Source organism: Bacillus sp. 5mfcol3.1 (assembly GCF_900114335.1).
Classification (GTDB): Bacteria; Bacillota; Bacilli; order Bacillales; family Bacillaceae_G; genus Bacillus_A; species Bacillus_A thuringiensis_S.
This window is the reverse complement of sequence record NZ_FOST01000002.1, coordinates 944046-1132205: the sequence shown is the minus strand read 5'-3', so window position 1 is coordinate 1132205 and position 188160 is coordinate 944046. Positions and strand designations below refer to the sequence as shown.

The window sequence follows — 188160 nt, the reverse complement described above, 5'->3', positions numbered from 1 at the left end:
TCAAGGACCAACGGGTGCTACCGGCGCTACTGGTATAGGAGTTACTGGACCTACTGGACCTTCTGGTGGACCTACCGGACCTACTGGGCCAACTGGACCTAGCTTCCCTATAGCAACAATTGTTGTAACAAACAATATTCAGCAAACAGTACTGCAATTTAATAACTTTATTTTTAGTACTGCAATTAACGTAAACAATATTATCTTCAACGGCACAGATACAGTTACTGTTATTAACGGTGGTATTTATGTAATTAGCGTATCCATTTCTACAACTGCGCCAGGATGCGCTCCACTCGGAGTAGGAATTTCAATTAATGGAGCAGTCGCAACTGATAATTTCTCTTCAAATTTAATAGGCGACTCACTTTCATTTACTACAATCGAAACATTAGCAGCTGGTGCAAGAATTTCTGTTCAATCTACTCTTAATGAGATTACGATCCCTGCGACAGGAAATACTAACATCCGCCTTACTGTATTTAGAATCGCTTAAATTTCATCATATATTGTTTATGACAAATAAAAAAAGAGCGAGGAAACTCGCTCTTTTTTTGTTATGTACAATAATTCATTACTATTCTAATTCAATTGAAACATTTTTTTGTGGTACAAATGTAGAAATTGCATGTTTATAAATAAGCTGTTGCTTACCTTCTGTTTCCAGCAGGACTGTAAAATTATCAAATCCTTTAATTAGTCCACGAAGCTGGAAACCATTTAATAAGTACAGCGTAACAAACGTATTTTCTTTACGGAGTTGATTTAAAAACTGATCTTGAATATTGATTGATTGCTTCATGTCGAATCCTCCTCTTTTTCTCTACTTACTATTATTCGACTTTACTTGTAACTTTCCTTCTATGTATCGTAAAATTTCTGACGTTTTTTCACCGTCTGTAACATCAAACCACGTGACATCCATTTTATTACGGAACCATGTTAATTGACGCTTTGCATAACGACGCGAATTCGTCTTTAATTGTGATACCGCATCTTCTAAAGGGGCTCGATTCTCAAAATAATCATAGATTTCTTTATATCCAATCGCTTGAATAGATTGACAATCTCGTATCCCTCTATTATACAGACCTTCTACTTCCTCTAATAGGCCTTGTTCCATCATCAAATCCACTCGTAAGTTAATGCGATCGTATAGCATTTCTCGATCCATTGTCAAGCCAATTAATGAAACATCATAGAGTAACTCTTTTTCTTGTTTCTCAATTTGGTCACTCATTTTTTCACCCGTCGTGTGGAAAATTTCTAACGCCCGAATGACACGTCGTACATTATTTGCATGAATACGCTCCGCACTTTCCGGATCTACTTCTTGCAATTTTTTATGTACATATTCCACACCGCGTTCTAAAGCTAACTTTTCCATTTGCTCTCGGTATATCACATCACCAGCATCATCTGTAAACTGATAATCGAATAAAACAGATTGTATATAAAGACCGGTCCCACCAACTATAATTGGTAATTTACCACGTTCTGTAATTTCTCGAATATGTTTGCGAACACGTTCTTGAAATTCCGCGACAGAAAATGAATCTTCCGGATTTTTTATATCGACCATATAATGTGGAATTCCGTCCATCTCTGCTTGTGTTACCTTTGCAGTTCCAATATCCATCGTTCGATAGATTTGCATGGAATCACCACTAATAATTTCACCGTTCAACGCTTTGGCAAGATCGATACTTAACTTCGTCTTTCCAACAGCTGTTGGTCCAATGATGACAGCAACTTTTTCACGTTGCACTTCTCCCATAGCATTCAACTCTCTTTATGTAATATACTCCATCTATTGATTATACCCAATCTTACCAATTTTAACGGCATGATTGCAAGTTCTTTCATTTCGGTACATGAAATTACATATAAAAAAGAACATAGTTTGTCCAATTCTGCATATACATGATAAAAATAGTTTCGAGAGGATGAGTTAACTATGAAACAATCCACCATCAATTTTTCATCTTTGACAAAAGACCTCATTTTAGCTACTTCTACAAAAGAACAAAATTGTTCACAAGAGGAATTATACTTCGCCCTAAATTGTTTACTACGGGCTTTTCATTCTACTCTCCATGAAACAACATCACATCCAGAAAATAAAAATACAGAATATATACAAACACAATTTTGCAGTGCATATAAAATTATTACAGGTAAAAATATTTATCCCTTTCAATAATCCATAAAAAGCGGCTGCTTACATAATTTCAAGCAACCGCTTTTTATATTAATATCGATAACCTATTGTATAACTTTCACTTTTACAGATTTGCGCCCCCAGCTATTAGCACTACCATCTGAACCGACTAATACATCAATACGATTTCCTTTAATCGCACCACCAGTGTCTCCAGCAATCGCTTCTCCATATCCTTCTACCCATACTTTTGATCCAAGCGGAATTACTTTCGGATCAACAGCAATTACTTTCATATTTGGATTTGCTGTTAAATCATGCCCCATTGCAGTTAATACACGACCACCATATGAACCATTCTCACTCGGATCTGCTGTATATGCCGTCGCTTCTACTGTAATTTCACGACCACCAGTAGGCGCACTTGTTTCAGTAGATTTCGCAACTGGTTTTGCAGCCGGCTTTTCTTTTACCACAGGTTTACTTGATTCTACATTCTTAATAGAATCGTTACTCTTAACAGACTCTTTATTCTTAACTGCTGTATTATTTTTAACCGGCGCTTCTTCTTGAGCTACAACCTCTTTCTTTTCAATTACAGGTGCCGTTCCTGTTAAAAATGGCACGTGAACATATCCGACTTTTCCATTGTAGTCGAATTGTAACCATTCATTTTGAACTTGATTCGTCGTTTCAATCACATCATTTTTATTAAGTTTACCTAAAATTTCAGAATCAGTATTCGCTCCAGCACGAACATTTAATACGCCCGCCGTTACATAATATGTGCTCTTTGTAAAATCAGCACTTACAAACGCTTCCTTACCGTTTAACTTAATTTTTGTCCATCCATTCTCTGTATTTATAACATCTAGTGTATTCCCACTTAACACTTTACCTACAAGCTTTGACTCTACATTTGGGTTTTCTCTAACATTTAATACGTCTGTTGTTACAATTGTTTCCGCTTTAGCAGAACCCGCAAAAATCCCAAGACCAAAAACTGCTGCTGTTGCTATACTTAATAATTTTTTCATGAATAGCCTCCATTTGCTTTGTTTTCGTATTTTCATTATAGCAACAGATTTTTAGAATTTTTAGAAATCACACAATTACAAAGCATTCGTAATATACAATTAACGAGTTGTAACATAAATTTCCATATTAATAAAATGTATTTCTCATACAATCTCCAGTGGTTTTCATATATTTTTCATATACGAGCACAAGAATTTTTTTCCAGAAAAAATTACAGTGTTACTTTTTTGTTACAAAAAAGTAACAATTCGTTACATCTTTTACCAAAAAACATCAATATTCCATTGTTAACTTATTTTTTTGTAATAAAAAGAGAGCAGCTACTAAAAGCTACTCTCTTTTTATTTGTTATTGAACTTTCTTTTTCCAAACACCTAGCATAATAGCCGAGACAATTGTTCCAATTAATATAGAGAAAATATATAGTAACGGTTTATTTACTAACGCTATTACAAATAATCCACCATGCGGTGCCGGTAATGTAATTTGGAATAACATAGATAACGCACCTGCAATACTTGAACCAACAACACAACTTACGATTACTCGAACCGGATCTGCAGCTGCAAACGGAATCGCACCTTCTGTAATGAACGATGCTCCCATAATATAATTTGTTAAACCAGATTTACGTTCCGCTTCTGTAAACTTTGATTTAAAGAATGTAGTTGCGAATGCAATCGCAAGTGGCGGTACCATACCACCAGCCATAACTGCTGAGTGCACTCCAAAATTTTGTGCTTCTATTGCAGCAATACCAAACGTAAATGCCGCTTTATTAATTGGACCACCCATATCAATCGCCATCATACCACCTAAAATAAGACCTAGTAATATAGCATTCGTACCATTTAAACCATTTAACCACCCTGTCAACATTTCATTTAATGCTACTACAGGCGGAATTACTACTTTTTGCATTACAACTCCTGTAATCAATAATCCAAAGACTGGATATAACAATACAGGTTTAATTCCTTCTAATTGTACTGGTAGTCCTGAAAATAATCTTTTCAACCCTAAAACAACATATCCAGCTAAGAAACCAGCAATTAATCCACCTAAAAATCCAGCATTCGCATTCGCCGCTAAAAACCCACCTACAACACCAGGCATAAAACCAGGACGATCAGCAATAGAGCTTGCAATAAATCCAGCTAAAATTGGTACAAGGAATAAAAATGCACCTGTTTTTCCTCCACCAATTGACATGAACAATTCAGCTAAAGGACCTTCCGCCTTTATACCACCAAACGAAAATGCTAGCGCTATTAAAATCCCGCCACCAACAACGAATGGAAGCATATTACTTACACCGCTCATTAAATGCTTATAAATTCCTAATCCTTTTTCTCTCTCAATACTTTCTGTTTTCCCATCCTCTTTTACACCTTTAAAGATTGGTGCATCTTGTTTGACAGCTCGTTTAAGCAGATTTTCCGTTTTTCTAATCCCATCAGCAACTGGCACTTGAATGACATGTTTACCAGCAAAACGATTCATTTCTACTTGTTTATCTGCCGCAACAATAATAGCTGTTGCACGTTCAATATCCTCTTTCGTTAAACCGTTTTTAATACCTGTTGATCCGTTCGTTTCAACTTTAATCGCTATTCCTAACTCTGCCGCTTTTGCTTTTAAGCTATCCGCCGCCATATATGTGTGAGCGATTCCAGTTGGGCAAGCTGTAACAGCAAGTACGTACGGTTCATTTCCTTCTGGTTTTGCGACTTCAATCTCTTCTTCTTTTTCATTCTCTTTTTCATCAAATAGTTGAAGAAGCTCACTTTCATCCTTCGCTTCTAATAGTTGCTTGCGAAACCCTTCATCCATTAATAATGTCGATAAACGAGACAACGTTTCTAAATGAGTATTATTCGCTCCTTCACTTGCAGCAATCATAAAGAATAAGTGTGCCGGTTGTCCATCAAGCGACTCATAATTGATACCGCTTACACTTCTACCAAAACAAATCGATGGTTGTTTAACAGCCTTTGTCTTCGCATGAGGTATTGCAATACCTTCCCCTATTCCAGTCGTACTTTGGGACTCCCGCTTTAAAATAGCTTCTTTAAATTCCGTTTTACTATTTAAACGATTTGCCCCGTTTAATTTCTCAACTAATTCATCTATGACAGCTTCTTTATTTGAAGCTGTCAAATCCATAATGACTGTATCCCTTTTTAATAGTTCTGTAATTTTCATATGTTGCTTCCCCCTATCGCTTAGCTACAATTACTTGCGACAATAATTCTTCTACTTTTTCCTTCTTACATAAATCAGCTGAAAATGCTGTTGCACTCCCTGTTGCAACGCCGTATTGAAATGCCTTTTCAATATCTTTTGTCTGTTCATATTTGCCTACAAACCCTGCAACAAGAGAATCTCCGGCCCCAACTGAATTAATTACAACACCTTTTGGAACAGTCGCTTCATATATACCTTCTGCCGTAAATAATAAAGCTCCCTCTCCAGCCATCGATACGATAACGTGTTTTACACCTTGTTCAATTAATTTTCTTCCATAAGGTAAAACGTCCTCTACTGTTGAAAGCTCCACTCCAAACAACTCACCAAGTTCATGATGGTTTGGCTTAATTAAAAATGGCTTATTTTTAATTACATGTTGCAGTGCACTTCCACTTGCATCTACTACTACACGAATACCTTTTTCAGCTCCAAACGCAGCAATTGATTCGTAAAAAGTACTTGGAATAGAGATCGGTACACTCCCAGCGAGTACAACACAATCTCCAGGTTGCATACTCTCAATTTTTTTCATTAACTGTTCGAACTGCTCTTTTGTTACAATAGGACCTTGGCCATTTAATTCTGTTTCTTCTTTCCCTTTTATTTTCACATTAATGCGAGTATCTTCATCTACTTGGACGAAGTTTGTTGTTACACCTTCGTCATGTAATACCTCTTTAATAAATTGACCAGTAAATCCACCAGTAAATCCAAGTGCTATATTTTTAACACCTAAACGCTGAAGAACACGAGAAACATTAATTCCTTTTCCTCCAGGAAACTTCATATCTTTCTCCGCTCGATTTATTGTTCCTAAATCAAAAGAAGGAACTTGCACTACATAATCAATAGATGGGTTTAAAGTAACTGTATAGATCATTGTTTATCAGCCTCAATTACATTGGTTTGTTTTTTATATTTTTCTAAATCAATTTCTAAATGGTTTGTAATAATATTTGCATCTTCAACATTTGCAATTTTCGCAAACGCAACTTCTGAAAACTTACTTTCATCAATTAAGAAATATCCTTCGTTTGCTAATGTTAGTGCCATTTGTTTTAGGAGCGCTTCTTCTGGATCTGGCGTTGTAAAGCCAAGCTGTTCATGTACACCATTTGCACCTAAAAAACATTTATCAAAGCGATACTTCTGCATACTTTCCTGTGCCATAGCACCGATTAAAGCTTTCGTCCTACTCTTCATCATTCCGCCTAGTAAATACGCACGAATATTATTTTCAACTAAAGCTTCAATATGCATAAGTCCATTCGTAACGACAGTAACATCTTTATTGATTAAAAATGGAATCATTTCAAATGTTGTACTCCCTGCATCTAAATAAATACAATCACCTTGTTCAACAACGCTAGCCGCATAATTAGCAATTTGTTGTTTTATTTGAATGTTTTTGGATGATTTTTCAACCATCGTTGGTTCTTGCCCTTTTCCTGTTAAAACAGCGGCACCACCATGAACTCTTTTTAATAACCTTTGCTTTTCCAATTGTGCTAAATCACGGCGAATTGTCGACTCAGAGCTTTCTGTTCTTTCAACTAATTGCTGTAATTTTACAACTTTCTGTTCTTTTACAAGTTGCAATATCATTTGATGACGTTCAGGAGTTAACATTTTATTCACCTCTTCTTTGATTACAGTATAATGAAAACGGTCACAAAAATCAACCATAAACAATCAAAAATAATCACAAACATTCATAAACGTTTATAAAAAGCAAAAAAAGAAACCTATTCGATCAAACAATCAAATAGGTTTCTTTTCTAAATTCACTTATAAAGAAGCTTTATATATACTTAGAACATCATCTTTATTTAATTTTTTAAAGTTACCAAATTCACCATACGCCATCGCTTTATTAGCCATTATATCAATTTCATTTTCTCCAATACCGTAATCAGCTAATGTTGCTGGCGCTTCAATTGAAGTCCAAAATTGACGCAGTGCCTCAATTCCTTCTAACGCCACTTCTTTATCTGTTTTTCCATCTGTTTCTATTTCAAATACACGAATAGCGAACTGTTTAAAACGACTTACATTTTCATCTACGACATGCTTCATCCAGTTAGGGAATAGAATTGCTAAGCCGCCTCCATGCGGTATATCATGAACAGCAGAAACTGCATGTTCAATATTATGAGTTGCCCAGTCACCTCTTACTCCCATCGCTAAAATACCATTTAACGCCATCGTTCCGCAATATAAAATTGTTTCCCTATGCTCATAATTTTCTAAATCACTTAAAAGCTTGGGAGCTGTCTCAATTACTGTTTTTAAAACAGATTCACAATAACGATCTTGTAGTTCTGTATTCGTTCCATGATGGAAATATTGTTCTAATACATGTGACATAATATCTACCATACCATAAATCGTTTGATCTCTCGGCACAGATGCAGTATGAACTGGATCTAAAATTGAAAACTGCGGGAATGTAACTGGGCTTCCCCATCCATACTTTTCATTCGTTTCCCAATTTGTAATTACCGAGCCTGCATTCATTTCAGAACCTGTCGCAGCAAGAGTAAGTACAGTACCAAATGGTAATGCCTCACTAGCAAATGCTTTTTTCGTTACAATATCCCATACATCTCCATCATATTTACTACCAGCAGCAATCGCTTTCGTACAGTCGATTACACTTCCTCCACCAACTGCTAAAATAAATTCGACTCCATTATCTTTACAAATTTGAATCCCTTTCTTTACAGTTGATACACGAGGATTCGGTTCAACACCCGTCAATTCAAATACTTCTGCATTAATATCCTTTAAAATAGAAATCACATTATCATAAATACCGTTTCTTTTAATACTGCCTCCTCCATATACGAGAAGAACCTTCTTACCAAACTGTGGAATTTCAGTTTTTAACTGTTCTAATTGATCTTTACCGAAAATAAGTTTCGTTGGATTACGAAATACAAAATTTTGCATATTTCTTTACCATCCCTTCTATTTGAAAAGCAACTATACTTTTGTATACCATATTTTTTTCATTTCACAAAAAGATTTGCTTAACAAAAAAGCCCCAGCCTAAAGGCTGAGACTTTTATTGATAATAAGGTGAGATCATTAAGTACACAATAACACCAGATAAACTTACATATAACCAAATTGGCATTGTCCAACGTACAATTTTACGGTGACGTGTTAATTGATTTGTAAAACCAAATACAAGTGCAAACAATGCAAGTGGTACGATAATTGCTGCTAGGATAATATGTGTAATTAAAATGATGAAATACACATATTTAATGAATCCTTCTCCTCCAAAATGTGTTGCCGGTGCTAAGTAATGATACGATAAATACGACACACAAAATAGTAAAGTTGTCGTAAATGCTGCAAGGATGAAACCACGATGCATTTTCACATTCTTTTTAATAATAGAGAATAACGCTGCTAATAAAAATACGAACGTAAAGCTATTAAAAATCGCGTTTAACATTGGTAAAATCGTTACATCAAAATGTACTTCTCCTTCATAGCCAACAGGTCCAAAGAACAAAAATAAAATAATCGCATTTACAATTACAGAAAGCGTTATCACAATAGGAGCATAGCTTTTCTGATTTGTTGATTGATCCACCAAAATGGTCACTCCCTCTTCCTTCAAGTATGTATACGTAACCTCACTATTTTAACATATTATTCACAGTGTAAATGTGACAATAGTTTGACACAGCAAGACAAAACAAAGAAAAAAATCCTTCTTAATAAAACTTCTTAAGAAGGATTTTATCGCTTTATTATTCAAATAGCAACGCGATTAATTTTTGTTAAAAAATGTATCGCTATATGCTTGAAAAATTTCAGACACTTGATATCCCATTAATGAAATTGCTGTTAATGAAAAGAAACCAATCATAAGAAATCGAAACCACATATAAATCTCCTCCTTGTATTTAGCTTAAAAAACGTTAGCTACCTTACAAGTTGCGTGGCACTCTTCATCATCACTTTCCTTCTTCTTTACAATTGCTGTAATAAATCGAATCATAAAGAAAACTACAAAAGGAAATTGTTCGTAATTCACATTGGCATAGTTTAGCAACGGCTCGCGCTGCACATCGAACGGAGATGAGAAGGAATAGAACATACCTTGCTCTTCCATATATACAATTACAATTTTCATGCAAAATACTATTCCTAGAAACGAAACAATATCTTGCCATTCTGTCGTATATAACAGGTTATACAGCTCTAATACGTACTCTTCCATCATCATCCCCCCTTCCTTTTTTACCATTTTGCTCGCCTTCGTATAAAAAGTCAAGAAAAAAGTTTATATCCACTATGACAATAGTAATTACTTGTTTCTATGATTATATATGATTCTTTTATAGCAATGACTGGGTGTAACTCTCTTCGAAAATAAGAAAATTAGAATCGAACAGATTCCTCATTCTTACTTTTAGGATTCAAAACTGTGCTATTTTTATTTCTATTAAAAATAAAATAAGAAAGTATGATAAGAACTGTAACAAACATTGTTAAAAGTGCTTGTGAACGTAAAGTATCAATTGCGAACATCGCAACTAAAACTGCTATAATAGCAGCAATTGTAACATACGTTACATACGGAAAAAGCCACATTTTCACTTTCAAATTTTTTTGTTCTACTTTCCCCATTTTTTTACGCATCTTTAAATGCGAAACTGCAATAACGAGATAAACTAGTAACGCAATCCCGCCAGATGCATTCACTAAAAACAAAAAGACTTTATCTGGAGAAATGTAACTAAAAACAACTCCAATATAAGCGAAGAACGTTCCAAATAAAACCGCTCGAACAGGAACACCACTACTGTTCAATTTTAAAAATGACTTTGGCGCATCTCCTCTTTCTGCCATTGAAAAAAGCATTCTTGAATTTGTATATAAGCCTGAATTTAAGCAAGAAAGTACAGCTGTTAAAACGATAAAATTCATAATTTGTGCTGCCGCTGGTATTCCTATATGTTCAAGTACAGCTACAAATGGACTTTTTAATATGTTAGCTGAATTCCATGGCAGTAGCGTAACAACTACCGCTATAGACCCAATAAAAAATACAAGAATACGCCAAATCACACTGTTTGTTGCTGTTTTTACTGCTTTTACAGGTTCTGCAGATTCACCAGCTGCTACTGCTACAATCTCTGATCCCATAAATGAAAATATAACAACAGTAATTCCAAGCAAGACCGAACTTATACCGTTTGGCATAAACCCACCTTGTCCAATTAAATTCGAAGTGCCGGGTGCTTCTGTTCCTGGAACAAATCCTAAAATAACAGCAAGACCTAGACAAAGGAACAAAACAATACTTATTACTTTAATAAAAGAAAACCAATATTCAAACTCTCCAAATGATTTCACCGAAAAAACGTTCGTCAGCGTTAATAAAATTGTTAATATTAAACTTAATAACCATAGCGGTATTTGTGGAATCCAATATTGGATAATACCAGCACCTGCTGTGGCTTCTATTGCAATAACAATTACCCAGAAAAACCAGTATAACCAGCCTATTGTATAACCCGCCCATGGACCAATTGCTTCTCTTGCATACGTTGCAAATGAACCACTTGTCGGATTTACAGCTGCCATTTCTCCTAGCATTCTCATGACGAAAATGACTAGAAGTCCTGCCAATGCATATGAAACGATAGAACCAGGTCCTGCCGAATGTACAACGGCACCACTTCCAACAAACAAACCAGCCCCTATTACGCCGCCAATTGAGATCATTGTAATGTGGCGTATTTTGAGATCTTTCTTTAGATTTTTATCCAACTCTTGTACATCCCCTTCCAAACTAAATTTTGAAATTTATGTAAGAGTACTGTGCGAAAGATTTTGTTCTATACGTTAAAATATATCAAAATATTCTGAATTTAACAATTACAATTCAATCTCCTTCAAAAATTATTTCATTAGGTTTAATACTTTCCCACACACAATTGTTGAGAAAATTATAGTCCTCTTACAAAAGAAAGAATTTTCAGATATCATTAAATAAACAAGATTATACATCTAGACAACTTTTTTGTATAGGAGTGTTGATATGTTAAACAAGTTCAAATTATTTTGTTGTATTTTAGTAATGTTCTTACTACTACCGCTATCCCCTTTCCAAACACAAGCAGCAAACAATTTAGGTTCAAAATTACTCGTTGGATACTGGCATAACTTTGATAACGGTACTGGCATTATTAAATTAAAAGACGTTTCACCAAAATGGGATGTAATCAATGTATCTTTTGGTGAAACTGGTGGTGATCGTTCCACTGTTGAATTTTCTCCTGTGTATGGTACAGATGCAGACTTCAAATCAGATATTTCTTATTTAAAAAGTAAAGGAAAGAAAGTAGTTCTTTCAATAGGAGGACAAAATGGAGTCGTTTTACTTCCTGACAATGCCGCTAAGCAACGTTTTATTAATTCCATACAATCTCTAATCGATAAATACGATTTTGATGGAATAGATATTGACCTTGAATCAGGTATTTACTTAAACGGAAATGACATTAATTTCAAAAATCCAACTACTCCCCAAATCGTAAATCTTATATCAGCTATTCGAACAATCTCAGATCATTATGGTCCAGATTTTCTATTAAGCATGGCTCCTGAAACAGCTTATGTTCAAGGCGGTTATAGCGCATACGGAAGTATCTGGGGTGCATATTTACCAATTATTTACGGAGTGAAAGATAAACTAACATACATTCACGTTCAACACTACAACGCTGGTAGCGGGGTTGGAATGGACGGTAATAACTACAATCAAGGTACTGCAGACTACGAGGTCGCTATGGCAGATATGCTCTTACATGGTTTTCCTGTAGGTGGTAATCCAAATAACATTTTCCCAGCTCTTCGCTCAGATCAAGTTATGATTGGGCTTCCAGCAGCACCAGCGGCAGCTCCAAGTGGTGGATACATTTCGCCAACTGAAATGAAAAAAGCTTTAAATTATATCATTAAAGGAGTTCCGTTCGGAGGAAAGTATAAACTTTCTAACCAAAGTGGCTATCCTGCATTCCGCGGCCTAATGTCTTGGTCTATTAATTGGGATGCAAAAAACAACTTTGAATTCTCTAATAATTACAGAACATATTTTGATACTCTTCCCTTGCAAAAATAATAAAAAACAACAATAGGTTATAGGACCTATTGTTGTTTTCATTTACCGTAAATCACCATATCTCGTTCATCAAAATCAAATTGAGAATGATGATGTGGAATTGAATACATTAGTTACTATTTTGCTTCAATACAAAAACTGAAAGTTCAGGTACACTCCAAAATCTAACAGGCATCCTAGTAGTCCCAATGCCACGATTTACATATAAATATAACAGCTTACTCTTCCCCTCTACTTCATACATACCTTCAACATAATTCTCAGCTAGTTTGGTAGTAATTAATGGACCTACAAAAGGAATTTGGACTTGTCCTCCGTGACTATGTCCTGACAGTTGAAGATCCATTGGGTAACGATTTATTTTGGTTACAACATCCGGCTCATGTACTAATAACATGTTGAAATCATTTTGTTTCAAGTTTTTTAAAGTTGAATCTATTTGTGGCTTCCCTAATAGAAAATCATCTAAACCTGATATTGTAATATATTTGCCGTTTTCCACTTTAATTTTCTGCACTTCATTTACTAATACAGAAAAACCAGCTTCCTCCATATATTTTTTGTAAAATAAACTACCGCCCCCGCCCCTATCATGATTCCCAAACACAGCATATTTCCCTAAGGGCGCGTAAATTTTCTGCAAAATAGCCTTTGCTTCTTCTCTTTCCGCACTATAAGACCCAAATTTATCTATTAAATCTCCAGTAAAAACTACGATATCTGGATGTATTTCATTCATCTTCTCCACCAAATGTTCAAGTTGCTTCAATGTAAACTCTGGCCCTAAATGTACATCTGAAAACTGCAATATTTTTTTATTATTAAACTCTTTAGGAATTGTAGAAGCTTCTATTTCATTCCACGTAACTGTTACTAGTTTTCGTTCTATTTCTGTCGCATAATAATACAAACTTACTGGTATCATTAATATACTTATAAAACTAATAATAAATATCTTTATGATTGATTTTTTTCGTTCTTTTTTTACATGATTCGTATTCATGTTTTCACCTCTACAAACACTTTAAATCCTTATTGTTACATTCATGTGACAACATGAACAATGTTATCAATTTTTAATTCCCTCTCTATTCACTTTGACAATTTTATACAGAAGTCATAACATATTTTTATAATACATAGATTTTTGAAATTTTTTCTATTCATTCCATCATTTTATTACGGAGGGATTATTCATGTCTGTATTTACACCAGAAGAAATTACGGAACTTGCTGCGAATTCAGGAAGGAAAAAAGCTCATTTATCATTGCTCCCTATGCTAATTCTTGGTTTTTTTGGTGGTGCTTTTATCGCATTAGGGTATTTACTCGATATTCATGTTATTGGGACAATGCCAAAATATTGGGGATCATTTTCTAGTTTTCTAGGCGCTGCTGTATTCCCTGTTGGTCTTATTCTCGTTATTCTTGCAGGCGGTGAACTAGTAACTGGTAACATGATGACAGTTTCTATGGCCTGGCTCCAAAAGAAAATTACTTTATTTTATTTCATACGAAATTTAGTTATTGTTACATTTAGCAATTTCATAGGAGCTGTATTCGTAGCCTATTTTTTCGGTCATATCGTCGGCTTAACTGAAGGAGCTTTTTTAGCGAAAACTATTTCTATCGCTCAAGCGAAACTACAAGATACACCATTGCAAGCATTTATTTCTGCAATCGGATGTAATTGGCTCGTTTGTTTAGCTGTTTGGCTCAGTATGGGAAGTAAAGAATTTATCGGAAAGATTATCGGTATTTGGTTCCCAGTTATGACTTTTGTTGCAATTGGATTTCAACACGTTGTAGCCAATATGTTTGTCATCCCAGCTGCAATTTTTGCCGGTCATTTAACTTGGATCGAATATTTTCCAAACTTCATTTTTGTTTTCTTCGGAAATTTAGTAGGAGGTATGTTATTTGTAGCACTACCTTACTTCATATCTTATAATAAGAAACTACCTTCTTATCAAGAGAAGACTGAAATGAAGAACAAATCTCTGTCCGCTTAAATGGAATGTCTATAAAATGTCCTAAAAAATATTACAAATTTCATTTTTTTTGCGAATATATGTACGTACACTTGTTCTCGAATGTTTTATACGTTATAATAACAACTTAAATAGCATTATTTACATATGAGGTGAAAAACATGAACAAAACAGAATTAATTAAAAACGTAGCACAAAATGCTGAGATTTCTCAAAAAGAAGCTACTGTAGTTGTACAAACTGTAGTAGAATCAATCACTAACACTTTAGCTGCTGGTGAAAAAGTACAACTTATCGGATTCGGTACATTCGAAGTTCGTGAAAGAGCTGCTCGTACAGGCCGTAACCCACAAACTGGTGAAGAAATGCAAATCGCAGCTTCTAAAGTACCTGCTTTCAAAGCTGGTAAAGAACTAAAAGAAGCTGTAAAATAATGAAAAATATCCTTCTCATTTATGAGAAGGATATTTTTTTCATAACATAATTAATAAAAATCTGACCATTATGCTGTTTCTTTTGTTCCTTTATGCAAATAAAACCTTTACTTTCAAAGAAAGGTTTTGCTGTAATACTCGCTTCTGTATAGATTTCCCTATGCCCTAGGTTCACTGCTTCTTTTTCTAACTTCTGTAATATGGATGAGGCGATCCTTTTCCCTTGATAATATTTATGTGTAAATAAACGATCTACGTAATGATCCTCATTATAATCTCCAAATCCGACTATCACACCATTATGATCCGCTACATAACTAATATTCTTTTCTAAAGACTTTAACCAGCTTTCTCTATCTAGTCGATCTGGTGCCCATGCTTGTAGCTGTAACTCATTATAATCTTTTGCATTAACCGTATGAACTGTTTCATAGAACAATTGTAATACTTGATTTAAATCTTCTTTCTGAAATGTTCTAATTATAATATCTTTTAACATATATAAGTCTCCTTACCAAACTACCTCTTAACTTTTCTACTACATACGATTCAATAATTCTTCTTTATTATATCGTTTTAATTTCTATACGAACAAAAAAACAATACTTATTCAAAGTATTGTTCTTTAATTCTATTCAATTACTTAATGTAACTTTTTAAGATTTTAATTTAACTCTTTGTAATCGTAATGCATTTAATACAACGGATACAGAACTAAATGCCATCGCTGCTCCAGCAACCCAAGGGGCTAAGAAGCCTAATGCCGCAATTGGAATTCCTAACGCGTTATAAGCTAATGCCCAGAATAAATTTTGTTTAATATTTCTTATCGTCATTTTACTCATAAAGATCGCATCAGCAATACTATTTAAATCACCGCGGATTAACGTTATATCCGCTGCTTCCATCGCTACATCCGTTCCCGTTCCAATTGCCATACCAATGTTCGCTGTAGCAAGAGCAGGAGCATCATTTATCCCATCTCCAACCATCGCTACTTTCTTACCATTTGCTTGCAGTTTTTTCACTTCTTCTGCTTTTCCTTCTGGCAATACTTCTGCAATTACGTGATCAATACCAACTTGCTTTGCAATCGCCTGAGCAGTTTGTGTATTATCTCCTGTAATCATCACAACGTCTAGACCCATTTTTTTCAGTCTTGCGATAGCTGCTTTTGAAGTATCTTTCACAGTATCTGCAACGGCAACTATACCAGCATATTCTTTATCGATTGCAATAAGCATTGCTGTTTTTCCTTCTCGTTCTAGCTCTTCCATTGATTTTGAAACTTCTTCAATATCAATATTGAATTTCTTCATTAATCGACGTGTGCCAATTAATAATTGTTTTCCTTCTACGACTGATTCGATACCGAATCCAGGAATCGCTTCAAACGTCTCTGAACTTGGAATATCAATTTTCTTTTCTTTAATTCCTTCCACAATCGCTTCTGCAAGTGGGTGTTCAGAATTTTTTTCTGCCGCACCTACTAAACGTAGTATTTCTTCTTCATGGAATCCATCTGCTACAATTATATCTGTTAACACAGGCTTTCCGTTTGTCACAGTACCTGTTTTATCTAGAATAACTGTATCTAATCGGTGCGTTGCTTCTAAATGCTCTCCACCTTTAAATAAAATACCATACTCAGCCGATCTTCCTGATCCTGCCATAATAGATGTAGGCGTTGCAAGACCTAATGCACATGGACAAGCGATAACAAGTACTGCTATCATTTTCTCAAGTGCTCCGCCAAAATCACCAGGTGTAACAAATATCATCCATACTGCAAATGTGATAATCGCAATCACAACTACAACCGGTACAAAAATACCTGAAATTTGATCCGCTACCCTTTGAATAGGAGCTTTTGAACCTTGTGCCTCTTCTACTACTTTAATGATTTGAGCTAATGCAGTATCTCTGCCTACTTTAGTTGCTTTCACTTTTAAAAAACCATTTTTATTTATTGTCGAACCTATTACTACATCCCCAATTGACTTATCAACAGGAATACTTTCACCCGTTAACATCGATTCATCAATCGCTGATTTTCCTTCTACAATCTCACCATCTACTGGTATTTTTTCACCAGGCTTTACATAGACGATATCACCAGCTACTACTTCTTCAATCAAAATTTTTATTTCTGTTCCATCTCGCACAACTGTAGCTGTCTTCGCTTGTAAACCCATCAATTTTTTAATTGCTTCTGATGAGCGCCCTTTTGCTTTCGCTTCAAATAATTTACCTAAAATAATTAATGTAATAAGTACCGCACTCGTTTCAAAATATAAATCTGTCATATGTTCCGAAGAACCAATAGATTGAATACTTAAATATACACTATAGAAGTACGCGGCCGACGTTCCAAGCGCCACGAGAACATCCATATTAGCACTTTTATTGCGTAACGCTTTATAAGCCCCAACATAAAACTGTCCACCAATGATAAATTGAACAGGAGTTGCAAGTGCTAGTTGCACCCAAGGGTTCATTAACATATCCGGTAAATAAATAAATGACGTAAATGAGAAATGACTAACCATTGCCCACAATAATGGGAAAGATAAAATAAACGAAATAATAAACTTCTTCTTTTGTCTTTCAATTTCTTGTAATCGATGATCAGTTGATGCATCTTGATCATCTGGTTTCACTTCTAATTTATATCCTAGCTTCGTAATCGCGCTCTTCATTTCATTTACATTAACTTCATCAGGATTAAAGTCTACTGTGGCTGATTCTAAAGCAAAATTTACTGTCGCCTTGTTCACACCATCTAACTTATTTAAACGCTTTTCAACTCTATTTGCACATGCTGCACATGTCATTCCTGAAACAGTAAATTCAGCTTTATCACTTACAATTCCATATCCTAATGATTCAACTTTTTCTTTAAATTGTTGCGGATTTGTTTTAGTTGGATCGTACATTATTTTTGTTTTTTCAAGCGCAAAATTTACATTTGCCTCATGAACACCTTCTACTTTTTTTAGACCTTTTTCAATTCTATTTGCACATGCCGCACATGTCATTCCTGATATTTGAAGATTGGCCTCTTTTTTTTCATTCATGTCTCTCACCTCTATATACCCTTATGAGGTATAATTATTAGCAAAATAAATCGTACTTCATTTAAAGTACGATTTATTTCCATATCTAAAAATAATTATTGAACATCGTATCCTTGATCTTCGATTACAGCAACGATATCTTTTAATGTTACAGCAGACGAGTCGATAGTAACTTCAACAGTTCCTTCTGCTAATTGAACCTTCACTTGTTCAACACCGTTTAGCTCTTTCACACTGCTTTCGATAGCATTTACACAATGTCCACAAGACATACCTTCAACTTGTAATGTTAACTGTTCCATTTAAAATCCTCCTCTTGTTTATTCATTGTTTGTTAATCACAATTACATCTTACCATACCCCCCTAAGGTAATCAATGGTTTTGTATCATGATTTTTCAATTATTTTCTAAAAGTTTATTTTACACACACTTTTTCACTACAATACACCAAAATCCAATATGAGGGTAAACAAAAAAACAAGCCAGTTAAATACTAGCTTGTTTTTACGCTTTTGAAAAACGTTCAAATACTGTCATTAATTCTTCAATTGCTTCGTCACCATTTCCATTTTTAATAGCTCCTGAAACACAATGACTCGTATGATTTTTGAGAACGCCCATTCCTACTTTTTTCATCGCTGCATTAATCGCTGAAATTTGCACTAAAATATCTACGCAATAACGATCATTTTCAATCATGTTTTGAATACCGCGGACCTGTCCTTCAATTCTCTTTAATCTATTTATAATCTGTTCTTTTTCTTTTTCTGATCTATGTGTTACTGCTTCATGCTCTTTATGATCCATATTATCACCTTCTTAAAGTTTCTCTTCATCCAATAAAACAATTGTTTTTTATGAGTATACCAATTATAGCATTAAATATCTACGCATGATACCCCATAAGAGTATATTTACACTTTATGATTATTCTTAACAACTCATTAGCTTCTTAATCTCAATTTTCAGTATACCCTTTCCTTTTTGTCAAAAAATCATTATATCTCTCATCAAAATTCAATAAAGTGAAACAAGAATAAGCGGGGATTACCCGCCCCCGCTTATTCTTCGTCTATAATGTTTAAATTTAAATTTTCAGATATTTAATCCGAGAATTTTTCTTTCCATATATAATTATTGCTGATCACATACTTTTGTATCATTCACTACTGAAGTTCCTTCAACGGTTACCGTATGAAAACAGTCATTTACTCGAACTGTCACAACATTATCTTGCCGATCAATGATATGATATTCATTAAAATTTTTATTTAGAGCACTGCGAATTTGTTCTCCTTCATAAATTGGAATGCCATGCGATAAAACCCAAATAAGTCCAGCGATAGCAAGAATAGTTTTCATACGATCTACCTCCTTGGGAATATAGTGAACTTTTAATCCATGCTTTTTCAACTCTACGAATCATGATTGAAATAAACCAAGCCTTTTGGAAATAAGTTCATTTCGTCTATTTTATGTTTATGCTAATTGTGACCGATTTGTGACAACTTTTTGTCTCTTTAGACGAAAAGTTGAAACAAAACTTTCGAAAAGGACAATTCTACATATTAAAAAAGGTTATGGAATGTTTTATCCATAACCTTTTTTCCTATACGTAACTAATAAACCTCAATCCTTTACTTAAAGACGTCGGCACAACAGATGCATGATTCTCCCCTTCAGCTTCATAAAACTTAAATTTAAGTTTATCGTGGTTTACTTGGAGAAGGCGCTCTGATAATTCATTTGCACCTACAACCATATGCTCTCGTTCAAGTGATCCAACTGTAAGGAACACTCCTGTTTCAAACTTAGCATTGTTTAATTCAATTATAAGGTTCTCTTCTTTTTCAAGAACGGATTTATTATTCCACCATATAGATGGACTACTAATAAAATAATTTTGAAAAGCATTCAAGTTTGTAAATAGTATATGCAAAGCGAATAGGCCACCTAAAGAATGCCCAAATAAAGTTTGCTTACCTTTATCAATCTCAAAATTCTTTTCAATTTGTGGTTTCAGTTCTTCTTCAATAAAAGTAAAGAAATTATGTGCTCCTCCTGTTTTAGGCCACGGTTTACCGTCTGGTTTTAAAGGGGCATCTTTTGAAATTACGCTAGGCGTAAAATCATAGCACCTTTCTTCCCCTGAAAATGCGCCTTCAATTGGATAACCCACTCCTACTATAATAGCTGGTGAAACACCGGTTTTTTCCGCTCTTACTGATTGTATTTTAACTGCTTCATGAAATGTTTGAAAAAAGGCATTGCCATCTAATACGTAAATGACAGGATATCCTGAATCCGTTGCTGGTTGCCTCGGCTTTGAAATATGAATTTGATATTCCTTACCTTCTAATTTTGAATACATTTTCCACTGCTCTGTATTAGATGTTATAATCTGCTGTTTTTCAACTGTAGTATTCACCCTATCCCCCCCTTTTTAACTTGTTACATATATTTCGATTTTTTCTTCTTGAGATACAACGCTATCATAACCGAAACAAACAGGAGCCCCGTTATACGGATCAATCATGACACGTGCATCAATATGAAATACTTCTTTTAACACTTCATTTGTAATGATTTCTTCTGGGCTACCAGTTGTAACAATTTCTCCTTCCTTCATTGCAATAATTTCATCTGAAAACCTTGCTGCATGGTTAATATCATGTAATACCATAACAACCGTACAATTATGTTCTTTATTTAACTTCTCCACAATTTGTAATACATCTAATTGATGAGACATATCAAGGTATGTAGTTGGCTCATCTAATAGCAACACTTCTGTTTCTTGTGCTAATGCCATCGCTAGCCATACCTTTTGTCTTTGGCCACCTGATAAATTTGCAATTTGTCTCGTTCGAAATTCAGAAGTTTTCGTTATATCTAATGCCCAATCAATCATTTCTTTATCTTTTGTCGTTAACTTATTTACGTTATTTCGATGTGGATAGCGTCCATAAGAAATTAATTCTTCCACTTTAAGTTCACCTGGTGCAATTGGAGTTTGCGGGAGTAAAGCTAACTGCTTCGCAATTTCTTTCGTTGGAATTGTATGTAAATCTTGCCCTTGTAAATATACTTTTCCGCTTTTTTGTTTTAAAATTCTTCCCATTGTTTTTAACAATGTCGATTTACCGCAACCGTTTGGACCTATAATTGTCGTTACTTTTCCTTCTTGTATTTCCACATTTAAATCGCGAAACACTGTAAGCTTTTCATAACTTGTTTCTAAATTTTTTGCACTTAAAATACTCACTTTTATTCCTCCTCTTACGCTTTCGCCTTATAAAGTAAATATAAGAAATATGGTACACCGACAATAGAAATAACGATTCCAACTGGTAGCTCTACAGGTGTGAAAACTGTTTTCGCAATAAAGTCTGAAGCAATTACAAGAAACATTCCGATTACGCCGCACGTAGGAATTATATACTTATGTTGAATACCGACAAGCCTTTTCGCAATATGCGGTGCCATTAAGCCAATAAAACCGATACTCCCTGAAACAGCAACACATGCGCTCACAAGCCCGATACTACTTAATAGTAAAATCGATTTCTCTCTTTCTACTGAAACACCTAAACTTGTAATACTAGTTTCTTCCAATTGAAATAAATCTAATAAATAAGCTTTCTTTTGTATAAACGGAATTAAGATAATAAGCCATGGTAACATAGCCACAATATACTTCCAGTTCGCACTATATATGCTTCCAGACACCCACACTGCGGCCATTTCAAAATCAGTTGACTTCATTTTGAGTGATAAATACATAGAAAAGGCTCCAAATCCTGATCCAATTGCAATTCCTGTTAATAAAAGTCGCTGCGAATCTAATTTACCGTTTTTCCAAGAAAACAGATAAATGATGATAGCTGCACCTAATCCGCCTACTAAACCAAACATTGGCATCATCATAATAGAAACCCAGTCTGTGCTTTTTAATTGCCCTTGAAAGAAAAACATAAAAATGACGATCGCTGTTCCTGCTCCGGCATTTACTCCTAAAATACCTGGGTCCGCCAACCCATTTCTCGTAATCCCTTGAATAACGGCACCCGCAACACCAAGGCCTAATCCTACTAATCCAGCAATTACGATGCGCGGAAGGCGAAACTCAAAAATAACTAAATCATGTTCTGGTACTGGATCAATTCTAAACAGTGTTTTAAATACATCTGTAATCGTAATATCGAACGTACCATTTGTTAAACTAATATAAATAGCACATAGTATTAAAAATATAATAATCCCCATCGTCATTCCGAAACGTTGACTTGAACTTTTAAGCATGTCTCTCTCCTCCTCTAGTACGGATTAAATAAAGGAAGAAAGGAATTCCAATTAAAGAGGTAACGACTCCAATAGGTGTTTCAAATGGATAGTTTACAAATCTACTCAAAACGTCACATAACGCTAAGAAAACGCCACCAATAACACCTGCACATGGCAAAATCCACTTATAATCTACCCCAATTATAAAGCGGGTAATGTGCGGAATAATTAAACCTACAAAACCAACTTTCCCCACTAAAGCAACTGCTGTTCCTGTTAAGAAAATTACCGATAAAATTGCCATCGCTTTAACTAGTTTTGTACGTTGCCCTAAATTAATAGAAACCTCTTCGCCTAATGAAAGAATGGTAATAGATTTTGATATTAACAGTGCTAAAATTATTCCAATTATCCCAAACGGTATCGTGATTTTAATGATATTAGGATCTACTTGATCTAACTTTGCATTAAACCAAAAACTAACATTTTGAGAAATTTGGAAATACGAAGCCATTGCAGCCGATACACTACTTAAAAATGTTCCAATAACTGTTCCTATAATCGCTAACCTAACTGGTGATAAGCCATTTTGAAGGAGCGAACCAAAACCAAACACGATACCGGCTCCTAGTGCAGAACCAATCATTGAACATAAAACCATACCAATTGATGACATTCCCGGAAGAAAAATCATGCTAAGTGTAATAACAAAGGCAGCGCCATCCGTCACACCCATAATAGAAGGGGATGCAAGATAGTTTCTTGTCATCCCCTGCATAAGTGCTCCTGATATGGCTAGAAATGCTCCGACTAAAAGAGCTGCAACTACCCTTGGTAAACGTGAAGTAATAATAATATTATGATTTACATCGCTTGAATCAAAATGAAATAATGCGTTCCACACTGTTTCAGCGTCAATACTTTTTGCCCCATACAAAATCGAAAGTATAACTGTAAATAAGATGAGTATGGGTGCTATACATAATATAGTTACTGGTACTGCATTTGTTTTCTGCATATCATTCAACGCACCTTACTTATTGTATTATTTAGATAATTTTTTCACTGCTTCTTTTAAGAATGCTGTTTTACTCCAAGCTGTACCACCTTGTGCCATTGGGTCTACAACATTTACAAATACTTTCTTTTCTTTCGCAGCGTTCATACTTTGCCAAATTGGATTATTTTCAATGTCTTCTAACACTTTCGGTTTATTATTTTCACTTGCCTCGTATTGTAAGAAGATATAATCAGGATTAACTTCAGCTAATTTTTCTAAAGAAATTTTTTCTTGTGCTTTTACCGTTTTAAGTTGTTCTGGAGCAGTTAGTCCAAGATCTTTATAAATTACAGGGTTAAAGTATACTCCTTCTGGGTATAGGAATAAGTCATTTGCTCTTAGTCTAATGACAAGTACTTTTTTATCTTTTAACTTATCTCCTAGTTTTGCTTTTGCTTTTTCAGCGTCCGAATTGTAGTCTTTAATAATTTTTTCTGCTTTATCTTTTTTACCAGTTAATTCTCCCATTAACTTTAAGTTATCTTCCCAATTTGTTGAAACGTGTGATACCGGGAATGTAGGAGCTACTTTCGTAAACTTTTCAGCTGTTTCTGCTGGGAATTTCGTACTTGATGTAATAACGTCTGGTTTTAATTGAAGTAATGTTTCGAAATTTGGTTCCATTTTCTCACCAACAGATTTCGCACCTTCTAAATCTTTCTCAAGATACTTCGGTAATTTACCACCAACAGTAATGGCACCAACTGGTTTAATTCCAAGTACTGCCGCATCTTCCATTGACTCTAAACTAGCTGTCGCAATTTTATCTACTTTTGCTGGCACTGTATATTCTTTACCTAAATATGTAATTTTTCGTTTTTCATCTTTTTTCGTTTCCGTAGCTTTTGTCTGTTGTTTTTGCTCGCCTGAAGTTTTATCCGCACTATTACATGCCGCTAAACCTACACTTAAAACTGTAACCATCCCTAATGTAAATAACTTTTTATTCATCTTTATATATCTCCTCTCGAATTTTCCAAACTATATTCTCAATAAAATTTAACTATATGAAACTTGTCTTACATATATATTTCATTAGATTAATAATTCTATCCAGAACTCATTCTCGTTCACTTCCCCTAAGCTATAATTCTTTTATACCTCATCCATTGATAATATTTTTCATTGATAATGATTATCGTTACTAAGTATATATTTAATATGCAATTATTTCAAGAAAGATTTGAAAAATTTTAACAAACTGAATTAAAAAAGAAGTATCCGCCTAATGTTAGATGGATACTTCTTTTTTTAGAAATTTATATGTAATTCAACTGGACAATGGTCAGATCCCATTACTTCACTATTAATTTTCGCTTCTGTTATTTGGTCTTTCATTCTTTCCGAAACAACAAAATAATCTAAACGCCATCCGATATTTTTCGCTCTCGCGCCCATACGATACGACCACCACGAATATGCACCTTCTTGATTAGGATAAAGATAACGATACGTATCAACAAACCCTTCTTCTAAAATACATGAAAATTTCTCTCGTTCCTCATCAGAGAATCCAGGGTTTTTACGATTACTTTTTGGATTTTTCAAATCGATTTCTTTATGAGCAACATTTAAATCTCCACAAAAAATAACTGGTTTTTTCTCATCTAATCGTTTGATATAGGACCTGAAATCATCTTCCCATTTCATTCTGTAATCTAATCGTTCTAATCCACGTTTTGAATTTGGTGTATATAACGTTATCATGTAAAAATCTTCGAATTCTAAAGTAATAAGTCGTCCTTCTTGATCATGCTCTTCAATGCCTAAACCATATGTAACTGAAATCGGTTCTTTTTTTGAAAAAATAGCCGTTCCTGAATATCCTTTTTTCACAGCATAATTCCAGTATGTATAATATCCCTCTAGATTTAAATCAATTTGTCCTTCTTGTAATTTAATCTCTTGTAGACAAAATATGTCAGCACTTGATTCCTCAAGATATTCCAAAAATCCACCTTTTGCGATAACAGCTCGCAAACCATTTACATTCCATGAAATTAACTTCATTTATAGTCCTCCTCTTGATGTTTATTTCCAAATTTCATGCTATCACAAAATAGAAAACAATCATATTTTCACCTTTGTAATCTTGCTCTTACATTTATGAATACATACATACGCACTTTATTCAGGTTATACTAATTTCAGAGGTGATGTTCTATGCACAAGGAAGGAGTTACATTAACAAATGAGTATTGGCAAGCAATTATTCATAATGATTCTTCCTATGATAGCAAATTCTTTTATGCTGTGAAATCAACTGGAATCTTTTGCAGACCATCATGCAAATCAAGAATACCGAATAGAAACAATGTACGAATTTTTCATCATGCAGAGCAAGCATTAAGTAAAAACTTTCGCCCGTGCAAACGTTGTAAGCCAAACGGGATCACTTTACCTAATGAAGAGTGGGTAGAACAAATTAAAGACTATATCGAAAAGCATTATGACGAATCCTTAACTCTCGACATGCTTGCGGAAATGTGTCACGGTAGCCCTTTTCATTTACAGCGTACTTTCAAAAGAATAATAGGGCTAACTCCTATAGAATATATACAACAATTCAGGGTTCTTAAAGCAACCGAATACCTTTTACACACAAATCAATCTATTAAAGAAATTAGTACTGCTGTCGGGATAGAAAACCCAGAGTATTTCGCAACTTTATTTAAAAAGAAAACCGGATTTACTCCTACTGAATATCGAAAAAAGAACGAAATGAAAGAGGGATACGATAATGAATTCCTACAAAAATAATTATATATATTGGACGCTACTTACACATAAAAATTGGCGATTTCATATTGCTGCAACTGAAAATGGACTATGTTTCATTGGATCACAAGACGAAAACTTTGAAGAATTAAATATATGGGCTAGAAAAAAACTGCCCCAACATATATTGACCCATAGTCCAGATTACTTGCAAATATATACGAAAGAAGTTATCGAGTATTTAGAAAACAAGCGAGGAACTTTCACATTTCCTATCGATGCTTATGGAACTAATTTTCAATTATCTGTTTGGAATACGGTACGTGAAATTCCTTACGGGAAGACATATTCTTATACAGAAATTGCTGAAAGAATTCAAAAACCTAAAGCTGTGCGCGCCGTTGCTTCTGCTATTGCTGCTAACCCTCTTCTTATTACAATTCCTTGTCATCGCGTTATTGGGAGGAACGGGAAACTAACCGGATTTAGGGGCGGATTAGAAATGAAGAAAAAATTGCTTACATTAGAAAAGTTGCAGGTGGAATTCATATGACAGCAGAATATAATAGCGTATTATCTGTAGCAGTTCCGAAAGAATTTTGTTTTCAAGAAAATTTACGCTATCTATCACGTTCGAACAATGAATGTATGTTCCATATTGAAGATAACAAAATTTATAAAGTTATCCCTGTTCAAGATGTAAATCCTTTAGTTGAAATTAGTGTGAATACAGATGGAAATATTCAAATACGTTGTTTAGAAGAACCATATACATCTGAAAAATCGATACGTGAAGCTGTAGTTAACTATGTAAAAGAATGGTTTGATTTAACTACTGATTTAGCCCCATTTTATACATTAGCTAAACATGATTTACTCCTTCAAGGACCAATTGAACAATATTATGGCCTTCGTACTTTAGGCATTCCAGACTTATTTGAGGCACTTTCCTGGGGAATTATCGGTCAACAAATTAACCTAACATATGCTTATACGCTAAAAAGGAGATTAGTTGAGCAATTTGGAAGTTATGTAGAATGGGACGGTAGAAAACATTGGATATTCCCATCACCTGAAACAATTGCAAATCTACATGTAGAAAATCTTCAACAATTAAAAATGACGACTAGAAAATGTGAATATTTAATCGGTATTGCGAAGCTTATTACAGAGAGAAAATTATCAAAAGAGGATTTACTGCAAACACAAGATGTAAAGGTTGCTGAGAAACAATTAACTGCTATCCATGGTATAGGACCATGGACTGCCAACTATGTTTTAATGCGTTGTTTAAGATTTCCTTCGGCTTTTCCAATTGATGATGTTGGTCTGCATAATGCAATTAAATTTATAACAGGTTCCGAAAATAAACCGACTAAAAATGAAATAAAAGATTTCGCGGCAAACTGGGCTAATTGGGAGTCTTATGCGACTTTTTATTTGTGGCGAGTACTATATTAAAAGAACCAAGTAGCACATTCGTACTACTTGGTTCTTTTTTAAGCTTGCTCCTCAAAACGTCTTGCAATTTCCACAATAACTTGAACAGCTTTTTCCATAGTATCTACCGAAACATACTCAAATTTACCGTGATAGTTTTCACCACCAGTGAAAATATTCGGCGTCGGTAATCCCATATATGATAATTGTGATCCATCTGTGCCTCCGCGAATCGGATGAATATTTGGTTCAATGTCTAAACTTTTCATTGCTTCATATGCAATATCAACAATTTCTCTTACCGGTTCAATTTTTTCAAGCATGTTATAGTATTGATCATTCATTTCTAAAACGACTGCATCTTCGCCATATTTTTCTTGCATAGTCTTCACAATATTTTTAACGTTATTTTTACGTGCCTCAAAATTTTCACGATCAAAGTCTCGAATAATATAATACGCTTTACTTTGCTCAACATCACCATTTAAAGAAAGTAAATGATAGAATCCTTCATAGCCTTCTGTATATTCTGGCGCCTCTTCTACTGGTAAATACCCATTAAACTCCATAGCAAGTTTAGTAGCATTGCGCATTTTATTTTTCGCTGTTCCAGGATGTGTATTCGTTCCGTTAAACGTTAACTTAGCACCTGCAGCATTAAAACTTTCATACTCTAAACCACCTAATGGACCTCCATCCATCGTATAAGCGAATGATGCACCAAACGCTTCTACATCAAAATGCGCTGGCCCACGACCAATTTCTTCATCCGGTGTAAATGCTACTCTTATTTTCCCGTGCTTAATTTGCGGATTATGTATTAAATGGTTCATTGCAACCATAATTTCTGTAAGACCAGCTTTATCATCTGCTCCTAGAAGTGTTGTACCATCAGTTGTAATAATGGTATGTCCTTTATATGATGGTAATTCCGGGAACTGCTCTGGTGTTAACACAACATTTAGCTCTTCATTTAACGTAATTGCATTACCATCAAAATTTTCATGAATTTGTGGTTTGACGTTTTTCCCTGTAAAGTCTGTTGCCGTATCTAAATGGGCTAAAAATCCGATTACAGGAACATCCTTGTCCGTATTAGCTGGAAGTGTTGCCATTACATAGCCATTATCATCCATCGTTACTTCTGTTAACCCAATCTCTTTTAGCTCTTCCACTAATAACTTACCAAACTCAATTTGTCCTGGTGTTGTTGGTACTGTATGACTTTCTTCATTCGATTGCGTATCAATTTTTACATATCTCGTAAATCTTTCAATAAGTTCTTGCTTCAAGTTCATTCACTCCCTTTTATGTTTCTCTCTCCATTATAATCCTTAAAACGAAATATTTTAACTTTTTTGACTGTGAAGATGTATATTTCATTTACATTGTTAACATTTTTAAACGAATGATAAAAAGACATAATATTTGTACATTAAAACCGTAACAGGTAACATACATAATTATAAAATATGGGAGGTTGTAAAGATGAGGCTAACTCTCTTTCGCTATTTTCTTTTTTTCTTAGGATTAATTTTCTTTGGCCTTGGAAACGCTCTTGCAGTCAAAGTTAAATTTCTCGGCTTGCACCCTTGGGAAGTTTTAAATATGGCTCTCTACCAAAAGTTTGGATGGACCATCGGTACGTGGAGTGTCATATGTGGGTTATGTCTCGTTCTAATATCTTTACTAGTAGATCGAAAATATATAAATGTGGGGACATTTTTGAATGCACTACTTATCGGTCCCATTATGGACTTTTTCTTACAATCAAACATGCTTCCAGACGCTAGTAATTATTTATGGATAAACTTACTCATTTTATTTTCTGGTATTGCCATTACAGGTATCGGGGGAGGTATGTACGTTGCGGCTGGGATTGGCGCTGGACCCCGTGATGGATTCATGCTTACTATTTCAGACAAAACAGGACTTTCTATTAGCCGTGCTAGAATCATAGTAGAATGTATTGTACTAGTTATTGGATTTATGCTAGGAGGTCCTGTTTTCATCGTAACTTTTCTGTACACCTTTATTCAAAGTCCAATCTTTCAGCAATCATTTAAGATGTTTCAAACACTTTTACATACTTTACATGGCAAAAAGAAAATTAGCGAACATATTTAAAGTACAGCTTAATACAAATAAATCCACCCTATTTACGACTCTCATCGCAAATAGGGTGTTTCTGTTTTTATCTCGCAATTTAAGAATATATACTACTCATTTACAATAAAAGTATATACATCATCATAAATACAGCCATTTACTTTAATCACATACTTCCCAGGTTTATTAAAACTAATTGTGTATTTATTTAACTGAATTGCTTCTTTATCTCCAGAAAGAATATCAATGCTTCTGCCACTTAATACATACAATTCATTTAGATTCATCGTTACATCAATTGTATTGAAATTTTCTACTTTCACTTGCTGTGCTTCCGCAACGCTTACACTTGGTTCTAAAAACAGTAGTCCACTTAATCCAATCGTCCCCGCTAAAGCAACTCCCGCAAACTTTTTAATCTGTTTCATTACAATGACCTCCTTATAGATTTTGCGTAAAGGTAATGTCCTCCCTTACACCACAAAGCCTATATGTAATGAAATGAAAAGTAAACGGGGACTGTAAGACAAAATTCTACATCTTTTTCTCCTATTGAATATAAATCCAACGTTTGGAGTTTTGACACATTTAAAATTGTTTCCCTAAACCAATTTCTCCATAATTTATTCAAAGACTGAATAATTACTTATTTATTTAACATTCTAACAATAGTTGATAAAGATGCTTTCTATTCAAAAAAAGACTTTGCTATAAAAGTAACTTTTACAACAAAATCCATGCAACTAATTTTATTCAGCTTTCCATAATCTCTCTACATTCATTAATTGTTCTTCTTTAAATTCCATCTTATATATATCCGGTTTTGACGTATTCATTAAAAATTCAAAACCATATTGTTTATCAAAATAGTTCATCATTAATGTCATGACAAGCCCATGTGTACCAATTACAATTTTGCATCCTCGAAAATCCATTAAGATTTCTTTTAATACTTTCACTACTCTTCTCTGGCAATCTGCATATGACTCTCCTTCCGTTCGTGCGAAGTCCGGATTAGAGAACATCTTCTGTACAAGTGGATACACCTCCTTGTCTGATATAACCTGATCCTCACTTGAAAACATACACTCTTTAAGATTTTCATATACTACTATTTCTTTTTCATGGAAATTAGCTGACTCCTCTATCGTTAACATAGCCCGATTATAAGGACTGGAAATAAAAGTATCAATCCTCTCCGCTTTTAATATGTCAGTTACTCCACGGGCATCCATATGTCCCCTCTCAGTTAACCCGCGCATTCTTTCATTTCCTTCTAGTTTTGGTGATTCACCATGTCTAACCATATAAATATATGTGCTCATAATTTCTCCTTAAAATTTTTTATAAAGTGAAACTTTAATCAGCCCTCACTAATCGGGCTGCCCGGCAAATAGCGAGATAAGTTAATAAATCAAGTTCATTTATCCCATTTCAACACTTAGGGGTAATACTAAAATACTTTATAAACTGTGCTGATTTGTTCGTCTAATCCATTCTCCTACTAAACTCTCAAATAATTCAGGCTGCTCAATTTGCAAATTATGCCCTGCCATATCTAACACTGCTAACGTTGCCCTTGGATATTCTTCAATAATTTCTATAATATTTTGATAACCTACTGATATATCTTGTCTTCCAGTCAGTAAAAGAACGGGATTTTCATATTTTTCATGCTGAAAATCCATAGTAAGAGAGTAATTCTTTTGCAACCTTTCAATAAATTCATAATTAGCAACATCTAACCCAGGCTTAATTTCTTCTTTAAATCGCTTATATGTATATTCATTTGCTATTACAGCTAACTCACAAAATTCCTCTCTTTCTGTGGAAGTGAGCGTATTTAAAAATTCCTCATCTTGTACAATTACCTGTTTATCTGGAAGAATCCTTTTTTCTGGCTCCGCTACAACAACAGGACATACTAATAATAATCCGCTAACTCTCTCAAACATCTTTGTAAGTATACCTTTGGCTAAATAGCCTCCATATGATTCTCCTACCAATAAAAATTTTTCAGTAGAAATGATTTCCTCAATAAATGTGATAAGCACATCTACTATACGATTTGAACTATTTATCCAATTTGGAGCATTCGATTTTCCCATTCCAGGTAAATCAATATATATTCGCTTATAACCTTCATATTTCTGAAATACTGATTCCATACATTTCATCATTAACCTATGGTCAGGAGCGCAGCCATGTATGATAATGACCGGTTTACCCTCCCCCACAATTTCATAGTATATTTCTGCATCTTTAATTCGATATATCATAAAAAAACCTCCCTATTTAGTGGCAATACTATTCCACTCTGTAAGAATACACGTTCTTATTTTATATCTTTTCCTAACATTTCTACAAATATTAATTTTCAGACTAAAAATAAAAATCCCCATCATTTTATATGCAATTTTGCATCTCCACTTACAAATTACTAAAAAAACTTTACAATTCAAAGGATGACTAAATATACAATTTCTATTTAAAGTCTTGATACAGTCTATACTATCAACCGTAATATTTTTTCAACTTTAAGAATACTTATACTCTTTAACACTTTCCTTATAAACATGATTTTTATAAGGAAATCTGATACAATTCTTAAATAATATTATTATGTATAGATATAACGAACATAGTGCATAATTAAAGAAGGTGATTTCATTGAAATTAAATAAAAATTTACAATTATGTATATTAATCGGAACATTAATATGCTATTCAATCTATTTTATGTTTTTCTATCTGTTCCCTACTCATTTTTCAAATTCAGATGTACGCTTCGCTTCACTTGTCGTTGAAGCCATTACATTTGTATCACTGATTTACTCTATATATTCTAAAAAAGTCAGTTCAAATCCGTTTTGGATATGTATTACAATAGCAATTGGTAGTTTTTTATTAGGGAAAATAGTATATACATATCAAGATAGCTTCTTCGAAATTCCAATAGATCGTTTTACTATTTCTGATGTATTTTACATGTTTTTTCTATTTTTCTGTCTTATCGCTTTCTGCTATAAAATTTTAAAGGAATGCAATAAATGGGAAAAAGCGTTCTTTATTTGTGATATATGCATAGTGCTTACTTCCATATTTACATTAGAATGGTATTTATTTAATCAGCCAAATTTAAATATATTCGCTCTTTCACTAGGGGATGTTTTCCTTTCATTTTTATATCCAATTGCAGATTTATTATTTCTACTGCTAGGTGTTAGTCTCTTTTTCCGTCCAACAATTTTTAATTCCAAACGGAAAATTTATATATTTATTTTTGTATTAATAAGTTCTGCAACTTTTAACTATATTTATTTTTACTTAAATAACCACTTATCAACAGAAACAATAACATTATTACGTCTTTTATATAGAATACCTATATTACTTATTGCAATAGCTGGCTCTATTTCAGAAGATCATAATAGCCATAAAAATTATTTCATTGTAAACCCTATAATAGGAAAAAAAGCTTTAGTTGTATTTCCCTATCTTGCTGTTGCAATACTAATCGGGTTTACATTAAAAGAACAAACATCATCTTCAACTCTCATTACAGGGAATTGTATTACTTTTATTTTCGTACTCATTCGTCATTCTATCGTACGTATGCAAAACAATTCCTTAACAAAACGTTTGCAGGCATTTAATGCCCAACTAGAAGAAAAAGTTACTGTACGGACGTCTGATTTAGTTCATAAATCAGAGGCTCTTTCTCAAAAACAACAAAAGTTTAAATCATTATATGAATATCATCCTGACCCTATTTTCACCATTGATTTAAATGGAATATTCTTAAATGTAAATAAGGCTGGGAGTGTACTACTTGGGGCACCAACGGATGAGCTACTAGGTGAAACTTGTTTTTCAATCATTTTAGATGAAGATAAGCATAAGCTAGCATTGGCATTAGAAAAAGTGAAACAACAAGAATCGGCATTCTTACAACTTAGTTCTCAATATAAAGATGGCTTTACTTATTTTTTATACGTTACAATCATTCCTATTATAATAGACGGACAAATTTCAGGAAGCTATATTATGGTGAAAGATATTACTGCACTAAAAAAACAGCAAGAAGAAATAAAATATTTAGCATTCCATGACACTGTAACGAAAATTGGGAACCGTGCCTTTTTCCATAAGAAATTAAAGAGAGTTATAAAAAATGCTAAAATAACAGAAAGCGAGTTTGCATTATTATATTTAGATTTAGATCGCTTTAAAGCAATTAACGATACACTTGGACATTCGTCAGGAGATTACATATTAGAAGAAGTAGCAAAGCGATTCCAATCATGTCTTCCATCACATACTCATCTTTCAAGAATCGGTGGCGATGAATTTACAATCATAATTGAAAACTATACTGACGAAGATTACTTATTCCAATTATGTAACCAATTATTTGAATGCATGAAAAAATCATTTATCATACATGAGCATAAATTAACTTTATCACTGAGTATCGGTATCGCTATTTATCCACATTCCGGAATCGATACCGCTACACTTCTGAAAAACGCTAATGTTGCAATGTATGATGCAAAAGCAAAAGAGCTTAATTCTGTCTCTATTTATGACGATGTAATCGCTAAAAAAATTGAAAGACGATTACGATTAGAAAAAGATTTACCAAACGCACTACAAAATGAAGAATTGTTCCTTTTGTATCAACCTCAAGTTGATAGTGAATCTAATAAAATTATCGGTGCAGAAGCTTTAATTAGGTGGAATCATCCTGAATTAGGTATTATTTCTCCATACGAGTTTATTCCGATTGCAGAAGAAACACTACAAATTATTTCAATAGGAAAATGGACATTAGAGCAGGCTTGTAAGCAAATGAAACGTTGGCACGCACTCGGATATTCACATTTAAAAATAGGTGTAAATTTATCTGCTAAAGAATTTGAACAAGAGGATTTTGTAAAATCTATTTCTTCTACTTTAACAAATACAGGTTTACCAGCAAGCTCTCTTGATCTTGAATTAACAGAGCGAATTGCAATGATGGATGAGCGAGAAACATTGATAAAACTGCGTACACTAAAAAGTTTAGGGATTCACATCTCAATCGACGACTTTGGTACAGGTTATTCTTCGCTAGCCTACTTACCTTTATATCCAATTGATACGTTAAAAATCCCGAGAGAATTTATTACAATGTCTGAAACATGTGATGATGGAATGGAAATTATTAAAACGATCATCACATTAGCAAATACATTAGGAATGTCTGTCATTGCTGAAGGTGTAGAAACAAAAGAGCACGTAAATTTCCTTCAAAAAAATAAATGTCAGTTTATTCAAGGTTATTATTACAGTAAACCTATTCATATTCATGCATTTACTGAGCTATTAGAAAACGGCATTCACCGATAGTACATAACTAATTAGAATAAATAATAATGAATTTGAACAAATATAGTAAAAAGGAAAGAAGATACCTTCTTTCCTTTTGTTTTTCTATTTACATTTCTATTACTTCACCACTTCATTTATTATATCTATTATTTGATGAATTCCCTCATCATTTGTTTTCTTATATCCATTCATGTTTTGAATATATTTCTCCTTATTTGTATACAACTTATTTACTGCATGTATAAATGTATTCGTACTTACTCTGTCTTGGAGTATAACTTCAGCATATCCTTGCCGTGAAAAATATTCAGCATTTAAAACTTGATCTCCCCTACTGGAACTGTTAGTTAACGGGATAAGCAACATCGGTTTCTTCAAAAATAACAATTCAGAAATAGCAGTAGAACCCGCTCTGGAAACTACAACACTTGCCATATTTAGTATATGCGGCAACTCGTCGCCTATATATTCAAATTGCATATACCCCTCCATGCCAATAGATGGGTCTACCTTTCCTTTACCACATATATGAATAATATTAAAGTTTAATAGTATTGTATCTAAACATTCCCTTACCATATCATTTATCCACTTAGCACCTTGACTCCCACCCATAATTAATAATACTGGTTTATCTTGCTGAAATTCACAATATCTTCTTCCTCGTAATACGTTACCCTTCTCAATTTCTTCCCTTACAATTGGTCCTACATAAACCTTCTTCTCATTACTTACATTTTCTCCTGTCTGAGGAAATGTTGTGCATAGCTTTGTAGCAAAAGGTAACGCTATTTTATTGGCAAGTCCTAATGTGCTATCTGGTTCACGTATAATTATAGGCACACGATTTAACCATGCTCCTATAGCTACAGGAACTGAAACAAATCCTCCTGCTGAAAAGATAACGTCAGGCTTTGTTTTCTTAATTAATTTATAACTTTGTAAACAACCTCGTATAATTTTAAAAGGATCTTTAAAATTTTCCCAATCCCAATATCTCCTAAGCTTGCCCGTTGAAACACTATTGTATTTAACATTTTGCACTAATGATTTTTCAATTCCATTTTTTGATCCAATATACTCGACTCTCCAGCCTTTCTCTATAAATTTAGGAATTAATACAATATTAATCATAACGTGTCCAGCTGTACCGCCCCCAGTAAAAAGAATCGTTTTGCTCATAACTTATACCCACCTTTATTATTAAAAATCTAGCTTTCTCTTTACCTTTTAAATGTAAATAAACTTATTATTTTTTATATAAATCTTTAACTCCACCTCTATATCTTGTAAAAGATCGTTAATGAGTTCATAAAAATCATTTCCATACTCACTACACTCGTATTGAGCAAAGATTTGAATCACATATCTAGTTTCCGTCTCTAATGCTGACTTTATTTGATTAACCCTTTTTTCTTCTACATACGCTTGATATTTATGTATTGCCTCATAAAGATGCAATACATGCGCTTCTTCATCTCTCCAATCCAACGTATCAACAATTGAAAGAAATAGCGTATTTTGATTATCTATTATTTCATAATCATTCATATATTTCTTACACCCTTTTTTGTTTTTCATTGCATGCAGATGTCACTACACTTCGCATACTCAAGTACATCTTTTAATGATTGATGAAATTCAATTTCTGGGATCCAACCTAACCTTTTTATTTCCTCTATTGCTAAACTCTCATTTGAGTCGCTCCCATTTTTCTCTGTTTCCTCTATAAAAAAATTTAGCTGTGTTAATTCTTTATATTGTTCTAGTACATTTAATAAAGATCGTTTTACTCCTGATCCGATATTATATTGTTTTCCATTTATTCCATCTCGTAATAACACATGATACGCTTTAATCGCATCACGTACATCTAGAAAATCTCTACTATCTTTCAAACTGTTTACTTCAATAATGGATTTACTTCTACCTGATTCTATATCTAACATTTTCTTTGCGAGAATCGAACAAATGCCATTCGATTCCCCTGGACCAATTAAGTTTGAGGGCTTTGCAATGATAATATTTGAATCCATTAATCCTCCCCAAGCCTCTGCAATAATGACTTGCATCGTTTTACTTAAACTATATGGATTTGAAATTTTTATTTCGTTCATACTATCTGCTTGCAAAGCAGATCCTATAACTAATGTTCTACAATGCGAGGCTTCTTGCTTAATTGCTTCTAATAAATATAACGTTCCTATTACATTAATCTCTATATACTCAAGAGCAGCTGTCCAAGATTCTATAACCGAATTCCTTCCTGCTAAATGCAATACGTAGTCTGGCTTTATTTGTTTCATTACCTTCATTACTTCGCTCTTATTAGTTAAATTACAAGTAATACCATTTCTAATTTTTTCTCTATGTGCACGATTTTGAAACATAGGAATTACATGAAAGCCCTGCTCTAAAAAATATTGGCAAGCATGGCGTCCTGTGAAACCATTTGCACCAGTTATTAAAAGGCTCGCATTTTTTTTCATCGCAAAAACCCTCCTTTTAATAGCATTTGTTTCACCTCATGTTTTGCAAGCAAGTCTTGTTGAGAACTAAAACTCTTCACATCCACTAGCGGATAGCTAGCATAATATTCTTGAAGTCCTTCAATAGGAATAGTCGGTAGTACCACAAAATAATTTTGATCAAAACTTATACTTGTTTTACTCTCTACCTCAGATAGAAGCATTTCACTTAATTTTTCACCCGGTCTTATCCCTACCTCTTTTACCTTAACATTTTCTTTTCCTGAATATTCAATTAACAATTCTGCTAAATCTGTTATTTTACATGCCGGCATTTTCATAACAAAGATTTCCCCGCCTCTACCTTGAGATACGGCTTTAAATAACAACCCAACAGCATCTTCAACTGTTAAGAAAAATCTAGTCATATTCGCATCGGTAATCCCTACTTGTGAAGATCTTTTAATTTGTTGTTTAAAAAGCGGTACTACACTTCCACTCGTTCCTAAAACATTTCCACCACGAACACAAATGAATTTTGTTTTCTTCGTTTGTATATTCGCATGAACCATTAATTTTTCACCAATTGCTTTTGTCATCCCATACGTATTTGATGGATCAGCTGCTTTATCCGTTGAAACATATATAACTTTTTCAACTTGCATCTGTATAGAGGCTTCAATTACATTTTGCGTACCATGTATATTGGTTTTTATAGCTTCATAAGGATAATACTCACATACTGGAACATGTTTTAAAGCTGCAAGATGGAACACATAATGTACACCTTGGCATGCATAGACTAGTTGATCTTTATCACGAATATCTCCAATAATAAATTTTAGCCTATCATCATTTATAAACTGTTGCTGCATTTCAAACTGAACCGTTTCATTTCTTGAAAAAACTCTAATTTCTTTCGGTGATTTTTCTAATAGTTGTTTTATAAGTTCATGCCCCCACGAACCTGTACCACCAGTAATTAAAATTATTTTATTTAACATTCCTTTTCCTCCTACGAAACATCTCAATTTAAATAATATTTATTGAATTATTTTCAATTGATTCAAATCATAATCGTCGTTTGTTACATTTAATTGACAAAATAAAAAAACAGAAACTATTAAACTTAGTTTCTGTTTTTCATTTCACCTCACAACAGTAAGATTTTTTATACTGTTTGCATGATAAATAAATTCCTTGTAAAAAAACACCGCTCATTTATTTCTTATACTCGTAATAAAATAAATAGAATGATTCATAGCCAATAATCATGTTTAAATTTATGAAAAAGGGAGGTAACGGAATGGACCGACACAATTCATATCATACATATAACGGACCTTCCAAAGCACTGCCTCTCTCCCTATTCGATGTAAAAAATGAATTGAAACAAAAAAGCAAACTTATTCCTTCTGATACCATGTATAAATTAACGAAAGAAGAGCAACTCATCATCAACAAAATAAAAATACAAACAGAACAGCTAAATAAAAATAATGTTACAAGAACACGCGCATACTACCAATTTTACATTCAATATCCAGAAATACATTGGGCACTGCTTGGGCATATGGTATCACGTAACGGCGGTTGGAATATGACTGATTTAAAGGGCGATTTATATACGAGAATTTTATCAGAGAAAGATCAATTCATATTTTTTTCTTTTTTAGAAAGAGGGAATTGGCTTATTTTCCAAGATGTATACCCTCAATTTTTACTTTACGAACAAAGTGTAAAGAGATCACAAAAGTTATTTCACCTTCTCCCTCACCTAAATGTTTCTACATTTATGGAAACGATGTGGAACGATTTTTGGAAAACAGGCAACAAAAAAACATTAGCGATTGCAACTATTGTTAATGAACAAAACTACTTAGAAAAAAGAGTGATTCAAAATGTACAATTTAAAAAGACTGTACTAAATAGTATTGGATTTAAACTCTTTGATTTCTTTCAGTTTAATCATATCCTTTTCCCATTCTACGAAAATGATAAAAAACAAAAAGTATTACTATTTGGTGATACAATGAAACATTTCACTTCCTTACATGAACGCATATTAATTGGAAAAAGATTGTATTCATTATTATTTCGAGATACACATGTTTTATCTCAAATAATAAGCTGGGCCCAACATCATCCGCATACAGGCTCAAGGAAAGATTACTGGCCCCATTTATTTTCAAGTGTAAATGAATCTTTTTCCCGTGAGTTTTATAAGCGCCGAATAAAAAAATGCCAGTTGCGAAGTGGCGCTTATCGTATATACAGTCCTTCACTCGTCTATGCATGGCGAGATATGAAGCATGAAGAAGTTGACAGTGAAGATTGGTTTACCGATTGGCAAGTTGTAAATTACTTAGTTGATAAGGAGGAAAATATAAATGGACAAATTACAGAAGACTACTGCAAAACACTCGAAAAAATTGAACTCGCAATTCTCGCAAAGAAAAATGTCCTCCTCCGAGAAGAAGAATGAGTTTCTAGCATTAGTAGTTACAATCTTTCTCTCTTCTATTATTGGAACTTGTTTAGATGCTTTTTTTGTTCATAAACAAATATATTCCTTTCCAGCTAGACCCTTCTCATCCACATTTTTAGTTAATATAGCTTTTACATTGTTCGTACTGCCGATTTTAACAGTTATCTTTATACACATTTCAAAAAAATTATCTAAAGTTTCTAGAATTCTATTTATTATTTCGATCGGTATTTGCGCTAGCCTTTTTGAACAGATTGCTGAAAGTTTAGGTTTATTTGTACATAGTGCGAATTGGAACCATACATATTCTTTATTTGGTTATATGATTTTTTATTCTTTTATTTGGAACGTATATAATTGGATAAAAAAATAAAGAGACCATTATAGGTCCCTTCTTAAGCATACTCTTCCATTATTGCTAATGGTGCCAGTGTTTGAAGGCTTTTAGAGCGTAAACGATAGGCAACGACTTTCTTCTTATATTGCTTAATGACATCAACATGTTCCTCATAGCTATATAGAGAAAACCTAATCTCTTTATTCCCTTTCTTCGTATCAATGACTATTGGTGTCCCTTCTCCGTGCGGCGGGAAATAATGTTTATCTAAAAACAAAGCCTCATTAAATTCATGAATAACTTGTAGTTTCATTTCTCCCTCTATATTTTTTCCATCTATCGATATAGAAGTATTTTCCGCCTCAAGCTTTTGATGCAATTCAAATTTACTAATAATTGATTCTACAACAGAAGTGGGCATGCTAGAAACTAATACTTTAATAGCTCCAAAAACAAATAATGTAACTATAAACCATGTTGTCATTGTTATCATCTCCATTACATTTAAAAAATAAATTTCGTTCCATACGGTATTAGTATACTAATGAGTATTCCAGTTACAATCATCGTTACCGAACCGATAGTCGCTTCTTTCTCGCCTTCCTTCACTAAACGGCTCACACCGATAATATGTGATGCACAGCCCATTCCAACTCCTTTTCCAATCGTACTTGTTATACTGAAAAGCTTAAGTACTGTTGGTCCGATAATAGCACCTGTTATTCCTGCAACAACTACAAAACTAGAAGTCATAGATGGAATACCACCAATTTGATCCGCTAATGATAAGGCAATAGGCATCGTTGCTAACTGTGGTAAAGTAGTTAATATAAGTTCCTTATCTATATTTAAAATTCCGCCAATCACTACATTCATACCCGTTACAGCCACTATACCTATTACTACTCCAATAAGTATCGATAAAAAATTTTTCATAAGTATCTTTCGCTCTTTAAATAGAGGTATGGCTAATGCTACAATTGCAGGGCTCAATAAGCTTGAAAGAATGTCTCCTCCATTTTCCCTATACTCATGATGAGAAATACCAAAAATCAAAAATAAACAAATCATAATTGCCGTAACTGTTAACACCGGTAACGTAAATGCAAACGTAAATTTTTTATATAGCTTTGTCGCCAAGAAATAAATTGCTACAGTAATAATAATTAAGACCATTTGAATCGTGCACCTTGTCGATTTTATTTTTTTGTTGTTATTAATAATTGACTTATATACCCTGAAACAATCAAAGTTACTACAGTACTTGCAACTACTAAAAGGAATATAATACTCCCCTTACTTAAAAGAAAAGACCCGTATTCCATCAGCCCTGTTGTCGAAGGGATTAAAAATAACGGTAAAAATACGATTAACTTTTCCGCACCTAACTCAAACCATTTTAACGGTAAAATGCGAGTGGAAAGGAGCAGGAACAGCATTAACATCCCTATTAAACTTCCCGGTATTGATAGATGGAATATTTCCTGAATCCACGTACCCACTAAGCTAAATATATATAGCACGCCTACTTGAAGTAAAAGCATCACGTACTTCATTTCTTTCCCTCATTTCACTATCACACATCCATATTATGAAATTTCATTTAGCGTGTCGGCAAACCGTTTAATTCCAAGTTGAATTTGTTCTATATTCGCTCTACCAAACGTAAATCGTATATATTCATTTTTCGAACCTAAAACACTGCCCGGAACAAATGCGACACCATTCCGTATAGATTCACCTAATAAGTGATATTCATCAAACTTTCCTTTCACTTTACACCATACATGTATTCCACCCTCTGGCACGAAACATTCAACTCGGTCTCCCAATGTTCCTTCAAGCTCTGCAATTAATTCATCTCTTCTTTGCTTCAATTGTCCACGAAGTATCGTAATATGTGTATGAAAATCCTTTGATTCTAAAAATTGATTTGCTACCCACTGCGTAAATACACTATGGCCAAAATCAACTTGTTGCTTTGCATCTGCTAAACGCTCAATTACACGTGTAGGACCAATTATCCATCCAATACGTAATCCTGATGCAACAATTTTTGATAATGAACTTATATAAAGAACATTTCCATTTTGGTCCATTGATTTTAATGTCGGGTTCACTTCTCCATTAAAAGAAATTAAACTATACGGATCATCTTCTACAATTGGTATACCGAACTCAGAAGACAGTTCTAAAATTTTTTTACGTCTCGCTAATGAAAGCACAGTACCTGTTGGATTTTGATAATCTGGATTCAAAAATACCATACGAATGCGATGCTTTTTGTGCAAATCGATTAAGTCATCTGGATTCATTCCATGCTCATCAACAGGTAAATGAAATATGTTTAAACCGGCCGATTTAAACATTGGAAGCGAAAAACAATATGACGGATCTTCAATCGCAATCGCATCGCCAGGTTTTAATAAACATTGAACGATAAGATTAAGCGCCTGTTGTGCTCCAGACGTAATAAGAATAGAGCTTGAATCTGCTTCAATTTGTTTATATTGCTGAACATGTGCTGCAATTGTTTTTCTCAACATCTCATTTCCAAGTGGATGGTCATAGCCGAGATTTTCCATAAATGTTTTCTCCGCCAAAATTGTTCGAAATCTATCACTCGGAATTAATTCTGGTGACAGTTCACCACTCGCTAAATTAATTAAATCATCTTTTTGTGTTTCCGTTCGAATTTGTTGAACGAGTGGTACGTTAGGTAAGAACGATCCATCCTCCACGTACCTACCCCAGTTCGGTATTCGTTTATGTGAGACACCCCATATGTCTGTATTAACCCGTGTTCCGCTTCCCTTTTGCCGTTCTACTACTCCAAGTGATTTTAATTCTTCATACGCAGCTACTATTGTACTCCGGTTCACCTGTAATTCCTTTGCCAATATACGCTCAGAAGGTAACTTACTATCAGAAGGAAATTCACCTGAAGAAATGCCTCTTTCAATATAATCAGCAATTTGTTTATATACAGGTGTCTTATCTGCACGATTTGGTTTCCATTCCATCTAGTTTCCTCCTTTCAAAACGAACTATCCTCATTTTTTACTAACAGTATTCACCGTAAAAATAGTATTAATTAGTCACATTTTCTTATCCGTAAATGGATATATCCAAAATGGTTCTCTTTCTGATTACTCAATAGCTTCTGAAATTCCAACTTCATACTCTCATTTCCAGTTCTTTTACAAACTATCAAATCATTACCGCATACCATGTTACCCCGGCCAGTAGAACAAAAAGAAGAAGAATATAGATTGCAGATAAGTTTTTCACATTTCTTTTTGTAGACTTACCGTAATTCTCCTCCACGTTTCTTGCAACTAGTACAGTCCCAAATAGCGATACAATTACAATAATAACGACTAGTGAAATTGCAAAACTCATTGTCTTTTCACCTCTCTAAGACCTATCTATTTTAATTAAAGAACTTACATAAAAACCTTCCTCTTTAAAACGTTGATAACATACTACCTTTCTTCTCTTATCATAATAGATGTTTGCAAAAAGCGGACCAACCACTTTCGTGTTTTTTTGCTCATCCACTTAAAAAATAAAAAGCAACTGATCACTTAGGACCAGTTGCTTTTTTCACACGATAATTTTTCATTTAAAATTAATTCGATTTAAAAGTTTCGCCTTTTCATAATGAAACATCGACTGAGATAACTCAAAAATTGTTCCATTTACAAGATACACTGTATTTTCAATAAGAAGCGCCGGATCACCTTCATTTAATTCTAAAAGCTGTGCATTTTCTTTATTTACTTTTTCACAACTAATAACTTTATCAGCAAAACCAATATTTAATCGTAAATCTTCAATGAAATAACTGTATACAGAGCTTAATGCTATTTCTTCGTTCAAATATGGAATAATATCCTTTTTGAAATAACTTACTTCAATAGAGAATGGTTTAGCATCTACAATTCTTAAGCGCTTCAAAAAATACAACCTAGTTCCAGCTTCGCATTGCATCCGCTTTGCTATCTCTTCGTCCGCATCTATTACTTCCAGCTCTAACACTTTCGTTTCAATATTTTGTGAAACAAGATTTTTCGTTAATCCACGTAAACTTCCTAAATTAATGTAATCTGTTACAGAAGTTTCGCGTAAAAACATGCCACTACCTTGCACTTGAAAAATATAACCTCTATTCACAAGCTGACTAATTACTTTACGTATCGTATTACGGCTTACTTCAAATCGATTCATCAACGCTTCTTCTGTAGGTAGTTTTTTCGTTTCATTAAAAAGCCCATCTCGAATGTTTTGCTCTAACACATCTGCAATTTGTTTATACTTTGCACTCATACACTTTCTCCTAAAATACTCTTTTATCTGTTATAACTCTTCCCCTCTCGTTTCGATCACACATTTATACCAATGAAACGAAAGTTTCTTCTTACGTTTTAAGTTATCATTATGATCGACAAAAATAAAGCCATATTGCTTTTTATATCCATTTAACCAACTTAAAAGATCAATCACTGACCATGCATAATAACCTTTTAAGTTAATTCCCTCTTCAATTGCACGCTTCATTACTTTTAAATGCGCTTCAATAAATTTAATTCTCGGAACATCTACAATTTCTCCGTCAATGATTGGATCTTCATCACCAAGTCCATTTTCCGTTACATACATCTTTATGTCACCGTAACGCGCTTTCAACATATGCAATCCCTCTAAGAAACCTTCGGGAGATATTTCCCATCCCCATTTTGTATATGTTTTATCATCCATTTTAACTGTTCGATAAAAACCATCAAAAGAAGGGTTACCTGGAGCAAGCGTTGAGTTTTCTCGAGAATGTTCCTCACTCTTTATATCCATATCGTATCTTTCTACTCGTATTGGTTGATAATAATTCAAGCCAATAAAATCATTTTCTTCTGCATTTTGTTTAATGATTTCTAATTCTTCAACCGTCCAATTAGGAGTCCATCCTTTTTCCTTTAATTGTTGTACAACATAAGACGGATACTCGCCCTTTAAAATTGGATCATAATACCAATACGTTTCATATTCATTCGCATGATTTGCTGCTTGTATATTTTCTTTTTGATCATCCACACTATAAGCAGGTAAGAAAACATGTGTAATCCCAATCTCACCATATTGTTTCAGCTGCTTGTACACCGCAACTGTTTTCGCATGTGCATAAAATACATAATGAGTCGCTTGAAAATACTTTGGAACATCATTTTGGATTCCTGGTGGATGTGCACCTTTTAAATAACCTAATCCACAAAACATTACTGTCTCATTAAAAGTAATCCAATGCTTAACTCTGTCACCAAATGCCTTAAAACAAGTTTCTGCATATTTTACAAAAGCCTCTGCTGTTCTTTTATTCGTCCATCCACCATCTTTTTCTAACGGTAATGGTAAATCCCAATGATATAAAGTGACAAACGGCACAATCCCGTATTTTAAACATTCATCAATTAAGTTGTTATAAAATTCAATCCCTTTTTCATTTACCTTTCCATCTCCAGTCGACAATATTCTCGCCCAAGAAATAGAAAAACGATACGATTCTAATCCCATCTCAGCCATTAAGCGAACATCTTCCTTATATCGATGATAATGATCAACAGCTACATCACCATTTGTTCCATTGTATGTTTTGCCAGGAATTTTTGAAAACTCGTCCCAATTCGTAACACCTTTTCCATCTTCATTCCATGCACCTTCTACTTGATAAGAAGCTGAAGCAGCTCCGAATAAAAAATCATGTGGAAACTTCATAGTATATACCTCCATTTCATTACAACAAATCAAATTCAATCATACATATAAAATTTATAGGTACAAATTTTATATGTATGATTATATCTTATGTTTTTATTTTTTTCTATTATAAAAGTACAATTTCTATTGTTGGTTATTGGAAAAGAAAAAGAAGCGATATATTTTATCGCTTCTTACTCTCATCATCTTTATTCTTTTATTAATGACTTATTCACTCTTATAACTTCTTGATACAATAATGGTGACCACTTTTCATTTATGTAGTCTTGAATTACCCAGCCCACTCTCAAAGGATTCTTTTGTTTTATATAGTTTGCAATTTCAGGATTTATATAAGAGGCATAGTAATACGGACTATTCCATGCTGTACCACCAGAAGACAAGCTTGTAAAATTAATATATAGATGATTTAAATCCTCGCTATTGTTCATCGTTTCATCCATCGTATCTTTAATAGATTTTACTTTCTCATCATAATTCACTTTATATTTATCTTGTACTGTTACATTTACATTTTGGTTTACAGTTGTGGTAAACGTCTCATTATCTGGCCAATAAAAATTATTATATCCTCCAGATTCATTACTACCACTATATCTTTTTAGTAGTACAATTTTCCCACGAGCATCTCCAAGTTTTATATTTCCTTCTGTTTTTAAAAAGATAGGATCAACAAAATAATTTTTTTCAAACGTACTACTAAATGAACCTTCTGCCCCTTTCATATCCTCATACTCTTTTTTTAAAGACATAATAATTGTTTCACTCGGGTTATCTTTTAAAAATTGTTTCGCTTCATTTATGAATTCATGCAGTGTTACGTAAAGATATAATGGCCCATGATGAAGAACTATCGTATTATCATCTGTTAAACGTCCTCTTATATCAAAAATGCGAGCTCCATGGTCCATTTGATAGCGAAAATCATATTCTTGCGTCATTCCCCACACTTGCTTAATCGGATTTTGCAACTTGAACGTCCCACTATCGTGTGTTCCTGGAATTGAAATTCGTGCTAACGGGATATTATCAGGTATAGGTTGCATCCATTTTGACCAATTTTCAAGCTCATTAACAGAGCTAGCTGCAACTACTCTCTTATCATGTAAAGCAAATACAAATGTGATAAATATTGTACTACATATGAATAATTTCAAAATTAACTTCTTATTGCTCATTATTATCCCTCACTTTTTCTGTTTTTACATCAAACTTATTGAATATAATATAAGCTAGTTCATAAAAAATAAATAACATTTCATCAATATGAAATATTGCATAGAAGTAAAGTTAAAAAATCATTCACATATACTAAATTAGAAAAATTTAAAGGAACTTCATCTGAAGTTCCTTTTGCTTATTTTATGTTCAATACATATGAACCATCTTTATTCTCATATTTATAGACGTATAAATAATATTTCCCTGGCTTTGCATTATAAGTTCCTTTAACTACATTTCCTTCATTTTCACCATATGCTACATAGTTATTTAAATCTGATTCATGATGAAGTACCCATGTCATTCCGATATTTTGTTCATTTAGTAGAGAAATATTAATATTTTCCGGTGAGTCAATTTGGAAAGTAAATACATCTACTCTATCACTATTATGTAGCGTTCCTTTCACCGGTGTATGAAAGTTAACTTTATTTGCCTGTCTAGGCTCATTGTTTGGTTCATTTTCTGTTACTTGTAACTCATTCCCACCGTTTGGTTTTCTTTGTTCATAACCTAAGTTTACTAGTATAGACTTCAAATCTGGTAAAACACCAATTTTATCTGCATATGGATCTTTAGATTTTGTTCCTGTGCTCTGGTTGCTTAATATTGCTCTTAGTTCACTTGGTCTATATGGTTGTCCTAAATTTTCTTTAGCAATGCTTTGTACTAAAGTGGCTGCCCCAGCAATAATTGGCGAGGCACTAGATGTTCCGCTAAAGCTTGAAGTATAAAGATTTACAGCACTTCTACTTTGCTCGGCTGTAGTTGTATCTACATTTTCTCCCCATCCGTACACATCAATACGGCTTCCATAATTCGAAAACCACATACGTTCATGAGGGAAAGATGAAGAGCCAGCTCCTACCATAATTGCACCCGAATCTTTAAAATCTTTACTATTACGATTTAAGACTTGCTTACCTTTTCTATCTTTGAACTGATCTAAATCATTCCACCCATTTGCTCCAGCCTCTATAATTACAATTCCCTTATCTGTACCAGCACGAATTGCATCAAAAATATCTGGTTGTACTTCAACAGGTAAATATTTATCACCATATCCATCAAAGGATGCTTGCGCCTCTAATAATAAAACATCCCCAGCTTCTAACTCATTTACAGCGCTTAATATTGCATCAGCCGTATTATACTGTCCGTTATCTCTTATTTGAGAGATAACCTTTGCTTTCGCTTTTGGCGCAATCCCAATATTCCCGACTTCATTGTCCTCAGAGGATACAATTCCTAGTACAGACGTCCCATGACCGACATGCTGATTTATATTTCTTCCAGACATTAATTCAATATTTTGATGTAATAAATCCTCATGATTTAATAGCCATCCGTATTCCATATCAACAAAAGTAATACCATTTCCATTACCGCCTTGAATTCCCCAGGCGAAAGGCGCATTAATACCGTATGGGGCTGCTTCAAGATAACCTTGTTTTTTAAATCTAGGATTGTTATTAGGATTAAGAGCTACACTTGATGATTGCACTTCAGGTGGCATTATTTTCTCTTGTTTCTTCATATACGCATCTTCTATTAAAGAAGATGCCTTTAACTTATCTACTATTTCTTCATACCCACTATTTTGATTTTGAAGAATATAGTAGTTTAATAAACTTGTAGATACATGATTAGGTGCTTTCACTTCAAGGTTTTGTATTTGTTCCGGGCTTACAGATGTGAATAAACGAGTAAATGTTACATCTGGATATTCTGTCAAAAGATCTTTTATTACTTTATCATTCGTTTGAGATTGTATTCGTTTTTCAATACCATCTTCATATGGCAAATCCAAATCCGCTTTAAATTTTACAATGATTTGCTTATCTGTTTCTTGTTCTATCCCTAATTTACTCTGCTGTTCTATAGAATCAGCATATACACTATTGATAGTGCCTCCTGTTCCTAAAAGTGTTGTAATGATTACAGTTGACGCACACATTTTTTGAAATATTTTCATTACATCAATCCTCCTATTAATAATTATTAATCATTATATTAATCTATAATGATTAATTCTATAACGTATTCCCTTTCTACTAAATAGATTATAGTAATCAGAAATATGAACTTCAATGTATTTTCATATGCAATATTTCATATTCTGACTCTACACTAAACGAATATGAAACTTATAGTGATTATTTATTTTATATGTGCTAATATACTTACATTAATATATTACGCATATACACATTCCAAACTACATTACTTAATCGTTTCACCTTAATTTTTTCTTAGGAGGATTTACAATGAAATTACTAAAAATAAAACATATAATTCCTTTATCTGCGGCCGCAATTACATTCGTATGTAGTCAAAGTACAGCTGAAGCTTCTACCATTCATACAGTAAAAAAGAACGATACACTTTGGGGCATTAGTAAACAATACGGAGTTTCAATACAATCCATTAAACAGGCTAATAATAAAGGAAACGATAAAACCTTTATTGGCGAACAGTTACATATTCCAGGGTCCGTGAAATCAAATGAAATCACTGTTCCTCAAAATGCCAAGCCTGCGAACATTTCTGAACAAATTATTTATCAAGTACAACCGGGAGATTCATTAGAAACGATAGCAAAGCGTTACAATGTCACTGTCCAATCTATAAAACAAATGAACAATACAGTCGGAAACAAGCTTTATACAGGACAACATTTAAAAATCAACTCAAGTATTTCACAAAAAGAAAAAGACTTAATGGCACGCTTAGTTACCGCTGAAGCAGGTGGCGAATCCTATAAAGGAAAAGTAGCAGTAGCCAAAGTTATACTAAATCGTGTAAATGCAAAAGGTTTTCCAAATACAATAACAGGCGTTATTTATGAACCTATTAAATACGGATATGCATTTACTCCTATTACAGATGGAAGAATTAATCAACCTGCAAGTGCAGAAGCAAAAATGGCTGTAGAAGAGGCTATCTCCACAAATGGAGTAGATTCAGACTGGATTTATTTCTACAATCCAAAAACATCAACGGACAAGTGGATTACGACACGTCAAACAGTAGCAGTAATTGGTAATCATGTGTTTGCTAAATAAGATTTAAAATCATTAACAGACCTCTTCACTTAAAAGGTCTGTTTTTTTCTATGTAAGATGTTATTAATCATATGACATAGTTATTTTTTTAACTGTTTCTTCTTTCAAATAAAAATTTTTGTATTTACTCCACCACTCGTAGAAATTAATAAAGCATCAAGTTCAAAAACTCCCACTTTATTAATAAAAGCTATTTCTTAACTTCATAAAATTGTTATACACTAGAAAAATAAAAAACAAACTATTCGTTAGCAGGTGGAAGAATATGTATGATATTACGATTATCGGCGCTGGAGTAAGTAGCATTTTTATGGCTTATTCACTAGCTAAAAGTAACAAAAAAGTTTTAATTCTTGATAAAGGTAAAGCGCTAGAAGATCGCCATTGTCCTTTAGACGAAGGAAAAGTGTGTAATTGTACTACATGTGATAAATATTTCGGGTTTGGTGGTTTAGGCAAATCTGAAGGGAAATTTAATTATACAAACGGATTTGGCGGAGAACTTGAGAAAAAAGTCGGTAAAGAGGGTTTTATACAACTCATGGCTGAAGTAGATGAAATTCTATGTCAGTTTGGTGGAAGTTCGGTTTCAAAATATTCTACTGAAAATTCAAGTCTCACTAAGAGAGCTGAAGCGTGTGGTTTACAAATGCTAACAACAGAAGTAAGACATCTTGGTACTACACTTTCCAGTAACATTTTTCAGCAGCTCTATGAATTTTTACTGACGAAAATAAAGATCCAATTTCATATAGATGTACAACATATTCTGAAACAGGAAGATCATTTTACAATAGATACAAATCAAGGAACAGTTCAAACTAAGCAACTAGTATTTGCAACTGGGCGCTCTGGGGCCGATTGGTTAAAAGAAATGTGCAGTTCCCTAAATATTTCTCAGGAGCAAACACGTGTAGATTTAGGAATTAGAGTAGAAATGAAAGAACATCAATTACGTTCTATATTAAAAGATACTTTTGAAACAAAACTTTCTTATCAAGGTGAGCATTTCACAGCAACTACTTACTGTATGAATCCAAAAGGACGCATCATTCGAAAGTACGAAGAAGGTTTAGTTATGCCTGACGGTCAAAATTTTCGAGAGCAAGGAACTGGCACTTCTAATTTAAATTTCACTTTATTTATTCCTCGCTATTTTCCAACTCTCAAAGAAGCAAATGTATACGCAAGTTCAATTATTAAAGGCATTAACCAAGGACGAGATCGGGTTGTTATACAGCGCTTAGAGGACTTACTAAAGAAACAACCTACAGCGGAAAACAGCATGGAACATAGCCGTATACAGCCTACACTACAGGGGGATTATGGAGATTTGAATCAAGAAATTCCTCAATTATATATTGAAGGGCTCAAAGAATTTTTATTACGTTTAGAACAATTTATACAAGAACCTATTGATCAACATACTTTACTATATGGAATTGATGGAAAGTTCTATGCTCCTACGATAAAAATTAATAATCATTTTGAAACTAGTATACATGGGCTATTTTTAATTGGAGATTGTTCAGGCGTTACGCACTCATTATCTCAAGCAGCTGCAAGTGGTCTGTATGTTGGAAAGTACTTATCTGACATTTAATTTCTATCATTAAGATTCTAGTCAAATATTCCTAATTTCAAAACACTTTACTTATATAGTAAAAATATATTAATAAGCCCTCCTATCCTTCCCGGCTAATGATTAACCGACAAAAAATCGGAATTTTACAAGATACATATGTAATATAACTACATATTTAAAACTGTTGGTATTCAATTCTAATAAATTGAATGTCAACAGTTTTAAAAGTCTCTATCCATTTTCACTTTCATTTGTTCGATATTTTGTAACATCATCATAGTGTTTAATATGGTAGGATGTCTATAAGTCAATTTCACTACAACTATGACTTGTTCTGTCCGTTTCTCAAAAAGAGTTATATTTATGCTACTACGCTTTAAAAATCCCCATTGTATGTATATGAATACTTCAAATTATTCCCTTTAGAAAACAGAGTCTAAATGGTTCATTACACTCTAATAGTTATAAAAACATAATATATAACTTCAGTTAAATAAATTGTATAAAGAAGGTGTAAAAATGAAGAATAAAATAAATTTACAAATGCAAAATATAAGCTTTGTTATAATAATGGCTTTAGCAGTATGGTTAAAAACATATCTTATTACGCGATTCAGTTTTGATTTAAAAATCGAGTCTTCAACGCAAGAGCTTATTTTGTTTATTAGTCCTCTAGCCGCATCATTAGCATTTGTTGGATTAGCATTATTTTCAACTGGTGAAAAGCGAAATTATATAGCGCTATGTATTAATTTCTTATTAACAATCGTACTCGTTGGAAATGTAATGTTCTATGATTTTTATAGTGATTTCGTTACATTACCAGTACTTGGACAAACCTCAAACTTTGGACAATTAGGCGGCAGTATTATAGAAATATTAAACTACAAAATTATACTCGCATTCGTAGACATTGTTTTCTTCTTTATTTTATTAAAAAAGAAATCATTGGTCTTTAAAACCGAACGTGTAACTCATTCTACACGCTTGTTATACTTTCTTTTAACAATTGGTGTATTCTTTGCGAATCTACATCTTGCAGAAAAAGAGCGCCCTGAATTATTAACGAGATCATTCGACCGAGTAATGCTTGTCAAAAATTTAGGCCTATATACTCACCAAGTATATGACTTAACACTGCAAGTAAAAGCCGGTTCACAAAAAGCGCTTGCTGATAGTAGTAAATTACAAGAAACTGAAAACTACGTAAAAGCAAACCAAAGCGAGCCAAACCCTAATATGTTTGGTGCAGCGAAAGGAAAAAATGTAATTGTCGTCACTCTTGAATCCTTGCAAACCTTCTTAATAGGCGCATCAGTCAATGGGCAAGAAGTTACACCATTCCTAAATGAATTCATAAATGAAAGTTATTACTTTGATAACTTTTTCCATCAAACTGGTCAAGGGAAAACATCCGATTCTGAATTTCTAATCGATACGTCGTTGTATCCATTAAATCGAGGGGCTGTATTCTTCACACACGGTAACAATGATTATACTGCAACTCCAGAAATTTTACGTCAGCAAGGTTATTTCACTTCTGTATTCCATGCGAATAACGCAACATTTTGGAATCGTAATATTATGTACTCTGCTCTTGGTTATGATCGTTACTATAATGAGCTTGATTACAAAATTACACCAGAAACAAATTTAAATTGGGGATTAAAAGATATCGAATACTTTGATCAATCAGTAGATATATTAAAAACTGTTAATCAACCATTCTATGCTCGTTTCCTTACTTTAACAAACCATTATCCATTTACGTATGATGAAGATACAAAATTCATTGAACCATACAACTCTGGTAATGGCGTATTTGATCGTTACATCGTAACAGCACGTTACTTAGACGAATCAATTAAAAAATTTATTGAACGTCTAAAGGCCGAGGGGCTTTACGATGATTCTATTATTGTGTTATACGGTGATCATTATGGTATTTCCGAAAAACATAATCGTGCAATGGCACAGTTTTTAGAAAAAGATCAAATAACAGAATTTGATACTTTAAATTTACAACGTACACCTTTATATATTCATATTCCTGGACAAACAGAAGGTCAAACTATTTCAAAGCCTACTGGACAAATCGATATGAAACCTACTATTCTAAATTTATTAGGTGTTGATTCTACGAATGATATTCGTTTTGGCCATGATATGTTTTCAGATGAATATACTGGCTTTGTTGTTTTACGTGATGGTAGCTTCATTACAGATAAGTATGCATACAAAAACAACACTTTCTACGACCGTATAACAGGTGAAATTGTAGATTTACCAAAAAAAGAAGCTCAAGCCCTCATTAAACGTGCACAAAATGAATTACGAATGTCTGACAAAATTATTGAAGGCGATTTATTACGCTTCTCAGAAAGCAATAAAATTAAAACTGGCGAAGTACAAACTAAAATTAAAGAAACAGAAAAATAATCTATATATGAAAAAGGAGCAACTTATTACAGTTGCTCCCTTTTACTTTTATTCTACGCTTGTTTCTAAAGCTACATCCGTATAGGTATTATCATTACCTATATTTAAAATTACTTCACATTGACGCAATCTCAATTCAAAGAGCATGATAGAATCATGATAGATTTCAGGATTTGATTTCATCTTATGTAATATCTCTTGTTTTTCTTGTATTTCTAAATGCGTGTTTTCTACAGCTTGCTTTAAGGAGTTAAATGGATTCCTAAAGAATATATTAATATCTCGCTCTTGTGTGTTTTCAAACAGCTCAAATTGCAAGAAAAATTTCTTCATAATAGAAGCCGTTACCTCAGTATAATCTTCATTTTCTACATACTGTTTGTATTTGTTATATAGCATAGATTTATTTTTAGGAAGAACTCCAAATAATTTACCGGCACTTTTCAGTAAAAATTGTGCTGGCGTAAATCGACGTAAAATATTTACTTCATCCATTTGTATTCTAGTCGTCATCCTGTCAGTATCTCTGCGCCAGTCATCAAGCACTTTAAAGTCACATTCTAACTGTATTCTATTTTCTCCAAATAGTGAATTAAGCCCTTCACTAAGTTCTTCTAAATACGTTTGGCTTTGAAGAAGCTCATTATTAGAAGTTGCAATCCAATTTTGCATAGAAAGAGCAAGATTAGGTAGTACAGTTTGTTCTAAATATTTATGCACTCTTTCATTCATTGCTTTATTTAGTTCCGTATCCATGTGCCCGAAATCACTTTCTTCACTAATTATATTAGAACAACTCTTTAATATCTTCGGGATATTTTCAGTAAGATCATTCGTAATTTCAGTCTTCATTGAACGATATGATTGTGTAATGAAATGAATTTTTTCCCTCTCAAATGCAGTAAGGTTATTAATGCTACCGTTTAGTTTCACTAGCATATCTTCATTCCAATTAATAGCATCCACTAGATTGTTTTCTTTCTCAACACGTTTATCCAAAAGATATGTAATTGTTTTTCGAATGAAATATAATAACTTTTCAGTACGTTCTGCATCGATATGTTTATGATTAAAGTTAAAATGAATAAACTCAATTAAATCATTTAATTGTTGACTACTTGTATATAACGAAGAATAAGGGAAAATTCTCGCATGTGGGAAATATGTGTTTATTCTCGCTGCCGTATCATGTAATACCCTTTTTACTTCTGCTTCACTGTAAATGTTATCGATTTTATTTAATAAGAAATGAATTTGTAAATTTGGCGTATGTTCTTGAATACTTAATAGAATGTCACGTTCTTTATCAGTAAAAGGTGAATCCGCATTCAATACGAATAGTAATTCGTCTATAGAATTTAAATATTCGAATATCTCATCTCTAGTGTCGTTATTCCTATTAAAGCCAGGTGTCACTACAAATGTAAGTTTATTTTCATTTAAAAATCTGCATGGTAATTTAAATTCAACACACGCTCTATCTCTATATGTTTGATGGTGCTGAGACATCATATTATGGTAATCAGAGACATCTTCCGTTGTTGTAATTGCTGAGTCTGTTATGGCGTTTATTTCTATATGAGCATCATTTTTTAAAACTACTACATTTGAAATTGATTTTTCTAATATATTTTCTCCTAATATAGAGTTAATAAATGTAGTTTTTCCGTTTCCTGAAGTTCCCGTTACTAAAATACGATTTGTTCTTAAATCTGCGAGCTCGTCAACTAGCCATTTAAATCGGTGACCTATTTCTATATTGTGCTTTTGTGCCCATTGTGTAATAGATTCAAAAAGATGTAAGCTGTACTCTAAGCCATTTACATGATTAATAGAATGTGACAGTAAATTTTCCGCATGTTCTATATTTGCTGAATCTATTTTGGAAGGGAAAATCTCATCCCATGCCAATACAGCTGCAGATGGAAATACAGCATAAGATGGATTGACTACCTTTAACCAATTTGCTAACAGATTTGGTATGATATCGTTTAATTGTCTAAGCGTATATTGACCTTGAATTAATGCAAAGTACGTTTCTTCGTAAAGAGCAGAAACTTTGTTCCATATATCGGACGAATGTATTTCAATATGTAAGAAAAATTCATTTATTGTATTAAGCCATAATAAATAATTTTGTTCATCTTTATAACTGTTCCAAAGTGATGAAACCATTTGTGTAAATTGTACTTGATCTACATTATTTAATGTAGCTAATGCATCATAAAAATAGTCTGGTGAAATATGTTTAGTAAACCCTTTATCGATATATCCTTTTAACACCTCAAACCACGGATACGATTCTATTCGAATTAACTCATTCACAGCAAGCTCTACTGCACTATCAAAATCTTGCTGTTCCTCATAAAAGGAACGGGCAATTTTTGTGACATTCGGATAATCAGGATTTAAAGAAACTGCTTCTTTAATAACACCGAAAGCTGAGTCAAAATTATTTTGCTCAATGTAAAGAGAAAGTAATTGTAATCTAATTTCGGTCATCAATATTTTATTATCAGTAGTAACGGAAGTATAAATATTTTCAGCAAATGATAATTGATTAAGTTCGAAATAAGCATCCGCAATATTTTTTTGTGCCCATGGTGCTAATTCATTACTAACCTTCTCCCATTTAAAAATAGCTGCTTCAAAATCTTGATGACGATAATAAAATTCACCTTGTGCAAAACGAATATAAGACCCATCAGAAATCTGATTTTTTTCTTCGTTTACATAAGCTTGTCCAAGTACGTCAAGAGTTGGTTTTGTTTCATTTTCCATTAGGAATGTTTCATAATACACCTTTTTTATTAATTGTTTTTCTAATCTCATCTTTTCCCCCACTATATCTTGAAAATACATTTTTAAGATATGTCAATACTTTTTGTATGTATGCTTTTTATCTTAACAAAGAATATCTTTTGGAAAATTTCATTTTCCTTTCATTTTTCAAGTTAGATTGAATTTTTATGAGAAAAGTTTCAGTTTTTTTTCAATTTCCTTTCAGTTATGAAACAGCATTAAATGTTCCTAATAACCTAATAACACTATAATATCCCACATTATATTATCAGGAAAACCCCATATAAACCATATTATAAAAACAATCTATATTGAATTTATATGCATAATTCACTGTGCTGTCAAACAAAAAAACAACAATAGGAGCTAACAGCTATCCTTACCATTTCTTCTCAAATTGTTTTCCTTTAAAATGTTTCAGTGGTTATGTAATTAAATTCCATTAACCTATATAAATAACTAGTCCAAAAAAAATCTATATGCATATCATGTTATAGTAAAGAATTTAGGAGATCCTAAAAGGAGGCATTTTCATGTTTGAAGATAAATCTAAAATAAATTACCCATATGAATTTACTGAAACTACAACAGTTCCTCTAAAGAACCCCATTGATAAAAAATTCAAGAACGGGACAGGTACACATAACTTTCCAATTAAGAAGCACTATAAAGAGCAAGTTCTATACACTGAAAAAATCAATAATAATAAAAATAAATAATTGTATAGATCCTTATAACAATTAGCCAAATAAGAAGCAACATTTGGCCATGCATAGTTATTTGGTTAGTAATGTAGAAACCTTTATTATACAATTCATGCACCTTTTAAAAAGTGCTGTATACAGCGCTTTTTTATACATAGATAAATTTAAGCTAACGCAACCAAGAAATAAACTGCAAAATTACTCCACCTTATTTTCGTTTAACAATTAAATCTACATATTAAAAGGGAGCAACAGTAAATGTTGCTCCCTTTTGAAAAGTAATTTTATTCACTCTACATAACCCTCTTAAACATCTTCTCCAACTCATAAGTAGAATGATGCACAAGAATCGGTCTTCCGTGTGGGCATGTGTATGGATTTGTTGTTGTACGTAATTCTTCCAGTAAGGCAAATATTTGATCGTTCGTTAAATATTGATTCGCTTTAATGGATGCTTTACAGCTCATCATGATGGCTGCTTCTTCACGTAACTTTTTAATATCAACTTTTTTTAGTTTAACAACTTGCTCCATCATTTCATCGATAATTTCTGTTTCTTGTCCTTTCGGGAACCATGTTGGATGCGAGCGGACGATAAAGGATTGATGGCCGAATTGTTCTAAAAATAGCCCGACTTTTTTTAGTTCTTCTAACTGTTCTTCGACACGTAAAAATTCAGTAAGAGATAGATCAATACGGTACGGTACAAGTAACTCTTGTACTTCTTGCGCTACCCTTCCTACTTTATCACGGAAGTATTCATAATTAATACGTTCCTGCGCGGCATGCTGGTCAATCATATATAAGCCTTTATCATTTTGAGCGAAAATATATGTTCCATGCATTTGTCCAATTGGATAAAGTGGTGGTAAGTCATTCCCGTTCATTTCAATCTCTTTTATTTCCCGAACTTCTTCTTCTAATTCCTCTAGTTCAAAGTCCTCTTCATTACTGTCCCACGATTTCTCTTCTTGAATTGGTTCTTCGATTATCGGTTTAGTAGATGGTTGCCAACTTTGTTCTTCTCTTATGAGCGACTGTGGTGGTTGCCATTCTTGTTTCGGCGGTTGCCACAGTTGTGGTGGCTGTTTCACAGCCTGCGGTTCTTCTTGTTTTGCATCCATTCCAGTTGGTAAAACAATGTCCGGCATAGATGGTTCTTTCGGCTTTGCATGCTCAAACTGGAACTGTTCTTGCACACTTTCGTCTTTTTCTTTTTTCTTCGTTGTTACGCCTGCATCTGGAATGAGCTGTATTTTTTTAAATGCAGCTTGCAATGTTTCTTCGATCAGCTTTAGCAATTCTTGTTCTTTACTAAAACGAACCTCTAACTTCGCTGGATGTACGTTAACGTCAACTAGCATTGGATCCATTTCAATCGATAAGAAGCCAATTGGATACCGGCCGACTGGCAGTAATGTATGGTATCCTTGCTGAATTGCTTTCATTAGTACAAAGTTTCGAACGTAACGACCATTTACGATCGTTGACATATAATTACGAGATGCTCTTGTTACTTCTGGTAATGTTACATAGCCTTTAATTGTAAAGTCTAAAGATTCAGCTTCAATTGGAACAAGCTTCTTCGCAACTTGAATACTGTAAATCGATGCAAGTACTTGCCTTACATCACCGTTACCTGATGTATGAAGCAATTTCTTTTCATTATGAAACAGTTTTAACGATACTTCTGGATGTGACATTGCAATACGATACACGATATCTGTAATATTCCCGAGCTCCGTATGAATGGTTTTCATATATTTAAGACGCGCTGGTGTATTAAAGAATAAGTTTTGTACTGTAATATCTGTTCCTTTTCGGCTCGCAGTTTTCTCTTGTTTTATAATGTCTCCACCTTTAATTATGAGGTGTGTACCAGGCGCATCACCTGTGCTAGTAATTAATTCTAATTCACTAACAGAGGCAATACTCGGCAGTGCCTCACCGCGGAAACCGAGTGTTCTTATGCGAAACAGATCGTTTTCATCTTTAATTTTACTCGTCGCATGGCGTTCAAAAGCGACGATACAGTCTTCTTCTGCAATACCATCACCGTTATCAATGATACGAATTTTCGATAACCCAGCTTCTTCTAAGTGGATTTCAATAGATGTACTATTCGCATCGATAGAATTTTCCACAAGTTCTTTTACGACTGAAGCAGGGCGCTCTACTACTTCCCCTGCCGCAATTAAGTTAGAGAGTTGGTCATCGAGTTTGCGAATTTTCCCCATCTACTTACTCATCCTTTCTTTAACTTCTTCTGTAAGCGATACAATTCGTTCATCGCTTCTAAAGGTGTCATATCAAGTAAATCAATTTTTTTAATTTGCGCAAGTACTGCGCTTTCTTTTTGATCAAGCACAGGCTTGTCTTGTTTTTTTGAAGATTGGTCTCCTCCAAAGAAAGATAGTTGTGACTCTTCTTCAGTCTCTTCTTTCTTTTCTTGTATTTCTGCCGGTTCTTCTTTTACAACTACAGGTTCTGGAACAACTTCTTGTACCTTTACTTCTACACGCTTTGGAATAATAATTTCTTCCTGTCCTTCTAGTTGTGCTAACACTTCTTTCGCGCGGGCGATTAAGCTATCTGGAAGCTCTGCAAGTTGCGCAACGTGAATTCCGTAACTTTTATCAGCTGCTCCATCTTGAATTTTATGAAGGAATACTACTTTTCCATTCTCTTCAATTGCTGAAACGTGTACATTTTTCAGTTGATCTAAACTCTCTTCTAACACAGTCAATTCGTGATAATGCGTAGAGAATAACGTTTTTGCACCAATTTGGTCATGAATATGTTCAATGATTGCTTGTGCAAGTGCCATGCCATCATACGTAGATGTACCTCGTCCAATTTCATCGAATAAAATTAAACTTCTTTCTGATGCGTTTGCAATTGCATTTTTCGCTTCTAACATTTCGACCATAAATGTACTTTGACCTGATATTAAATCATCCGCTGCACCAATTCTCGTAAAGATTTGATCAAATACAGGTAATACTGCTTCTGTTGCTGGTACGAAACAACCAATTTGTGACATAACCGTTACAAGTGCTAACTGTCTCATATACGTACTTTTACCAGACATGTTCGGTCCTGTAATTAAAAAGACATCCATCTTCTCTGGCATAATACAGTCATTCGGTACATACAATTTCCCGTTCAATACTTTTTCAACGACAGGATGACGACCATCTTTAATAAAGATTTCACGCTTCGTTGTTAGTACAGGTTTTACAAACTGTTCTTCTTCACTAACTGTCGCAAAACTTTGCAGTACGTCTAATTCACTAATTACTTTTGCTAAATGTTGTAATTTCGGAATAAATACTTTTACTTCTTCACGAAGCGCTGTAAATAAATCGTATTCTAGTTGTACAATTTTTTCTTCTGCTTCTAAAATTAACGTTTCTTTTTCTTTCAGTTCATCTGTAATGAAACGTTCAGCATTAGCAAGCGTTTGTTTTCGTTCGTAGCGGCCTTCTGGAAGTGCTGCAAGATTCGCCTTCGTCACTTCAATGTAGTAGCCGAAAATACGGTTGTACCCGATTTTTAACGATTTAACTCCTGTAATATCACGCTCTCGTTTTTCAAGCTCAGCGATCCACGTTTTTCCGTTTTTACTAACGTAACGATATTGATCAAGCTTGTCATTATAACCGTCTTTAATAATATCTCCATCTTTAATAGAAAGCGGTGGGTTTTCTTGAATACTTCTTCCTAGTAATTCAGTTAAGCTCTCACATGGATCCGCTCCTTGAATTAACCTTGCTGCATAAGCATTATCTAACAAACTAATCGCTTCTAAAATAGCTGGCACTTGAAGTAAAGATCGTCTTAACTGTAATAAGTCCCTTGCATTGACATTACCAAATGCAACTTTTCCTGCTAAACGTTCTAAATCATATACTTCTTTTAATTTTTCTTTTAAATCTTCACGTAAGAAGTAATCATTTACAAATGTTTCAACCATTTCTAAACGCTCTTCAACTTTTTCTTTCTGAATAAGTGGACGTTCCATCCACTGTTTTAACATACGACCACCCATAGCTGTTTTTGTTTTATCCAATAGCCATAATAATGATCCTGTTTTTTCTTTCGTTCGAAGTGTTTCCGTCAGCTCTAAATTTCGCTTTGAATGCACATCAATTTTCATAAATTGATTCGTATAATAAATTTCTACAGGTTGTAAATGATCTAATGAACGTTTTTGTGTTCTTATCACATAGTTAAATAAGCGTCCAATTGCTTTAATTAACTTTGCTTGCGAAACATTTTTCACAAGATGTTCTAATCCTTCAGGAATTGCCGTTGCATCTTCATATGAAATTGTCATTTTTAACGTTTCAGTTAATTTATTTAATTCATCTTTAGAAAATAAAGAATCTACAACAATTTCTTTCGAACCAGTTGCATACACTTCCAATAAAATATCTTCTACTGAACCAGTCAATAACGTTACTGTATTTTGTCCAGTCGTTAAATCATTACAAGCTAAAGCATATGATCCATCTTCAAAATATGTTAATGCGGCTAAGAAGTTGTTTTCTTTCTCATCAATTGTACGCCCTTCCATCATCGTTCCTGGCGTAATTAGTTGTACTACTTCACGGCGCACTACACCTTTAGCTGTTTTTGGATCTTCCACTTGCTCACAAACAGCAACTTTATATCCTTTTTCAACAAGTTGTTCAATATAGTTTTTAGCTGCATGATGGGGTACACCGCACATCGGTATACGATCACTACTGCCACCATCTCGGCTCGTTAATGTAATCTCAAGCTCATGAGCTGCTTTAACGGCATCTTCAAAGAACATTTCATAAAAATCGCCTAATCGGAAAAATAAAAAGGCATCTTGATAGTCTGCCTTAACCTTTAAATATTGCTGTATCATAGGGGTATATTGCGTCATACTTTTCCTCCATAATTCTTACATAGTAATCAATTTTCATATATGTCACATTTCACGGACATCCATATCTCCTATTTCAGGAGTCTATCTTCATTATAACATATTTCATAAAGAATCATGTTCATTCAGCGCCACTTATGTAAAGTAAAAAGCTAGGAAGAACTTCTCCCTAGCTTTCTATTACTCTTCTTCTGCATCAACGATAAAGTTCGGATCTAATTCTTCAAATTCATCATCAGCAATTTGGAAATCATCATCTGATTCTACGCAGCCTTCAGGATTTACACTTACACAAATTTTCGTTTCTCCAACTACTTCTGTTACAAATTCACGTTCTACAGTTACAACAATTTTATTACCGTTTGGTGATACAAGCGCTTCTAAACAATTTGGTGGCTGAATAACACGAGCAATAATTTCTAAATCGTCACCAGAAAAGTTTTTATCACGATAACCAATGCTTACTTCGTCCGTGTAGTTCACGCGTTCTGTTACAACTTCAGTCTTTGTATTTCCATCAAATGAATACCAAGTGTTCACATCATAGAAACCTTCAATTTCCACATGCTTCCCATTCTTTCTTGCTTCGTACGAGTGGTTAATTACCCAGCACCCTAAAATACTTGTTGGTTCATTATTCGATTCACATGTATGCGTTGACTTTGTATACTTACGTCCTTTTCCAACCACTGCTTTTGTAATAATCTCTCTAAATTCGGACATTCGTAACCCTCCTCAATCACTATTCACTTAATCATATGCGTGACAATAGCGGAATGTGTCATTCTTTTTTTGAGAAGAACTTACGTTTAATCAACTAAAAAAAAGAGATGTCAATATGACATCTCTTTAACAACCACAATTTCCTTTTTTACTTTCTACCGCTGCGCCAGTTTCACCCTTAAGTACATCGCCACCAGTTGAAATTAATATTTCATCTGTTACGTTGTTAGAAATTGTACTAGCAACTAACTGTAATAAGTCATTTACATATGTTTGTGAAGATTTAAATTCTTGTACAACTGGAATACTGTCTAACTTATCTTGCAATGCATCAATTTCAGCTTCTACCTTTTTTAAAGCTTCCCATTTCCCGTAATGTTGCAAGTTTACTGCTTGTTTTTGCAGTGCTTTAATTTCATCGATTGCGCGCTTTACATTTTCATTTTTATGAATTTGCGCCTCTGCTTTCTTAAAAAAATCAACCTCTTCTGTTTCAGAAATCATTTTTGCTAATTCTTTCGCTTGTTCAACAATGTCATCTTTCGAATATACTTTCATCTATTATTTCACCTCAATCGGCTCTTCAACTAATTCCCCGTTAAGAGACCAAGTTTTTGCTTCCGTTACTTTTACTTTCACAAGCTGACCAATTAAAGATTTTGAAGCAACGAAGTTTACAAGTTTATTCGTACGAGTATAACCTGCAAGTACTTCCGGATTATTTTTACTTTCCCCATCAACTAACACTTCTACAATTTGACCTTTATAACGACTATTCTTTTCAATTGCCAACGTATTTACTAGTGTATTTAAGCGTTGAAGACGTTCTTTCTTTACTTCCATCGGTACATTATCTTTCATTTTTGCAGCTGGTGTACCTTCGCGAGGAGAATAAATAAATGTAAAGGCAGTATCAAATCCTACTTCACGATATAACGACATCGTTTCTTCAAATTGCTCATCTGTTTCATTTGGGAAACCAACGATAATATCTGTTGTTAATACTGCATCTGGAATTGCTTCTTTAATTTTTCTTACAAGTTCTAAATAATGCTCACGCGAATATTTACGCGCCATAATTTTCAACATATCTGTACTTCCAGATTGAACTGGTAAATGGATATGTTCTACTAGGTTGCCACCTTTGCCAAGTACTTCAATTAAGTGATCATCGAAATCACGTGGATGGCTCGTTGTAAAACGAATACGGGCTATATCAACTTTACGAAGTTCGTCCATTAAATCACCAAGACCGTATTTTACATCTTCAAAATCTTTACCATATGCATTTACGTTCTGTCCAAGTAATGTAATTTCTTTATAACCATTCGCAGCTAAGTGACGAATCTCTTGGATAATATCTTCTGGACGTCTACTTCGCTCTTTTCCTCGTGTATACGGTACAATACAATACGTACAGAACTTATCACAGCCATACATAATATTTACCCAAGCTTTAATATCACCACGGCGTACTTTCGGAAGGTTTTCAATTACGTCGCCTTCCTTTGACCAAACTTCAACTACCGTTTCCTTCGAGAACATCGCATCTTTTAGAATGTACGGTAATCTATGAATATTATGCGTTCCAAACACCATATCTACATGCTGATTTTTTTGCATAATTTTATTTACAACAGATTCTTCTTGAGACATACAACCACATACACCAATTAAAAGGTCCGGATTTCTTCGTTTTAGTGACTTTAAATGGCCTAGTTCACCAAACACTTTATTTTCAGCATTTTCACGAATGGCACAAGTGTTTAATAAAACTACATCTGCATCCTCAGTTGAAAAAGTTGGTTCATATCCAAGTGTTGTGAAAATACCTGCCATTACTTCCGTATCATGCTCATTCATTTGACAACCATATGTACGAATATAGAACTTTCGGCCTGTACCAAAATTGCGAAACTCTTCAGGTAAGCCAAAATCCCGTTCAATTTTAACTTCTTCTTTCCCGCGCTTTTTCGCATCCTTTAAGGAAGGTGGTTGATATACACTTTCAAAGTATTTACTATAATCTTTCTCTTCTTTTTTCGTAGAGGAATTTGCTTGTTGACTTGCTAATCGTTGTTGCTCGTTCATCGGTAATCTCCTTTCACCCTTAACTATACACACTCTATAGTCCATTTTAATGCGCTTAGACTCACCTCAAAAATGGTTAGATAGCTTGGAGATAACTTGTCCTTTGAAACTTGAGTAATCAATCTAATCATTCATAAGAATGAAGTCTTCCCCACGCAAATAGACATTCCCTTTTTATCATTTCTTGTTGTCCTACCCAAAAGCATATTGCTTTATCCCTATAAACATTACCATAGTATGACGTGTTTCGCCAATTTTAACAATTCAGAGGCCCTTTATTATCTTACATTTCATAAGCAATGAACTTGCCATTTTCATACAACGATTTACATATTATTTTACCATTCTGAATTTTCTAAGTAAATAAAACTACCCTATATTTTTTGCACATAAAAAAGGTTGCCAAATCGGCAACCTCCTCTTCTTACATTACATAAATTCAGCAACAAGCTCATCAAACATTTTCTGATCCATATTTAAATCAGATTTCACTAAAGGCTCTTCACTATAGCCTTTAACAAGTTCTTGATATGATGGTTGCTTAGTATTTTGATAAATTAAACCTGTTACTAAACCGTTATTTTCCATTAATGTTTGCATAGCCATCATGCGATTAGATGGATCATATCCCTCTACTGTGCTTAGTTTCGTTAAATTCTCTTTAAACCAATCGTAAGTATTTACTTTATTGTAAGTAACACATGGGCTAAATACGTTAATTAATGAAAATCCTTTATGGTTAATACCAGCTTCAATAATTTGTGTTAATTCTTTTAAATCACTCGAAAAGCTTTGCGCCACAAATGTCGCACCAGCTGTTAAAGCCATTTCCATTACATTTAGTGATGGTTCAATTGAACCTTGTGGTGTGCTTTTCGTTTTAAATCCAGCTTCACTACGTGGTGAAGTTTGCCCTTTTGTTAATCCGTAAATTTGGTTATCCATTACGATGTACGTAATGTCGATATTACGACGAATAGAATGGATTGTATGTCCCATACCAATCGCAAATCCATCACCGTCACCACCTGAAGCGATCACTGTTAAATCACGATTTGCCATTTTCACACCTTGTGCAATCGGAAGGGCACGACCATGAATACTATGCACACCATATGAATTAATATAACCTGAAATACGGCCTGAACAGCCGATACCAGAAATAACAGCAAGTTCATCTGGATTTAAGCCAACGTTAGCTGCTGCACGTTGAATTGCAGCTTGCACTGAGAAGTCTCCGCAACCTGGGCACCAGTTTGGCTTTACACTGTTACGAAAGTCCTTAAATGTTGCCATTTAATACAACCCCTTTTTTGCATTCGTTGTAAATCTCTTTCGGCAAGAATGGGTTTCCATCATATTTTAAAAGACTAGAAATTTTCTCACCATTACCAAGATTCATTTTCATAATGTTAGCAAGTTGACCTGTTGCATTGTTTTCTACTACTACAACACGCTTCGCCTTTTTCACAAGTGGATCGATTTCAGCTGTTGGGAACGGGTGAATTAAACGCACATGAGCATGGTTTACTTTCATACCCTCTTGTTCTAAACGCGTCATTGCCTCTTCGATCGCACCACGAGTTGAGTTAAATCCAACAAGCAATACATCTGCTTCTTCATGCTTAACATTTTTATAAACAGGGGTATTAAACTTCAAGTTCTCCATTTTACGGAAACGTTTGTCCATTTGATCTTTACGGTTTATTGCTGATTCCGATGGCTTTCCAGTTTCATCATGTTCTACACCTGTAACATGGTGAACACCATTTTTCATACCAGGTAAAACACGCGGCGAAACGCCGTCTTCAGTTACTTCATAACGCTTGAAGTATGCTTTATTTTCACGTTCTGGTAATTCTGCTTCTAAATCAAGCTTACCACGACGGATTTCCACTTTATCTAATTTAAGTGGTTCTACTGTTTGTTTTCCTAACGAAAGCTGTAAATCTGTTAAGAAAATAACAGGAACTTGATATTCTTCAGATAAGTTAAATGCTTCTACAATGTCATAGAAAGCTTCTTCAACTGTACTTGGCGCCATTACGATTTTTGGAATTTCACCATGCGTACCGTAAATCATCGCCATTAAGTCAGACTGTTCTTGTTTCGTTGGTAATCCCGTACTTGGACCACCACGTTGTGTATCAACAATTACTAATGGGGTTTCTGTAATACCTGCTAAACCGATTGCTTCCATCATTAATGACAGACCAGGACCAGCAGATGCAGTTAATGTACGAACACCAGCATAGTTTGCGCCGATTGCCATTGTACAAGCTGCAATTTCATCCTCAGTTTGGATTACTGTTCCGCCGACTTTCGGTAATTTTTTAATTAAGTATTCCATAATTTCTGATGCAGGTGTGATTGGGTATGCTGACATAAAACGAGCACCACCAGCTACCGCACCAAATGCGATTGCATCGTTTCCAATCATAAACATGCGTTTTTTACCATCAGCTTTTTCAAGCTGCATCATGTTTACTTTCTCACCTAGTAATTCTTTCATATATTGAGAGCCACGTTTAATTGCGTCCATATTCTTTTGAACGACTTGCTCTCCTTTACGACCAAAGATTTCTTCAACAACATCTAAATAAGCTGTTTCGTCTAATCCTAATACTGCACTTGATGCTCCAACAGCAACCATGTTTTTCATTAACGATGTGCCTAATTCTGAAGCAATATCTGTAAACGGTATCACATATAGATTTACATCTGTATTGTCGGGTATTGTTGGATTAAATTTCGCATCCGCAACTACAATTCCACCTGGACGTAGTTCGTGGAAGTTAAAATCAATTGTTTCTTGGTCAAAAGCAATTAAAATATCTAAATCATCTGAGATCGCGCGTACTTCTGTTGTACTTACACGAATTTTATTATTTGTATGGCCGCCTTTTATACGTGATGAGAAGTGGCGGTAACCGTATAGGTAATATCCTAATCGGTTTAATGCAATACAGAAGATTTCTCCTGTACTTTCAATTCCTTCACCTTGTTGGCCTCCAACTTTCCATGAAAGTTGACTAATCATCTCCTACACCCCTTTTGGCTGCATTCATTGTAGTGTATTTTTTTACAGTAATAGTTTAGCATTTTTTATGCAAATAAACTACAACGGACGCAAATTATGCCTCTTCTGATTTCCCTGAATCTTTAGTATAAAGCTATTTTGTTTTTCATTCTAGTATTAGGTCTTAAAAAAAGCAATAAAATCAAATGAATTAATTTTAATTTTTCTGAATTTTAAACCACAAACTTAAAAACTCATATGTTCAACAAAATTATCATATAAAAATCTTTCTACAGTAGATGCAGCATAGTATTTATAAAGCTCATTCATGACATTTTCATAATCTCCATAGGCAGATACATTGACAACCGTATCTACAATCCCATCAAAATCTGAACCAAACCCTATATTGTTTTCTCCACCTAGCGAGCAAATATATTCGATATGTTTTATGATATCAGTTATATTTACTTGCCTTTCACTTGTTAGAAACTGCGGTACAAAAGTGACACCGATCATGCCATTTTTCTTTATAAGAGCTTTAAGTTGTTCATCGTTTAAATTACGTGGGTGCTCGCAAAGTTTCATACAATTTGAGTGGGAAGCAATAGGATTTTTTGCAATCTCTATAACATCCCAAAAACTTCTTTCATTTAGATGAGACACATCAGTCCATACATGTAGCGCATTCAGTTCTTGTACAACCTGTTTACCAAAATTCGTTAAACCCGCCCCACGTGTCTCTAGCGCACCATCAGCTAAGAGATTGGCATAATTCCATGTTAGTCCAAAAGAACGTACTCCTAGGCGATACAACAACCGTAATTTCATTGCTTCTTTTCCAATTGCTTCGCATCCTTCTAGTGTTAATATCGCTCCAACCTCGTCCTGTTTTAACATGTTAATATCATCTTTTGTCTGAATAAACTTTACACCTGGTAGGGATAAAATTTCATTATAAAAAATATCTACCATTTGTAATGCTGCTTCAAATCGGTTTTCATATGCCACTGTTTCTGGTACATATATAGCAAAACATTGTATACTTCCTTTTCTTCTCTTTAACTGTTCAAATGTAATATGTAATTGTGAATCATCGTTAAAATTCCTTTTCCCTTGTGCACTCCATAACTGAAGAAGCACGTCACAATGAGCATCAAAAATTTTCATTTTCATTCCTCCATTATAAAAACAACCTGTTTGCATACTGCAAACAGGTTGTTTAAAACTTAACGAGGTTCTACAATTAATTTTATTGCTGTACGCTCTTCGCCATCAATCATAATATCTGTAAACGCTGGGATACAAATCAGGTCCAAACCACTAGGCGCTACAAATCCTCTTGCGATTGCTACTGCCTTTACCGCTTGGTTCAATGCACCTGCACCAATAGCTTGAATTTCTGCTGTTCCGCGTTCGCGAATAACACCTGCAAGTGCACCAGCTACAGAATTAGGGACCGACGTTGCTTTAACTTTTAATATTTCCATTCCGCGTTTCCTCCTCGTTTCTTTAAAAAGTATTAGCAATTATTTCACTTTAACTTATATTCACGAGGAATGGCGCGTATTCCTGCTAAATTTTCGTAATTTTTCTAAAAAATTAAAATATAATAACTTATCTAAAATTTAACGGAAATTTACTCAAAAAATGGTTGATCGTCATTAATTAAAATACGCTCAATTTTCTTTGCTTTTCCTGTATTTGGATCCACATCAATTAACACTGCACTTAATTGCGTTCTACCACTTGTTACTTCAAATCGTACTGGTAAGTTCGTTAAAAACTTCTTCAATACCGCTTCTCGGTCCATACCTAATATTCCATCATATGGCCCTGTCATCCCAACATCTGTAATATATGCCGTTCCGCTTGGTAAAATACGGTTATCCGCTGTAGGGACATGCGTATGCGTACCTACTACTGCTGTAGCACGTCCATCTACATACCAACCTAGCGCTTGTTTTTCACTTGTAGTCTCCGCATGGAAATCAACAAAGATAATATTCGTACGTTTTTTCGCAATATTAATTAATTCATCCACTTTACGGAATGGACAATCAATCGGAGGAAGGAAAGTACGTCCTTGTAAGTTAATAACTGCAACTTCTGTTCCATTACAGTTCACAAAGATAAGTCCTCTTCCTGGAGTTCCTTCTGGGAAGTTAGCTGGTCTTGCAAGATATTTTGCATCATCGATGAATTCAAATACTTCACGATTATCCCAAGCATGGTTTCCAAGTGTAACTGCTTGCGCCCCACACTCTAAAAAGTTTCGATATATTTTTTCTGTAATCCCACGGCCACCTGCTGCGTTTTCTCCATTAATGATTGTTACTGTAGGTGTATATTTTTTCTTTAATGCCGGTACGTATTGTTGAATCATACCTCTACCAGGAGATCCTACTACATCCCCAACAAATAATATTCTCATATGTCTTACCCTTTCTATGTACTGCATTTTTTATTGCTATAGCATTAAGGAAATTCCTTATAATATGTTTATTATAAGTTTGTTTCACTTTTACGCTATATAACTAACTGTCTTTATTTTATCCAATTCCAACACAAAAAAATAAAGTGGTGTTTCACCACTTTATTTTGCGTATTCCACTGCACGTGTTTCACGAATAACAGTTACTTTAATATGTCCTGGGTAATCCAGTTCATTTTCAATACGTTTTCGGATATCACGAGCTAAACGATGAGCTTCTAAATCATCGATTGTATCTGGTTTTACCAAAATACGAACTTCACGTCCTGCTTGAATTGCAAATGATTTTTCAACGCCTTCATAAGACTCTGAAATCTCTTCTAACTTTTCAAGACGACGAATGTAGTTTTCAAGCGTTTCACTACGAGCTCCCGGTCTTGCAGCTGATAAAGCATCTGCTGCTGCAACTAAAACTGCAATGATAGAAGTTGGTTCTGTGTCACCATGGTGAGATGCGATACTGTTTATAACTACAGGATGCTCTTTATATTTCGTTGCGAGTTCAACACCAATTTCAACGTGGCTACCTTCTACTTCATGGTCAATCGCTTTTCCGATATCATGTAATAGACCAGCACGTCTTGCTAGTTTTTCATCCTCGCCAAGCTCTGCTGCCATAAGTCCAGTTAAATATGCAACTTCCATAGAGTGTTTTAAGACGTTTTGTCCATAACTTGTACGGTATTTTAAACGACCTAAAATTTTAATTAAATCTGGGTGTAATCCATGAACACCCACTTCAAACGTTGTTTGCTCTCCGACTTCGCGAATATACTCGTCCACTTCACGTCTTGATTTTTCGACCATCTCTTCAATACGCGCTGGGTGAATACGTCCGTCCTGTACTAGTTTATCAAGAGCGATACGAGCTGTTTCACGACGAATTGGATCGAATCCAGAAAGGATTACCGCCTCTGGTGTATCATCGATAATTAAGTCAATACCCGTTAACGTTTCTAACGTACGAATATTACGACCTTCACGCCCGATAATACGTCCCTTCATTTCGTCATTTGGAAGATTTACAACCGAAACGGTTGTTTCAGCAACATGATCAGCTGCACATCTTTGCATTGCAAGAGATAAAATCTCTTTTGCTTTCTTATCCGCTTCTTCTTTCGCGCGAACTTCACTTTCTTTTACCATAACAGCGATTTCATGAGAAACTTCATTTTCTACTTTACCAAGAATAATTGCTTTCGCTTGTTCGCGTGTCAGATTGGAAATGCGCTCTAATTCTGTTTGTTGCTTTTGAACTAACTCTCCCACTTTGCTTTCCAACTCTTCAATCTGTTGTTGTCTCGCTACAAGAGAATCCTCTTTCTTCTCTAACTGCTGCTCGCGTTTATCGAGCGTTTCGTCTTTACGATCAAGGTTCTCTTCTTTTTGCATTAAACGATTTTCTTGTTTTTGTAATTCGCTTCTACGGTCACGAATTTCTAATTCAGCTTCTGTACGAAGTGTATGAATTTCATCCTTTGCTTCTAAAAGCGCTTCTTTCTTAAGTGCTTCAGCCTCACGATTCGCTTCGTCTAGAATACGTTTCGCTTCATTAGCCGCACCATTAATCTTCGCTTCAGCAATAGACTTTCGAACAAAAAAGCCAACAACTGCACCGACTGTTGTTGCAAGCAAAATGGAGATGAGTATCCAAACTGTACTACTCATGATTTCACCTCCCCTTGCTATGAATGAAAAAAGACTGTCGGCATGTACATTAAATTACAACATACAGCAAAGACCGTCGTCCCGCTTTTTTAAGGGACTTTCTTCATTTCACAATTAAAATGTCATATTATTATTTCGGTAAGTTTTAAACCTTACTCCGAATATTACTTCTCTTCTTGAGAAGAGTATATCGTATATAAGAAAAAATATACATTCTCATTGTATCTATCGTAATTTTCATTGTCAAGCGTTGTCTACTTTTACTTTCTTTACCTTCAGTCCTGAATGTTATCTGAATTTGAAAAATTGATAGCTTATTATCCTGGAAAACCTTAGTAAATACCATTTTATTCCCTTAAAACATATGAATATTCCTCTTTACACATCCCATTTGAGTCAAAAAAATATTTTAACCACTACGATAGATACCCCTTTAATAGAAGGTAAAAAAATAAAAGACACGGGACCCGTGTCTTTTATTTTTTAATCTTGAAGAGTTGAATCTTCCGTGTCTTCCACACCAGAATCTTCACCAATTCCGTGATGATCACGAACAAAGAAGGCAATTTCCTCTCTTAAGTCCGTATTCTCTTTTAAGAATTGCTTCGAATTTTCACGACCTTGTCCTAAACGTTCTTCATTATAAGAATACCAAGCACCGCTCTTTTGAACGATATCAAGCTCAGAAGCCATATCCAAGATTTCACCTTCTCTTGAAATACCTTCTCCGTACATAATATCAACTTCAGCAACACGGAATGGTGGCGCTACTTTATTTTTCACTACTTTTACTTTTGTTTTATTACCAACGATGTCGTTACCTTGCTTTAATTGCTCCGCACGACGCACTTCAAGACGGACAGTTGAATAGAATTTCAACGCACGACCACCTGGAGTTGTTTCTGGGTTTCCGAACATAACCCCAACTTTTTCACGAATTTGGTTAATAAAGATTGCAATTGTTTTTGATTTGTTGATTGCTCCTGAAAGCTTACGAAGTGCTTGTGACATTAAACGTGCTTGTAAACCTACGTGTGAGTCACCCATGTCTCCTTCAATCTCTGCTTTCGGTACAAGAGCTGCTACAGAGTCAATTACGATAATGTCAACCGCACCACTTCGTACAAGTGCTTCTGCGATTTCTAATCCTTGCTCCCCTGTATCAGGCTGTGATAATAGTAATTCATCTATGTTAACGCCTAATTTTTGTGCATATACAGGATCCATTGCGTGCTCCGCATCGATGAATGCTGCTTGTCCACCTTGACGTTGTACTTCTGCAATTGCATGTAATGAAACTGTCGTTTTACCTGAACTTTCAGGTCCGTAAATTTCGATAATACGGCCACGTGGGTATCCGCCTACCCCTAGCGCCACATCAAGTGCTAAAGAACCACTTGAAATTGTAGAAATTCTACGTTCCGCTTGTTCTCCTAATTTCATAATTGAACCTTTACCGAATTGCTTCTCTATTTGTTTTAACGCCATATCTAATGCCGCTTGACGATCACTCATTCAAAATTCCTCCTTAACTGAATTGCTAATCTTATTATACCTATTTTCAATTCAATTTGCCAACAAAAATCGAACATTTATTCGATTTTTTTATTTTCCATCACACAAATACGGAATTTAACTATAAAAAAAGCTAGAAGAAACTTATATCTCTTCTAGCTTTTTATATAAATGATAAAATCCATATTTTGCTGATCGTTCTCTAATTTGTTGACGACTTCCACTTAAATTAAGAGGAAAGACTGCAGTTTGTTCACCTTTAATCGCTAATCCAACAAATACTGTTCCTGGCTCTTTCTGTTCTGAAGCATCTGGCCCTGCTACCCCAGTGAAACTAATTCCGATATCCGCTTTTAATAAATCCTTAACATTTTCAGCAAGATAACGAGCACATTCCTTACTAACTGCACCATCAGTATGCAACACTTCTTCAGGCACACGTAAAACATGTTGCTTCACATCATTATGATAACAAATGACACCGCCCTTAAATACAGAAGAAACACCAGCATTTTCAGTTACTTGATTTCCAAAAAGACCACCTGTTAAACTTTCTGCACATGCTAAAGTTAACCCTTTTCTCTTCAATAACTCGATTGCCTTATAATGCAAAAATTCTTGGTCATATCCGTAGAAAAATTCTCCTACTCTTTCTAAAATCAAATCTTCCACATGTTGAATTAGTTTCTCCGCTTCGCTAACATTTTGATGCTTAGCGGTTAAACGTAATGTCACTTCTCCATCATTTGCTAGCGGGGCAATTGTTGGGTTTGTTTGTCCATCAATTAAATCTTGAACTTTCACCTCTAATTGGGACTCCCCAATACCGAAGAAACGAAGCACACGTGAATAAATGTTTTCTCCTGTTGTAAAATTACGTAAAAAAGGCTCTACGTAACTTACATACATTGGTTTCATTTCTTTTGGCGGCCCTGGTAATAAAATATAAACTTTTCCGTTCTTATTTACCCCCATCCCCGGCGCCATACCGTGGTCATTTGCAAATACTGTTGCTCCATTTAAAACGAGCGCTTGCTTTTTATTATTCTCCGTAAATTCACGGCCTGTACGCTTAAAGTAATTACTTATTAAGTCTAATGCCTTTTCATCATACACAAGCTTTTCATCTAAACTAGTCGCTATCGTTTCTTTCGTTAAATCATCTTTTGTCGGTCCTAATCCACCTGTAAAAATAAGGATATCAGCACGTTCTTCCGCAGCTTCAATCGCCTTTTGCAGTCGCTTATTATTATCACCAACAACAGTATGATAGTACACGTTAATTCCAATTGAAGCCAACTTTTCAGATAAAAACTGGGCATTTGTATTTGCAATTTGTCCAAGTAATAATTCAGTTCCAACCGCAATAATCTCAGCATTCATCCCAATTCCCCCATAAACTTCTATTTTGAGTTTACAAAAGCAGCTCTATTTTTCCAGAAATAATCCCATCCTGAAATAACAGTAAAGATTAATGCAATCCATATGAAGATATCCGCAACTGGAATATGGATTAAATTTAAAGGTACATCGTGTAATAAATATGCTGCAATCGCAATAATTTGTGTCCATGTCTTAATTTTCCCTAGCTGATTTGCCGCAACTACTTCCCCTGTTCCAGCAAGTACAAGACGTAAACCTGTTACAGCAAACTCACGACTGATAATTACAATAACAATCCAAGCCGGTACATATCGCATCTCTACCAATGTAATAAGTGCTGCTGAAACCAGTAATTTATCAGCTAACGGATCAAGAAACTTTCCTAAGTTCGTTACAAGATTATACTTCCTTGCGTAATGTCCATCAATCCAATCTGTAGCTGAAGCAACGATAAAGATAAGTGCCCCCACTAAATGTTGAATTGGTAAATCAACATCACCAATTGTGTATGAACCCCAATTAAAGGGCGCTAACATAATTACCATGAAAATTGGAATTAAGAAGATTCTAGATATTGTAATTTTATTTGGTAAATTCACAGCTATTCCTCCATCATATCAAAAACATTTGTTCATTGAAAAAAGTCATCGAAGCGATGACTGTTATTGTGCAGGTTGCCCTATCCCTTGGTTTTTTATCACCAATCTTTGGTGAAGTTCTTTTTCTGGGTCCAATGGGAAAGCAACCACTTGGCCATTCAGTTTAACTTCAACATTCGTTGCATTTCCAATATTAAGTCGTACTTCTTTTAATGTTGATACATCACGTTTTTCTGTTTGACCACCTTGTACTGTAGTGTTTAAAATTTCGTTACCCGCATCATCTTTAACATCTACATAGCTTGTACCCTTCGCTATGATTTCCAATTCTAACGTTTTATTATTATGAATTTCCAAAGTAGATACCTTACCAGTTGTTCCAACTACTTTCACTTCTTGCTGTCCCGTTGGTGGTGCTGGTTGCTCTTCTTTCTTTGGTTCTTCTTTCTTTGGTTCCTCTTTTTTTGGTTCTTCCGCTTTCGCTTCATCTTTCTTCGTATCTAACGGAGAATCTTTTGCTTTTTGAACTTCAATTTTCTCACTTTGAGCACTCGGAACTTTTTCATCATCTTTTCCAGTTAACGCTTGAAACACAAACCAGATTACCACTCCAACTGCGATTACTAACAACGCAACTAAGATTTTCGGCATGTGATCTGCAATTGGCCATGATGAAGATTTTTGCATTGTTTCTTGTGTTTTTTGTCCCGTTGATACTTGTGGAACTTCACGCTTCTCAGATTGTGGTATCGTACTCTGATGTTCTACAAGCAGTTCCTCTCCATTTAATCCAACCGCATCTGCGTATTGTTTAATGAATGCACGCGCATAAAAAGCTCCTGGCAATACATCATAATTGCCTTCTTCAATTGCCACTAAGTGGCGTTTTTGAATTTTTGTAATCTCATGCAGCTGATCAATAGTCAAGCCTTTCGCTTCTCTTGCTTCTTTCAGCTTTTGTCCCAATTCCGTCACTACTAACACCTCAATATTTCTTTAAAAGTCAAACATAGAGAAATTATTTTGCGTACCTTGCTCAATTTCATCTACTAAATTATATTGAATTTCTTCATCATAATCGTTACGCAACTCGATAATATAATCAAAATCATCCAATGTGTATTCTGACTGACTCACAAATACATCAGGATGTTCCACAACTTTCGTTGCAGGCAATCTCATAATTTCACGAACGAGCTGCCAATGTCTTTCGTTAGCACGCTTCGTTGACACAATTCCATCTAGGATGAAAATATTGTCATCGCTATACTCATCTTCAATTAATTGACTGCGAACAGTTTGCTTAATAAGAGTAGATGATACAAATAACCACCTTTTATTTGCACAAACACTTGCAGCAACAATGGATTCTGTTTTTCCGACACGAGGCATTCCGCGTATCCCAATTAGTTTATGGCCTTCTTTTTTCATAATTTCTGCCATAAAGTCTACAAGTAAGCCTAATTCATCACGCACAAATCGAAATGTTTTCTTATCATCTGCATCTCGTTGTATGTACCTACCATGCCTAACCGCTAGCTTATCTCTTAGCTTGGGCGGACGATATTTCGTTACCGTTATGTTATCCATCGTATTTAAAATTGATTCAAGTCTAGAGATTTGCTCTTGATTATCACACATAAGAAGTAACCCACGTCGTGCATTATCTACACCATTAATTGTGACAATATTAATGCCGAGCATACCGATTAACGAAGAAACGTCACCAAGCAAGCCAGGTCGGTTTTTATGTATTTCATATTCAAAATACCATTCAATCATCCAAGATCACTCCCCTTGCTTACTTTACACCTACGTACTATATTATATGATTTCACCTTAATAGGGAAGCTAAATGTATAATCTATCCTGTGTAATTATTATACAAAAAAAGTAGAGAGGAGAATCTCCTCTCTACTTTTACTTATGTTGTACAAACTTAACCATTAAGTTTGCAATGGTATGTTGCTCCTGTTCATCAGCAACTTTCCAAAGCTCAGCTAATAATTTCTCTTGGTCATTGCGTCCTTCTACTTCATTAGCAAGGTAGTCGCCAACACGAAATGCCATATCTGATACCGCACCGCCGTCTAAACCTTTTCCTTGCGCTTGCTCTAAACGATCTCCTAAAAAGCTCTTCCACTGATCAAAATTATCTAATACTGACATAATTAAGCACCTCACTATTGAGTAATAAAATCATGCTTAATTTGTGCAACTATTCATTTTTTATGTAAGAAATTTTTAGCAGTGCCAACCACCATTCACTCCGATGATTTGTCCAGTTATGTAAGATGCTCCTGGTGATACGAGGAATGCAACTGTTTTTGCTACTTCTTCTGGTAACCCTATTCTACCTAATGGTATATCTTCAGCAATTCCCATTTTATCTTCTTCAGAAAAAACACTTAACATTTCCGTTTCAATTGCTCCTGGTGCTACCGCATTCACACGTAATCCACTTAAAGACACTTCTTTCGCCAAAGCTTTCACATATGAATTTTGCGCCCCTTTTACCATTGAATAAAGCACTTCACAAGAAGCCCCTATTTGTCCCCATATAGATGAAACAATTACAATATTACCACTTCTCCTCCCAATCATAGGCGGAAGTGCCATTGAAAGTAATTTATATACGTTCTTCACTTGAAGTTCTACCATATAATCCAATTCATCGTTTGTTACATCTGTTACTAGTCCAAAAATACTCTTCCCAGCTGCATATACAATAACATCAATAGGATGTTCAATTTGTCTCCACAATTGCTCTGCTCCATCACTAGAAGCCAAATTCGCTTGCACAGGGATAACTTCCCCCCATGCTTTCTGCAATTCCAATACCTTTCCTTCACTGTTATTGTAATGAACATAAACTGTATATCCATCTTGAATTAATTGTTTCGAAATAGCAGAGCCAATCCCTCCGCTCCCTCCAGTTACTAACGCATACTTTTTCATAAATTCCCTCTCTTATCTCTACAAGTTCACTTTTCACACAACTAAATAATACCCTCATCTTACAATTTTTCAATGATAAGATGAGGGTATCTTTAAAATGTTATTTTTTCGGTAACACCTGACAAACACTCATTTTTTCTTCTGATAACAATAATTTTGCTACTTCTTGTAAGTCTTGAACGGTTAGCCCTTCTAATACAGTCAATGCATCAAATAGACTAGATTCATTAAACGCATATCGTGTAAATTGATTTGCAATATATTCTGGTGAATTCAACGAGCGTAAAAAACCACCAATTTTCTTTTTCTTCACTCGTTCTAATGCCGCCGCATCTAATTGATCATAATCTGTTTTTAATAAAATATCTTTTAAACGATCTGCCAATTCATCAGGTTGTTTCGTATCACCGCCAACCATTGCAAAACCGAAGTTATTTTCTTCTGTATAGTCATACGAGAATGAATCATCAATAAGCCCTTCATTATATAAAGCTTCGTAATGAACAGAACTTTTTCCAAATAAATAATCTAAAAGTAACGTAAGCGCAATTTCTTGTTTTAAAAGCGCTTGCCCTTTTTCTTTTAAATTAGTCGCTTTAATACCAACTAAACATTTCGGTGTTTGCACAGGCATTGAAATAATTTTTTTCTTTTCATTTACCTCATTTGGTTCCTCTTCAAATGAACGCACAATTTCTGGCTGGTTTTTATAATCTTTTTTTGCTTGATTTTCACGTACTAAATCCATTGTTTTCTCTGGATCAATTGCACCCACAACAAATAATAACATATTGCTCGGATGATAAAATGTTTCATAACATTCATATAATAAATCTTTCGTAATTTTACTAATAGATTCGATTGTCCCTGCAATATCAATTTTAATTGGGTGTTTTACAAACAAGCTATCAATTAACCCAAAGTACAAACGCCAATCTGGGTTATCTTGATACATTTGAATTTCTTGCCCAATAATCCCCTTCTCTTTTTCAACTGTTTTTTCAGAGAAATAAGGCTCTTGCACAAAGTTTAGTAATGTATTTAAATTTTGTTCTACGTTTGAAGTACATGAAAAAAGGTAAGCTGTTCGTGTGAAGGATGTAAAAGCATTTGCCGATGCTCCTTGTTTACTAAACAATTGGAAAGCATCGTGATCTTCTTTTTCAAATAATTTATGCTCAAGAAAATGTGCAATCCCATCAGGTACACGAATCATTTCTTCTTTCCCTAATGGTACAAATGTATTATCTACTGAACCATATTTCGTTGTAAACGTCGCAAATGTTTTATTAAATCCTTGTTTCGGTAAAACATATACATCTAATCCATTAGGAAGTTTTTCATAATAGAGTGTTTCTTTTAATTGCTCATAAATAATTTTCTCCATTTACTCTCCCTCCGTTCCTTGTAAAAAGTAAATTGTATCTAGTTCAATATTTTTAGCAACTTTTACAATTTCTTCTTTTGTAACACTTTCTATACCTGTAAGCCATTCTTTAACTGGACGTGTACGATCTGAAATAATACCATGATATAGCATTTCTACAAATCCACGCGGTGTATCAATCGCCTCTAATATTTGATTTTGGATGACACTTTTTGTTTGATGTATTTCTTCTTCAGAAAACTCTCCGTTTTGCATCGCAAGCATTTGTTCTTTAATAATCTCAACTGCTTTTTCATAATTTTTCGCTTCAATTCCTGACATAACAAATAATAAACCTTTATGACTTTCAAAGCGCGATGCTGCATAGTACGCTAAACTATTTTTTTCACGCACATTTACGAATAACTTCGAATGAGAAAAACCACCAAACAATCCATTGAACAATTGCAATGCAAAATAATCTTCATCTTTATATGTGACAAATGTACGATAACCGATGTGTAATTTACTTTGTTTTAATTCTTGTTTTTCAACAACTTCTTTTTCTTCATTATTTCGTCTATGAAGGAGTACATTTCTTTCTCTCACTGGACGAGCTGAAATAGAAAAATACTTACTTACAAGATCAACGGCGTTTTCTGAAATATCACCAATAATATATAGATCCATCTCATCTTCCGCTAACACCTTTTGATAATATTGATACAGACTTTCATTTGTAATAGAAGCAACACTCTCTTTTTTTCCATTTGCACTTAAACGATACGGTTCTACTTTGCACATTTCTTCAATTAAACGCTCGTTTGCATAACGCATTTTATCGTCATAAGTAGCTTCAATTCTCTGTAACAGTGCTCTTTTTTCACTTTCTACGATAGAAGGTAGGAAACCGTTCCCCTCCGTCGCTGGATGTAACACAATATCCGACAACATAGAAAGCGCTTTTTCAAATAACGGTGGTGCATCATGTAAATATACTTCATTTGCAATGTCTACATAAATGGAGATAATATGGTCTTCCCCTTTTTTACTTACATCTACTGCTAAAGAAGACCCGTATAATTCTTCTAAATATTGACGAAGACGAATTACAGAAGGTAATTTTTCTGTCGCACTTTGCAATACGTATGGCAATAGGGCACGCTCTGTCACCGTCTCCTCATTTAAAGGCGCTTTAAAACGAAATACAAAGGTATTCGTTTTATATTTATCAGTCGGAATAATATGTACGCGCAAACCACCTAACTCATGTAGTTGTTGTTCCATTAGTTTCATTTATAGCCCTCCTTTACGTATATAGGAATATTCCTCTTCAATATACAGTTTTTAGAAATAAAAAATCAACTTTTCTCCCTTATTATGCTTACATATGATTCTTTCTAAAAACTTTAATATGTAAGGAACATAGTAAAATTCCGTATTAAATATATTCTATGTAAAAAAGCCCACACTAATGTGCGAGCTTTTTTATACTTATAAAATACTTATCGTTTTCCTTTTTCATAAGGAGTTCCTAATGCTTTCGGAGCTTCAGAACGACCCACAAAACCAACAAGCGCTAATATTGTGAATACATATGGTAATATCGTTAATAAAACACTTGGAATTTGATCTAATACAGGAATTGTTCCGCCCGTTACACTAAGAGATTGTGCAAAACCAAAGAATAGAGCTGCACCTAGTGCGCCTAGTGGATTCCACTTTCCAAAAATCATAGCAGCTAAAGCTAAGAAACCTTGTCCTGTAATAGTTGCCCCTGAGAAGTTATTAGAAATTGACATTGCAAAAATCGCTCCACCAATTCCAGCAAACACTCCTGAAATACAGACTCCAATATAGCGCATTTTATATACGTTAATCCCCATCGTATCCGCTGCCATTGGGTGTTCACCAACAGCACGTAGACGAAGACCGAACGGTGTTTTATAAATAACATACCAAACAACGAATGCTAAAATAATGGCAATATACGACGTTATTGGTACGTTCGAGAAAAATATTTTCCCTAAAACCGGAATATCCGAAAGGCCTGGAATATCAATCTTTTCAATACGATACTGAATAAAGTCAGTCTGCCCTTTATCAAAAATCTTCTTAATTGCAAATACCGTTAAACCAAGAGATAAGAAGTTAATTGCTACACCACTTACAACTTGATCTGCTCGGAATGTAATAGAAGCTACCGCATGAAGTAATGCAAATAATCCACTACCAATTGCCGCAAATAATAACGCAATCCACGGAGTCATCGTTCCCCAAGTATCACCCATTAATAAGTTTGTAACAACTCCAATAAATGCACCAAATAGCATTAGTCCTTCTAATCCGATATTTACAACACCCGATCGTTCACTAAATACACCACCTAGTGCTGTGAAAATGATAGGTGCCGATGTATATAACGTACCCGTCACAAGAATGGCTAATATATCTAAAAAGCTCATTTATTTCCCCTCCTTGCTCATGCGTGTAAGCGCCCATCTTAACACATAACTACATGCAACAAAGAAGATGATACATGCAATAATTACATTAATAAGCTCTGATGGTACATCTGCCTCAAAGTTCATTTGAGGGGAAGCACTTTTCAAACCACCAAATAATAAAGCTGAAAGGATTATCCCAAACGGATTATTCCCTCCAAGTAATGCTACAGCAATCCCATCAAATCCTACTCCTGTAAACGAAGACATCGCTGTCATACTCTGGAATGTTCCTAATCCTTCCATCGCTCCACCAATCCCCGCAAATGCACCAGCAATTGTCATGGAGAATACTACATTACGAGAAACTTTCATACCTGCATATTGAGAAGCATGCTGATTAAATCCTACCGACTTTAATTCGTAGCCTAAAGTTGTTCGATCTAATAAGAACCACATTAAAATAGCAATTAATATTGCTACAATAATTCCCCAGTGAAGACGCGAACCATCAGTAATAGAAGCAAGCCAGTCTGAAGATAGTGATGCACTCTCTTTAATGTCATACGTTTTATCATTACCTTCATGTAAAAAGCGCTTAATGATGTCATATGTTACATATAATGCGATATAGTTCATCATAATTGTTACAATAACCTCATTAACTTGAAACTTTCCTTTTAAATATCCAGGAATGAAGCCCCAAATTCCTCCTACCAATGCTGCGAATAAAATAGATAATGGAATATGAAGGAAAGCTGGTAGTGAAACTGCATAACCGAACCAAACCGCTGCAAGCCAACCAACTAGCAATTGACCCTCTACCCCGATATTAAATAAACCTGTACGAAATGCAAACGCCACTGATAAACCAGCAAGAATAAGCGGTATCATTGTACGAAGCGTTTCACCAATCGCACTTGCGCTGCCGAACATCCCTGTCCAAAGTGCACTATAACCCACAATTGGATCATAACCACTAACTAGCATTACAATCGCTCCGACAAGTAAGCCAAAAATAACGGATAGTACTGGGACTAAAATATTTATCGTTCGTTCTGTTAAAAGTTTTTTAGCCATTTGTACCCACCTGCTCCTTCTTTGTTCCTCCAGCCATTAACAATCCAAGCTGTTGTTCATTCGTTTCTTTCGCATCAACTATTGCTACAATTTTCCCTTCATAAATAACAGCAATTCGATCGCTAACATTTAAGATTTCATCTAACTCTAGTGATAAAAGTAATACACCTTTCCCTTTATCCCTTTGCTCTATTAATCTCTTATGAATAAATTCAATTGCTCCTACATCTAAACCACGTGTTGGCTGTGCTGCGATTAATAAATCCGGATCACGGTCTACTTCACGTGCAATAATTGCTTTTTGTTGATTTCCCCCAGATAGAGCGCGTGCTAACGTTTGCTCACTAGGTGTACGTACATCAAACTGTTCAATAAGAGCCTTTGCTTTTTCTGTAATTTTGCTGAAATTTAAAATCCCTTTCTTTGAAAACGGATTCTTATAGTACGTTTGCAGAACTATATTATCTCTAACAGAAAAATCAAGGACGAGTCCGTGTTTATGACGATCTTCTGGAATATGACCAATTCCTTCTTCTGTTATTCTTCTAACAGGCCAATTTGTTATTTCTTTCCCTTTAATTGCAATAGAACCTGACTCAACTTTTCGTAAACCAGTAATTGCTTCTATTAATTCACTTTGTCCGTTTCCATCAATCCCTGCAATCCCAACAATTTCCCCCGCACGAACAGTTAAGTCAAGGCCTTTTACAGCAGGTAGTTGACGTGCATCGTGAACAACAAGGTTTGCAATTGAAAGTACCTCTTCTTTTGGTTTCGCGTCTATTTTTTCTGTTTTAAAATTCACTTGACGTCCGACCATTAATTCTGCAAGTTTATTTTCATCCGTATTTGCAACGTCAACCGTTCCAATTCCTTTTCCTTTACGAATAATCGTACAACGATCGCAAACTTCCATAATTTCTTTCAACTTATGTGTAATAAGAACAATAGATTTTCCTTCTTGCACAAGCTTTTTCATAATTTGAATTAGCTCATGAATTTCTTGCGGTGTTAACACAGCTGTCGGTTCATCAAATATTAAAATTTCTGCACCGCGGTAAAGAGTTTTTAATATCTCAACACGCTGTTGCATACCAACTGAAATATCCTGTATTTTCGCATATGGATCTACAGCTAAACCGTATTGTTCAGACAGTTTTTGAATTTCTTTAGCAGCTTCCTCAACAGCAATTTTCCCTTTTTTCTTCGGTTCATTTCCGAGAATAATATTTTCTGTAACTGTAAAATTATGAACAAGCATAAAGTGCTGATGAACCATTCCAATACCAAGGTCATTTGCCACATTCGGATTGGTAATGTTTACAGACTTTCCTTTAATTTTAATTTCACCTTGTTCTGGTTGGTACAAACCAAATAGTACATTCATCAATGTGGATTTCCCTGCACCATTTTCTCCAAGTAAAGCATGTATCTCACCCTGCTTTACTTGCAGCGTAATATCATCATTCGCTACAATGCCTGGGAATACTTTCGTAATGTTATTCATCTCAATTACGTATTCCATTGTGTTCCTCCTTTTAACAGGGAACATTCCCTATTACACTATTAACTTATTAAGCAATTCGGAAGTTTTATACATACAAAGGTTAGTTCTATGAACTAACCTTTGCTATTTCTCTATTTATTTTTTTAGAGAAGCTTCATATTCTTTATACTCTTTATCTGTAGCTGGTACTTTAATTTCACCGTCTGTAATTTTCTTTTCAAGCTCTTCTACTTTTGTTAAAATTTCAGGGTTAACTTTTTTCACGTTGTCAGTTGTTTTTGCAATACCAACACCGTCATCTTTTAAACCAAACGCTTCTACTTTACCGCCTTTTAACTTACCGTCTTTCGCTTCTTGTGCTACTTTTTCAACAGCGATATCTACACGTTTTACCATTGAAGTTAATGTTACGTTTTCAGGCATACCTTCTTGGTTTTGGTCACGGTCAACACCGATTACCCAAACATTTTCACCTTTTTTCTTACGGTTTTTCGCTTCAGTGAATACACCGTTACCTGTACCACCAGCAGCATGGTAAATTACGTCTACGCCTTGACCGTACATTGCTGATGCAAGAACTGTACCTTTTTCAGGTTTATCGAATGCTTCTGCATATTCAGATACGATTTCAATGTTTGGATTTACTGCTTTTGCACCCGCTTTAAATCCATTTTCGAATTTACTAATTAAATCACTCTTCATCCCACCAACAAATCCTACTTTATTTGATTTTGTTGACATAGCTGCTACCGCACCTACAAGGAATGATCCTTCATGATCTTTAAATGTAATGCTCGTTACGTTTGGTGCATCTACTACAGTATCAACGATTGCAAATTGTTGTTTTGGAGATTCTTTTGCTACTTCTTTAATTGCACCTTCTAATTTATAACCAATTCCGAAAGATAAATCATACTTATCTTTTGAAAATTTCTTTAAGTTTGGAATATAATCCGCTTCTTTTTCAGACTGTAGGTAACGATAATTTGTCTTTTCCTTTAATCCATTATCTTTACCAAACTTTTTTAGTCCTTCCCAAGAAGATTGGTTGAACGATTTGTCATCAACGCCCCCAACATCCGTTACCATACCAACCTTGAAGTCTTTCGTGTCTTTCTTGTCACTGCTTGCCTTATCCGAGTTACCACATGCACCTAAAACTGTACTTGCTACTAATGTTAATGATAATAAAAGACCTGCTTTTTTCTTCATACTAGAAACCCCTCCAAAAATGATATATATTTATTTATTCTTTCGCTGCTGTCCCTTACTTCTTGCTGTCACCTCCCTAAAAAGGAACTTACCTACATACGCTTTCTTAATACGTGGAAGCTAAACTTATCAGCTCTAAAGTAATTGATAGAATATAAGATTGGCTCATCATTTTGATCATAGTGCATTTGTTTTAATACAAGCAGTGCTGTTTCAGGCTCACATTCTAAAATTGGTGAGATTTTAGGGTGATAGCCAATTGGCTCAATGTGAGCAACCGCATATGTTATGCGCTTATGCGTGTTATTATGTATCACCGTTAATAATGATTCCTCATTGTAACCCGATAAATCTGGCAATATTTCTTTTGCAAGTTTATCGATACAATATACAACAGGTTCCCCATCTGCTGTACGCACGCGTTCAATCATCACTGCATTAAAACCATCTTCACTATTAAACTTCTCTTTTTCCTCTTCTGTTAAAGTTGTAGTAGATGATGATAAAAAAATCGTTCCTGGTGTTTTCCCCACACTAGAAATCATATCTGTAATACTAGAAAGTTGTTCTATTCCAGAAGAAAATAATGGCTTTGCATTTACAAATGTCCCTACACCATGTCTACGAATGACAACATTTTCTTCTTCTAAAATACGTAACGCTTCCCTTAAAGTCGCTCTACTTACGCCAAGTTCTTTCGCTAAATCAAACTCTGATGGTAACTTTTGTCGTTCTTTATAAGCCCCATCTTTAATTTTTTCTTTGATGTGATCAATCACCCGTAAATATAGGTGACGACTATCGGATTTTACTGACATAAGACTCCCCCGCATTTCAATTATTCGACCTCTGATGTAAGACTTCTTTTCTCTTTTTTCAACTTACAACATAGTACAAATGACTAACCACTAAAAATAAGCACAATTGTCGAATAAATAATAATAATTTTTTAAAATGAAATTTTCACTCTTTACTGTATAAAAAAAACTTTGCACCATAAACATTCCTCATTTCGAGAAAAAGTTCGGCACAAAGATCCTTTACATCCTTTGTTACACACTTTTCCCCTCATAGTCTAGCAATTCATGGTTGCCAGGTAGAAACTTATGGACCTTATCTCCAAGATTATATGAGGCAGTGATTCTTTTCGAAGTAATCTTACCACTTGCTCTCATACGTGTCAACAAAATCCAACATTTTTCTGTATTAAATATCGAACATTCACATAAAACACACTCAAAGTATTCGTATTCTATAGGGACCTTATAAATGTAAGCCCTTTCTTTATTGCTGAGTATAGTATATAACAAAAACACTATATAAAAAAGCCTAATTGTAAAAACAATTAGGCTTTTTTTAAGAACTTTTTTCTTGTACATCATTAATGAGTACTTCTCTCGGTTTACTACCTTCATATGGACCTACTACACCATTCATTTCCATTGCATCAATTAGACGAGCAGCTCGCGTATAACCTACTCTAAACCTACGTTGTAGCATAGAAACAGATGCTGTTTGCATTTCCACTACAAGTTGAACCGCTTCATCATATAATTCATCTTCTACTTCCTGCTTCGTATCAGGAACATCTTGCGGAATCATATCTTCTTGATATTGTGCTTTTTGCTGTCCAATAACATATTCTACAACTCTCTCAACTTCATCATCTGATAAAAATGCACCTTGTACACGTACAGGTTTCGATGCACCAATTGGTATAAACAGCATGTCGCCACGACCTAGTAGCTTTTCTGCACCACCACCGTCAAGAATTGTACGAGAATCTGTTTGAGAAGATACAGCGAATGCAATACGTGATGGAATATTTGCTTTAATAACACCCGTAATAACGTCAACTGACGGACGTTGCGTTGCAATAATTAAATGAATACCAGCAGCACGAGCCATTTGCGCTAGACGCATAATCGCATCCTCTACATCAGACGAAGCAACCATCATTAAATCTGCTAACTCGTCCACAATTACTACAATATACGGTAATTCGGGTTGTTTCGCTTCTGATTGACTATTATGTTCTTTTATATAATCATTGTATCCTTCAATGTTACGTGTACCACTATGAGCAAATAATTCATAACGACGTTCCATCTCACTCACAACTTTTTTCAATGCTTGCGATGCTTTTTTCGGATCAGTTACAACTGGCGTTAACAAATGAGGCACACCGTTATATACATTTAACTCTACCATTTTCGGGTCAATCATCATTAATTTTACTTCATGCGGTTTTGCACGCATTAAAATACTAACAATAATACCATTAATACATACACTTTTCCCGCTACCTGTCGCACCAGCTACGAGTAAATGGGGCATTTTATTTAAACGGGCTAATACAGCTTCACCTGTAATATCTCGGCCAAGACCAATTAACAACTTCTCTTCCGGATGATTATTAGCCTTAGAATCAAGAACTTCCCTCAGCGTTACCATCGAAACTTCTGAGTTCGGAACTTCGATCCCTACAGCTGATTTCCCGGGAATTGGCGCCTCAATACGAATGTCCTTTGCAGCTAAAGCAAGGGCTAAATCATCACTTAAACTGACAATTTTGCTTACCTTTACCCCCATATCAGGATACACTTCATATTTTGTAACTGCAGGACCTCTATGCACTTTGGTTACTTTCGCTTTCACTCCGAAACTTTGGAATGTACGTTCTAATTTACGAGCATTCTCATAAATTTCCGCGTTTTCATTTGTAACTTGCTTATTCTTTGGAAATTTTAATATATCAAGTGAAGGAAGCTTGTAATCTTTATTTTCTACATTTGAAAATTGCATAGGAGGTGCTTGCGCTTCACTCTCTAACGATTCAACAATTTTTTCTCCACGCTTTTTCTTTGATTCTTCAATTGGTGGAGTCTCTTCAATAAACGGTGAAGTGATCAAATCTTCTTGCTCTACTTCAATTCGTTTACCCTCTTCTTCATTTACAGGATAATTCTCAGTGAAATTTGAAATAATTGGCGGATCAATTTGGATTTCTTCCATCGGCTCAATAACTTCTTCTTGTTCTGCAGCACGTTTGCTTCTTGTACTTCTTGTTGTTTTTTTCTTTTCTGTTTGTTCAGCCGTTCTTTTGGATCTCCAATCTTTATAATCCCCTTGTATCACTTGAAATTGACTTCTAAGAATTCTACCAACTGGAGCTAACACTTCTCCAATATGTTTATTTGTTATACAGAGTACCCCGAGAATAACTAAAATAATTCCAATGATATAGGCTCCTACTTCGTCGAATAGGAAGTAACATGTCGCGAACATAAGCGCACCAAACATACCACCACCTAAATGAACGCTATCTGGCCCTTTTTTCATTTCAAGAAAGAAGTTATCTTTCGTACTCACAATAACAGAAGTATTTTGCACTGCTCCATCTTTTGTAAGAAGGTTAAATAATGTAATATGACTAAACATTAATATTGCCAATACAATTAAATAAAATCCAATTAACCGTTTATTTAAAAGGTTCGGCCATCCGCGTTTTATAACAAAGGAAACCGATAAAGCTATTACACCTAACACACCAATTATGTACCACTCACCAAAGAAGAAGCGAAAAAATAACACAAACGATTTCCCTACAACGCCTAGCTGTAAAATCGTAATGATCGAAAGTGCAAAAAGAGTTAAACCGACGATTTCATAATACAAAGTTGGCTTTATCGTACGTCTTGCCTTTGCCTTCGTCCCTCTTTGCTTTTGTTTTGCCATTTCTTCACCTCGTGTTCTACATATAAGTAAAGCTCTCCTAAAAACGCTCTATTTATATGTCTGTTTTCTCTATTTTTCAGGTCTTTATATCTTCTATTTTTACACTTCTTGTAAAATGCTAAATAAACAGAAGAAAGCAGCCTACTCATGGCTGCTCAACCGTCTTGTTTTTTATATTATACCATAGCTTCTAAACAAAATCCTTCTTTTTGCTAAAAGGTTATTTTCTGACCTGGCTCAAACTCTAAATAGTGAAGTGGGTCCGTACTTAGCACACGTACAATAGAATAACACCCATGTTCCTCTTCAGAAACCATTAATTCCACACCATTTATATTTACAACTTTTTGACTTTCACATTGTGAATAATCGGCCGGATACACAAGTTGCTCTGGCATAATTGTATATAAAATCATTGTAACATTGTCCCTTCTGCACTACCTTCCGCGCGAACATCGATTAATTCGTTTAATTTTCGAATTGCATTTCCAATACCACCAACATCATCTATAAGACCGTACTTTACTGCATCCCCACCAATTACATTCGTCCCAATATCTCGCGTTAAATTTCCTTTCGCAAACATAAGCTCTTTAAAACGATCTTCTGTTACTTTCGAGTGCTTCGTCACAAAACGAATGACTCTTTCTTGCATCTTATCCAAATACTCAAATGTTTGTGGCACACCTATGACAAGACCTGTTAAACGAATCGGATGAATTGTCATCGTCGCAGTTTCCGCAATAAACGAATAGTCAGTAGAAACAGCAATCGGTACACCAATGGAATGTCCCCCACCTAAAACTAAAGATACTGTTGGCTTTGAAAGTGAAGCTACCATTTCAGAAATTGCTAGTCCAGCTTCAACGTCACCTCCAACCGTATTTAATATTAACAGCAAACCTTCAATTTTTGGATTTTGTTCAATCGCAACAATTTGCGGAATGATATGCTCGTATTTTGTTGTTTTATTTTGCGGCGGTAATTGAACATGACCTTCCACTTGTCCGATAATCGTTAAACAATGAATACGTGATTCATTCATCTGTGGTACATTTGTCTGTCCAAGCTGTTGAATTTTTTCTACTATTGAAGCCTCTTTTCCAGCTTCTTTTGGCTCAGCTTCTTTTTCTTCATTTGTATATCGATCACGTTCTGTCATTTCGCATCCCCTTTCACTCGTATATAACTATTATTTCTTAAGTTATAAATTTCATTCGATAGGGTTAAAAAGAAAAAAAGATCACCCATAAGGGTGATCTTTTTTATACTTCCATAATAATCGGTAAAATCATAGGTTTTCTCTTTGTCTCTTCGTACAAGAACTGTCCTAATAATTCACGAATATTTTGTTTTAACATTGACCATTCAATCGAATATTCTTTAATTGACTGCTCAACAATCATACGTACAATCTCTGTAGATCGTTCAATTAACGCTTCTGATTCACGAACATATACGAAACCACGTGAAATGATTTCTGGACCAGAGATAATTTTCTTTTCATCTTTACCAAGTGTTACAACAACTACTAATATTCCATCTTGAGATAACATCTTTCTATCTCGAAGAACGATATTACCAACGTCACCTACACCTAATCCATCAATTAAAACATTACCAGCTTGTACTTTACCGACTAAGTTCGCTTCATCGTCACCAAAAGCAATTACATCACCTTTTTCTACGATAAAGATATTTTCTCTTGTAATACCTACATCTTCAGCTAAATACGCATGTGCTTTTTGCATACGAAACTCACCATGTACGGGTACAAAGTACTTCGGTTTCATTAAATTTAACATTAATTTTAATTCTTCTTGGCTACCGTGACCTGAAACGTGAACTTTTCTTTCGCCGTAATAAACAACTTCAGCTCCAGCTCTAAATAACAAATCAATAATTTTTGATACAGATATTTCATTACCCGGAATTGGCGAAGCAGCAATGATAACAGTATCACCTTTACGAATTGAAATTTGTTTATGTGCTTGTTTTGCCATTCTAGATAGAGCAGCCATCGGTTCACCTTGACTACCTGTCGTTAAAATAGCTACCTTTTTCTCTGGGAAGTTGTCTACTTCTTGTAATGAAATAACCATACCTTCTGGAACATCTAAATAACCAAGACGTCTTGCAATGTCTACTACTTTCACCATACTACGTCCTACTACCGCTACTTTTCGCCCTGTTTCGGCAGCTGCATCAAATACTTGTTGAATACGATGTACATTCGATGCAAATGAAGCAACGATAATACGACCTTCTGCACCGTAGAACACTTTAGAAATTTCTACACCAACTTCTTTTTCTGAACCTGTATACCCTGGACGCTCTGCATTTGTACTATCAGATAATAGGCAAAGTACACCTTCATTTCCGATTTGCGCCATTTTCCCAAGATCTGCTCCACTATTTCCAATTGGAGTTTGATCGAATTTAAAGTCTCCCGTATATACGATTGCACCTTTTGATGTATGGAAACAAACGCCAACAGAATCCGGAATACTATGTGTCGTTCCGAAGAATGACACTGTTGTAGTGTTAAACTCTACTGTTGAATTTGAATCGATTGTTTTTAGGTCTACACGGCCTAACATGCCCGCTTCACCAAGTTTTTCTTGTATAAGTCCTACTGTTAATTTCGTTGCATAGACTGGAATAGATAATTTACGAAGCACATACACAATTCCACCAATATGATCTTCATGACCGTGAGTAATAAATAAACCTTTTACTCGCTCTTGATTTTCCACTAAATATGTAATATCAGGAATAACGATATCAATTCCAAACATTTCATCTCCCGGGAACATTAACCCCGCATCTACGATAAAGATTTCAGAATCAATTTCAACACAGTACATGTTTTTCCCGATTTCACCTACTCCACCAAGAGCAAATACTTTAACAGACTCATTCTCTTTTCTCTTCATGTTGTTGCCTGGTTTAAAAATCTTGCAAACACTGATTTCACTAAAATTGCAGAGACACCAGGGGAAACTCTACAACCACCATATTTTCACCGTCCAAGACGAATGTCCTTACCGTTATGCGATATCATGTCCTTGTTTATTTTTTAAACCAGGTTTCACCTCTCTTTCATTATATAAATCAAATATCTTATTCGATATGATATGAAAATTTAATTAAATTATAATTTTTCCCAATTTTGCTAAGCATACCCGTACTAAGCTACTTAGCCATATTATACCTGATACAAGAAATAGAACACAAGTTAAATCGTGCGAAAGAAAAAGTAAAAGAAAGGAACAGCACTAAAAGTATATGGCTTATTTCCGCTGCTTTTATACTCCATGTTATTTGAAAAAATAACTTAAACACTTTAAATCACTTTCATTTGATGGATTTCCTAGATTTTTTTCTTGAATTGCACAAAAACACTTATAAAATGAAGCTTTTTTATAGATTACGTCATATTTGAGGCAATTCCTATAAAAACATAATCGAAAGTATTTTCTGTACTAGCAACTACTTTTCAACAAAATTAAAGATGTAAGATCCTTTTCTTATAAACATTGCATTACATGACAAAAGGCTATGAATTACAAAATCTAATAGAAATTTAATAAGGTTAAATTTTTAGCAGGATTTGACAGCCATTATCGAGAAAAAGATGTTGGAACCAAATTAATGAAAGAACAATATCATACTTTAACAAGTAGAGAACGCGTAGCGTAATATACTCGTTTTCAACATAAAATGTTTTCTATATTATAGGGTCATATACAGACGAGAAAGGCGATCCTAAAATCATTTTACAAAAGATTCACTTTAAAACAGATTCAAACATTTTCATATCAATAAAAAAATGACCTAGTTTCACACTAGGTCATTTTTATTAACGAGGAATAGATTGCATTACAGATTGTAACGTTACTCTTTCTTCTTCTGTTAATGGAAGAAGTGGTAAACGTACAGAACCTACATCTAATCCAACCATTTGTAACGCTGTTTTTACTGGAGTTGGACTTGGCGCCATAAATAACGAATCAGTTACTCTTACAAGTAATTGATGTAATTTTTGTGCCTTTTTAAACTCTCCTGCTTGAAATGCTGTAATCATTTCTTGCATTTCATTTCCGATAACATGAGATGCTACCGAAACGATACCTTTAGCCCCAACTGCCATAGCCGGTAACGTTAAACCGTCATCACCGCTGTATACCGCAAAGTCGTCCGCTGTTTTTTCAATGATTTCTGTCATTGTCAACACATCGCCGCCGGCATCTTTAATAGCAACAATGTTTTCTATTTCTGATAAACGAACAACTGTATCAACGGAGATTTGTACAATAGATCGTCCTGGAACGTTATATAGCATAACCGGAAGCGGCGTACTTTCAGCAATTGCTTTAAAATGCTGATACATTCCTTCTTGACTCGGCTTATTATAATACGGTGCTACTAGCATTACTGCATCCACACCAACTTCTGTTGCCTTTTTAGTTAAGTCAATAGAAGCATGCGTATTATTGCTACCTGTTCCAGCGATTACGGGCACTCTTTTATCGACAACAGATACGACATGGCGATATAACGCTACCTTTTCTTCTGAAGTTAATGTAGGAGATTCTCCTGTCGTTCCTCCTACCACGATTGCTGTTGTACCGTTATCAATTAAATAATTTACCAATTTCGTTGTCTTTGCAAAATCGATATTCCCGTTTATATCAAACGGTGTTACCATCGCGGTTGCAATTGTCCCAAAATCTATCATGGTCTCACTCCTTATTGTTCCAGTTGCTTTTCTTTTGAAAGCTCAAACGCACTATGTAATGCATTTACAGCCTCCACTAAATCAGTTTCTTTTACAAGAACCCAAATTGTTGTATGACTATCTGCCGATTGCAGGATTTGAATACCTTTTTCCGCTAAAGCTGTAACGATTTTCGCAGTAACCCCTGGGTATCCTGCCATTCCAGCTCCAACGATAGATACTTTCGCACAATGCTCTGTCACAATTGGCTCATATCCAAGGTTCTTTAATAATTTAACTGCATGACTTGATACATTATCACTCACCGTATATGCTACACCAGTAGGTGAAATATTAATTAAATCGACACTTATTCCTTCGTTCGCCATCTCTTTAAACACATGTTGTTGCAAATCATATGCCGTTTCTTTTGCAAGCACTTTAATTTGCGTTACGTTTGATACGTGGGCGATACCTGTAACAGGACGTTCTTCTACATCACGACCTCTTGTAGCACCGTCATATGCTGAAATAAGCGTACCTTCACTATCAGAATACGTAGAACGTACACGAAGTGGCACTTTTGCATGCATCGCAATTTCAACTGCACGTGGATGAACGACTTTCGCACCTTGATAAGCCATGTTACAAATTTCGTTATACGTTACAGTTTGAAGATGACGTGCATCTTTTACAATACGAGGATCCGCAGTCATAACACCTTCTACATCAGTGAATATATCGATGTATTCAGCATGAAGTGCAACACCTAATGCTGAAGCTGAAGTATCACTACCTCCGCGTCCAAGTGTTGTCGTATCACCTTTTTTCGTTTGCCCTTGGAATCCTGTAACGACGATTACATCTACATTTTCTAACTCTTCATGTATACGATCGCAATTCATTTCAATAATCTTTGCATTCGTAAAGTCATCATTCGTTACAAAACCAGCTTGTGCACCATTTAATGCTGCTGCTTTTATACCGTTCTCATTCAACATATTAGAGAAAACAATTGCAGAGATTAACTCTCCGCACGATAATAATAAATCTTGCTCGCGTTTAGAAATAGTAGATTCCTCTTGATTTACAAGACTTAATAACGTATCCGTTGCATATGGTTCACCTTTACGACCCATAGCAGATACGACAGTAACTACTTTATAACCAGCAGCTAATGATTTCTTTATATGATGAAGCGCATGCTTACGTCCATTGTCATCACGTACTGATGTGCCACCAAATTTTTGAACAATTATTTTCATATTTTGCACCTTCTCTTAGCCGTTTACACTAATTGTAATTTTACTAAGCGCTCTGCAATTTGAACAGAATTCCATGCAGCGCCTTTTAATAAGTTATCAGATACGACCCAAAGATGGAATCCTTTATCGTTATTTAAATCTTTACGGATTCTTCCAACGAATACTTCGTTTTTACCTACTGCAGTAGCTGGCATTGGATATAACTGCTCTTCTGGATTATCTTGCAGAACAATACCTTCCGCATTTGCAAGTAAGCTCTTTAATTCTGCTACTGTTACGCCTTCTTTTTCTACTTCGATGTAAACAGACTCAGAGTGTCCTGATACAACTGGTAAACGTACACATGTTGCCGCTACTTCTAATTCAGGCATATGCATAATTTTTTTTGTTTCGTTAATCATTTTCATTTCTTCAAATGTAAATCCATTATCTTGGAACTTATCAATCTGTGGAATCGCATTAAAAGCAATTGGGAAATGCTTCTTATCACCTGATACAGGAAGAACATTTGCCTTAACTTCTTCGCCATTTAAGATTGCTTGTGATTGTTCATGAAGTTCTTCAATAGCTGCCGCACCAGCACCTGATACAGCTTGATATGTGGAAACGATTACTCGTTTTAAACCATATTGCTGACGAACTGGCTCAAGAGCTACTACCATTTGAATTGTAGAACAGTTTGGATTTGCAATAATACCATTATGTTCTTTTAAGTCGTTTTCATTTACTTCAGGTACAACAAGTGGCACGTTTTCTGTCATACGGAATGCACTTGTATTATCAACAACAATCGCACCGCGTTTTGCTGCTTCTGGCGCTAATTGTTTCGATACAGATCCACCAGCACTAAATAGTGCGATATCTACTCCTTCAAAGCTTTCAGGAGTTGCCTCTTGAACTGTAAATTCTTCGCCTTTAAATACAAGTTTCTTACCTGCAGATCGTTTAGATGAAAGTAACGTTAATTTCCCGATTGGAAATTCTCGTTTCTCTAAAGTATTTAACATTTGTTCACCAACTGCGCCGGTTGCTCCAACTACAGCGACATGAAAAGTTTTTTGCTTTTCCATCACTATGCCCCTTTCTAGATACCAATCCTTCTATAACTTAGAATCAGAAGGAGTATACAATACCCCTTCTAATCTTAATAACGTTAATTTTATCATATTCTACAGTAAGAATGATGGTTTCATCAAAAATTGTCCGTTTTTTTTCGTTTTTTAATTCATATATCTGAATTTTTCTACGACCACCGGTTGCAATTGCTTTCCTTGCAGCGCTTCTAATACTGTATCTTCCAGTAACTCCATACGAGCTACCATTGAGTTCGGTTTTTTCTCTGGCGCATCTTGACCGAATGGGACGAAATAGATATTTTTTGTGGCCATTAGGCGCATGAGGTTGACGCCAACAGGGTGACGACAATATAAATATTTCGTTTTTCTTCTATTATATAATCATTTCACAAGTTGTAAATTTATTTTCATTTCCATACATGTATATCCTACTCTTCATTAATACAATAACCCATCCAAAGGGATTGTAAGTAGCTTAATGGACGGACAAGTTTTACTTTGAATATGGGTTTATGTGAGCTTAAGAAAGTATAAATTAGATTTTTTACAACAATTATGTAACTCAACCACTTATTCCTGCTATAATTATATTTTGATTTACATATATAAGGGGGTTTTTATTTATTTACTGCATTAATGTTGGCTTAAGTAATGAAGAGAGCCCTAACTAGAGAAACAAATAATATCACAAGGAGAATACACTAAAATGAAAGCAATGAAACTAGTATATCTCGCACTTGCACTCATGCTTGTGGGTGGAGGTTGTGAGGTATCTAAAGACCATTTAAAAGATAGTACATCTCTAGATGCATCAGACAAACAAGAAACTGCTAAAGAAAGCCCAGCAGCAAAAGCTTATAAGACTGAAGTCATGGATTTAACTAAAGAGTTAGAAACCTCTATGGATGAAATGTCTAAGATAATTAATGAAGATAGTACGCTAAGTACATCAAAACAGCGTTTCAGAGACGCATTAGCTAATGTATCAAACGTAACAAACAAATTCAATGCTCTAACACCTGGTGATGGGCAAAAAGATGTTCATGAACTTATTTTACGTTCGTTGAAAATTATGCGTGACGGGATGGAAGACGTATACGTTTACCTAGATAATATGAATAATTCTGAGGTTAATGATGGTTTTATCTTAATAAATCAAGGGTCAGACATGTATATGAAAGCTATAAAGAAGTTGTACTAGAGTAGTCTTATATAACACTAAATTTGAAAATAATGATTCAAAAGGTAAAATATTAAATTTCATTGAAGCTGAATGTGAAGTTAAAGAAAAGAAATAATACATACTTAACATATAATTTCTGTTAGGGGGCATCTTCATGAAGGTTGTACGCTCTATATTTAAAACTTTTCGTTTAATAGGTTTAATTGTAAAGCCAGTACTTAAAGCGTTATCTAAAAGTAAATTTTAAATCTCATAAATATTAAAATCCCCTTCTGCATATAGGTGCAAAAGGGGATTTTTTCAAATTATTCTATTCGTTCTACAGACAGTACTCATAGATAAATAAGAAACGGTGTATATTTACCCTAACATTTATAAAGATGAAAATCAATATATAATCATCTACATATAGAACCAGATAATAATTTTTGTTCATAAAACTATTCTTTTGCAAGAAAATATTTAACATATATAGGCATCATTTACAATTAAGTAGATTCTATTTCACGCGAATATTATTATATTAATCTAAAGTTTCTGTATTTACATTTTTTTCTTTTTGTCTCATAATTTTAATTGGGGGAGGGAGGAAAAAAATGGTTCAAATCAAAGTAACACCTGAAATGCTAGAAGAAGTTGCTAATCGTGCAAGTAATACCCGAATCGCATTAGAATCTATACATAATAATTTATGTAATGAAATTGATCATTTGTGTTTTCAATGGATCGGTGCCTCTAATCAACAATTCGTTCAAATGTTCAATGATGCGAGACCAAGAGCTTTTACATCTATCAATTCAATTATACAAGTGGAAGAAGATTTAAAACGAATTGCTGAAAAATTCCGTAATGCGGATGATCAAGATGTTACATTGGAAGAAGGCGCAATGTGTGGCAAACCTTCTTCTGAAGAAAAAGGATTTGATAGCGGCAAACTAGCTCGAGATATTGCTGGTGAATTAACTGGTGAGTATGATATTAAAAGAGTTTGGGATGGAGTTGACCCTTCTACTGGAGAAAAACTGTCAACCTGGGATAGAATTTTTGCAGGCGGAATGGCCATAGCTGGTATTACACCATTCGGAAAACTCGCTAAAGTTGGAAAAGGTGTAAAAATGACTGCAGATGCAGCTCAAGCTACTAAAGCCGCTAAAACTGCTAGAGCTACTGAAAATTATAAAGCTCATCTTGAGAGACAGGACAAATTATTAACTAGTAATGGCGCATATCGTAAAGCTAGACGTAACGCTGGAATCCCAAACTCTACTCCACGCCAAAAACCTACTCAAATCTTTGATGGAACTAGTGAACATAGGTGGGTAGAAGAATATTCTAATATTAAGAATGAAAAAGTATATATAATTGAGCATAGAGAAGATAAAATGGGAAGGGGTTCCCATTTCCATACTGCAGATGATGAAAAAGGAAGCCCACTGGAAAAAGGAAGATATAACCAACACCCTGGACATTATCCGGAAGATTTTGAAGGATACAAGAAAAAAGGAAAAAAATAAGAAACTAAAGGTGTGAAAGATTTTGAGTAATATGAATAAAAGCCGAATCGAAATTCTAAAAATGAAAGCAAAAAGAAACGCTAGTAGAAAAGAACTAATAGACGAACTTTCTAATATTGTTACGATTTCTATGGACTCATTTATGGATGCAGAATCTAATGATTTATTTTGTAAAGAATTATTTAATACGCTAGAACAAAATTCAAACATAAAAAATTTTGGTAGCACTGATTATGAAGAAAACGGAAGACTATCAATAGCGCTGTTAAAAGAAACAGCTAAAAATATTAAATTTCCAGTTAATCAAGGGAGACTCTTTTTCTCTAAGGGTGGTAAAATTGAAGCAGTTAAGCTAAACATTGCTGAAGTATTTGATAATCTAGAAGAGTTATCAACCATATCAAGATTTCTAACTGGGTATGCGGATTTTGTATTAGTTGGTGATGATTTAGAATTCGGCGTATGTATCGAAAGAACGGAATATCATTATGAATTCAGTATGTGGGGAATAACGAAAATCTAAATTATGAAAATAATCCACCTTCAGATGATGTAAATCCAATCCTATTGGATGAAAACAATTGGCTTGTATCTAAAAATAATCAATTAGAAGGAATTAGGGTACCTGCTGCTACTTTGATTCAAATGATGCGGATTTGAATTGTTTCAATATTTTTTCTGAAAAAGTACTTTATTTTACTAAAAGGTGGTTATGGAAACAACCGCCTTTTTATTTATGACAAAATGAAATTTCTATAAAAATTTCATTTTAAAGCAAAACTATAGAGCCTTTCGGCTCTGAACATTTTCATATACTTATTTATAGCTCCTGTCTACTGCTTTAATAAGTTCCCAATCATCTCTCAACCTCTGTTTCTTTGTTTCAATTTCATTCACAGAGTGATTTAGTTCTTTTCGTAAATACTCCAAATCTTCAATCGCTTTCTTTCCAGCTCCATTTTGCGACCAACCTGCTTGTATAAGATTATAAATATCATTTACTCTCTCTTGATTTTTATTTATATCTATAATCAAATTTGTTAAACGCCCTAATGCTGCTTCTATATGTTCCTCATTAAAATACATTTGTCTCATTTTTTTAACCACTCAAATCCTTGAAAATTTTCATCTGCTGCCTTATATTCATCGGCTTTTCTCTTTATAAAAGCTGATACTTCCCCGGCTTTTGTCGCATATACTCTACTGGTTTGATCTAAGCAATGATACAATTCTTCAATCCTTCTCTCCAGACGTTGACTCTTAGTTGAACTAAGATGCTGCATTACTTCTGAAACTACTCGTGGTATCTGATTTTGAAATTCTTCCGCACTTTGTTGCATTTTTTTTGCTGATTCTTCTAAGTATTCCATGACTATCTTGATTTCACCATGCTGTATTGAATATCTGGGAGACTTATATAATTTGTGACCCGTGTTTACGTCTACTAACATGGAATTATTAATATTACCGAAACTATCAAAGTGATAATTTCCTAGACCGTGATAATCCTTTGCTCCTATTGAATCTAAAAACCTATCAATTTGATGCATCCCATAGTCATTATTTGCTGTTTTAAAATCAGAATTGACCATATAGGTATCACCAATATGTGTTTTATCTTCTCTTAGAGCACCACCAGAAATTGAATCTTTCGGATTAATATAATTAGTTATTTGTCCTTTATATTCTCCTGCATCTACTTTTTTCTTTATGTCCTTTGGAAGCATATCATAAATGCCAGGGGCACTGTAAGTAACAGCAGGTACACCGCATATTGCACTAGCAAATTGAGCATTGGCACCACCTAAAGAATGTCCTGTAGTTGAAATTTTCGCACCCTGATATTCATTTTTTACTATTTCTAAAAGTGATACTGATTGTGTAAACTGGTTAGCTGCTATTACTTGACTTTTATCATACGGATTTATTTTCTCACCATCTTGTATCGGATTCTTACCCATTAATATATATTTTGCATCAGTTAAAAAATCAGGCACCGATCTATCTAATGATTCTTTCCCTTCCGTTCCTCTATAAGCAACAACAATTTCTTTAGTTGTTTCATTTTGAAAAACAACTGCATCGAAACCTGTTTCAGGGTCATGTAATTTTGCGCCTTTTGGGTGTATTGGCTTCCAACCGGCAATGTCTATTTTATCTTCTTTTTGATATGCAGCCTCAGATAATTTATTATAAGTTGAATCTGATATAATAGTAGTCAACCCTTCTCCCTCTTTCCTTAACCCCATTCATTTGGTAATATAAGTATAATAATAGCGGGAGGTGAATTGCAATCAAAAAATCACTAAAAATTACAATAATTATCAGTGTAATTCTTGTCGGTATGGCTTCTTGCGCAGTTATAAAATTCATACATACAGCAAATCCTTTAATGTCAATGACTCCCCAAGAAAAGCAAGAAATTAAAAATAAAGCAAACAAAGCTACGATTGAATATTTTAAGAAAGAAAAAAATATTGATGTTACTATTACAGATACTGAATTTTCAAGTGAATTGGGCGGATTAAAACTTTTTGTTAACGGATATATTTCTAATGATAAAAATAAAACTTTTTCTGTTGTAGTATCTTCTACCAATGATTACGAAGTAAGAGAACTTTCCTCACCATAAAAAAGAGACCTAGATTTGATACGCTCCCCTTATAGCAGACAGTAAAAAGAAATCACCTTGATCTGTTTACTATGGAGGGGAGTTTTCTATGAAAAAAGAAACCTATGTGATTTCAGATAGCCACCTAAACAGGGATGTCCAAGCTTCAAAACCGAATGAAAAATAGAGGTGGTAAGAAATGAAAAAAATCCTTTTAATAACATTATTGGTTGTTTTAGGTTTAGGTTCGTGCACTATATATCAAATTTATAAGGCTACCCACCCTTATAGTGAAAAAGAACAAAATGAAATGAAAGAAAAAGCATCACAAGCCGCTATCGAGTATTTTAAAAAGGAGAAAAATTGGAATATTACAGTGACAAAAGTAGAATTTTCTACAGATATCTCTCGTAGTAGGCTTGAGGTATCTGGCTATATATCTGGTGACAAAAAGAAGGAGGTTTCTGCAAGTATAGATTACAGTAATGATTATACAGTTGGTAGTATAAGTTATTAACATTACAAATTGACTTTTTTCTCTAATAGCATTTTCACCCTCTATAATATCTAATACATAGACAAAACCCAGATAAAGATTATAGTTAAACTTTGTCTGGGCCTTGTGTTTCATATTCTCCCATTAATTCAATTACTTTACAATCAAAATAAACAATTATGCCCTCTACCTCATATCAATTCGCATAGACCTTTTCACAGTCCTATCATCCTCGCAAATTAAAACATACTTTTTTGAAAATAAAAAACTCATAAAATCAGCACTCCAAGCCCCCCCTTTAAATCTCGATTTTTTCTTAAATCTTCTTTTCTAAAATAGTATTAAAGTAATCTCGTCTTCCGCTCTTCCATCCGAATTACTTTTCCACTTTAATATACAAATGATTGTTCACCAAATCCACTTTGAGGTGGTTCTATTAGCTGAACCTGACCATTTTTAACAATATATATTCCGTTTGTTTTCAAATCTATTTCAGCTGTCATTTCAACAAGATTTTCTTTTCTAATTCCCACCAAGATCACTCCCATATGTTATAATTACTTTGTCGAAGTAAGTTGAGAGTGATCTCAGCTTTTTTTATTTGTCTATAGATATTGCACAACATTTTCTGGAACAAATGCTTGGTCAAGTGACAAATGGAGCCGTATTGGGATCGGCTTTTTTTCATCCCTTGCTTGCTTACACATTTTTTCTGCCTCTTCCCATACAAATTGTTTATCCTCCGCTCGTTTATAACGCCAAATCCCAATCGTATAATCCTCAAATAACTCATACCGCTCATCAGGCGCTGTAGTTGGTTTTAATTCATCAATTGCTTTGGCTTGGCGTGGTATTTGCACAAACACATCTGTATACCTTAATTTTGAATTCAAACGGTGGATATGAGCTTTCTTAGGATCAAATGATACAACTGGCTCCACGTCAAAAATTGTTAATTGCTTTGGCATTGTTTTTTCCCCCTCCAATACCTGCAAACTTGCTATTAGAACCCCTTCAAGCTGCGTTAACGTTAATTGATCTAATGTTTGTCCATTAATTTCAGCTAATCCTAAACCCAATAATTTACGAATGATTATTAGTTTTCTACGTTCTACTTCCTGACGTAACAACATGATTAAGCCTCCTGTTGATGATTGAACTTTCTCTCTAAATTTACAAACTTACTAAATTCTTTAATGAATGCTAGTTCAACAACACCAACTGGACCGTTCCTTTGTTTCGCTAAAATAATTTCTGTTATGTTTTTATTTTCTGTCTCGCGGTCATAGTAATCTTCACGGTATAAGAATGCGATTAAATCCGCATCTTGCTCAATTTGGCCATTTTCACGTAAATCTGATAGCAATGGCCTCTTATCTTGTCTACTTTCTACAGCACGACTTAACTGTGATAATGCAACTACACATACATTGAGCTCTCTTGCCATCAGTTTTAACTTACGACTAATCTCACCGATTTCTTGCATGCGGTTCCCTCTATGCTTTGGATCCCCTACAATAAGCTGCAAGTAATCAATTGCAATTAAAATCTTTTTATCAGGGTACTTACGCTTTAGTTTCCTAATTTTAGCGTAGATCTCTTGCATCGTGACATTTGCTTTATCGTAAATTTCTAATGGCAAATCATTAATTAATCCCATCGCTTGACTAATCTTTTCCCAATCCTTTAAATTACATAGCTTCTTAGGATTCTTTAATTTTGTAGCATCTATATTTCCAGTACTTGAGATCATTCTCTTTAGTAGCTGCTCTTCTCCCATCTCTAGTGAAAAGATTCCTGTTGCTGTATGAGCACTTGCTGCATGAAAAGCAACGTTTAATACAAATGCTGTTTTCCCCATTGAAGGACGGGCACCGACAATGATTAAATCACCTTCTTGTAACCCTCCCTGCTATCATTCTGTTCAGGTCGTCATAACCAGTTGGTATACCGGTTAAATCTCCTACATCAATTTGTATGTTCTTATATAAATCAACAAGCGTATCTTTCAAGTTAAATTCATCTGAGTAACCCGTTCCTTCAATGGCGCTTAATTCATCAATTGATATACTAATAGCACTCATATCCCTATCTTGCTGAAGAAGGTTATATAAGTTACCAGCAACCTCTTGAGCATGTCGCATTTTCCAAGCTTCGATAACTAAGCCTTCGTGATACGAGAAATTTTTAGTAGTAGTAACAACTTCTGTTAAGTTTACAAAGAATTCAATTCCACCAATTTGATGCATAAAGCTTTCATCAAATTTTCCAATGAGAGCAACAAGATCTATCGGAACTTCAGCATCTTCTAATTCTCTCATCGCCTTAAAAATCACTTTGTGTGTTGGTAAAGAAAACTGTTTTACCTTTAGCTGACAATCTTTAATTAAATCACCTTCTTGGATTATGCTACCTAAAACACTTTGTTCAGCTTCTACGTTACGAATTATATCGTTACTCATTTCGCCAACCACGCATTCTGTTGATTAAGTACTGCAAGTTCTTCTTCTGTTGGGATGTTCTGCTCCCATGCTTGTTGCTGCTGTATTACGTTTTTAGTAGATTCCGATAATCCTTTTTGTTGATAAGGAGCTTGTGTCTGTTGTTGCGCTTTTGTTAATCGCTGAGCACGAAATGCTTTATCAGCTGCCTCAACATCAGTTACTGTTTTAAAGCCTTTAAGATGCCAATCTCTTAAAATCGTATTTACGTAAGACATGTTTCTCGCATTCTTCTCTAAAGCAATCTCCATAGCCTTAATAACTAGCTCTGCATTTAAATCATCTATCCAAGTATAAATACCATCTGCAATAAAAGGTGTAATGAATCCGAAGTTTTGCTCGTAAAAAGAAACTGGATTAACCTCAACAACTTCTTCCGCGCCTGCACGTTCCTCTTGTTGTTGTTCTTTTTCTTTTTCTTTTTCTTTTTCTTTTTCTTTTTCTTTTTCTTTTTCTTTTTCCTTGCTAGGGGCCTGGAAGCCCCTTATAAGCCCCTCCAAACGGACTGATAAATACTCCTTAATACGAGGAATTTTAAAATCTTGCTCTTTTTCTAATTGCAAGCAAGTTTCATAAAAATCAACTAAAAAATCCTGGTCCTTTACGGATTGAATTTCTTTTAAAACACACTTTTCAATGTTTACATTTTTAATTGGATTGAATTTCAACCAATTGATTAAGAACAATTCTTTTGTTTTTTGGTTGTAATTAATTTTTCCGTATTCAGCAAAACGTTCTAATAGCTTCATAACAGTTTCACGGTTATATCCTGTATCAGTTTCAATGATACGAAGTGGAAGCTCATAGATTCCTGATTGAGACGTCTTACTGTTTGTCATCAAATATAAGTAGAAATACTTGTCCTCCGGTGTAAGATCTAAAACAAATGAATCCTGCCAAAATGAAACATGTACTGGTCTATAAACTGCCATATTATTCATCCTCCCGTTTACATATCGCGAATCCGTCCTCTACACGTAATAAGCGATAATGCTTATATCCTATTTTGAGATATTGTTTTATTAAGTAAATTAGGTGTTGCCCTGATGTTGCTTGTTGAAACACTTTAGGATTCAGCAACACTCTATGTAATGATTTGGCTAAAAGCATGTAGCACACTCCGTTGTTATACGAATGCTAATTTGATATAATTAATCCTAAGATCTTTTGCAAGACCGTTTGTCTATCACTCTGCCAAGTGATAGATCTTTTTATTTTCTACGTGTTACTAACGAAGCGTTAACTCCTCTTGCTCTTAAATCTTTAATCACTACGCGATAACTCATCGATGCCTCATGTTCCTCTTTTGTATCACGAAGCATTTTAAATTCCCTTATACATCGCTCCAACTCTTCTTCCCAGTGATTTGATTCTTCAATTGATTCTGCATTAAACATGTTATGAATACATTCACTCATACAGTTACGAAGTTTATTCGCAAATGAAAAATCTCCAGGAAGAACAAGATCATGAAGACGATTGTTTTTATCATTCATAAATTACATCTCCTTTCTAATTAAATTAATGCTGTACGCATCGTTACAACCAGAAAGGAACATTGTAGAGGTATGGGAGGAACAATCCCTTTCTGGTCATAACGACAAGCACAGTGGCTTGTCCAAATGATTTATATAGTGTTATAATTGCTTTACAATATTTTTCAGAGCTACTGTTGTCTAGGCGGTAGCTTTTTTATTTACCCATTTATGTTTCAAAATAAATGATGCTTCAATAATTTTGATTCGAATCCCCAACAATTTCTTCTCTTGCTTTAACTCAATTGTTTTTGAATCCTTATTAAGTAACTCTGCTATTTTTATTTCACCAGTTAGCTTTGCGTCATATCGAATTAATTCCTTATATTCTTTTAAGCTAGGTTTCTTATAATCTACTGTCATTTTCTTTCCTCCTCTACAGCACCCTTGTTAAATTCATTAAGCTATCCACCGATTGAATAATAACGTTTTCTGCCATAGCCTTTTGCAACCAACTTCTTTGTATTTCTTCCATAATGCCAAAATGAACTTGTTCAAGAGCTTGTACTACACATTGAGTAGCTTGGATTGTATCGAAGATTTCTTTTGCATGAACTGCGTATTCATGTTTCTTTCTTTCATCATGCTTCCATGATCTTGTTGTAACTTGTAAGTTCATGATTTCCTTTGCTGCCGCAATTCCCTCTTCAGCTTGCTTAATGTAGTTCATCAATTGAAGATTTACATCCTGAGTTAATCGTGGATCTGTCGGCGGCAATCCAACACCATAAATATGTTTGATCGCTTGTTGATTCAACTTTGCTCCTGTTGCATGGCACCAATCCATCGCAAGTTCAAATTCTGGTTTAGAAAGTCCAGATTCAATACGGGTTAATCTTTCGTGTGTAATACCAAGGTACTTAGATAGCCCTTTCTTCGTTTTCAGCTGAACATTGTCACAACATTCTCTAGCATTCTGTAATAATTCTCCTATTGCTGAATTGCAGTATATGCTTGTTCCCATATCTGTTCGCCTCCATATTTAGTTTTCAAATGGTTACAATGAACTTAGTACATATGTAACTTGTCTACTTTTCATATAAAAAGAGAGGAACTATTCCTCAACGTTTTCTTTTACTTGTATTTCTTTGATGATGGCCCAACCAGCCTTGTAATATGCTTGACGGATTTTATCAATATCCTTTTGTGATTTTGGCTCAGGAGCCACAACATGGACTTTCGTTTTTCCAAATTCATAAGTCGCCGCATATTCTTCTTGTTGGCTCATGGTGTCACCTCTTGAAGTGCTTTTTATATGTTTATGCGACGGGTCTGTTGGTACTGCCATGTTAGTTGATGGCATTTTCTCACCTACTTCCCACCTTAAAGTACAAGATTCTTGTACTTTAATGCATTTGCACAATCATCTTGTACAAAGTTTTACAATTAATCTATATAAGGTACAATATCTTTGTACTTTTTATTAACGGGAGGTGCTAAAAATGTTGAGACAAAGACTAAAAGAAACGCGTAAAACGCGTAAGCTCACTCAGCAAGAATTAGCCGATAAAGTAAATACCACTAAAGGCACCATTAGTAACTATGAGAATGGTCATAGCACTCCCTCAAACGAAATGCTAAAAGATTTAGCGAATGTTTTAGGCGTAACAACAGATTATTTATTAGGAAGAGAAGATGAATCAAGAGTGTCTAATACCCTTCCTGATTTAAACAAAAAAGATACTCGTGATATCGCTCGTGACTTAGAAAAGACTTTAAAAGACTTAGAAAATAGCGAAGATGCCTTAATGTTTGACGGAGAACCAATAGACGAACACACAAAAGAAATGATTCGCATTTCTCTGGAAAACTCTATGCGCATGGCAAAACAATTAGCCAAACAAAAATTCACTCCAAACAAGTACAAAAAAGAATGAACGGAGCGAGAGATGAAGACTACGTACTGAAAATCGTAAAAAAACACGGCACAACAAACCCCTTTGAAATTGCTAAACGAAAAGATATTATAGTGTTGTTTGAAGACCTAGGGAATACTCTTGGTTTTTACAACACTTATAAACGCTTTAAATTCATTCATATTAATAATAAAATTAACGAAACTACTCAACGATTTGTTTGTGCACATGAATTAGGTCATGCTGTACTTCATCCTAAAGCAAATACTCCCTTCTTGCGTAACCAAACCTTCTTTTCAGTGGATCGCTTAGAAATTGAAGCAAATACATTTGCTGTGGAAATGTTACTTACCGGTGAAATGATTTCTACTTATAAGGATACTCGTTTATCTATTCAAGAAGTTGCGGAGATTTATGGGATTCCTAGCGGATTCGCCCGTTTAAAAACCTATATTTGTTAAGAAAGCAGATGCAATTCTATTAACTTATGGAGGATTAATAATGAAAAAGTACCTAGTACCATTTACAGTGCTCTTTTTATCTATTGGACTAGTTGGTTGTGATACTAACAATCCAGTTAAAGAAGACGAACAACACGCACAAGAAGAAACAAAGAGTGCAGAAGAACAACATCAGGTAGAAGAAAAAGTAAAACAAGAAGAACAACAACGTCAGGAAGCTGAAGTGCAACGCCAAGCGGAAGAAAAAGCGAAGCAAGAACAAGCAACCAAAGCAGAGCAACATCAGAATCAAGAAAAACAACTCGACGAAAATGATTCCAGTAATCAATCAGCACCAAAAATAGAAGGACCCGAATCGGAGCGATTCAAGGAGGAGCAAATAAGAAAACTTCAAGCCGCTGATCCAAAAGAGAAAGAGGAAGCTTTCGATAGGGCGGCAGCCTCTCGCCGTGAACGATTCGAGAGACAAGAAATTGAAAAAATGGATTGCGATACAGCACGTTCTGCGTTATCTCAATTAGAACAAATGGATGACAATCCGATCGCAAAAAAACAGGCACTTGATTATCAAGATAAAATAGCAAGGTGCAACAAATCAGGTGATTAAGCAACCACACGTTCATTTAAAGACCGATACATATTAGTTACATATTAATATTCATTGTTATATAAAGTTGTAGAAGGGAACTGATATAAATGACTTTTATAAAAGATATAGCTTCTTTTTCTGAAGGATTATCTAAAGCTTTTCCAATAATTCTATCCATATCCTCTTTTTTGGGCGTTCTAATTATCTATAATAAGAAAACCAATTTTGATTTAATATTTGAAGGAAAACACATTAGGTTTTTAACAAAGATGACACAATCTATTACGGCCTTTATTGGATTTTATCTTCTATTCCAATTTGTATCGTTCTCCTTATATTTTATTGGTCTTCCTAAACCAACAAAAGTTAAATTGAATACAATATATACTATAGATATTATGTTAGTTTTCATCTTAATTATCTCTATATTAATTTATATTGCATTTAAAATAATTTGTACCGCTTTAAACTATTTACACACAATTAACAGTTACCAAAATTTTATTAACAAAAAAAATGAGTGGCTAAACCAACATAATAAAACTAAAAATGCTCTTATTTTCATCAAAAATGGCATCATTTTTATGTATTTGGGTCTAAACAAACTTATATATATTATACTTGTGGTTGCTAGTCTACTTACCCAAGCCATGCATTTCTATTTAGCTAAAGAACAAATACTAAAATTTGATCTAACATCTCAACAGGCTATTCAATTTTTAGTTGGTCCAATAGTAATTTGGGTTTTCCTAATTGCGATTATGTATCTCTATCTTAAAGAAATAGGTGAATTAAAAAAAGTTTACTATACTGTAAAGTTCATTTCAGAAACTAATGTCAAAAATGAAGAATTAATTCATCTCCATACTCGTTCAACTAAAGAATGGGTTCTAGTAAGAGTAAATGATTTACAGGAACAAAATACAATTTTTCTTTATAATCCAGAAACAAAAAACTGGCTTGAATACAATAAAGTAATTCATGATTAGAAAGTCCAATTCATGGGCTTTTTTAATCATATTAAATCCGGCTAGCTTTTTATATTATCATTTACTTCATTCCAATCATTACAATTCATATAATACATATCAATAAGGAGGTTTAACTATGAAAACCGCAATCTACCTAAGAAAATCTCGTGCCGATCTCGAAGCTGAAGCACGTGGTGAAAGTGAAACATTAGCAAAGCACCGCACTACCCTGCTGAAAATTGCCAAGGAAATGAACTTAAATGTTTTATCTGTCCGTGAGGAAATCGTATCTGGTGAGAGCTTAGTAAAACGCCCTGAGATGTTAGCGCTGCTCGAAGAAATTGAAGATAACAAATATGATGTTGTTCTTTGTATGGATATGGATCGTTTAGGTCGTGGTGGTATGAAAGAGCAAGGAATCATTTTAGAGACGTTTAAACGCTCGAATACGAAGATTATGACACCTAGGAAGACTTATGACCTTAATGATGAGTGGGATGAAGAATACAGCGAATTTGAAGCTTTTATGGCTCGTAAGGAGTTAAAGATTATTACACGCCGTATGCAACGAGGTCGTGTCGCCAGTGTAGAGGCTGGGAATTACCTTGGTACACATGCACCATTCGGATATGATATCCATCGCTTAAATAAGCGAGAACGTACTTTAACGATTATTCCAGAAGAAGCTTCAGTTGTAAGAATGATATTTGATTGGTATGCAAATGAGGATATGGGAGCAAATGCAATTAGAAGCAAGTTAAATGACCTTGGCTACAAAAGTAAGCTAGGTAATGAATGGAACCCCTACAGCATCTTAGATATATTAAAAAATAATGTGTATATCGGAAAGGTGACTTGGCAAAAGAGAAAAGAAGTAAAACGTCCTGACGCTGTGAAACGTAGTTGTGCAAGACAAGATAAATCAGAGTGGATTATTGCTGATGGCAAACATGAGCCCATCATACCCCAGAGCTTATTTGAGCAAGTACAAGAAAAATTAAACTCAAGATATCACATTCCCTACAATACGAACGGAATAAAAAATCCATTGGCTGGTATTATTAAATGCGCTAAATGTGGTTACAGTATGGTACAACGTTATCCAAAGAATCGAAAAGAAACGATGGATTGTAAACACCGTGGCTGTGAAAACAAATCAAGTTATACTGAATTAATTGAAAAGCGTTTACTCGAGGCATTAAAAGAATGGTACATCAATTATAAAGCTGATTTTGAAAAACATAAGCAAGATGACAAATTAAAAGAAACACAAGTTATTCAAATGAATGAAGCTGCATTGCGCAAGCTTGAAAAAGAATTAGTGGATGTCCAAAAACAAAAAAATAATTTACATGATTTATTAGAACGTGGCGTTTACACAGTCGATATGTTTTTAGAACGCTCGAATGTAGTTTCTGACCGTATAACTGAAATTACTTCCACTATGAAAAACTTAAAGAAAGAAATTAAAACCGAAATTAAGAAGGAAAAAGTCAAGAAAGACACAATACCTCAAGTGGAGCATGTTCTTGATCTGTACTTTAAAACAGATGATCCCAAAAAGAAAAACAGCCTCCTAAAGTCGGTTTTAGAAAAGGCTGTTTATAAAAAGGAAAAATGGCAAAGGCTCGATGATTTCGAACTTGTGCTTTACCCTAAGCTCCCTCAAGATGGCGACATATAAGCGTTTATGCTTTGTCGTCACCTTGTTGGTGTAATTAGATTTACCCCATTTAATCCTAAAGCATCATTCGTCGAAACTGCCAATACGACAGGCTTGCCATTTCTTAGCGTCGCTTTTGCTGCCATTAGTACTGGAGAATCTGTCATTGCATTTGCAAATTTACTCATAGAATTTCCTGTTAAAGGAGCGATTACCATGCAGTCTAATGGAATTTTAGGTCCAAGTGGCTCTGCTCCAACAATTGAATTAATTGCTTTAAAACCTGTTATTTCTTCAATTTTCTTAATCCACTCTGCTCCTTCTCCAAATCTAGTATTTGTTGATTGAACAGTGTATGAAACAACGGGACGTACTTCTGCCCCTTCAGCAATTAATTTTTCTAAGTGCGGCATAACTTCCTCATACGTACAATGTGAACCCGTAAATCCGAAACCAATTCGTTTCCCCTTCAAACTCATTTCTTTTCCTCCTCCTTTGCAATTGCATCTGCTGCTAATAACTGAGAAAGAACATTTGCTAAAATTTGCCCAGCCGTTTTGGGAGCAACAATACCTGGTAATCCAGGTGCTAGCAACGCTTTGACTCCTCTTTTTTCCGCATATCTAAAGTCAGTACCGCCTGGTTTAGAGGCTAAATCAATCACTAACGTATGAGCTGGCATTTTTGCAATAACATTCGCTGTTACAACGAGGTGCGGAATTGTATTGATTACAATATCGATATTTCCTACTTCTTTCTCTATGTCTTGCATATGAAAAGGAGAAAACACCATTTCTGTAATACGTGCAATATGTTCAGATCGTCTTGCTCCAACTTTGACATGGGCTCCTAATGATTGAAATGCTCTCGCAACACTCATTCCTGTTCTACCAAATCCTAGAACCATTACATTGGACCCATGAATTGTATAGTCGGTATGTTGAATTACCATCATTAATGTACCTTCTACAGTTGGAATAGAATTGTATATTGCCACATCATCACGATCAAATAATTTAACAAGTTTTCGGTTCGTAGTAGATACGAGATTTTCCAAGTAAGGTGTACCAATACCCGAATATATAGTAAAGTGTTCTGGTGTATTTTCAATTTGTTCTTTCGTTATTGAAACTTTTTCATTTGAAAAAATAGTATCTACTTCTCCTTTAGCATTTGTACCTGCAACCGGCAAAATAATTGCGTCTACAGAAGTGAAATCTAAATTTTGTATACTTTCTTTTGCTGCCCCTGTGAAACCATGATCTAACTGATCAAACCCTATCAAAGAAAGTTTCGCATCCAATTCAACTAGCTTACGAATTACTTCTAGCTGCCTTGCATCTCCTCCTATGACAGCAATATGCATCTCAGTCAACATTCCCTAATTCACCTTCTTTTTCTGTCATTTATAAGAAAAGTGCCTACTTTTTCTTTTTCCTCCACATCATATGTAATGTACGAGTTTATGGTGATTGAAAATCCAAATGCACATATGATTTATCAGGTTTCTATGTAGATACAAAAAAAGATGACCAAAATGGCCATCCTTCACTCCGAATTTGAACGATCTATACTATCACAAAGAAGCATATCATGTCCGACTTTCTTTATTTGATTCCATGCCACCCTTACTTCTTGTGGTTCCTTTTTAAAACCTCCCCACTTCCCTACAGGTATTATAAGTGTTTGTATTCGTCCGTCTTTCTCATTAATCTCTAAATCCATATAACCTAAGACTCCCATTTTTTCCGCTTTTTCTATATCTACAACCTCTTTACCACTTAATTCACTTAATCGCATACATACTCCACTCCCTACTGAATTTTTCATTTGCATTGTCTATAATTAGTACCTATTCTATATGTATAAAAAAAATAACCTTCTCTCATTTAAAAAGAGAGAAGGTTATTATCAGATACATCATAAAAATCGATTATAGTTTTATTCCTTTTGGAAGTTTTCCGTCTGGACTAATAAGTGCCGCAGAGAATTCATCAGTAAACATGTTGCGAATTAATCCGTCCACATTTTCTTTTGTTACAGTGTTTACACTTTCAATAATCTCATCAAGTGAACGATGTTTACGAAGAAGCAATTCATTTTTACCGTTACGACTCATACGGCTATTTGTACTTTCTAAACTTAACATTAAGTTTCCTTTTAATTGCTCTTTACTATTCATAAGCTCTTTTTCTGTAATACCTGTATTTTTCAATGTCTCTAATGTTTCTTGCATTGTTTCATACAGTGTATCTAATTGTTGGCTACCTGTTCCACCGTAAAGTGTTAACATACCTGTATCTTCATAAGAAGAGTGGTAAGAAAATACCGAGTAAGCTAATCCACGTTGCTCACGTACTTCTTGGAATAAACGGCTACTCATGCTACCGCCTAAAACATTATTTAATACAATTAAGTTATAAATATCTTCGTGTCCCATTTGTAAGCCTTTATATCCTAGACATAAATGAGCTTGTTCCGTTTCCTTTTTACGGGCTACCTTATTGAAATGGAAAATTGGGCTATGTACTTGTTCACGGTTTGTTGTTCCTTCATAACTACCGAAATATTGCTCCACTGTTTGTAAAAATGCTTCATCAATATTTCCTGCAACTGATACAACTACATTTTCAGGTGTGTAATGATCTTTTATATATTGACGTAACGTATCACCTGTAAACGTATTAAGCGTTTCTTCTGTTCCTAAAATAGGATATCCAAGTGGATGCGTTTCATATGTTGCTTTCGTTAACATATCATGCACAATATCATCTGGCGCATCTTCGTACATTTTAATTTCTTCACATACGACATTCTTCTCTTTTTTCAGTTCTTCCTCATCAAATGTTGAATTAAAGAACATATCTGCTAAAACATCTAAAGCATATTTAGCATGCTCATCTAATACTTTTGCATAGTAACAAGTATATTCTTTTGAAGTAAATGCATTCACTTGACCACCAATGCTATCAAATGATTCTGCAATCTCTCGTGCACTACGTGTTTCTGTCCCTTTAAAGAACATATGCTCTAAAAAGTGAGAAATCCCATTATTTTTTTCATTTTCATTTCTTGATCCCGCATGGATCCAAATACCAATTGCAACCGATCTTACAGTTGGTATATTCTCCATAACTATTCTTACACCATTTTTACAAGTATATTTTTTAATCAAAAACTTTCCTCCTACTGCCAGTTTCTCTAAATAAAACGCTATTATTTAATGATAACAAGTTTAAGGATGAATGTCATGCAAATGTATTTAATCCACACGTTTTTCATCCAGTAATTCAGTTATATTCCCCACTTTATATCCTTGTTCCTTCAATTTTATAATCATTGTTTCTAAAGCCTCTTCTGTAGACGAAGTAGGATGCATTAATATGATAGCACCTGGATGTATTTTTCTCATTACTCTCTGCAATAGTACATCCGGCTCAGGTCGCTTCCAATCAATCGTATCTACAGTCCACATAATCGTTCCCATTTGAAAATCATCTGCAATCTTTACGACTTCATCTCGAAAGCTTCCACTCGGCGGGGCAAACCATCTTACTTTTTGATTCGTTGCTACTTCTATCATTCGATTTGTTTTTTGTAACTGATCTCGTATTTCATCTGACGATAACGTTTTCATATTAGGGTGTGTGTATGAGTGATTTCCAACTTCTTGTTTTGCATCGACAATCATTTTTGCAAACCGCAAATTTTCTTTCACCCAACGTCCTTCTAAAAAGAAAGTGGCCTTCACATCATGCTTTTTCAAGATTTCTAATATGCGAGGCAAATACTCATTTCCCCATGCCACATTTATTGTTAATCCTACCATCTTTTTATTTGGATGCCCTCTATAAATTGGAGCTGGTGATAAATCTTCCAAATGAACACTCGGTGAGACTTCTTTGAATTCAAGATATTTTTGATCAAATTCCTTTAGCTTCTTCATATTATTATACGATGCTTCAATATCCACTTGTCTTCCATTATATCCAGGTGTTGCCTTCCATATTTTATCAATCATCGCATTTTGAGGTGCAATCTCATACTGTTTTGCATGCTTTTGAATTTCTTCATGCAAGTTATCTTGTGCAAAAACAGAATAAGAGCCTAAACTGACATATAAAGAAAATATACATATGTATGCCAATATACGAACTTTCATATAAACCCTCCCAAATTAACTATATAAAAACATTTTCTTCTTATCTTTGTTAATTTGAGCGTTATAATGAAAACTATACCTATACCGACATAAAAATATATGAACATCATGTTTTTTACATAACAAAAAAAGCCAGTTTAACTGGCTTTTACTTATTGCTGCTCTTGTTTGTTTTCTTCTTTAGCAGCTTCTTTTTCTTGCTCTTCTTTTAGCAATACTTTTCTAGATAGATTTACGCGACCTTGCTTGTCAATCTCGATAACTTTAACTGTAATTACATCACCGATTTTCACAACGTCTTCTACTTTACCTATACGCTCAAGTGCAAGTTCAGAAATATGAACTAATCCATCTTTACCGCTGAATAATTCAACGAAAGCACCAAATTTCTCAACACGTTTCACTTTTCCTTCGTAGATCTCACCTACTTGTACTTCGCGAACGATATCTTCGATAATCTTCTTAGCTTTGTCGTTCATTTCTTGATTTATTGATGAAATGAATACTGTACCATCTTGCTCGATGTCAATTTTAACGCCAGTTTCTTCAATAATTTTATTGATTTGTTTACCGCTTGGTCCAATAACGTCACGGATTTTATCTGGGTTGATTGTCATTGTAATAATCTTTGGAGCGTAAGCTGATAATTCAGTACGTGGCTCTGCAATAACAGATAACATATGATTTAGAATGTGCACACGACCAATTTTCGCTTGTTGTAATGCCTCTTCTAAAATCTCACGTGATAAACCATCGATTTTAATGTCCATTTGCAGCGCAGTTACACCTTGTGCTGTACCTGCTACTTTAAAGTCCATATCACCTAAATGATCTTCCATACCTTGAATATCAGATAAAATTGTGTAATGCTCACCAGATTTAACCAGACCCATTGCAATACCTGCAACTGGAGCTTTAAGTGGAACACCCGCATCCATCATTGCTAAAGTACTACCACAAATACTTGCTTGTGAAGTAGAACCATTTGATTCTAATACTTCAGATACAAGGCGTACTGTGTATGGGAAATCTTTTTCAGATGGAATTACAGGCTCAAGTGCGCGCTCTCCTAGTGCACCGTGACCAATTTCACGACGACCTGGTCCACGCATCGGTCTTGTTTCACCAACACTAAATGATGGGAAATTGTAATGGTGCATAAAGCGTTTTGATTCTTCTACACCAAGACCATCTAAAATTTGCACATCGCCTAATGCACCTAATGTACAAATACTTAATGCTTGTGTTTGTCCACGTGTGAATAAACCAGAACCGTGTGTACGAGATAAAATACCAACCTCTGATGCTAAAGGACGGATTTCGTCACCTTTACGGCCATCTGGGCGAATTTTTTCAACTGTAATAAGACGACGTACTTCTTCTTTTACAATTTTATATAAAATCTCATTTACTTGTCCTAATGTATCAGCGTCAGCTTCCACAGCTTCGTAATGCTCGATTACACGCTTTTTCACTTCGTTAATTGCATCTTCACGTGCATGTTTCTCATGTACTTGAATTGCAGAATGCATATCCTTCTCAGCCATTTCACGTACAGCTTGATTAAGATCAGCGTCAACTTCATAAAGTTTCACTTCTGATTTCTCTTTACCTACAGCTTGTACAATCTCTTCTTGGAATGCAATTAAACGTTTAATTTCATCATGACCAAACATAATTGCTTCTAACATTGTTTCTTCAGGCACTTGATCTGCTCCTGCTTCAACCATGTTAATCGCATCTTTCGTACCAGCTACAACTAAGTGGATATCACTTTGTTCTTGCTGTTCTACTGTTGGATTAATAACGAATTCGCCATTAATACGACCAACTGTCGCACCAGCGATTGGACCTTCAAATGGAATATCTGAAATCGATAACGCTAATGAAGAACCAAGCATAGCTGCCATTTCAGAAGAACAATCCTGATCAACACTCATTACAATGCTGACAACTTGTACTTCGTTACGGAAACCATCTGCGAATAGCGGACGAATTGGACGGTCGATTAAACGACTTGCCAAAATTGCTTTTTCACTTGGACGACCTTCACGCTTAATAAAACCGCCAGGAATTTTTCCGACTGCATATAAACGCTCTTCATAGTTTACTGTAAGTGGGAAAAAATCTACATTTTTAGCTTCTTTTGATGCAGTTGCTGTAGATAGAACCGCTGTATCGCCATATCTTACTAATACTGCTCCGTTCGCTTGTTTGGCAAGCTGACCAGTTTCAACTGTTAGCTGGCGACCAGCTAAATCTATCGAGAAGACTTGCTTTTCTTGACTCATTTAAGTACCCCTCTCAATTTAAAGTATTCAATTCTTCTATGTAAATGGATAGTATATCACAATATTCTACCTCTAGTATTGCCTAAAATTAAGTAAGCTATAAAGCGTAGAAGATATATTTTTACCTAACAAAAAAGCGGGAATATTCCCGCTTCTTTGACTATCGACGTAAGCCAAGCTTTGTGATTAATTCACGGTAACGTGTGATATCGCTATTACGAAGGTAAGTTAGTAAATTACGACGTTTACCAACCATCTTTAATAGACCACGACGTGAATGATGATCTTTCTTGTGAGTACGTAAGTGCTCGTTTAGAGTGTTAATTTGCTCCGTTAGGACAGCAATTTGAACCTCTGGAGAACCAGTATCAGTCTCATGAGTTCTAAATTGTGCAATGATTTCATTTTTACGCTCTTGTGTTAAAGCCATCCTATTTCACCTCCTATTAATTAAACCCCCAATTACCTAGCAAGCGTCGGTGAGTCGCAATGCCAAGCAATGGTTGTCATAAAGTACATAACATAGAATACTACTTTTCATTTGAAAAAGCAAGTATATTCTTTTCGCTCGCAAAATATTCTTGTGCTGTTTTCTTATCTTTTGCGATTTGTTCAACTAACTCATCAATGCCATTGAATTTCTTCTCTTCTCTTATACGCATATGCCACTCTACTGTAACATTTTGATCGTATATATCATTGTTAAATTCAAATAAGTGCACTTCAATTGATAATTGGCGCCCATCTTCTTTAAAAGTCGGTTTATATCCAATATTACATACACCATCGTACCATTCATCGTGAACTTTTAATCTCACTGCATAAACACCTACAGGTGGCAATAAATACTCATCACTTAAACCTACATTAGCTGTTGGAAAACCAATTTGACGCCCACGTTTGTCGCCGTGTATAACTGTTCCCGCTACAGTATAGGCTCTACCTAAAATAGATGGAATTTGTTCCATTTCGCCATTTCGAATTAACTTTCGTAATGCTGTAGAACTTACTTTCTCTTCTTGAAATTCAACTTTTTCAATCACAGTTTGTGTAAACTCCCCTCTTGCATGAAATGGTAAAGTCTCCATCTTTCCTTTTCCTAAACGTCCATATGAATAATCAAACCCTGCTACTACATGCTTTACATTTAAACCAATAATATAATCATCTACAAATTGTTGTGGTAATAACCCTGCAAATGATTCATCAAATTTAATCACATATAATATATCGATTCCTAAGCTTTCGACTATTTTTTCTTTATCACGCATTGGTGTAATATACTCCACATGCGCATCCTTTTTCCCTAAAACAACAGATGGATGAGGATGAAATGTCATAACTGCACTTTTATATCCTCGGTCGTCCGCTATTTTTTTCGCAGTTCGAATTACACATTGATGTCCTAAATGAATGCCATCAAAAAATCCTAATGCCATTACAGTAGGTGGTAATTCTAATTTATTTTGTTCATGTGGATGAGTTAAATGAATAAGTTTCACGCTTGAATTCACCTTTTTCTGTAATAATCCTTCCAATAATTCATTATAGCTTTAGTTCTTGATTATTCACAAGTACTTTCATCGGCTTTAACATGCCAGGATGTTTCGGATGATGTTCATAAATTGCTAAGCAACGATCATTTTTATCAAACACTGTAATAAATGGTGCTGTTATTTCTAATTCATTCTTTAAGAACATACCATTCTTGATTTTCTCTGCTTGCTTTTCATCTACAACCATTTTTGGAAACTTACTTAATGCTTCATCAATTGAAATGAAGATAGACTCTACTGTTCCATTTTGCACGTTTTCTTCAATTTCTTCAAATGATATGCAATCTTCTAATAAAAATTCACCAGATGCCGTTCTTACAAGGTGAGACATATGTGATGGGAAACCAAGTTTCTCCCCGATCATTACCGCTAACGTTCTTACATATGTTCCTTTACTACACGTTACACGGAAACGGAATGAAATATTTTCTCCTTCAAAAACTTCACGGTCATCAAGTAATACGAATTCATGAATCGTAATTGTACGAACTGGACGTTCCACCTCTTGTCCTGCTCTTGCATATTCATATAATTTTTTCCCGTTTACTTTTACAGCTGAGAACATTGGTGGCATTTGTTCAATCGTGCCTGTTAATTCCGCTAGTACCTCTTCTACTTCTTTACGTGTAATAACACGGTTTACATCTTGTTTCTCCACAACTTCACCAGAAGCATCTTCTGTTGTTGTTGAAAACCCTAATGTTACTTCACCTTCATATGTTTTCGTTTCACTTGTTAAAAATTGTGCAATCTTCGTTGCTCTCCCCACACAAAGTGGTAATACTCCCGTTACATCTGGGTCTAATGTTCCCGTATGACCAATTCTCTTTTCTCGCAATATCTTTCTTAATTTAAATACACAATCATGTGATGTCATGCCTTTTGGCTTATGTAATAATACTACACCTTCCATATATGTTCACCTCATCATAATTCTTTCGTAGTAAATATCCAAAACTTATTTTGCATTGAAAAAATGGATAGACAAATGTCTATCCATTATTCTTCACGTTTACCGTCTTTATTAATTTCATGTAAAAGTGTATCAATTCGATGACCATATCCGATAGACTCATCAAACTCAAAGGTAATTTCCGGTGTTTTACGAAGACGAATACGTTGGCCAATTTCTGAACGAATAAAGCCTTTTGCCTTCGCTAAACCTTTTAACGTATTTTCTTTCTGTTCTTCGTCACCTAAAACAGAAATATATACTTTGGCAATTTGCAAATCACCACTCACTTGTACATCTGTTACTGTAACAAATCCGATACGTGGGTCTTTAATTTTACGACTAATGATGTCGCCTAATTCTTTTTTCATTTGCTCGCCTACACGGTTTGCACGTAATTTCATAACTCTTCACCTCATTCAATACCATTCCAATTGTGTTATCGTACGTTCAATTTCAGGAAATGAATCGATGTACTCCAGTACACGATTCATTTCTTTTTCACAGATAACACGATTTGAGGATACGGAAACAATCGCAATTTCTGTACGTTGCCATACATCTTGATGCCCAACTTCAGAAACAGCTACATTATAGCGCTGTTTCACACGAGTTAGCACTCGTTGCAAAATTGCCCGTTTCTCTTTTAAAGAATGCACATCGTAAATCATACACTCGAATGAGAGTGAAGCGACAATCATCGCTTCACTTCTTCCATAACGTATGCTTCAATGATGTCCCCTTCTTTAAGGTCATTATATCTCTCAATTGTAATACCACACTCATAGTTTTGTGCAACTTCTTTTACGTCGTCTTTGAAACGTTTTAACGTATCAAGTTGTCCTTCAAAAATTACGATACCATCGCGGATAATACGAACGCCACTATCGCGTGTAATTTTACCGTCAATTACGTAACAACCTGCGATTGTTCCAACTTTTGTTACCTTGAATGTTTGACGAACTTCCGCTTGACCGATTACTTTTTCTTCGAATTCTGGATCCAGCATACCTTGCATTGCTAATTCAATTTCTTCGATTACTTTGTAGATAATGCGGTGTAAGCGAACATCAACGTTCTCTAATTCAGCTGTACGCTTCGCGTTCACATCCGGACGTACGTTAAATCCAATTACAATTGCATTAGATGCAGAAGCTAAAATGATATCAGATTCTGTAATCGCACCTACACCAGTGTGAATGATTTTAACTTTTACGCCTTCAACATCAATTTTACGAAGTGACGCTGCCATCGCTTCAACAGAACCTTGTACGTCTGCTTTTACGATTAAGTTGATTTCTTTTACATCGCTCTCTTGGATTTGTTGGAATAAATCTTCAAGGCTTAATTTAGATTTCTCACCACGTTGTGCAACTAACGCTTCTTGTGCACGTGATTCACCGATTTGACGAGCTTTCTTCTCATCAGCGAATGCCATGAAACGATCTCCAGCCTGTGGTACTTCATTTAAACCTGTAATTTCAACAGGAGTTGATGGACCAGCAACTTTTACACGACGACCAATATCACTTACCATTGCACGAACACGTCCGAATGAAGTTCCAACAACGATTGGATCTCCAACTCGAAGTGTACCGTTTTGAACTAATAATGTCGCGATAGTTCCTTTACCTTTATCAAGCTGTGCTTCAATTACAGTACCCGTTGCATAACGATTTGGGTTTGCTTTATATTCTTCTACTTCACTTACAAGAAGAATCATCTCTAGCAAGTTGTCAATTCCCTCGCCTTGGATTGCAGAAATTGGTACGAAAATTGTATCTCCGCCCCAAGCTTCTGGAACTAATTCATATTCTGTTAATTCTTGCATTACACGATCAGGATTCGCCGCTGGTTTATCCATTTTATTCACAGCAACAATAATTGGTACTCCAGCTGCTTTTGCATGGCTAATCGCTTCAACTGTTTGAGGCATAACACCGTCATCAGCTGCAACAACAAGGATTGTAATATCAGTTACTTGCGCACCACGAGCACGCATCGTTGTAAATGCCGCGTGACCAGGCGTATCTAAGAATGTAATTTTCTTATCATTTACTTCAACTTGGTATGCACCAATATGCTGAGTAATTCCACCCGCTTCGCCAGCAGTTACTTTTGAATTACGAATTGAGTCAAGTAATGTTGTTTTACCATGGTCAACGTGTCCCATAATCGTAACAACAGCTGGACGCTCTTTTAAGTTTTCTTCATCATCTTGCTCATCAATGAATGTTTCAAACTCAGTTTCACTTACAACTACTTCTTCTTCTACTTCAATACCGTAATCAGTAGCAATTAACTCAATTGTATCTTTATCCAAGTCTTGGTTAATTGTTGCCATAATTCCAAGCATGAAGAGCTTTTTAATAATTTCAGATGGCTCTTTACTTAACTTTTTAGCAAGTTCACCTACTGTAAGGCTTCCAGAGAAAGTAATTTTATCTGGTGTTTCTACTATTTGCGTTTGTTGTCTTCCAGCAAAGTTATCTTGACGTTTGTCTTCATTTCCTTTGCCTTTTTTCTTTTTCTTATTGCTGTTCTTTTTACTGCGAACAACTTTCTCTTCTACTTCAAACTCATCTGCAACAGAAGGTTTTTCCGCTCCAGTGTTATATTCATTATCTAATTTATTTACTACTTCATCTTCTAACATTGTCATATGATTCGAAACCTCGATATTCATCTCTTTAAGTTTTGTCATAAGATCTTTACTTGAGATATTATTTTTTTTTGCATATTCATGTACTCGAATTTTACTCATACCTTCACCCCCGGTAATTTGTATCGAGCATGCTACGTAGCTTTTTCGCAAAGCCTTCATCTAACACAGCTACAACGACTCGCTCGTCTCTCCCAATCGCATGCCCTAATTGTTGTCGATTTTCGACTTTTTTCATTGGTACGTTGTAGTACGTCGTTTTATCCGTGATACGTTTAGTAGTGTTCGCTGACGCATCTTCAGAAAGCAATACGAGCTTTGCTTTACCACTTCGTACTTCTTTTAAAACGAGTTCTTCACCCGAAATGATTTTTCGAGCGCGATTTGCTAGTCCTAAAAACGATTTCCAATCGGACACTTATTTCGACTCCTTCTCAACAAGCTCAAGAAGCTCTTCGTACAGAGAACTGTCGATTTTCGCTTTTAGATGATGTTCCAAAATGTTTTTCTTTTGGGCTTGCATAATGCATTCTTTATCTTTTGACAAATATGCACCTCGTCCTGATTTTTTTCCAGATAAATCAATAGACACTTCGCCCTCTTTGGAACGAACAATGCGAACGAGCTCTCGTTTTGATTTCATCTCTTGCGTCGCGATACATTTTCGTAACGGAACTTTTCGATTGCTCATACTCATCACCTCTATTCGATTTCGTCTTCAACTGAATCGAATCCGAATGCGATTACGCTATCTTCTTCTGTTACAATTCCAAGTTGTTTCGCATCAGACTCACTTTTAATATCAATTTTCCAGCCTGTTAATTTAGCTGCAAGACGCGCATTTTGTCCACGCTTACCGATAGCTAATGATAGCTGGTGGTCTGGAACAACAACAGTTGTTGCTTTTTCATCTTCATCTACAAGTACTTTAACAACTTGTGATGGGCTTAAAGCATTTGCAACATATTCAACTGGATCATTTGACCAGCGAACGATGTCAATCTTTTCACCTTTTAGTTCATCTACAACACGTTGTACACGTTGTCCTTTCGGTCCTACGCAAGAACCAACTGGATCAACATCAATGTTTTCTGCATGCACAGAGATTTTAGAACGATCTCCTGCTTCGCGCGCTACAGAGCGAATTTCTACAGTTCCATCATAAATTTCTGGAACTTCCATTTCGAATAAACGTTTTAAAAGACCAGGATGTGTACGTGATACGTAAATTTGTGGTCCTTTTGTTGTCTTTTCTACTTTTGTAATAAATACGCGAATACGATCATGTGGCTTATATTGCTCATTTGGCATTTGCTCACTTACAGGTAATAAAGCTTCTACTTTACCTAAGCTTACGTAGATGAAACGAGCATCTTGGCGTTGTACAATACCAACCATAATGTCTTCTTCACGATCACTAAATTCTGAGTAAATAACACCACGTTCTGCTTCACGAACTCGTTGTGTTACAACTTGTTTTGCAGTTTGCGCTGCAATACGACCAAAATCTTTTGGCGTTACTTCAATTTCTAGTACGTCGCCATCTTGGTAGTTTGGATTAATTTGTCTTGCCTCTTCTACAGAGATTTCAAGACGTGGATCAAACACATTATCAACAACGTCCTTACGTGCTAAAACTTGAATTGTTCCCACTTCTGGGTTAAAGCTCACACGAACGTTTTGTGCTTGGTTAAAATTGCGTTTATAAGCAGAGATTAACGCTGCTTCAATCGCATCAATAATAATATCTTTACTAATACCTTTTTCTGACTCTAATACGAGCAAAGCATCTAACAACTCAGTGCTCATGAAGATCCCCCTTCTTACTAAAACGTAACAGCAAGTCGCGCATTTGCAACTTTATCCATTGGAATTTGGATTTCTTTTTTACGTGTTTTAATTGTTAATAGTAGTGTAATTGTAGTACCGTCGTAGGAAAGTAACTTTCCTTCAAACATCTTTTCGCCATCAATCGGCTCATATGTTTTAATTGCCACTTGTTTTCCTACCGCTTGCTGGAAGTCTTTCTCTTTCTTTAATGGGCGTTCTGCTCCAGGAGATGATACATCCAAAAAGTAAAGGTGAGGAATTGGATCCTCTTTATCTAAAGCTTCGCTTAAACGTTCACTTACCGCACCGCATTCTTCAATGTCGACTCCCTTTTCAGAATCGATGAATACGCGTAAGAACCAGTCTTGTCCTTCTTTCACATACTCTACATCTACAAGTTCAAGATTTAACTCTTCAACGATTGGCTGCGCAAATGCTTCTACAACTTCTGTGACTTTCTTATCCATAAACAGCCTCCTTCCTGCCGCCATGTACCATTTACAAGAAAAGATCCCGTTCATAAAGACGGTCTATCTTATTCTTTCTCGTTAGCTAACAAAAGCCCCTGCCGTTAAGCAGGGAATATCTGTCTTAGTATTACCAAATTTAAGAAGTAAAACTTGTAACAAAATATGTATATACGACAGAAATGTCTTTACTATCTACATGAATAAAATGTAGATAGTAACACGAAAGAGTGGGTTTCCCCACTCTCTTTTTCACAAAATATACATGACATGGTTATCTCGGTTTATAGTATACCATAGCAAATATTGATTTGCAAAGACTTTTCCTACCTATTAGAACAGTGATAATTGGTTTTGATCCGGCAAATCTCCTAAACAACCTTGGCTATCTAAATACTCAATAATTGTTTTCGAAACCTTACTTCGTTGCTGTAAGTCTTCTTTTGATAAGAAGTCTCCATTTTTGCGCGCTTCCACAATACTTAAGGCTGCGTTCGTACCAAGACCAGGCACTGCATTAAACGGAGGGATTAATGAGTCTCCATCAATAATAAATTCCGTTGCATGCGAACGGTATAAATCAACCTTTTGGAATGAGTATCCACGCTCGCACATTTCAAGCGTCATTTCTAGTACCGTTAATAAACTTTTCTCTTTCGGCGCTGCATCCAATCCTTTTTGAGCTATTTCATCAATTTTCACACGTATGGATGCTGAACCTTTCGCCATCGCCTCTACATCAAAATCATCTGCACGGACTGTAAAATATGCCGCATAGAATAAAAGTGCAAAATGTACTTTAAAGTATGCGATACGCACAGCCATAAGTACGTAAGCAGCCGCATGGGCTTTAGGGAACATATATTTAATCTTCTTACATGAATCAATATACCAACCTGGTACATTATTACCTTTCATGTCATCTTCCCATTCTTCCGGTACACCTTTACCTTTACGAACCGACTCCATGATTTTGAAGGCTAATGATGGATCTAAACCTTGATAGATTAAATATACCATGATGTCATCACGACAACCGATAACTTCACTCAGCGTACATGTACCGTTATAAATTAACTCATTTGCATTACCCAGCCATACGTCAGTACCATGTGACAGCCCAGAAATTTGGACCAATTCTGAGAATGTCGTTGGTTTTGTCTCTTCTAACATCTGTCTTACGAATTTCGTACCGAATTCTGGGATACCAAGTGTACCTGTTTTACAGTTAATTTGTTCTTCCGTTACCCCTAACGTTTCTGGACCAGAGAAAATTTTCATTACCTCTGGATCATCCGTTGGGATTGTTTTCGGATCAATACCACTTAAATCTTGTAACATACGAATAACGGTCGGATCATCGTGTCCTAGTATATCAAGTTTCAATAAATTATCATGAATCGAGTGGAAGTCAAAATGCGTTGTTCTCCACTCAGCACCAATTGAATCAGCAGGAAACTGTATTGGGGAGAAATCAAAAATATCCATGTAATCTGGCACAACGATTATACCACCTGGATGCTGTCCAGTTGTACGTTTTACCCCTGTACATCCCGCTACTAAGCGGTCAATCTCTGCATTCCGAATTGTTAAATTGTGATCATTTGCATAACCTTTTACATATCCATAAGCTGTTTTTTCCGCAACTGTACCAATCGTTCCAGCACGGTATACATAATCTTCACCGAACAGTACTTTCGTATAGTTATGAGCACGTGGTTGGTATTCCCCGGAGAAGTTCAAATCGATATCGGGTACCTTATCTCCTTTGAATCCAAGGAACGTTTCGAATGGGATATCATGTCCATCTTTTACATATGCCACATTACATGTCGGACAATCTTTATCTGGTAAGTCGAAACCAGAGCCTACCGAACCATCATTAAAGAATTCAGATTGCTTGCATTTTGGACAGACATAGTGTGGTGGTAATGGGTTTACTTCTGTAATTTCCATCATCGTTGCAACGAACGATGAACCTACTGAACCACGCGAACCTACTAGATATCCGTCGACTAACGATTTTTTCACAAGCTTATGTGAGATTAAATAAATAACGGCAAACCCATGTCCAATAATACTTTTCAATTCTTTTTCTAAGCGAGCCTCTACAATTTCTGGTAGTTCTTCACCATATATACTGCGTGCCATTTTATAACTCATATCACGTGTTTCATCATCGGCACCCTCAATTTTCGGTGTATATAGATCATCTTTTACCGGACGAACATCACCAATTAATGACGCAACTTTTTGTGTATTCGTTACAACAACTTCTTTCGCTTTGTCCTCACCTAAAAATGAAAAACACTCTAGCATTTCATCAGTTGTACGGAAATGTACTGGCGGTAATGAATGTCGATTTAACGGATTTGCCCCGCCCTGTGAACTAACTAAAATTTTACGATACATTGCATCTTCTGGATCTAAGTAATGCACGTTCCCTGTAGCGACAACTGGTTTATCTAACGTCTCACCTAGTTTTACTAAGTTAGAGATAATTGTTTTTAATTGTCCTTCATCTCGAACGAGTTCACGCTCTACTAAATGACGCAACACCTCTGGAGGCATTACTTCAATGTAATCATAGAACTGTGCAATTTCTTCTACCTCTTCAGGAGCTTTTTGCATCATTGCCTCAAATACTTCACCTTTATCACAAGCCGTTCCTACTAAAATTCCTTCACGGTATTTTTTTAATAGTGACCTCGGTACTCGTGGTACACGGTAAAAGTAATTAAGGTGAGAATATGAAACAAGTTTATATAAATTTTTCAACCCAACATCTGATGTGGCAAGTAACGTCATATGACTTGGACGGCCACGCTTATACGCATCCCCTTGTCCCATGCTATCATTTAATTGATCGTGATATTCAAATCCCTTTTCAATTACATCTTTCAACATTTTCACAAGTAAATATCCCGTCGCTTCTGTATCATAAATCGCACGGTGATGTTGCGTTAATTCAATATCAAGTTTTTTACACATCGTATTTAATCGATGATTTTTCATTTCTGGGAATAAGAATCGTGCAAGTTCTAACGTATCAATAACGGGGTTATTCGTTTTTTCTAACCCAGCCTTTTTAAAACCTACGTTAATAAAGCCCATATCAAAGCTTGCATTATGGGCAACAAGTGTATGGTCACCCATCCATTCCTCAAACTTTTTAAACACTTCGTCCACTTCTGGTGCATCAGTTAACATATCATCTGTAATACCTGTTAATTCAATAATCGTCGCTGATAATGGTTGATGTGGATTTGCGAAAGATTCAAAGCGATCAATGATTTCGCCACCCTTTACTTTTACGGCAGCCAACTCAATGACTGTGTCGTATACAGCTGATAAACCTGTCGTCTCAACGTCGAAAACAACATACGTTTCCTCTGCAAGTAAACGATGCGCCTCGTTATACGCTATCGGTACACCATCATTAACTAAATTCGCTTCTACACCGTATATAACTTTAACTCCAGCTTTTTTCCCCGCAGAATATGCCTCCGGGAACGACTGAGCCACAGCATGGTCTGTAACCGCAATAGCTTCATGTCCCCATTTACCAGCTTGGGCAACAAGTCTAGAAACAGGAGTAACAGCATCCATTTGGCTCATCGGAGTGTGAAGATGAAGTTCTACACGCTTTTCGCCTTCTGGCGCTTTATCTTTACGAGACGGCCCTGTTATTTCATTAATATCATTTGCAATCATTACTAAATCTCGAACGAATGTATCGTTTTGAACAGAACCACGCGCTTTCACCCACATTCCTTTTTTCAAGGATTGCAGCATTGGAATATCTTCTTTGTCACGCGAGAACATTTTGATCATAATAGAATCCGTATAATCCGTTATTTTTAAAGTTAATAACGTACGCCCACTACGAAGCTCTTTTGTTTCTACATGGAAGACATATCCTTGAACCGTTTTTCTTCTTTCTTCATCTTGAATTTCTCGCATCGGTGTAATCTCTTCATCCGGCTTAATAAGATACCCGAGTGTAATCGGTCCTTCATGCACAACGCTGCTTTCTTCAGCTTGCTTCTTCGCCATTTCTTCCATAGCTTGTATAACACGCTCGCGGTCTTCTTGCTGCGTTTGCTCACGAAACTTTTGCATTTCTTCTGCATTTTGCTGTATATGTGTGTCTAACTGGAAACGCGGGAATCCAAAAGCTTCGTATTGATCCCCCACTGGTTTCGCAACGTTTTTCTTTAAAGCAGTAGACTCCAGCTCATTATTTACATTTATTAACAACTTCACTCCATTCACCTGCGGAAGTTGCTTCTTTAAGTACGCGAACATGGGTGAAAATGTAATTCGTTCCGTACAAAGTGGCCAATACGCCCTTACTTCTTCTTCTGTAAATTGTTTATTCTCTGTTTCTAATGCAAATGTTGTTCTTGCAATATGAGAAAATGATTGCTTAAGCTTTGTTTCTAGCAATTCATATAATTCTGTAGGCAAAATACGTGGCACTTGTAAATCAAAATGCCAACTTTTATTCGCTTTATCAATAACGAGCCTTTCAATACCACCGCCTTGTAAATATTGATTTATAAGGTCGTCTGGTATTTGCAACTGCTGGAGCAAAATTTGAAATCGCTCTTGTTGTTCATTTGTTAAAGACATAAGCACTCTCCTTCCATTTGCTATTATAAATTGAAACGTACTACAAAGAAAGATTTCTTCCTTCTTCTTTTACAAAATACGTTTACAAAGAAAGAGAAGGTACCCCATTACGAGGTACCTCTTCTTATTTTAAAATATTTGCAATATATGTTTGAAGTTCTTCTACTTTTACTTCTTCAGACTCACCTGTAGCACGTACTTTCACTTCTACAATACCTTCGTCTGCTTTTTTACCAACTGTAACGCGAACTGGAAGACCGAATAAATCTGCATCTGCAAACTTAACACCTACACGTTCTGCACGATCGTCTAATAACACTTCATAGCCTTGTTCTTGTAATGAGTTGTAGATATTTTCACCCATTTCACGTTGTGCATCAGATTTCATATTTACTGGAATTACATGCACATGGAATGGTGCTACAGCTTTTGGCCAAACTAAGCCGTTCTCATCGTTAAACTGCTCTGCAATTGCTGCCACTGTACGAGATACACCGATACCGTAACAACCCATAATAAGTGGTTGTGTTTTTCCGTTTTCATCTAGGAATGTCGCGTTCATTGCTTCACTATAACGAGTTCCTAATTTGAATACATGACCAACTTCAATTCCGCGTGCGAAAAGAATTGTTCCGTTTCCATCTGGAGATTGGTCTCCTTCTTGAATGAAGCGTAAATCTGTATATTGACTTACTTTAAAGTCACGTTCTGGATTTACATTTACATAATGGAATCCTTCTTCGTTCGCTCCTGAACATCCGTTAACAATTGATGCTACAGCGTGATCAGCAATAATTTCAATATCACCTGTTACACCAATCGGCCCTAATGAACCAATTTCACAATTTAATAATTCTTTTACTTCTTCATGAGAAGCAAGCTCAACAACTGAAGCGCCGTATACATTTTTCACTTTCACATCGTTTACTTCGTGATCACCACGAACAAGTACAACTACTAATTTCTCATCTACTTTAAATACCATAGACTTAATGCACTTGTCAGCTGCAATGTTTAAGAATGCAGATACTTCTTCAATTGCTTTTTGGTCTGGTGTTGCTACTTTTTCAAGAGCTTTTTCTGCTTCGTCACTCTTCGTATACGTATCTACAACAGGAGCCATTTCGATGTTTGCTGCATAATCAGATGTGTCAGAGTATGCAATTGTATCTTCACCAACATCAGATAATACCATAAATTCATGTGTATCTTTTCCGCCCATTGCTCCAGAATCAGCAATAACTGCACGGAAATTCAAGCCACAACGAGCAAAAATGTTAGAGTATGCTTTATATAAGCGATCGTATACTTCATCTAAGCTCTCTTGTGTAGCATGGAAAGAGTATGCATCTTTCATTAGAAACTCTCTTCCACGTAATAAACCGAAACGAGGTCTTTGCTCATCACGGAATTTTGTTTGAATTTGGTATAATGTTAACGGTAATTTTTTATATGATTTCACTTCATCACGCACAAGATCCGTAATTACTTCCTCATGTGTCGCTCCTAATGCGAATTCACGAGCGTTACGATCTTTCATACGCATTAATTCAGATCCGTATGAATACCAACGACCTGATTCTTGCCATAATTCTGCAGCTTGCATAGCTGGCATTAATAATTCTACAGCTCCTGCACGCTCCATTTCTTCTCGAACGATACGTTCTACTTTGTGTAATACTTTTAATCCAAATGGTAGAAAACTATAAATACCAGAAGCATTTTGACGCATAAAACCTGCGCGAAGTAATAATTGATGACTCTTAATTTCAGCATCAGCTGGAACTTCACGTAATGTAGGACTGAATACCATACTTTGTTTCATTTATTTGCACCTCTTCATTTTACTCTTACACGCAGTAAAACCCCTCACCTCGAATTAGGTGAGGGATTTTATTCTACGAGCTCTATTTCATTATTAGTTTCATTCTATTTTACAAGAAAAACTTACGAATGTCATTCCATGTTACAACTAACATTAATAACATTAATAATGCAAAACCAATAAAATGAACCATTCCTTCTTTTTGACGGTCAATTGGTTTCCCTCGTAACGCTTCAATTAAGAAGAAGAATAAACGGCCACCATCTAAAGCAGGAACTGGTAATAAATTAAATAAACCAAGATTAATGCTTAGAACTGCCGCTAAACTTAGTACACGCGTAAATCCATAATCTACAACTTGATCTGTTAGATTATAAATTCCTACTGGACCTGACAACTCATTAATAGAAAATTGACCAGTTACTAATTTCACAAGAGATTCAAAAATTAGTTTCGTCCATTGGTACGTTTGTTCAAATCCTGATTTAATAGAACCCATTACTGTTTTCTCTACAGGAGAATAAACACCAATTCTACCAACTTCGTCTTTTCCTTCTTTATCAAGTGTTGGCGTTACTTTCACATTAAACTGTTCATTATCACGCTTTACTTGTAACGTAATTTCTTTATTCGGGTTTTCACGTACAATAGTAACAACATCTTTCCATGTACTTGTGTTTTTCCCATCAATCGCTTGAATTGTATCATTCTCTTTCAGGCCAGCTTGCTGTGCTGCACTATTATCCATCACTTTTCCGACCATTGGTTTGTCAATAGGAACCCCTTGTACAAATCCAAGAATCACAAAAATAACAAATGCTAAAATGAAGTTCATTGCAGGACCCGCAAAGATTGTTAAAGCGCGTTGACCCAATTTTTTAGAGCCAAATTGCCTGTTATATGGAGCAATTTGAATTTCTTCTCCAGCAGTAATGATGCGAGCCTTTTCATTCACTCGGAATGTTTGAAGCTCTTCCTCATACTCTTCATAGCCTGAAATCGTTAGATTATGCTCTAAATCAGCTTGTTCGACTTCAATAACACGAACATTTGGATATTTTTCATATCCATCAAAAACTAATTTCACAGCTTCGTCTTTTTCATTTAGCACAAGGCCAACCTTTTTCCCTGGCTTTAACTCAACTGTGTCTGCATCCTCGCCAGCCATTCTTACATAGCCACCCAGAGGCAGTAATCGAATCGTATACACCGTTTCATTCTTTTCAAATGAGAATATTTTCGGACCAAAACCAATCGCAAACTCGCGGCATAAAATGCCTGCTCTTTTCGCGAAGTATAGATGCCCTAGCTCATGGAAAAATACGAGTGCACCGAAAATTAATATAAAGGCAATCGCTGTATTCAATTCCATAACCACCTTTGCTAAATTTGTTCCATCACAAACCGTCTTGTGGCTGCATCAATTTCCAGAATTTCCTCTAAGCTCGGACGTGCAATGACATTGTGATGGTTCATTGCTTTTTCAATGAGGTCTTCCACTGTTAAGAAACCAATTCTCTTTTGTAAAAAAGCTTCAACAGCTACTTCATTTGCTGCGTTCATTACAGCTGGCATACTTCCACCAGCTTTTCCAGCTTCATACGCAAAACGTAAACAACGGAATCGTTCTTGGTCCATTTTCTCAAAATGCAACGTCCCTATTTCCCATAAGTTTAACTGTTTTGTGTCTGAAAGAGGCAATCTATCAGGATATGTAAGTGCGTATTGAATTGGTACTCGCATATCAGGTGAACCAAGCTGCGCCATTACACTACGATCTTCAAATTCAACCATAGAATGGATAATACTTTCTTTATGTAAAACAACATCGATTTGCTCATAAGGGATACCAAAAAGCCAATGTGCTTCAATTACTTCTAGTCCCTTATTCATCATTGTAGCAGAATCAATTGTAATTTTCGAACCCATTGACCAGTTTGGATGTCGAAGCGCATCTTCTACGGTCACATGATGCAATTCATCTCTCGTTTTATCACGGAAACTTCCACCAGAAGCCGTTATAATAAGACGAGAAATTCTTTTTTCATTTTCACCATTCAAGCATTGAAAAATAGCCGAATGTTCACTATCTACTGGAAGTAACGAAACATTATGTTTTCGCGCTGCTTCCATTACAAGATGTCCTGCAGTTACTAACGTTTCTTTATTTGCAATTCCAATTGTTTTTTTCGCCTCAATCGCACGAAGTGTCGGTAACAACCCTACGCTACCTACAACAGCATTTACTACAATCTCCGCATCTGGATGTAATGCTACTTCTAAAAGTCCTTCACTACCATATACAATTTTTGTATTACCAGAAACAGTTTGTAATTTTAAAACATCTTCCTCTCTTTGCACAGAGACGATTTGCGGAGAAAATTCTTGAATTACCTTTACTGCGTAGTCAATATTTTTCCCTACAGAAAAAGCAACGAGACGGAATTGGTCTGGGTGCGAGCGTAATACATCTAAAGTTTGTGTACCAATTGATCCGCTTGCACCTAATAAACTAATGTTTTTCATGACTCCAACCCCTCGTTCATTTATTAATTGTATTGTAATAAGAAGTAGAGAATTGGTAAAACGAATAACCAACTATCTGTTCGATCTAATATACCACCATGCCCAGGTAAAATTGTACCTGAATCCTTTACGCCATAATGACGTTTAAAAGCAGATTGTACTAAATCACCAATTTGTCCAAAAATAGAAATGATAATTGTCAGCACAATTAAAATTACTACATTCGATTCGACTGGGAAGAACACGTTGTAAACAAGTGCCACAATAATTCCACAAACGATGCCGCCTAATGAACCTTCAATCGTTTTATTTGGACTAATTTCTGGCCACAATTTTCTCTTGCCCAATGCTTTTCCTACGAAATATGCGCCTGAATCAGTAGCCCATATAACAAATAATGCACAAAACACATATTTAATTCCTAATATTCTCGTTTCATTTAAATATAAGAATCCCATTGCCACATATGTCGTTGCCATTAGTAAAAATGAAGCATTATCAAAAGTAAATGTATTCTTAGAAAGGACTGTATATGATAAAAGTAATAAAACAATCACAAATGTGATTTCCAATTTACCTAATCCAATCCATGTAAACAGTTCTGATGCACTACTTGGAATTAAAAGAATCCACAATAATACTGCAGCTAAAACTGTCGGTACTGAAATAAGCGTAAGCTTATTCATACGAATTAATTCATATAAACCTATAGAAGCAAGTGCATACACTAAAACCGTAAAAGGCACGCCACCGTATATTACGATGGGAATGAATAGCGCGGCAGCAACCACTCCAGTAATAATTCTCTGTTTCACTACCAAACCCTCTCTTTCTACACGCCTCCGAATCTGCGCCCTCTATGTTGAAAGTCAGTAATCGCATTTAGCAAATGTTCTTCTTTGAAGTCTGGCCAATACACATCTGTAAACCAAAACTCCGAATATGCAATTTGCCATAACATGAAATTACTAATACGTAGCTCTCCGCTTGTTCGGATTAATAACTCTGGATCGGGTAAAGAACTCGTCATTAAGTAGGAGGAAAGCATTTCTTCACTTACCTCTTCAGAACGAATTTTTCCTTCCTCATTATCTTTCATCATATGTTGCACAGCAGAAACGATTTCATCTCGACTTCCATAGTTTAACGCGAAATTAAGAATTAATCCCGTATTCTCTTTCGTATCTTCCATGGCTTTCTCCATCGCTCTGCGTGTATGCGTAGGAAGACGATCTTTTTGCCCTATTACTCGGACTTGTACGTTTTCTTCAATCAATTCTGGTAAAAATGTACCTAGAAATTCTTCTGGAAGCTTCATTAAATAATCAACTTCCTTTTTCGGTCTTTTCCAGTTCTCAGTTGAAAAAGCATAAAGAGTTAACACTTTCACATTAAGTTTACTTGCAAATTTTGTAATTTTCTTTACAACTTGCATACCTTCATGATGTCCCGCAATACGAGGCATTGCTCTCCTCTTTGCCCATCTTCCATTCCCATCCATAATGATGGCAATATGTTCTGGGATATATCCTTTTTTCACTTCTTCAACGAGATGATCAAACGATGTGTCCTTTTTACCTTTAAAAAAAGGAAAGTTTTTAAACATCATTCATACCCTCCAACAAGCAGACGTATGCCTAAAAGTGTAAAAAGACCCCCTTAAGAAGAGGGTCATATTTGCGAAGTTATCGCTATTACACTTCCATGATTTCTTTTTCTTTGTTTTTTGCGATTTCGTCAACTTTTGCAATATATTTATCTGTTTCTTTTTGGATATCTTCAGTATATCCTCTTAAATCATCTTCTGTAATCTCGCCAGCTTTTTCAAGCTTCTTAAGATCATCATTTCCGTCACGACGTACGTTACGAACAGCTACTTTTGCTTCTTCAGCATATTTTTTCACAACTTTAACAAGATCACGACGACGCTCTTCTGTTAATGCAGGGAATGCAATACGAATTACAGTTCCATCATTAGAAGGGTTTAAGCCTAAATCTGCTTTTAAAATTGCTTTTTCGATATCACCGATAGAAGTTTTATCATAAGGTTGAATTACAAGTAAACGTGCTTCTGGAACTGTAATGTTCGCTAATTGCACAACTGGTGTTGGTGCACCATAGTAATCAACTTGTACCTTATCTAATACAGACGAGCTTGCACGACCAGCGCGAACTGTTGCTAATTCACGAGAATAAGCAGCAACTGCTTTTTCCATTTTTTCATTTGAAGACTTCAATACTTGTTGTCCCATATTTATTTCCCCCTTACAACTGTTCCAATATTTTCGCCTAAAACGGCACGTTTAATATTACCTTTTTCCATAACTGAGAATACAATTAATGGAATATCATTATCCATACATAGAGAAGAAGCTGTAGAATCCATTACACCTAAACCTTCTTTTAATACATCTAAGTAAGTAAGCGTTTCGTATTTCGTAGCTGTTGGGTCAATAGATGGATCTGCGCTATATACGCCATCCACATTATTTTTTGCCATTAAAATAACGTCTGCTTCGATTTCCGCTGCACGTAATGCTGCTGTTGTATCTGTAGAGAAGTATGGATTACCTGTACCTGCTGCAAAGATAACAACACGTTTTTTCTCTAAGTGACGAACTGCTTTACGGCGAATGTAAGGCTCTGCCACTTGACGCATCTCAATTGAAGTTTGTACACGAGTTTGGATTCCAATATTCTCCAAGCTATCTTGAAGAGCTAATGAATTCATAACTGTAGCTAACATGCCCATGTAATCTGCTCCTGCACGATCCATGCCCATTTCACTTCCAATTTTCCCACGCCAAATGTTACCGCCACCAACAACAACAGCAACCTCTACATCAAGTTCTGCAATTTCTTTTACTTGTTCTGCAACTGACTTAATAACAGTTGGATTAATTCCAAATCCTTGCTCTCCAGCTAAAGCTTCTCCACTTAGCTTTAAAACGACACGATTATATTTCGGTTTACTCATAATGAACCTCCAATTGCTTACATCTTTATTTTAAAAAAGGGAACACAATGTGTTCCCTAATCTGTATTAGTTACTACCTTTTACTTGGTTCATTACTTCTTCAGCAAAGTTGTCTTCGCGTTTTTCGATACCTTCACCAACAGCGTAGCGAACGAATCCTTTTAATGTTCCGCCTTTAGACTCAACGAACTGACGAACTTTCATATCAGGGTTTTTAACGAATGCTTGGTCAAGTAAGCAAATCTCTTCGAAGAATTTGCCTAGACGGCCTTCAACCATTTTTGCAACGATTTTTTCAGGCTTGCCTTCGTTTAATGCTTGTTGTGTTAATACTTGACGCTCATGCTCAACTTCTTCAGCTGTTACAGCATCGCGGTCGATGTATTTAGGGTTAACTGCAGCGATGTGCATTGCAACATCTTTAGCAGCAGCTTCATCAGTAGAACCTTCAAGAACTGTTAATACACCAATGCGTCCACCCATGTGTAGGTAAGCGCCGAATGCATCTGCATCAGTTTTTGATACGATTTCGAAACGACGAAGTGTAAGTTTTTCACCAATTTTAGCGATTGCTTCATTGATGTGCTCTTCAACGTTTTTACCGTTTTCCATTGTTTGAGCCATAGCTTCTTCAACGTTAGCTGGTTTGTTAGTTAATAAGTGAGCAGCTAATTCTTTAATTAGTGCTTGGAAACCTTCGTTTTTCGCAACGAAATCAGTTTCAGAGTTTAATTCTAAGATTAAAGCGTCGTTACCGTTTGTTTCGATGAAAGTTAAACCTTCAGCAGCAATGCGGTCTGCTTTTTTAGCAGCTTTCGCAATACCTTTTTCGCGTAAGAAGTCAATTGCCTTCTCCATGTCGCCGTTAGTTTCTGTTAAAGCTTTTTTGCAGTCCATCATACCTGCGCCAGTTTTTTCACGTAATTCTTTTACCATTTGAGCAGTGATTGCCATATTTTTCATCCTCCTAAAATATGTATTTATACCTTTTATAAAGGTGTTTATACCTTAAAAAAGGTGATAAAAGGCCGAACCCCTTATCACCTTTCCAACTTTGTTACGCAGTAACAGTTTCTTCACCTTGTTTTGCTTCAAGGATCGCGTCTGCCATTTTAGATGTAAGAAGTTTTACAGCACGAATTGCATCATCGTTTGCTGGAATAACGTGATCGATTTCGTCTGGATCACAGTTTGTATCAACGATACCGATGATTGGAATGTGTAATTTGCGTGCTTCAGCAACTGCAATACGCTCTTTACGAGGGTCTACTACGAATAATGCACTTGGAAGACCTTTCATATCTTTAATACCGCCTAAGAATTTCTCAAGACGCTCTAACTCTTTTTTAAGTTGAACAACTTCTTTCTTAGGAAGTACTTCGAAAGTACCATCTTCTTGCATTCTTTCGATGTCTTTAAGACGCTTGATACGCTTTTGGATTGTTTGGAAGTTTGTTAAAGTTCCGCCTAACCAACGTTGGTTAACGAAGTACATACCAGCACGAGTTGCTTCTTCTTTAATAGCTTCTTGTGCTTGTTTTTTAGTACCTACGAATAAGATGTCTCCACCTTCAGCAGCGATGTCGCGCATCGTTCTGTAAGCTTCCTCAACTTTTTTCACAGTTTTTTGTAAGTCGATGATGTAGATACCGTTACGCTCTGTGAAAATGTAACGCTTCATTTTTGGGTTCCAACGACGAGTTTGATGTCCGAAATGAACACCAGCTTCAAGCAATTGCTTCATAGAAATTACTGACATAATATAGTTCCTCCTAAATGGTTTTTGATATCCTCCGTTTACTTCATCTCTAAGCGAAACTACAAACGTAGCACCAACACTTAAATCAGTAAACGTGTGTACTTTGTACTGACACCACTGCTTACTATATCATACTGAAATATTACAATCAAGTCGAAAATGCGAACAATGTAAAACTTTCTTTGTTCATACTCGAATTCTAGTATTACCAACCTTCATTTCTTTTAAGCAAAAAAGTAAAACACAATTAATAGTTTTCCCAGAAAACACGCTTATGGCACTTTTCACAAGCGCCATCAATCCATTGCACAAAAAAACTCTCCTCGATCGAGGAGAGTTTTTTATAAATTAGTTTGTTTTTAATTTAGCAAGTTCCTGTAGAAACTTGTCGTTTAGCACTTTAATGTATGTTCCTTTCATACCTAAAGAGCGAGACTCAATTACACCAGCACTTTCTAATTTACGTAGTGCATTTACGATTACAGAACGAGTAATTCCTACACGATCAGCAATTTTACTTGCAACAAGTAAACCTTCTGTTCCATTTAATTCTTCGAAGATATGCTCAATTGCTTCTAACTCACTGTAAGATAATGAGCTGATCGCCATTTGAACAACAGCTTTACTACGTGCTTCCTCTTCGATTTCTTCTGCTTTTTCACGTAAGATTTCCATGCCTACAACAGTTGAGCTGTACTCAGCAAGGATTAAATCGTCATCTAAGAACTCTTGACCAAGACGAGCTAATACTAAAGTACCTAGACGCTCACCACCACCAACGATTGGTACGATTGTAGTTAAACCTTGACCAAATAATTCTCTGTTTTCTACCGGGAATGCTGTGTAAGCACTGTTCACATCTAAGTTTGAAGATGTTTCTGTAATGTTGAATAAGCTTTGTGTATATTCTTCTGGGAATTGACGTTCTGCAAGCATTTGCTTCATGCGTTCGTTTTCGATTTGTTGGTGAATTGCATAACCTAGTAATTTACCACGACGACTAACTACGAATACGTTTGCTTCGATTACTTCACACATTGTGTCAGACATTTCTCTAAAGTTTACAGGCTTCCCTGCTGCGCTCTGTAATAACGCATTTAATTTTCTTGTTTTTGCTAATAATTCCATTTCAAAAGTTCCTCCTACATGTTACTCACATATTTTTTCATCACTTGGAAACTAGGGCGAGTCACCTGATGACACTATTACAAAATAAACTGGCTCACATCTTTATTTTTAGCAATTGTTGCTAATTTCTCCTCAACGTATTGAGGGGTTATCGTTATTTTCTCTAACGTAATTTCAGATGCTTCAAACGATAAATCTTCAAGGAGCTTCTCCATAATCGTATGAAGTCTTCTTGCTCCAATATTATCTGTATCCTGATTAACTTGATAAGCAATCTCAGCAATCTTACGAATAGCTTCGTCTGAAAATTCAATTTCTATACCTTCAGTCGCTAATAATGCCATATATTGTTTAATTAACGCATTGTCAGGCTCGATTAATATTTTAACAAAATCGTCTGTCGATAATTTTGTTAATTCTACTCGAATCGGAAATCTCCCTTGCAATTCCGGAATTAAATCCGACGGTTTAGACATATGGAACGCTCCAGCTGCAACGAATAAAATATAATCCGTTTTTACTGATCCGTATTTTGTCGCAACATTCGACCCTTCTACAATTGGCAAAATGTCACGTTGCACACCTTCACGTGATACATCTACGCTATTCGACTGCTTACCAGCAATTTTGTCAATTTCATCGATAAAAATAATCCCGAGCTGTTCAGCACGATAAACAGCCTCTTGTGTAACTTCATCCATATCAATTAAGCGCTGTGCCTCTTCATTTGTCAAGAGTTTTCTTGCTTCTTTTACAGAAAGTTTACGTTTTTTTGTTTTTTTCGGCATAAAACTCCCTAACGCATCTTGGAAATTCATTCCCATTTGCTCCATGCCAGTTCCTTGTAACATATCAAACATTGACGACTGTTGCTCAGTCACTTCAATCGATACAATCTCTTCTTCAAGAAGCCCTGCAGCAAGCTTTCTCTCCACATCTTGACGTTTCTTTTCGATTTCACCATCTTCTTGTGTATCAGACGTTTGACTCGAATTTTGAGCGCCCCCAAAAAGCATCTCTAATGGATTTTTAAATCCAGATTGCTTCTCCGGACTCGGTACTAAAATTTCAACAAGACGTTGATTCGCTTGCTCTTCTGCTTTATCTTGAACTTTCACTACCATTTCTTCTTTTACGATACGAACCGATGTTTCCACAAGGTCACGTACCATCGACTCTACATCTCTACCCACATATCCAACTTCTGTGAATTTTGTAGCCTCAACCTTAATAAAAGGTGCTCCAACGAGTTTCGCCATTCGTCGTGCTACCTCTGTTTTCCCAACACCTGTCGGTCCAATCATCAAAATGTTTTTAGGTGCTATTTCATCACGTAAATTTTCAGCTAATTTACTGCGACGGTATCGATTTCTCAACGCTACAGCAACCGCTTTCTTTGCGTCTTTTTGACCGATGATATATTGATCTAATTTTTCCACAATTTGGCGCGGAGTAAAATGTAAATGCATATAAAATGCCTCCCTTACGATTCTACAATTCTTCAACAATTATGTTGTGATTCGTATAAACACAAATATCACCAGCAATCTCTAAACTCGCTTTCGCAATTTGTTTCGCTGTTAAGTGTTCACTTGCATATTGCTTTAAAGCACGACCTGCAGAAAGCGCATAATTTCCACCAGATCCAATTGCTAAAATACCATCATCCGGTTCAATCACTTCTCCTGTACCTGAAACAAGAAGCATAGTTGTTTTATCCATGACAATGAGCATCGCTTCTAGTTGACGTAACATTTTATCGCCACGCCATTGTTTTGCCATTTCAACAGCAGCACGCTGCAAGTTGCCATTATACTCTTCTAATTTCCCTTCAAACATTTCAAAAAGAGTAAATGCATCAGCAACTGAACCTGCAAAACCAGCTAAAACTTTACCTTGGAAAAGTCTGCGAACTTTACGAGCTGTATGTTTCATTACAACAGCATTTCCCATTGTCACCTGACCATCTCCAGCCATTGCACATTCTCCATTATGATGAACTGCAAATATCGTTGTAGCGTGGAAATTCCCCATAGAAAAAACTCCTTTATTTGTTTTTATAGCTTTTAAAGCAATTTATGCCCGCGGGTGATGCTTCATGTAAACAGAACGCAATCTTTCTTTAGATACATGCGTATAAATTTGTGTAGTCGACAAATTCTCATGACCTAATAGCTCCTGTACAGTACGTAAATCCGCCCCTTCATCTAACATGTGTGTAGCAAATGTATGCCTTAACATATGGGGACTTATCCGCATTGTCAGTGACGCCTTTTTAATGAGTTCATTTAAAACATAACGTACTCCACGACTTGTTAGCGGTGTACCTTTCGCATTTAAAAATACCATACGAGAGTCTTCGTCAGTCTTATTAACTAACTGTTTTCTCCCATTCTCTATATAAGTAATTAAAGAATCTTGCGCATAGCTTCCGAACGGAATATACCTTTGTTTTTTTCCTTTTCCCATTACTAAAATTGTTCCCACCGCAAAGTCAATATCGGTAAGTTGTAAATTGACACATTCACTCACACGGATTCCAGTCGCATACATCAACTCTAATAAAGCTTGATTCCTTTGACCTAATGGTGTTCCCGTGTCAGAAACTTCAAATAATTCCTCTAACTCTTCAGCATATAAAAACTTTGGGATTGACAATTCTTTTTTGGGGAGTGACGCAAGTGCAAACGGATTATCTTTTCGATAACCTTCACGCATCAAAAAACGATATAAACTTCGTAAGCTTGATACTTTTCTTGCGACAGATTTACGGGCTAACTTTTCATCGTGCAACGTCGTTAAGTACAAACGAACATCCGCGTATGTAACGTCTAAAAAAGAGGATATGCCTTCTCGCTCCATAAATTGCACAAAATGTTCTAAATCATTTTGATAACTTGCAATTGTATATTTTGAATAATTTCTTTCAATTTGTAAATATCCAACGAATAATTGTAACAATTTCTTCACATTCACACAACTCACCTCAATAAAGGCTACTAAATCGTATCACAACTTAGTAGCCTTTGCAAGAAATTTAACTAAATATTTACAAAATTTTGAATTGTTTCTAAAGCTCGTGTTGCGTATGCTTCATTTCGTTCCGCTTTCTTTTTGATCTTTTTCTCTAACGGTGCAAATAGACCGAAGTTTGCATTCATCGGTTGGAAGTTTTTAGCATTTGTTGCCGTAATGTAATTTGCCATGCTACCCATTGCAGTTACTGACGGTAATACAACTGGCTCTTCACCTTGCACAAGACGTGCAGCATTAATTCCCGCTAATAATCCTGATGCTGCTGATTCAACATATCCCTCTACTCCAGTCATTTGACCAGCGAAGAATAAATCATCACGTTGTTTATATTGATATGTTGGACGAAGCAAATTAGGTGAATTAATAAACGTATTACGATGCATTACACCATAACGTACAATCTCTGCATTTTCCAGTCCCGGAATTAACTGTAGCACTTCTTTTTGTGGTCCCCATTTTAAATGCGTTTGGAAACCTACGATATTGTATAAAGTTCCCGCTGCATCATCTTGACGCAACTGAACAACAGCATATGGCGTTTTTCCTGTTTTTGGATCTTCCAATCCAACAGGTTTCATAGGTCCAAATACTAGCGTCTGTCTCCCTCTACTTGCCATAACTTCTACTGGCATACAACCTTCAAAGAAAATTTCTTTTTCAAACTCTTTTAAAGGCACTGTCTCAGCAGCAATTAAAGCCTCATAAAAACGGTCAAACTCTTCTTCTGTCATTGGGCAATTTAAATATGCAGCTTCACCTTTGTCATAACGCGATTTTAAATATACTTTATTCATGTCAATGCTGTCTTTTTCTACGATTGGTGCTGCCGCATCGTAGAAATAGAAATAATCTTCACCTGTTAGTTCTTTTAATTGTGCAGCAAGATCAGGAGATGTAAGTGGACCTGTTGCAATAATTGTTGGTCCTTCTGGAATTTCAGTAAGCTCTTCGTTCACTACAGTTACATTCGGATGGTTTTTTACGTATTCTGTTACTTTAGCTGCGAACTCATGACGGTCTACAGCTAAAGCACCTCCAGCTGGTACAGAGCACTCGTCTGCCGCACGAATAATTACAGAATCCATTAAACGCATTTCCTCTTTAATAACTCCAACTGCATTTGTTAAAGTGTTTGCACGAAGTGAGTTACTACATACTAATTCAGCAAATTTATCTGTGTGATGAGCTGGTGTTTGCCTTACCGGCCTCATTTCATATAATCTAACTTGGACACCACGTTTTGCAATTTGGTAAGCTGCTTCACTTCCTGCAAGACCTGCGCCAATGACGTTTACTACTTGTGTTGTCATTTATATCACCTTTCCTTTTCTTCCCGAAAAAAATGTGAGCAGTTACGCTCACATTTGTTGTTCTTCTTCATAATCGCACGAAATACATTGTACTTGCACGCCTTTTTTTAACTTTTTCTCTACAAGCATGCCTTCACACTTCGGACATTTACGACCAATTGGCTTATCCCAAGATACAAAGTCACACTCTGGATACGTACCGCATCCATAGAAAAGACGTTTCTTTTTGTTACTGCGACGCTCAATAATTTGTCCTTCTTCACATTTCGGACAAGTTACACCGATTTCTTTCACAATCGCTTTTGTATTACGACAATCAGGGAAATTCGAACAAGCCATAAACTTCCCGTATTTACCCATTTTAAAGACCATTGGATGTCCGCATAATTCACAGTCTTCCCCAGCTGGCTCATCTTTAATTTCCACTTCACGCATTTCTTTTTCCGCTTTTTCTAAGCGCGGTTCAAATCCTACGTAGAAATCATCAACAATTTTCACCCAATTGGCATTTCCTTCTTCTACTTCATCAAGGCTTCGCTCCATATTGGCAGTAAATTCAATGTTAATAATTTCTGGGAAAAACTCTAAAATAAGTTCAATTACTATTTCACCAAGTTCAGTCGGAACGAAGCGTTTATTATCCAAACCTACATATCCACGTTTTTGAATCGTTTCAAGTGTAGGTACATAAGTCGACGGTCTTCCAATTCCAAGTTCTTCAAGTGTTCTTACTAGACGGGCCTCTGTATAGCGCGGAGGAGGTTGTGTAAAATGTTGCTTCGGTTCTAAATCCTTTGAAAATACAGTTTCCCCTACTTCTAAAGGCGGCAACATCTTATCCTTTTCTTCCGCACCATCATCTTTCGACTCTACATACACTTTCATAAATCCTGGGAACTTTACAACCGATCCACTTGCACGGAACTGAACATTGTTATTAATGAGTCTCGCTGTCACAGTATCCATTATAGCAGACGCCATTTGACTTGCAACAAATCGCTCCCAAATCAATTTATATAATCGAAGTTGATCACGACTTAAGAAACTTTTCAGTTCCTCTGGCTTTCTCATTACCGAAGTAGGACGAATTGCCTCATGTGCATCTTGTGCATTTGACTTTTTCGATTCTTTCTTCTTTTCTGTTCCTATGTATTCCGTACCATACGCTTCAGTGATGTAAGTACGTGCCTCTGTTTGAGCTGTTTCTGAGATACGTGTTGAATCAGTTCTCATATACGTAATAAGACCTACAGTTCCTTGTTTTCCAAGATCTATCCCTTCATACAATTGCTGTGCAAGCATCATCGTTTTCTTTGCTCGCATATTTAACTTACGTGCTGCTTCTTGTTGCAAGGAAGATGTTGTAAACGGTAATGCAGGATTACGTTTTCGCTCTTTGCGCGTTACATTTTCAACTGAAAACGCATTGTCTTTCATCTGTTCAATTATTTCATTCACTTGCGTTTCATTCGTTAATTGAACTTTTTCACCATCTACACCGTAAAAACTTGCTTCAAATGTGTCTTTTCCTTTTACAAATTCTGTTTTAATTGTCCAGAATTCTTCAGGTTCAAAGCTTTGAATTTCTTTTTCACGTTCGATGATTAAACGAACTGCTACAGATTGTACACGCCCTGCACTTAATCCTTTTTTTACTTTCTTCCATAATAAAGGACTAATATTGTAACCAACAAGACGATCAAGTATGCGTCTTGCTTGTTGTGCATCTACTAAATCCATATTAATTGCGCGAGGATGTTTAAATGATTCTTTGATTGCATCTTTCGTAATCTCATTAAACACAACCCGACAATCTGATTCAACGTCCACATTTAACGTATTCGCTAAATGCCAAGCAATCGCTTCCCCTTCGCGGTCTGGATCGGCCGCGAGATAAACTTTCTTTGCTTTTTTCGCCGCTGATTTTAAATCCTTTAAGACGGGACCTTTACCACGAATGGTAATATACTTCGGGGTGAAGTTGTTCTTTACTTCTATCCCCATTTGACTTTTTGGCAAATCGCGAACATGTCCCATAGACGCGACAACTTTGTATTTTTTCCCTAAATATTTCTCAATGGTCTTCGCCTTAGAAGGCGACTCCACGATTACGAGGTAATCTGACATGCTAGTGCCTCCTTAAGAGGTGGATTCAAGTCTTCATTAATCTTATTGATTTCTCTTGTTTTTGTCAATCAAGAATGAATATACCATACAGTGCCAATCTACCATTTGTCAATAATTGTTTAATAAAAATTTAAAAATATAAGGTTAATTTAAAATCTCCTCCAAGATATCTTCTGCATTTCTTACTAATTTTGCTCCTTGTTGAATAAGATGATTCGTTCCCGATGCCCCCTCTATAAATATAGGTCCAGGAAGCGCAAACACCTCTCTATTTTGCTCTAACGCAAGGTCTGCAGTAATAAGTGTTCCACTTCTCGATTTGGCTTCTACAACTAAAACACCTTTACTTATACCACTAACAATCCGGTTCCTTTTTGGAAAATACCATTTTTTCGGTGCATAGTGCGGAGGATACTCTGTCAATAACAATATATATTCCTTCCACATTTCATATAAATGTCTATTTTCTTTCGGATACATAAACGACAATCCGTGCCCTAATATCGCAATAGTCGGGCAATGATGCCTTACTGTAATCTCATGAGACATTGTATCTATCCCTTTTGCAAACCCACTGACAATAAGCCACTCTCTTTCTAATAAAGGGTGTAAAATAAACTTCAAACTCTCATGACCATATAATGATGGTTCTCTCGTTCCAACAACTGCTAATTTATTTACTTTATTGAGAAAATCTTTTTCTCCTTTTCCATATAAAACGAAGGGAGGATCTTGTATTTCACGTAATAATTGCGGATAATTTTCATCCCATATCGTTATATAAAAAATACGATTTTTCTCTAAATAAGATATATATTGCGGAAGATTTGAACTTTGAAGAAATTTCACTAGTTCTGAAGATTTTTTCGAGGATATTCCAGTGTAGTATTCCATTTGTTTTTCGTTAAAAGTATATATGTTCTTTAATTCTGGATCGACATATAGTAGCCTCTCCATCGCTTTCCAATAATCTGCTAGCAAGTAATGAAGATGTAATAATCGCTCTCTTTTCATCTCAATTCTCCTTACCCATAATTTTTATTATGTAAACAGAAAAAGTGTAAAAAGACACCCTCAAGTAAGAGGGTGTCTTTCAACAGATTAATAGTTTTTGCAAGTCTCAAATAAACCTTTTTCTTTTAAAACAGAGATTAGCGTTTCTCCCATAACTGCTGGAGTTTCAGCTACTTTAATGCCACAAGCTTCCATTGTTTTAATCTTTTCAGCAGCAGTTCCTTTACCGCCAGAAATGATTGCACCAGCATGGCCCATACGTTTGCCAGCAGGCGCTGTTTGACCACCAATGAAGCCTACAACAGGTTTTGTCATATTAGCTTTTACCCATTCAGCTGCCTCTTCTTCTGCTGTACCGCCGATTTCACCAATCATAATTACAGCATGTGTTTCTTCATCTTCATTAAATGCTTTTAACGCATCAATAAAGTCTGTACCGTTAACAGGGTCCCCGCCGATACCTACAGCAGTAGATTGTCCAATACCCTCTTGTGTTAACTGGTGTACAGCTTCATACGTTAAAGTACCAGAGCGCGATACGATACCTACATGACCTTTTTTATGAATGTATCCTGGCATAATACCGATTTTACATTCATCAGGCGTGATAACACCTGGGCAGTTTGGTCCAAGTAAACGTGTATGTTTACCAGCCATATATCTCTTTACGTTTACCATATCTAATACAGGAATTCCTTCAGTAATACATACTACTAAATCAATTTCTGCATCAACTGCTTCCATAATTGCATCAGCCGCAAAAGCGGGTGGAACGTATACAACTGAAGCGTTTGCGCCTGTTGCTTTCACTGCATCTTCTACAGTATCAAATACTGGTACACCTTCAATATCAGTGCCACCTTTACCTGGCGTTACACCACCGACAATTTTCGTACCGTATTCAATCATTTGTTTTGTATGGAATAAACCTTGAGAACCTGTAATACCTTGAACAATAACTTTTGTATCTTTATTAACTAATACGCTCATTTTTCTCCCCCGCTTTCTATTAGCCCACTAGTGAAACAATTTTTTGTGCACCGTCTGCCATAGATTCTGCTGCAACAATATTTAAGCCAGACTCATTTAAAATTTTCTTACCTAGTTCTACGTTTGTACCTTCAAGACGTACAACTAAAGGTAACTCAAGACCTACCTGTTTCGTTGCTTCAATAACACCTTCTGCAATAACATCACACTTCATAATGCCACCAAAAATGTTAACGAAGATACCTTTTACATTTTTGTCAGAAAGGATAATTTTGAATGCTTCTGTAACTTTTTCAGCAGTTGCACCGCCACCAACATCTAAGAAGTTAGCTGGGTCACCGTGGTAATGTTTAATGATATCCATTGTAGCCATCGCTAAACCTGCACCATTAACCATACAACCGATATTTCCATCTAAAGGAATGTAGTTTAAGTCGTATTTTGAAGCTTCAATTTCTTTTGCATCTTCTTCGTCAAGATCACGAAGCTCTAAAATGTCTTTATGGCGATATAACGCATTAGAATCAAAGTTTAATTTTGCATCTAGTGCCATAACTTTACCTTCACCTGTTGTAACAAGTGGGTTAATCTCAGCGATAGAGCAATCTTTTTCAATAAACGCACGGTATAAGCCCATCATAAACTTCACAGCTTGTCCTACAAGCTCTTTTGGAATATTGATGTTAAATGCAATTCGGCGCGCTTGGAAACCTTGTAAGCCTACTGCCGGATCAATATATTCTTTAAAGATTTTTTCAGGTGTTTTTTCTGCTACTTCTTCAATTTCTGTTCCGCCTTCTTCAGAAGCCATTAAAACAACTTGAGAAGTTGCACGATCTAAAACTAGACCTACATAATATTCTTTTTTAATATCGCAACCTTCTTCGATAAGTAAGCGTTTTACTTCCTTACCTTCAGGACCTGTTTGATGTGTCACAAGTGTAGTTCCTAAAATGCTTTCTGCATATGTACGAACTTCATCTAAATTTTTTGCAACTTTTACTCCGCCAGCTTTGCCGCGTCCACCAGCGTGAATTTGTGCTTTCACTACACATACATCTGTTCCTAATTCTTTCGCTGCTTCTACAGCTTCTTCTACTGTAAATGCAACCTTCCCGTTCGGAACGCTAACCCCATAGCTTCTAAGGACTGCCTTACCTTGGTACTCATGGATATTCATGGTCCCATCCTCCCCTGTTTTCCTGTTTTACTCGAAAAGTTTTTTAATGTTTAAAAAACATTACATTGCCATTGTATAAGATGATTGGCACGCTGTCTACAATAAAGTGTCAGAAAACTGAAATCGCTTTATTCTTTTTCGAAAATAGTAATGTTTATATGCCAAAATAAAAAATAAGCTGCATATTTACAGCTTATTTTTGAATCATATCTTTAATTGGCGCGAATGACTTTCGGTGTTCCTCTAATACTCCATGCACTTCAATTGCCTCTAAATGTTGCTTTGTGCCATATCCCATATGTTGCTCAAATCCGTATTCAGGATACTTCTCTCCCAGTTCTTTCATCATACGATCTCTCGTTACTTTTGCGATAATGGATGCAGCTGAAATCGAAACACTTTTCGCATCACCTTTAATAATTGAAGTTTGCGGAATTGGTGTGGGAAGCTTCATCGCATCAATTAATAAATGTTGGGGTGTATAAGATAAATTTGCAACAGCATCTAACATCGCTTGTTTCGTTGCTTGGTAAATATTAATTTCATCAATAACTTGCGGTGATACAATTCCAACTCCAATTGCAATCGCTTGTACTTTTATTTCATCATAAAAACGCTCACGTTTCGCTTCACTCAGCTTTTTTGAGTCATTTAACCCTGGAATATAAAAATCCTCAGGAAGAACGACAGCTGCCGTCACAACAGGCCCAGCCAATGGCCCGCGCCCTACTTCATCAATACCTGCGATATATGTGACCCCTTTTTCACGCAAAGCATTTTCATACTTGGACATTTCAAAAAACTTCTCTTTTTCTTTCTGTTCTAACTCTTTTTGTTTATACCACTTCAAAACGAGCTTTTGAACGCCTTTTCGCTCATCTTTCATTAACAGTTGAAAGCGATCATCTTCTTCATTCATAATTTCTTTAAATACATTTTCCGCTTCTTTTATCGTCATTGTTTGCATTTATACAAGCTCCTTTTTAAACGTATCCAAAAAGAAAAGACGCACAAACGCACGTCTTATACTTCTTCTATTTTTTCCACATCTTCTACTTGCTCTGCAAACTCTTCCGGTGTCTCAAACGTCATTTTTCCAAGTTTGCCACCACGAAGCTCACGAAGTACAAGCTCAGATGTCTTATCATAATCAATCATTCCGCCGCCCATTAAGCAGCCTCTATTTTTTCCAATTGCATCGAATAATTCCACAATATCTTCTGGAATCTCATTTAAATTGTAGCGTTCTTTCAAGCGTTCTGGATAATGTTTCTCCATAAAACGTAATGCGTAAACAGCTACATCTTGTAAATTTAAAATTGAATCTTTAATTGCACCCGTCGTCGCTAAGCGAAGACCCACTAATTGATCTTCAAATTTAGGCCACAGAATACCTGGCGTATCTAACAATTCCATTTCCTTCCCAACTTTAATCCATTGTTGAGCTGTTGTCACACCTGGACGATCTCCTGTTTTAGCAATATTTTTCTTTGCCAATTTATTAATTAATGTAGATTTACCAACATTTGGTATACCTACAATTAATGCGCGAATCGCTCTCGGTCTAATACCTTTTGCAACCATTTTATCAAATTTTTCTTTAACAAGCACTTTACAAGCTGCTGCAATTTCTTTCATACCTTGTCCAGCTTGCGCATTAATCGAAATTGCCATATGGCCTTTTTCTTTAAAATATGCGATCCATTGTTTTGTTAAACGATCATCTGCCATATCCGCTTTATTTAAAACAACAAGCCTCGGCTTATGTGTAATGATTTCATCAATCATTGGGTTTCGAGATGATAATGGTAATCGAGCATCTACAAGCTCAATTACAACATCAATTAATTTTAATTTCTCCGTTACTTGGCGTCTAGCCTTCGCCATATGCCCTGGAAACCATTGAATTACCATGTTGCCACCTTCTTTTTCATTTATTTCACAATACGTGCGTCTTCTAACGGCCAATATAACATATTGGCTTTACCAATTACTTGATCCTTTGAAATCGTACCGATTGAACGGCTATCTTTACTAAAACGACGATTATCACCTAAAACAAATAATTGATCTTTTGGAACAGTTTTCTTGCCTGTCATTTCTTCAAGATTAAAATCATATGTAAGCGGTCCGTCAGCAATTTGCTTTTTCTGCTTGTCTAAATACGGCTCCTCATAAGCCTTTCCGTTAACATACAGTTTATCATTACGATACTCTATTTCATCGCCTGGCAGGCCTATAATGCGCTTAATGTAATCTTTATCTTCTGTTGCTCGAAATACGATAATATCAAAGCGTTTTGGATCTCCAATGTGATAACCAATTTTATTCACAATCATTCGATCACGATCATGTAAGGTAGGTGCCATCGATACCCCGTCTACGAGAATTGGAGCAAAGAAAAACTGTCTAATAACACCAGCTAATACAACAGCAATCAAAATTGCTTTAATCCATTCCCAAAGTGAACTCTTCTCTTTTTTCATGCATTTCCCCTCCACGGTTATGTAAGCTGTTCGTATTATACCAAAATTTCATATAGATTGGAAAAAGGGAGCTTGTGCATTTACAAGCTCCCATACATGTCTTATCGAATTTCTTTGATACGTGCTTTTTTACCGCGAAGGTTACGTAAGTAGTATAACTTAGCACGACGTACTTTACCACGGCGAAGTACTTCGATTTTCGCGATTCTTGGCGTGTGAACTGGGAATGTACGCTCAACACCTACACCGTAAGAAATCTTACGAACTGTGAATGTTTCACTAATTCCGCCACCACGACGTTTAATTACAACACCTTCGAAAAGCTGAATTCTTTCACGAGTTCCCTCAACAACTTTTACGTGTACACGTAAAGTGTCACCAGGACGGAATGAAGGAAGGTCAGTTTTTAATTGGCCTTTTGTAATTTCTGCGATTAATTGTTGCATATTAAATTCTCTCCTTTAAACAGATGCTCTTATAAAGTCTTAATAAATTACAGCGGAACATCGTTAATACGGCTACTGATTTCAGTAGCACAAATGTTATAATAGCATATTACTAGGCCTGTTGCAATAGCAAATATATGAAGTTATTACTGCTCTCGCTTTATTTCCTCAAGCCATTTTTTCTCTTGTTTAGATAGATCTCTATCATCTAACAAATCAGGTCTACGCGTATACGTACGGCGCAAAGATTCCTTATGTCGCCATTCGTCAATATTTTTATGATTCCCTGACATTAATACATCCGGTACCTTCATACCACGAAAATCAGCCGGACGTGTATAATGAGGATGCTCTAATAAACCTGTACTAAACGAATCCTCCACTTGTGAAGCATGATTTCCTAGCACGCCTGGCAAGAGACGTACAACACTATCAGTAATAACCATAGAAGCTAATTCTCCGCCCGTTAATACATAGTCACCAATAGAAATCTCATCCGTTACGAGATGCTCACGAATTCGTTCGTCATACCCTTCATAATGCCCACATACAAAGATCAAATGTTCTTCCTCTGCAAGCTCTTCCGCTTTCTTCTGCGTAAATCTTTCGCCCTGCGGACACATTAAGACAACTCTCGGCTTACGCTCTGTCTCTTTCGTCAAATCTTCTACAGCATCAAAAATAGGCTGAGGAGTAAGCACCATACCAGCTCCTCCGCCGTAAGGATAATCGTCTACGCTATTATGCTTACTTGTTGTATAATCACGAAAGTTAACAACACGAAGGTTTACCGCTTCTTTTTCTTGCGCCTTCTTTAATATAGAAGATCCAAATACACCGGTAAACATGTCTGGGAACAACGTTAAAATATCAATTTTCATTATAGCAACCCTTCCATTACATGAATGGTTACTAATTTATTTTCAATATTAACTTGAAGTACAACATCATCAATATAAGGAATTAAAAGATCTTGACCCTTCGGACGTTTAATCACCCAAACATCATTTGCACCAGGAGAGAGAATTTCTTTGATTGTCCCTAGCGCTTCTCCTTCTTCCGTTACAACGCTGCAACCAATAATTTCGTGATAGTAGTATTCACCTTCAGCAAGTTCGCCTAACTGCTCTTCTGGTACTTTTATTAAAGAACCTTTAAACTTCTCTACTTCATCTACATTGTTATATCCTTCAAATGTTAATAAATCGAATGTCTTATGTTGGCGATGAGAAGTTACCTTCACCGGAAGGTAGTCTGTGTCTTTCTCATTCGATATGTATAGTGTGTTTCCTACTTTATATCGCTCTTCTGGAAAATCAGTACGAGAAATAACACGGATTTCTCCTCTTACGCCATGAGTATTTACAATTTTCCCTACGTTAAACCATTTTGTCATAAATAGTATGTCACCCCTGGTTTCTATATAAATTAAGCATCTCCATTTCATAGATGGAACATGCAATCTCTATTTAAATGTTAAAAAAGGGAGAGGAATAACTCCTCGCCCTTTTTACGTTTATTGAATTTCCAGTGTTACTTTTTCATCATTATGATGTCCCACTGAATACAAGAGCATTCGAATCGCTTTCGCAACTCTCCCTTGCTTTCCAATGACTTTTCCAACATCCTCAGGATGTACAGTTAATCGATACTTTATCTCTCCGTTGTAAAGTTCCTGTGTAACTTTTACATCTTCAGGATGATCGACAAGAGGCTTGACAATCGTCTCGACTAACTTCTTCATAGTCATTGCCTCAATTACTTACCTTGTTTAGATAAGTGGAATTTCTCCATGATACCTTGGTTAGAGAATAAGTTACGAACTGTATCAGATGGTTTAGCACCATTTCCTAACCATTTTAATGCTGCTTCTTCGTTGATCTTAACTTCAGCTGGTTGAGCAACTGGATTGTAAGTTCCGATTTCCTCAATGAAACGTCCGTCACGAGGAGAACGAGAATCTGCAACAACTACACGATAGAAAGGAGTTTTTTTAGCTCCCATACGTTTTAAACGAATTTTAACTGCCATTTATAAAGCACCTCCGAATTTATTTCACACAGATAATTATATTAGCAAAAAGACTATTGCTTTGTAAAGTATTTTTTCTTAACAGAGCCATCTTTTTTTCCTTACATGAATGGAAACTTCAATCCACCTAGTCCTTTTTTCTTGCCTTTTTGCATTCCAGTCATCGTCTTCATCATTTTTTTCATGTCATCGAATTGTTTGATTAGACGATTGATTTCTTGTACAGTTGTACCGCTACCTTTGGCAATGCGCTTTTTGCGACTAGCATTGATTATTTCCGGTTGTTCTCGTTCTAATTTAGTCATAGAACGAATAATTGCCTCAATATGCCCAATTTGTTTTTCATCAACTTGCGCATTTTTCAGCCCTTTAATTTTATTTGCACCAGGAAGCATTCCTAACAATTCATCAAGCGGCCCAAGTTGACGCACTTGTCCAAGTTGTTCTAGGAAATCGTCAAGCGTAAACGAAAGCGTACGCATTTTTTGCTCAAGTTCTTTTGCTTTCTCTTCATCAACTGTAGCTTGCGCTTTTTCAATCAATGTTAAGACATCGCCCATCCCTAAAATACGGGATGCCATACGCTCTGGATGGAACGCTTCAATTGCATCTAGTTTTTCACCCATACCAGCAAATTTAATCGGTGTGTTTGTTACAGCCTTAATAGATAATGCAGCACCACCGCGCGTATCACCATCTAATTTCGTTAATACAACACCTGTTAAACCTAACTGTTCATGGAAACTTTGTGCAACATTTACCGCGTCTTGTCCCGTCATCGCATCGACAACAAGGAAAATTTCATCCGGTTTCGCAACTTCTTTAACTTTCGCTAATTCATCCATTAGTTCTTCATCAATATGCAGGCGACCCGCTGTATCGATTAAAACATAATCATGATGATCTTCTTTTGCTTTTGCAATCGCTTGTTTCGCAATTTCAACAGGACTTACTTGATCTCCTAAAGAAAATACAGGCATGTCCAATTGCTTCCCTAATGTTTCAAGCTGTTTAATTGCTGCTGGACGGTAAATATCAGCTGCAACAAGCATCGGTTTACGATTATGCTTTTTACGAAGCAAATTCGCAAGCTTACCTGTCGTCGTTGTTTTACCCGCACCTTGCAGACCAACCATCATAATAACAGTCGGTGGCTTATTAGCAACAGCAATTTTGCTTTGCTCTCCGCCCATAAGTTCTGTAAGTTCTTCCTGTACAACTTTAATTACTTGTTGTCCAGGTGTCAAACTTTTCATTACATCTTGTCCGACAGCACGTTCAGACACACGCTTCACAAAATCTTTTACTACTTTAAAGTTAACATCTGCTTCTAAAAGAGCTAGACGAACTTCTCTCATCATTTCTTTCACATCGGCTTCAGAAACTTTTCCTTTGCCGCGGATTTTTTGCATTGTCTGTTGAAGTCGGTCGGCTAATCCTTCAAATGCCATATTGCCGCCCTCCTAATCTAATTTTTCGATAGCTTCAACAACTTGTTTCATTTCTTCATTCACATGCTCTTCTTCGCTGATTAGCTGTTTTAGCTTTGCAACAAGTCGCTGTCGCTCTTGAAACTTTTGAAGTAATACTAATTTTTCTTCATATTCTTCAAGCATCGCTTCAGTCCGTTTAATGTTATCATACACGGCTTGGCGACTTACATCAAATTCTTCCGCAATTTCACCAAGAGATAAATCATCTAGATAATAAAGCGACATATAACTTCTTTGTTTTTGCGTTAACAACGATTGATAAAAATCAAATAAATAGTTCATTCTCGTTGTTTTTTCGAGCATGTTGGATCATCCTTTGTTAAGTGATTTCCCTTTACATGAATTAGTTTACATGGAGTCCAAAAGAGTGTCAAGTTTTTTTCTTAACATCATATGTTTTTATAGAAAAAGAAGCGGAAATACCGCTTCTTTCGCTTATACTTCTTCTGTTTCTACTAAGTTCGCAAATAAACCATACACATATTGTTCTGGATCAAACTGCTGCAAATCATCCATTTGCTCTCCTAATCCAACAAACTTCACCGGTACATCCATTTCGTTACGAATCGCTAATACAATACCACCTTTAGCAGTTCCATCTAACTTCGTTAAAACAATACCAGTTACATTCGTTGCCTCCCGGAATGTTTTCGCTTGGCTTAAACCGTTTTGTCCTGTTGTTGCATCAATAACAAGCAATACTTCATGAGGAGCACCTGGTACTTCACGCTCAATTACACGCTTCACCTTCTCTAACTCTTTCATTAAGTTTACTTTATTTTGCAAGCGTCCTGCTGTGTCACATAGTAATACATCTACCTTACGTGCTTTCGCAGCTTGTACAGCGTCATACATAACCGCCGCTGGATCAGATCCAGATCCTTGTTTAATCACTTCTACACCAACACGATCGCCCCATACTTCTAATTGTTCAATCGCCCCAGCACGGAATGTGTCTCCTGCTGCCAATAGGACTGACTTACCTTCTGATTTAAACTTATGCGCCAGTTTACCAATTGTTGTCGTTTTTCCTACACCGTTAACACCAACAAATAAAACAACCGTTAATTGGTCCTCTTGCATATTAATTTCGTTACTAAAATCGCTGTCACCTTTGTAAATTCCCACTAGTTTTTCTGAAATAACAGCTTGTACTTCTTTTGGATCTTGAATGTTACGACGTTGTACTTCTTCTTTCAATTGATCAATTAATTCCATTACCGTCGCAACGCCAACGTCTGCACCAATTAAGATTTCTTCTAACTCTTCGAAGAAATCTTCGTCCACTTTACGGTAACGATACACTAAATCATTCACTTTATCCGCAAATGAATTTCTAGTTTTTTCTAATCCGTGTTTAAATTTCTCTGTTACTGTATCCGTTTGTTTTGAAATTTTTTCTTTTAGTTTTTTAAAAAAACTCATACTTTCCCATCCTTCCTATTCACTTGCAATAAGTTCTTCTCCGGCATCTAAACGAACCGAAACAAGTTTAGATACCCCTGATTCTTGCATTGTTACACCGTACAACACATCAGACTCTTCCATTGTACCTTTTCTATGTGTAATTACAATAAACTGCGTCTCATCACTAAATTTCTTTAAATACTGTGCAAAACGAGCTACATTCGCTTCATCAAGGGCGGCCTCTACCTCATCTAGTACACAGAACGGTACTGGGCGCACTTTTAAAATACCAAATAAAAGCGCAATTGCCGTTAAAGCACGCTCTCCACCTGAAAGTAAACCTAAGTTCTGCAATTTCTTCCCTGGCGGTTGTGCTACAATATCAATACCCGTATTTAGTAAATCCTCTGGATTAGTCATTACTAAATCCGCTCTACCGCCTCCAAATAATTCAGAGAATACCGATTGAAATTCCATTCTAATGCCTTCAAACGTAGTAGAAAAGCGCTTTTTCATTTCTTCATCCATTTCGGTAATAAGCTGGTGCAATGTCGTTTTCGCTTCTTCTAGATCGTCTCTCTGCTCTAGTAAGAATGTATGACGCTCCGCTACACGTTCATATTCATCAATTGCCCCTAGGTTCACTGTACCTAACTCTTCTATGGATAATTTGATTAATTTTACTTTCTTACGCGCATCTTCTGCAGGCATTGTCATTGTATATTTTAGTTTCGCCGCTTCAAATGAAATCGTATATGTTTCACGTAAATGTTGTAATCTATTTTCCAACTCTACATCAAGTCGGTTTATTCTCACTTCTTGATCTTTCAACATTTCAAGAATATATTTATGTTTACCTGTCGTTTCTTTCAAATTGCGTTCTAAATGTTCTACTCTCTCTTGCAACGATACACGTTGTTCACGACGAGAGCGAATTAATTCTGAAGTTTGATTACGATCATACGCTTTCTTCTCAATCATATTCGTAATTTGCTCTTCACCACTTGAATTAGATGTCATTTCTTGTTTTAAGAATGCTAAATCCTCTTTCGTTTTTACAAGTGTCGTATCCGTTTCTTCTTTTTCCTTCGTCAATCGTTCAACTTTTTCTTTTTGATTAGATAAGCGTTGTTGCTTTTCAGCTGCCAGCACTTTTAATTCAGTCATTTCTTTTTGAACTTTTTCTTTCGAAGAATGTTGCTCACTTTTTTGTTTTGTTAAAGCTACAATTTTACTATCTAACTCAGTGATATCAGCTTGAAGATTCGCTAAAATCCCTTCTAACTCCTCTTTACGCCCTTGCATTTTTACTCGATCTTGTAAAAACCCTTCAATCTCTAAATCATAAATAGACAAGCGGTCATTAATACGATGTTCTTCTAATTCTAAACGATTAATCTCTTCTCTTAATTTCTGCTCTTCTACACGATCCACTTCTACAGTTTGCCTTAGTTCGCGTATTTTCACTTCTTTTTCTTGAATCTCTTGTTTTACTGCTTTAACAAAGTTTTCTAACTTCGTTGTTTTTTCTTCCATATCAGTTAACTTGCGAGTCCACTCTTCCAGTTCACGTTGGCGTCCTAATAAAGAAGATTTCGCTTGTTTTACCGCCCCACCAGTCATAGAACCGCCAGGATTCACTACGTCACCTTCAATTGTTACAATGCGATAACGGTATTGCAGTTGTTTCGCCAACTCATTTGCTCCGCGTAAATCTTTCGCAACAATAACAGTACCTAATAAATTTGAAACTACATTTTCATATTTATTGTTGTACTGCACAAGTTCTGCCGCCACACCTACAAACGATGGGTGTTGATTTACAATGCGTAATTGCTCAAATGATAACGATCTGCTTTTAATAACAGCTTGCGGTAAAAACGTTGCACGTCCATGTTTATTTTGCTTTAAAAATGCAATCGCATTACGAGCATGCTCCTCTGTTTGTACAACAATATGCTGCATCGCTGCACCTAGAGCGATTTCCATTGCAACTTCGTATTCTTTCGGAACCGTTAACAGTTCCGCAACAGCACCCTCGATACCTTGCAACCTATTTTCTCTAGCTTTCAATACTTCACGTACACCTTGATAGAAGCCAGAATAATCTTCTTGCATCTCTTCAAGCATTTCTTTTCGAGAACGTGCCTGTTGCACAAATTGGTATGCTTGGTATAGTTTTGTTTCATTTTCACTATACTGCGTCTTACATTTCCCAAGTGCCGCCTCTGTCTTCTGTATGTTTGAGAGAATGCCAGCTACTTTTTCTTTCGCTTGTTCGTAACTTTCTACAAGTTTCGTCTTTTTCGCTGTAATTTCCATACGCATTTCTACATATTTCGCATTCTCTTCATCTAGACGCTCGTTTTTAGACGTTTGCTGTTTAGATTGTTCTTCAATCATAGATAATTCATTGCGATGACTAGCTTGTTGATTTAAAAGTTCAATATAGTCACCTTTTAAATTCTCAATCTGTTCCTCTAAATTGTCAGCAAAAGTAGCAAGCAATTGCTCATTATCATGCAATTTTTGCTCCAACTCTTTTACTTCATTCACAAATTGCATTAAAGCTTCTGTACTTGACTCAATCTCACCATCGTAAATTTTAGCTTTCTCTGTTAATTCAACAATTAACTGCTCAAGTTGCGCACAATGCGTCGTAGCATTTTGCTTTCTCTCTTTTAACAACTCGCGCTGCCCTTCTAGTTTTTCTAGCTCTTTACTAGAAAGAAGAAGTACCTCTTGCAACGAGTCTACAGACTCATCTACCGCTTGTAATTGTCCTCGTAATTCCTCAAGTTCTTCTTCACTTTTTTGTAAATTCGTTGACATTTTAGCTTCTTCGTTTTTATTATGCCCAAACTGATTTCGAAGTGCTTCCCATTTCTCATGCAATTCTTCAATTTCATGGACAATAAGCGCAGCTTCTACTTTCTCTAATTCTTCTTTATTCTCAAGATAATCTTTCGCAATAGAAGCTTGTCTTTCTAAAGGTTCTACTTGACTACTTAATTCATGAATTATATCTTGTACACGATTTAAGTTTTCTTGTGTTTCTTCTAATTTTCCTTCAGCTTTCTTTTTGCGAAGTTTGTATTTTAGTACGCCTGCCGCTTCTTCAAATACACCTCGACGCTCTTCTGACTTACTACTTAAAATCTCTTCCACTTTCCCCTGGCTAATAATTGAAAAAGCTTCTCTTCCCATACCAGAGTCCATAAATAAATCAATAATATCTTTCAATCTACATGATTGTTTATTAATATAAAAATCACTTTCACCTGAACGAGATACACGACGTGTTACACACACCTCATTGTATTCAATTGGTAAACGTTGATCTTCATTATTTAAAGTTATTGTTACTTCAGCAACATTAACCGCTCTCCTCGTATCACTGCCTGCAAAAATAATATCCTCCATCTTTGCACCACGTAATGATTTTGCAGATTGTTCACCAAGTACCCAGCGAATTGCATCAGTAATATTACTTTTCCCGCTTCCATTAGGTCCTACTACAGAAGTTACACCCGGGACAAAATCAACAGATACACGCTCAGCAAAAGACTTAAATCCTGCTATTTCTAATCTTTTTAAAAACACGAAAGGCCTTCCTCCTATTCTCCGTCTTTATAAATGTTCTCTATACAAAAACAAGCTATTATACGGATTTACCTTCTTTTTATTTACAAACAAAAAGAAAGTTTCATTCTATGCACAAGGAATCCCCCTCATTCAAAGGGGGATTCCTTATAGTTGTTCTTTTAATTTTTTCAATGCTTCTGCAGCAGCTTGTTGTTCTGCTTCTTTTTTCGACTTACCACTACCAAGACCTAAAGCTACGTTATTTAACGTAACACGTGACACAAATTCTCGATTGTGAGCTGGTCCTTTTTCTTGCAAAATTTGATACTCAACATTGCCACTACCATCACGCTGAATCAATTCTTGTAACTGACTCTTATAATCCATCACATGAGAAAAAGCACCCTCATTAATTTTCGGATATACAATTTCTTTTAAGAATTCCCAAACTGTTTCTAACCCTTGATCAAGATAAAGGGCACCAATAAACGCTTCAAAGACATCCGCTAATAAAGCTGGTCGTTCACGTCCACCTGTCATTTCTTCACCTTTTCCTAATAAAACAAGGCTACCAAATGACAATTCGTTCGCAAAACGAACAAGAGATGGCTCACATACAATAGCTGCACGTAGTTTTGTTAACTCTCCTTCGCTCATTGTCGGATATTTTTGAAACAGATACTGCGATACAGTAAGTTCCAATACTGCATCTCCAAGAAATTCAAGACGCTCATTATCTTCATGCGGTTTTTTTCGATGCTCATTCACATACGATGAATGCGTAAATGCTTGAATCAATAATTTTTCATCTGTAAACGTAATACCTATCTTTTCTTGAAACACTTTAAATGCTTCACGATATTTTGTTTCGTATTTTTTTTCTCTATATTTTCGGTACGGCATAGGTCCCTCCAGATATAAGCCAGAAAGCCCCGCTAAAAAACGGGACTTCACTTAAGCATTATAGATGACTCTCTATGTAAGTCACAGCATCGCCAACAGTAGCAATCTTTTCAGCATCTTCATCAGAAATTTCCATTTCGAATTCATCTTCTAATTGCATTACAAGTTCTACTACATCTAGGGAGTCTGCTCCTAAATCTTCCTTGAAGCTTGCAGCTGGTACTACCTCAGTCTCTTCTACTCCTAAACGATCAACGATGATTTTTGTTACGCGCTCTAAAACATCTGCCATTCCATTCACCTCCCCTCAAATATTATATTAAATATTGACCAAAAAAACTAGGTGAAATCGATTCTTTTATTACATTACCATACCGCCATCAACATTTAACGTTTGACCTGTAACATATTTGCTTTGATCAGAAGCAAAAAACGTTACAGCATTCGCGATATCTTGCGCTTCACCAAATTGAGCAGCTGGAATAACTTTTAACATTTCGGCTTTAATATTCTCATCTAGTACATCAGTCATATCAGTCGCAATAAAGCCTGGCGCAATTGCATTCACAGTAATATTTCGACTTGCTAACTCTTTTGCAGATGTTTTTGTTAATCCAATAACACCCGCTTTAGCAGCAACATAATTAGCTTGCCCTGGGTTTCCTATAACACCCACAACAGAAGCGATATTTATAATTCTACCGTGACGTTGACGCATCATATAACGAGATACTGCTTTTGTACATAAGAATACACCTTTTAAGTTTGTATTAATAACTGTATCCCATTCTTCTTCTTTCATACGCATTAATAAATTATCTTTTGTTACACCAGCATTATTTACAAGAATATCAACTTGTCCAAATGTATCTACTGTTTGTTTCACCATATTTGTAACATCATCAGCATTTGCAACATCTGCTTTTACCGCAATCGCATCAGAACCTAATTTCTTAATTTCATCTACTACTTCATTTGCTTTTTGTTCATTACCTGCATAATTTACTACTACATTTGCCCCTTGTTTCGCTAAATCGATCGCAATCGCGCGACCAATTCCACGTGAAGCGCCAGTTACTAATGCTACCTTCCCTTTTAACATCAGTTTTCTCCTCTCAAATTTGAAATGGTATCTTTTAATGTCTCTTCATCATATATCGCATATGCTTTTACTGATGAATCAATTGACTTCATAAGTCCAGCAAGTACTTTTCCAGGTCCAATTTCAATAAATGTATCTACTCCCTGCTTCACCATACATTCAATAGACGGGTACCATAATACAGGCGAATAAAGCTGTTCGATTAACTTTTCTTGAATGTCGGCACCACGTGTAATAACATCCGCCGTAACATTTGCAATAACAGGAATATTCGTATCATGAATTGTAATTTCATTCAAAACACTTTGGAACTTCTCAGCTGCCGGCTTCATAAGTGAAGAATGGAATGGCCCACTTACTTTTAGTGGAATTGCTCTCTTTGCACCATTTTCTTTCGCTCTTTGAGAAGCAAGCTCTACGCCTTGCTTCGTTCCAGAAATTACAATTTGCTTCGTACTATTCATATTAGCGATTTGCACTGCATATCCTTCACTTGTTACTTCTTCTGTAACTTGTTTCAGCATATGTGGGTCAGCACCTAATATAGCTGCCATTGCACCTTCCCCGCCCGGAACAGCTTCTTCCATATATTCCCCGCGTTTCCTTACAGCATATACCGCATCTTCAAAAGTGAATGCACCAGCTGCTACAAGAGCGCTATATTCACCTAAACTATGACCAGCGACAAAGTCAGGTGTAATGTCATACTCTTTCAAAGCTGTCAAAATAGCAAAACTCGTTGTTAATAATGCAGGCTGAGCATTTGTTGTTAATGTAAGCTTTTCCTGCGGTCCTTCAAAAATCACTTCTGAAAGTGAATCTTGTAACACCTCATCTGCTTTTGCAAACACTTTTGCAACCTCTTTATTATTCTCTGCTAATTGTTTACCCATTCCAACTGCCTGTGAACCTTGGCCCGGAAAAAGAAATGCTATTTTTCCCATTTCAAATCCTCCTCTTATTGGAGTGACTCTTTCTCCATTACGCTTGAAATTGTAGGAATTACTTCTTTCGCTACCATTTCTCTCGTTTGACGAATCGCACTAAATATCGACTGGTCATTAGAAGAACCGTGAGCCTTAATGACAGGTGCTTTCAATCCAAATAATGCAGCTCCCCCGTACTCCGAATAATCCATTTTATCTTTTAATACCATAAGTTTTGGCTTTAATACCGCCGCTGCTAATTTGCTCGTAAACGAACTCATTAGTTGTTCTTTCAACATAGAGAATAGCGCAAGTGCTGTTCCTTCTAATGATTTCAACGCTACATTCCCTGTAAAACCATCACATACAACAACATCTGCTACACCTTGCAATAAATCTCTTGATTCAACGTTCCCAACGAAATTAATTGGCGCATCCTTAAGCATTGCAAATACTTGCTTTGAAAGCTCGTTTCCTTTTCCATCCTCTGTTCCAACGTTTAATAGTCCAACACGAGGATTTTCAATTCCTCTTACCTTCTCAGCATAAACAGATCCCATTACTGCATATTGATATAAATGAATTGGTTTTGCATCAACATTTGCTCCAACATCTAACATAACAAAACCTTTTCCATCTACAGTTGGCATTGTAGGCGATAAAGCTGGTCGCTCAATTCCTTCCATGCGACCGACAACAAATAATCCAGCTGCCATTAAAGCTCCTGTACTACCTGCGGATATACAAGCGTCTGCTTCTCCATCCTTTACTTGCTGTGCCGCAAGTACCATTGAAGCTTGTTTTTTTCGACGAACCGCTCTTACTGGTTCCTCCGTCGATTCTATTTTTTCGTCTGTATGAAGAATAGTAATTCGTTCATCACTCGTTAAATATTGACGAATTTCCTCTTCTTTCCCTACTAACGTAATATGTAAATCAGAATATTCCTTAATAGCTTTCATTGCCCCTAATACTACAGCCTTTGGAGCGTGATCTCCGCCCATTGCATCTATTGCGATTTTCATAAGTTGTTACCTTCCTCACTATAATTACTAGATCGATACATTTCAAAAGTGCCTGTAAAAACAAGTTCTTCTCCAACGAAGCTACGCACTTTGACAACCGTCCGTCCCTTATCATTCTCTACATCTTCAACGCGCGCTTTTGCAACAACACGCTCTCCTAATTTTACAGGGCGAATGTATCGAATGGTAGACTTTGCAGTTAAAGCTAATTCTTCATCAATAACCGCAACAGCTAGTGAGTTTGCTTGCGCAAACAGATGATGCCCACGGGCAATTTGATTTCTTTTAAATACATGTTCTACCTTTACTTCAAAGATAGAGATTGCATGTCTATCTAATTCAATATCAATAATTTCTCCGACAACCTCTTCTAACGGTAAAGATTTCACATCTTCTTCATGTTGCTTTGTAGCTACATGTTTAATTCTCTCTCTTAATTCAGGAATAGACAATTCCATACGATCCAGTCGTACTGTTTGTATACTCACTTGAAATTTTTCCGCTAAATCTTCATCCGTAATAAAAGGATTTGATTCGATTGTTTGTTGTAATAATTCTTGTCTTTCTTTTTTACTTCTTCTTTTCTTCATACCGCACCATCCATTTTTATGACTAGGTACTAACAGTAGTATATAATCATTAAAAGTAGAATGCAACAAAAATTTTTGTTGACTCCCTTTAATCGAGCTTCTCTCCTTGGAACACACCTGTCCCATCAAGATACGTACGCAAGGCAGCGTACTGATCATTGTGCCAAAATGCTTCTGAATCTACTAGTATCGCCGCATCTTGCCTTGCTGTTTCTAACGCTCGATAATCGTGTACCATGTCAGCAACCTTAAATTCTGGTAAGCCACTTTGCTTACTCCCAAAGAAATCTCCAGGACCTCGTAATTCTAAATCTTTTTCTGACAATACAAATCCATCATTTGTTTCAGTCATTATGCGCATTCTTTCTTTTCCTGTTTCTGATTTAGGGTCTGCTATTAATAAACAATATGATTGTTCACTACCACGCCCGACACGCCCTCTAAGCTGATGAAGCTGCGATAAACCGAAACGTTCTGCATCATAAATAACCATCACAGTCGCATTCGGTACGTTCACACCCACCTCAACAACTGTTGTCGATACAAGAATTTGCACTTTATTTTCACTAAACTGGCCCATTATCTCTTCTTTTTCCTGAGACGATAATCTCCCATGCATCAATCCAACTTGGCATTTCCCTTGGTAATGATGCGTCAGCATACTATGTAAGTCGATAGCATTTTGCACATCAAGTTTCTCAGATTCTTCAATTAGAGGACAAATAACGTATGCCTGTCTTCCTTTTTTTATTTCCTTCTCAACAAAACCGAGGACGCGATCTAACATATCATGTTTTGCCCAGTATGTTTCAATCACCTTTCTACCTGCTGGCATCTCATCGATTATCGAAACATCCATCTCTCCAAATGCAGTAATTGCAAGCGTACGCGGAATTGGTGTCGCTGTCATAAATAATACATCTGGACTTTCACCTTTCTCCCGTAAAACTCGGCGCTGCGCTACACCAAATCGATGCTGTTCATCTGTAATAACGAGACCCAACCTATGAAATATAACTTCATCTTGAATTAAAGCGTGCGTTCCAACAAGAATATCTATTTCTCCTTGTTCTAACTTCGCTAAAATTTCTCGGCGTCTTGCACCCTTAACAGAACTTGTTAGCAGTTCCACCTTCATACCAAAATGCGAAAACGTTTCAGCAAGCGACTGATAATGTTGCTCAGCTAAAATTTCTGTAGGAACCATTAAAGCACCTTGATAATGAGCTAATTTCGATGCATAAAGGCCAATCGCAGCAACAACTGTTTTCCCAGAACCAACGTCACCTTGTAATAGTCGGTTCATCCGATAAGGAGATGTCATATCTTTTAAAATTTCATCTACAACTCGGCGCTGCGCACCAGTTAACGGGAACGGCAATGCATCGATAAATTCTTGTAATTCTACTGACGGAATCTCTTTCTTCGTCCCTTTTGAATTTTCCCTCTCCATTTTCCTCAGTGTTTGCATTTTCAGCTGAAATAAGAAAAATTCCTCATATACAAAACGGCGACGCGCTTGCTTTAAATCCTCCTGTCCTACCGGAAAATGCAAAGCCTTAAGTGCTTCATATCTTGGTAATAATTTATACCGGCCTAACAAACCATCCGGTAACACTTCGACTATAGAATCTCCATATTCCTTTAACGCTTGAGCAATAAAACGACGCATCTGTTTTACTGTAAGTTTCCCCTTTACTGAGTAAACAGGCTCCACTTCTTGTTGACGTACAACTGGCCCAAAATGAAGTTCTGATACAGCAATTGTTTGACGATGTTGATCCCATTTACCAGTAATCGTTACCGTTTCATCTAACGTTAATTTTTGCTTATAGTAAGGCCTATTAAAACATACCGCCGTAATTAAATAACGACCGACGAGAACACGAACTGTTAGACGCGATTTCTTCTTACCATAATATTGCAGCAAAGGAGCACTATGAACCTTCCCTTCAACCGTTACACGTTCATCATGCTTTACTTCAGCAAGATCTTTCATCGCATAATCTTCATAACGGTACGGAAAATGTTCTAATAGATGAGAAACTGTATAAATCCCCATCTCATGTAGTAACTCAGATGTTTCTCCTCCGATCCCCTTTACATCCGTAACAGGAACTTGTACAACATCATTCAAGATTCTCACACCCCGTCACATTATTTTCTTTATTGCATTTTATTTGAGTACCAATTAGCATCTGTAATCGCTCTCTTTCACCTTATATATTCTATCATAGGCATTCTAAGAGAAACTACTCAAATCCCTTATGTAAAACAAGTAAAAAAGAGCCTCACTATTAGCAGCAAGGCTCTTTTCTCTCTTCAATATGCTAGCCTTTTGAATAAAAACTAGTAATAAACTTCATATTACTACTTCTTATCCATTAGCAAGTAAGTAATCCATTTATTTTCAAAACGAATCTTATCTTATTCTACAGAGAAGATGAAAGAATACACTGGTTGGTTTCCAGCATGCACTTCTACTTCTGCATCTTCAAATTTCTCTTCTACAAATTCAACTAACTCCGCTACTTCTTCGTCAGTTGCATCTTCACCTTGTAGAATCGTTACGATTTCAGAATCTTCATCAATAAGCGCTTCTAGTAATTGCTTCGCAGCTCCTACTTTTTCAGCATTTGTAGATACAATTTTTCCATCTGCAATACACATGAAGTCATCTTTTTGAATTGCTACACCATCAATTTCCGTATCACGTACAGCATACGTAATTTGACCTGTTTTCACATGAGATAAAGCTTCTTGCATGTTTTCTTCATTCTCTTCTAACGTTCCAACTGGGTTAAATGCTAACATTGCTGCCATACCTTGAGGAACTGTTTTCGAACGAACAACAATAACTTCTTGATCTACAACTGATGCCGCTTGTTCTGCTGCCATTACAATATTTCCGTTATTCGGTAAAATAATGATTTTTTCAGCATTTGCTTCTTCAATTGCCTTCACGATATCCTCCGTACTTGGATTCATCGTTTGACCACCTTCGATAACTTTCGTTGCGCCGATGCTCTCAAATAAAGTTTTAATACCAGACCCCATTGCCACAGTTACGATACCATATGGTTGTTTTTCTTTCGATTGAGCTGGTTGTTCAGGAACCATAGCAGGTTCATCTAATAAAGCAGTATGCTGTTCACGCATATTTTCTACTTTGATCTTAATTAAACTACCGTATTTTTGCCCGTAGTTCATAGCGTCTCCAGGATGTTCTGCGTGGATATGAACTTTTACAATTTCATCATCAGACACAACTAGTAGAGAATCACCATATACACTAATATCTTCACGGAATTTTTGTTCAGAGAAATTATGCTCTTTCACCTTTTCAGCCTCTAATTTCACCATGAACTCCGTACAATATCCATACTTAATATCTTCTGTACTCAATTGGCTTTGTACACTACGGTGATGTTCTGCGCGTACCATCTCATTCATAGATGTTTGCGTCGGTGCATCAGAAGAAATCGTTTCTCCTTTTAAGTCAGCTAAAAATCCTTCGTATACTACTACAAGACCTTTACCACCGCTATCTACAACGCCAACTTGTTTTAATACAGGTAATAAATCTGGCGTACGATTTAACGATGCGTTTGCTTCTTTCACAACGTCTTCCATAAACAAAACAAAGTCGCGCTGTTTTTTCGCAACTGTTACTGCATATTTACCCGTTTCTCTTGCAACCGTTAAAATCGTTCCTTCAATCGGTTTCATAACCGCTTTATAAGCCGCCTCTACTCCAGCTTCTAGTGCTGCAGCAAAATCAACTGTTGTTAATTCTTCTTTTTGTTCAATGGATTTAGAGAAACCACGGAACAACTGAGATAGAATAACTCCAGAGTTACCACGAGCTCCCATTAATAATCCTTTGGCTAAACTTACGCCGACTTTACCAGCATGCTGTGAAGGATTTGCTTTCACTTCACGCGCACCTGAAGTCATAGATAAGTTCATGTTTGTACCGGTATCGCCATCTGGAACTGGAAATACGTTTAATGCATCAACAAGCTGAACATTATTTGTTAAATTATTCGCTCCTTGCATGATCATTTGTGATAAACGTTTTCCATCAATTTTTTGAATTGACACAGATTTTCCTCCTTAATGCACATTACAAGTTTATTACTTTAACTCCTTGTACGTAGATGTTTACAGAATCTACTGCTAGTCCTACAGTTTGATCTAATGTATATTTCACTTTCGTCTGCACATTATGTGCCACTTCTGAAATTTTCGTACCATAGCTCACAATAATATACATATCAATATGTACTTCATCTTCATCTTTACGAACAATAACACCTCTAGTGAAGTTTTCTTTTCGTAAAATGTCTGTTAATCCATCTTTTAACTGATTTTTTGATGCCATACCTACGATACCGTAGCAATCTACCGCGGCACCTCCAGCAATTGTTGCAATTACATCTGTACTAATATCAATTTGACCGTACTTCGTTTTAATTTCAATTGACATCTCGTTTCCCCCTTCATAAATGGTGAAAGTGAGCTAGACTACTTTAGTTACTATCATATAATCTTTTTAAAGAAAATTCCATCGTTCTTTCTTTTCACTCTCATATTTTATGTTTTAAATTACACTTTTTTATGATGAGCAAAATAGTCCATTGTTATTATACAACATGTACCACTATAATATGTCAAGCAATTTTTATGGATTTTAACTTTTCTTCATTGACATATAGTGTCAAGTAAATTTTCTTGATTTCTTTTTTCTACGGTGTTGCATTCTCTTTTTAGTTGTGTTAAATTATAGTAGTGTTTTTAGCATCGCATAAAAGACTAACATTGAAAAATTACGTATGGTAAGGTATCAAGGGAGGGAAATATAAATGGCTCGTGTTTGTGCTATTACTGGAAGAAAAGCTCGTTCTGGTAACTCTCGTTCTCACGCAATGAACGCTACAAAACGTAAGTGGGGCGCTAACCTTCAAAAAGTTCGCGTACGCATCGACGGAAAAGTTCAACGTGTTTACGTTTCTGCTAGAGCATTAAAATCTGGCAAAATCGAACGTGTTTAATAATAAAAAAAAGAGCCGATAGGCTCTTTTTTTACTATAACAATGGAAAAAGCACCGGTGATAGGTGCTTTTTTTAATCTTTTTTGAAGGTATTTAACATTGCACGAACAATTCCACCAAGAAATTTAGGTAACTTAATTGTATAAAATCTCATGGTTTCCCTCCTAATCCCCATTACTCCACTTGGTCACTATATGATGTAAGGAGCAAAATTGTTTCTTCAATCAGTGCTTCTTATCAACATTAATATGCCAGAAGTAAATGAAAAAGTACCTTTTTCCTCAACGAGTTCGTTACTAATACAAAGTGTTGATCCCCACTCTATTGTTTTATTAGTAAGAGGGTACTTAAAACCAAACAATGTAATCCCTTCCACTATTTCAGTAACTGGTACAAAAGATACATAAGGAAAATTTTTATTTTCTTCAATTATATGTGTACCCACTTTTTTAACTGTTATTTCATTTTTATTGTCCACAATACACATTTCTATCTCTACTTCTAACCCTTTTAAAAGCATTTGTATATTTGCCAAACCGTGATCAAGTCTTCCACCGGTAGCACCAAAAATACGAATTAGTGCCGGCTTCTGTCCTAATGCCCAGTTGATTGCAATTTCTAAATCCGTTTGATCTTTTTCCCGCGGAACAATATGTAATTCGTTCGTTTGCTGTCCCATCCATACTAATTCTTCTTCAGTAACTGAATCGTAATCTCCAAACGCAACAGCCGGGGTAATCCCTTTCTTTAATAGACGGTATACTCCCCTATCAACCGCAGCCCACACTACTTCCTCATTCTCATATCGAGCAAAATCTGCGCAATATTCCGAAGGTCCTCCTGCCAAAATATGAATAATCATTTTTTCTTCCCCTTCCATTGTAAAAAGGCAATCTGCCATTCGGTAGATTGCCTTTTTACATATTTTTACCCTATCCTATGAATACCTTACTAGGATAAAAGTTCATCACTACCCACGAATTACGCGAATTGCTTCACCGCGGTCTTTTTGATTGTATACTGCTGATCCAGCTACAAGTACATTTGCTCCTGCTTCCACACAAAGTCTTGCTGTTTCAGCATTTACACCACCATCAACTTCAATTTCTACTTCTAGATTGCGCTCTTTCACCATGTCTGCAACTTGTTTAATTTTCGGTAATACAGAATGGATAAACTTCTGTCCACCAAATCCAGGGTTTACTGTCATAAGTAATACCATATCTATATCTTCTAATACATGCTCAATCACTGAAACTGGCGTATGTGGATTTAATACAACACCCGCTTTAATACCGTGAGATTTAATTAACTGAATTGTACGATGTAGATGTGGACACGCCTCTACGTGAACAGTAATAATATCCGCTCCCGCTTGTGCGAAAGTCGGGATATAGTTATCAGGATTTTCAATCATTAAATGTACATCTAATGGTAATGATGTAATTGGACGGATAGCTTCTACAATTAATGGTCCAATCGTAATATTTGGTACGAAATGTCCATCCATTACGTCAACGTGAATGTAATCCGCTCCGCCCTTTTCTACATCTTTAATCTCTTCCCCTAATTTTGAAAAATCTGCTGATAAAATCGATGGTGCAATTTTAATCATAACTAATACCTCGGCTTTCTCTCTCTAATTTCTTCTACGAATTGTTTATAGTTCTTATAGCGATATTCTGTAATCTTCCCTTCTTCAACCGCAGCTTTCACTGCACATTTCGGTTCAGAAAGATGTGTACACCCTCTAAATTTACAGTATTGGCTCGCTTCTTTCAACTCTGGAAAACAATATGTAAGATCTTCTACTTCTATATCAATGAAATCTAGTGAACTAAAACCCGGTGTATCTGCTACTAGTCCACTCCCAATTGCAATTAATTCTACGTGTCTTGTCGTATGCTTCCCGCGTCCTAAATGGGAGGAAATATCATTTGTTTTCAGCTCTAATTCTGGACGTAGCACATTAAGCATTGAAGATTTCCCAACACCAGATTGACCCGCAACGACAGAAACACAATTTTCTAAGTATGGTTTTAATATATCAATACTTTCTGACGTATTAATAGAAGTAAATAAAACATCATAACCCATCTCACGATAATCATTCGCATAAGCTTCAACAGTTGCTTTCATCTTTTCATCTACTAAATCCATCTTGCTAATACAAATAATTGGCTTAATGTTATGATATTCAATCAGCACTAAAAATCGATCTAACAGTCCAGGATTAAAATCTGGTTCTACTGCAGAGAACACAAGGATCGCTTGATCGACATTAGCAATAGGAGGTCTAACAAGTTCATTTTTTCGATCAAACACTTCAAGCACATAACCTTCAGTTGGATTATCTGCCTGAAAAACAACTTGGTCTCCTACAAGTGGTGTAATTTTATTTTTTCTAAATACACCTCGCCCACGACATTGCGTAACCCCTTCTTCATGCTGCACGTAATAAAACCCACTTAAAGCTTTTATAATTTTTCCTTCTGGCATAGAATTCTCCTTTTTTTGTATAAGGTGATGCTGAATTTAAAAATGAATGGATTTAAATTTTCCAAATAACGATTTCAAAACCTACCATATATACTTTCGCTAATATACATTAAATTTCCCATTAAATGCAAAAAAATATTTACAGCTGCATCACTTTACTAGCTTTTTGAATCATATATTTTTGCCTGCTATACCGTCCACTTTGTAGACAGCATAACAGGCAATAATAATAATAATAATAATAATAAGTAGACTTTCACTATTATTGAGTTGGATATGGTACTTCTTTATCAATAATCGTTACTCCATCTCGTACAATTTTATAGTGTCCCTTTGAACCTTCTTGAATTACAAATTCTAAAGAAATAGTCGCTGATTCAGTAATTGTTCTCGTTTCAACCGGTCTATCCATTTTTTGCTGCATGTCTTCTTTATAAATTTCTATTGTTTGCGGCTTTTTTTCACCTGTTACAGCAGGCTCATATGGGATAGAGATATTGTCCACTTTTACCGTTTTAGTCACTTTAGGCTTTTGACCATCAGAGATAATAATAGTTACTTTATCTCCCTCTTTTAATGGTGTACCTGGTTTTGGAAATTGCGAAATTACAAGTCCTTTTTCGACTGAATCTGAATACTCTCGTTTTATATCTGACGTTAGTTTTCTCTCATTCAAATAACCAGTTACACTATTTTCAGTCCACCCCGAAAAGTCACCTGGTCTAATTTGATAAGGACCTTTACTTACCCAGATTTTCAGTTCTTGCTCCGCTTCTATAACCATTTGATCAGGCGTCGGAATTTGCTCTACAATTTCACCTTTCGGCTTATCATTTTCAATATAATTTACTGTAACTTGTTTATATTTTTCTTCTAACTCAGCTTTTACACTCTCAAAGTTTTGCCCTGTGAAATTCGCCATCTTACTTTTCTTTTTTCCACCTGATTGATAGATAGTAATTTTAGCGTTTTCTTTTACGACTCTTCCTGCTACAGGTTCCGTTTTTATTACATCCCCAACTTCAATATCATCTGTATATACAATATTAGGCTCCGTCACCTCAAAGCCCTTTTCTACTAACGTATTTACAGCTGTCGTGTATTTCATACCAGCCACATCAGGAACTTTCACATCTTTCGGAATAAATAATCCTGGAATAACCGTAAGCGCTAATGTTATTCCTATTGCTAAAAATAAAAATGTTGAAATTAAAACTTTAAGCCACTTGTTACTCCGTTTTTTCTTCTTATCTAATTCAGCTGCTTCTGCTCTTATCGGTTCTTCCACTTTACTCCCTTTTAAAACAATCGTTTCATCACTTACATTTTCAAATAATTGTTCTTGTTGAATAATCGGAATCGCTTTCGTCGCTTCCATATCTTCTGGTATGTAAAATGGTTGCTCATTTATCCTCTCTGGATATAGCGCAGTTTCAATATCTCGCTTCATAGCATTGGCAGATTGATATCGATGGAAAGGATCTTTTGCAGTTGCCTTTAATATAATATTTTCAACACTTTGCGGAATATTTTCATTCCATCTTTTTGGTGATGGGATTTCACTTTGTAAATGTTTTAAAGCTATAGCAACAGCAGATTCGCCAGAAAACGGTTGTCTTCCTGTTAACAATTCAAACATAACTATTCCAAGAGAATAAATATCCGATTGTTTATTTGCTATCCCGCCACGTGCCTGTTCTGGTGATAAATAATGGACTGAACCCAGTACTGAATTTGTATGTGTAATTGTTGTTGCACTTGTAGCTGTCGCAATTCCAAAATCTGTTACTTTTATTATTCCATCAGCTCGAATTAAAATATTGTGCGGCTTTATATCACGATGCACAATTTCAAAATGATGGGCGTGTGCCATGGCGGATGTTAACTGCTCCATAATATCAAGAGCTTCTCCTATAGGTAACATACCTCGCTCAATTATGTATTGCTTCAATGTTTGCCCGGGTACATATTCCATGACAAGATAATATATACCATCTTCTTCTCCGACATCATACATATTCACAATATTTGGATGCGACAACGTTGTAACAGACTGCGCTTCTCGATGGAAACGTTTAATAAACTCTTCGTTATTTGAGTAGTCGAGTCTTAATATTTTTACCGCTACATCTCGGCCAAGTATATCATCATGAGCTAAATATACATTGGCCATTCCGCCACCACCAATCATTTTCAGCAGCTTATAACGGTCATTTAAGCGTTTTCCAATCAGCACGTTGCACTTCACCTACTTTCGTTTGTCGAACCCGCATAATCAATAAGAACAAGTGTGATATTATCTTCTCCACCGCGATCATTCGCCAATTGAATGAGACGCTGCCCTTTACCTTCAAGCTGTTCATTTAACTGTAAAATTTGTTGCATATCATCAATAGAAACTTTGTTTGATAACCCATCAGAGCAAAGAAGTAATTGATCATCTTCCTCAAGCACCAACGTTTTAACATCTAATCCAACTTTTTCTTCTGTTCCTAGCGCTCTTAATAACACATTCTTTTTCGGATGATACTCTGCATCTTCCTTTGAAATTTCACCATGTCTCACAAGCTCATTTACAAGCGAATGATCTTCCGTTACAAGCGTCATTTCTCCTTCTGATACCATATAGCAACGACTATCTCCTATATGCCCTATCGTCACAAAACTTGGTGTACAAACAGCTATTATAAGCGTTGTTCCCATACCATTACATTCTACATTTTGCTGAGCGTATTCATATATGCGCTCATTAATAATCCCAACACTAGTATGTAACCATTGTTCTACTTTTTTCGGTTCATTCATATTATGCGTTTGCTTCCAATAATCATGGAATAATTGAATGGCCATCGAGCTAGCTACATCACCAGCTCGATGACCTCCCATTCCATCTGCTACTACCGCTAAAACATTTCCATCTAAATTGTGAAAAACTCCTGCACTATCTTCATTATGTTGACGAACTTTTCCTTTATCCGATAGAAATACGGCTTTCATCTCGTCACCTCGTCTCTTCTTTGCGCTCCTTCGCACGCAACTGACCGCAGGCTGCGTCAATATCATGACCTTGTTCACGGCGAATCGTTACATTCACTCCACGATCTTTTAACGTTTTCTCGAACAAGAAAATTTGCTCACGTGGTGTACGTACATAATCACGTTCAGGTACGTAGTTTACCGGGATTAAGTTTACATGACATTTTACACCTTTTAAGAGCGCAGCAAGCTCTTCAGCGTGCTCAACTTGGTCATTTTCTCCTCCAAATAATCCATATTCAAAAGTAATACGGCGCCCTGTTCTATTTACATAGTATTTAATAGCTTCCATTAAATCCGGTAATTTATAAGCACGGTTAATCGGCATTAATTTTGAACGTAATTCTGAGTTTGGAGCATGCAATGAAATCGCAAAATTAATTTGTAGTTCTTCTTCAGCAAACTTATAAATTTTCGGGATAATTCCACTCGTCGAAACAGTCATATGTCTAGCACCAATATGAAGTCCTTTTTCATGGTTAGTGATGCGTAAGAATCCCATTAAATTATCGTAGTTATCAAATGGTTCTCCAATTCCCATAACAACAAGAGAACTTACACGTTCTTCTGTTTCATCAAGCGCACGCTGAACTTCTACTACTTGCGCTACGATTTCTCCAGCTTCTAGGTTTCGTTTTAGTCCACCAAGTGTCGAAGCACAGAACGTACATCCAATACGACAACCAACTTGCGTTGTTACACAAATGGAATTTCCATATTCATGTCGCATTAATACCGTTTCAATAGAATATCCGTCATATAATTGGAATAAGAATTTAATCGTTCCATCTGAAGACGTTTGTTTTACTAACGTGTTTAAAGTAGTAATATCAAAGGAATTCGACAATTTATCACGCAATCCTTTAGAAAGGTTTGACATATCCTCATAATTTTTTACACGTTTTTTATATAGCCAGTCAAAAATTTGTCCAGCGCGGAACTTCGGTTCTCCTTGTTCCTTTAACCAATCTTGCATTTCATGAAGTTGTAAAGAGTAAATTGATGGTTTCTTCGTTTCTACATTTTTCTTTTGTTTTCTTACAGTTGTTTCCATGATGCTACACCTTCTTCCTTAAACAAGCAATATAAAAGCCATCCGTTGCAAAATAATGCGGTAAAATTTGTACTTGACCTTCATTAATATACGGACTTAATTTTTCTGGCATACGTTCTTTTATCGTAGTATCCCATTCAAATTCAGGATGTTCTTTTAAAAATTTATCTATTACTTGTTCATTTTCTATTTTCTCAATTGTGCACGTACTATAAACAAGACGACCGCCTTGTTTTAATAATGGTGCTATTTTTTCTAGTATCGCAAGTTGAATCGTCGATAATCTTTCACTATCGCCTTTATCTTTTCCTAACTTAATATCAGGCTTACGTCTAATTACACCAAATCCAGAACACGGTGCATCTACCAATATTTTATCAAACGTTTCATTTGCAAAGTGCTCTTGCACTTTTCTAGCATCTAGCGCTTTTGTTTCAACATTTTCTAGACCAAGTCGCTCTGCTTGCTGTTTAATTAAACGTACTTTGTGTGCATGTAAATCAAGGGACATGACCTTACCAGTTCCCTTTAATCGTTCCGCGATATGCGTTGTTTTTCCGCCTGGAGCAGCACAACTATCAAGAACTGCATCTCCCGTATTCGGTTCTAAAGCGCGTGCTACAAGCATAGAACTTTCATCTTGAATAGAAAGAAATCCTTTTTTAAACGCTTCTGTATGCGCTACATTTCCTCTTTCAATCTGAATTGCATCATCTGACAAGTCACCACGTTTTGCTTCTATACCTTCACTTGCCAACAACTCAATCGCTTCTTCTACCATTACCTTATCAACATTCACACGTGCTGTTGGTACAGGTGGTAACATGTTTACTTCGCACATTTTCTCTGCAGTTTCTAAGCCATATGCAGAAGTCCACTCTTGTACAAGCCAAACTGGATGACTCGTCGCAATTGCAAGACGTTCTACTGGATCCTTGATTTCATCTACAGAAGGTACACCTTCTCTCTGAATCGAACGTAATACACCGTTCACCATACCAGCAATTCCTTTATGCCCGCGACGCTTTGCAATCTCAACCGCTTCATGAATAGCCGCTCTTTCTGGCACTCGGTCTAAATAAATCATTTGATATAAAGATAAGCGAAGCAATACCCTTACCCACGCCTCAACCTTCTTTTTTAAAAAAGGCTGTAAATAATAATCTAATGTGTCACGACGTTGAATCGTTCCATATACAATTTCAGTTAATAAACCAATATCTTTTCTATCAATTGCACTTTTTTCAATTAGATTATTTAAAAGTAAGTTGCTATATGCACCACTTTTTTCCACTTGAATTAAACCATCAAGAGCTAATTCACGAACATTTTGTCTCATGCATTTTCTCCTAACTTCGTTCCAATTTCAGGTTTTGTTCCACGTAAAAATTGTGAACAACTCATACGCTTTTTACCAGAAGGTTGCAATTCAGTAATTTTAATACCTGTTTCATTACTAGTTGCTACAACAAAACCATCTTCTTCGATTGCAACAATCGTACCTGCTTCAGCCGGTTCAGTTACAGGCACTTTTTCTCCCCACCATACTTTAACAACTTGTCCTGCTAAAGTTGTATAAGCAACTGGCCATGGATTCAATCCGCGAATGTGATTGTATACTTCCTCACCTGTTTTTGTCCAATCAATTTTCTCTTGTTCACGTTTTATATTGTAAGCAAACGTTACTTCTTCTTCGTTTTGTTTAATCGGTTCTAACTTACCTTGAATTAATAAAGGTACTGTTTTAGATAGAAGGTGTGCTCCAGCTTCACTTAATTTATCAAATAATGAGCCTGTCGTTTCACGCTCTTCAATTTCCACTTCCACTTGCGTTAAGATATCACCAGCATCCAATTTTTCTACCATATACATAATTGTAATACCAGTTTTTTCTTTACCTTCCATAATTGCATAATGAATTGGTGCACCACCACGAAGTTCAGGAAGTAAAGAAGCGTGGACATTAATACATCCATACTTCGGTGCTTCTAAAATTTCATTTGGTACAATCTGACCAAATGCAGCTGTTACAATTAAATCTGGCTCTAATGCCAATACTTTTTCATATTCATCTTTTTCACGAATTTTTAACGGCTGTAACACAGGGATACCATGTTTTTCCGCTTCAACTTTAACAGGTGTAGGTGTTAATACTTTTTTTCTACCTACTGGACGATCAGGTTGCGTCACAACACCTACTACCTCATAGCCATCTTCAATAAGACGACGAAGCACCGGCACTGAAAAGTCCGGTGTTCCCATAAACACTACTTTTATCATTTAAAAACCGCTCCTTTTAACACCTATTCTAGTTCGTTTTCTTCATAATATCTTGTCACTTTCGATGTAAATAAAACACCGTGTAAATGATCGATTTCATGTTGAATTGCACGCGCTAAAAATCCTTCCGCTTCTAATAAAAATACTTTCCCACGGCGATTTTGCGCTCTTACTTTAATATAATCGGCACGTTCTACTTCACCATAAAGTCCCGGGAAGCTTAAACAGCCTTCGGGACCTACTTGTTCACCACGTTTTTCTAATATTGATGGATTGATTAACTCGATTTTCCCAGTATCATCATCGACATCAACAACCGCTACTTGCAAGCTTACACCTACTTGAGGCGCAGCTAAACCGACTCCGTCCGCAATTAACATTGTTTCATGCATATCTTTCAACAATTTCACTAACTTTTTATCAAAGTTAATTACTCTTTCGCATGGTGTTTCTAACACTTCATTTGGATGCTTGATTATTTCTAAAACTGCCATATTTCCCTCCGCTACATTAACATTGTTGGATTAAAATCAATTGAGATTTGTAGCTCTTTTTGCATTTCTGCTTGATAATGTTCATTTACCATTTTGAGCACGTTCTTTAAGTTTGGTTCCCGTTTGTATTTTATCATGCATTGATAACGATATCTATCTTTTATCCTTGGAATTGCTGAAGCAACTGGTCCTAACACCATTGTTTGCTGTGAGCAATGCGTTCGTAAATACGAGGCAATTTTTTCCGTCACTTGCACCGCTTTTAATAATTCAGGATGAGATACAGTTACAAGTACAACATAGTAATATGGGGGATATTGTCTTGTTCGCCTCATTTGCATTTCTTGGTCAAAAAACACATCATATTGTTGGTTCTTCGCTAACTCTATACTGTAATGTTCTGGCGTATATGTTTGAATCACAACTTCCCCTGGCAATTCATGTCTACCCGCTCGTCCACTTACTTGCGTCAATAACTGATATGTCTTTTCACTTGCCCGAAAATCAGGTAAGTGAAGCATCGTATCTGCAGTTAAAACCCCAACAAGAGTTACTTTCGGAAAATCTAATCCTTTAGCAATCATTTGTGTTCCAAGTAGTATATCTGCTTTTTCTTCCCCAAACGCCTTTAATAATTTTTCATGCATTCCTTTTCGACTTGTCGTATCTACATCCATTCGAATGACTCGCGCCTCTGGAAATAGTTTTGTAATTTCTTCTTCTACCTTTTGTGTACCTGTACCAAAGAAACGAATGTATGTACTTTGACAAGCTGGACACTCAGTTGGCATATTCTCTTCGTAACTACAATAATGACATTTTAAACGATGATTCATTTTATGATATGTCAATGAAATATCACAATGCGGACATTGTACAACATACCCACAATCACGGCACATAACAAATGTAGAATGACCTCTTCTATTTAAAAAGAGTACCATTTGTTCTTTCTTTTCTAATCGATCTGCTATTTTTTCATGCAGCGCCTTAGAAAACATTGATCGATTCCCGTCACGAAGTTCTTCTCGCATGTCAACAATCTCTACCGTTGGTAAAGCTTGTTCATTCATACGTCTTTCCATTGTTAGTAGTTTATAAACACCTTTTTTCGCCCTTGCAAACGATTCAAGTGTTGGTGTCGCACTACCAAGAACGATAGGACATTTATGATATTGCCCTCTCCAGACAGCTACATCTCTTGCATGATACCTCGGATTATCTTCTTGTTTGTAACTTGATTCATGCTCTTCATCAATAATAATAATCCCTAAATTCTCAAAAGGCGCAAAAACGGCTGAACGCGCACCAACTACAACTTTCACTTCTTTTCTTAAAATCTTACGCCACTCGTCATACTTTTCTCCAACAGACAACGCACTATGAAGAACTGCAACTTGCGAGCCAAACCTACCTTTAAAACGATCCACCATTTGGGGCGTTAGTGCAATTTCAGGAACAAGAACGATAGCTTCTTTTCCTTTCTCAAGCACTGCTGCTATAGATTGTAAATATACTTCTGTCTTTCCACTTCCTGTAACACCATATAGTAAAAATGGATTATAAGTTTCATTTGTAATTGATGATAAAATCGGTGTAATAACTTGTTTTTGTTCCTCCGTAAGTGGAAATGGTTTCGTTTGTTCAAAATCATCATCGTCATACGGATTTCGGTATACTTCCACATACTTTTCTGAAATGAAGCCCTTTTTAACAAGTGCTTTTATTGGAGCATCTGTTATTTGTAACTCTTCTGTAATTATTTTCAACGGTACACTTTTATAATTTTCCACAAAATAATAAAGTACATCTTGTTGTTTTTTACTTTTCAGTTCAAATGCCGCTAATTCCAATTTATCTTCTGGCAACTCCGGCTGAACAACTCTTTGCTTCTTCTTTTGTACTTTATCTTTCACTTGATAAACGACTTCAACCGTACCATTTTTAATTTCTTGTTGAATAGTCCGGTATAAATGTGGCTGCTGCTCGATTACTTCAAAATCAATTGCTTCTTTATCCTGAAATAAATATAGTATTTCAGATGCTATTTCTTCCTGTTTACAAAGTTGTAGACGTTTTTTATACGTTGCTTTTATCGCAGTTGGAAGCATCACTTGAAAAGCTGAAATCATGTAGCATAACGTTTCACTTGTAAGCCAATATCCAAGCTTTAATAATTCATCATTTAAAACCGGTGTTACATCTAATATTTCATGGATTGTCTTTAACTTCTTACTTTCTACATCCACCGAATCTTTAATCCCAATAATAAAACCTTGTAATTTCCTTGGCCCAAACGGAACTACTACACGCATTCCTGTCTGTACAATATCTTCCCATTTTTCAGGGATAATGTAATCAAATGGTCGATCTGTCTGACGGGCAGGTACATCAACAATTACACTTGCAAATTTCATAAACGATCATCTTCTAACATCATTTCAATTTGCTTTAATATTTCACGAGCTACCTCTTTTTTCAGTAAAAGTGGTAACTCAATAACTTTTCCATCTTTTCTATACATTGTTACAATATTCGTATCCGTGCCAAATCCAGCTCCTTGCGCTTTTACATCATTCGCGACAATCATATCTGCATTTTTCTCACGTAGTTTTTTCGTTGCATATTCCTCTACATTTGTCGTTTCAGCAGCAAAACCGATAAGTAACTGTTTATCCTTTTTCTGACCTAACGTTTTTAAAATATCCACCGTTCTTTCGAGTTCAATGACAGCATCACCATTTTGCTTTTTCATTTTATTATCATGAACATATTTCGGACGATAATCTGCAACTGCTGCTGTTTTAATGACAACGTCTACGTTTTGATAATGTTGAAGAACTGCTTCTAACATATCTTGTGCAGATTCCACTTGCACTGTCGTTACATGTAACGGTGGATTTAATGCTGTCGGTCCTGAAACGAGTATAACATCAGCGCCTAAATTCGCCGCCACTTCTGCAATCGCATACCCCATTTTTCCAGAAGAAAAATTCGTCATAAAACGAACTGGATCAACTTTTTCACGTGTTGGGCCAGCAGTTATTAATATTCTTTTTCCCTGCAATGGTTTGTGTTCTGAGAAAGCTTCCTCTAACCGTGCAATAATCGCTTCAGGTTCTTCTAGTCGTCCCTTCGCTACATATCCACATGCTAAAAAGCCTTCCCCAGGCTCAATAAATGTATATCCTAGCGTTTTCAATGTCATCATATTTTTTTGAACAATTTTATTTTCATACATATGCACATTCATAGCAGGCGCAATCCATACCGGGGCTGTAGTAGCTAACAGAGTAGTTGTAATCATATCATCTGCAATACCACCAGCTAACTTTCCAATACAATTGGCAGTAGCAGGTGCGACAAGTACAACATCCGCCCAATCTGCTAAATCAATATGAGCAATAACAGCCGAGTCTTTCTCATCAAACGTATCCGTATATACATCATGGCGAGAAAGCGCTTGGAATGTAAGAGGCGTAACAAACTTCATTGCCGACTCACTCATCATTACTTTTACAATCGCGCCAGATTGTGTCAATTTACTCGTTAACGCAGCTGCTTTAAAAACCGCAATGCCTCCTGTTACACATAGAAGTATCTTTTTCCCTTTTAGCATATGACTCGTCCTCTTTCTTTTTCAAACTTATAATACTGAAATAGAATTCCCAGCTCGTCAGTACCAATATTTCATTCCTTTCGTAAAAAAATAACAACCTACTTGTAAATAGGTTGTTACCGTTACATAGAAAATTATAAAGTCTATGTTTTATTTTGTCGAAGGCAAAGGCTTATTCAGCTACTTTATCTTCACTTGGTACGTAGCTTAATGCTTCTGCATCGATTTCTTCTAATGCTTTACCTACACATTTATGAGAAACAGGTTGCTCTACAACACAGTTATTAGCAAGTTGCATTTCACGTGCGCGTTTTGCAGCCACTGTTACTAATGTGTACTTAGAATCGATTTTTTGTAGTAATGAGTCAATTGATGGATTTAACATAATTATAGACCCTCCGTCATTTCTTTATAATATTTTGCTACCCTTTCGCGGCGGCAATGTTCGCCAACCACAATCGCTTTAATTCTATCACAAGCTAATTCAACTTGATCGTTTTCTACTACATAGTCGTAAGCGTCCATCATCTCGATTTCTTCTTTCGCTACAGTTAAACGATTTTCAATAACATCTTCAGTCTCTGTACCACGTCCGACAATACGGCTCTTTAGTTCAGATAAACTTGGAGGTGCTAAGAAAATAAATACACCTTCTGGGAAAGCTTTCTTAACTTGAATTGCTCCTTGCACTTCAATTTCTAAGAATACATCTTTTCCTTCTTGTAATGTTTTTTCAACATAGTCAATTGGTGTTCCGTAATAATTACCTACGAACTCAGCCCACTCAAGTAATCTTTCATTACGAATCATTTCCTCAAATTCTTCTCTTTCTTTAAAGAAATAATCCACACCATCTACTTCACCTTCACGCGGCTTACGTGTCGTTACTGAAATAGAGTACTGAAAACGTGTATCCTCATGGCTAAACAGCTCTTTACGAACCGTTCCTTTTCCAACCCCAGAAGGCCCTGAAAGAACGATGAGCAATCCTCTTCTACTTCTCATAAATATGTAAAACCTACCCTTCCTCACTTAAATCTTCTTTATTATTCAAACGATGTGCAATCGTCTCTGGTTGAATTGGACTTAATACAACATGCCCATCATCCATAACAATAACCGCCCTTGTTTTTCTCCCATACGTAGCATCAAGCAAAGCATTATGTTCGCGTGCTTCTTGTACTGTTCGTTTAATAGGAGCTGACTCCGGACTTACAATAGCAATAATTCGATGAGCAGATACAATATTTCCGTATCCAATATTTAAAAACCGCATGGCCATAGTTTGCGCCTCCTAGTAAGTCTATCCGATTTCTCCACCACGTATAACTTTATATATTTTTTGAAAGCTACTCAATATTTTGTACTTGTTCACGAATTTTTTCAAGGTTATTTTTCATTTCTACAACATATTTTGAAATTGTTAAGTCATTTGCCTTAGAACCAATCGTATTAATTTCTCTATGCATCTCTTGCACGATGAAATCCATTTTCCTTCCAACAGGCTCTTCAATCTGCAATGTTTCACGAAATTGCTCTAAATGACTTTGCAAACGAACTAACTCTTCATGAATATCACAACGCTCTGCAAAGATTGCGACTTCTGTTAGCAATCTTTGTTCATCTAACTCTTGATTATGTAATTCTTTTAAGCGATTTTCTAATCGTTCACGATATTTTTGTGTAACAATTGGTGCATGTGGAATAATTGCATTTACACAATTGCTAATCTCTTGTAAACGATACGCTATATCTTTATGTAATCGTTCTCCTTCGTCATCTCTCATCGTTTTCAACATATGAGCAGCTTGACGAACAGCCTCATATAAACTGTTCTCAAAATGTTCATTTACATTTTCTATTTCTTCAATTGCTGTTACTTCTGGCATTGCCATTAATTGCTCGAGTGTAATAGAATCTTGTAATTGAAACTTTCCTTTTATATCTTCCATCATCGATTGGTACTGCTCAAGAAGTGACCAATTCACACTTAATTTTCTTTCAACAAGTCCTTCACCTGCTATACTAATAGACACTTCAATGCGTCCACGTCGAACTTGCTGTGCAATTATTTTACGAATTTTGTCCTCAAATACCATCATTTGCTTAGGAAGTCGAATACTCATCTCTAAAAAACGGTGGTTCACCGATTTCATTTCTACTGTAATTTGAAAAGTATCACTTTCTACTTTCGATCTTCCAAACCCTGTCATACTAGAAATCATTTTTATCACATCCAAGCCATAAAATAACTCAATGAAAAAGGTAATAGAGACAAGGCTCTACTACCTTCTGTAAATTATATCACATTTTCATAACATTGACTATTTCAAGTTTAATCCCTTCTTATATAACATTGGCTTTTTCTTTTTCGCCTTTTTCCCTGTTAATAAAGAACCTACTAGTAAGAAAGTCGGAATTGATGACAAACCTCCAATTAATAACCAATCTCTTGCTTGTATCGGCATTGTGCTAAAAATCGGTTGTAACGGTGGATAATATATCACCACTAGCATGAGTAGTAATGAAATGATAACCGCCCCTACTAAATACACGTTCCCAAATGGATTACGATGAAAG

Annotated in this window: 181 protein-coding genes, 3 pseudogenes and 1 riboswitch (1 of these 185 cut by a window edge); of the genes and pseudogenes, 28 read left to right on the top strand and 156 right to left on the bottom strand. The window is 35.6% G+C overall.

Going from position 1 to position 188160, the window contains the following annotated elements:
* The coding region (locus BM089_RS15330; protein ID WP_002103492.1) for a Gly-Xaa-Xaa repeat protein at window positions 1-496 on the top strand (496 nt) is incomplete at its 5' end.
* Between the two features lie 81 nt (window positions 497-577).
* Here the strand turns inward: BM089_RS15330 and hfq are convergent.
* Window positions 578-802, bottom strand: coding sequence for an RNA chaperone Hfq (gene hfq / locus BM089_RS15325; RefSeq protein ID WP_000813896.1), 225 nt, complete (start codon window positions 800-802; stop codon window positions 578-580).
* A 21-nt stretch (window positions 803-823) separates the two neighbouring features.
* Window positions 824-1777: a tRNA (adenosine(37)-N6)-dimethylallyltransferase MiaA gene (gene miaA / locus BM089_RS15320; RefSeq protein WP_000504953.1), complete on the bottom strand. Its 954-nt coding sequence runs from the start codon at window positions 1775-1777 to the stop codon at window positions 824-826.
* A 180-nt stretch (window positions 1778-1957) separates the two neighbouring features.
* On the opposite strand from miaA, the gene BM089_RS15315 reads away from it, so the two are divergent.
* Entirely contained in the window at window positions 1958-2203 is a 246-nt protein-coding gene (locus tag BM089_RS15315; RefSeq protein ID WP_090977255.1) for a hypothetical protein, read from the top strand.
* Between the two features lie 62 nt (window positions 2204-2265).
* Here the strand turns inward: BM089_RS15315 and entD are convergent, their stop codons facing one another.
* The 8 genes from entD to gabP all read right to left on the bottom strand — a co-directional run bounded on the left by entD (window position 2266) and on the right by gabP (window position 11245).
* Window positions 2266-3198, bottom strand: coding sequence for a cell wall-binding protein EntD (entD, locus tag BM089_RS15310; RefSeq protein WP_023522798.1), 933 nt, complete (start codon window positions 3196-3198; stop codon window positions 2266-2268).
* A gap of 349 nt (window positions 3199-3547) precedes the next feature.
* Window positions 3548-5404 (bottom strand): PTS fructose transporter subunit IIABC, encoded by a 1857-nt coding sequence (locus BM089_RS15300; RefSeq protein ID WP_000704609.1) that lies wholly within the window; start codon window positions 5402-5404, stop codon window positions 3548-3550.
* A 13-nt stretch (window positions 5405-5417) separates the two neighbouring features.
* The gene (pfkB, locus tag BM089_RS15295; RefSeq protein ID WP_000640854.1) at window positions 5418-6329 is read right to left on the bottom strand and encodes a 1-phosphofructokinase; all 912 of its coding nucleotides are present in this window, start codon (window positions 6327-6329) and stop codon (window positions 5418-5420) included.
* Window positions 6326-7078, bottom strand: a complete 753-nt coding sequence (locus BM089_RS15290; protein WP_000957288.1) for a DeoR/GlpR family DNA-binding transcription regulator — start codon at window positions 7076-7078, stop codon at window positions 6326-6328. The genes pfkB and BM089_RS15290 overlap by 4 nt, the downstream gene beginning before the upstream one ends.
* A 159-nt stretch (window positions 7079-7237) precedes the next feature.
* Window positions 7238-8401 (bottom strand): iron-containing alcohol dehydrogenase, encoded by a 1164-nt coding sequence (locus BM089_RS15285; RefSeq protein ID WP_001179068.1) that lies wholly within the window; start codon window positions 8399-8401, stop codon window positions 7238-7240.
* 115 nt (window positions 8402-8516) lie between these two features.
* Complete coding sequence (locus BM089_RS15280) at window positions 8517-9059, bottom strand: DUF420 domain-containing protein (protein ID WP_000228315.1); 543 nt, start codon at window positions 9057-9059, stop codon at window positions 8517-8519.
* Window positions 9060-9377: 318 nt separating this feature from the next.
* Entirely contained in the window at window positions 9378-9716 is a 339-nt protein-coding gene (locus BM089_RS15270) for a hypothetical protein (protein ID WP_003271231.1), read from the bottom strand.
* Window positions 9717-9850: 134 nt separating this feature from the next.
* A complete protein-coding gene (gabP, locus tag BM089_RS15265; RefSeq protein ID WP_044307334.1) occupies window positions 9851-11245 on the bottom strand; it encodes a GABA permease in 1395 nt (464 codons plus the stop codon).
* A 271-nt stretch (window positions 11246-11516) separates the two neighbouring features.
* On the opposite strand from gabP, the gene BM089_RS15255 reads away from it, so the two are divergent.
* Window positions 11517-12599 (top strand): chitinase, encoded by a 1083-nt coding sequence (locus BM089_RS15255; RefSeq protein WP_090977253.1) that lies wholly within the window; start codon window positions 11517-11519, stop codon window positions 12597-12599.
* A gap of 109 nt (window positions 12600-12708) precedes the next feature.
* Here the strand turns inward: BM089_RS15255 and BM089_RS15245 are convergent, their stop codons facing one another.
* Window positions 12709-13602, bottom strand: coding sequence for a metallophosphoesterase (locus BM089_RS15245; RefSeq protein ID WP_001095330.1), 894 nt, complete (start codon window positions 13600-13602; stop codon window positions 12709-12711).
* 193 nt (window positions 13603-13795) lie between these two features.
* On the opposite strand from BM089_RS15245, the gene BM089_RS15240 reads away from it, so the two are divergent.
* A complete protein-coding gene (locus tag BM089_RS15240; protein ID WP_090977251.1) occupies window positions 13796-14611 on the top strand; it encodes a formate/nitrite transporter family protein in 816 nt (271 codons plus the stop codon).
* 140 nt (window positions 14612-14751) lie between these two features.
* Window positions 14752-15024 (top strand): HU family DNA-binding protein, encoded by a 273-nt coding sequence (locus BM089_RS15235; RefSeq protein ID WP_001043904.1) that lies wholly within the window; start codon window positions 14752-14754, stop codon window positions 15022-15024.
* A 19-nt stretch (window positions 15025-15043) separates the two neighbouring features.
* Here BM089_RS15235 and BM089_RS15230 read toward each other — a convergent pair whose 3' ends face one another.
* From BM089_RS15230 to BM089_RS15180, 11 genes are all read right to left on the bottom strand, one after another.
* Window positions 15044-15523, bottom strand: coding sequence for a GNAT family N-acetyltransferase (locus BM089_RS15230; protein WP_000910164.1), 480 nt, complete (start codon window positions 15521-15523; stop codon window positions 15044-15046).
* A 157-nt stretch (window positions 15524-15680) separates the two neighbouring features.
* Window positions 15681-18101, bottom strand: coding sequence for a heavy metal translocating P-type ATPase (locus BM089_RS15225; RefSeq protein WP_001003176.1), 2421 nt, complete (start codon window positions 18099-18101; stop codon window positions 15681-15683).
* 95 nt (window positions 18102-18196) lie between these two features.
* Window positions 18197-18403, bottom strand: coding sequence for a copper chaperone CopZ (copZ, locus tag BM089_RS15220; RefSeq protein ID WP_000436973.1), 207 nt, complete (start codon window positions 18401-18403; stop codon window positions 18197-18199).
* Window positions 18404-18606: 203 nt separating this feature from the next.
* Entirely contained in the window at window positions 18607-18909 is a 303-nt protein-coding gene (locus tag BM089_RS15215; RefSeq protein WP_000349637.1) for a metal-sensing transcriptional repressor, read from the bottom strand.
* Window positions 18910-19236: 327 nt separating this feature from the next.
* Window positions 19237-19464 carry a hypothetical protein gene (locus BM089_RS15210; protein ID WP_000849103.1) on the bottom strand — a complete coding sequence of 76 codons (228 nt, stop codon included), beginning with the start codon at window positions 19462-19464 and terminating at the stop codon, window positions 19237-19239.
* Window positions 19465-19711: 247 nt separating this feature from the next.
* Complete coding sequence (locus BM089_RS15205) at window positions 19712-20530, bottom strand: alpha/beta hydrolase (protein WP_090977249.1); 819 nt, start codon at window positions 20528-20530, stop codon at window positions 19712-19714.
* Between the two features lie 15 nt (window positions 20531-20545).
* On the bottom strand, window positions 20546-21367 hold the full coding sequence (locus BM089_RS15200; protein WP_000025764.1) for an ABC transporter ATP-binding protein: 822 nt from the start codon (window positions 21365-21367) through the stop codon (window positions 20546-20548).
* Window positions 21368-21381: 14 nt separating this feature from the next.
* Window positions 21382-22404 (bottom strand): FecCD family ABC transporter permease, encoded by a 1023-nt coding sequence (locus tag BM089_RS15195; protein ID WP_090977247.1) that lies wholly within the window; start codon window positions 22402-22404, stop codon window positions 21382-21384.
* Entirely contained in the window at window positions 22397-23404 is a 1008-nt protein-coding gene (locus tag BM089_RS15190; protein WP_001173064.1) for a FecCD family ABC transporter permease, read from the bottom strand. Before BM089_RS15190 ends, BM089_RS15195 begins: the two co-directional genes overlap by 8 nt.
* A gap of 27 nt (window positions 23405-23431) precedes the next feature.
* Entirely contained in the window at window positions 23432-24397 is a 966-nt protein-coding gene (locus tag BM089_RS15185) for an iron-hydroxamate ABC transporter substrate-binding protein (protein WP_090977244.1), read from the bottom strand.
* 300 nt (window positions 24398-24697) lie between these two features.
* Window positions 24698-25456 (bottom strand): exodeoxyribonuclease III, encoded by a 759-nt coding sequence (locus BM089_RS15180; protein WP_090977242.1) that lies wholly within the window; start codon window positions 25454-25456, stop codon window positions 24698-24700.
* Between the two features lie 153 nt (window positions 25457-25609).
* On the opposite strand from BM089_RS15180, the gene BM089_RS15175 reads away from it, so the two are divergent.
* From BM089_RS15175 to BM089_RS15165, 3 genes are read left to right on the top strand one after another with little or no spacing between them, the layout of a single operon-like run.
* Window positions 25610-26206: a bifunctional transcriptional activator/DNA repair enzyme AdaA gene (locus tag BM089_RS15175; protein WP_090977240.1), complete on the top strand. Its 597-nt coding sequence runs from the start codon at window positions 25610-25612 to the stop codon at window positions 26204-26206.
* Complete coding sequence (locus BM089_RS15170) at window positions 26187-26717, top strand: methylated-DNA--[protein]-cysteine S-methyltransferase (RefSeq protein WP_065222996.1); 531 nt, start codon at window positions 26187-26189, stop codon at window positions 26715-26717. The genes BM089_RS15175 and BM089_RS15170 overlap by 20 nt, the downstream gene beginning before the upstream one ends.
* Window positions 26714-27625, top strand: a complete 912-nt coding sequence (locus tag BM089_RS15165; protein ID WP_065222995.1) for a DNA-3-methyladenine glycosylase 2 — start codon at window positions 26714-26716, stop codon at window positions 27623-27625. Before BM089_RS15170 ends, BM089_RS15165 begins: the two co-directional genes overlap by 4 nt.
* Window positions 27626-27663: 38 nt before the next feature.
* Here the strand turns inward: BM089_RS15165 and pepT are convergent, their stop codons facing one another.
* Window positions 27664-28896, bottom strand: coding sequence for a peptidase T (gene pepT, locus BM089_RS15160; RefSeq protein ID WP_000807014.1), 1233 nt, complete (start codon window positions 28894-28896; stop codon window positions 27664-27666).
* Between the two features lie 196 nt (window positions 28897-29092).
* Here pepT and BM089_RS15155 point away from each other — a divergent pair, with 196 nt between their 5' ends.
* Window positions 29093-29731 (top strand): YczE/YyaS/YitT family protein, encoded by a 639-nt coding sequence (locus BM089_RS15155; RefSeq protein WP_001241256.1) that lies wholly within the window; start codon window positions 29093-29095, stop codon window positions 29729-29731.
* A gap of 92 nt (window positions 29732-29823) precedes the next feature.
* Here BM089_RS15155 and BM089_RS15150 read toward each other — a convergent pair whose 3' ends face one another.
* From BM089_RS15150 to BM089_RS15140, 3 genes are all read right to left on the bottom strand, one after another.
* Window positions 29824-30141: a hypothetical protein gene (locus BM089_RS15150; protein WP_000809495.1), complete on the bottom strand. Its 318-nt coding sequence runs from the start codon at window positions 30139-30141 to the stop codon at window positions 29824-29826.
* A 321-nt stretch (window positions 30142-30462) separates the two neighbouring features.
* Window positions 30463-31038, bottom strand: coding sequence for a histidine phosphatase family protein (locus BM089_RS15145; protein ID WP_046392964.1), 576 nt, complete (start codon window positions 31036-31038; stop codon window positions 30463-30465).
* Between the two features lie 138 nt (window positions 31039-31176).
* Window positions 31177-31992, bottom strand: coding sequence for an alpha/beta fold hydrolase (locus BM089_RS15140; RefSeq protein WP_046392965.1), 816 nt, complete (start codon window positions 31990-31992; stop codon window positions 31177-31179).
* Between the two features lie 391 nt (window positions 31993-32383).
* On the opposite strand from BM089_RS15140, the gene BM089_RS15135 reads away from it, so the two are divergent.
* Entirely contained in the window at window positions 32384-35104 is a 2721-nt protein-coding gene (locus tag BM089_RS15135; RefSeq protein ID WP_044307328.1) for a putative bifunctional diguanylate cyclase/phosphodiesterase, read from the top strand.
* A gap of 99 nt (window positions 35105-35203) precedes the next feature.
* On the opposite strand, the gene BM089_RS15130 is transcribed toward BM089_RS15135, so the two are convergent.
* Genes BM089_RS15130 through BM089_RS15115 form a run of 4 tightly spaced genes read right to left on the bottom strand, consistent with a single transcriptional unit; the run spans window position 35204 to window position 38558 of the window.
* On the bottom strand, window positions 35204-36268 hold the full coding sequence (locus tag BM089_RS15130; protein WP_053563777.1) for an undecaprenyldiphospho-muramoylpentapeptide beta-N-acetylglucosaminyltransferase: 1065 nt from the start codon (window positions 36266-36268) through the stop codon (window positions 35204-35206).
* A gap of 48 nt (window positions 36269-36316) precedes the next feature.
* Window positions 36317-36667: a DUF6572 domain-containing protein gene (locus BM089_RS15125; protein ID WP_071713492.1), complete on the bottom strand. Its 351-nt coding sequence runs from the start codon at window positions 36665-36667 to the stop codon at window positions 36317-36319.
* The gene (locus BM089_RS15120) at window positions 36664-37575 is read right to left on the bottom strand and encodes an SDR family oxidoreductase (protein ID WP_088025022.1); all 912 of its coding nucleotides are present in this window, start codon (window positions 37573-37575) and stop codon (window positions 36664-36666) included. Before BM089_RS15120 ends, BM089_RS15125 begins: the two co-directional genes overlap by 4 nt.
* A complete protein-coding gene (locus tag BM089_RS15115) occupies window positions 37572-38558 on the bottom strand; it encodes a UDP-N-acetylglucosamine 4,6-dehydratase family protein (RefSeq protein ID WP_090977238.1) in 987 nt (328 codons plus the stop codon). The genes BM089_RS15120 and BM089_RS15115 overlap by 4 nt, the downstream gene beginning before the upstream one ends.
* A gap of 302 nt (window positions 38559-38860) precedes the next feature.
* On the opposite strand from BM089_RS15115, the gene BM089_RS15110 reads away from it, so the two are divergent.
* Entirely contained in the window at window positions 38861-40039 is a 1179-nt protein-coding gene (locus BM089_RS15110; RefSeq protein WP_090977236.1) for a DUF2515 domain-containing protein, read from the top strand.
* Window positions 40014-40415 (top strand): CBO0543 family protein, encoded by a 402-nt coding sequence (locus BM089_RS31525; RefSeq protein WP_015406501.1) that lies wholly within the window; start codon window positions 40014-40016, stop codon window positions 40413-40415. The genes BM089_RS15110 and BM089_RS31525 overlap by 26 nt, the downstream gene beginning before the upstream one ends.
* A 22-nt stretch (window positions 40416-40437) precedes the next feature.
* On the opposite strand, the gene BM089_RS15100 is transcribed toward BM089_RS31525, so the two are convergent.
* The 9 genes from BM089_RS15100 to BM089_RS15060 all read right to left on the bottom strand — a co-directional run bounded on the left by BM089_RS15100 (window position 40438) and on the right by BM089_RS15060 (window position 49347).
* Entirely contained in the window at window positions 40438-40863 is a 426-nt protein-coding gene (locus BM089_RS15100) for a YfmQ family protein (protein ID WP_000214633.1), read from the bottom strand.
* Window positions 40864-40883: 20 nt separating this feature from the next.
* A complete protein-coding gene (locus BM089_RS15095) occupies window positions 40884-41555 on the bottom strand; it encodes an LrgB family protein (RefSeq protein ID WP_074625419.1) in 672 nt (223 codons plus the stop codon).
* Between the two features lie 23 nt (window positions 41556-41578).
* Window positions 41579-41935 carry a CidA/LrgA family holin-like protein gene (locus tag BM089_RS15090; RefSeq protein ID WP_000878380.1) on the bottom strand — a complete coding sequence of 119 codons (357 nt, stop codon included), beginning with the start codon at window positions 41933-41935 and terminating at the stop codon, window positions 41579-41581.
* 33 nt (window positions 41936-41968) lie between these two features.
* Complete coding sequence (locus BM089_RS15085; protein ID WP_000454956.1) at window positions 41969-43402, bottom strand: MocR-like pyridoxine biosynthesis transcription factor PdxR; 1434 nt, start codon at window positions 43400-43402, stop codon at window positions 41969-41971.
* Between the two features lie 187 nt (window positions 43403-43589).
* On the bottom strand, window positions 43590-43781 hold the full coding sequence (locus tag BM089_RS15080; RefSeq protein WP_000006458.1) for a hypothetical protein: 192 nt from the start codon (window positions 43779-43781) through the stop codon (window positions 43590-43592).
* Between the two features lie 219 nt (window positions 43782-44000).
* Window positions 44001-44708: a GntR family transcriptional regulator gene (locus BM089_RS15075; protein WP_001274912.1), complete on the bottom strand. Its 708-nt coding sequence runs from the start codon at window positions 44706-44708 to the stop codon at window positions 44001-44003.
* 30 nt (window positions 44709-44738) lie between these two features.
* A complete protein-coding gene (locus BM089_RS15070; RefSeq protein ID WP_090977235.1) occupies window positions 44739-46148 on the bottom strand; it encodes a glycoside hydrolase family 1 protein in 1410 nt (469 codons plus the stop codon).
* Between the two features lie 191 nt (window positions 46149-46339).
* Window positions 46340-47329, bottom strand: coding sequence for a phosphatidylinositol diacylglycerol-lyase (plcA, locus tag BM089_RS15065; RefSeq protein WP_090977233.1), 990 nt, complete (start codon window positions 47327-47329; stop codon window positions 46340-46342).
* Window positions 47330-47508: 179 nt separating this feature from the next.
* A complete protein-coding gene (locus tag BM089_RS15060) occupies window positions 47509-49347 on the bottom strand; it encodes a S8 family peptidase (RefSeq protein ID WP_090977231.1) in 1839 nt (612 codons plus the stop codon).
* 292 nt (window positions 49348-49639) lie between these two features.
* Here BM089_RS15060 and BM089_RS15055 point away from each other — a divergent pair, with 292 nt between their 5' ends.
* The 3 genes from BM089_RS15055 (at window position 49640) to BM089_RS15040 (ending at window position 54461) form a co-directional block, all read left to right on the top strand.
* Entirely contained in the window at window positions 49640-50437 is a 798-nt protein-coding gene (locus BM089_RS15055; protein ID WP_090977230.1) for a cell wall hydrolase, read from the top strand.
* Between the two features lie 265 nt (window positions 50438-50702).
* A complete protein-coding gene (locus BM089_RS15050; protein WP_000272120.1) occupies window positions 50703-52040 on the top strand; it encodes an NAD(P)/FAD-dependent oxidoreductase in 1338 nt (445 codons plus the stop codon).
* 501 nt (window positions 52041-52541) lie between these two features.
* The gene (locus BM089_RS15040; RefSeq protein WP_000791039.1) at window positions 52542-54461 is read left to right on the top strand and encodes an LTA synthase family protein; all 1920 of its coding nucleotides are present in this window, start codon (window positions 52542-52544) and stop codon (window positions 54459-54461) included.
* 48 nt (window positions 54462-54509) lie between these two features.
* On the opposite strand, the gene BM089_RS15035 is transcribed toward BM089_RS15040, so the two are convergent.
* Window positions 54510-57293, bottom strand: coding sequence for a dynamin family protein (locus tag BM089_RS15035; RefSeq protein WP_090977228.1), 2784 nt, complete (start codon window positions 57291-57293; stop codon window positions 54510-54512).
* A 503-nt stretch (window positions 57294-57796) separates the two neighbouring features.
* Between BM089_RS15035 and BM089_RS15030 the strand changes: the two genes are divergently transcribed.
* Entirely contained in the window at window positions 57797-57982 is a 186-nt protein-coding gene (locus BM089_RS15030; protein WP_000461138.1) for a hypothetical protein, read from the top strand.
* Window positions 57983-58260: 278 nt separating this feature from the next.
* Here BM089_RS15030 and mutL read toward each other — a convergent pair whose 3' ends face one another.
* The 33 genes and pseudogenes from mutL to spoVFB form a co-directional block, all read right to left on the bottom strand.
* A complete protein-coding gene (gene mutL, locus BM089_RS15025; RefSeq protein WP_000516465.1) occupies window positions 58261-60204 on the bottom strand; it encodes a DNA mismatch repair endonuclease MutL in 1944 nt (647 codons plus the stop codon).
* Between the two features lie 8 nt (window positions 60205-60212).
* Window positions 60213-62885 carry a DNA mismatch repair protein MutS gene (gene mutS, locus BM089_RS15020; RefSeq protein WP_090977226.1) on the bottom strand — a complete coding sequence of 891 codons (2673 nt, stop codon included), beginning with the start codon at window positions 62883-62885 and terminating at the stop codon, window positions 60213-60215.
* A gap of 180 nt (window positions 62886-63065) precedes the next feature.
* Window positions 63066-63608 carry an outer spore coat protein CotE gene (gene cotE / locus BM089_RS15015; protein ID WP_001288799.1) on the bottom strand — a complete coding sequence of 181 codons (543 nt, stop codon included), beginning with the start codon at window positions 63606-63608 and terminating at the stop codon, window positions 63066-63068.
* A gap of 126 nt (window positions 63609-63734) precedes the next feature.
* Window positions 63735-64166, bottom strand: coding sequence for a YlbF/YmcA family competence regulator (locus tag BM089_RS15010; protein ID WP_000870460.1), 432 nt, complete (start codon window positions 64164-64166; stop codon window positions 63735-63737).
* A 3-nt stretch (window positions 64167-64169) separates the two neighbouring features.
* Window positions 64170-65699, bottom strand: a complete 1530-nt coding sequence (gene miaB, locus BM089_RS15005) for a tRNA (N6-isopentenyl adenosine(37)-C2)-methylthiotransferase MiaB (RefSeq protein WP_001005393.1) — start codon at window positions 65697-65699, stop codon at window positions 64170-64172.
* A gap of 429 nt (window positions 65700-66128) precedes the next feature.
* Window positions 66129-66995, bottom strand: a complete 867-nt coding sequence (locus BM089_RS15000; RefSeq protein ID WP_000190155.1) for a 2-oxoacid:ferredoxin oxidoreductase subunit beta — start codon at window positions 66993-66995, stop codon at window positions 66129-66131.
* Complete coding sequence (locus tag BM089_RS14995; protein ID WP_000625417.1) at window positions 66982-68739, bottom strand: 2-oxoacid:acceptor oxidoreductase subunit alpha; 1758 nt, start codon at window positions 68737-68739, stop codon at window positions 66982-66984. The genes BM089_RS15000 and BM089_RS14995 overlap by 14 nt, the downstream gene beginning before the upstream one ends.
* Before the next feature lie 225 nt (window positions 68740-68964).
* Window positions 68965-69888, bottom strand: a complete 924-nt coding sequence (locus tag BM089_RS14990; protein ID WP_089171658.1) for a dipeptidase — start codon at window positions 69886-69888, stop codon at window positions 68965-68967.
* Between the two features lie 59 nt (window positions 69889-69947).
* Window positions 69948-70208 carry a stage V sporulation protein SpoVS gene (spoVS, locus tag BM089_RS14985; RefSeq protein ID WP_000404341.1) on the bottom strand — a complete coding sequence of 87 codons (261 nt, stop codon included), beginning with the start codon at window positions 70206-70208 and terminating at the stop codon, window positions 69948-69950.
* 149 nt (window positions 70209-70357) lie between these two features.
* Window positions 70358-71152 carry a TIGR00282 family metallophosphoesterase gene (locus tag BM089_RS14980; RefSeq protein WP_090977224.1) on the bottom strand — a complete coding sequence of 265 codons (795 nt, stop codon included), beginning with the start codon at window positions 71150-71152 and terminating at the stop codon, window positions 70358-70360.
* A 162-nt stretch (window positions 71153-71314) separates the two neighbouring features.
* A complete protein-coding gene (gene rny, locus BM089_RS14975; RefSeq protein ID WP_000099769.1) occupies window positions 71315-72880 on the bottom strand; it encodes a ribonuclease Y in 1566 nt (521 codons plus the stop codon).
* 483 nt (window positions 72881-73363) lie between these two features.
* Window positions 73364-74395, bottom strand: coding sequence for a recombinase RecA (gene recA, locus BM089_RS14965; RefSeq protein WP_001283854.1), 1032 nt, complete (start codon window positions 74393-74395; stop codon window positions 73364-73366).
* Window positions 74396-74539: 144 nt separating this feature from the next.
* Window positions 74540-75778: a competence/damage-inducible protein A gene (locus BM089_RS14960; protein ID WP_065229238.1), complete on the bottom strand. Its 1239-nt coding sequence runs from the start codon at window positions 75776-75778 to the stop codon at window positions 74540-74542.
* A gap of 20 nt (window positions 75779-75798) precedes the next feature.
* The gene (pgsA, locus tag BM089_RS14955; RefSeq protein ID WP_001052977.1) at window positions 75799-76377 is read right to left on the bottom strand and encodes a CDP-diacylglycerol--glycerol-3-phosphate 3-phosphatidyltransferase; all 579 of its coding nucleotides are present in this window, start codon (window positions 76375-76377) and stop codon (window positions 75799-75801) included.
* A 63-nt stretch (window positions 76378-76440) separates the two neighbouring features.
* Window positions 76441-77352 (bottom strand): helix-turn-helix domain-containing protein, encoded by a 912-nt coding sequence (locus BM089_RS14950; RefSeq protein WP_000137474.1) that lies wholly within the window; start codon window positions 77350-77352, stop codon window positions 76441-76443.
* Window positions 77353-77373: 21 nt separating this feature from the next.
* Window positions 77374-78159, bottom strand: coding sequence for a DUF3388 domain-containing protein (locus tag BM089_RS14945; RefSeq protein ID WP_000574107.1), 786 nt, complete (start codon window positions 78157-78159; stop codon window positions 77374-77376).
* A gap of 138 nt (window positions 78160-78297) precedes the next feature.
* Complete coding sequence (locus BM089_RS14940) at window positions 78298-78546, bottom strand: DUF3243 domain-containing protein (protein WP_000114444.1); 249 nt, start codon at window positions 78544-78546, stop codon at window positions 78298-78300.
* Between the two features lie 75 nt (window positions 78547-78621).
* A complete protein-coding gene (locus tag BM089_RS14935; protein ID WP_000759626.1) occupies window positions 78622-79335 on the bottom strand; it encodes an elongation factor P 5-aminopentanone reductase in 714 nt (237 codons plus the stop codon).
* A 100-nt stretch (window positions 79336-79435) separates the two neighbouring features.
* A complete protein-coding gene (locus tag BM089_RS14930; RefSeq protein ID WP_000411277.1) occupies window positions 79436-80722 on the bottom strand; it encodes an EF-P 5-aminopentanol modification-associated protein YfmH in 1287 nt (428 codons plus the stop codon).
* Window positions 80723-81997, bottom strand: a complete 1275-nt coding sequence (locus tag BM089_RS14925; RefSeq protein ID WP_086388052.1) for an EF-P 5-aminopentanol modification-associated protein YfmF — start codon at window positions 81995-81997, stop codon at window positions 80723-80725. It abuts the gene before it with no gap.
* A gap of 209 nt (window positions 81998-82206) precedes the next feature.
* A complete protein-coding gene (locus tag BM089_RS14920) occupies window positions 82207-83166 on the bottom strand; it encodes an ABC transporter permease (protein ID WP_000008857.1) in 960 nt (319 codons plus the stop codon).
* Window positions 83167-84225, bottom strand: coding sequence for an ABC transporter permease (locus tag BM089_RS14915; RefSeq protein ID WP_001085255.1), 1059 nt, complete (start codon window positions 84223-84225; stop codon window positions 83167-83169).
* Window positions 84218-85750, bottom strand: a complete 1533-nt coding sequence (locus BM089_RS14910) for an ABC transporter ATP-binding protein (protein WP_000456925.1) — start codon at window positions 85748-85750, stop codon at window positions 84218-84220. Before BM089_RS14910 ends, BM089_RS14915 begins: the two co-directional genes overlap by 8 nt.
* A gap of 117 nt (window positions 85751-85867) precedes the next feature.
* A complete protein-coding gene (locus BM089_RS14905) occupies window positions 85868-86944 on the bottom strand; it encodes a BMP family lipoprotein (protein WP_000725773.1) in 1077 nt (358 codons plus the stop codon).
* A gap of 92 nt (window positions 86945-87036) precedes the next feature.
* Window positions 87037-87762, bottom strand: coding sequence for a GntR family transcriptional regulator (locus BM089_RS14900; RefSeq protein ID WP_000114182.1), 726 nt, complete (start codon window positions 87760-87762; stop codon window positions 87037-87039).
* Between the two features lie 233 nt (window positions 87763-87995).
* Window positions 87996-88097: riboswitch (purine riboswitch) on the bottom strand.
* Window positions 88098-88300: 203 nt separating this feature from the next.
* Window positions 88301-90682, bottom strand: a complete 2382-nt coding sequence (locus tag BM089_RS14890) for a DNA translocase FtsK (protein WP_090977222.1) — start codon at window positions 90680-90682, stop codon at window positions 88301-88303.
* Window positions 90683-90894: 212 nt separating this feature from the next.
* Window positions 90895-91098, bottom strand: a complete 204-nt coding sequence (locus BM089_RS14885; protein WP_000605020.1) for a YlzJ-like family protein — start codon at window positions 91096-91098, stop codon at window positions 90895-90897.
* The gene (tepA, locus tag BM089_RS14880; protein WP_000139807.1) at window positions 91095-91844 is read right to left on the bottom strand and encodes a translocation-enhancing protein TepA; all 750 of its coding nucleotides are present in this window, start codon (window positions 91842-91844) and stop codon (window positions 91095-91097) included. Before tepA ends, BM089_RS14885 begins: the two co-directional genes overlap by 4 nt.
* Window positions 91845-91947: 103 nt before the next feature.
* A complete protein-coding gene (locus tag BM089_RS14875; protein WP_000823089.1) occupies window positions 91948-93618 on the bottom strand; it encodes a ribonuclease J in 1671 nt (556 codons plus the stop codon).
* A 926-nt stretch (window positions 93619-94544) separates the two neighbouring features.
* Window positions 94545-95423, bottom strand: a complete 879-nt coding sequence (dapA, locus tag BM089_RS14870) for a 4-hydroxy-tetrahydrodipicolinate synthase (protein ID WP_000564763.1) — start codon at window positions 95421-95423, stop codon at window positions 94545-94547.
* A gap of 11 nt (window positions 95424-95434) precedes the next feature.
* Entirely contained in the window at window positions 95435-96667 is a 1233-nt protein-coding gene (gene dapG / locus BM089_RS14865; protein ID WP_000692450.1) for an aspartate kinase, read from the bottom strand.
* Between the two features lie 23 nt (window positions 96668-96690).
* Window positions 96691-97737, bottom strand: coding sequence for an aspartate-semialdehyde dehydrogenase (gene asd / locus BM089_RS14860; RefSeq protein ID WP_000414846.1), 1047 nt, complete (start codon window positions 97735-97737; stop codon window positions 96691-96693).
* A gap of 150 nt (window positions 97738-97887) precedes the next feature.
* Window positions 97888-98076: pseudogene (gene spoVFB / locus BM089_RS14855) on the bottom strand (dipicolinate synthase subunit B); the annotation flags it as partial.
* Between the two features lie 373 nt (window positions 98077-98449).
* On the opposite strand from spoVFB, the gene BM089_RS14850 reads away from it, so the two are divergent.
* From BM089_RS14850 to BM089_RS31095, 4 genes are all read left to right on the top strand, one after another.
* Window positions 98450-98944 (top strand): hypothetical protein, encoded by a 495-nt coding sequence (locus BM089_RS14850; RefSeq protein ID WP_090977220.1) that lies wholly within the window; start codon window positions 98450-98452, stop codon window positions 98942-98944.
* A 578-nt stretch (window positions 98945-99522) separates the two neighbouring features.
* The gene (locus tag BM089_RS14845) at window positions 99523-100440 is read left to right on the top strand and encodes a WXG100 family type VII secretion target (RefSeq protein ID WP_090977218.1); all 918 of its coding nucleotides are present in this window, start codon (window positions 99523-99525) and stop codon (window positions 100438-100440) included.
* Between the two features lie 22 nt (window positions 100441-100462).
* A complete protein-coding gene (locus tag BM089_RS14840; protein WP_000069067.1) occupies window positions 100463-100963 on the top strand; it encodes a YxiF family protein in 501 nt (166 codons plus the stop codon).
* The gene (locus BM089_RS31095) at window positions 100942-101100 is read left to right on the top strand and encodes a hypothetical protein (protein WP_175495686.1); all 159 of its coding nucleotides are present in this window, start codon (window positions 100942-100944) and stop codon (window positions 101098-101100) included. Before BM089_RS14840 ends, BM089_RS31095 begins: the two co-directional genes overlap by 22 nt.
* A 156-nt stretch (window positions 101101-101256) precedes the next feature.
* On the opposite strand, the gene BM089_RS14835 is transcribed toward BM089_RS31095, so the two are convergent.
* Together BM089_RS14835 and BM089_RS14830 are read right to left on the bottom strand one after the other, a co-directional pair.
* Entirely contained in the window at window positions 101257-101535 is a 279-nt protein-coding gene (locus tag BM089_RS14835; RefSeq protein WP_002161963.1) for a hypothetical protein, read from the bottom strand.
* Window positions 101532-102662, bottom strand: a complete 1131-nt coding sequence (locus tag BM089_RS14830; RefSeq protein WP_016512407.1) for a Tle-like phospholipase domain-containing protein — start codon at window positions 102660-102662, stop codon at window positions 101532-101534. Before BM089_RS14830 ends, BM089_RS14835 begins: the two co-directional genes overlap by 4 nt.
* Before the next feature lie 122 nt (window positions 102663-102784).
* Between BM089_RS14830 and BM089_RS14825 the strand changes: the two genes are divergently transcribed.
* The gene (locus BM089_RS14825; protein WP_016512406.1) at window positions 102785-103072 is read left to right on the top strand and encodes a hypothetical protein; all 288 of its coding nucleotides are present in this window, start codon (window positions 102785-102787) and stop codon (window positions 103070-103072) included.
* 178 nt (window positions 103073-103250) lie between these two features.
* Window positions 103251-103568 carry a hypothetical protein gene (locus BM089_RS14820; protein WP_090977214.1) on the top strand — a complete coding sequence of 106 codons (318 nt, stop codon included), beginning with the start codon at window positions 103251-103253 and terminating at the stop codon, window positions 103566-103568.
* Between the two features lie 368 nt (window positions 103569-103936).
* On the opposite strand, the gene BM089_RS14815 is transcribed toward BM089_RS14820, so the two are convergent.
* The 8 genes and pseudogenes from BM089_RS14815 to BM089_RS14780 form a co-directional block, all read right to left on the bottom strand.
* The gene (locus BM089_RS14815) at window positions 103937-104080 is read right to left on the bottom strand and encodes a DUF3954 domain-containing protein (protein WP_090977212.1); all 144 of its coding nucleotides are present in this window, start codon (window positions 104078-104080) and stop codon (window positions 103937-103939) included.
* A gap of 72 nt (window positions 104081-104152) precedes the next feature.
* A complete protein-coding gene (locus tag BM089_RS14810; RefSeq protein ID WP_090977636.1) occupies window positions 104153-104515 on the bottom strand; it encodes a cell division protein SepF in 363 nt (120 codons plus the stop codon).
* 167 nt (window positions 104516-104682) lie between these two features.
* Window positions 104683-106009 (bottom strand): annotated as a pseudogene (gene dnaB, locus BM089_RS14805) (replicative DNA helicase).
* Window positions 106006-106980: a DnaD domain-containing protein gene (locus BM089_RS14800; protein ID WP_090977211.1), complete on the bottom strand. Its 975-nt coding sequence runs from the start codon at window positions 106978-106980 to the stop codon at window positions 106006-106008. Before BM089_RS14800 ends, dnaB begins: the two are co-directional and overlap by 4 nt.
* A 279-nt stretch (window positions 106981-107259) precedes the next feature.
* Window positions 107260-107544 carry a hypothetical protein gene (locus tag BM089_RS14795; protein ID WP_016512398.1) on the bottom strand — a complete coding sequence of 95 codons (285 nt, stop codon included), beginning with the start codon at window positions 107542-107544 and terminating at the stop codon, window positions 107260-107262.
* Window positions 107545-107724: 180 nt separating this feature from the next.
* Window positions 107725-107946: a hypothetical protein gene (locus BM089_RS14790; protein ID WP_016512397.1), complete on the bottom strand. Its 222-nt coding sequence runs from the start codon at window positions 107944-107946 to the stop codon at window positions 107725-107727.
* 13 nt (window positions 107947-107959) lie between these two features.
* On the bottom strand, window positions 107960-108547 hold the full coding sequence (locus BM089_RS14785) for a sporulation sigma factor-processing peptidase (RefSeq protein ID WP_090977209.1): 588 nt from the start codon (window positions 108545-108547) through the stop codon (window positions 107960-107962).
* A 90-nt stretch (window positions 108548-108637) separates the two neighbouring features.
* A complete protein-coding gene (locus BM089_RS14780; RefSeq protein ID WP_001141264.1) occupies window positions 108638-108886 on the bottom strand; it encodes a hypothetical protein in 249 nt (82 codons plus the stop codon).
* A gap of 139 nt (window positions 108887-109025) precedes the next feature.
* Between BM089_RS14780 and BM089_RS14775 the strand changes: the two genes are divergently transcribed.
* The 5 genes from BM089_RS14775 (at window position 109026) to BM089_RS14755 (ending at window position 113144) form a co-directional block, all read left to right on the top strand.
* On the top strand, window positions 109026-109460 hold the full coding sequence (locus tag BM089_RS14775; protein WP_090977207.1) for a helix-turn-helix domain-containing protein: 435 nt from the start codon (window positions 109026-109028) through the stop codon (window positions 109458-109460).
* Entirely contained in the window at window positions 109457-109900 is a 444-nt protein-coding gene (locus BM089_RS14770) for an ImmA/IrrE family metallo-endopeptidase (RefSeq protein ID WP_090977205.1), read from the top strand. Before BM089_RS14775 ends, BM089_RS14770 begins: the two co-directional genes overlap by 4 nt.
* A 40-nt stretch (window positions 109901-109940) precedes the next feature.
* The gene (locus BM089_RS14765; protein WP_016512393.1) at window positions 109941-110507 is read left to right on the top strand and encodes a hypothetical protein; all 567 of its coding nucleotides are present in this window, start codon (window positions 109941-109943) and stop codon (window positions 110505-110507) included.
* A gap of 89 nt (window positions 110508-110596) precedes the next feature.
* Window positions 110597-111478 (top strand): hypothetical protein, encoded by an 882-nt coding sequence (locus BM089_RS14760; protein ID WP_090977203.1) that lies wholly within the window; start codon window positions 110597-110599, stop codon window positions 111476-111478.
* A gap of 118 nt (window positions 111479-111596) precedes the next feature.
* Window positions 111597-113144 (top strand): recombinase family protein, encoded by a 1548-nt coding sequence (locus BM089_RS14755; RefSeq protein WP_090977201.1) that lies wholly within the window; start codon window positions 111597-111599, stop codon window positions 113142-113144.
* 32 nt (window positions 113145-113176) lie between these two features.
* Here the strand turns inward: BM089_RS14755 and dpaB are convergent.
* The 56 genes and pseudogenes from dpaB to BM089_RS14475 form a co-directional block, all read right to left on the bottom strand.
* Window positions 113177-113602: pseudogene (dpaB, locus tag BM089_RS14750) on the bottom strand (dipicolinate synthase subunit B); the annotation flags it as partial.
* Window positions 113599-114501 carry a dipicolinic acid synthetase subunit A gene (dpaA, locus tag BM089_RS14745; RefSeq protein WP_090977199.1) on the bottom strand — a complete coding sequence of 301 codons (903 nt, stop codon included), beginning with the start codon at window positions 114499-114501 and terminating at the stop codon, window positions 113599-113601. The pseudogene dpaB and the gene dpaA, both read right to left, overlap by 4 nt.
* 170 nt (window positions 114502-114671) lie before the next feature.
* Window positions 114672-114923, bottom strand: a complete 252-nt coding sequence (locus BM089_RS14740; protein WP_090977198.1) for a YlmC/YmxH family sporulation protein — start codon at window positions 114921-114923, stop codon at window positions 114672-114674.
* A gap of 133 nt (window positions 114924-115056) precedes the next feature.
* The gene (locus tag BM089_RS14735; RefSeq protein ID WP_000593001.1) at window positions 115057-116298 is read right to left on the bottom strand and encodes a M16 family metallopeptidase; all 1242 of its coding nucleotides are present in this window, start codon (window positions 116296-116298) and stop codon (window positions 115057-115059) included.
* Between the two features lie 87 nt (window positions 116299-116385).
* Window positions 116386-117285: a polysaccharide deacetylase family protein gene (locus tag BM089_RS14730; protein ID WP_090977196.1), complete on the bottom strand. Its 900-nt coding sequence runs from the start codon at window positions 117283-117285 to the stop codon at window positions 116386-116388.
* A gap of 152 nt (window positions 117286-117437) precedes the next feature.
* Window positions 117438-119576, bottom strand: a complete 2139-nt coding sequence (gene pnp / locus BM089_RS14725) for a polyribonucleotide nucleotidyltransferase (protein WP_090977194.1) — start codon at window positions 119574-119576, stop codon at window positions 117438-117440.
* Window positions 119577-119736: 160 nt separating this feature from the next.
* A complete protein-coding gene (gene rpsO, locus BM089_RS14720) occupies window positions 119737-120006 on the bottom strand; it encodes a 30S ribosomal protein S15 (RefSeq protein WP_001229392.1) in 270 nt (89 codons plus the stop codon).
* Between the two features lie 100 nt (window positions 120007-120106).
* A complete protein-coding gene (gene ribF / locus BM089_RS14715) occupies window positions 120107-121078 on the bottom strand; it encodes a bifunctional riboflavin kinase/FAD synthetase (protein WP_090977192.1) in 972 nt (323 codons plus the stop codon).
* Window positions 121079-121121: 43 nt separating this feature from the next.
* Window positions 121122-122045 (bottom strand): tRNA pseudouridine(55) synthase TruB, encoded by a 924-nt coding sequence (truB, locus tag BM089_RS14710; RefSeq protein ID WP_000399362.1) that lies wholly within the window; start codon window positions 122043-122045, stop codon window positions 121122-121124.
* Window positions 122046-122131: 86 nt separating this feature from the next.
* A complete protein-coding gene (rbfA, locus tag BM089_RS14705; protein WP_000776437.1) occupies window positions 122132-122488 on the bottom strand; it encodes a 30S ribosome-binding factor RbfA in 357 nt (118 codons plus the stop codon).
* Window positions 122489-122503: 15 nt separating this feature from the next.
* Window positions 122504-122785 (bottom strand): DUF503 domain-containing protein, encoded by a 282-nt coding sequence (locus tag BM089_RS14700; protein WP_000634349.1) that lies wholly within the window; start codon window positions 122783-122785, stop codon window positions 122504-122506.
* Window positions 122782-124848 carry a translation initiation factor IF-2 gene (gene infB / locus BM089_RS14695; protein WP_000036347.1) on the bottom strand — a complete coding sequence of 689 codons (2067 nt, stop codon included), beginning with the start codon at window positions 124846-124848 and terminating at the stop codon, window positions 122782-122784. Before infB ends, BM089_RS14700 begins: the two co-directional genes overlap by 4 nt.
* A 4-nt stretch (window positions 124849-124852) precedes the next feature.
* Window positions 124853-125164 (bottom strand): YlxQ family RNA-binding protein, encoded by a 312-nt coding sequence (locus BM089_RS14690; RefSeq protein ID WP_001286522.1) that lies wholly within the window; start codon window positions 125162-125164, stop codon window positions 124853-124855.
* Complete coding sequence (locus tag BM089_RS14685; RefSeq protein ID WP_000071125.1) at window positions 125165-125437, bottom strand: RNase P modulator RnpM; 273 nt, start codon at window positions 125435-125437, stop codon at window positions 125165-125167.
* A gap of 11 nt (window positions 125438-125448) precedes the next feature.
* A complete protein-coding gene (gene nusA / locus BM089_RS14680; RefSeq protein ID WP_000102598.1) occupies window positions 125449-126555 on the bottom strand; it encodes a transcription termination factor NusA in 1107 nt (368 codons plus the stop codon).
* A gap of 17 nt (window positions 126556-126572) precedes the next feature.
* Entirely contained in the window at window positions 126573-127043 is a 471-nt protein-coding gene (gene rimP / locus BM089_RS14675) for a ribosome maturation factor RimP (protein WP_000359095.1), read from the bottom strand.
* 333 nt (window positions 127044-127376) lie between these two features.
* Window positions 127377-131678, bottom strand: a complete 4302-nt coding sequence (locus BM089_RS14670) for a PolC-type DNA polymerase III (RefSeq protein ID WP_053563760.1) — start codon at window positions 131676-131678, stop codon at window positions 127377-127379.
* A gap of 124 nt (window positions 131679-131802) precedes the next feature.
* A complete protein-coding gene (locus BM089_RS14665) occupies window positions 131803-133503 on the bottom strand; it encodes a proline--tRNA ligase (protein ID WP_090977191.1) in 1701 nt (566 codons plus the stop codon).
* 109 nt (window positions 133504-133612) lie between these two features.
* A complete protein-coding gene (rseP, locus tag BM089_RS14660; protein ID WP_001090233.1) occupies window positions 133613-134869 on the bottom strand; it encodes an RIP metalloprotease RseP in 1257 nt (418 codons plus the stop codon).
* 17 nt (window positions 134870-134886) lie between these two features.
* Window positions 134887-136029, bottom strand: a complete 1143-nt coding sequence (gene dxr, locus BM089_RS14655; protein ID WP_000790379.1) for a 1-deoxy-D-xylulose-5-phosphate reductoisomerase — start codon at window positions 136027-136029, stop codon at window positions 134887-134889.
* 23 nt (window positions 136030-136052) lie between these two features.
* Window positions 136053-136844 carry a phosphatidate cytidylyltransferase gene (gene cdsA, locus BM089_RS14650; protein WP_000813592.1) on the bottom strand — a complete coding sequence of 264 codons (792 nt, stop codon included), beginning with the start codon at window positions 136842-136844 and terminating at the stop codon, window positions 136053-136055.
* 17 nt (window positions 136845-136861) lie between these two features.
* Window positions 136862-137638 carry an isoprenyl transferase gene (gene uppS / locus BM089_RS14645; protein ID WP_000971296.1) on the bottom strand — a complete coding sequence of 259 codons (777 nt, stop codon included), beginning with the start codon at window positions 137636-137638 and terminating at the stop codon, window positions 136862-136864.
* A gap of 85 nt (window positions 137639-137723) precedes the next feature.
* The gene (frr, locus tag BM089_RS14640; RefSeq protein WP_000531505.1) at window positions 137724-138281 is read right to left on the bottom strand and encodes a ribosome recycling factor; all 558 of its coding nucleotides are present in this window, start codon (window positions 138279-138281) and stop codon (window positions 137724-137726) included.
* Window positions 138282-138283: 2 nt separating this feature from the next.
* Entirely contained in the window at window positions 138284-139006 is a 723-nt protein-coding gene (gene pyrH, locus BM089_RS14635; RefSeq protein WP_000042669.1) for a UMP kinase, read from the bottom strand.
* Window positions 139007-139072: 66 nt separating this feature from the next.
* Window positions 139073-139960 carry a translation elongation factor Ts gene (gene tsf / locus BM089_RS14630; protein ID WP_001018577.1) on the bottom strand — a complete coding sequence of 296 codons (888 nt, stop codon included), beginning with the start codon at window positions 139958-139960 and terminating at the stop codon, window positions 139073-139075.
* Window positions 139961-140063: 103 nt separating this feature from the next.
* On the bottom strand, window positions 140064-140765 hold the full coding sequence (gene rpsB, locus BM089_RS14625; RefSeq protein ID WP_000111485.1) for a 30S ribosomal protein S2: 702 nt from the start codon (window positions 140763-140765) through the stop codon (window positions 140064-140066).
* A 348-nt stretch (window positions 140766-141113) separates the two neighbouring features.
* Window positions 141114-141893: a GTP-sensing pleiotropic transcriptional regulator CodY gene (gene codY, locus BM089_RS14620; protein WP_000421290.1), complete on the bottom strand. Its 780-nt coding sequence runs from the start codon at window positions 141891-141893 to the stop codon at window positions 141114-141116.
* A gap of 77 nt (window positions 141894-141970) precedes the next feature.
* Window positions 141971-143362, bottom strand: a complete 1392-nt coding sequence (gene hslU, locus BM089_RS14615; protein WP_000550085.1) for an ATP-dependent protease ATPase subunit HslU — start codon at window positions 143360-143362, stop codon at window positions 141971-141973.
* 22 nt (window positions 143363-143384) lie between these two features.
* The gene (gene hslV / locus BM089_RS14610) at window positions 143385-143927 is read right to left on the bottom strand and encodes an ATP-dependent protease proteolytic subunit HslV (protein WP_000526274.1); all 543 of its coding nucleotides are present in this window, start codon (window positions 143925-143927) and stop codon (window positions 143385-143387) included.
* A 42-nt stretch (window positions 143928-143969) separates the two neighbouring features.
* Window positions 143970-144869, bottom strand: coding sequence for a tyrosine recombinase XerC (gene xerC, locus BM089_RS14605; protein WP_001101245.1), 900 nt, complete (start codon window positions 144867-144869; stop codon window positions 143970-143972).
* Window positions 144870-144934: 65 nt separating this feature from the next.
* Entirely contained in the window at window positions 144935-146239 is a 1305-nt protein-coding gene (trmFO, locus tag BM089_RS14600) for an FADH(2)-oxidizing methylenetetrahydrofolate--tRNA-(uracil(54)-C(5))-methyltransferase TrmFO (protein ID WP_000213006.1), read from the bottom strand.
* Window positions 146240-146287: 48 nt separating this feature from the next.
* Window positions 146288-148366 carry a type I DNA topoisomerase gene (gene topA / locus BM089_RS14595; protein WP_090977190.1) on the bottom strand — a complete coding sequence of 693 codons (2079 nt, stop codon included), beginning with the start codon at window positions 148364-148366 and terminating at the stop codon, window positions 146288-146290.
* 144 nt (window positions 148367-148510) lie between these two features.
* Window positions 148511-149380 carry a DNA-processing protein DprA gene (dprA, locus tag BM089_RS14590; protein ID WP_000818046.1) on the bottom strand — a complete coding sequence of 290 codons (870 nt, stop codon included), beginning with the start codon at window positions 149378-149380 and terminating at the stop codon, window positions 148511-148513.
* Between the two features lie 87 nt (window positions 149381-149467).
* Window positions 149468-150370, bottom strand: coding sequence for a succinate--CoA ligase subunit alpha (sucD, locus tag BM089_RS14585; protein WP_000115178.1), 903 nt, complete (start codon window positions 150368-150370; stop codon window positions 149468-149470).
* Between the two features lie 19 nt (window positions 150371-150389).
* On the bottom strand, window positions 150390-151550 hold the full coding sequence (sucC, locus tag BM089_RS14580; protein ID WP_001020790.1) for an ADP-forming succinate--CoA ligase subunit beta: 1161 nt from the start codon (window positions 151548-151550) through the stop codon (window positions 150390-150392).
* A gap of 193 nt (window positions 151551-151743) precedes the next feature.
* Window positions 151744-152517 carry a ribonuclease HII gene (locus BM089_RS14575; protein WP_090977189.1) on the bottom strand — a complete coding sequence of 258 codons (774 nt, stop codon included), beginning with the start codon at window positions 152515-152517 and terminating at the stop codon, window positions 151744-151746.
* Between the two features lie 56 nt (window positions 152518-152573).
* Window positions 152574-153464, bottom strand: a complete 891-nt coding sequence (ylqF, locus tag BM089_RS14570) for a ribosome biogenesis GTPase YlqF (RefSeq protein ID WP_000236702.1) — start codon at window positions 153462-153464, stop codon at window positions 152574-152576.
* A 20-nt stretch (window positions 153465-153484) separates the two neighbouring features.
* A complete protein-coding gene (lepB, locus tag BM089_RS14565) occupies window positions 153485-154036 on the bottom strand; it encodes a signal peptidase I (RefSeq protein ID WP_000711852.1) in 552 nt (183 codons plus the stop codon).
* A 101-nt stretch (window positions 154037-154137) separates the two neighbouring features.
* Window positions 154138-154482 carry a 50S ribosomal protein L19 gene (gene rplS / locus BM089_RS14560; RefSeq protein WP_001186516.1) on the bottom strand — a complete coding sequence of 115 codons (345 nt, stop codon included), beginning with the start codon at window positions 154480-154482 and terminating at the stop codon, window positions 154138-154140.
* 146 nt (window positions 154483-154628) lie between these two features.
* Window positions 154629-155363, bottom strand: a complete 735-nt coding sequence (gene trmD, locus BM089_RS14555) for a tRNA (guanosine(37)-N1)-methyltransferase TrmD (protein WP_000686899.1) — start codon at window positions 155361-155363, stop codon at window positions 154629-154631.
* Complete coding sequence (gene rimM, locus BM089_RS14550) at window positions 155363-155878, bottom strand: ribosome maturation factor RimM (RefSeq protein WP_000170272.1); 516 nt, start codon at window positions 155876-155878, stop codon at window positions 155363-155365. The genes trmD and rimM overlap by 1 nt, the downstream gene beginning before the upstream one ends.
* 120 nt (window positions 155879-155998) lie before the next feature.
* Window positions 155999-156226 (bottom strand): KH domain-containing protein, encoded by a 228-nt coding sequence (locus tag BM089_RS14545; protein WP_000737399.1) that lies wholly within the window; start codon window positions 156224-156226, stop codon window positions 155999-156001.
* A 14-nt stretch (window positions 156227-156240) separates the two neighbouring features.
* Entirely contained in the window at window positions 156241-156513 is a 273-nt protein-coding gene (rpsP, locus tag BM089_RS14540) for a 30S ribosomal protein S16 (protein ID WP_000268750.1), read from the bottom strand.
* Window positions 156514-156614: 101 nt separating this feature from the next.
* Window positions 156615-157964: a signal recognition particle protein gene (gene ffh, locus BM089_RS14535; protein WP_000863460.1), complete on the bottom strand. Its 1350-nt coding sequence runs from the start codon at window positions 157962-157964 to the stop codon at window positions 156615-156617.
* A gap of 12 nt (window positions 157965-157976) precedes the next feature.
* Entirely contained in the window at window positions 157977-158309 is a 333-nt protein-coding gene (locus tag BM089_RS14530) for a putative DNA-binding protein (protein WP_000891062.1), read from the bottom strand.
* Window positions 158310-158441: 132 nt separating this feature from the next.
* Entirely contained in the window at window positions 158442-159431 is a 990-nt protein-coding gene (gene ftsY / locus BM089_RS14525; protein WP_000007642.1) for a signal recognition particle-docking protein FtsY, read from the bottom strand.
* A gap of 15 nt (window positions 159432-159446) precedes the next feature.
* Window positions 159447-163016: a chromosome segregation protein SMC gene (smc, locus tag BM089_RS14520; protein WP_075717457.1), complete on the bottom strand. Its 3570-nt coding sequence runs from the start codon at window positions 163014-163016 to the stop codon at window positions 159447-159449.
* 147 nt (window positions 163017-163163) lie between these two features.
* On the bottom strand, window positions 163164-163901 hold the full coding sequence (gene rncS / locus BM089_RS14515; RefSeq protein WP_001146875.1) for a ribonuclease III: 738 nt from the start codon (window positions 163899-163901) through the stop codon (window positions 163164-163166).
* Between the two features lie 58 nt (window positions 163902-163959).
* Window positions 163960-164193 (bottom strand): acyl carrier protein, encoded by a 234-nt coding sequence (gene acpP, locus BM089_RS14510; protein WP_000786062.1) that lies wholly within the window; start codon window positions 164191-164193, stop codon window positions 163960-163962.
* 69 nt (window positions 164194-164262) lie between these two features.
* Entirely contained in the window at window positions 164263-165003 is a 741-nt protein-coding gene (gene fabG, locus BM089_RS14505; protein WP_000911769.1) for a 3-oxoacyl-[acyl-carrier-protein] reductase, read from the bottom strand.
* A complete protein-coding gene (gene fabD / locus BM089_RS14500; protein ID WP_090977188.1) occupies window positions 165003-165947 on the bottom strand; it encodes an ACP S-malonyltransferase in 945 nt (314 codons plus the stop codon). The genes fabG and fabD overlap by 1 nt, the downstream gene beginning before the upstream one ends.
* Window positions 165948-165961: 14 nt before the next feature.
* Window positions 165962-166954, bottom strand: a complete 993-nt coding sequence (plsX, locus tag BM089_RS14495) for a phosphate acyltransferase PlsX (RefSeq protein WP_000684100.1) — start codon at window positions 166952-166954, stop codon at window positions 165962-165964.
* Window positions 166951-167544, bottom strand: coding sequence for a transcription factor FapR (gene fapR, locus BM089_RS14490; RefSeq protein WP_000747349.1), 594 nt, complete (start codon window positions 167542-167544; stop codon window positions 166951-166953). Before fapR ends, plsX begins: the two co-directional genes overlap by 4 nt.
* Window positions 167545-167632: 88 nt before the next feature.
* Window positions 167633-169681, bottom strand: a complete 2049-nt coding sequence (recG, locus tag BM089_RS14485; RefSeq protein ID WP_001000823.1) for an ATP-dependent DNA helicase RecG — start codon at window positions 169679-169681, stop codon at window positions 167633-167635.
* Between the two features lie 290 nt (window positions 169682-169971).
* Window positions 169972-171648 (bottom strand): DAK2 domain-containing protein, encoded by a 1677-nt coding sequence (locus BM089_RS14480; RefSeq protein ID WP_000027131.1) that lies wholly within the window; start codon window positions 171646-171648, stop codon window positions 169972-169974.
* A gap of 22 nt (window positions 171649-171670) precedes the next feature.
* Entirely contained in the window at window positions 171671-172033 is a 363-nt protein-coding gene (locus BM089_RS14475) for an Asp23/Gls24 family envelope stress response protein (protein ID WP_000021109.1), read from the bottom strand.
* A gap of 376 nt (window positions 172034-172409) precedes the next feature.
* Between BM089_RS14475 and rpmB the strand changes: the two genes are divergently transcribed.
* Entirely contained in the window at window positions 172410-172598 is a 189-nt protein-coding gene (gene rpmB / locus BM089_RS14470; protein ID WP_000124776.1) for a 50S ribosomal protein L28, read from the top strand.
* A 73-nt stretch (window positions 172599-172671) separates the two neighbouring features.
* On the opposite strand, the gene spoVM is transcribed toward rpmB, so the two are convergent.
* The 17 genes from spoVM to BM089_RS14385 form a co-directional block, all read right to left on the bottom strand.
* A complete protein-coding gene (gene spoVM / locus BM089_RS14465) occupies window positions 172672-172752 on the bottom strand; it encodes a stage V sporulation protein SpoVM (RefSeq protein ID WP_001213599.1) in 81 nt (26 codons plus the stop codon).
* 66 nt (window positions 172753-172818) lie between these two features.
* A complete protein-coding gene (locus BM089_RS14460; protein ID WP_000752665.1) occupies window positions 172819-173499 on the bottom strand; it encodes a thiamine diphosphokinase in 681 nt (226 codons plus the stop codon).
* A gap of 69 nt (window positions 173500-173568) precedes the next feature.
* Window positions 173569-174213, bottom strand: a complete 645-nt coding sequence (gene rpe, locus BM089_RS14455; RefSeq protein ID WP_000589974.1) for a ribulose-phosphate 3-epimerase — start codon at window positions 174211-174213, stop codon at window positions 173569-173571.
* A gap of 2 nt (window positions 174214-174215) precedes the next feature.
* The gene (rsgA, locus tag BM089_RS14450; protein WP_001113932.1) at window positions 174216-175097 is read right to left on the bottom strand and encodes a ribosome small subunit-dependent GTPase A; all 882 of its coding nucleotides are present in this window, start codon (window positions 175095-175097) and stop codon (window positions 174216-174218) included.
* A gap of 262 nt (window positions 175098-175359) precedes the next feature.
* Entirely contained in the window at window positions 175360-177333 is a 1974-nt protein-coding gene (pknB, locus tag BM089_RS14445) for a Stk1 family PASTA domain-containing Ser/Thr kinase (protein ID WP_000904746.1), read from the bottom strand.
* 8 nt (window positions 177334-177341) lie between these two features.
* Window positions 177342-178094 (bottom strand): Stp1/IreP family PP2C-type Ser/Thr phosphatase, encoded by a 753-nt coding sequence (locus BM089_RS14440; protein ID WP_000648708.1) that lies wholly within the window; start codon window positions 178092-178094, stop codon window positions 177342-177344.
* A gap of 4 nt (window positions 178095-178098) precedes the next feature.
* Window positions 178099-179187: a dual-specificity RNA methyltransferase RlmN gene (gene rlmN, locus BM089_RS14435; RefSeq protein ID WP_000450550.1), complete on the bottom strand. Its 1089-nt coding sequence runs from the start codon at window positions 179185-179187 to the stop codon at window positions 178099-178101.
* 4 nt (window positions 179188-179191) lie between these two features.
* On the bottom strand, window positions 179192-180526 hold the full coding sequence (rsmB, locus tag BM089_RS14430) for a 16S rRNA (cytosine(967)-C(5))-methyltransferase RsmB (protein WP_090977187.1): 1335 nt from the start codon (window positions 180524-180526) through the stop codon (window positions 179192-179194).
* Complete coding sequence (gene fmt, locus BM089_RS14425; RefSeq protein ID WP_090977186.1) at window positions 180523-181467, bottom strand: methionyl-tRNA formyltransferase; 945 nt, start codon at window positions 181465-181467, stop codon at window positions 180523-180525. The genes rsmB and fmt overlap by 4 nt, the downstream gene beginning before the upstream one ends.
* Before the next feature lie 23 nt (window positions 181468-181490).
* Window positions 181491-181961: a peptide deformylase gene (gene def / locus BM089_RS14420; protein ID WP_000279455.1), complete on the bottom strand. Its 471-nt coding sequence runs from the start codon at window positions 181959-181961 to the stop codon at window positions 181491-181493.
* Between the two features lie 11 nt (window positions 181962-181972).
* On the bottom strand, window positions 181973-184378 hold the full coding sequence (gene priA / locus BM089_RS14415; RefSeq protein WP_090977185.1) for a primosomal protein N': 2406 nt from the start codon (window positions 184376-184378) through the stop codon (window positions 181973-181975).
* Window positions 184375-185580, bottom strand: coding sequence for a bifunctional phosphopantothenoylcysteine decarboxylase/phosphopantothenate--cysteine ligase CoaBC (gene coaBC / locus BM089_RS14410; RefSeq protein ID WP_000911748.1), 1206 nt, complete (start codon window positions 185578-185580; stop codon window positions 184375-184377). The genes priA and coaBC overlap by 4 nt, the downstream gene beginning before the upstream one ends.
* A 172-nt stretch (window positions 185581-185752) precedes the next feature.
* Complete coding sequence (gene rpoZ, locus BM089_RS14405) at window positions 185753-185965, bottom strand: DNA-directed RNA polymerase subunit omega (RefSeq protein ID WP_000933961.1); 213 nt, start codon at window positions 185963-185965, stop codon at window positions 185753-185755.
* A gap of 2 nt (window positions 185966-185967) precedes the next feature.
* Window positions 185968-186585, bottom strand: coding sequence for a guanylate kinase (gene gmk, locus BM089_RS14400; protein WP_001257742.1), 618 nt, complete (start codon window positions 186583-186585; stop codon window positions 185968-185970).
* A 13-nt stretch (window positions 186586-186598) separates the two neighbouring features.
* Window positions 186599-186862 carry an extracellular matrix/biofilm regulator RemA gene (locus BM089_RS14395; RefSeq protein WP_001251456.1) on the bottom strand — a complete coding sequence of 88 codons (264 nt, stop codon included), beginning with the start codon at window positions 186860-186862 and terminating at the stop codon, window positions 186599-186601.
* Between the two features lie 67 nt (window positions 186863-186929).
* Window positions 186930-187805 (bottom strand): YicC/YloC family endoribonuclease, encoded by an 876-nt coding sequence (locus BM089_RS14390; protein ID WP_000625865.1) that lies wholly within the window; start codon window positions 187803-187805, stop codon window positions 186930-186932.
* Between the two features lie 99 nt (window positions 187806-187904).
* Window positions 187905-188160 carry the 3' portion of a calcium-translocating P-type ATPase, SERCA-type gene (locus BM089_RS14385; RefSeq protein WP_001104774.1) on the bottom strand. 2468 nt of this gene lie beyond the right edge of the window, so 256 of the gene's 2724 nt are visible here — the last part of the coding sequence; its start codon lies off the right edge, out of view; its stop codon occupies window positions 187905-187907.

Coding starts and splice junctions, on each gene's coding strand:
- BM089_RS14995 (WP_000625417.1), bottom strand. CDS start 68,739: ATGATTAGTCAACTTTCATGGAAAGTTGGAGGCCAACAAGGTGAAGGA.
- rbfA (WP_000776437.1), bottom strand. CDS start 122,488: ATGAAATTACGTGCAAACCGTGTAGGCGAGCAAATGAAAAAAGAATTA.
- BM089_RS14990 (WP_089171658.1), bottom strand. CDS start 69,888: ATGAAAATTTTTGATGCTCATTGTGACGTGCTTCTTCAGTTATGGAGT.
- BM089_RS14475 (WP_000021109.1), bottom strand. CDS start 172,033: ATGTCAATTGAAATTAAAACGAAGTACGGTCAAATTGATATTAGTACA.
- entD (WP_023522798.1), bottom strand. CDS start 3,198: ATGAAAAAATTATTAAGTATAGCAACAGCAGCAGTTTTTGGTCTTGGG.
- BM089_RS14785 (WP_090977209.1), bottom strand. CDS start 108,547: ATGGGAACAAGCATATACTGCAATTCAGCAATAGGAGAATTATTACAG.
- rpe (WP_000589974.1), bottom strand. CDS start 174,213: ATGATTAAAATTGCACCATCGATTTTATCAGCAGATTTTTCAAAATTA.
- BM089_RS15035 (WP_090977228.1), bottom strand. CDS start 57,293: ATGAGATTAGAAAAACAATTAATAAAAAAGGTGTATTATGAAACATTC.
- ffh (WP_000863460.1), bottom strand. CDS start 157,964: ATGGCATTTGAAGGATTAGCCGACCGACTTCAACAGACAATGCAAAAA.
- BM089_RS14575 (WP_090977189.1), bottom strand. CDS start 152,517: ATGCAAACAATGACGATAAAAGAAGCGGAAAATGTATTTAAAGAAATT.
- BM089_RS15050 (WP_000272120.1), top strand. CDS start 50,703: ATGTATGATATTACGATTATCGGCGCTGGAGTAAGTAGCATTTTTATG.
- BM089_RS15270 (WP_003271231.1), bottom strand. CDS start 9,716: ATGGTAAAAAAGGAAGGGGGGATGATGATGGAAGAGTACGTATTAGAG.
- BM089_RS15085 (WP_000454956.1), bottom strand. CDS start 43,402: ATGGAATGGAAACCAAATCGTGCAGATAAGACACCTGTATATAAACAA.
- pnp (WP_090977194.1), bottom strand. CDS start 119,576: ATGAGTCAAGAAAAGCAAGTCTTCTCGATAGATTTAGCTGGTCGCCAG.
- BM089_RS14935 (WP_000759626.1), bottom strand. CDS start 79,335: ATGAAAAAGTATGCGTTAGTAACTGGAGGGAGCGGAGGGATTGGCTCT.
- asd (WP_000414846.1), bottom strand. CDS start 97,737: ATGGAAAAGCAAAAAACTTTTCATGTCGCTGTAGTTGGAGCAACCGGC.
- BM089_RS15240 (WP_090977251.1), top strand. CDS start 13,796: ATGTCTGTATTTACACCAGAAGAAATTACGGAACTTGCTGCGAATTCA.
- BM089_RS15215 (WP_000349637.1), bottom strand. CDS start 18,909: ATGGATCATAAAGAGCATGAAGCAGTAACACATAGATCAGAAAAAGAA.
- rpmB (WP_000124776.1), top strand. CDS start 172,410: ATGGCTCGTGTTTGTGCTATTACTGGAAGAAAAGCTCGTTCTGGTAAC.
- BM089_RS14920 (WP_000008857.1), bottom strand. CDS start 83,166: ATGAGCTTTTTAGATATATTAGCCATTCTTGTGACGGGTACGTTATAT.
- BM089_RS15210 (WP_000849103.1), bottom strand. CDS start 19,464: ATGAAAACTATTCTTGCTATCGCTGGACTTATTTGGGTTTTATCGCAT.
- BM089_RS15055 (WP_090977230.1), top strand. CDS start 49,640: ATGAAATTACTAAAAATAAAACATATAATTCCTTTATCTGCGGCCGCA.
- BM089_RS15125 (WP_071713492.1), bottom strand. CDS start 36,667: ATGAAAAACAAAAAAGGGTGTAAGAAATATATGAATGATTATGAAATA.
- priA (WP_090977185.1), bottom strand. CDS start 184,378: ATGAAATTTGCAAGTGTAATTGTTGATGTACCTGCCCGTCAGACAGAT.
- infB (WP_000036347.1), bottom strand. CDS start 124,848: ATGAGTAAAATTCGAGTACATGAATATGCAAAAAAAAATAATATCTCA.
- BM089_RS15290 (WP_000957288.1), bottom strand. CDS start 7,078: ATGTTAACTCCTGAACGTCATCAAATGATATTGCAACTTGTAAAAGAA.
- miaB (WP_001005393.1), bottom strand. CDS start 65,699: ATGAACGAGCAACAACGATTAGCAAGTCAACAAGCAAATTCCTCTACG.
- BM089_RS15130 (WP_053563777.1), bottom strand. CDS start 36,268: ATGAGCAAAACGATTCTTTTTACTGGGGGCGGTACAGCTGGACACGTT.
- acpP (WP_000786062.1), bottom strand. CDS start 164,193: ATGGCAGATGTTTTAGAGCGCGTAACAAAAATCATCGTTGATCGTTTA.
- BM089_RS14820 (WP_090977214.1), top strand. CDS start 103,251: ATGAAAAAAATCCTTTTAATAACATTATTGGTTGTTTTAGGTTTAGGT.
- dapG (WP_000692450.1), bottom strand. CDS start 96,667: ATGAAAATAATTGTTCAAAAATTTGGTGGCACATCAGTACGTGATGAC.
- tepA (WP_000139807.1), bottom strand. CDS start 91,844: ATGACAGAACGTGATCGATATACAAATGAAGAAAAAGAAGCTGAGCCA.
- BM089_RS14765 (WP_016512393.1), top strand. CDS start 109,941: ATGAAAAAGTACCTAGTACCATTTACAGTGCTCTTTTTATCTATTGGA.
- BM089_RS15145 (WP_046392964.1), bottom strand. CDS start 31,038: ATGAGCACATATATTTATATGGTTAGACATGGTGAATCACCAAAACTA.
- BM089_RS15170 (WP_065222996.1), top strand. CDS start 26,187: ATGAATTCCTACAAAAATAATTATATATATTGGACGCTACTTACACAT.
- recA (WP_001283854.1), bottom strand. CDS start 74,395: ATGAGTGATCGTCAAGCGGCATTAGATATGGCGTTAAAACAAATAGAG.
- BM089_RS14915 (WP_001085255.1), bottom strand. CDS start 84,225: ATGGCTAAAAAACTTTTAACAGAACGAACGATAAATATTTTAGTCCCA.
- pfkB (WP_000640854.1), bottom strand. CDS start 6,329: ATGATCTATACAGTTACTTTAAACCCATCTATTGATTATGTAGTGCAA.
- BM089_RS14665 (WP_090977191.1), bottom strand. CDS start 133,503: ATGAAACAAAGTATGGTATTCAGTCCTACATTACGTGAAGTTCCAGCT.
- rlmN (WP_000450550.1), bottom strand. CDS start 179,187: ATGGAAACAACTGTAAGAAAACAAAAGAAAAATGTAGAAACGAAGAAA.
- BM089_RS15245 (WP_001095330.1), bottom strand. CDS start 13,602: ATGAATACGAATCATGTAAAAAAAGAACGAAAAAAATCAATCATAAAG.
- rncS (WP_001146875.1), bottom strand. CDS start 163,901: ATGCCGTACCGAAAATATAGAGAAAAAAAATACGAAACAAAATATCGT.
- fabD (WP_090977188.1), bottom strand. CDS start 165,947: ATGGGAAAAATAGCATTTCTTTTTCCGGGCCAAGGTTCACAGGCAGTT.
- BM089_RS15235 (WP_001043904.1), top strand. CDS start 14,752: ATGAACAAAACAGAATTAATTAAAAACGTAGCACAAAATGCTGAGATT.
- mutL (WP_000516465.1), bottom strand. CDS start 60,204: ATGGGGAAAATTCGCAAACTCGATGACCAACTCTCTAACTTAATTGCG.
- BM089_RS14930 (WP_000411277.1), bottom strand. CDS start 80,722: ATGGAGAAAATTATTTATGAGCAATTAAAAGAAACACTCTATTATGAA.
- BM089_RS15185 (WP_090977244.1), bottom strand. CDS start 24,397: ATGAATAAAAAGTTATTTACATTAGGGATGGTTACAGTTTTAAGTGTA.
- nusA (WP_000102598.1), bottom strand. CDS start 126,555: ATGAGCACTGAGTTGTTAGATGCTTTGCTCGTATTAGAGTCAGAAAAA.
- BM089_RS15300 (WP_000704609.1), bottom strand. CDS start 5,404: ATGAAAATTACAGAACTATTAAAAAGGGATACAGTCATTATGGATTTG.
- BM089_RS14755 (WP_090977201.1), top strand. CDS start 111,597: ATGAAAACCGCAATCTACCTAAGAAAATCTCGTGCCGATCTCGAAGCT.
- BM089_RS14850 (WP_090977220.1), top strand. CDS start 98,450: ATGAAAGCAATGAAACTAGTATATCTCGCACTTGCACTCATGCTTGTG.
- BM089_RS14835 (WP_002161963.1), bottom strand. CDS start 101,535: ATGAGACAAATGTATTTTAATGAGGAACATATAGAAGCAGCATTAGGG.
- BM089_RS14700 (WP_000634349.1), bottom strand. CDS start 122,785: ATGATTGTCGCTTCACTCTCATTCGAGTGTATGATTTACGATGTGCAT.
- BM089_RS14925 (WP_086388052.1), bottom strand. CDS start 81,997: ATGAAACTAATGGAACAACAACTACATGAGTTAGGTGGTTTGCGCGTA.
- BM089_RS15090 (WP_000878380.1), bottom strand. CDS start 41,935: ATGAAGTACGTGATGCTTTTACTTCAAGTAGGCGTGCTATATATATTT.
- BM089_RS14530 (WP_000891062.1), bottom strand. CDS start 158,309: ATGCTCGAAAAAACAACGAGAATGAACTATTTATTTGATTTTTATCAA.
- BM089_RS14810 (WP_090977636.1), bottom strand. CDS start 104,515: ATGCCAAAGCAATTAACAATTTTTGACGTGGAGCCAGTTGTATCATTT.
- rplS (WP_001186516.1), bottom strand. CDS start 154,482: ATGCAACAATTAATCGCAGAAATTACAAAAGGCCAATTAAAAACTGAC.
- BM089_RS14845 (WP_090977218.1), top strand. CDS start 99,523: ATGGTTCAAATCAAAGTAACACCTGAAATGCTAGAAGAAGTTGCTAAT.
- BM089_RS15255 (WP_090977253.1), top strand. CDS start 11,517: ATGTTAAACAAGTTCAAATTATTTTGTTGTATTTTAGTAATGTTCTTA.
- BM089_RS15080 (WP_000006458.1), bottom strand. CDS start 43,781: ATGAGTTTTGCAATTTCACTAGTCGTTATTATTGTAATTGTATCGCTA.
- BM089_RS15100 (WP_000214633.1), bottom strand. CDS start 40,863: ATGACAACATGGTTTATAGTTACATTATTTGTTTTTGGAGCTATTAAA.
- BM089_RS14910 (WP_000456925.1), bottom strand. CDS start 85,750: ATGGAATACGTAATTGAGATGAATAACATTACGAAAGTATTCCCAGGC.
- mutS (WP_090977226.1), bottom strand. CDS start 62,885: ATGACGCAATATACCCCTATGATACAGCAATATTTAAAGGTTAAGGCA.
- BM089_RS15115 (WP_090977238.1), bottom strand. CDS start 38,558: ATGTTAAATAAAATAATTTTAATTACTGGTGGTACAGGTTCGTGGGGG.
- BM089_RS14900 (WP_000114182.1), bottom strand. CDS start 87,762: ATGTCAGTAAAATCCGATAGTCGTCACCTATATTTACGGGTGATTGAT.
- BM089_RS15095 (WP_074625419.1), bottom strand. CDS start 41,555: ATGGTCTTAATTATTATTACTGTAGCAATTTATTTCTTGGCGACAAAG.
- hslU (WP_000550085.1), bottom strand. CDS start 143,362: ATGCATTTACATTTTACTCCGCGCCAAATTGTGGAAAAATTAGATCAA.
- BM089_RS14395 (WP_001251456.1), bottom strand. CDS start 186,862: ATGGCCATGCGGTTTTTAAATATTGGATACGGAAATATTGTATCTGCT.
- BM089_RS15190 (WP_001173064.1), bottom strand. CDS start 23,404: ATGCAGAAAACAAATGCAGTACCAGTAACTATATTATGTATAGCACCC.
- BM089_RS15120 (WP_088025022.1), bottom strand. CDS start 37,575: ATGAAAAAAAATGCGAGCCTTTTAATAACTGGTGCAAATGGTTTCACA.
- BM089_RS15060 (WP_090977231.1), bottom strand. CDS start 49,347: ATGAAAATATTTCAAAAAATGTGTGCGTCAACTGTAATCATTACAACA.
- BM089_RS14770 (WP_090977205.1), top strand. CDS start 109,457: ATGAACGGAGCGAGAGATGAAGACTACGTACTGAAAATCGTAAAAAAA.
- miaA (WP_000504953.1), bottom strand. CDS start 1,777: ATGGGAGAAGTGCAACGTGAAAAAGTTGCTGTCATCATTGGACCAACA.
- plcA (WP_090977233.1), bottom strand. CDS start 47,329: ATGAGCAATAAGAAGTTAATTTTGAAATTATTCATATGTAGTACAATA.
- fapR (WP_000747349.1), bottom strand. CDS start 167,544: ATGAAGAAAAGAAGAAGTAAAAAAGAAAGACAAGAATTATTACAACAA.
- uppS (WP_000971296.1), bottom strand. CDS start 137,638: ATGATGTTTAAAAACTTTCCTTTTTTTAAAGGTAAAAAGGACACATCG.
- BM089_RS15140 (WP_046392965.1), bottom strand. CDS start 31,992: ATGATATATCGAATTAAAGATGCAGAAATATACTATGAAATTGTGGGG.
- pyrH (WP_000042669.1), bottom strand. CDS start 139,006: ATGAGTAAACCGAAATATAATCGTGTCGTTTTAAAGCTAAGTGGAGAA.
- BM089_RS15075 (WP_001274912.1), bottom strand. CDS start 44,708: ATGAGTGCAAAGTATAAACAAATTGCAGATGTGTTAGAGCAAAACATT.
- BM089_RS14825 (WP_016512406.1), top strand. CDS start 102,785: ATGGCTTCTTGCGCAGTTATAAAATTCATACATACAGCAAATCCTTTA.
- BM089_RS15155 (WP_001241256.1), top strand. CDS start 29,093: ATGAGGCTAACTCTCTTTCGCTATTTTCTTTTTTTCTTAGGATTAATT.
- dxr (WP_000790379.1), bottom strand. CDS start 136,029: ATGAAAAACATTAGTTTATTAGGTGCAAGCGGATCAATTGGTACACAA.
- fmt (WP_090977186.1), bottom strand. CDS start 181,467: ATGATAAAAGTAGTGTTTATGGGAACACCGGACTTTTCAGTGCCGGTG.
- BM089_RS14685 (WP_000071125.1), bottom strand. CDS start 125,437: ATGAGCAATCGAAAAGTTCCGTTACGAAAATGTATCGCGACGCAAGAG.
- trmFO (WP_000213006.1), bottom strand. CDS start 146,239: ATGACAACACAAGTAGTAAACGTCATTGGCGCAGGTCTTGCAGGAAGT.
- topA (WP_090977190.1), bottom strand. CDS start 148,366: ATGTCAGATTACCTCGTAATCGTGGAGTCGCCTTCTAAGGCGAAGACC.
- fabG (WP_000911769.1), bottom strand. CDS start 165,003: ATGTTAAAAGGGAAGGTAGCATTAGTAACTGGCGCTTCACGTGGAATT.
- hslV (WP_000526274.1), bottom strand. CDS start 143,927: ATGGGGAATTTCCACGCTACAACGATATTTGCAGTTCATCATAATGGA.
- rpsP (WP_000268750.1), bottom strand. CDS start 156,513: ATGGCAGTTAAAATTCGTTTAAAACGTATGGGAGCTAAAAAAACTCCT.
- BM089_RS14390 (WP_000625865.1), bottom strand. CDS start 187,805: ATGATTTCTAGTATGACAGGGTTTGGAAGATCGAAAGTAGAAAGTGAT.
- codY (WP_000421290.1), bottom strand. CDS start 141,893: ATGGAATTATTAGCAAAAACAAGAAAATTAAATGCGTTATTACAGAGC.
- BM089_RS14875 (WP_000823089.1), bottom strand. CDS start 93,618: ATGAAGAGAAAAGAGAATGAGTCTGTTAAAGTATTTGCTCTTGGTGGA.
- rny (WP_000099769.1), bottom strand. CDS start 72,880: ATGAGTAGTACAGTTTGGATACTCATCTCCATTTTGCTTGCAACAACA.
- plsX (WP_000684100.1), bottom strand. CDS start 166,954: ATGAAAATCGCAATAGATGCAATGGGCGGAGATCACGCTCCAAAGGCT.
- BM089_RS14740 (WP_090977198.1), bottom strand. CDS start 114,923: ATGCGATTAAGTGAATTAAGTGGTAAAGAGGTTGTAGATATAGAAAAA.
- cotE (WP_001288799.1), bottom strand. CDS start 63,608: ATGTCCGAATTTAGAGAGATTATTACAAAAGCAGTGGTTGGAAAAGGA.
- BM089_RS14800 (WP_090977211.1), bottom strand. CDS start 106,980: ATGGCAGTTTATAGACCAGTACATGTTTCATTTTGGCAGGATTCATTT.
- dpaA (WP_090977199.1), bottom strand. CDS start 114,501: ATGTTGACTGAGATGCATATTGCTGTCATAGGAGGAGATGCAAGGCAG.
- dapA (WP_000564763.1), bottom strand. CDS start 95,423: ATGATAGATTTTGGGACAATTGCAACCGCGATGGTAACACCGTTTGAT.
- sucD (WP_000115178.1), bottom strand. CDS start 150,370: ATGAGCGTATTAGTTAATAAAGATACAAAAGTTATTGTTCAAGGTATT.
- BM089_RS14980 (WP_090977224.1), bottom strand. CDS start 71,152: ATGAGAATATTATTTGTTGGGGATGTAGTAGGATCTCCTGGTAGAGGT.
- lepB (WP_000711852.1), bottom strand. CDS start 154,036: ATGAAAAAAGAGAAGAGTTCACTTTGGGAATGGATTAAAGCAATTTTG.
- BM089_RS15010 (WP_000870460.1), bottom strand. CDS start 64,166: ATGAAAGTATATTCGAAAGATGACATTGTTGAACAAGCGAAAGAATTA.
- BM089_RS14960 (WP_065229238.1), bottom strand. CDS start 75,778: ATGAATGCTGAGATTATTGCGGTTGGAACTGAATTATTACTTGGACAA.
- BM089_RS14885 (WP_000605020.1), bottom strand. CDS start 91,098: ATGATTTTATATACAATTATGCCAGAGCAACTTGTGTATCCGGCCGAT.
- BM089_RS15285 (WP_001179068.1), bottom strand. CDS start 8,401: ATGCAAAATTTTGTATTTCGTAATCCAACGAAACTTATTTTCGGTAAA.
- BM089_RS14795 (WP_016512398.1), bottom strand. CDS start 107,544: ATGAATGATAAAAACAATCGTCTTCATGATCTTGTTCTTCCTGGAGAT.
- coaBC (WP_000911748.1), bottom strand. CDS start 185,580: ATGCTAAAAGGGAAAAAGATACTTCTATGTGTAACAGGAGGCATTGCG.
- frr (WP_000531505.1), bottom strand. CDS start 138,281: ATGGGACAACAAGTATTGAAGTCTTCAAATGAAAAAATGGAAAAAGCA.
- trmD (WP_000686899.1), bottom strand. CDS start 155,363: ATGAAAATTGATATTTTAACGTTGTTCCCAGACATGTTTACCGGTGTA.
- BM089_RS15030 (WP_000461138.1), top strand. CDS start 57,797: ATGTTTGAAGATAAATCTAAAATAAATTACCCATATGAATTTACTGAA.
- BM089_RS15000 (WP_000190155.1), bottom strand. CDS start 66,995: ATGGCAACATTTAAGGACTTTCGTAACAGTGTAAAGCCAAACTGGTGC.
- BM089_RS15195 (WP_090977247.1), bottom strand. CDS start 22,404: ATGCTTAAAAGTTCAAGTCAACGTTTCGGAATGACGATGGGGATTATT.
- spoVS (WP_000404341.1), bottom strand. CDS start 70,208: ATGGAAATATTAAAAGTTAAAGCAACGTCGGTCCCTAATTCTGTAGCT.
- rpsB (WP_000111485.1), bottom strand. CDS start 140,765: ATGTCAGTAATTTCTATGAAGCAATTGCTTGAAGCTGGTGTTCATTTC.
- BM089_RS15175 (WP_090977240.1), top strand. CDS start 25,610: ATGCACAAGGAAGGAGTTACATTAACAAATGAGTATTGGCAAGCAATT.
- BM089_RS14545 (WP_000737399.1), bottom strand. CDS start 156,226: ATGAAGAAGTTAGTCGAGACGATTGTCAAGCCTCTTGTCGATCATCCT.
- BM089_RS14460 (WP_000752665.1), bottom strand. CDS start 173,499: ATGGCAGATTGCCTTTTTACAATGGAAGGGGAAGAAAAAATGATTATT.
- rpsO (WP_001229392.1), bottom strand. CDS start 120,006: ATGGCTTTAACACAAGAGCGTAAAAATGAAATCATTGCACAATTTAGA.
- BM089_RS15110 (WP_090977236.1), top strand. CDS start 38,861: ATGGACCGACACAATTCATATCATACATATAACGGACCTTCCAAAGCA.
- rimP (WP_000359095.1), bottom strand. CDS start 127,043: ATGGATAAGAAAGTCACAGAAGTTGTAGAAGCATTTGCGCAGCCAATC.
- BM089_RS15070 (WP_090977235.1), bottom strand. CDS start 46,148: ATGAAGTTTCCACATGATTTTTTATTCGGAGCTGCTTCAGCTTCTTAT.
- BM089_RS15150 (WP_000809495.1), bottom strand. CDS start 30,141: ATGAAACAGATTAAAAAGTTTGCGGGAGTTGCTTTAGCGGGGACGATT.
- BM089_RS15225 (WP_001003176.1), bottom strand. CDS start 18,101: ATGAATGAAAAAAAAGAGGCCAATCTTCAAATATCAGGAATGACATGT.
- tsf (WP_001018577.1), bottom strand. CDS start 139,960: ATGGCAATCACTGCTCAAATGGTAAAAGAATTACGTGAAAAAACTGGC.
- BM089_RS14440 (WP_000648708.1), bottom strand. CDS start 178,094: ATGAAAGCCGTATTTCTATCGGATAAAGGAAAAGTTCGTCAACATAAT.
- BM089_RS14905 (WP_000725773.1), bottom strand. CDS start 86,944: ATGAAGAAAAAAGCAGGTCTTTTATTATCATTAACATTAGTAGCAAGT.
- BM089_RS14730 (WP_090977196.1), bottom strand. CDS start 117,285: ATGAAAGTTCGTATATTGGCATACATATGTATATTTTCTTTATATGTC.
- BM089_RS15230 (WP_000910164.1), bottom strand. CDS start 15,523: ATGTTAAAAGATATTATAATTAGAACATTTCAGAAAGAAGATTTAAAT.
- rsmB (WP_090977187.1), bottom strand. CDS start 180,526: ATGAGACAAAATGTTCGTGAATTAGCTCTTGATGGTTTAATTCAAGTG.
- BM089_RS31525 (WP_015406501.1), top strand. CDS start 40,014: ATGTCCTCCTCCGAGAAGAAGAATGAGTTTCTAGCATTAGTAGTTACA.
- BM089_RS15315 (WP_090977255.1), top strand. CDS start 1,958: ATGAAACAATCCACCATCAATTTTTCATCTTTGACAAAAGACCTCATT.
- ftsY (WP_000007642.1), bottom strand. CDS start 159,431: ATGAGTTTTTTTAAAAAACTAAAAGAAAAAATTTCAAAACAAACGGAT.
- BM089_RS15180 (WP_090977242.1), bottom strand. CDS start 25,456: ATGAAGTTAATTTCATGGAATGTAAATGGTTTGCGAGCTGTTATCGCA.
- BM089_RS14775 (WP_090977207.1), top strand. CDS start 109,026: ATGTTGAGACAAAGACTAAAAGAAACGCGTAAAACGCGTAAGCTCACT.
- dprA (WP_000818046.1), bottom strand. CDS start 149,380: ATGAAAAGAGAGCGATTATTACATCTTCATTACTTGCTAGCAGATTAT.
- BM089_RS14890 (WP_090977222.1), bottom strand. CDS start 90,682: ATGGCAAAACAAAAGCAAAGAGGGACGAAGGCAAAGGCAAGACGTACG.
- rimM (WP_000170272.1), bottom strand. CDS start 155,878: ATGACAAAATGGTTTAACGTAGGGAAAATTGTAAATACTCATGGCGTA.
- copZ (WP_000436973.1), bottom strand. CDS start 18,403: ATGGAACAGTTAACATTACAAGTTGAAGGTATGTCTTGTGGACATTGT.
- BM089_RS14945 (WP_000574107.1), bottom strand. CDS start 78,159: ATGATTGAATGGTATTTTGAATATGAAATACATAAAAACCGACCTGGC.
- sucC (WP_001020790.1), bottom strand. CDS start 151,550: ATGAATATCCATGAGTACCAAGGTAAGGCAGTCCTTAGAAGCTATGGG.
- gmk (WP_001257742.1), bottom strand. CDS start 186,585: ATGAGAAGTAGAAGAGGATTGCTCATCGTTCTTTCAGGGCCTTCTGGG.
- rsgA (WP_001113932.1), bottom strand. CDS start 175,097: ATGCCAGAAGGAAAAATTATAAAAGCTTTAAGTGGGTTTTATTACGTG.
- BM089_RS15165 (WP_065222995.1), top strand. CDS start 26,714: ATGACAGCAGAATATAATAGCGTATTATCTGTAGCAGTTCCGAAAGAA.
- truB (WP_000399362.1), bottom strand. CDS start 122,045: ATGGAAGGTGTAGTATTATTACATAAGCCAAAAGGCATGACATCACAT.
- BM089_RS14790 (WP_016512397.1), bottom strand. CDS start 107,946: ATGACAGTAGATTATAAGAAACCTAGCTTAAAAGAATATAAGGAATTA.
- def (WP_000279455.1), bottom strand. CDS start 181,961: ATGGCAGTTTTAGAAATAATCAAGCATCCAAATGAAGTGTTAGAAACA.
- BM089_RS14780 (WP_001141264.1), bottom strand. CDS start 108,886: ATGCCATCAACTAACATGGCAGTACCAACAGACCCGTCGCATAAACAT.
- BM089_RS14940 (WP_000114444.1), bottom strand. CDS start 78,546: ATGTCAGTATTAGATAATTTTGATCAGTGGAAGAGCTTTTTAGGAGAT.
- BM089_RS14670 (WP_053563760.1), bottom strand. CDS start 131,678: ATGTCTTTAACAAATGAACAACAAGAGCGATTTCAAATTTTGCTCCAG.
- hfq (WP_000813896.1), bottom strand. CDS start 802: ATGAAGCAATCAATCAATATTCAAGATCAGTTTTTAAATCAACTCCGT.
- BM089_RS15040 (WP_000791039.1), top strand. CDS start 52,542: ATGAAGAATAAAATAAATTTACAAATGCAAAATATAAGCTTTGTTATA.
- ylqF (WP_000236702.1), bottom strand. CDS start 153,464: ATGGTAATTCAATGGTTTCCAGGGCATATGGCGAAGGCTAGACGCCAA.
- rpoZ (WP_000933961.1), bottom strand. CDS start 185,965: ATGTTAAATCCATCAATTGACTCATTACTACAAAAAATCGATTCTAAG.
- spoVM (WP_001213599.1), bottom strand. CDS start 172,752: ATGAGATTTTATACAATTAAGTTACCTAAATTTCTTGGTGGAATTGTT.
- BM089_RS14760 (WP_090977203.1), top strand. CDS start 110,597: ATGACTTTTATAAAAGATATAGCTTCTTTTTCTGAAGGATTATCTAAA.